The sequence below is a fragment of the Caballeronia sp. LZ016 genome (assembly GCF_031450805.1).
Classification (GTDB): Bacteria; Pseudomonadota; Gammaproteobacteria; order Burkholderiales; family Burkholderiaceae; genus Caballeronia.
Genome location: NZ_JARTVY010000002.1, coordinates 571213 through 799336, shown reverse-complemented (window position 1 = coordinate 799336; position 228124 = coordinate 571213). Strand labels below are relative to the sequence as shown.

The following is a 228124-nucleotide window of genomic DNA, read 5'->3' as shown; positions in this document are numbered from 1 at the left end:
CGCTGAACACGTAGATGCCCATGCTCGCGAGCGCGATATCCGGCTTGCCGGGCATCGCGGGCGGATCGGCGGGCTTCTCCAGGAAGTCGGTGACGCGGCGGTTTTCATCGACATGCATCACGCCGAAAGCGGTCGCCTCCATGCGCGGCACTTCGATGCACCCGACCGTGCAGTCCGCGCCGCTCTCGACGTGGTCGAGCACCATGCGCGTGTAATCCATCTTGTAGACATGATCGCCCGCGAGCACGATGATGAATTGCGGCGCGATGGAGCGGATGATGTCGAGATTCTGGAAGACGGCATCGGCGGTGCCGCGATACCAGCTCGAATCGACGCGCTGCTGCGCGGGCCAGATATCGATGAATTCGTTGAACTCGCCGCGCAGGAAGCCCCAGCCGCGCTGCAGATGGCGCAACAGCGAATGCGCCTTGTATTGCGTGACGACCGCGATGCGGCGAATGCCCGAGTTGAGGCAGTTGGACAGCGCGAAATCGACGATGCGATATTTGCCGCCGAAGTGGACGGCGGGCTTCACGCGTTTGTCCGTGAGCGGCCCGAGACGCGTGCCGCGCCCGCCGGCAAGGACGATGGCGAGGGTCGACTTTTGCAAATCGGTGCGATTCTTAGACGGCGTCTCCATGTCAGCTCCTGATTTGACTTAGCTTCGTTGATGTCGTGTATGCGGGTGGTGCGCGGGTCCTCGTGTGATGGCTGTGCGCGGGCGATGCGCCTCGTGCAGTCGTTGCATTATCCGGCGCGCCTTCGAATTCGTGTGCTGAAGTCGTTCGATTTTTTATCGCGTGGCTCAACGCATATGTCCGCGGCCCACGAGTGCACGGCATCGGCGACGGAAGGAGCAAGCATCATGCCGTCGCGCACTCGGAGGCTGTTGCAGGCGCGCGACTGGCCGGGCAGCTTTGCCGCAATTTATAACGGACACACCATGCCGCAGCGCGTCGAGGCACGGCACAATACGGAGCACGTTCGGGCGTGCCTGGCCCGCACGCCCGCCGCTCAACGCCCATGTCTCGCCCCGGAATCGCACTATGAATAACGTCCTGAGTATCCAGTCGCACGTCGTCTTCGGGCATGCGGGCAACAGCGCGGCGGTGTTTCCCATGCGCAGGCTCGGCGTCAACGTGTGGCCGCTCAATACGGTTCAGTTTTCGAATCACACGCAATACGGCCGCTGGACCGGCGGCGTGGTCGATGCCGACGAACTGCAGGGCGTGATCGAAGGCATCGGCGCGATCGGCGTGCTGGGCCGCTGCAACGCGGTGCTGTCGGGCTATCTCGGTGCAACCGAACAAGGCCGGGCGGTCGTCGAGATCGTGAAGATGGTGAAGGCGGTGAATCCGCGCGCGCTTTACTTCTGCGATCCGGTCATGGGCACGACAGGCGGCTGCACGGTCGCGCCGGGCATCGAAGATTTTCTGGTCACGACCATGCCCACCGTCGCCGACGCGATGATGCCGAACCACACCGAACTGGAGAAGCTCGTCGGGCGCACCATCGAAACGGTGGAAGAAGCGGTGGATGCCTGCCGCGAAGTGATTGCTCGCGGACCGCGCATCATGCTGGTCAAGCATCTGCTGGATCGCAACAGCCGCGCCGACACGTTCAACATGCTCGCCGTCACGTCGGGCGAAGCATGGTTCGCGCAGCGGCCGTTGTACCCGTTCGCGCGGCAACCGGTCGGCGTCGGCGATCTGACGAGCGCGGTGTTCGTCGCGCGCACGCTGCTCGGCGATTCCCTGCGCAATGCGCTCGAACATACGCTCGCGGCGGTGAACGCCGTCGTCAAGACAACCTACGATGCCGGCCGTTACGAGCTCGAAATCGTGGCTTCGCAGGATGAAATCGCGAAGCCCACGGATCGGTTCCCGGCTATCCGCGTGACGGGCGGCGAGGCCGCGCGGCGCGGCTGAGCTTCGCACCGGGATCAGGCAGCCGCGGCGGCTGCCATCGCCCTGAAGTTCTCGGGCGTGGCGAACGCAAGGTATTGAGCCTGCATCTCGGGCGTGAGGAATTCGAGCATCGTCGAATTCTCGACCCAGAACTCGATCACATCGAAGAAATCGTTGCCGCGCGTGCATCGCACCGTGCGCCATCCTTCGCGCTCGCCGATCGCCATCACCTGCCCGGCGCTCAGCCGCGTGCCGATCGCCATATGGAACGCGCTGTACTGCGGGCGCTCCGCCGAACCCGCGCCATAAGTCACGCTGGTCTCCTGGCCGCCGCCCGGCGTGATGACGCGATCGCCCGGATACACCTCGATGATGCTGCCGCGATCGTCGCCGGCCACGGCCATCCAGGCATCCGGAAACGGCGAGAAGGGCGCGGCGAAGCCGTCCCACAGTTCGGCGAGTACGTGAGCGACGTGCTTGGGGTCGCGGGCGGGAATGGATGCGTGGAAGATCATGGAGTGCTCCGGTCGGGTAAGGAGACTGCGCCGGGATGCTTTCATGCGGCTGTCGGCGCTGTCAATCGGCGTTTTCGGCCGGATTGCGGATTAATACTTTATTTTGTCTTCCGCGATGGTTGAGTATGACCATATGAACGATTAAATCCACGGCTAAAATCCGCTCGCGGAGAAATGCGGCACATTCCCACTTGCGACGACGCAGTTTGAACGTTACGCTTCGTCTCACCGGCGAAATCGCTCGCCGTATTGACTGTATTGCGATTCATATTAATCACTGTTCGGTGATTGATTAACCCGCGCCCGTCCGGGCGTTATTCCGTGGCCTTCGGCACGAGGTCGGCTAAATCGACCGAACCGCCGTGGCCATACACGGCAAAACTTGCGTGCATAAGACCCGCGCCCGGAGCGGAACGAATCGTTCTGTCTGTCTTATGCCGTTTTCACTAGTTTTGCGAGTGTGCTCGATTCACGCGGACAAGGCATGCACGCGCATGCCATCTAATGCGTCGTGCGTTTAAATGCGCCCCTCGCCACAAGAGTTTGATTAACGAAAAGCGGAGTTGAGACATGAAAGAAGGAAAGCGTGCATATTGGATGAGTGCGATTGCTTCGGCGGCGGCGCTCGTCGTGCTGGCCGGTTGCGGAGGCGGCGGAGACGATTCGTCGAGCACCTCGTCCGGCTCCGGCGCGGGGGCGCCCTCCGGCGCGAGCACGCCGGCCACCACGACGCCCACGCTCGCCGCAGCCACGGCCGTCATCGACGGCACCACGATCGGCGCGTCGCAATGGCCCGATGGCTCGACGGCAAGCGGCGGCAGCACCGGCCAGCCGGTCGGCGGCCTGAGCTGCGCACCGGCAGGCGCCTCGTACACCTACTCGCATCTTTCCATCTACCAGAACGGCAAGCAGCTCGCGCTACCGGCGAACATCGGCACCCTGGGCTCGAGCCTGACGCTGCAGCGCGGCTGCGTGTATCCGGTCCATACCGACGACGCGAGCGGCAAGATCCGCATCGATGCGACGACCAACACGCAATACACGCTGGGCCAGTTCTTCGCCGTCTGGGGCGAGCCGCTGTCGTCGACGAACGTTGCGGGCGTCACCGGACCGGTCACGGCATGGGTGAACACGGGCGGCGCGCTCACCAAGTACACCGGCGACCTGTCGAGCCTCGTGCTGCCGCGCAATGGCGAAGTGACGCTGGAAGTCGGCACGCCGCTCACGCAAATTCCGACCTACACGTGGACCAATCCGCCGGCGCTCGCCGCCACGCCGATCACGCTGACCTATGGCGGCACGGTGGGCAGCCTTTACTGGCCGGACGGCTCGACCTCGACGGGCGGAAAGGGCTCCCCGGTGGATGGCGTCATCTGCGGATCGGGGATGACCGAGACGTATCACGTGCATACGCATCTGTCGATCGTCTATAACGGGCAAGCGCGTGCGCTGCCGGCCAATATCGGGCTTCCCGGCTCGTGCAACTATGAACTGCATACGCACGACAACACCGGCATCATTCACGTCGAAACGCCGTACAACAAGGTGTTCACGCTCGGTCAGTTCTTCGATATCTGGGGCGAGCCGCTCACGGTGACGAACGTCGCCGGCCTGAGCGGGGACGTCGTGGTGTATATCCGCGATAACGGCGACATCCGCCGCTACATGGGCGATCCGCGCAACATCCAGCTCGGTTCGCTGCGCGAGATCACGCTGCAGGTCGGAACGCCTCCTATCAGTTCCATCGCCCAGTACAACTGGTACGAAGCGCAGTAAGCGTGTGAGTTGAACTTGCCGGATGAAGCCGCCGTTCCCGCAACGGCGGCTTTTTCTTTGGGCGCAAAAAAAAGCCGCCCGAGGTGGTAGGCGGCGAGAGCGCGTCCGTTGCGAGACTGTCCCTGTCGGGGAACGGACGCGTGAGGAGACAACTGGATCCCGGTCAGTATGGCAAATGCCGATGACCGGCTCAATCGTCTGTTTGAAGCAGTGCGTTTCGGTTCGCCGCGCTTATGCCGATGCCCCGATACGCCGCCTCCTCAACATTCGTTCGATGACATCAGTCGCGGATAACCCGGCTGCCCTGAATCGATGGTGGTCACGCACGCGCCGTCCGGCAGATCGAGCGTGCTGTCGATCTCTCGTCTCGCGCCGTCGCGCGTCTGAATGCTGTAGCGATAGACCTTCGCCGTCGGCTCCGGGCTTCGGTCGAAGAGACTCGTCAGGTCGAAGCTCAGGCCTGCGCCCGCGCCAACGCCGCTCCATCCGCCGCCGCCGATGCCGCCCGCGCCCACGCCGACGCTCGGCCCCGACGACGCCGCCGCGCCGGTCGCGACCGTCGTCAGATATTGCTTGCCCGCGACGCGTCCGCTCGCGAGTTTCGCATCCGGCGGAATCGCGGTGGATGCGCCCGGTCCGCTCGCGCATGCCGCAAGCAGCGCCAGTGCGGCGACGGCGGCGCATGCCCGCGCCGCGCGATTAAAGATGCGTTCGTTGAAATTCATCACAGCTTCGTTGACCTCTGATTGACCCTCTATGTCCGCCGGCGGCGTCGCGGTGGTGTCGCGGCGGGAGCATCGGATAAAAAAATGCCGCCCGTGAAAGGGCGGCTGCTCGATGCAAGCCACGAGTGCGGCTTTTTGCGATGCGGGGCCGGCGTGCGCTCCCGAGGGGACGATGGCGCGGCGCTATGGTGCAGCAACGCGCCGGCCGTTTGAACCAGACTGCTCCGATTCCCAACGGCGCTTGGGTCAGCGTCAGCCCTCGATCAGATAGTTGACGATCGCGTCGCACACGCGCCCGAACATCTGCGTGCCGGTGACGGTCGGACAGCCGCGCGCGCGCGCCGCTTCGATGAACGGCGTGAGCGGCGGCTTCGTCACGACATCGCCGACGAAAGTCGCAGGCGTCAGGCGCGATACGTCGATCGGCAGCGGATCGCCCGGCCTCATGCCCGCCGGCGACGCATTCACGACGATGTCGTACGTCTCGGCGCCCGCATCATCGGCGATACGGACCGTGCCGCGCCCGAGCGTTGCGAGCCGTGAGGCGAGGGCGTCGGTGCGCGCGGCATCGAAATCGCGGATGGCGAGCGTCGCCACTCCCGCCTCGACGAGCGCATGGCCGATGGCCGAACCCGCGCCGCCCGCGCCGATCAGCAGCGCGCGCTTGCCCTGCGGCTCGCAGCCCGCGTCCGCGAGCGCCGCGACCATGGCGACGCCGTCGGACATTGCGCCGTGCCATGTGCCGTCGGCGTTGCGTCGGAGCATGTTCGTCGCGCCGAGAAATGCGGATTCGCTCGCGAGCGTGCCGCAATACTTCGTCGCGCTGAATTTGTACGGCACCGTGATGATGACGCCATCGACGTTCTGCATCCGCGTGACGCCGGCGAAGAACGCGTCGAGGTCGGCGGGCGCGACATGCGCCGGAATCACGATCGCGTCGCGTCCGGTTGCGCGCAAGGCCGCCGTCACGCCGGACGGCGAGCGCACCTGCGCGATCGGATCGCCGACGATGAAATAGACGCGCGTTGCACCGCTCAAGCCCTTATCGAGGGATGCGGAAAAGGTTGTGTCCTGCGCCATGCTGTCGATGTCTCCTTGAAGCGCCCGCCGTTGAATGCCGGGCGCGTAATGATCGATGAAAAAATTCGTCAACGCACGAACGAAACTGTAGTTGAAAATGGAATAGCATTCAACAAATGCGGATTATTGTGTAAGGCAACTAACTGTCGACTATTTTCAACCACAGCAATCTGGAGGAACACGCGCATGACCAAGAAACGGCTGGCAATTGCGGGAGCGGGAGCCATCGGACGGATGCATATCGAGCGGGCGCGGCTGCACCCGGACTGCGAGGTCGTCGCGGTGGCGGATCCGTCAGCGGGCGCGCAGACGTTCGCGCGAGAGCACGGCGCAAGCTGCTTCGCCACCATCGACGCGATGCTCGACGCGGCATCGCCCGACGGCGTCATCGTCGCGACGCCGAACGCAACGCACGTCGATGCGGGGCTCGCGTGCATCGCGCGCGGCATTCCTGTGCTGATCGAGAAGCCCATCGCCGATACCGTTGAACAGGCGCGCGTACTCGTCGATGCCGCCGCGAAGGCCCGTGTGCCGCTGCTCGTCGGGCATCACCGGCGTCATAGCCCGATTCTGCGGCGCGCCCGGGAAATCGTGGCGAGCGGACGCATAGGCAAGCCGGTGGCGGCGAACGCGCTCGCGACGTTCTACAAGCCCGATCCCTACTTCGATGTCGACTGGCGCAGGCGAGCGGGCGGCGGCCCGGTGCTGATCAATCTGATCCACGACATCGACATGATGCGGTTCCTGCTCGGCGAAATCGTGGAAGTGCAGGCGCTGACGTCGAACGCGGTGCGCGGCTTCGAGGTCGAGGATACGGCCGCCGTGTTGCTGCGCTTCGCGAACGGCGCGCTCGGCACGCTGACGGTGTCGGACTGCGCGGTATCGCCGTGGAACTGGGATCTGGCGGCAGGCGAGGCGGCGCACTATCCGCGGCAGAGCGTCAACACGCACTTCGTCTCCGGCACGGATGCGTCGCTCGCATTGCCGCAGCTCGACGTCTGGGAGTATCGCGCGGCCAAAGGCTGGCACGATCCGCTGACCGTCGAGCGCGCCGCGCCGCACGCCGGCGATCCGTATCACGAGCAACTGCGCCACTTCGCGGCCGTGATCGACGGAACGGAAACGCCGCTCTGTTCCGGCGATGACGGCGCGCGCACGCTCGCCGCGACGCTCGCGGTGCATCGATCGGCGCAGGAGCGCGCGCCGGTCGCGCCCGCCTGCTGACGAGGCATCGCCAAAAACTGCTTGGCAGGCGGCGCGGTTCTGGAATAGCATTCCACAATCAAATCAAGTTCCGATTAAGGAGCGAAAGATGGTGGAGACGCTAACGAGCCTGAGCGGCAACGAGTCGTTCGATGTAGTCGTGATCGGCGCGGGCGGCGCGGGCATGTCGGCGGCGCTGTTCGCGGCGATCGACGGGGCGCGCGTGCTGCTCGTCGAAAGCACGGAGCATGTCGGCGGAACAACCGCCTATTCGGCGGGCACGACGTGGATTCCCGCGTCGATGCACATGGCGAGCGTGAATCGCGAGGATTCGCCGGCTACGGCGGAAGCCTTTCTGACCCGCGCGGTCGGCGCACGCAGCAGCGCCGCGATGCGCCGCGCGTTTCTGGATGCAGGACCGAAGCCGGTCGCGCATATCGAAGCGAACTCCGATGTGAAATATCGCGCGCGCCCGTTTCATCCCGACTATCTCTCGGAACTCGAAGGCTCGACGCTCTGCGGCCGCGCGCTGGAGCCGCTGCCCTTCGATGGCCGCAAGCTGGGCCGCGCATTCGGGCTCATTCGTCCGCCGATTCCGGAGTTCACCGTGCTGGGCGGCATGATGATCGATCGCGACGATATCGCGCATCTGCTTAGGATGACGAAATCGTTCGCGTCGTTCAAACATGCGGCGAAGCTGCTGGCGCGTCATGCGCGCGACCGCATCGGATCCCCGCGCGGCACGCGGCTCGTCATGGGTAACGCGCTGATCGGCCGCCTGCTTCTTTCGCTGATGCAGCGCGGCGTCACGGTGCTGACGCGCACGACGGTCGAGGCGCTGAACAAGAGCGAGCGGGGTATCGATGGCGTGACGCTCGTTCAGGGCGCCGAGCGGCGGCGCGTTGCGGTGACGGGCGGTGTCATTCTCGCAAGCGGCGGCTTCAATCGTCACCCCGCGCGACGCGCCGCTATGCTGCCGGGCGCCGATGCCGCATGGTGTCCGGGCGCGCCGGGGCACGCCGGGCGCGCGCAGGATCTCGCGCTTGCCGTGGGCGCGCGCTTTGGCGAAGGGGCGTTGTCGCACGCGTTCTGGGCACCGGTTTCCGTGCGCAAACGGGCCGATGGCACGACAGCCGTGTTCCCGCATTTTCTGATGGATCGCGGCAAGCCGGGCATGATCGTCGTCGATGAAAGCGGCAAGCGCTTCCTCAACGAAAACACGTCGTATCACCTTTTCGGCATCGCGATGCAGAAGGACGATCGCGCGAGCGCGACAGTTCCCGCCTATCTCGTTACGGATTCCGAAGGATTGAGAAAGTATGGTCTCGGCATGGTTCGGCCCGGAGGCAAGCGACTCAAGCCCTTTATCGACGACGGCTATCTCACGCACGCCGCCACGCTCGACGAACTCGCGGCGAAGCTCGGCATCGACCAGGCGGGGCTCGCGGACAGCGTCGCGCGCATGAATCGATATGCGCAAACGGGCGTCGATCCTGAGTTTCAGCGCGGCGCCACCGACTATCAGCGCGTGAACGGCGACGCCAACTGGACGGGGCCGAATCCGTGTCTCGGCCCGATCGCGCGCGCGCCGTTCTACGCAGTGCGGCTTTATCCCGGCGATATCGGTGCGGCGACCGGACTCGTCACGGATACCAGCGCGCGCGTCTTGAACCGCGACGACCAGCCGATCGCCGGCCTTTACGCTTGCGGCAACGACATGCAGTCGGTCATGGGCGGCGTCTATCCGGGGCCGGGCATCACGCTCGGGCCGGGGCTTGCTTTCGCCTATCTGGCCGGACGGCATGCGGCGGCGCGGGCGACATCGCCGCAAGCCGGACATGCCGATGCACGCGAAGAAGCGCGGGTGCAGGCATCATGAGCGCGCTGCAATGCGATGTCCTCGTGCTCGGCTCGGGCGCAGGCGGGCTGTCGACGGCCGTCACTGCGGCAACGCTCGGTTTGTCGGTCATCGTGTGTGAGAAGGAGGACGTGTTCGGCGGAACGACCGCATGGTCGGGCGGCTGGATGTGGATACCGCGCAATCCGCTCGCGATGCGCGCGGGTATCGTCGAACATGCCGATGCGCCGCGCACCTATCTGCGCAACGAACTCGGCACGCACTATGACGCTGCGAAAGCCGATGCGCTCATCGAGCACGGCCCGCGCATGATCGAGTTCTTCGAGCGCAATACGTCGATGCGCTTCGTCGACGGCAATCGCATTCCCGACTTTCACACGACACGAGGCGCGGGCAGCGGCGGCCGCTCCGTGTGCGCGATGCCCTTCGATGGCCGCGCGCTCGGCCCGCTCATCGGCAAATTGCGTGCGCCGCTCACGGAGATGACGATCGACGGCATGGCGATCGCATCGGGGCAAGACCTCGCGCATTTCTTCAACGCGACGCGTTCGGCGCGGTCGCTGTGGCATGTCACGAAGCGCCTGGCCGCGTTCGCGATGCACAAGCTGCGCCATGGCCGCTCGATGCATCTCGTGAACGGCAACGCGCTCGTCGCGCGGCTTCTGAAGTCCGCCGCCGATCTCGGCGTGCGGCTGGAGACACGCGCGAAGGCGGTCGAACTGATACGCGACGGCGCACGCGTGACGGGCGCGCGCGTGGAGATGAACGGCGTGCTGAGTGACGTCGTCGCGCGGCGAGGCGTCGTGCTCGCGTGCGGCGGCTATCCGCATGACCGCGCCCGCCGCGCGTGCACTTTCGCCTACACGCCATCGGGCGATGAGCATTGGTCCGCCGCGCCGCGCAGCAATACGGGCGACGGCGTGCGTTTAGGCGAAGCGGCCGGCGCGCATTTCGATGCATCGCTGAAAGCGCCGGCGGCGTGGGCGCCCGTATCGCTTGCGCCCAGGCGCGATGGCGATGCCGTCGCGTTCGCGCATCTGATCGAGCGGGCCAAGCCGGGCGTGATCGCGGTAACGCGCGCGGGGCGGCGCTTCGTGAATGAGGCGTCGTCGTATTACGACTTCGTCTCCGCGATGATCGACGTCACGCCGCCCGGCGATGAAGTTTGCGCGTGGCTCGTCTGCGATCATCGTTTTCAGCGGCGCTACGGGCTCGGTGCGGCGAAGCCGTTTCCGTTCCCGCTGCATCCGCATGAGCGCTCGGGCTATCTGATCACCGCGCCGACGATCGAGGCGCTCGCCGGTCGATGCGGCATCGACGCCGAGGCGTTGAGCGAAACCGTCGCGCGCTACAACGCGCATGCGGAATACGGCGCCGATCCGCAGTTCGGCAAGGGATCGACGCCGTACAACCGCATACAGGGCGATGCATCGCAAAAGCCGAATCCATGCGTTGCGCCAATCGTTGACGGTCCGTTTCACGCGGTGAAGGTGCTGCCCGGCAGCCTCGGCACGTTCGCGGGACTGGCCAACGATGCCCGCGCCCGCGTGCTCGACTCGACGCGCACGCCGATTGCCGGCCTCTACGCCGTGGGCAACGACGCGGCCAGCATGATGGGCGGCCATTATCCGGCGGGCGGCATCACGCTCGGACCGGCGATGACGTTCGGCTATCTCGCGGGACACGACCTCGCACGGCCCGTCGATGCGCCACGCGATCCACTCCCCATTCACGCAAGGACCCTCTCATGAATCTTTACGACACAGTGACGCTCACGGTCAAAATCGGCACGAACGCGCAGGTCTTCGAAAACATTCAGGCGAGCGCCGCGCAGCCCGGTTCGACGCTGCTCGGCTGCTGGTATTCGGATATCGGCGTGCTCGGCCGTGTGATGGTGCTGCGCGGTTTCGAATCGGAAGCGGCGTTGATCGGCGAGCGCAGGCGGCTTCTGCTCGAAGGCAATCCCTTCGGCTGCGGCGAGTTCGTCACCGATGTCGAAGTGCACGGCTACGCGCTCTTTCCGTTTCTCCCGCCGATCCAGCCTGCCGAGCATGGCGGCATCTACGAGATGCGGGTCTACGGCACGAAGCTCGCGAGCCTGCAGCACACCATCGACGCGTGGGAGAACGCCGTCCCCGAGCGCACCAGGCGTTCGCCGCTGACCGGGGCGATGTTCGCACTCGACGGCGCCGTGCCGCGTTTTCTCAACATCTGGCCGTACAAGAGCGTGGACGAGCGCTCGCGCATTCGCGCCGAAGCGGTGAAAGACGGCATCTGGCCGCCGAAGGGAGGCCCCGCGCATCTCACGACGATGGAATCCACCATTTACGTGCCTGCGCCGTTTTCGCCGCTGCGCTGAGGATCGCGACATGACGACGCCAACACGCAAGCTGTCGCTCTCCGCCCTCACGGTGCTCGAACTGACGCCGCCGCAGATGGTCGAGTGCGCCGCGCAAGCGGGCTACGATTTCGTCGGCCTGCGGCTGCTGCCCGCGACCGAGACCGAGGTGCGGCACGAGATCGTCGGCGCGACGCCGCTCAAGCGCGAGACGCTCGCGGCCCTGCGCGATACGGGCATCGGCGTGCTCGATACCGAGATTTTGCGGCTCAGGCCCGACACGAATGTCGCCGACTACGCGCCGATGCTCGATACCGCCGCCGAGCTGGGCGCGCGCTTCGTGCTCGTCGCGGGCAACGATCCCGATGAGGCGCGCACCGCGGATCGGCTCGCGCAGTTGTGCGATCTCGCGAAGCCCTACGGCCTCGCGCCGAGCCTCGAACCGATGCCGTGGACCGACGTGAAGGACATCGTGCAGGGCGCGCGCATCGTGCAGGCAGCGGGGCGCGCGAATACGGGTTTGATCGTCGATCCGATTCACTTCGATCGCGCCGGCTCGTCCGTCGAAACGTTGCGTGCGCTGCCGCGTGAGTACTTCGGCTATCTGCAATTCTGCGACGCGCCCGCCGAGCGACCGGCCGATCTGGCGACGCTGCTGCATCAGGCTCGGTGCGCGCGCAGGGTGCCGGGCGAAGGCGGCATCGACCTTGCCGCCATTCTTCGCGCGCTGCCGGACCATTTGCCGCTTTCCGTCGAAGCGCCGATGGACGAATGGGCGAGAACCGCGACGGCGCTCGAACGCGCGAAGCGTCTGCGGGAAGCGACGCTGAACGTACTCGATGCGACATACGGTTGAATTCCGCGGTGGAATCGTGTTCTCATTCCGAACCGGACATTCGAACGAGAAACAAAATGGCAGGAAACCTCGAGCGCGCGTTGTCGATCATCGAACTGCTCGCAAAGAACGGCGGGCGCATGCCGCTCGCCACCATCGCCGATACGCTCAACATCCCGCGCAGCGGCACGCATCGGCTGCTCGCCATGCTGATCGATGAAGGCTATGTGCGTCAGGACGAAGATCACGGCGAGTACATGCTGGCGCTGAAGCTCGTGTCGCTGGCGCTCATCTATCTGTCGACGGGCGGCGTGCTCGATGTCTCGCAGCCAGTGCTCGACCGGCTTGCGGCGGCGTCGGGGGAACTGGCGCGGCTCGGCGTCGTCGAGGACGATCACATCACGTTCGTCGGCAAGGCGCAGGGCGCGAAGTCCGGCCTGCGCTACGACCCGGACATGGGCAGCCAGCCGCCGCTGCATTGCACGGCGAGCGGGCAGGCGTGGCTGTCGTCGTTGTCGGACGAGGAAGCGCTTGCGCTGGTATCGAAGCAGGGCGGGCTCGGCAAGCCGGGACAGAGCGGCCCGAAGGCGCCGAAGACCATTCAGCAGTTTCTCGCGGACCTGCACGCGGCGAGAAAGCGCGGATACGGCATTGCGAGCGAGACGTACGAGGCCGGCATGACCTCGATGGCCGCGCCGATTCATCACCCGGTGACGGGCGCGGTGGTGGGCGTCGTGAGCCTCGCCGGGCCGACGAGCCGCTTGCCCGACGCGCGGCTCAAGGAACTGGCGCCTGCGTTGCTGGAGGCTGCGTCGGATATGGGCGCGGCGACATTGAGCTCGCCGTATTTCAAACGTTCGTCGGCGACGGCGGATGCTTCGGGGCCGGCGAAGGCAGCTGCAAAGAAGCGCAAGACGGCGGTTTGACGGCGGTCTCACGACCTTCCGAATGGCCGAACGGCAGAGGCGACGGGCGCATTGACCGTGCAGTATCATGGTTTGCATGGGCAGACGAGACATTGATAGCACTACCCCGCTCGACCTCATCGTGTCCGAATTCACAACCGTCGAAGAAGCCGAGGCTTACGACAAGTGGTATCGCGCGAAAGTGCAGCGGTCCATGGCGGATACGCGGCCGCGTGTGGGGCATGAGGAGGTGATGGATGAACTGGAGCAGATCATTCTCGCTGCCGAGAAACGTGCTCGTGAGAGGGCCGCTTGACACTGCAGGCACTTTGAACCACGAAGCACGTTTCGATATTCACGAATCATTCGATACATCGCGGGGCAGCGCGCTCGATCAAGGACGGGCTAGAAGCAGCGCCGGACCTTGCAGCACTCAAACCCGAGTTGTTTCGCGGGGTCGCATTGCTGGCACGTGGGAGATCGTCGTTCACCCTAACTGAATCGTCGTGTATCGAGTCATCAACGTCGTGCACGCGCGCCAGCGTTATCCGTTCGACCGAAATGCTGCACAAGAAAAGGAAACCGCCGTGCAACGAGTCGATGCCGAATCATTCACCCCCGAACTCGCCGTCGATGCCCTGCTGAACGGCCCCGGCGCCATCTGTATACGAGGCTTGTTCAGCGCGACGCAAATCGGCGAAGCGCGGCGCATCGTCATGGCGCATTCCGACGATCGGGCCCATACGGTCACGCATTTCCAGGGGCAAGCCGCGCAAGAAGACAAGCTGCACTTGCAGCGCCGCGTGTGGAATCTGCTCGCCAAAGGCGACGTATTCTCGCAGATGGCCGAGCAGGACAGCATCGTCGCGGCGATGCGCCGCTTCCTCGGCGACGACTTCGTCATGGGCTCCATCGCGGCGAATCGCATTCTGCCCGGCGGGCCGGGACAGGAGCCGCATATCGACTACCCGTACTGGGACTATCACATGCCCGCCACGTTTCCGGCCGGCATCAACACGAGCTTCCCGCTCAACGCGCAAGTCACCATTCCGCTCGATCCGTTCACCGCCGAAACCGGCGCGACGGCATTCGTGCCGCATACGCAGCATACGCTTCGCTATCCGAATGAAAGCGACCGCTTCTTCGAGCGCGCCGCGCGCATGGAGGCGGAACCGGGCGATGCCATCGTGTTCTTCGGGGCAACCTGGCATTGCGCGATGCCGAATCACAGCCCACGCGACCGCAGCGCCGTGCTGATCCAGTACCTTCCCAAATTCGTCAAGCCGATGGAAGACCTGCGGGCGATGGTCGGCGAAGCCTTCGTCAGGCGCGCAAGCAAGACGATGCGGCAGTTGCTCGGCCTGAACTACCCGTATCCGCAGAATCTGGAAGCCGTCGATCAGGCCACGAACGCCGAAGGCCGCACGAACGCCAAACGCTACTGAGCGACGGGCGGCACGCTGCCGCCGGTGGCCATCCACAGCACTTCTGCGTCGTCTTCGCTCGTCGAAATCGCTGCATGGCCGGTGCGGCTGTCGAAGTAGAGGCTGTCGCCGGCGTTCAGGTGCGTCGGGGCGTAGAGTTCCGAATAGAGACACACGCTGCCGCTGATCACATACAGGAATTCCTCGCCTTCATGACGACCCCAGTCATCGAATGCGTCGAGCGTGTGCGCGGAAATGCGGATGCGAAAAGGCAGCATCGCCTTATGCGCGAGATCGGTGGCGAGCAATTCCATCTGATAGCCGCGATACGCATGACGCTGGCCCTCGTTGCAACGCGTCAGAGCGCGGCGGCCGCTCGCGGCGGGCGCGCTGACGCTGCCGAATAGTTCGCCGAGATCGATCCGCAAGCCGCGCACGATCTTCTGCAACACGTCGAAAGTCGGCGACATCAGACCGTTCTCGATCTTCGACAACGCGGAGCGCGACACGCCGCACAAACGGCTCGCGGTTTCGAGCGTCATGTCGTGCGCGACGCGCGCCTGTCTCACCCTGCGGCCGAGATCGGCGAGAGACGGTTCGGGCGAGTTGTTCGTGCGAATGGCGTTCATGGAGGGACGGAGCGTTTGTTTCCGATCATACATCAGCGACCGGCCGCTCGAGACGACTGGCGAAAACCCGAATATTGGCCGGATTGTGAGTGCTTGCAACGACGCGTATAGTCACCCGGACAGCGAAAGTTTCTGATCAGAAACACGCGACGCCCTCCAACGCATCAGCTTCCAAAGGAATTGCATCGTGGATGCTCAATCGATTCTTTCCGAACTCGGCATCGGCAGCCAAGTCGCTGACGGCGAGATCGCCGTAACATCGCCGATCACGGGCGAAGTCATCGGACGCGTGAAACGTCACACGTCCGCGCAAGTCGACGCAACGCTCGCCAAGGCCCGCACCGCATTCGCTGACTGGCGCAACGTCCCCGCGCCGCGCCGCGGTGAACTCGTGCGGCTGCTCGGCAATCGCCTGCGCGACAAGAAGGCGGCGCTCGGGCGGCTCGTGTCGCTCGAAGCGGGCAAGATTCTTCAGGAAGGCCTGGGCGAAGTGCAGGAAATGATCGATATCTGCGATTTCGCCGTCGGCCTGTCGCGGCAGCTATATGGGCTCACGATCGCTTCCGAGCGCCCGGGGCATCGCATGGCGGAGACGTGGCATCCGCTCGGCGTCTGCACCATCATTTCGGCGTTCAATTTTCCGGTTGCGGTGTGGTCGTGGAATGCGGCGCTCGCGCTCGTCTGCGGCAACGCGGTCGTGTGGAAGCCGTCCGAGAAGACGCCGCTCACCGCGCTTGCCGTCGATCGCATTCTGCGCGACGCCATCGACGAATTCGGCAGCGCGCCCGAAGGCCTCGCGTCGGTCGTGATCGGCGACAGGGACATCGGCGCGCAGCTTGTCGCGGACAAGCGTTCGGACATCGTCAGCGCGACGGGCAGCACGGAGATGGGCCGCGCGGTGGGCGTCGAAGTGGCGCGGCGCTTCGGGCGCCCCATTCTCGAACTCGGCGGCAACAACGCGGGCATCGTGTCCCAGACGGCCAATCGCGATCTCGCGTTGCGCGGCATTCTCTTTTCGGCGGTCGGCACGGCGGGGCAGCGCTGCACATCGCTGCGGCGTCTCTTCGTGCACGACAGCATCTACGACGAGACCGTCGCGCGTCTCAAGGATCTCTACGCGAAGGTGCCGGTCGGCAATCCGCTCGAATCCGGCGTGCTGATGGGCCCGCTCATTGACGTGCAGGCGTTCGCTCGCATGCAGGATGCAATCGAACAGGCGAAGGGCGAGGGCGGCAAGGTATTCGGCGGCGAGCGGGTGACGGTGGACGGGGGCGAGGGCGGCTATTACGTGCGTCCGGCGCTTGTCGAGATGCCCGCGCAAACCGACATCGTGCTGAAGGAGACTTTCGCGCCGATTCTCTACGTGATGCGCTACACCGATTTCGACGAAGCCATCGCCGCGAACAATGCGGCCGTGCACGGTTTGTCGTCGTGCGTCTTCACCACCGACCTGCGCGAGGCCGAGCGCTTCCTCGCGGCGTCGGGCAGCGATTGCGGCATCGCCAACGTCAACATCGGGCCGAGCGGCGCGGAAATCGGCGGCGCATTCGGCGGCGAAAAGGAAACGGGCGGCGGGCGCGAGTCCGGGTCGGACGCGTGGAAGGCGTACATGCGGCGCGCGACGAACACCATCAATTACTCGTCGGCGTTGCCGCTCGCGCAGGGCATCGACTTCAATCTCGGCTGACGCGTTTCGGGACGGGGGCGGCGTGGCTTCTCAAGTGGTGATCGTCGGGGGCGGGGTGATCGGCAGTTCGGTGGCGTATTTCCTGCGCGCATCGGACCCGACCGTGCAGGTGACGGTGATCGAGCGCGATCCGACGTACGCGCGCTCGTCGTCGGCGTTGTCGGCGGCATCCATCCGGCAGCAGTTTTCGACGCCGCTTTCCGTGCGGATGTCGCTCTTTGGCATCGATTTCCTGCGGACGATCGGCGAGCGGCTGGAAGTCGATGGCGAGCGTCCTTGCATCGACCTGCACGAGGGCGGCTATCTGTTTCTCGCGACGCCTCGCGGCGAAGCGACGCTGCGCGAGAATCATGCAATGCAACGCGGTCTCGGCGCCGACATCGCGCTGCTCGATCCGGCCGGTTTGCGCACGCGTTTCCCGTGGCTGAACACCGACGATCTCGCAGCGGGCGCGTTCGGCGAAAGCGGCGAGGGCTGGTTCGACGGCTATGGGCTCGTGCAGGCGCTGCGACGCAAAGCTATGTCGCTCGGCGCGCGATACGTCGCGGCGGAAGTCGTGGATATCGAGCACGAGGGACGGCGTGCCACGCGCGTGCGCGCGTCCAACGGCGAGGCGTATGCGTGCGATGTCGTCGTGAACGCGGCGGGCGCATGGTCGCGTGCGCCTGCGGCCATGCTCGGCATCGACATTCCCGTTCATGCGCGGCGGCGCAGCATTTTCAACGTGTCGTCGCCGGCGAAACTGGAAAACAGTCCGCTTCTCATCGATCCGACCGGCGTTTATTTTCGCCCCGAAGGACGCACTTATATTTGCGGAACGTCGCCCGCCGCGGACAACGATCCCGACGACCTTCCGCTCGATGAAGTGGATCACGCGCTTTTCGACGACGTCATCTGGCCGACGCTCGCGCATCGCGTGCCGCAATTCGAGGCTCTCCGCGTGGAGCATTGCTGGTCCGGCTATTACGAATACAACGTCCTCGACCAGAATGCGATCATCGGCGCGCATCCGGGCATCGACAATTGCTTCTTTGCAAGCGGCTTTAGCGGACACGGCTTGCAGCACGGACCGGCGACGGGACGCGGCATTAGCGAACTGATTCTGCACGGACGATTTACGACGCTCGATTTGTCGCCGCTCGGCTGGGCGCGCATTATTGAAGGGCAGCCGATCTTGGAGAAAAACGTGGTGTGAAAGAATTGCGCGAGATACCGTGCTGCCGGTATGGCAGGCATTGTTCTGGCTGATACAAGACAGGCGGGTTGCGTTATCAGCAGATGCGTCCGCCAGACGCGCATTCTTTATATCATCCGCACTGGTTCGGACTGCGTCCATCGATGAAATCCACTAGGGCCAGTTGGCCCGGAGAGGCGCATTCTGGAACCGTCAAGGAAAAAGGAGGCGAAAGATGGATGCTCGATCGAATACGTCCAACACGCGTTTTGCAGAATGGATGGACGACTCCGAAGCACCCGGCGACACCACCGCTCACGCATCGCATCGGTCCAGCCAGGTCAGTGCCGAGCCGGAATATGTTGCCGAAATCTGCGGGCGTTTCGCAGGCGAGAAAGCCGAAGAGGAACAAAAGTCTTGCGTGGTTCGCGGATATAACTAATCGTTTTGCTGCGTGATCGATTGCGCGCGCCAATGCCATTAAGCGGCGCGCGCAGTTGCATTGTCTGATAGTCGAAGCAGTGGACGCTTTATCCGGTATTGCTCTCCATTTCATTTCCCCGCAAAATCTGCCGACGTTTGATCGCAACACGGCGTCGCTGAGCGCGATTATCGTGGTCGCGTAGGGTGGCGATTGCTGCCGCATTTATCCACCGCCCGCTTCGGCTGCCGCATGTCATGGTCGCTGATCGAAGTTCCCTGGGAAGTCCACGCCCACAGCAGCAGCGAGCAATGGGCTGCGATCATCACGGCGAAGGCGCTGCTGATGCTCGTCGCCGGGCTGCCCCTGCACGGGCAGCGCACCGCCCGCTATGTGTTGCTTTTCGTCTGCCTCACAAGCGTGCTCGCCATTGCGCCCGAATTGCCTGCCGAGTGCGTCAACGCGCCGGGAATCGCCGTGTTGTCGACTGTCGAATGCTGACGAAGCTCGCGCTGATGGCGCTGCACATGAAGCCCCGCGTGCGCTGACATCGCACGAAGGGGCGCGGCGAGCGCGGCGGGCCGATGGCACAATCCCTTGCAAGGTCACGACCATCGACGCAGGGAGACTACAGCTTGGCGAATCTGGATCTCGACAATCCTTTCCTCGAAGCACTCGGCGCGACGCTGACCGAATGGCGCGCCGGCTACGCCGAATTCACGATGCCCATTCATGCAGGCCATCTGAACCGTCAGCGCATCCTTCAGGGCGGCGCCATCGCGACGCTGCTCGACGTAGCCTGTGGCTACACCGGCCTTTTCACGACGGAACCGACGCCTGTTCACGGCTTCACGTTATCGCTGACCGTGAATTATCTCGATCGCGGTATCGGCGACAAGGTCGTTGCCAAAGGCTTTCTTGAACGGCAGGGCAGATCGGTCTACTTCGCGCGCGGCGAAGCATGGGTCGACGGCAGGCTGATGATCGCGAGCGCGCAAGGCACGTTCAAGTACGCACGATGAGCGGATTGCACGCGGTATGCAACGCGCTGCACGCCGCATGCAAGATGCCGACTTAGCCGGCCAGCATCCGCCGGCAATGGCGTGCGATCTGCCTCTCTTCATCCGTCGCGATGACGCGATGCTCGGCATGCAAAAAACCAAGTCCATCGAGAATTTGCGCGCGGATCGGCTCGGCATGTTCGCCGATTCCGCCGCTGAACACGATCAGATCGACGCCGCCCAGCAGCGCCGCGTACGCGCCGATCGTCTTGCGCACCGCAATGCAGAACACGTCGATGGCGAGCGCGGCGTCGGCATCGCCGCGAGCGCGTCGGGAGAGCAGCGCTTGCATGTCGTCGTCGGACGCGGATAACGCCTTCATGCCGCTTGCGCGATTCACGAGCGCTTCGAGCGCATCGGCATCGAGCGATTCGTGGCGCAGCAGATGAATGAGCACGCCGGGATCCAGATCGCCGCTGCGCGTGGCCATCGGAATGCCGCCGGTAGGCGTCATGCCCATCGACGTATCGACGGAACGCCCATCCTTCAGCGCGCACAGGCTCGCGCCGGAGCCGAGATGCGCGATCACCACGCGCGAAGGCAACTGCGCGCCGAGCGTATTGACGATCGATTCATACGAGAGCCCGTGAAAGCCATACCGCAAGACGCCGCGCTCCGCATATTCTGGCGGTAAGGCGAAACGCGTCGCACGCTCGGGCATCGTGCGATGAAACACCGTGTCGAAGCATGCAAAGTGCGGCACGCTCGGAAAAATACGCTGCGCCTCGTCGACAAGCGCGAGCGATTGCGGCAGATGCAACGGCGCGAAGGGCGCCGCTTCACGCAACGCATGCTTCACGTCCGCAGAAAGCTCGCAGTGCGCGCGCACATGCGGTCCGCCATGCACGACACGATGCCCCACACCCGCAAGCGGCTCGCGCAAGTGGCTCGCGAGCGCATCGGCGACGCGCTGCAACGCATCGTGCTGCGATTCCATCAGATGGTCCTGCGCGATGTCGATGCCTCCGTCCGACGAGCGCATCGACAACGAACCGTTGGCACGTCCGATGCCTTTCGCGCTGCCCGTGAGCCATGCTTCTTCGTCGCCGTCATGCGCGACGAACACGCCGAACTTCAGCGACGACGAGCCGCTGTTGAGCACGAGGATGCCTTGTGTCATGGCCTCAGCCCTTCCATGTCCAGTCGCGGATTTCCTCGCGATCGATGCCTTCCTCGTGCGCGTAACGCACGCTCTCGATGATGCGGTTTTTCAAGCGCTCCTTCGTATGCGCGGCGGTGCTCGAGAGGCCCGGCACGCGATCGATGACGTCGATGGCGAGCGAATATCGATCGACCCCGTTGATGATCGCAAGCTCGAACGGCGTGTTGATGTTGCCGCGCTCGCGATAGCCGTGCACGTGCATGTTCGCGTGGTTCGTGCGGTTATACGTGAGCTTGTGCACGAGCGATGCATACGAGTGGAAGTTGAAAATCACCGGCTTGTCGCGCGTGAAGATGGAATCGAAGTCGCGATGCGAGAGGCCGTGCGGATGATCCGTGTCCGGCATCAGCCTGAAAAGATCGACGATATTGACGAAGCGAATCTTCAGCTCGCGGCATTCCGCCTTCAGTATCTCGACGGCGGCGAGGGCTTCCATCGTCGCGATGTCGCCGGCGCATGCAATCACCACATCGGGTTCGTGCCCTTGATCCGTCGAGGCCCAGTCCCATATGCCGATGCCCTTCGCGCAATGCACGATCGCATCCTGCATGCCGAGATACTGCAAATGCGGCTGCTTGTCCGCGACGACCACGTTCACGTAGTCATGCGAGCGCAGGCAATGATCCGCGACGCTCAGCAGACAGTTCGCATCCGGCGGCAGGTAAATGCGGACGACGCCGGGGCTTTTGTTCGTGACGACATCGAGAAAGCCCGGGTCCTGATGCGTGAAGCCGTTGTGGTCCTGCCGCCAGACGAGCGACGTGATGAGCAGATTGATCGATGGCACGGGCGCACGCCACGCCAGTTCGTTCTTTGCCTTCTCCAGCCACTTGGCGTGCTGGTTGAACATCGAATCGATCACATGCACGAACGCTTCGTAGGTCGCGAGGAGACCGTGGCGGCCCGTCAGCACGTAGCCTTCGAACCAGCCTTCGAGCGTGTGCTCGGAGAGCATCTCCATCACGCGGCCATCGGGCGTCAGCGCGCCGCCGTCCGCGTCTTCGGGCTTCGTTTGGGCGAGCCACCGCTTGCCGGATGCTTCATAGACGCCATCGAGCTTGTTGCTCGCGGTTTCATCCGGACCGAAGAGGCGGAACGTCTTCATGTTGCGGCGGATCACATCGCGCAGGAACGTGGCGAGCACAGCGGTCGGCGATTGATAGACCGCGCCGGGCTTCTCCACTTCGAACGCATACGCGCGAATGTCCGGCATGTCGAGCGATTCGCGCAACACGCCGCCGTTGGCATGCGGATTCGCGCTGATGCGCCGCGTGCCGTCCGGCGCGAGTTGCCGCAGGCTTTCGATGAGCCGCCCTTCGTCGTCGAACAGTTCTTCGGGCTTGTAACTGCGCATCCATTCTTCGAGCACGACGAGGCTCTTGGGATTCGTCGCGGGATCGGGCACGGGCACCTGATGCGAGCGCCAGAAATCTTCCACCTTGTGGCCCGCGAATTCCTTCGGGCCGGTCCATCCTTTCGGAGTTCGAAGCACGATCATCGGCCAGCGCGGACGCACGACATCGCCAACATTCTCTCGCGCGTCTTGCTGAATCGCCCTGATGTCGCCGATACAGCGTTCCAGCGTCGCGGCCATCAGTTGATGCATGCGTTCAGGCTCGTCGCCTTCGACGAAATGCGGCTCGTAGCCGTAGCCCCTGAACAGCGCTTCCAGTTCGTCATGCGGAATGCGTGCGAGGACCGTCGGATTGGCGATCTTGTAGCCGTTGAGATGAAGGATCGGCAACACGGCGCCATCGGTTGCCGGGTTGAGAAACTTGTTCGAATGCCACGATGTCGCGAGCGGTCCCGTCTCGGCTTCGCCATCGCCGACTATCGTCGCGACGATCAGCTGCGGGTTGTCGAAAGCCGCGCCGAATGCGTGCGACAGGCTATAGCCCAGTTCCCCGCCTTCATGGATGGACCCGGGCGTTTCCGGCGTGCAATGCGAACCGATGCCGCCCGGCGACGAAAACGCGCGAAACAGCCGGAGCATGCCGCGTTCGTCGTAGCTGCGGTCGGGATAGATCTCCGAGTAATGGCCTTCGAGATAGGAATTGGCGAGCGTCGCGGGCGCGCCGTGCCCGGGACCCGACACGAACAGCACATCGAGGTCGTCGCGCTTGATGAGCCGGTTCAGATGCACCCAGACGAACGATTGACCGGGGTCCGAGCCCCAATGCCCGAGCAGGCGCCGCTTGATGTGTTCAGGCTTGAGCGGTTCGCGCAGCAACGGATTCGCGCGCAGATAGATCATGCCGACGGAGAGGTAATTGCACGCGCGCCAGTACGCGTCGATATTGCGCAGAAGGTCGGCGGAGAGCGGTGCCGGGGTCGCGGTCTTGCCCTGGACGTCGTCGTTCACTTGCTATCTCCTTGCGGTGAGAGTTGAGTGGAGCGTCGGTCTTGCGGCTTGATGCTGGAAGCGTGAGAGCAGCGTCGCGAAACATCATACTTGCGTTCCCGCGACGCGTTTTTGACAAAAGCGATGCGTGCGCTCACTCCATGGCTGCCTGCGTGATGTCGTAGTCCATCAGCAGCGCCTTGTGATCTTCCCACGCGCCGATGTAATGAACCATGAAGCTGTCCGGACGCCGATACGTCCACGGCGTATTCCAGTCGATGAAGGACGCGATATGCGTCGCGTCGAAGCTCGCATGCTGCTCGAACTCGCGGATGAAGAAATACTGGTCGCCGAGATTGGCATAGACGCTCGACTTGTCCTGAAGTTGCGCGCAGGTGTCGAGAATGCGCTGAAATGCATCGTAGTTCTGCTGCGTCCGCTTGTAGCCCATGATGCCGGAATTAAAGGCCCAGGTGCCGACATCGCGGGCAAACAGCGCGTCGTGTCCGTGCATGATCGATTCGAGGTTGCGGCTCATGTCGTTGAAGAGCACGTCGGCATCGACCCAGAACACCCACCTGTGATGCGGCAGATACTCGCGCAACAACGCCGGCTTCAGCCAGTTGCCGGCAGTGTTGCCGTCGTTCAGATGCGATGGAATCTCGCGGTGCACGTAGAGCGTATAGCCGTGAAGCTCGCAATAGCGCCTGAAGTTGGCCTCCGCGATGCGCCCGTAACGCGCGACATTCGGCGTATAGAGCGTGACGACCGCGATCGGCTGGCCGGGCTGATAGACGCTGTGCGGCTCCGCATCGCAAGCCGGGGTGGCGGGGAACGAAAGAAGCGGCAGACCGTGCGCCGTGCGCTCGTTGATATGCGTGATCAGCGCCTCACGAAAACGCCGGTGATGCTTCTCGTCGCGAATGCTGACGGCGAACGTGCTCCACGTCGCCCACACGCTTTCCAGGTTCGCCGCGGCGGGGACGACCACGCACGCATCGGCGATCTTGTGGCGCGAGGGCAGTGCTTCGAACTCGCACAAAAGCCCGCCTTCATCGGCGGGAAGTTCGACACTGAACCGGCAATGCGTGACAGCCTTCAGCAGCTTGCGGCGAACGCGCTCGGTGTTGCGCCACATCTGAATATCCGTCTGAGGAAGCGGCGATTCCGCGCAGGCCAGCAGCCAGTCGCGGCCGTCGAGCAGCGTGGGAAGCGGCGTCGAGCCGAGAATCACCGCGTTCTCGCTGAGCAGCAGCACGATCTCTCCCGCTTCGGCCTGCTTCAACTCATGCAGCAGCGCTTCGTACTTGTACGTCCACAAGATCTCGTGCGTGCTGCCGGACAGGTGCGACATGTCGATCTGCACATGCCGATACCCCTGCATGCGCGCATAGCGCCGATGATTGGCGAGCGCGCCCGGCGCGTGGTCGAAAAAGGGGCTGATGACGATCATGAAAAGCGGGAAGCGAGCGATTGAAACCGCGTAGCATCGCCGCAAATAAGACCCGTTCGGATGGGAAGTCTCCTAAAACCACGCCGGACACCGGTGAATGCAGCTTGCGCGTCGTGTCGCGCGCGCCCCTAGAATGTTCCGATGACCCCTGATCCCTCTTTGTCCGATACCGCGCTCGACGGCTTTCATCCGGCCGTCGTCAACTGGTTTCGCGCGCATTTCGCGGCGCCGACCGCCGCCCAGGCGCGCGCCTGGCCGCTGATCCGCGCACGCCGCTCGACGCTCGTGGCCGCGCCGACCGGCTCGGGCAAGACGCTGACCGCGTTTCTCGCGGCGCTGGACGAGCTGGTGCGCGACGGCATCGCGGGCGGCGGAGTGCTTCCGGACGAGACGCGCGTCGTCTATGTGTCGCCGCTGAAGGCCCTGTCGAACGATATCCGCGTCAACCTGCAGGAACCCCTTGCGGGTATCGCGGAGCAATTGCAGGAGACCGGCGCGGCCGCGCCGGAAATCCGCGCGGCGGTGCGTACCGGCGACACGACCCAGCAGGAACGCAACGCCGTGCGCAAGCGTCCGCCGCATATCCTCGTGACGACGCCCGAATCGCTCTACGTGCTGCTGTCGTCCGATTCCGGGCGCGCGATGCTGTCGACCACGCGCACGGTGATCGTCGATGAAATCCACGCCGTTGCCGGAACGAAGCGCGGCTCGCACCTGAGCCTGAGCCTCGAACGCCTCGATGCGCTTTGCGAGGCGCGCGGCGCGGCGCGTCCGGTGCGCGTCGGCTTGTCGGCGACGCAGAAGCCCATCGAGCTCGTCGCACGGTTTCTCGCGGGCGAGGGGCAGCCGTGCGAAATCGTCGATGTCGGGCACGTGCGCGCACGCGATCTCGCGCTCGAACTGCCGCCGATGCCCCTCGAAGCGATCATGTCGAACGACATGTGGGAGCGCGTCTATGACCGGCTCGCGGAACTGTCGGCGCAGCACCGGACGACGCTCGTCTTCGTCAACACGCGACGCATGGCCGAGCGCGCGGCGCGGCATCTGACCGACCGGCTGGGCAAGGACGCCGTCGCGGCGCATCACGGCAGCCTCGCGCGGGAGCATCGGCTGGACGCGGAGCAGCGGCTCAAGCGCGGCGAGCTGCGCGTGCTGATCGCGACGGCGTCGCTGGAGCTGGGCATCGATATCGGCGATGTCGATCTCGTCTGCCAGATCGGCTCGCCTGGCTCGATCGGCGCGTTCCTGCAGCGCGTGGGGCGCTCGGGGCATCACGTCGGCGGCGTGCCGAAAGGGCGGCTGTTCCCGACTTCCCGCGACGATCTGATCGAATGCGCGGCGCTGCTCGACTGCGTCCGGCGCGGCGAACTCGATGCGCTGACGATTCCCCGCGCGCCGCTCGACGTGCTCGCGCAGCAGATCACCGCCGAAGTCGCATTTCGCGAGTGGGGCGAGGACGAGCTCTTCGGGCGCATCCGGCGCGCGTATCCGTATGCGACGCTCGAACGCGCGCGCTACGACGCCGTGCTCAGGACGCTCGCCGAAGGCTATACGGGACGGCAGGGCGTGCGCGGCGCTTATGTGCATCGCGATGCGGTGAGCCGAACGCTGCGCGGCCGGCGCGGCGGCAAGCTGACGGCGGTGACATCGGGCGGCGCCATCCCCGACAACGCGGATTTCGCGGTGCTGCTGGAGCCGCAGGGCTTGCAGATCGGCACGGTGAACGAGGATTTCGCGGTCGAGAGTCTCGCCGGCGATGTCTTTCAGCTCGGCAATACGTCGTATCGGATCGTGCGGGTCGAGGGCGGACGCGTGCGCGTGGAGAACGCGAACGGGCAGCCGCCGAACATTCCGTTCTGGCTCGGGGAAGCGCCGGGGCGCAGCGATGAGCTGTCGTTCGCGATCGCACGCTTGCGGGCGAATATCGACGCGCGGCTTGGCGGTGCCGACGACGCGGGCGCGGCGAATCGACCGGGAGTGAAGCAGAGCGGCGAAGCGGCGCAGGTCGCGCCTGCGGCTTTCCAGGCATCCGACGCCGCCACGGCCTGGCTTGCCGAGGAAGCCGGCATCGGCATGGAGGCCGCGCGCCAGATCGTCGATTATCTGGCCCGCTCACGCGCCGCGCTTTCCGTGCTGCCGACGCAGGACACGCTCGTGATGGAGCGCTTCTTCGACGAATCCGGCGGCACGCAGCTCGTCATCCATGCGCCGTTCGGCAGTCGCGTGAATCGCGCATGGGGTCTCGCGTTGCGCAAGCGCTTTTGCCGCACCTTCAACTTCGAACTGCAGGCGGCGGCGACCGAGGACGCCATCGTGCTGTCGCTGACGGCGAGTCACAGCTTCGCGCTCGACGAAGTGTGGCGCTATCTGAAGCCGGCCACGGCCGAGCATCTGCTGATCCAGGCGCTGCTCGACGCGCCGCTCTTCGGCGTGCGCTGGCGCTGGAACGCGACCAACGCCCTCGCGCTGCCGCGTTATGCGGGCGGGCGCAAGGTCGCGCCGCAATTGCAGCGAATGAAAAGCGAAGACCTGCTGGCCGCCGTGTTTCCGGATCAGGTCGCGTGCGCGGAAAACGTCGTCGGGGAGCGCGACGTGCCGGCGCATCCGCTCGTCGAACAGACGATCGACGATTGCCTGCACGACGCAATGGACAGCGACGCCTGGCTCGCGCTGCTGCGGCGCATCGAGGAAGGCGCGGTGCGGCTCGTGACGCGCGACTTGCCCGCGCCGTCGCCGCTCGCCGCCGAAATCCTGTCGGCGCGGCCCTACGCGTTCCTGGACGATGCCCCGCTCGAAGAACGCCGCACGCAGGCCGTGCTCGCGCGGCGCTGGACCGATCCGCAATCGACCGGCGATCTCGGCGCACTCGATGCCGAAGCGATCGCGAGCGTCCGCGGGGAGGCGTGGCCGTCGGTGACGAGCGCCGATGAAATGCACGAGGCATTGACGGGGCTGTCCTGCATTACCGATGCGGAAGCCGCCGCGAGCGATGGCTGGCCCGCGTGGCTCGATGCGCTCGCCCGCGCCGGCCGCGCGACGCGCCTGCGAATCGCCGACGACGACGCGCTGTGGACACCGGTCGAGCGCCTCGCGTGCGTGCGCGCCGTCTATGCTCATGCGCCGATGCATCCGCGCCTTGCGCCGCCGCCCGGCTTCGACGCTGCGTGGAGCGAAGACGACGCGCTCGTGGAAATCGTGCGCGCGCGCCTGTCGGGCTTCGGGCCGCTGACCGTGGCGGAAATCGCGCGGCCGCTCGCGCTGCCGGCATCGGCCATTGCGATTGCGCTGACGCGGCTCGAAAGCGAAGGCTACGTGATGCGCGGGCATTTCACGCCCGGCGCGGACGAACAATGGTGCGAGCGTCATCTGCTCGCGCGAATCCATCGATACACCGTGCGGCGGCTGCGTCGTGAAATCGAACCCGTGGAGCGGCAGGACTTCATGCGCTTCCTGTTCGAATGGCAGCGGGTGGCCCCCGACACCCACGGCGAGGGCCGCGACGCGCTCGCCGCCGTGCTCGAACAACTGGAAGGCTTCGAGGCGCCCGCCGTCGCGTGGGAGGACGAGATTCTGCCTGCACGCATCGCCGATTATTCGGGCATCTGGCTCGATGAAATCTGCCGCGCGGGAAAGATCGTCTGGTCGCGGCCGGCCGGGCGTTCGCGCGCGACCGGCGGGCCGGTGCGAGGCACGCCGATCGTCCTGTTGCCGCGTCGCCAGCTTGCGGCGTGGAACGCGCTGATGGCCGGCGATGAAGCGCCGGAACAGTCATCGCGTGCCGAGCGCGTCTTCGAAGCGCTGAGCGCGCACGGCGCGATGTTCTTCGACGAACTGCTCGCCGATACGCGGCTCCTGCGCACCGAACTGGAAGACGCGCTCGGCGAACTCGTGGCGCTCGGTCTCGTCAACGCCGACAGTTTCGCGGGCCTGCGCGCGCTGCTCGCGCCCGCCGCGAAGCGCAACGCGCTGTCGCGCCGATCGCGCGGGCGCGCGGGCGGCCTCTTCATCGGCGGAATGGACGACGCCGGGCGCTGGGCGTTATTGCGCCGCGCGAACGCCGCCGAGCAGGGCGGCGACATCCAGCATGTTGCGCGCACGCTGTTGCGCCGGTACGGCGTCGTCTTCTGGCGGCTGCTGGAGCGCGAGGCGCAATGGCTGCCGCCGTGGCGCGATCTGCTGCGCGTCTATCATCGGCTGGAGGCGCGCGGCGAGATTCGCGGCGGGCGCTTCGTCGCGGGGCTCGCGGGCGAACAGTTCGCGTTGGCCGAAGCGGTGCCGCTGCTGCGCGACATGCGGCGGCGGCCGAAGGACGGCGTGTTCGTCGCGCTGAGCGCCGTGGACCCGCTCAATCTCGTCGGCACGCTCTTGCCCGGCGAAAAGGTGCCGGCGCTCGCGGGCAATCGCGTGCTGTATCGGGATGGCGTGCCGGTCGGCGCTGTCATCGCGGGCAAGACGCGCTATTTCGCCGATGCCCGCGACATGGACGGCGAAACCCGTGAACGCATGCGTCTCGCGCTCGCCAGACGCACGGCGCGCTCGGTGAGTGCGAGCGCCGTCGCGCACGGCTGATGCATCATCGGGAAACGATCCTGTTCTTGAATGGCCCCGGTTGCTGCACCGGCACGTCTTTCACCGGTACGCCGGGATAATCCACGACGCGCCCCGGATTCGACGCGCGTATGCGAAACAGCGGATGCGCCGCCTCGCGCGCGCCGCCGGCGATCGTCGTCATTGCCTGCCGGTCGAGTTCGACACTATCCGCGAGATCCCTGATCTTGATGACGGCCATGACTGCTTCCTCCTGGTAATGGAGTCGCTCGCTTCGAGTATAGGCAATCCCGGCCGGCTCCTTGCCGGGACCGCTGTCAGCGGCCAGAAGCGGCCAGAAGCGGCCAAAAGCGGCCAAGAGCGGCGAGAGGCCGAAGCCTTTCGCCGCCGACGCTTCTACCGCTGCGAGTGTCAACGCGTCACAGCGACACCCCTGCGTTGAGCGTGCCGATCTGCATCGGGCTGATGTCGAAGTGCGGCGACACGCCCGCGCCGACATAGCCGATGTTGCTCAGCGCCGTGACGTCGACCTTCTGGATCTGCGTGAGATTCTGAAGGATGCCGACGTTCACTTCGACGTTCGCATAAGGCCCGTAGCCTTGCCCGCCGGATACGGCGGACATCGCGCGACAGTCGAGTTCCTTGCTGTGGGACAGGTCCCGTACGATGATGGACGACATGGTGGTGCTCCTCGCGAAGGGTTTCGTCGTTGCGGTTCAGGCCCAGGCGAGCCCGCCGCCGATGTTGATGTTGCTCGTGTTGCGTGCCTTCTGATCCGGCTGGACCTTCGAGTGGATGTCGTCGGCGAAGGCGACATTGACGCCGTTTTCGTTGAACGTCTTTTGGTCCTGTTGCACCATCTGTTGCGTGTTGAACGAGAGCGAAACCTTCGACATGTCGAAGACCGGCACGAAATAGCCGGTGCCGCCCCGCACGGCCGACATCGCGCGGCGATCGAGTTGTTCGGTGACAGGCAGGTCCTTGATGGTCAGCGTCTTCATTGCGGTTCTCCTTGGGTGCGCGTCGCGCGTTCGGTGGTGGTTCGAGCAACATGTCTGCTCGGGCCAGTTCAATGCATCACGTATGCCAGGCGTGATGCCACGGCGCGAAGCATCGCTGTATGCCTTGCACGGCGGGCGTTCGCCGCAAACGGACTAGCGCGCCTCCGCATCGCGGGTCTCATGCAATGCCGTCGCCCGGCCGACAGCCGTCGCGATGTGTCGGTATCCGAACGACATGTGCGCGACGCCGCGCTTCATCGAAAACGCCATTTGCCTAAGCCGCATGCGAGGGCTAGTATCGAACGAGCATCGGTTGTTTGGTACGACAAGTGAGATTGTCGGTCGATTGGAGCCGCAACGAGTCGCACAGATGACTAGCTTCCGAGAAGCGCTTCGCACATATCGGGGCGATGGCGGATCGCGCGACGCGTTCTTTGCAGGGGTCGATGGCGCACTGGCCGCCGATCGCACGCCGGGCGCGCGGCTCATCGAGATCCTCGACGAGGAAAACGCGGCGAATCCCTTGCCGCGCGATATCTATTCGGCCATTCGCCGCCGCATCGAGCATACGGCGCGCATGCGCTCGCCGGACCCCGGCACGACCTATCAGCCAGGCCGCGATGAAACGCGCCTGCACGTGACGCCCGATGCGCCGCCGCCGCTGCCCTCGCGCGCGACGGGCAACGCTGGCGCGGGCGCCGACACGACCGGCGCGACATCGGGACAGGCGACGCAAGTGCTTTCCGAGGCCGATCAGGTCAAAGGCGTCGGGGATACGCTGAACAATCGCTTCGTGCTCGAGGAATGCCTTGGCATCGGCGGGATGGGAACCGTGTACAAGGCGCTCGATCTGCGCAAGCTCGAGGCCTCGGACCGGCGTCCTTATGTGGCCATCAAGGTGCTGAACCTGCAGTTTCGCGGCAATCCGAAATCGCTGATCGCGCTGCAACGCGAGGCCCGCAAGGCGCAGCAACTGGCGCATCGCAACATCGTCACCGTGTATGACTTCGACCGCGACGGAGCCATCGTCTATCTGACGATGGAATATCTGTCCGGTCAGCCGCTATCGAAGATACTTCGGTCCCCGAAATTCAAGGGCATGCCGTTCCATGAGATGTTCCGGATTTTCAAGGGCATGGCCACCGCGCTCGCCTACGCGCATGAGCGCGGCTTCGTGCACTGCGACTTCAAGCCGGCGAACGTGTTCGTCACCGATGCGGCGGAAGTGAAGGTCATTGACTTCGGCATTGCGCGCGTGATCCAGCGGCCCGAGGAAGACACCGAAGCCACGGTCTTCGATCCCGGCAGCCTCGGCGCGCTGACGCCCGCGTACGCAAGTCCCGAAATGCTGGAACATCGCGAGCCGGACCCGCGCGACGATATCTACGCGCTCGGCTGCATCGCCTACGAGCTGTTGACGGGCAAGCATCCTTTCGACCGCGTGCCCGCCTTGCAGGCGAAGTCTGCGGGAATGAAGCCGCAACGTCCCGACAATCTCGGCAACAAGCAGTGGAAGGCGCTGAAAGCGGCCCTCGCTTTCGAGCGCGAGGAGCGGACGCCGACGGTCGCGCAGTTTCTCGACGAACTCAGCGAGGAACAGCCCGCCGCACCGGCGCAAGCGAAGACGAAACGCATCGCGGCGCCGAAGCTCGCCATCGGCGCGTTGGCGCTCGTGTTGATCGCGGGCGCGGGGTACGTGCTTGTCACGCACCAGGAGGCATCCACGCCTGCTGCATCGGTTCCGATCCCCACGCCCGAAAAGCCCGCCATCACGCCGGCGCTTCCGGCCGCGCCCGCGCCGACGCTCACCATGGCCGCCGTCACGCCGGTGCTCGCGAGCGCGCCGTGTTCGGCGCTCGTTGCGTCGGTGCACGATCAGACCGTCGACGTGCAAGGCTTCGTGTCGGAGAAATACGGACTCGCGCGGCTGAAGGAATCGCTCGGGCGCGTGGCGGGCGTTCGCGCGACGAACTTCGGCGTGCAGCAAGTGAGCGACGACAAGTGCGACCTGCTGACCATGCTCGCGCCGTACTGGACGGCCAATCGGCAAGCGGGGCGTCCGGCGTCGGTGCATACGCGATCGAGCCAGACGCGGCTCACGGAAGGCGATCCGCTGATCGTCGAGCTGATGACGCCCGCATTCGATTCCTACGTGAACATCGATTACTTCATGCTGGACGGCAGCGTCGTTCATCTGCTGCCGAACGGGCGGTCGCGCGACAACCAGGCGCCGCCGAGTTATAGCGCGACCATCGGAGCGATGGGCGAGTGGGTCGTCGGCAAGCCGTTCGGCGCGGAGATGATCGTGCTGACAGTGGCGCCCGCGCCGCTCTTCGACGCGCCACGCCCCGACAGCGAAGCGAAGCCCGAGTACTTGCGTGCAGTAGACAAACGCCTGAAGGCGCTCGCGGCCCGTTACGGACGCGAGCGGGTACTGGTCGATATCTTCCAGATCACGACGCAGCCGAAGAAATGACCCTAGCTCTGCGGCTTTTCGATGGCCGCCTTCAGCTCCTGCAGCGCCTCTTCGACGCGCTGCGTCACGAGTGCGTAGGCTTCGGCCTGCGTCTGCTGCGTGGTGCGCGCAATGTCCTGCATGTCGGCGAGCGCATTGTGCAGGGTGCGCTGCACGACTTCATTCGCATTGAACGGCGGTTTCGCCGATGACGACGCAAACTGCTTTGCGATGTCCTCCAGATCGCCAAGCGTGCGGCGCAGGATTTCGAGCTGCTTGTCGCGCAACGCCTCGATGCCGCCGAATGCCACGCGATTCGTCGCGGCAAGCGCCTCGACGTCCTTGCGCCGCGATTCCATGATCGCGGTGACATCGAAGCCCGGCAACTGATACTGCTGGAACATGGCGGCAAACTGGCTGAACGGATCGCTGAATTTAGATTGATTCATCTTGCCTCCCAGGTTCTTCTCGTATGAGCGCGAGCAGGGCCGTGAACACCGGCGCCGCCGCGCAATGTGCGGTTGCGGCAATTGCAGCAAGCCGCAGCCCGAACCCGATACTACCAATATAAGCGCCCGAAATGGGGCAAGGGAAAACACCAGAACGGCGGGCCGGCATTGACGCAGGTCAATACCGATACCGCAGCAGCACCGACGATGAAACTGAAGGTGCCGTGCGGTGCAGAAGGGGAAAGAGATGATAAGCAGCGAAGCGCGGATCGTCGCGGCGGCGATCGCGGTCTTCACCGCGCTGGCGGGAATTTTCGCCGCGCTGCACGGGCTCGTCTTCGACAAGGCGAGCGTGCTCAACTATGGCGTGCTGACGATCCTCGTCGGGGTCGCGTCGTTCGCCGTCATGCTGATGCCGATGCCGGAAGACGGACCCTGACTTTCTATCGCGCGGCGGGTTCCTTGCCGATGCTATACCCGCCAGGTATCTTCCTCGCCGGCGAATACGCTGTGCTCGGCCTTGATCTGCGCCCAGTCGATGCACTGCACATGCCAGCGGCCCGCGCATTCTCGACGCGCCGCATCCCCATACCACACGACGCGCCCCGCAAGACCTTCGTCCGGTCCGCCGGGCGCGTCGACATCGAGTTGCTCGAGCACGCAGATGGGCTGCTGCGTGTGCTGATCGCAAATCATCGTGCTGTTCGAACCGGAGCGCAGGCCGCCCCAGTCGGGCACGTCGATCGCCTGATGGCCTTCGCGCGACCAGCGGCGGGATTCCCTGTCGAGCCACAGGATGGCGTACGCGGCGTCGTCGGCGCCTTCGAACCCATCCAGCTTGACGGTGATACGCATGTCATCCTCCATGAACATCCAGTTCAGCGAATACGACGCTCCGGCGCGTCTTGCGCGGGTCAGGAGCGTCTTCGGTTGAATGGCGGCATTTCACCCGGACGTCGGGTCGTCTTGCGCCGCTCATCGTGCATCGATTGAATCGCGTGCATGCCGCAGTTTCGACAGGCCGGCATGACTGCTTGCGAATACGATTCGATCGGCCGAACGGCTTTCGGTTCGCAGTTCGTGATGCAAAAGATCTTGTGCGACGCACCAGCGTCGCGAACGCCTGAAGCAAGTCCGGTGCCGAACGATGGATCACGCTTATTCATGGCTTCTGCCTTTAGCTTAGCGCCGCAATTTGACGCCAGCGCGACAACCGTCATAGGCATGTGGGATTGTTTCTTCAGATCGTGCGCCGTCGCCGTGCATGCGCGCACCGCATTAGCGGCTCGCGCCCCAACGTGTCGCGTAAATGCTAAGGCGTGCGTTGCATCGCAGCACGCAGGCGTTCACCCCACGCCTTCGAGACGCGCGCGATCCACGATCCGCAATTGCCGCCCGTGAAGCGAAATTGCGCCGGCACGCTGCAGCTTCGACAGCATGCGGCTCACGGTTTCGAGTTCGAGACCGAGATAGCTGCCGATATCAGCGCGCGTCATCGGCAGCGTGACGTCCCCGGGGGTGCACGGCCGCGCGCCGCTCGCATCGAGCCGGCCAGACAAGTCCAGCAGGAACGCGCCGACCCGTGCGAGCGCGGGCATCGTGCCGAGCATCAGCGTGAGCCGCGCGGCGCGCACGATCTCCGCACTCATGATCGCGAGCAACGCATGCTGCATCGGCGCAAATTCGCGGCAAAGCGGCTCCAGAATGCCGACCGGCATGATGCGCACGACGCTGTCTTCGAGCGCAACCGCGTCGCTTTCATGATGACCGGTGCAGATGCCATCCAGCGCGAGGGTTTCATCGATCAGATGGAACGCGGTGACCTGTGCATGGGGCGGGCCGTCGTCGCTTGCGCTCGGATAGGTGGCCACGCTCTTGAAGCATCCGGACTGCACCGTGTACAGGCTTCGCAAAGGCTCGCCCGCGCAATAAAGCGCGTCGCCGCGAGCGATGGAACGCGTCGGAAACGGAAGCGCATCCATGTTCGCGAGATGGACGTGCAGGACGGGGACACGCTGTCGTGCGCCGGGACCCGCTGCTGTGCCCATGGTCGTCTCTCCTGCCGGTTCACCGCTTTCAGTATGGTCGATGGCGGCGTAATGGGTACTGCGTTCGCTTCATGGCTGCGTTGCGTTTGTCGCTGCGCCCATCGGCAGCATGATGACCGCTTCGACGCCGCCGCCTTCACGCGCGCGCAGGTCGAACGTGCCGCCGTGCAGCCGCGCGATGCGATCGACAATCGCAAGCCCGAGTCCCGTGCCCTTCGGCTGACCTTCGCCACCGCCGCGCTTGAACGGCTGCTTGAGCGAATCCGGGTCGTGCGCGCCGAGCCCCTTGCCGCGATCCGCCACGACGATGCAGGCCGCGTTCCTCTCCTCATCGGTCCATGTACGCACTTCGAGTTCGCTGATGCCATACAGCACCGCGTTCTGCATCACGTTCATCAGCATCCGCATCATGCTGATCGGACGAAACGCGAACGTTCGGATGTCGCCGAGCGATAGCGCGAACTCATGCCCGAGCCCCGCGAAGTCCGCAGCGAGACTGGCGACGAGCGCATTGATATCGCCGGCAATCGGCGTTTCCTTTGCCCCGCTGCCCGCGTAATCCATGAACTGCTGAAGAATGCTGTCGATCTGATCGAGATAGCCTTCCGCCGATGCCGCGAACGCCGCATCCGTCGATGGCGCCGTGGACATCGCCATGGCGAGACGCAGCTTGGTCATCGGCGTGCGAATGTCGTGCGAGATGCCGGCAAGCATCAGAGCGCGCGTCGCTTCGGCTTCGGCGAGCGCGGCCGTCATGCGATTGAAGGCGTCGCTGACTTGCGCGATCTCGGTCGGGCCGTCGGTCGGCAACACGCCGGGTTCCTCGCCACTGGAGACGCGGCGGGCGGCATCGGCGAGATGTTCGAGCGGGCGGTTCAGATGCCGCTGGATCGCATACGCCGTCGCCACCGCCAGCGCGCCCAGCCCGAGCGAGAGCAAGAGCGCCGTCGCGAGACCATCGTCGTGCGCGGCTTCGGGAACGGGCAGCGCCATCCACTGCGGCTCGCCGGAAACATGCACGCGAATCCAGAGCCGCTGCTGTCCATCGGCGGATGACTCGGCGCTTTGCCAGCGCACGGGCATATCGGCGGGCAGATGACGCCGCAGGCTTTCGATGAACGTCTCGCGCTGATACGTCCGATAGAACCGCCAGCGCGATTCGTCGGCGTTCGCGCGCGCCGTTGCGGGTAATTCGCGGCGCACGTCCAGGCGCGCACTATTCGGCGGCGCCGCCCGCAGCACCGTATCGAGCGTCCGGATGTAGCTGGCGAACGTGGCGGCCGCCCGTTCGATGCGCGGCGTCTGAATGAAATGCAGCAGCACGGCGAGGGCGCAGACCTGACTCACGGCGACCAGCGCGACGAGCAGCAGCACATTGCGCGCGAACAACGAGCGCGGCACGAGCCTCACGATTCGACATCCGCGAGAAGCATATAGCCGACGCCCCACACCGTCTTGATGAAGCGCGGCTTGGCCGGATCGTCTTCGATCAGCTGACGCAGCCGCAACACTTGCACGTCGATGCTGCGATCGAGGGCGTCGTGATCGCGGCCGCGCGTGCGGGCGATGAGATTGTCGCGGCTGACCGCGCGATTCGGCGACGAGCCGAGCGCATTGAGCAACTGCATCTGCGCGGAGTGAATCTCAAACGCTTCGCCGCCGCGATAAAGCCGCTGCTTGCCGAGGTCGAGCCGGAAATCGCCGAAGCGGATGACCTGCGATGTCAGCGTCGGATCGCCGGCTGCGATCTTCTGGCGGCGCAGCAGCGCGCGCACGCGGGCGACGAGTTCCTGCGGAAGAAAGGGCTTGGCGAGGTAATCGTCCGCGCCGGTTTCGAGGCCGACCACCTTGTCGACCGGATCGCCCTTCGCGGTCAGCATCAGGATCGGCAGCGTGTGACCCTCGGTGCGCAATCGGCGGCAGACGGAGAGGCCGTCTTCCGGCTCCATCATCCAGTCGAGCACGAGCAGGTCGTACGGTTCGCGCTGAAGATAGCGGTCGAGCCGCTTGCCGTTCTCGACGACGCGCACGTCGAAGCCCTGCGCTGTCAGGAAACGCTGAAGCATGTTGCGCAGCTCGGCTTCGTCGTCGAGCACGATGATCTTCGGCAGGGCTTCCATGAAGCGGCCTCCGTGGAAATTCAGCGTTGCGCCGCGTGCTCGCGCAGGAAGACTTCGATTTGCGGCAGCGTGACATAACCGTTCTTTTGCGCGTCGATTTCGTCGAAGTGCCTGGCGACCATCGGCATGCCTGTTGCGGCCTGATCGCGCGTGAGCTTGCCGTCGTGCGTGGTGTTGGCCTGCGCGAAACGCGTCCTGAGCTTCGGCATGACCTGGGCGGCCTGCCCGATGTGCGGGCTCGCGCCCATCGGCTGCGTCGCGGTTTGCGCGTGCGCCGCGCCCGCGACCAGGGCGGCGCAAAAGGCGAGCACGGCGGCGATCTTGTGCATGTTTTCTCCTCGATTCGAACGCAACGTCGATGTGATTCTATTGAGCCGCGCGCCGATGGCAATGTCAGGGATGCTACGAAACATGTCGGCATGTTTCATCGCACCGCAGCGGGGCGTGCGCCGACATCGGGCGACACATCTTTCCGCTCACGATTCGCGCGGTCCTTCGCTATCGTTCTGCTGGCCGGCTCAGCCGCCCTTACTTTCGATGATCGAGGACATCCATGATGAACATCCGTCTTTTCAGCGCCACTGCCGTCGCCGCAATCGGTCTGACATGTGCGCAAGGCGCATCGGCCGCAACGACCGTCAGCGTCGCGTATGTCGCGCCCGCCGTGGTCTATGCGCCGCCGCGCCCGGTGTACTACTACGGGCCGCGCTACTACGTGCCTGCGCGGACCGTCGTCGTTGCGCCGGCGGTCGCGCCGGTTGCCGTCCTTCCGCCGCCACCGCCTCCGATCCCCGTGTATGCGCCTCCGGTGCGCGTCACGTATGCGCAGCGGGTGGTCGTTGCGCCTGTCGTCGTGATGCATTGAGGATAGTGCATCGTGAGCGCCGCGATATGCACGCGGGTCCGCTCCTTGCGCATCGCCTGCGATGCCGCCGTCATCGGCTCCTATACTGGATGAAACCGCATTGGACGAACGCGCCGATGCGGCATCGCCGGAAGGAGGGCCGAGCCATGCTATTCATCGTGAACTGGACCGCGCTGCCCGAAGTGCAGAAAACGGCAGCCGAACGCTTCTTGCAAAGCGGCGGTGCGCCGCCCGATGGCGTGCGCCTGCTGGGGCGCTGGCACGGCATCGGTTCGATACGCGGCTTCGCGGTGTGCGAGTGCAGCGAGGTCGAACCGATTGCGCAATGGGCGCTCGCGTGGGCCGACCTGTTCTCGCTCGACATCGTGCCCGCGATGACGGACGAACAGGTCGGCAAGCTGCTCGCACAAGCGGCCGGACGGTAAGGATCGTCGAAGGCGGGCATCGGTCATTCAAAAGGAGACAAGCGTGACGCAAGCCACCACCACCGAACCGTGCATCATATCCGTCGCCATTACGGGGTCCGTGCCGCGCAAGAAGGACAATCCCGCAGTGCCCATCACCATCGCCGAGCAGATCGAAAGCACGCACGAGGCTTACGAAGCGGGCGCGACGCTCGTTCATCTGCACGTTCGCGACGAGGACGAGAAGTCGAGCTCGGACCGGCATCGCTTTGCGGACCTTCAAGAGGGCATCCGCAAGCATTGCCCCGATATCATCATTCAGTTCTCCACAGGCGGGCGCGGACGATCGTTCGAGCAACGCGGCGCAATGCTCGACCTGAAGCCGGACATGGCGTCGCTGGCGACGGGATCGGTTAATTTCCCGACGATCGTCTATGAAAATCCGCCCGACTTCGTGCGCTCGCTCGCGCAACTCATGCTCGATCACGACGTGAAGCCCGAGATCGAAATCTTCGATCTGGCGATGCTCTACAGCACGGTCGATCTCGTGAATCAGGGCTTGCTCAGGCGGCCCGTCCACGTGCAGTTCGTGCTGGGTGTGAAGAACGCACTGCCGGCGCGTCGCGAGATTCTCGAATTCGAAGTCGCGCAACTGAAAAACCTGCTGCCCGATGCGACGTGGACGGCGGCGGGCATCGGACGTCATCAGCTCGAAGTGAATCACTGGACGCTGCAAATGGGCGGCCATTGCCGCACGGGGCTGGAAGACAACGTGCGCTGGGACAAGGACACGCTCGCGAAAAGCAATGCGCAACTCGTGGAACGCGTGGCGGCGTTGTGCGCGGAGTATGGGCGGCCGGTTGCGAGTGCGAAGGAGGCGCGGTTGTTGTTATCGCTCTGAGCGGGGTGGCGAGACGACTGGCGAAGCAGGGGGTTGCGGTTGTTCTTTGGACGGCAGTTACGGAATCTGTCTTACAATCGACTCCCAACCTGACAAGCACGCCACGGCGCGAACATGAACGAGCGCAAATCGCACGGCCTCGCCGACCGCATTTATAGCGATATCCTCAGCAGCATCATCGAAGGCGAGTTCAAGGAAGGCGATCGGCTCATGACCGAGCACGCGCTCGCCGAACGCTTCGCGACATCGCGGCCGACCGTCCGCGAGGCGCTGGCGCGTTTGCGCGCCGACGGGATCATCGTGACGCGACGCGGATCGGGGACCACGGTCGGCCGTCGGCCCGATCCGGACGTGCGCCGCTTCGCACCGCTCGAAACGCTGTCGGACATCCGGCGCTGCTACGAATTCCGCATCGTCACCGAAGCGGGCGCCGCCGAACTGGCGGCGCAGAAGGCGGACGACGACGACATCCGCGCGATTCAGGACGCGTGGGACCAGTTGCAACGCATCGTCGAAGCGCAGCAGGGCATCGGTGCAAGCGACGATTTCGCGTTTCACCTTGCCGTGGCCCGCGCCTCCAGAAATCAGTTCTTCATCTCGGCGTTGTCGTTCATCGAAGAGCAGGTGGTATTCAGCATGAACCTGTCGCGCAATCTGTCGCTCGTGAAGACGTTGGAGCGGCAGCGGCTCGTTCAGCGCGAACATCTCGATGTGCTCGAGGCGATCCGCGCCGGAGATTCTGCTCGCGCCGCGCACTCGATGAAAACGCATCTCGAAAGCGCGCTGAACCGCATGTTCGGCGACTAGTTGTCATACGACTCATGTAAGCGTCCTCGCAGGCGGCTGAAGTTGTTTGACAACTTTGAATCCGCTTGATACTTTCGCCCATCCACCCAATGCGATGAGGCGCCATGAAAGTCGATCCTGTAGCAGTCAGCGAGTTCTCCGAGTCCGTCATGGCCGTGCCGCCGCTCGCGCGACGCACCGACCTGACGCTTGCGCCGGAGCAGAACCGCGTGCTGGTCCGCCATATCGAGGCGGGCGGAATACGCACGCTCCTGTACGGCGGCAACGCGAACCTTTATCACGTCGCGGTCAGCGAATACCAAGAGTTGCTTGACATGTTGGCCGAAAGCGCCGGTCCGCAAACGCGCGTGATTCCGGCTATCGGCCCGGACTACGGCAAGATGCTCGACCAGGCGCGCATCCTCGCGCAGACGCAGTACCGCACAGCGATGGTCCTGCCCCTCGCCGGCTTCACGACGCCGCGAGGCGTGGCCGATGGACTGAAGCGCCTCTGCGATATCGCCGGGATGCCGTTCACGCTTTATATCAAGAGCGAGGACTATATCGACGTCGATACGCTCGCCGCGCTGGTCGCCGATGGCACGCTGCTCGCCGTGAAGTACGCGATCGTCCGCGCCGATCCGTCTGACGACCCTTATCTGCGCCGCTTGCTGCAGAGCGTGCCGGCATCGCAGGTCGTGTCGGGGATGGGAGAGCGTCCGTCGCTCATCCATATACGCAACTTTGGGCTGGCTACGTGGACGACCGGCTCCGGCTGCATCGCGCCGCACGCAGTGATGGCGCTGCTGCGCGCCGCCAGATCCGCCGATTGCGGCCCGGCCCGGCTCATTCACGAGCGCTTCCTCCCGCTCGAAACCCTGCGCGACGATATCTCGCTGATTCGCGTGCTCCATGATGCCGTGACGCTTTCGGGCATCGCCGACATGGGCCCGATTCTGCCGCTGCTCAGCGCCACGCCCGAACACGCGCTGCCCGCCGTCGAAAGTGAAGCGCGCGCGCTGCTCGCTTTCGACCGCTCCGTGGTGAACGGCGTGACCGCGTAACACGAAGGAAAACCCGGTTAAAAAGCGGTTAAACAAGTCGGGTAACAAGCGGTTCGGGTATATCCCGAGCATTTCGTCCAGCGCCACGACACACGCGGACAAGACGCCTTTCGCCGCGTCTGGGAAACACGCGGAGCCGCTTGCGATTTGCTTGACATACGATGATTCGGTTGGCTATTTTTCAGCTTCGTGAGCTAATGACGGACCGCGAGGACGCAAACCGACACGACAAGACCACGCGGCCCCGGCACAAAACCAGAACGAAGTTCCAACAGCGGTTGCGAGAGAAGTGAGGAGACAACATGGCTTTCAAGGCAGGACTGTCAGTGAGACTGGCGGCGGTGTGCGTCGCCGTGAGCGCGGCGTTCGCGACTAGCGCGGCCCATGCGGCCGACCCCGTGGCGATCAACATCGTCGATGTCGCGGGCAATCTTCAACTGACGCAAAAGGGCTTCGAGGCGTTCAAGGCCAAGTACCCGAACCTGGTTTCGAGCATCACGTTCACCAACGCGCCCGCGCCGCAGCTGCCGGGCAAGATCAAGGCGATGCAGGCGGCCGGCCGCTCGGACATCGACCTCGTCGTGACGGGCACCGATGCGCTCGCCGCAGGCATCCAGCAAGGTCTGTGGGAAAAGCTGCTGCCCGAGCAGTCGGCTGTGTTCCCCGGCGTGCTCGACAAGTACGCGCCGGGTCCGCGCAAGATGCAGGACATCGCGCAGGGTTACGGGCTGGAAGTCACCTACATGCCCGCCGGTCCGCTGCTCGAATACAACCCGGCGAAGGTCAGCGATCCGCCGAAGACGCCCGAGCAGTTGCTCGCATGGTGCAAGGCGCATCCGAACAAGCTGATCTACGCGCGCCCGGCCAACTCCGGTCCCGGCCGCACCTTCCTGATGGGCCTGCCTTACGTGCTCGGCGACAAGAATCCGACCGATCCGATCAACGGCTGGGACAAGACCTGGGCGTTCCTCAAGCAGCTGAACGAATGTATTCCTTACTATCCGGGCGGAACATCGGCGGTGATGAAGGAGCTCGGTGAAGGCACGCGCGACATGACCGTCACCGTCACCGGATGGGACATCAACCCGCGCGCGCTCGGCATCGTGCCGGCCGAGTTCAGGGTGCAGGCGTTCGACAACATGACGTGGGTGAACGACGCCCACTACATGGTGATCCCGAAGGGCGTGCCGAAAGAAAAGCTCGACGTGCTCTACAAGCTGATGAACTTCATGCTCGAGCCCGCGCAGCAGGCGATGACGTATGACGACGGCTACTTCTATCCCGGCCCCGCCGTGAAAGACGTGCCGCTGTCCGCCGCGCCCGCGAAGAGTCAGGAAGTGATCCAGAAGTTCGGCCGCCCAGAGTACGCGAAGCTGCTCGCCGACCGTCCGCACGTGGTGCCGCTGAATGCGCAATCGATGGTCGCCGCGTTCCAGAAATGGGACCGCGAAATCGGCGCGCAGAAGACCAAGTAACCGGCGGGGCATTGCCATGAGACGGCGGCGCTCCTTCCGAGGGGCGTCGCCGCTTGCACGAAGAGCACAGCAAGAGCGCGGAAAGAGCGCGGGAAATCGTCATGAAGCACACTTTTGAGCAGTTGCGCCTGGATTCGGTCTCGCGCAGCTTCACCAACGCGGAAGGGCATCAGCTCGCCGCGCTGAAGGGCCTCGATCTCGACATTCAGCGCGGCGAATTCATCGCGCTGCTGGGACCGTCGGGTTGCGGCAAGTCCACCGCGCTGAACTGCATCGCCGGCTTGCAGCCGTTGACGGGCGGCGGCATCTGGCTGGACGACAAGCGTATCGACATCCTGCCGCCCGAGAAGCGCGGCTTCGGCATGGTGTTCCAGAACTACGCGCTGTTTCCGCACATGTCCGTGCTCGATAACGTCGGCTTCGGACTGAAGATGCGCGGCGTGTCGAAGGCCGAGGCGGTCAGGCGCGCGAAAGCGGCGCTGCAACTGGTGCAGCTTATCGGCCACGACGCCAAGCTGCCCGGACAACTGTCGGGCGGCCAGCAGCAGCGCGTGGCGATCGCGCGCGCGATCGTCATTGAACCGCCGCTCGTGCTGATGGACGAGCCGCTGTCCAACCTCGATACCAAGCTGCGCATCGAAATGCGTGCCGAGATCCGGCGCATTCACGGCAAGCTCGAACGCGCGACGATCTACGTGACGCACGACCAGGACGAAGCATTGTCGATGGCCGATCGCATCGTCGTGATGAAAGAGGGCGTGGTGCAGCAAGTGGCGTCGCCGAAGGAAGTCTATTCGCGGCCGAAGAACCTGCACGTCGCGCGCTTCATGGGCTTTCGCAATGTCGTGCCGTTCATGCTCGAAGGCACGCAGGGCGAGTCGGTCGCCGCGAGCGCGAACGGCGTGCGGCTGCTGGGCACGCCGATGGAAGGCTTCGACAGCAAGAACGTCAGCTTCGCGCTGCGTCCCGAAGACATCGAGCGTGCATCGCCCGGCGATCAGAACGCGTTCGATGCCCACGTCGAAACCGTCGAGTACGGCGGCCGCGATTCGCTCATCATCGTGAACACGGCGTTCGGCAAGCTGTGGGCGCGCATCGTGGGCGAGTGCGCGGAAGGCGAGCGCATTGCGTTGCGCGTCGCGCCGTCGAAGGCGCTCGTCTATGGACAAGAACGCGGAGAAGTCAAATGATCGCGGCCCCCGCGCAGCCACGCGATCCGAAAGGCTGGCTCGTCACGCCGGCGCTGGTTTTCATCGTCGCGCTGTTCATTTATCCGTTCGCCTACGGACTGATGCTGTCGTTCAATCCGATGAACGGCGGCGGCGTCTGGGCCAACTACATCACGTTCTTCACCGATACGTCGATGTGGCCGACGATCATCGTCACGCTGAAGCTCGCGGTGTCGGCGACGATCATCAACGTCGGCGTGTCGGTGCCGGTGGCGTTCGCGCTCAGGCGTTCGTCGCCGTATCAGAAGTTCGCGACGACGCTGCTCGTGATTCCGGTCACGCTCGGCACCGTGTTGATCGCCGACGGCATGCTCACGTACTTCAGCCCGAACGGCTGGTTCCCGCAGGCCGTGCAGGCGCTGCATCTCTATGGCGACGAAGTGCGGCTCACGCACAACTACTGGGGCGTGCTGATTTCGCTCATCGTGTCGGGCTTTCCGTTCGCGTTCCTGCTGACGCTTTCGTACGTGACGGGCATCGACCCGACGCTCGCGCGCGCAGCGGCCACGCTCGGCGCGAGTCCGTGGCAGCAGTTTCGGCAGATTTATCTGCCGCTGCTGCTGCCGGGCCTCACGATGACCGCGTGCCTGTCGTTCGTGCAGGCGTTCTCGGTGTTCCCGTCGGCGGTGCTGCTCGGCGCGCCGGCAGGCCCGACGCGCGTCATTTCGATCGCCGCATCGGAGGCCGCGTTCGAGAATTACGACTACTCGCTGGCATCGACGATCGCGATCGTCATGGGCTTCGTGCAGCTGCTCGTCGTGGGCGGCATGCTCGGCGCACGGCGCTTCTTCTACACGGGTCCGGTGACGGGAGGCAAGGGATAATGGCTACCGACAATCGCGCGGCTTCCGCCTGGCAAGCCCCGGCTCCGACTCAACGATCCGGCAAGAACATGAAACAGCATGCGAGCCTGCGCGACAGGCTTTGGAAGTTCTTCGTCTGGACGACGATGGGCTTCTTTCTCCTCAACGTCCTGTTGCTGATCGCGACGGTGGCGGTGAATTCCATCGCGACGCGCTGGTTCGGCACGCTGCTGCCGCAGGGCTTCACGCTGCACTGGTATGCGCAGGCCTGGAGCGATTTCCAGCTGTCGAGCGTGTTGCTCGTGACGCTCGAAGTGGTCGGCGCGGTGGTGCTGCTGTCCATCGTGCTCGGCGTGCCGGCCGCGTATGCGCTTGCGCGCGTGCAGTTTCCCGGCAAGCGCATCGCGATGCTGATCTTCCTGCTGCCGCTGATGGTCCCGCCCGTGACGTACGGCATTCCGATGGCGACGGTCATGTACAAGTTCCATCTGGCCGGCACGCTGACCGGCGTGATCCTCGCGAATCTCGTGCCGGCGCTGCCGTTCGTGATTCTCGTGATGACGCCGTTCATCGAACAGATCGACCCGAATCTGGAATCCGCCGCGCGTATCTTCGGGGCGAACACGGCCCGGTATTTCCGCTACGTGCTGTTGCCGCTGCTCGTGCCCGGCATGCTGGCGGCGGGGCTGCTGGTGCTGGTGCGGACCATCGGCATGTTCGAGCTGACGTTCTTCACCGCGGGGCCGACGACACAGACGCTCGTCGTCGCCCTGTACTACGCGGTCTTTTCGACGGGCGTGCGCGCGCCGCAATCCATCGACGCAATGGCGATGATCTACATGGCCATCACGCTGATCTGGGTGCTGATTGCGCTGCAGTTCGTGAGTCCGACGCAGCTCGTCTCGCGCGTGAAGGAGCAGCGGCAGTGACGCGCGCGGTCGCCGCGTTGAAGGCGGAGCCGCTGCTGCGGATCGCGAGCGGGGCGCATCGTCTGGTGGTCGCGCCAGCGGCGGGCGGGCGCATCACGCGCTTCACGAGCGACGATGCTCGAGGCACGCACGACTGGCTCGTGCCGGTCACCGCGTCGGCCTGGCCGTGCGACGCGTGGCCGAAGGGCGGCAGCTATCCGCTCGTGCCGTTTTCGAATCGCGTGCGCGACGCGCATTTCCCCGCACCCGATGGCGCGCGCATCGAACTGGCCACGTTTCCCGGCATGACGCACGCGCTGCACGGCTTCGGCCAGTACGCGGCGTGGCGCGTCGAGCGGCACGATGCGGACCGCATCGAAATGCACTATTCGCATCGCGAAGGCGAGCACGGCTGGCCGTGGGCGTTCGAAGCGATACAGACGGTCGAAGCGACTGCCGATGGCGCGCGCCTGTCGATGCGCGTCATCAATCGTTCCTCACGGCCGATGCCCGCGGGCTTCGGTTTCCATCCGTATTTCGCCGCGCACGAAGCCGAACTGGACGCCACGACGCTCTGGCGTCACGAAGGGGAAATTGCGGTCGGCCTGTCGGACGAAGCGCCGCCGCATCGTCATGTCAGGGAGGACGACGGTTATACGCGCTATCTCAGCGGCTGGAACGGCCGCGCGACGCTGCGTTATGCCGATGGCCGCACGCTCGCGCTCGTCGCCGACGGCGCGTTGAATCACGTCGTCGTGCATTGTCCGGCGGGCGCGGGGTATCTGTGCGTCGAGCCGGTTTCGCACGTCAGCGACGGTTTCAACCTGCATGCGCAGGGCATGGCCGGGACCGGTATCGTCGTGGCGCCGCCAGGTAGTGAAATAAAGGCGTCGCTCGTGATGGCAGCCGGCGCAAGCCCGCACGCGCACCGCGCCGGCGGCGCCGCCTGACCCGCGCTTCGACGCAGCGGCACGCGTTCGTCGAGTGCATGGCGCTCACCTGGCAACGGGCGTGGAGAAGAACGCATCGACCATATCGACGATGCGCCATGTCGAACACGGCCGGCGGCAATGCGCGTCGAAGCCGGCGTCCTTCAGCGATTCGACGGAATCGGCAGGCCATACGTTGCTCATCGCGACGAGCAGACGCCCGGTGACGCCGGCATCCATGCGCAGCGTGCGGATGAACACATAGCCCGATTCGCTGTCGAGACTCGTATCGAGCGCGAGTGCCTGCGGACGCCAGCTGTGCACGAGCGAGCGCACCGAGCCGAGATCCTGCGAATGAATGACCTGCAGGCCTTTGCCTCGCAGTTGCAGCGCGAGCGAATCGCCGATCGACTTGTCCCGGTGCGCGATCAGGACGCGCCGCGCTGAACCGCCGGCGGGTGCGCGCTTGATGCGCCACAACGCGAATTCGCTTTCGTGATCGGCTGATCGGGGCGACATGGCATCCTCCTCTTCGTCATGCGCCCAGTGTCGACCTTGCGCCGCCGCAGCCCAACCCGGCTCCGGCGGGGAGTTACGGAGTTTTTCGGATACCCGCGCATGTATCCCTTCGAAAGGAGGGATGGGAAGCCGGGCAGGGCGCGCGTAACATCGAAAGCGTTCTCGGGGACTCGCAATGGAAAACGGCTATTTCAAAACAGTATTGCTGGTGGAGGACGAGGGGCTCACCAGGAGCGCGATGAAAAGCCTCATCCTGGCGAACGAGCCGCTGCTCGACATCGACGAGGCCGACGGCTTCGAGCAGGCGAAAGCCAAGCTCGCGGCGAACTCGTACGATCTCATGTTCCTCGACTACAACCTGCGCGGCCAGGCGACCGGCATCGATTTGCTCAACTGGATACGCGAGGAGGAGCGCGAGGTTCAGACCATCATGCTGTCCGCGCAGGACGACCGCGATACCGTGCTCGAATGCATCCGCCAGGGCGCGTGCGGATTCATCTCCAAGGGCAGCGAGCAGGGCGCGAGCGTGTTTCGCGAGGCGCTCAAGACCATCCTCAACGGACGCGTCTATCTGCCGAACACCGTGCTCGGCAAGGGCGGCCACAGTCCCAAGCCGGTTTCCACGCATTCCGGCGTGACCATCGAATCGCTCGATCTGCCGCCGCGCCTCACCGAAACACTGCGCTATCTGCTGCAAGGGCTGTCGAACAAGGCCATCGCGCGCAAGATGAATATCAGCGAAAACACCGCAAAGGAATACTCGAGCGACCTGCTCGCGCGCTTTCACGTGACGCGGCGAACGTTTCTCATCGTCGAGATGGCGCGGCGGGGAATCGAGATGCCGATGGGGAATACCTCGTCGGCTTCGTGAGTCTTCAGACGGCGTCTGTCCTTATTCTCAAAAATCCGAGCATTGCCCGCCGGGATGGTAAGGTAACGCCAGGACTATTTCTAAGACGGGATGAGTGCAGGTGAATAGCAGGTCGATGGTCAACAGAATGAAAGGCGCCGGCAAGGCGCTCGCGTGTTTCGCGGCAATTTCAACGGCGTTCGCCCTCGGCGCGTGCGCGCCCCTTCCCGAGCAGCAAGCCAGTGCCGACGCGGCCGCGGCCGCTTCTGCCGCATCGGCGGCACGGGCGGCGAGCGCCGCTGCCGCGGCATCCAAGGCCGCCGCGCCCGCGCCGGGGCCGACGGAACAGCGCATCGTCGTGGGCGGGGCGAGCGGGTATCGCATGACCGTCAAGGCGACGCCGCCCGCGCAGGTCTGCGACAACCAGGCGTTCGCCGATGGCGTCCGATACGGCTACGCGCTGACCTGGAACCGGCTCGTCGGCGAGGAAATGCGCAGCGGCACCGGCAAGTCGACCAGGCGCAAGCTCGGCAAGTTCGACGCGTCCGCCGTCCACTCGCTCGACGACGAATACAAAATCCAGTGGAACGGCAAGGAGCGCACCAACGCCTGCGCGTCGGACGGCTATCTGATCGGGCGCATCATCGGCACGCATCTGGCGGGCGAGGACCTGCGCAACGGCAAGCCCTCGTAAGCGCGAGCCGTCAGTCGCACGCGTGCGTGGCCGTCACATAGCGGCTCGCCGCGATGTCGCCATAGACCGTATAGCCGGTGCCTCTCGCGGCGGGTTGCGCGACGACGAGCACCACCGATGCGCCGCCCGCCCCTTTCACCGACACCGCCTGGCTATCCGTGCCGAGTGCGTACTCGCGCACCGGGCCGCCGAGCGGCGTCCATCTGTCCTTCACGCAGCGGGCGAAATCGAAGGTCGCCAGCGTCGACGTGCCCGAGCCGATCGGCACGGTCTTGAGCAGGGCGTCGTCCGTGGTCGCGCATCCCGCCAACGCCAGCGTGAAACAGCCCATTAACGCATTTGCGACAGTTTTTCTCATATATCCGAAGCCTCCGTGAGCGGGTTTCGCTTAGTCTGTGCGTCGCTGATCCGCGATGCGCTACCTCCGGGAGCAGCCATCGCTCCCGGCAACGACGGATCACGCGATAGCAGTCAAGTCGGGTCAACCGTAGCCGTTATACAGACGTTTCCTACTGCGGAACGTTTCATACGGTGCGAGCGCAACGGCGAAGAGCCGAAGCCGCTCCTACTGTGCATCACACGCGGCCCCACACAACGATTGGCGCAGCAGCCGGCGGTTTCATCGTCAGGCAGCGGCGCGAGCAGGTTCACACTACGCATGTCTCGCAGAAAGTTGTTCGCACGGCTTCGCGCCCACTCGACGCCCGGAAATTCCGAAGGCACCCCCGCCGATCTGCAGCGCTTCGTGACGCCCGCGCTGACGGTCGTCGTGTGTGCGCTGCTGCTGGTCGTCTTTCAGCACCTGTCCCATTCGGTCGATTACAAGTCGGTCGTCCGTTCGCTGCGTCTGCTCACGCCGCAAGCGTGGGGCGGCGCGCTGTTCGCAACCGCGCTCAGCTTTGCCGCGCTCGTCGGGCGCGACGCCATCGGCTTGCGTCATATCGGCGCGACCGTGCCGCGCTCGCTGCTGTGGGTCGGTGCGACGGTCGGTTCCGCGCTCGGCAACGTCACCGGCTTCGGCGCGCTGACAGGCGGTGCGGTGCGCTGCCGCGTGTACGGCGCAGCCGACGTCACCCCCGCGCAAGTGGGCCGTCTGTCGGTGTTCACGGGCGTGACGCTCGCGCTGTCGCTCGCATTCATGACGGCGGTCGGCATGGTCGCTTCGGCGGGCACGCTCGCCGGCATGATGCATCTTTCCCCTGCCACGCTCCGTGCGATCGGCGCGGCGCTGCTCGCCGTGTTCGCCGCGATGCTCGTGTTCTGCGGACGGGAGCAGCGGACGCTGCGTTCCCGCTGGAAGTGGCTCGCGTTCAACGTGCCGACGCGCCGCGATTTCATCGCGCAGACGGCGCTCGCCATCTTCGATGTCTTCGGCGCAGGGCTCGCGCTCTGGGCGATGCTGCCGGGCACGCACGTCGGTCTCGGCGACTTCATGACGGTCTTCTCGGCGGCGATGCTGCTCGGCATGATCGGCCATACGCCGGGCGGGGTCGGCGTGTTCGAGGCGGCGATGGTCTTCGCGCTCGGCCGCGACGTCGCGACGCCCGACGTGCTTGCCGCGCTGCTCGCGTACCGCGCCATCTACTTCGGCCTGCCGCTGATCCTCTCCGCCGGCGTGATGGCCGCGTTCGAAGGCCGCGCGCTGAAAGGACGCTTCGCGTTCCTGCATCCACATCGCGTATCGCAGCTTGCGCCGCTGTTTCTCGCGATCGTCACGTTCGCAGCCGGCTCGATGCTCGTGATCTCCGGCGCGACGCCCGCGTTCAAGATGCGCATCGCGTTGCTGCAGACAGTCGTGCCGCTGTGGGTGCTCGAAAGCTCGCAACTGCTCGGCAGCGTGCTCGGCGTGCTGCTGCTGTTCGTCGCGCGCGGTCTGATGCGCCGGCTCGACGCCGCGTGGTGGCTCGCGCTGATCCTCGCGGTGGCGAACTTCGCGCTGTCGCTGGCAAAGGGTCTGGCCTTCATCGAAGCGGGCGTGCTCGCGTTCCTGATCGTGCTGCTCGTGGCGACGCGCGAGCGCTTCAATCGGCGGGCATCGCTCTTTGCGGAACGCTTCACGCTGACGTGGCTGTTCTCGGTCGGCATGGTGATGGCGGTGGCCGTGTGGATCATGTTCTTCGCTTTCCGCGACGTCCCGTACGACACCGACCTCTGGTGGCAATTCGCCTTCGACGAGCGCGCGCCGCGTGCGTTGCGGGCGACGCTGGCCGCGGGTCTGTTCGCCTCGGCGTTCGCGGTGTGGCAACTGTTGCGTCCGGCGGCGGGCCGCTTCGTGAAGCCCGCGCCGCAGGACCTCGCCGATGCCGCGCGCATCTTTCGCGCACAGGAGCGCAGCGACGCGGGCCTCGCGATGATGGGCGACAAGAGTTTCCTCTTCTCCGAATCGCGCGAAGTCTTCCTGATGTACGCAAAGCACGGCCGCACGTGGGCGGCGCTGCACGATCCCGTCGGCCCGCGCAGTGAGTGGGCGGGGCTGATCCGCGAGTTCGTCGCGCTCGCGCACAGGCATAACGGCCGCGCGGCCTTCTATCAGGTGCGCGCCGATGCGCTGCCGCTCTATCTCGACGCCGGCCTCACGCTCATGAAACTCGGCGAGGAAGCGCACGTCGCGCTGTCGGATTTCGACCTGAAGGGATCGCACCGCGCCCATCTGCGCTATGCGCTCAAGCGCGGCGAACGCGACGGCTTCGACACCGAGCTGATCGGTCCCGAGCGCATCGCCGAATGCATGCCGATGCTGCGGGAGATTTCCGACGCCTGGCTCGACAGCCGCTCCGCGCGCGAGAAGAGCTTCTCGGTTGCCGCGTTCAACGACGACTATCTGGCGGCGCAATCCGTGCTGCTCGTGCGCCAGCAGGGCGCGCCGGTCGCGTTCGTCACGTTCATGACGACGGACCTCAACACCGAAGCGACCGTCGGCGTGATGCGCCATGTCGCGGATGCATCGCCGTATGCGATGGAGTACCTCTTCACGAAGCTCGCGCTGCATCTGAAGGAAGCCGGGTTCCGCTCGCTGTCGCTCGGCATCGCACCGCTTTCGGGGATGGAGCCGACGCCGCTTGCGTCGCACTGGCATCGGCTGGCAGGGCTGGTATGGCGTTTCGGCGGGCGTTTCTACAACTTCCGCGGCTTGCGCGGATTCAAGAGCAAGTTTCAGCCGCACTGGGAGCCGCGCTATCTGGCGGCATCCGGTTCGGTCGGCGTATTTTTCACTTTGGCGGACCTTTCGCTGCTGGCGGGAGGCTGGCGTTCATGATTCATTCTTGCAAGAAACTGGCGGCGCTCGCGGCAGCCGCCGTGTGCGGCATGTCGATGTTCGGCGCGGCGCACGCAACCACCATTGCGGGCGGCCGCTACGGGCAGGTGACGCTCACGAAGCCGGCAGGCGAACTGACGGGCTTCGTCGTCCTGTTCTCCGATAAAACCGGCTGGAGTCCCGCCGATACGCAGGCCGCCGATGCGCTCGCCGCCAAAGGCGCCATGGTCGTCGGCGTCGATACGCCTCGCTATGCCGCGCGCCTCGCGACCGAGAAGAAGGAGACGTGCCACAACCTCGTCGGCGATGCCGAGGACATGAGCCATCAACTCGAACGCACGGTGCAGACGAGCCGCTATTTCTCGCCGATCTTCGCGGGCACGGGACAAGGCGCGATGGTGAGCGAGCAGGCCTTGACGCAGGCGCCCGACAACACGGTGGCGGGCGCGGTGTCGCTGGCGGCGGATGCGCAGCTCGATGCGCGCTTCAAGCCCTGTCCGCCCGATCCGACGATCATCCATATGAAGGGGCTGCCCGGTTTCATGGAACGCGCCGCGCTGCAGCCGGGCCGCGCGAGAGCCGATGCGATCGTCGCAATGACGGCGCCGCATCTGAAGAAGCCCGACGCACCCGTCGATAACGATGTCTCCGATCTGCCGCTCATCGAACTGCGCGCCGCGCGGCCAACCGATCTGCTCGCGATCGTCATTTCCGGCGACGGCGGCTGGCGCGACCTCGACAAGACGATGGCGCTCGCGCTGCAGCGTGATGGCGTATCGGTGATCGGCATCGACTCGCTGCGTTATTTCTGGAGCGAGAAGTCGCCCGAACGAACGGCAGCGGATCTCGCGCGCGTGATTCGCACGTACAACGCGCGCTGGCATACGAGCCATGTGGCGCTGGTCGGCTATTCGTTCGGCGCGGACGTGATGCCGTTCGCGTACAACCGCCTGCCCGATGCGGTGCGCGGGCAGGTGTCCTATGTCTCGCTGATGGGCTTCGCGCCCGAGGCGGATTTTCAGATTCGCGTAACGGGCTGGCTCGGCATGAAAGCGAGCGGGAAAGCGCTGAAGGTCAAGCCGGAACTGGCGAAGCTGCCGCCCGCGATGGTCCAGTGCATTTATGGCGAAAAAGAAGACGATACCCTGTGCCCGACGCTCACGAAATCGGGCGTCGAAGTGGTGAAGCTGCCCGGCGATCACCACTTCGGCGGCGATTACGACGCGCTCGCGCGGCGCATCCTGGCCGGCTGGCGCAAGCAGATCGCGGCGCGCGCCGGGGCGTGAGTCGCCTCGAGCGCCGGACGCTTCAGGCTGACGCTCAGTTCAGCGCGCCGAGATAATCGCGCTTGCCGATCGGCGCGCCCAGATGGCGCAGGATGTCGTGCGTCGTCACGACGTGGAAGTAGAAGTTCGGCAGCCCGAAGCCCAGCAGATAGTCCACGCCTGAAAACGATGGCGAGAAGTCCGGGAACTTGAGCGTGACCGTGCGCGTTTCGCTATCGGCGAGCGCGGCCTTGTCGATGCTTTTCAGATACGCGACGGTCTTCGCAATGCGCTCCTGCAATGCCGCGAAGCTGTCCTCGTCGTCCTCGAAACGCGGCGCTTCGACGCCCGACAGGCGTTGCGCGGAGAGCTTCGCCGTATCGCTGGCGCGCTGGACCTGCGCGGCGAGCGGCAACATGTCGGGCGCGAGGCGCGCGCCGATGACATCCGCGTGAGCGAGGCCTTTTTCATCGGCGAAGGCGGCGCCTTTTTGCAGCAGGGACGCGCAAACCTCCAGCCCGCGAATGAAAACCGGAATCGACGCGCGATACATCGAAAGGGACATGGTCTTGCGCTCCTTGGCGTTGTGCGGACCGCGATGGTCCTTTTGTCGAAAGGACGACAAGGATAGCGCTGTGCGTTGCGGGACGCTCGAATGGCCGGCCGCTATCCGTGCGCGCCCGGCGCATGCCGCGCTTCCCACGCGCGCAATTGCTGTTCGTAGCGTTCGAGCGCTTCGTCGTAGCGATCGAAGACGCACGGATGACAGCCGCTATGACAGCAATCGTCCGGCGACGGGCGCTCGGGCGGCGCCGGGCGTGGATCGTCCGCGGATGAGTCGGCAATTACATTGGACAAGGTCGTTTTCTCGCTTTGGCGCACGCACGCTCCCATTGTGCAACTCGCCGATGCATTGCTGCTGACGCGCGAGGCGGCCACCGTCCGCGGCTAGCTTTTGGCGGTGCACGCGCGCCGCACGGTGCGATACTGGCCGACAACCCGCCCGTGCTACCACCCGACCGCACGATCAAAGGGACCGTGACCAAAGGACCGTGACCGATGAATGAGACCGTCAGGCGTGCGATGCTCGGCGCGCTCGCCATTGCGATGCTCGCTGGCTGCGCCGCGTCGAATGAGGCGTCCGAGCGCGCCGACGACGCGCCGTATCGCGCCGAAATCCGCCGCACGCAATCGGGCATTCCGCACATTCGCGCCGGCGACTGGGGCAGCCTCGGCTACGGTTACGGCTACGCGCAGGCACAGGACAATCTGTGCTCGCTCGCCGATGGCTTCGTCACCTGGCGCGGCGAGCGGTCCGAACATTTCGGCGCCGACGCGCGTCCCCCGAACGCGTCGATCTTCGGCCAGCCGCGCAATCTGGACTCCGACTTCTTCTTCCGCCTTGTCGATGACGAGACCGCCGTCGATCGCTATCGCGCCGCGCAACCGCCGGACTTGCGCGGTCTCATCGACGGATTCGCCGCGGGCTACGACCGTTATCTCGCCGATCTCGACGCAGGCAATTTCCCCGGCGCGCACGCGGCCTGCCGGGGCCAGCCGTGGGTCGCGAAAATCGGTCCGGACGATATCTGCCGGCGGCTGATCGCGGCGAATCTGGCGGGCGGATCGGCAAGATTCGTGCAGGCGATCGCAGCGGCGCATCCGCAGAGGGCGGGGGCGGCGGTATCGAGCGATGCGAACGACTTGCGCTACGCCGTCGGCGATCTGCCCGGCATCGGCAGCAATGCGCTGGCCTTCGGCGCGCCGATCACGCGCGACAAGCGCAGCATTCTTTTCGGCAATCCGCACTGGTTCTGGCGCGGCCCGGACCGCTTCTATCAGGCGCATCTCACGATCCCCGGCCGGCTCGACGCGGCGGGCGTTTCGTTTCTCGGCGTGCCGCTGATCGTGCTCGGCTTCAACGAGAACATCGCGTGGACGCATACGGTCTCCACCGCGCGCCGCTTCGGCATCTTCGAACTGACGCTCGATCCCGCCGATCCCACGCGCTACCGGTTCGATGGCGCGACCGAGCCGATGACGCCCGTGCCGCTCACCGTGCGCGCGCGCCGCGCCGACGGTTCGCTGGAACCGGTGACGCGCACGCTGTATCGCACGCGCTTCGGGCCGGTCGTCGATCTGTCGCCGCTCAACGCCGCGCTCGGCTGGAACGCGCAGCGCGCCTACGCGCTCGCGGACGCCAACGCGAACAACGTGCGCAGCTTCGAAAACTTCTTCGCGTGGAACCAGGCGCGTTCGCTCGACGATTTCATCGCCATCCAGAAGCGCTACGCGGCGATTCCGTGGGCCAACACGTTCGCAATCGGCCGTGGCGATGCCCGCGCGTGGTTCGCCGACATCGGCGTCATTCCCGGCGTGCCGGACGCCCTCGCTGATGCCTGCACGCCGCCCGCCGGCCGTGCGCTGGCGGGCCGCATGCCCGGCGTGCCGTTCCTCGACGGTTCGAAAAGCGCGTGCGCGTGGACGCAGACGGGAATGCTCCCCGTCGATCAGATGCCGAGCGCGGCGCGCGGCGACTACGTCGGCAACTTCAACGACAGCTACTGGCTCACGAATGCGAACGTGCCGCTTTCGGGCTATCCGCGCATCGCGGGCGTGGCGCGCTACGAACAGTCGCTGCGCACGCGCTACGGGCATCAGCTTGCCGCGCGGCTGCAGCGGGAAAGCGGCGGCGTCACGCGGGAAGCGGTGGAATCGGCGGTGCTGGAAGCGAGATCGATGTCGGAGACGCTGTATCGACAGCCGCTGCTCGACGCCGTCTGCGCCCCCGGCGACGCCGCGAGCGCGCTCAACGACGCCTGCGACGTGCTGCGCAAGTGGAACGGCACGGCGGATATCGACGCGCGGGGCGCGAATCTGTGGGACGAGCTGTGGCAGCGGCTGATGCGCATCCCGCCCGAGCGTCTCTTCGCGACGCGCTTCGATCCGTCCCGCCCGCTGACGACGCCGAGCGGGCTGAACACCCGCGATCCTGCCGTCGTTCAGGAGATCCGGCAGGCGCTCGGCGGCGCGGCGCTCGCGCTGCGGCTGCACGGCTTCGCTCTCGATTCGCGTCGCGGCGATCTCCTCTACACCGTGCGCGACGGCGCGCGCATTCCGCTCTTCGGCGGCTGCGACGAAGCGGGCTATTTCACGGTCGTGTGCGCGGGGCGTCCGCTCGACGCGAAGGGCTATGCGATGGACGCGAACGGCGAGGGCGACAGCTATCTGCAAGTCGTCACGTTCACCGAGAACGGGCCGCAGGGCGTCGAAGCCGACACGCTGCTCGCGCCCGCCGAATCGGACGACCCGGCCTCGCCGCACTTCGGCGACGCGACGCGCCTCTTCGCCGGCAAAGAGTGGCAGCGCTTTCCGTTCACGGACGAGGCCATCAGCGCGAATTTGGCGGGGACGCCGCTCGTCGTCACCGGTCGTCGCTGACGAACCGGCGCATTGTTCATACGACAAGACGGCACGCGAATCGTAAAGATTCCCGTCTATGATGGAGGTTTGCCCGCATGGAACCTCTGTCATGACACCTGGCGACAGCACACAACATGAAGAAGCAGTACGGCTCGATTCGTCCGCACTGCAGGAATTCGTCAATCGCAAGTGGGACGACGAGATCGTTCCCGCGCTGACCGACTACATCGCGGTGCCTGCGAAAAGCCCGATGTTCGACGCCGACTGGGCGCGTCACGGTTTCATCGAGCGCGTGGTGACGGACGCCGTCGACTGGGTGAAGACGCAGCCGGTGAAGGGGCTGAAGGTCGAAATCGTGCGACTTTCCGGCCGCACGCCGGTCATCTTCTTCGAAGCGCCCGCGACGCGATCGGGCAGCGCGGAAACCGTCGTCCTCTACGGGCACCTCGACAAGCAGCCGGAATTCGAAGGCTGGCGCAGCGATCTCGGCCCCTGGACGCCCAAGCTCGAAGACGGCAAGCTCTACGGCCGCGGCGGCGCCGACGACGGCTACGCGACCTACGCCAGCATCACCGCGCTGGCGGCGCTCGATGCGCAGGGCGTCGAGCGGCCGCGCTGCGTCGGCATCATCGAGACGTGCGAGGAATCGGGCAGCTACGACCTGTTGCCGTACATCGACGCCTTGCGCGACCGGCTCGGCGATGTCGGCCTCGTGATCTGCCTCGACTCGGGCGCGGGCAACTACGACCAACTGTGGCTCACCACGTCGCTGCGCGGCCTCGTCGCGGGCGATCTCGAAGTGCAGGTGCTGGAAGAGGGCCTGCATTCGGGCGGCTACGGCGGCATCGCGCCGTCGACGTTCCGCATCATGCGGCAACTGTTCGAAAGGCTGGAAGACGCCGCGACCGGCAACCTGCTGCCGAAGAACTTCCATTGTCCGATTCCCGCGCAACGGCTGAAGGAAGCCGAAGCGACGGCGCACATCCTCGGCGACGATGTCTGGAAGAAGCTGCCGTGGAGTTGCGGCCAGGACGGCGGCACCGTGCTGCCGACCACCACCGATCCGAGAGAAGCGCTGCTCAATTCGACGTGGCGTCCGTCGCTGACGGTGACGGGCGCGGCCGGACTGCCTCCGCTCGCCGATGCCGGCAATGTGCTCGCGCCGCGCACGGCGTTCAAACTGTCGCTGCGCCTGCCGCCGCTCGTCGAAGCGACCGCAGCCGTTGCCCAGTTGAAATCGCTGCTGGAGCTCGATCCGCCGTATAACGCGAAGGTCACGTTCAAGCCCGAAGCCGGCGCGGCCACGGGCTGGAGCGCGCCGGAGCTTGCGCCGTGGCTGGCGTCGTCGCTGAACGACGCGTCGCTTCGTCATTTCGGCGCGGACGTCGCCTATATCGGCCAAGGCGGCACCATTCCGCTGATGAACACGCTGAAGGAAGGCTTCCCGCGCTCGCAGTTCATGGTGTGCGGCGTGCTCGGGCCGAAGTCCAACGCGCACGGCCCGAACGAGTTTCTGCACGTGCCGTACGCCAGAAAGCTGACGGCGGCCGTAGCGGAAGTGATCGCTGCCGCGCCCTGACCGGCAAACCGTCCTGACGAAAGACGACGCCCGCCACGAGCGGGCGTTTTTTCGCCGTTTTCAGCGATTTCTCAAAAACAAACTGGTCAGGCCAGTTGATCGTCTGTAAAGTGATAGGCCGCGCGCTTCTCAAGAAAGCGTCGAAATCCGCAATCGATCAAGGAGACGAGAGTCGCAATGAACGAAACCAGCAAACCCGAACAACGCATTGCCGCCGATACGCTGCACGCCTATGTCCGCGCGATCTGGGAACGCGCCGGCAGCGCGCCGCGCGAAGCCGAACTGGTCGCCGATCACCTCGTGATGTCGAACCTGTCGGGACACGACTCGCACGGCGTCGGGATGATCCCGCGCTATGTGTCGTCGCTCGGGGACGGGCAGTTGCAACTGAACACGCACGCGGAAATCGTCCGCGACGCCGGCGCGGTGCTGACCGTCGACGGCCGGAAGGGCTTCGGGCAAGTCGTCGCCTACGAGGCGATGGAGTACGGCATCGAGCGCGCGAAGAAGTTCGGCGTCTGCGCGGTCGGCCTGCGCAACGCGCATCACATCGGGCGTATCGGACACTGGGCGGAGCAGTGCGCGAACGCCGGGCTCGTGTCGTTCCATTTCGTGAACGTGGCGGGCGATCCGCTCGTCGCGCCGTTCGGCGGCATCGACCGGCGCTTCGGCACGAATCCGTTCTGCGCGGCGTATCCGCGTGATGGCAAGAACCCGCTCGTGCTCGATTTTGCGACGGCCGGAATCGCTTACGGCAAGACGCGTGTCGCCTACAACAAGGGCGTGCAGGTCGCGCCCGGCATGCTGCTCGACCACGAAGGCCGGCCGACGGTGGAACCCAAGGTCATGCATGAGCAGCCATTCGGCTCGTTGACCGCGTTCGGTCTGCACAAGGGATCGGGCCTCGCCGCGCTGTGCGAGATTTTCGGCGGAGCGCTCTCGGGCGGTTATACGACGCACGAAAGCACGCTGGAGAAAACGAGCGCGATCATGAACTGCATGACGTCCGTGATTCTCGATCCCAACGCCTTCGACGCCCCCGCCGCTCAGGCCGAAGCCGAAGCGTTCCTCGAATGGATGAAGGCATCGCCGCGCGCCGAGGGCATTGACGCGATCTATGCGCCGGGCGAGCCGGAAGAAGCGCGCCGCGCGGAGCGCCGCGCGAACGGCGTCCCCATCGATCCGACTACGTGGAAGCAGATCCGCGAATCCGCGCAGAAGTCGGGCATGGCCGAAGCCGATATCGAGCAGTTCGCCAGCGCGTTGAAGTAAGACCAACGGAAACGCGGCGAAATTGGTCAAGCCAATTTCGCCGCGCGTTCGGCACTTCCGGATCAGCGGACCATTTCCTTTTCGATCCATTCGATGACCGACGTGCGCTTCGGCTGCCAGTCGAGCAGTTTGCGCGCGCGTTCCCCGCGCACTCGGCTGTTCGAGCCGAGGCCGTAAGACGCCATCTCGTAACCCCATTCTTCGATCGCCTGTTCGAGCGGCCAGTCTTCCGGTCCGCGCAGGCCGAACGCCTTCGCCATTGCCGCCGTCATGTCGCGGAACTGCGCTTCGCCGCTTTCGACGAAATAGAACGTGCCTGCGGGCGTCTTGTCGAGCGCGCGCCGATAAACGTCGACCACATCGTCGATATGCACGTTCGACCAGATGTTCAGGCCGGGCCCCACATGCCGCACGACGCCGCTTTTCTTCGCTTGCCGCTCGAGGCGCGGCAGCTGCACGCTGGCCGTGTCCGGGATGGCGCCGTGACCGTAGATCAGCGTGTTGCACAGCACGGCCGAGCGCACGCCGCGCTTGGCGGCATCCAGCACCAGATTGTCGATGGCGACGCGCGGCGCCTTGTCGGCGGTCGGCTCCGGCAGCGCGTCCTCCGTATAAATCGCGTCCGACGCCTTGCCGCCGGACGCATCGCCGACGATGCTCGATCCGCTCGTATGCAGCAACGGCTTGTCCGAACCTCCAAGCGCGCCGATCAGCGCTTCCACCGCCCCACGATGATCGCTGCTGGCTGCATTGATGACGGCATCGGCCGCGCGCGCTTCGGCGGCGAGCAGGGCGGCATCGTCGAGGCTGCCGACGACCGGCTCGATACCGGCCTCGCTGAGCGCGTCGCTTTGCTCTGCCCGGCGAATGAGTCCGCGCACTCGATGGCCGTCGCGCACGAGGCCCGCTGCAATCGAACCGCCGATGAAACCGCTCGCGCCGGTGATGAAGATATTCATGTGCTTCGCTCCAGGAGATGAATCAGTGCGCACAGTATCGTCCGCTTCGACTTTCGCAAAAAGAGTGGTAGTCTCAAATAAACCTTGACTGAGAATCAATAATCCCGTGCGCCCCCATGAAAACGAATACCGATGAACTGCTCGTTTTCGTCACCGTGATCGACAGCGGTTCGATGACGGCCGCCGCCGAAACGCTGCAACAGACGGTTTCCGGCGTCAGCCGCACGCTGACACGCCTCGAGAAGAAGCTCGGTGCAACGCTCGTCCGGCGCACCACGCGCCGCCTGCAACTGACGGAGGAAGGCGAATTGTTCCTCGCCCGCGCCCGCGCGATTCTCGCCGCGATGGACGACGCCGAGGAAGCCATCTCGCGACGGCGCGAGCGGCCTGCCGGGCGGCTGCGCGTGGATGCAGCGTCGCCCTTCATGCTTCATTGCGTGGTCCCGCATGTGAGGGCGTTCGCATCGCTTTATCCGGAGATATCGCTGGAACTGACGAGCAACGAGCGTATCGTCGATTTGCTGGAGCAGCGGGTGGATATCGCGATACGAATCGGCGCGCTGCAGGATTCCACACTGCACGCGCGCGCACTCGGCAGCAGCAGGCTGCGCGTGCTTGCCAGTCCCGCCTATCTCGCGGAGCACGGCGAACCGCGCGATGTCGAAGAGCTGATGCGCGCGCGGCTCATCGGCTTTACCGCGCCGGAAAGCCTCAACGACTGGCCGCTGCGCGATGGCCGCGCGGCGTTCGTCACGATCCGGCCCGCGGTGTCGGCGTCGAGCGGCGAGACCATCCGGCAACTCGCGATCGACGGCGGCGGCGTTGCCTGTCTAGCCGATTTCATGACCGCCGCCGACGTCGAAGCCGGCCGCCTCCGCACGATCCTCGACGACGCGCTCGAAGACGTCCGGCAACCCGTCAGCGCGGTCTATTACCAGAGCGAATCGATGGCGGCCCGCGCCCGCGCATTCCTCGATTTCCTGGCGGGCAGGCTCGCGCTCTGATCCACGAACTCTCGACTGCCAACGAAGATGACACCGATAGAAACCATCAACGCCCCCGGCCTGCCGATTCCCGCCGGCCACTACAGCCACGCGACGCGCGCCGGCAACCTCGTGTGCGTCTCCGGCCAGTTGCCGATGCGCGCCGACGGCACGCATACCGGCGACCGTCCGTTCGATGAGCAGGCCGAACAGGCCTTGCGCAACCTGCGAACCGTGCTCGAAGCCGCGGGCGGCGGCCTGAAGGACTGCATGGAGGTCACGGTATATCTCGTCGGCGTCGAGCACTGGAAGACGTTCAACGAGATATACGAGCGGCACTTCGGCGCGTGGAAACCGGCGCGCGCCGTCGTGCCCGTCGGCGCGCTGCATTACGGCTCTGCTGGAGATATCGGCGCGCGCGTGGATCGAGCGCGGCTAGGCGAGGTCGAGTGAAGCGGTGAGATCGCCGAGCGGCGCTTCGCCGTTCGCCGCGAAAGCCCGGTCACGCGCGACGACGCCATCGAGCGGTGCGAGGTCGTGCACGCGCGAGATGAAGCGCAGGATCGAATTCGTGTCGTAAACGGTGTGATCGACGTAGCCTTTTTTTGCGAGCGGCGACACGACGATTGCCGGAATGCGCGAACCCGGTCCCCAGCGATCGCCCTTCGGCGGCGCAACGTGGTCCCACCAGCCGCCGTTTTCGTCGACCGTCACGATCACGACCGTGTTTTCCCACTGCGGCCCGCGCCGGATGCGTTCGATCACGTTCGAAATATGCCGGTCGCCCGATGCGACATCCGCGTAGCCCGCGTGCATGTTCAGGTTGCCTTGCGGCTTGTAGAACGTGACGGGCGGCAGGCGGCCCGCGTCGATATCGGCGAGCAGCTTGTTCGTGGAAGGATCGTCGCCGAGGCCGGCGTCGCGCAGATGCCGTTCGCGCGCTGCCGTTCCCGGCGCGAAGTTGCGGAAGTAGTTGAACGGCTGATGGTGATACTGAAAATCGGGCACCGCGCCGGTGTCCCGATGCTCGATTGCGTATTGCCACGCGCCGCTGTACCACGCCCAGTCGATGCCCTTCCCGGACAGGCGGTCGCCGATGGTCGCGTACGTCTGCGGCGGCAGCACGTTCGCGTTCGACGTATCGGCGAAGCGCGGGTCGCCGTCCGGCGCGGGCTTGACCATGCTCGGCTGGAACGGCGCGGCCATCGTGTTGACCGCGTAGCCATCGGCGGTGAGCGAGCTGTCGCGCACGAACTTCGGCGGTCCTTCGAGCGCAGACTTCGGCGAATCGGGCGCGAGCTTCAGGCGCGAGCCGGTCGGATCGTCGCCTTCGACCACGGATATCAGTTTGGACGCGGGGCTGTTGCGCGCATCGGGATAGAACGGCGCCTGCGCGGAAATCAGGAAGATGTGATTCAGCCAGGAACCGCCGAACGCCGACATGAAGAAGTTGTCGCAGAGCGTGTATTGCTGCGCGAGTCCCCAGAGCTTCAGAGTATCCGGCGAGTTCCGGTAGTGGCCCATGACGAGACCGCCCGAGTCGCTCCACGCGGCGAACTGATTGTTGCGCCCGGCGTTGATTTGCATCTGGTTCTGATAGAAGCGATGCACGAGGTCGCGTGTGATGACGCCGGTCGGCAGAGGGTCGCCTTGCGCGTCCGCAAGCCGGAACGGGCCGTTGCGCAGCGCGGCGATCTGATTCTCCGCGATGGCGTAGCGCTTGCCGTCGAATTCCTGCGACTGCGGCACGAGACCGCCCCAGATTCTGGGCAGCGTGGGCAGCGGCGTGATGCCGTCCCGGTCGAACTGCGTGTACTGCGACGCCGACACGGCCGACAGCGGATACTGCACGCCCGGAAAGTCGCCGTAAAGGTTGGTGAAGCTGCGGTTTTCCGCGTAGATCACGACGATCTGCCGCACCTTCGCGGCGAGCGTGCGGTCCAGCGAAAGGTCGGCGGCGGTCTTGGGCGCCGACGGCTTGTGCTCGAAGAGGTTGCATCCGCCGAGCGACAGGCCGGCAAGCCCGACGCCGGCCGCGATCAGACGCCGGCGCGCGGGATCGGCGGGCGCGTCGTTGTCGGCGGGGAGGTCCTGATGCAGATGCTCGTTCTCTTTCATTGCCTGACTCCTCGTGAACCCGCAGGCCGCCGGCTTGCGCTCGCAATATCGACGGCAAGGAACGGCGCGCGTATCGCGATGTCTGTGCACCACGCCGCGCCGCCGGAATGGCTGCGCGTGTTTGAAGCGGCGCGTCAGCCGATTGACAGCGCATGATGCCGCATCGGCCGGCCGCGTGATACTCGGTCAAACGGCTAGGCCAGCGGCGGAGCTGCGATTTCGCCTATGCCATCCGGCCGACTGTGCATCGCCGGGCGCGGTGACTAGGATCAGCTCAACACGAGTTTTGCGCCGACGAGCACGAGCGTTGCGGCAAGGACGTGGCGCAGCAGCGCTTCGGGCGCTTTCGACGACAGCGCGCTGCCGATGGCGATGCCCGGAATCGACCCGACGAGCAGCGAAAGGAGCAGCGCCCAGTCGACGGAGCCGACCATCCAGTGTCCGGCGCCCGCAATCAGCGTGAGCGGGACGGCGTGCGCCACGTCGGAACCGACGATGCGCGCGGTCGCGAGACGGGGATACAGCAGCAGCAGCACGGTCACGCCGATCGCGCCCGCGCCGACCGAAGTGATGGACACCAGCACGCCGAGGATCGCGCCGGTGAGAATCGTCCACGCGGCGGTGCGCGCCGGGTTCTCGGGGCGGCTGCGTCCCTTCTGATAGGCGAGACGTGCGAGTTGCGTGCGGAAGACGAGCGAAACGGCGGTGATGAGGAGCGCGGTGCCGAGGATCAACTGGATGAGCCGCGCCGTATCGGGGGAAGTCATGCCGTGCCGGTGAAGGAAGTAGAGCGTCACGGCCGCAGCCGGCACGCTGCCCGCGGCGAGCCGCCCGGTGATGCGCCAGTCGACCGAGCCTTTCAGGCCATGCACGAGCGTGCCGGCGGTCTTGGTTGCGGCGGCGTAGAGCAGGTCGGTGCCGACGGCCGTCGCTGGATGAATGCCGAACAGGAGGACGAGCAGCGGCGTCATCAGGGAGCCGCCGCCCACGCCAGTCAGGCCGACGAGGAATCCGACCGCGAGCCCGGAGGCGGAATAGAGTAAATCGATATGCGGGAATGACATCGAGCGGAAGAGGACTCGTCAGGCGAGGGTGGAGTCGAAGAACCGTTGATGATAGCGGGTAAGACGCTCGGGTGCTGTGCGGGGGGAATAGAGACCTCCGCTGCCAGTTCTTTTCGGGGCCTTGTCAGTGGTTGCTTCCCGCGTGCATCACAACTGTTACAGACTCACGCGAAATTTAGGACGTTTCTGACGATTGGACGTTAGCAAACATCACATACTGTGTTGCACCGTCATGGTGGCTCGTCAGCCTGACGAAAGCGGCTTGGTTTCATCGGCGGTGAAGTCGCATACCTCGATCCACGAAGTACGCACAGTAGTAGTCCCCTGCGCACGCAACACAGACAACAGCAGCGGATTCCGCAGGCGGTGCCAATCTCAACTTTCCCTCGAGCGTCGAACCGCACATCTGATGGACCCCCGCCTGCTTCCGCTCTACGACCGCGAACGCCTCTACATGCAGGCGTTGGGCGGTGAGTTCGCCCTTGGGCATCCCAAGATCGCAAGACGCCTTCTGATGCTCGGCTCCGAGACGGGCGATTCTTTCGTCAATCGCCTGATCCAGTCGTCGTCGTTCGTGAACGCACGCATGCAGATGCGTTTCGACGACGAGTTCCCGCTGCTCACGCAGGCTTTGCTGTCGTCGGTCTATCCGGGTTACCTGTCGCCTACGCCGTCCATCGCAGTGGCGCGTTTCTACGCGGGTGGAAAGGCCGCAGGTTTCGTCTCGGGCCACACGGTTGAGCGTGGTGCGGAGCTCACGTCGCTGCGGTTGCCCGATGGCGAGAAGACGGCCTGCACCTTTAGCACGACCCAGGACGTTGCGCTGTTCCCGATCCAATTGGTTGATGGCCGGCTGACCCACGTTCCGCCCGATGTTCAGGGGCAAGATCGCTATGTACCGCCGCACCGGCGGGTGCGCGGCGCCTTGCGTCTGCGTTTGCGCACGCTCGAGGGCATACCGTTCTCCTCGCTACAAGGACTGGACCGCCTGCAGATATACCTCGCTGGGGATGAACGCGTCGCGTCACACCTCCATGAATTGATCCATACCGGCGCTGTCGTCTCGCTTGTGGGCGAGCCGGGACGATTCAGCGAGGCGGGCTATGTGCCGCATGTGGTTGCATCCGATCCTGTCGTCCACGACGGCCTCACCGCCGACGAAGCGGTGCTGCCGCTCGCCGCGCCGAAGTTCATCGGCCACAACCTCGTGAACGAGTATTTCTCCTGTCCGAGCCGATTCTATTTCTTCACGCTGACGGGATTGCAGGCGGGGCTTTCGCGCATCAACGGCAGCGAGGCGGAGATCATCGTGCTGCTGGACCGCTCGACGAGCGAGCTGGCCGAGCGCGTGAACGCCGACATGTTCGCGCTCTTTTGCGTGCCGGTCGTCAACCTCTTCAAGGCGCGCACGGCGGCTGTGCGGACGCAGGACCTGGGGCCCGTGATTCACCTCACGCCGTTCGGCAAGGCGGCGCTCGATCACGAGGTGCATTCCGTCGACAAGGCGATCGGCCAGGCCAGCGAAGAAGAGGACTCGGAGGAATTGCCCTTCCATTCGCTCCACGATGCGCTGCTGCATGATGAAGAAGGCCACGGACGTTATTTCACGGTGCGTCGCGAGCAGCGCCTGGCCAAGGCCAAGGGGCGCTCGTATGGCACACGTGCGCCCTACATCAACACCGAATCGTTTCTCTCGCTGGTCGGGCGAGATGGCCTGCCGTACACGCCGGGCGAGCATGACGCGCCGATCAACTACCTGTCGTTCGATGTGTGGCTCACCAACCGCGACCTGCCGGGCCTGCTCGACTGCAACGGCGTGAGCGACGTGAAGCTGCCCGGGTCCGCGCCGCTCGCCAGCGTGGGCCTCGTGCGCGCGCCGAGCCGATCGAGGCCGCCGCTAGGCGTGGGCATCAAAGCGTGGCAATTGCTCGCGCAACTGGCGATCGAACACGCGGATTTCGATGACCGCTACGACGAGCCGAATCCCGGCGAGGGCTTGCGCAGCCTCCTGCGGCTTTATCTCTCGGCGGATATGCCCGCGTTGCGGCGGCAGGTAGAGAGCCTGTCCTCGGCGACGCTCACGCCGGTCAACTGCGTCGTTCCTCATGCGATTCCGCCGATGGTGCGTGCGCTGGAATGCGCCGTGACGGTCGATGAAGAGGGCTTCGAAGGCGTGAGTCCCTATGCGTTGGGGCTGGTCCTGGAACGGTATCTCGCACGACACGCCTCCGCGCATTCGTACACCCAGGCATTGCTCGTATCGGAGCAGCGCGGGCGCATTGCGGAGTGGCCGCCTCGGCCGGGCACCCGCAGCGTGGCGTGAGGCCCGCAAAGCGGAGCAGATAAAGAGTCGAATCGAATTCCTGCACGGCAAGCACCGTGACCTAATCAAAATAATCAGGGAGCAGTATCAGATGTTCAATCCGCTGCAAAGCCGCACGCTGAAGATCGAGTGCCAGGCGCTGCCCACCTGGGGCGGCGCCGGCATCCTCATCCCTCAGCGCGTCAAGGGTGTCGAGGCGCTCGGGGAGCTCTTCGAATACGAGGTCGATTTCGCCTCGGTCGACAGCCCGACGTTCCGCATCTGGAATGCGCGCGACCTCGTCAAACCCGATGAACTGATCGGCAAACCGATCGAAATACAAGTCGAATTCGAGGGCAAGGGAACCTTCGTTCCGGGCCTGCCCGGCAATCTGGGTGCAGGCAACGTCGGCGCAGGCGTGCGCAGGATCAACGGCCTCATCACTGAAGTGCAGCAGACCGGCAGTGATGAGCGGCGCGTCTATTACCGGTTCACAGTCAGACCTTGGCTCTGGCTGGCATCGCAGAATCGAGATAATCGGGTGTTCCAGGACGTGAGCGTCCTGGACGTCACGGAGGCGGTGCTGAAGGGCTACACGTTCCCATGGGACAAGCGCCTGGCCGCCGTCGCGCTGAACAACAACGTCTTTCCGAAGCGCGACTTCATCAGACAGTTCTGGCAAAGCGACTACGAATTTCTAAAGCAACTGTGGACCGAGTGGGGGCTGTATTACTACTTCGATGGCATGAAACTCATGCTGTGCGATTCGCCCGGCTCGCACAAGAAGCACGGCAATGCGTATGACTCGGTACTGTATCACTCGCCCGAGGGCAAGCGCATTGACGAGGAGCACATCCATAGTCTGAAGGTGCTGCGTGTCAACGCCGACTGAAACCTGACCCACATTTCTGGGTTTCGCCGAAGTAAATGTGACCCACCCGGGTCGTTGATCACGCGGCTACTTTCGTGCTGGCCCGCGTGCCTGTTTGTCCCGCCTTTCTTTTGTCCTTTAGTCGATAGCTCTCGCCGCTGATTTGCACGATATGAGCGTGATGCAGGAGCCGGTCGAGCATTGCAGCCGTCAGCGTCTGGTCATCGGCGAATGCTGTCGCCCACTGTGTGAACGGCAGGTTGCTGGTCAATACGATTGAGCCGCGCTCGTAGCGTTTCGCCACGACATTGAAGAATAGGTTCGCCTCCTCCCGTCCAAATGGCAGATAGCCGATTTCGTCGATAACCAGCAGCCGGGGTCCAATGACCGCGCGATTGAAGAACTCCCGCAGGCGGTTCTGCTGCCGGGCAGCGGCCAGTTGCATCATCAGGTCAGCGGCGGTGATGAACCGCGTCTTGATGCCGGCCTGCGCAGCGCGGTAAGCAAGCGAGGTCGCGATATGCGTCTTACCCACCCCGGATGGTCCGAGCAGCACGATGTTCTCGGCCCGTTCGACGAACGCCAGACTTGCCAGTTCCTGAATCTGCGCACGTGGCGCGCCGCTGGCGAAGCTGAAGTCGTATTGCTCAAGCGTCTTGATGCCAGGCAACGCTGCCAGCTTCGTGAGCACCTGACGCTTGCGCTGCTCGCGCGCGCCAAGTTCCGCTTGCAGAAGTTGTTCAAGGAAGTCGGCCATACTCGAATCGGTCGTTGCATTGCGTTGTGCAAGCGGCGCCCAATCGGTCGCGACGCAGTCCAGCTTCAGTTGTGCGCATAGCGCGCCAATCCGTTCATGTTGCAGATTCATGCTGCGACCTCCAGCAATGCGTCGTAGACCGCTAGCGGATGCTGCAGGCTCTCGCGTGGCAGCACCCGTCGGTTGTCTGGCGCTGCGAGCGCTGGCGCCTGGGTTGGTAACGGCAGGAGCGCCGCCTGCTCCGAACAAAGCAGGACCGCCGGACGCTCACCTGTCGTCGCGTGGCGGCGTACATTGGCAACTTCTGATAGCCAACGGCCAATTTGCGCATTGGCGGCCTCAACATCAAGCTTCAACCCCGAGGACCTGAGCGTCGCGGCAAGCGGCACAACGAAGCTCTCCTTGAGATAGCGGTTGAAGCGTTCCACCTTACCCTTGGTCTTCGCGCGATACGGACGACACACCTTCGGCGTGAAGCCGTAGGTCTCAGCCAGCGCAAGCAGCTGTGGGTTCCAGCGATGCTCGCCTTCGCCGAATGCATCGCGTTCGATGACCACCGACTTCGCGTTGTCGAACAGCACATGTTCTGGCGTGCCACCGAAATAGACGAGTGCTTCACGTAGGCATTCGCATAGCGTCGCGGCGTCCTCACGCGAGGTGAAACGCACGAAACTCGCACGGCTGTAACCCATCGTCGCGACCAGCGCGAGCAATGGCTCGCGCCCTCGTCGAATAACGGTGAAATCGGCCTGCAACTGCTTGCCCGGCGCGGTTTCGAAGCGCACCACCGGTTCAGCTTCGGGACGCTTGTAGGGCATCAGAAATGCCTTGAGTTGACTGATGCCGCCTTCGTACCCAGCTTCCTGCAGTTCGCGAAGCAGGACCGTTGCCGGAATCCAGTGCGGCCGCGCGGCGGCGACGCGCTCCAGCAGATAGTCCTTAAACGGGTCGAGCTTCGTGGCTCGCGGCTCACGCTGGCTGTAACGGCTCGCCTGCTCATCCCTCAAATATCGGCGCACAGTGTTGCGTGATAAACCCGTTTGCCTTGCTATCTCACGTACCGCCGTCCCGCGCCGGGCCAATACCTTGATTTCCAATGTTTGCTCCTGAGTCAGCATCGGCGGCAAAAGCCGCCATCGTCTCCCAGGTGGGTCATGTTTACTTCGGCGCCAGGGTCATTTTTACATCGGCGCTAACAGCTGCGGCAGATCGACGTCCATCGACATCCAGAATCCGGATGAACTCACCGCCACGCCCGGTAGCGATGCACAGTATCACTGCGTGACAGAGATGGTGCTCCAGCCGGCCGATGTGTTCTTCAAGCTGATGCCGATGGAGAAGCCGCGCGCGCACCCGGAGACGGCGGTGGTCGTCGGGCCGGAGAAGCAGCCGCTGTGGCTCGATGGCTACGCGCGCGTGCGTATCCAGTTCAAGTGGGACCGGCTCGGTCAGATGGACCAGAATTCGAGTTGCTGGGTGCGCGTGTCGCTGCCCTGGCATGGCGGGCCGCATAATCACCACGCTGCAGGACGAATCACGGGTGTTGTTGCGATTTGCCGATCCGCAGGTTTTCATGCATCTGCTCTGGATTCTGCCGCTCAAGGCGCTGGCATCGATCCCGGATGGGCAGTTCAAACTCCTCCACCTGTGGGCGGCTAAATTCCCCCAGGCAGGACCAGTGGATTATGCGTCGGATTCCTCAGTGACGGCAAGCCTGGTCGCTGCTTCCCGGAGGCGATAACTCTTTCCTTCAAACTCGAGGAGTTTTGAGCGATGCAGGAGACGGTCAAGAATCGTCGAGGCCATGGTGCTGTCGCGAAGGTAGCGCCCCCAGTCCTGGACGATGCGGTTGGATGTGACGAGAATGCTGCGGCGATGCTTGTATCGTTGGTGAACAAGGGTCTGCAGCAGTTCGGCCGCGGCATCAGGGATGCGTTTGGCGAGGAACAGATCGTCAAGCACGAGAAGTTCGGGCTCAACGAGTGCCTTGAGCAGACGGTCCTGATCGGCCCGCGTTTCCACAGCATAGCCGGCGAACACGGTGTCGGACTCGACGTAGCGCACCTTCCTTCCCTGCAGGGTGGCGTTGTAGGCGATGGCCTTGGCGACGTGGCTTTTGCCGGTGCCCGTTTTTCCTATCAGCAATGCGTTGTCGCTGTCGGCGACGAACTTCAGGGTATGTAACTCGAAGCAAGCCTGACGAGGTACTTTGGGGTTGAAGGACCAGTCGAAGTCACTCAAGGTTTTTCGCTCGTCCAGACCGGACTGCTGATAACGTCGTTCGAGAAGCCTGGATTGCCGCCGATCGAGCTCGTCCTGCAGAATCATGGAGAAGGTTTCGAGGAACGGCTGCTGGCTGGCCTGGGCTTGCAGCACCCTCGTTTCCAGCGTCGCGCTGATGCCAGACAGACGCAGTTCGCGCAGCGCGCGGTCAATTTCAGCGAGGCTCATGCTCAAGAGAGATCTCCGTTGGGTGATGACATGGCGGCGCTATGACTGGCGCCGAGGGTGAACAGGTCGGCATAGTCGTCGCCGTCCCGGATGAGGTGATGTTCTTGAGTCAAGGGCAGTTCGCCCTGGATGGGCGTGTCCAGTTCAGCCAGCGCCTGCTCCAGAAGACGCTCGGTTAGCGCTTTGACCTGCTTGTAGCTGGTCACACCTTCTCTCACAGCGATCTCGCACGCCGAATCGATCAGGCGGCGGGGGTAGCGCCGGGCGAGACCGACGATGCCCCAGAGCTTGCGCTGACCGATTCTCCCTTCCGTATCGAACAGCTGCTGACACAAACGCTCGGCCGACGGCCCGATCGCCTTGGCCTGCAACAAGATGCGGCGCGTTTCCCGGGAGGGATTGAACGGTCGCTCATCGTGCGGCAACACCACTGATCCCGGCTTGTCGGCCAGAACGTGCGTGCGCAGCAATGCCTGTGTCTGGAGGTTGCGGACTTCCAGGCGACGGGCAAACTTGCGTACGAGCACCTGGCTGCCGATGAGAGCCGGTCGGGCGGCGTAGCTGCTGTGATCCACCCGTACGCACGTGTCGTCGCAGACCGTGTAGACCTTGTCGGTGAAGTATTCGAAACTGCGCGTGGGCAAAGCACCTAGATGGGGGCGCTCTTCCTCGAACATCGCCTGAACCTGGCGACGGGTGCTGCCGTGGATCCTTCTGGCCGCCCAGTTCGATTCCCATTGATCAAGGAAGGCGTTTTGCTCCTCGATCGATTCGAATCGTCGCCCCTTCAGGGCCGTGCCCTGAGTGTGCTGGATTGCGTTCTCGACGGTGCCCTTGCGATTCGGATCCCGTACGCGGGCTGGGTCCGCCACCACGCCGTAGTGAGCGAGCATGGCGGCATACACCGGATTGAGCTCCGGCTCGTACAGGTCCGGTTTGACTACGCCTTCCTTCAGATTGTCGAGAACGACGTACTGCGTGACGCCACCAAAGTGGCGCCAGGCCTGCTCGTGCAGTTCAGCCCAGACCTGTTTGCTGGACTTCCACACGACGCGGCGGAAGCTGCGCCGCGAGTAACGCAGCGTCATCACGAACAGCCGGGGCTTGCGGTATCGGTTGGTGCCCGGCACCCTGGTCAGGGCGCCTTCGCCATAGTCAACCTGCGCCTCTTCGCCAGGCATGAAGTCCAGCCGGTCGAACTGGGCCGGCTCGTGCTGACGCATTGTCCGCACGAACCGCTTGACGCTGTCGTATCCAGCGACAAAACCAAATCGGTCCACCAGATCCTGGTAGATGGCCATGGCATTGCGCCGAAGCCGCAATTGAGCCTCTATGAACTCCCGGTGAGGCTCGCAAGCTGATATCTGGCTGCCCTTTGTCGGTGGGCATGGTGGAGGAATTTGCAGCGCGCAGCCGGTGGGCACCGTGGGGGAATTTGCTTGCGCCGCTGCGAATTGCTCCTGGTACTTGCGAATCGTCTTCCGATCAACCCCGGTAACCCGGGAGATTTCCCGCTGACATTTGCCCGCAGCGACGAGTGTGGCGATGGTTGTTTGCAGATGCGGCTTCAAGACGTTCACTCCAGCCACCCCTCTTGTTCATTCTTCGAGAGGTGCAAGGTAACGTCCTGCCAGACCGCGTCAGCATCATGCTCCGCGTGTCTCTAGGTGGGGGATTTTGAGGTGCCCACAGGTGGGGGAATTTGCCCGCCCATCGGGGGCATCGATTTGCGAAGCCACGACCCGGTGGTCGGTTCCGTTCCTAGGCGGATGGTATGAAATTCAGTTCAATCAAAGGCCCGAAGCAGAATGGCAGCCGCTTGATGAACCGCGTTCAGTGGCGCTATTCAATGTCCCTCTGATCAACCGAGTTCTGACCGCTGGCCCCTTCGATGGGCCGGACGCGTACTGGCGCGATGCCACGGAAGCCAACGAATGGCTACGTGTCGCACAGGACCGGTTCGCGTTGACGAATGGCGACGATTGCGTGTCATTCGCTCAACACGCGATGAAATTCGGTGGCAAGTTCGCGACGCACGGAACCATTGCGTCGTATCTGACAGAAGCTCGGTCGCAGCCCGGAGCCTACGCATCCAGGACTAACGCCATGTCGACGCGTGAGTGGAATAGCCTGGTGGCTAATACTTAACCTACAAGTAGGAAAAACATCTTGACCAGTTCAGAAAATAATTCCGGCAGCCTTGCGAAGACCAATGCACAGACTTTGCATCTGCAGTCTCTGCCGGACCCTCTGCCGCCATTTGAACCTTCACCGGCGAACCCCTTGGACAAGGCGCGCCAAGCCGCAACGGGTACCTGCGAGTTCTGCGATAAGCATGGCTTGGCGATTTTTCCTGTTCGTCCCGGAGTCATGCATTTGGACTCCGGGGCGCCAGAGCTGCCCGCAGGTTTTCGGCCGACAGCGAACGACGGGGCGACGTTGCCCGTCGGCGGGCCTTCGCAATACACCGCGAGAACGCTTCGCGGTGGTTATTTGTACGTCTATGACGAACGCGGTTTCTGGGAATGGTACTGGGTGACGAAATTGGGGTATCTGATGAAGCTGCCCCGACCCGGCGTGCCGATGAATCCAGCCTACGCGGTAGGGCGCGAGCCGTGCGACAAGATGGGGCACAAGGAGATCGCGTCCTGTATCACTGTGAAGGACCCGTCCAATGCGAAGCGCATTTGGGTAGCATTTTCGGATGCGGAATGGACGCCTCGTGTGCTCGGGCTGCATCAGGACGAGGCGTATCGAAAGCGTCATATGCGGGAGTTCGATGTGAAGGCGTGGCTGTCCCTACAGCGCGCCGCGCACGCTAAGCCGATCACTGTGGTGAACACGCTGGTCGCTGAGTACTGTGGCAAGACGAAAGTCCAGATGTTCGCCTTCTCCCCTTTCGGGTTCAAGTCGCGCGCATCCACTTACGATGCACTGCTCGGAGCAGTGAAGTCCTGTGGTTCCGCTCCGGGCGCGGTGCTGATGCTCAACGATCCCGTTGCAGTCGCCTCGGAAGTTGCATCTCGCCTGACCGAGTTGCGCCATGAGTTCATGAGCCAAAATGATCGTGAACGCAAGCTCAGCGCGTCGACGGCTATTCTCGGTTTGCAAGCGGCGACGTCGGACAAGTCAGAGTACGACTCCCTGGATGGAAGAGATTGGTTCGACGAGGACAACCACTGGACCGTCGATGGAACAGGTCGGCCGAGGTACAACATGAAGGCGGCGACGCTGCCGGAAGTGAGTAAAGAAGAGTTGAAGACGGCAGCAAAAAATTCTTGGACTAAATATCTGGGCGACTACGACGAACAGGCGCGCGCCGCGTGGCATAAACAGTTTAAGGCGGACTATGACGCTTACCTTAGCAAAACCTTGCTGCCGCTGGCCACAGCACATGCGGCGTGGATGAAAAGCAGCCAGATGGCGCATTCTCGAGACGGTAGATCGATGGTTTGTGGAACGTGGAAACTCAAACTTCGGCTGTTTGCTTTGCATTACTGCAATGCTCGCTTTTCTCGTCATGATGTTGGTTCTAGTCATCACTCTTGGGTTCAATCGCGTTTTTTCAACAAATGACTGGTTGGTGGAAGGACTAGCGATTTCGGCTTATGTAACTTTATGGACTGTCCTGATCTGGGGCCTGACAAGAGAATCTTTCCGTTGGACACATTTTCCCATCCGCTTCAACTACCGCAATCGCATGGTGTATGTTTTCTGCCTCGATGGTGTCGTCCGGTCTGCGAAGTGGGACGACTTGTTCTTTACACTTGGCAGAGGTCAAAGGATGCCGTCCGGCCGGTACGTATGGGACATTCGAGGCCATGCTCTTAAAGCGGATCGCGAGACGGTCGAGTGGACATTCGCCTTACGGGGCGATAGCCTGGATCCGCAACAACTCAAGCATGTGTGGGAATTTGTACGGCGCTACATGGAGGAGGGGCCTGCCTCAGTCTATCGAGACGTTTTATGGTGCCACGATATCGCGACGAAGAAAGAGACCTTCCGTGCTGGCCTCAATGTACTGTTTCTGATGTTCAACGGATTGCCGATTCTCCAATGGATCTCCGCGCCGATGCTTTGGCTTACTGCAGTGGGCCGGTGGTTTGCGATGAAAACTAGCAAGATACCTCGATGGCCCGCTGACGTAGAGGCAAAGTGTTCAGTCGATGCGTTTGATCCATATAGACGCACGGCTGCTCAGAACCCGGCGAAGATCCCGACGGAGCCGGGCAGCGTTGCATGGAAGCGGATCGGTTCGTGATCGTTTTTTAGCGTTCGAGCTATGGCCAGAAGGAGGCGAGATGTGCGAACGAAGAGTTCGATCGGTATCCGGTGCATCTGCGCAGAGGCCAGATAGGATTTCTATAGATCGGTTCATGCTGCATGAAACCGGGCGGGCTCCTGATCTCGTGCTGAACAGCGCGGCTAAGAAGAGAAAGCAGAAAATGCTGAGAGATGCGAACAAGAACATATTTCCGTACATGGGTGCAATCGTTGCTCCTTCTGGGTCTCATTTATATAATGAGCCGACGAATGCACAAGTGTCGGGTGCAAAAGTCGAGTCTCTTGCGTCATTCGATCAAGGGTCGCCCCTTGCTATGGCGCCGGGGTTAGAGAGTCCTCGCGGGAACAGTATCGAACGGGCTTTGCGGAAAGTAGCGCTGCTCGACTGCGAACGCCGTACTGACCTGGTCTCCACTTGTACGGCTGAAATTTGGATGAAACTAGATGTATCAATGCCAGTGCCGAGATCTAGCCCGCCCAATATGTCGAGGGTGACTCTGGACCACGTCTATCGTGATGGCGCGTGGCATGTAGCGGATGAGGAGCGCGATTGGGCCGGGGGATTGATTGTGGACAAGTTAATGCGTGGTGAACTGTATGCCGATTAGCGGTTTGCTGCTAAGTCATATCTTCGAACATGAGCGCTTTGGTCAGAAACTATGAGTCTTCCAGTTATCTGCGTCGGTGACCGAACGGACCACGGCGGCAAGGTGATCACCGGTTCATCGACGCATAAGATTAGCGGGCGTAGTGTTGCGCGCTTGAATGATCTTGTCGACTGTCCGCAAACGTATCCCGACGGGCGTCCACATGGCATCAACAAGATCATCGAGGCGCATCCGACCTTTATAGTCGGCGGGCAGCGAGTTGCCTTGCACGGACACCATAGCGAATGCGGGTGTACGCTGATCGGTAGCACGAGCGCAACCATTGGCGATTAGTTTTTATGCAAGCGCATTCAACGACTGCACTGATGCCGGGTTAGCAGCGATGGCCGGTGGACCCAGGTTTCTGGCATCGTGAGGTTTGGTTGATGGATCGGATATTGCCCCAAATGCTGCTGCCGCAAGAGTGGCCCTCGGCACTGCAAATCGTATACTTGCAACTAGAGGCCTGGCGTTACGGCTTTTCGCCGCTTCTGCGCCGTGTAGCCGCAACTGGCAAGCGCGGCTGATGTCCGGATCGGGCCGGGCAGTAGATACTGCCCGTTCGAATGCGCGAGCGGTCATCGCTGAGACGCGCAGGAAGAAAAATCGCCGAGGGCGTACGGTGTGCGCGCCACGACGAAATGGGCTGCGCAAGTCAGTAAGAGATGCTGTGCACCAAACGGCTGGTTCGGGTGCACGAGGCGGTATACCGTCACGACGCTGAACGTCTGGGAAGCGAGTTCACGAATTCCAAGACAGACAACAGTTCCGCTCCAAGCGAAAGTGGCTTCTCAAGTATCTGGCGCAACCTACCCGCAACCACTGCCCCCGCCGGGCAGCACCGCCGCCAGCGGAGCCACCGGCCTCCCCATCAAACCGCCACGCTCCCCACATAGTTCTCCGCCAGCGCCGTAGCCGCCGCGCGCGACGTCGTCACATGCTCCAGCTCCGCCACCTGCAATCGCTGTTCGAACGGCGAGGTGTCATCGAGCTTATGCAGCATGCGCGTCATCCACCACGAGAAATGCTCCGCGCGCCAGATGCGCTTGAGCGCCGTCTCGGTGTATCGCGCGAGCTTGTCGGCGCTGCCATCCTGATAGAAACCGACAAGCCCCGCAGTCAGCACGCGCACGTCCGACACCGCCAGATTCAGCCCCTTCGCCCCCGTCGGCGGCACGATATGCGCGGCGTCGCCGGCGAGGAAGAGCTTGCCCGACTGCATCGGCGTGGAAACGAAGCTGCGCATCCCGACGATGTTCTTCTGAAAAATCCTGCCCTCGGTGATCTGCCAGCCGTCCGCGGTATCGACGCGTGCGTGCAGTTCCGCCCAGATGCGGTCGTCGGACCAGGCATCGACGGAATCCTTCGGGTCGCACTGGAAGTACATGCGCTGCACGCCCGGCGAACGCGTGCTGATCAGCGCAAAGCCGCGATCGTGCCGCGCGTAGATCAGCTCGTCCGACGAAGGCGGCGCCTCCACCAGAATGCCGAACCAGCCGAACGGGTACACGCGCTGATAATCCTGCCGAATCGCTTCCGGAATCGATTGGCGCGACACCCCCTGGGAACCGTCGCAACCGATGATGAAATCGCACTCCAGCTCTTCGTCCCGTCCTTCGTGGCGATACTTGATGCGCGGGCTCCGATCGCTGTTCTCCGCGAAATCGTGAAGCGAGACATTCGACACGTTGAACTTCAGCGCGCCGTTCGCCGCCACGCGCGCCGCGACGAGATCCTTGATGACTTCGTGCTGCGCATAGACCGTGATCGAGTGACCGGTCAGTTCGGTCAGCGCGATGCGCCGGCGCTGCCCTTCGAACGCCAGCTCGAAGCCATGATGCAGCGCGCCTTCCGCCTGCATGCGCGCGCCGAGACCGGCTTCGTTGAGCAGGTCCATCGTGCCTTGTTCGAGCACGCCCGCGCGAATGGTCGATTCGATGTCCTGCCGGCTGCGCGCTTCCAGCACGACCGATTCGATACCGCGCTGATGCAGGAGATGAGAGAGCAGGAGCCCGGCCGGGCCCGCGCCGACAATGCCGACTTGAGTACGCATGAATGTCTCCGTTGCGTCGTGATGTTGTGCGTACAGTGTCGGCAACGCGGCCTTATGCCGCAACGCGATACGGTGGATAGCGCCTATCGGCAATCAGGATAAAGGCCGGAAAAGCGCTTGAAATCGGGTCCGGTGCTTGCTGAATGAGGGTTTATCCCGACTCTTCATCAGCGAGGACACCCATGAACACCAATGCTTATCCCACGCCGCCTTTCGCGGAGCAGCAGCAGGACCGCACGCCCGGTCTCACCGCACCGATGGACCCGAAGCCCGATCACGGCGAGCAAAGCTACAAGGGCAGCGGCAGGCTGGCAGGAAAAGCGGCGCTCATCACCGGCGCGGACAGCGGCATCGGGCGCGCAGTGGCGATCGCTTATGCGCGGGAAGGCGCGGACGTCGCCATCGCCTATCTGGACGAACACGACGACGCAAAGGAAACCGCGCGCTGGGTCGAGGAAGCAGGGCGCAAGGCCTTGCTGCTGCCGGGCGATATCACCGACCGCGAGTTCTGCAAGGAACTGGTCGCGAAGACCGTCGACGCCTTCGGACGTATCGACGTGCTCGTGAACAATGCGGCCTATCAGATGACCTACGACAGCCTCGAGGAAATCAGCGACGACGAATGGGACAAGACCTATTCGACGAACATCGGCGCGATGTTCCGCATCACGAAGGCGGCGCTCGCGCACATGAAGGAGGGCGGGGCGATCGTCAATACGACGTCCGTCAACGCCGACAATCCGAATCCCGGGCTGATCGCCTACGCGAGCACGAAGGGCGCGATCCAGAACTTCACCGGCGGCCTCGCGCAATTGCTGGCCGAGCGCGGCATCCGCGTGAACTGCGTGGCGCCGGGGCCGATCTGGACACCGCTGATTCCATCGACGATGCCGCCCGAGAAGGTCAAGAACTTCGGCTCGCAGGTGCCGATGAAGCGCGCCGGCCAGCCTGCCGAACTCGCCGCCGCGTACGTGATGCTCGCATCCGACGAGGCCAGCTACGTCTCCGGCGCGACCATTGCGGTAACGGGCGGCAAGCCGATTATCTGACCGGCCTGCCTCGAGCGACGAAACTTACTCGCCCGCCGCTTCCTTCAACTGGTTGCGGCGGTATTCGCCTTGCCGCGTGAGCATCCAGCCTGGGTACTCGGACGGCAACTGGCTGACTTCGTCGAGGGCGGCGAGTTCGTCGCTGTCGAGCTTCACGCTCGTCGCCGCGATGTTGTCATCGAGCTGTTCCACGCGCTTCGCGCCCACGATCACGCTCGTCACCACCTGCTGATGCAGCAGCCACGCGAGCGCGATCTGCGCGACCGACACCCCCTTGCTCTCCGCGATACGCCGCATCACGTCGATGCAGTCGTACGCACGTTCGACGTTCACCGGCGGGAAATCGAACTTCGTGCGGCGGCTGCCTTCTTCCTTGCCGCCTTCGCGCGTGTACTTGCCCGACAGCAAGCCGCCCGCGAGCGGACTCCACACCATCAGGCCGACGTTCTCGCTTTGCAGGAGCGGCACGAGCTCGCGTTCGAGATCGCGGCCGGCGACCGTGTAATACGCCTGCAGTGACTCGAAGCGCGCAAGCCCGAGCCGCTCGGAGATGCCGAGCGCCTTCATGATCTGCCAGGCCGCCCAGTTCGACACGCCGATGTAGCGCACGTGACCGTGCTGCACGAGCGTATCGAGGGCGCGCAGCGTTTCCTCGATCGGCGTCGCGGGATCGAATCCGTGAATCTGGTACAGGTCGACGTGATCGAGTTGCAGACGCCTGAGGCTTTCCTTCACGCCATCGATGATGTGAAACCGCGACGCGCCGCGCGAGTTCACGCCCTTGGTGCCCGCTTCGCCGAGAATTTTCGTCGCGACGACGACGTTCTCGCGCGGCACTTTCAGGTTCTTCAACGCCTGACCGGTGATGATTTCCGAGCGGCCATCGGCGTAGACGTCGGCGGTATCGATGAAATTGATGCCCGCATCGAGCGAACGGCCGACGAGCTTGTCGGCATCGGCTTGCTGAAGCTGGCCGATGTTGTCCCAGATGCCGCCGGTGCCGCCGCCGAAGGTCATCGTGCCGAGGCACAGCTCCGAGACGAACAGGCCGGTGTTGCCGAATTTCTTGTAGCGCATGATGGGCTCCTGTGTGAAAGGTGGGCGAAACCGTCGAAAGGCGCCTTCGCGAAAATTGACGAGCGTTCGCCAGCCCGTGCAGTATCGTCCGTCAACGCGGGCCGTTCATAGCCTGATCCTGTCGGATCATTGCCTTTTCCTGCAAACGCGGGGCCGCCGCGCGCGCACGATCGCGCCCGCGCGAGTAAGCTATCGACACTCTTCCACGCTTCTCTCCCCGCGGACACCATGGCGCTGAACGACATGCCCGGCCTCGCCGGTAAAGATGCTCACGATTCACCTCCCGACACCCGCCGCAACGGGCCGCTCGACGCCGCGCTCGATCAGGCGCGCGTCGACCTGGTCTCGCTGCTCGACCGCTTCACGGCCGGATGCGAGGGCTCGCTGGAAACGCCGGTGCCGGGCGTGTTCCTGCATCGCATCACGAATCCCGGCGGGCCGAAGCCCGGCATGCAGACGCCCGCGCTGGCGCTGATCGCGCAAGGCAGCAAGCGCGTGATGGTCGGCGACGATGTCTACGTCTACGACCCGATGCACTATCTCGTCTCGTCGGTCGATCTGCCGGTGATCGGGCAGGTCACGGCCGCGAGCGAAACCGAGCCGTATCTCGGCATGAGGCTCGATCTCGACGTCGAGGAAATCACCTCGCTCATTCAGGATCAGAACCTTCCGCCCGCGACCCAGGCCGATGCCTCGCGCGGCCTTTACGTGAACCGTCTCGGCACTTCGATGCTCGATGCCGTGCTGCGGCTGCTGCGGCTCATCGATACCCCCGAGGACGTGCCGATCGTCGCGCCGCTCGTGAAGCGCGAGATTCTGTATCGCTTGCTGATGAACGGCTCGGGCGCGCGCCTGCGCCAGATCGCGCTGCAGGACAGCCAGACGCAGCGAATCGCGAAGGCCATTTCGCTGCTGCGCCGGCACTTCGACCAGCCATTGCGCGTGGAGGACATCGCAAAGGATGTGCATATGAGCGTGTCGTCGCTGCATCATCACTTCAAGGCGGTGACCGCGATGAGCCCGCTGCAGTATCAGAAGCAGTTGCGCCTGCAGGAAGCCCGCCGGCTGATGCTGCTCGATATCGCCGATGCCGCGACGGCGGCGCATCGCGTGGGATACGAAAGCGCATCGCAGTTCAGCCGCGAGTACAGCCGGCTTTTCGGCGCGCCGCCGCTGCGCGACACGCGGCGCTGGCGCGACGCCGCAGCCGGCGCGTGACGGCATGAGCGGGCGCGGATTTATTTCATCGCTTGTGGAATAGACCGGCCGCGCCGGACGTTCCACGAACACTCCACCGTAGCGCGACGTAAAGGAAGATGAGATGAACAGGCAAATCGGGTTGGCGCTGGCCGCTGTCGCGGCCGTCGGCTGCATCGCGTCGGAAGCGTTCGCGGCGGCGCCGAAGGAATCCAACGGCGTCTTCGTCGACGAAAACGGCATGACGCTCTATACCTTCGACAAGGACACCAAGGGCAGCCCGAGCGCATGCACCGGCGGTTGCGCGCAGGCGTGGCCGGCGGCGATGGCGGCCGGCTCGGATCAGCCGAGCGGCAAATGGACGCTCGAGTCCGCCGACGGCGGCAAGCAGTGGGCGTATGACGGCAAGCGCGTGTACCGCTTCGCGAAGGACACGAAGCCCGGCGACAAGAACGGCGACAACTTCCGCGACGTGTGGCACGCGGTCAAGCCCTGAGCGTCGCGACGCCCGCGCGGGACGGCTCGGCATCGCCGCGATGAGCTTCGAGAGCGATCTCCTCGCGCACCTTCCGCAGTTGCGCCGTTATGCCCGCGCGCTGACGGGCGATCGCGCGTGGGCCGACGACCTCGTTCAGGACGCGACGGAACGCGCATTGAATCGCGCGAGCGCTTTTCGCTCGGGCACGAACCTGCGCGCGTGGCTGTTCACCATCATGCGCAATCTCTATATCGATCAATTGCGCGGACGCCGCGACATCGCTGTCGACGATGAAACCGCGCCCTGGCGGCAGATGGCCGCGCCGCGCGGCGAGGTCGACGGACTCGTGCTGCGCGACGTGCAGCGCGCGCTCTATTGCCTGCCCGTCGAGCAGCGCGAAGTCATGTTGCTCGTATGCGTCGAAGAGATGAGTTATCAGGAGGCTTCGCAGGTGTTGAACGTGCCAGCGGGCACGATCATGTCGCGTCTTTCGCGGGCACGCGAGCACATGCGCGTGCTGCTCGGGGAAGAAGCGGGACGCAAGGCGTCGTCGCTCAAGGTAGTGAGCCGGTCATGACGAATCACGAGCACGCATCTCACGGCAACGAGCGCGACCTTCAGGCGCTGTCCGCGTATATCGACGGCGAACTGAGCCACGAGGAACGGGCCGCCGTCACCGATCGCATCGCGAGCGATCCCGCCAGCGCAGCGACGGTCGGCGCCTATCGCGCGCAGGACGACGCATTGCGCGCGCTCTTCGCCGCCGATGAGCCGCAACCGCAAGTCATCGTGATGCGCCCGCGTGCACGCGGGCGTTATCTGCTCGCGGCGAGCTTTCTCGTCGTCGGGATCGCATGCGGGTATCTCGCTCATCTGCTGCTGCCGAATCTCGGCGACGCGCGCCCGCGGTTCGCCGAACGCGCGGATATCGCTTATGCGGTGTATGCGCCCGAGCAGCGTCATGCGGTGGAAGTGGCGGCGTCGCAGCGGGACCATCTCGTGACATGGCTATCGAAGCGCCTGAACCGTTCGCTCACGATACCGTCGCTCGCCGAATACGGCTTTCAACTCGTCGGAGGGCGCCTGTTGCCGGGCGAGAACGGACCGGCCGCGCAGATCATGTATCAGAACGCGGCGGGCGAACGCCTCACGCTCTATACCACGTCGGTCGCGCGCAAGGACGCGAAGATCCGCTCGTTGCGCGACGGCCCCCGCACCACTTACTACTGGACATACGACAGCGTGGGCTATGCGCTTTCAGGGCAGATCGGTGAGACGAAGCTGCAGGCGATCGCCTACGACACGTGCAAGGAACTCGGCGGCGATCCTGCGAATTGGTAACGCAGTATCGAAAAAAACCGCAGCGGACGCTGCCCGCTGCGGCTTGAGCATCAACGATGCGCCGGTTCCATGTGACGCGGATGATGACGTTCCCACTCGGTACGCGCCCAATAGCGGTGACCGTCCCAGTAACGCTCGCCGTGCCAGCCGACCTTGACTGCATGATGCGGTTCGTGATGCACCGCCGCCGATGCGGCGTGCACGAGGCCGAGTCCGAGCGACGCGGCAACCGATGCGATCAGCAGGCTCTTCTTCGTCTTGTCGAACATCATCGTTCTCCTTTTGAGTTCATGGCTACGTTCGATCCGCGTCTTAGCGGTAGTAGTCGCGATGGTGGTGATAACCGCCGCCATCACCCGGCAGAATGATGCAGCCCGACAACGTGCTTCCCAGCACAACGCTCAGTACTGCAAGGATCGCCAGCTTCTTCATGGGTTTCTCCGTGTGAATCCATGAAGCGAAATTTAGCCGCTCGCCAAATGACAAGCCGTGATCGTTTGTAAGCAAACGTGTAACGTGAAATATTTACGAAGGCGGCTGCGACCGGCGAGGCGCACATGTGGACACCGCCCACATGTGAAGCGGGCGGAGCAGGACGCGCTATCGAGCGATCGGCTCGTTAGCGGACGATCTTCGGCTTGAGATTCGGCGTGAGCGCCACACCGACGACATGACCATCGCGCACGCCGCACCGGCTGTCGACGCGCGTCCATTGCGCCTTGCCGCGTGCTTTCGCGAACGCGCGCATCACGATGACCTGATCGACGGGAATCGGATTGCCGGCATCGAAGATCGGCGTCCGGCTGTCGATCTTCGCGGACAGCACGCGCCGGTCGGGGACGATCAGCTTGTCGTACTTGGGTGCGTCCTCGACCCAGCGGTCGAACGCCGCGACGCATTGCACGACGGTATCCGGAACATGCAGCCGGGCGAGATACGAATAGTCTTCCGATGCGTCGGGCGTCTCTTGCGCCTGAACGAGCTGGAACGCGGAAGCCGAAAGCAAAAGCGCGGCGAGCGCCGAAGCGAAAGAGAGTTTCATGCGATGACGATGAGAATGGCGGCAGACAGCGCGACGGCGCGAGGCGCATCGCGGCGCAAGAGCGATGGCGATGGCTGGCCCACGAAGCCATGCGCTTTTTCGAGATGATGCAAAGTATACCGTGCGATGTTTTTATGCGTCGAGCGAATCGTGCATTCTGAATGCAAACCGTAAGCTCGCTCGCCGCAGCTTCGGAGTGCACGTTGTATGCTTTCCTGCCGATGACGCAAACCGAGGTCTTCCATGAAAGCGGTGCGATGGTCGCAGCAGGACGGGGCAGGGCTGGAGCATCTGCTGTTCGATGCGCGGCCCGATGGCGTCGTCGCGGAGAGTGCGGTCGTGGGCGAAGACGAGGGGCAGACTTTCGGGCTGATGTATCGCATCGAATGCAACATGCAATGGCAGGTCACGCGTCTCGCGGCGCGTCTTGCGGGCGGTCCCACGCTCGACCTGCGGCGTCAGGTGGACGATACCGGCGTCCTTCAGGCATGGACCGACGCGGCGGGCGCGCCGCAACGGATGCTCGGCGACTGCATCGACGTGGACATCACGGCGACGCCCTTCACCAACACGCTGCCCATACGCCGCCTGCAGTTGCAGCCCGGCAAGCGGCGTGTGATTCGCGTCGTGTATGTGCGTGTTCCGTCGATGACCGTGAGCGTTGTCGAGCATGCCTATACGTGTCTCGAAGCGGATCGGCGGTATCGCTTCGAAGGGCTCGACACGGGCTTCGTAGCGGATATCGCGACCGACGGCGATGGGCTCGTCATCGACTATCCCGGCCTTTTCAGGCGCGTCCGGTAAAAGACGCCCGAAGCCGCGAGCGGCGATAATGCATGCACTGAACGAACTTTCCGCAAGACATACACGATGACCATCACGCACGAAACCACGAACGCCCCGCGACTCACGAGCCTTTCGCATGGCGGCGGCTGCGGCTGCAAGATCGCCCCCGGCGTGCTTGCGGAACTGCTCAAGCGCACGACGCCGATGGCCGCGTTCCCCGATCTTCTCGTCGGCAACGACACCGCCGACGACGCCGCCGTCTACCGGCTCAACGACGAGCAGGCCATCGTCGCGACGACGGACTTCTTCATGCCGATCGTCGACGATCCTTTCGACTTCGGCCGCATCGCGGCGACCAACGCGCTCTCCGATGTGTACGCGATGGGCGGCAAGCCGATTCTTGCGCTCGCGCTGGTCGGCATGCCGATCAACGTGCTGCCGCATGAGGTGATCGCGCAAGTGCTGAAGGGCGGCGAGGCCGTTTGCGCAGAGGCGGGCATTCCGGTCGCGGGCGGTCATTCGATCGATTCCGTCGAGCCGATATACGGGCTGGCCGCGCTTGGCATCGTGCATCCGTCGCGCGTGAAGCGTAATGCAGCGGCGCGCGCGGGCGATGTGCTCGTCCTCGGCAAGCCGCTCGGCGTCGGCGTGCTGTCGGCGGCGCTGAAGAAAGACCGGCTCGATGCGGCCGGCTATGCCGCGATGATCGCCGCGACGACGAAGCTGAATCGTCCGGGCGCGGACCTCGCGCAACTCGATGGCGTTCATGCGCTGACCGATGTAACCGGCTTCGGCCTGCTCGGTCATACGCTGGAACTGGCGCGCGGCGCGGGCCTCACGGCGCGCATCCGTTATGCCGACTTGCCGTGGCTGCCGCAGGTGCGGGACTTCGTGAGCGAGGGCATTTTCACGGGCGCGTCGGGGCGCAACTGGACGGCGTACGGCGCGGAGGTATCGCTTGCCGAGTCGATCGATGGTTCGCTGGAAGCGGCCCGCGCCTTGCTTACGGATCCGCAAACATCCGGCGGGCTGCTCGTCTCGTGCGCGCCCGAATCCGTCGACGACGTGCTCGCGATTTTCCGTGCCGATGGCTTCGACCAAGCAGCGGTAATCGGCGAGATGAGTGACGGAGCGGGCCGTGTCGAGGTGCGCTGAGCCGCCAATACCGACGACAAGGTGGACATGAAGGAAGAATCGCCGAAAGCCATTTTCTACGCGCTCGCCGCGAATCTGGGCATTGCCGTTTGCAAGTATGGCGCGGCTGCGTTCACGGGTTCCGGCTCGATGTTCGCCGAAGCCATCCATTCCACCGCCGATTGCGGCAATCAGTTGCTGCTGCTTCTGGGCCTGAAGCGTTCGCAGGCGCCGGCTAATGCGTTGCATCCGCTCGGCTCCGGGCGCGAGGTCTATTTTTACTCGCTGATCGTTGCGCTGCTGCTGTTCTTTGTCGGCGGGGCGTTTTCGGTGTATGAGGGCGCGCATCGCCTGCTGCATCACGAGCCTTTGTCGAATCCGATCGTCGCGTTGGTGATATTGGGCGTATCGGTCGTGCTGGAGGCGTTTTCTCTCGCGGGCGCATTGCGTGAGATTCGCAAGGGCGCGCCGAACAAGACTTTATGGCGATGGTTCCGCGAGACGCGCGAGTCGGAATTGCTGGTCGTAGCGGGTGAAGACGTGGCGGCGCTTGCGGGTCTGGCGATAGCGTTCGCGGCGGTTTTGATGACGATGCTGACGGGCAATGCGGCTTACGATGCGGCGGGTTCGATCGGCGTGGGCGTCTTGCTGATGGTGATTGCATTCTTGGTGGCGCGTGAAGTGAAGTCGATGATCGTGGGGGAATCGGCGAGCCCGGAGGTGCGCAAGGCGATTGATGCACATTTGAGAGACCGGCCGGAGGTGACGCGCATCATTAGCTTGATTACGTTGCAGTGGGGCAAGCACATAGTGGTGGCGGTGCAGGCGGAGATGATCGATTTCGCGAGTGGCCGCGCGATGATTGATGCGATCAACGTCATCGAGGAGGACTTGCAGAATGCGTTTCCGCAGGTACGTTGGGTATTTTTCGAGCCGGATGTAGGACGTGAAGCGAGCGAGCGCGCGGCAGCATGACTCCTAACCACCCGTTGGTGTGAACGAGCCAAAGGGCTCGGAGGACGTGAGTAGTCAGTGGGCGTGGAAGGTGATTCAGGGCTGTGTCAAACTGAGTGCCACCGATGTTCTACGAAGTGGACACACGGTTTGCGTTGCGGGCCGAAAAGCTGCTCTCTTTGGTTGCCTTCTTTGCATGGGACCAGAGTAAGGCGCTGAAGCGCCAACTCTGGTCGACAGCCAAGAAAGGGGTGCACTAATAGACCGCCGCGAAATCAAGCTTCATAGAAGACAAGAGAAGAGAGAGAAAAGCGCCCAGGTTCACAACGTGCTACATCCCCAACAGCACGAATTCGAAGTAACGCCACGGCAGACCGAAAAGACCCCGCGTTAGCCCATAACGCAAAAAGCACCCCGCATCGAGTCCCCGAACTTTCCGAGATCTTCATCGACCCATGCGTAGATTATTTCTAGCTTTCTATCTGATCGTAGCGACGATCATCGTAAATAACGCCGAAGCGGCGACATCGCAACCGGCGTCGGCCCCAGCGGTAGCACTGACCCCGCAACAAGCCCGCGATGCGCTATCGGTCCTTAACGATCCTCAACGCCGGGCGCAAGTCGCCGACACGCTAAGAGCCGTAGCCGCAGCCGGCGCATTGGCCGCCCCTGCAAGCGCGACGCAAGCCGCATCGGCAGCAGCGCCGGCATCGGAAGCATCCGGCGTGCTTGCCAATTCACTGACCGCGAACGGCCTCGCATCGCAACTATCGCGACAGGCGGGTAACTGGCTGGTCCAGTTCGGCACAGGCTTGCGGCACTCCGCGGCCGCGTTGCTCAACATACGCTCCGTGGTGTACTGGTGGCGCGACCGCATCAACACCGAGCAGGAACGCACGCTTTTGCTGCACGTCGTGGGAACGGTCCTGCTCTCGCTACTGCCGGCGTTGCTGATCGAATACTTCGCATCGAAACTCCTGCGCAGACCGCGCGAGAAGGTCGCGGCACGCGGCATCGCGGATACGGAAGCGAACGAGCCGCAACTGGTGCAAGAGCAACGCGCCGCCGAGCGTGCCGAAGACACGGCGCAGCGCACCGGCGATGAAGTCGCGATGCATGTCGCCGAGCGCAAGGCCGATGCCGCGCGCGGAAAGCGCCACGCCGCGCATCACTGGACCTTGCTGCAACGACTGCCGAACGCACTGCTTTACCTGCTGTACAACCTGATCCCGCTCGGCGTCTTCATGGGCGCGGTGACGATCCTGATGTCCATCTTCATCGATGACAACACGACGGAAGCCCACGTCGCGGGCGCGCTCATCGACGTCTATCTCGTCTGTCGCGCCGTGATGATTCTCTGCGCATTCTTCGTCGCACCGCGCGCCAGGGGACTGCGCCTGATCCAGATGCGCGACCAGTACGCGATCTACACGACGCGCTGGCTGCGGCGCATCGTGATCGTCGGCGGGGCGGGCATCGCGCTCGCGAACGGCTGCGAGCCGCTCGGGCTGTCCGAACCGGCGCATATCGCGATCCTCAAGGTCGTCACGCTCGTCGTGCATCTGATGATCGCGTGGGTGATCTTCGAATCGCGCAATGTCGTGGGCGAGCGCATCCGTCAGCGCATGACGGCGCATCGCTCGGTCGCGCTCGTCGGCAGCTGGGTGGCCGACGTCTGGGCGGGCGTCGCCATCTTCTTCGTCATGGCGATGTGGTTCGTCTGGGCGCTCGGCGTGCAGAACGGCTACGCGACGCTCTTCCATCTCGGCGGCGTATCGCTGCTGGTCCTGGTCGGATCGCGCGTCGCGGCGATCGTCGCGTTCGGCGCGCTCGGCCGCGTCTTCCGCGATAACGACGAGGAGGACTTCGCGAGCAAGTCGATCGCGCATCGGCACGCTTACCGCTATTACCCGGCGCTGCGCCGCATCGTGCAGACGGTGATCGGCGTGGCGACCGTGATCGCGCTGCTCGAAGTGTGGGGCGTGCACATCCTGCGGTTCTTCACGTCGGGCGGCGTCGGCAACCGGCTCGCGTCTGCACTGCTGACTATCGCGGTCGCCGCCGTGTTCGCGGTCATCGTGTGGGAATCGGCGAATGTGTTCGTCGAACGACGCCTCGAGCAATGGAACGCGACCGGCGATCGCGTGCGCGCGGCGCGCTTGCGCACGCTCCTGCCGATGATGCGTACCGGCCTCTTCATCGTCATCGCGATGGTCGTCGTGCTGACCGGTCTTTCGGAGATCGGCGTGAACACGGCGCCGCTGCTCGCGAGCGCGAGTATCTTCGGCGTCGCGCTCGGTTTCGGCTCGCAAAAGCTCGTGCAGGACTTCATCACGGGCATCTTCCTGTTGATGGAAAACGCGATGCAGGTCGGCGACTGGGTGACGGTGTCGGGCGTTTCGGGAACGGTGGAGTATCTGTCGATTCGCACCGTGCGCCTGCGCGGCGGTGACGGCTCGCTCTATACGGTGCCGTTCAGTTCGGTGACGACGGTGAACAACACGAATCGCGGCATCGGCAATGCGGCCGTGCGCGTGTCGATTGCGCTGGGCCAGGACGTCGATCTGGCGATCTCGACGCTCAAGGAAATCGGCGCGGCCCTGCGCAACGACGAGGCGTTCCGCGACGGCATCCTGTCCGACTTCAGCTTCTGGGGCGTCGATGCCGTCGACGGTTCGACCGTCACGCTCGCCGGCCAGATCCAGTGCCGTGACAGTTCCCGCTGGCCGGTGCAACGCGAATTCAATCGCCGCATCCTGAACGAGTTCACCGCGCGCGGCATCGAGATCGCGAATCCGCAGCGCAACTTCGTCATCGTCAACGGCAGCGCGCAGGATTCCTCGCAAGACATGCAGGACGATAGTGACAAGGCCGGCGCGGATCAGCGCGCGGAGCCGTCGAGGGCGGCGCAGCATCCGACCAACGAAGCGGCCGCCGGCAACGATGCGGCATCGAGCGCGCCGCCGCCGCGCGGAGCGCAAAGCGGAACGTAAGCCGATGAACGCGCCGTTCGACGAAACGGCGCGCTTTCACGCAGCATTCGAAGCCGTCGCGGCGTTGTGCAGGCCCTCTACACGCTCACGCGCTTGCCGGTATCGCGGCCGGGTCGATGCTGAATGCTGCGCGTCGATCCGGCAGCGGACGTTTCGGGCGATGCACGTCCCGCCGAGGTACTGATCGTCACCCGGTTCGAGGCGAGGGCGCACGCCTGGACCGTGGCGGAGGGGCGGCCTACAGGGACTGCCGGCGACTATCCCGACGTGCATTGCAATGTCGACGACATCCGCGTTGCGACAAACGGAATGGGTCTGCTCGACTGCGCCGCGCAAGAGGACTTGCGCCTGCCACCGAGCATGTGTAACTAGCGGGCGGTCCGCTCGTTCGCGAAATCGTCTCACACTCGGATGGGCGGAGAATCCGCGTGAGAACGCGTCGAAACTGGCGAAGCAATCGGCTTCAGCGGCGCGTAACTCGCGAAGCGCAAAAATTACTCCATCACGCTTGATTCGGTAAAACCGGTTTTGCCGACTTCTTTACCGCATTACACCGTCTTCGTCCCTCTCAAAAATACCCTTCAAAGCTGTCAACCGACGCCCGCAAGTCCCCGTTCTTGCTGGCGTCGCGCGATTATTACTACCAAGACCCACCCCGCGACCTGGCAACCGATTCAGCGGTCGATCGGACAAAACGACACGGTCACTTTTGCTTACCCCAAACTTACCGGCGCAAAGTGTTGTTTGAAACAAAATATTATTGAGATGGTCTTGCGTTCGGGTAAGGGCGTACTTAGAATCCGTTTCACAGAGTTGTTACGAGTTGTAACGGCCTGTATCAAAGTACGTAGCCGGTCGAAACCGGCACGGCGAGGGAATAAAAAAGATAGCGGCAGCAAGCCGGCGGGAAATTCGGGGATTTACTGGAAGCAGCAACCATGAACGGTCGCGAAACGCTGGAATCGATCCGGGAAATCAACTTGTCTTACATCATGCTCGCTCAGCGTCTGCTGCGCGAGGACCGGGCCATCGGGATGTTCCGGCTCGGGCTGTCGAAGGAACTGGCTGACTTGCTGTCCGGGCTCACGCTCGCACAGGTCGTCAAGCTCGCGCAATCCGACAATCTGCTGTGCGCTTTCCGCTTCAACGATCACACGATGCTGTCGGCACTGACGCAACCGGCGAAGAACGCCGACATCGCGCCGACGCACGCGGCAATCCTGCTGGCTGGCCAGCCGGCTGAACAGTTCGCTTAAGTGAAGACGGAGCGAGCCATGCTGAAGAAGAGCCTCACGGAAGACGCCCAGGAAGTGTTTCGCGCCATCGCGCTGATCGAGCTTGGCGCGCGCATGCAAGTGCTGGAGAGCGAACTGACGCTTTCGCGCGACCGCATGATCCGTCTGTATCGCGAAGTGAAGGGTGTATCGCCGCCCAAGGGCATGTTGCCGTTTTCGGCGGACTGGTACATGACGTGGCTCGCCAACATTCATGCATCGCTGTTTTACAACACCTATACGTTCCTCAAGAACGAAGCCGGTTGTTCGCATCTCGATGCGTTGACCAAAGGGTATCGGCTGTATCTCGAGCACTGCAAGCATAGCGGCGCCGAGGCGGTACTCGATCTTACGCGGGCCTGGACTCTTGTGCGCTTCTTCGACGCGGGCATGCTGCAGATGACGCCCTGCTGCCGCTGTACCGGGAAGTTCGTCGCACACAAACATGATTTGCAGAACAACGTGGTGTGCGGGGCCTGCCAGCCGCCGTCACGCGCGGGGAAGACCAAGAAAGCGGCGGCGGCCCGACAGGCCGTACAAGAAGCCGCTCTGGAGGTAGTGTCCGTCAATCACGAAGTGCCGCAAGCGCCGGGTCATCCGGAGCGGATTGCACTCGAGAACGTTGCGGCGATGCAGTCGCAGCGTGCAAGCCTGGTCGCACAGGCTGCTTAGGCGGTAGCGGCGCCGGTCGCCCAGCGAGGGCCATCCGCTGGATGGTGGACGACCGGCATGCCGCTGCCGTGTTTTACTTTTCTCGGCGCCGTCCGTGCGTCGCGCAGCGTCCATCAGGCCCCAAGTAAAATGCTTCGACAGCACGCGCTATCGAAGGATTCGCCTTGGTTCAGGCATCGCAGACATCAAAGCAAGGCTTCTTGCTGACGCGTCATTGGCGCGATACGGCAACCGGCACGGAGGTCGAGTTCTGGCTCGCCACCGATGACGGCCCGCGCAAGATCCGCATTGCTCCGCAAACCCCCGTCGCATTCATTCGCGCCGAAGACCGCGTTCGAGCCGAGCCGTTCGTTCGTGCTGTGCGCGATGCACGATTGCGTGAATTGCCGCTCCGGGACTTTCGCCAAAAGCCTGTGCTCGGGCTTTATTGCCCGCAGTATCGGCAGTTGCTCGGGCTCGAAAAAACGCTCAGGAATGCAGGCGTCGATGTCTTCGAAGCCGATATCCGCCCGACCGAGCGCTATCTGATGGAGCGCTTCATCACCGCGCCTGTTTCGTTCGATGGCGAGACGAGCGGCGATGTGACTCATAGCGAACTGAAGCCGGCAGCAGACTATCGTCCGTCGTTGAAGCTCGTCTCGCTGGACATTGAAACCAGCGCGAAGGGCGCGCTCTATTCGATTGCGCTCGAAGGCTGCGGCGCGCGCCAGGTCTTCATGCTCGGCCCGCCAAACGGCGACGCAACAGCCCCGCTGGACTTCGATCTCGACTATTGCGCGAGCCGCGCCGAGATGCTGCAGCGTTTCAATGCATGGATCGCACAACATGACCCGGACGCGATCATCGGCTGGAACGTCGTGCAGTTCGATCTGCGCGTGCTGCAGAAACATGCCGACGACTATGGCGTGCCGCTTGCACTGGGGCGCGATGGCAGCGCGGTCGAATGGCGCGAGCACGGCATGAAGCGCAATCATTTCTTCGTGTCGATTGCGGGACGTCTCGTGATCGACGGCATCGAGGCCCTGCGTTCCGCGACGTGGAACTTTCCGTCGTTCAGCCTCGAATACGTGTCGCAATCCTTGCTCGGCGAAGGCAAGGCGATTGATAGCCCCTATGCCCGCATGGATGAAATCGAGCGGCGCTTTCAGGAGGACAAGCCCGCGCTCGCGCACTACAACCTGACCGACTGCGAACTCGTGACAAAGGTCTTCGAAAAGACCGAACTGCTGCCGTTCTTGCTGGAGCGCGCGACCGTTACGGGACTGGCCGTCGATCGCAGCGGGGGATCGGTGGCGGCGTTCACGCATCTGTACATGCCGCGTATGCATCGGCTGGGCTATGTCGCGCCGAATCTCGGCGACGTGCCGGAAGAAGCGAGCCCCGGCGGCTTCGTCATGGACTCGCGGCCCGGCCTCTATGACTCGGTGCTCGTGCTCGACTACAAGAGCCTTTATCCGTCGATCATCCGCACGTTCCTGATCGATCCCGTTGGCCTCGCGCAAGGCATGAGCGAAACGGACGCGACGCGCACCGTGCCCGGCTTTCGCGGCGCGTTGTTCTCGCGCGACAAGCATTGTCTGCCGGCAATCGTCGAGCAGGTCTGGCAAGGCCGCGAGGCCGCGAAGCGTCAGCGCAACAAGCCGCTTTCGCAGGCGCTCAAGATCATCATGAACTCGTTCTATGGCGTGTTGGGATCGAGCGGATGCCGCTTCTTCGATCCACGTCTCGCATCGTCGATCACGATGCGCGGCCACGAGATCATGCATCGCACGCGCGAACTGATCGAAGCGCGCGGTTACAGCGTCATCTACGGCGATACCGACTCGACCTTCGTCTGGCTGCGCCGTGCACGCGATGACGACGACGCCGCGCGCATCGGCCGCGCGCTCGTCGATTACGTGAACGAATACTGGCGCGAGCATCTGCATGAAGCGTTCGGACTCGAAAGCGCGCTCGAACTGCAGTTCGAAACGCACTTCAGGCGCTTTCTCATGCCGACGATCCGTGGCGCCGAAGAAGGCAGCAAGAAGCGTTACGCCGGACTCACGCAACGTGCGGACGGCAGCGAAGAAATCATCTATAAAGGGCTTGAGACGGTACGCACCGACTGGACCCCGCTCGCACAGCGTTTTCAGCAAGAGCTTTACATGCGCATCTTCAAGGGCAAGCCGTATGCGGACTACGTGCGCGATTACGTCGAACGCACGCGGCGCGGCGAACTGGATGCGTTGCTGATCTATCGCAAGCGCCTGCGCCGCAGCCTCGATGAGTATCAGCGCAACGTGCCGCCGCATGTCCGCGCCGCGCGCACCGCCGACGAATTCAACGCGCGGCAGGGACGTCCGTTGCAATATCAGAACGGCGGATGGATCAGCTATGTCATGACGCTCGGCGGACCGGAGCCGGTCGAGGCGCGGTCCGCACCGATCGACTACGAGCACTACGTGAGCAGGCAGCTTCAGCCCGTGGCGGATGGCATCCTGCCTTTCATGCGCGACGATTTCGCCGCGCTGATGTCCGGGCAGCAAGCGTTGTTCTGAGCGTTGCCGTGGCGGGTTGCGATGCGCGGGCGCGGCATTTGCTGCCGCATCCCACGTTGTCCGCATCGGGAAATCGACAATGGAAGCATGCACATGATGACTGCGTCCACGGAAATCAGCCGCTCGCAACTGCGCAACCGCATCGTGAGCGATCTTGCGCAGGCGATCTGGAAGTTTCGCCTGCAAACGCTCGCCGCGGTCACGCTGATGATCGCGTCGCGTCTTGCGGTCGTGTCCGTGCCGCTGATGCTGAAGCATGTGATCGACGAATTCAGCCGGCCGACGGCCAACGCCGTCTTCCCGGTGTTCGTCATCCTGACCTACGTGCTGATGCGCTATCTCGGCGATGTGCTCAACGAAGCGCGCGACATCATCTTCAGCATCGTGACGCAGCGCACGGTTGCATCGTTCACCGAACGTACGTTCTCGCATCTGCACGGCATGGGGGCGCGTTTTCATGCGCAGCGCGAAACGGGAGGCGTCGTGCGCGACGTGCAGAAGGGCGCGGACGGCATCGGCTTCCTGCTGGGCGTCGCGATCTTCACCATCGTGCCGACGTTGATCGAGATCGGCACTGTCGTCGCGATCATGATGAGCCAGTACGCGCGCACATTCACCATTGCAATCGGCGTGACCTTCGTGTGCTATGCGGTCTATACGCTGATTTTCACGCGCTATCGCATGCGCTTTCAGCGCGCCGTGAACCGGCTCGAAGCGCAGTCGGACAGCCGGCTCGTCGACAGTCTGCTCAACTACGAAACGGTCAAGCTCTTCGCGAGCGAGGACGTCGAGCGCAAGCGCCTTTCGACCGTGCTGGACAAATGGGTGACGGCGCGCACCGCCAACCAGCGCGCATTGACCATCCTTCATGTGGGGCAAAGCACGGTCATTGCGATCGGCATTGCAGCGGTGATGCTCCTCGCCGCGCAGAACGTGGTGGCCGGCACGATGAGCGTCGGCGACCTCGTGCTGGTGAATGCATACATCGTGCAGGTCTGCGCGCCGCTCAATACGCTTGGGTTCGTGTTTCGCGAGACCAACGATGCCATTGTCAACGTCGAACGCATGTTCGAAATACTGCTTGCGCGCGGGCGTCGCGGTGAAGACGTCGACGAAATCGACGCCAAGCCGCTCGACGTGACCGCGGGCGAGATCGAATTCCAGCACGTCGATTTCGGCTATGATCCCGCGCGTCAGATCTTGCGCGATATCGATTTTCGCGCGCATCCCGGCAAGAAACTCGCGGTCGTCGGCGGCAGCGGCTCGGGCAAGTCCACACTGATGAAGCTGCTCTTCAGGCTCTATCAGCCGACGGCCGGCGTCGTCACCATAGACGGCCAGGACATTCGGCACGTCACCCAACAGAGCCTGCGCGAAGCCATCGGCATCGTGCCGCAGGACACCGTGCTCTTCAACGATACGATCGCCTACAACATCGCGTACGGGCGTCCGTCGGCCACGCGCGCCGATGTGGTCCGCGCGGCGCGTGCGGCGCAACTGGATACGTTCATCGAACGCCTGCCTGATCACTACGACACGCGCGTCGGCGAGCGCGGCGTGCGGCTTTCGGGCGGCGAACGGCAACGCATCGCGATTGCGCGCGCCATTCTCAAGGACCCGCGCATCATCGTGTTCGACGAAGCCACTTCCGCGCTCGATACACGCTCCGAACGCGCGATTCAGAGCGAGCTCGACAGGCTGGCACAGGGGCGCACATCGATTGTGATCGCGCATCGGCTATCGACTGTCGTCAATGCGGACTGGATTCTCGTGATGGAGCACGGGCGTATCGTCGAGCAGGGGCAGCATGCGGAACTGATCGAACGCGGCGGTGTTTATGCGCGAATGTGGTCGCTGCAGTCGCAACAGGGCGAGCTCGCGCAAGTGCAGCGCAAGGTATCGGCGCAACCGGTTCATCTGGGCGCGCTGATCGCGGGCGTGGTCGATGGCTTGCATGAGGAAATCGTCGAACATGGCGTGCAGCTTTACACGATGTTGCCCGAGGACGATCTGCGCGTGACGGGCGACCCCGGCGTGCTGCAGCTCGTGATCGCGGACCTGTGCCGCACCGAGATCGATGCTGCGGATCGCGGCGAACGCGTGGAATTGCGCGTGGAGCGCGAAGCGAATCAGGTGCGCGTCTGCGTGCTCGGCCGTCGCGCGCAGCCGGCGCCGCTATCGCAAGAGCAGGGCCGCAGGCTCGAAGAAGCGCTGAGCGAAACAGGCGGCACGTTCACCGTGAGTTATGTGGACGGCCACCTCGCCTATGTGGCGATGATGCCGCTGCGCCCCGTCGTCGATGCCGACGGCCAGGCGAGCCCGCAAGCCGATGTCACCGGCAATCTCGAGGGTCTCTGCGTGATGGTGCTGGACGATCAGGAAGCCGCACGCGAAGCATTGGGCGCGGTGCTTGAAACGACCGGCGCAGGCGTGCGCCTCGCGGCATCGGGCAAGGAAGCACTCGAATGGCTCGCACACACGCCGACCGAACAATGGCCGGATGCGTTGCTATGCGACATCGTGCTCGGCGAGGAGAATGGTTATCAGGTGCTGCGTCGCGTGCGCGAACTGGAGGCGAGCCGGCGCGTGTCGCTCGATCGACGCATGCCTGCAATCGCGCTGACGGGGCACACGCAGACGGAAGACCGCTTGCGTGCGCAGATGGCGGGCTTCCAGATGCACATGATGAAGCCCGTGCCCGCCGAGCGGCTCATCGCGGCGATCCGACAAGTCGCCGTGCGTACGGAAGCGTGAGGGAGCATCGCATGGACGAGCAGGCATTCGCACGCATCGATGAACTGAGGCCGACGCAAGGTGCACTCGGCATGGAGCATGTACGCGAGAAGATGCGCCTCACGAGCGAGCAGGCCGACGGCGAGCGTGCGGCTTTCATGCAGGAACATGCGCTGTGCCTCGTGCGCGGGCCGGGCGGCACGCTGCACGTGATCGACCATCATCACTGGGCGCGCGCGTGGCATGAACTCGGCGTCGAAGTCGTGCCGGTGAAGATCGCACGCGACTTCAGCGACCGCGATCACGACGCGTTCCTTGCGGCCATGCGCGAAGAAGGCTGGCTTCATCCGTTCGATGCTCAGGGTAACGAAACATCGGTGGAGGCGTTGCCGCCGACATTAGGCGCCATGCCCGACGACCCTTATCTGAGCCTCGCCGCCTTCGCGCGCATGGCGGGTGTCTTCGAGGATTCGCCGGAGTTCAACGCCAAATTCGCCTGGGCCGATTACTTCCGCGAGCGCATAGACGGCGATTTCACGACGACTTCGGGTTTCGCCAAGGCGCTCGCGCAGGCAGTCGCCGCTTCGCGCGAAGACGAAGCGCGCGAACTGCCGGGCTTCAAAGCGTAGCCATCGCCGCGCGCGTTTCCTGCGCTTCGATGATCTGACGGAAGTAGGCCGCCGTGCGCCGCAGGCCTTCGTCGAGCACGGTGACGGGCTGCCAGTCCAGCAGCGCGCGCGCCTGCGTGATATCCGGCTGACGATGCCACGGATCGTCCATCGGCAACGGACGGAACACGATCTCCGACTTCGATCCCGTCAGCGCAACGATACGCTGTGCAATCTCCAGCATCGACAGTTCGTGCGGATTGCCGAGATTCACCGGCCCCGTGACTTCATCCGGCGTGTTCATCAGGCGGATGAAAGCATCCACCATGTCGTCGACATAGCAGAACGAACGCGTCTGCGTGCCTTCGCCATACACGGTGATCGGCTCGCCGGCGAGCGCCTGCATCATGAAGTTCGACACCACGCGGCCATCGCTCGGATGCATGCGCGGACCATATGTGTTGAAGATGCGCGCGATCTTGATGTTGAGCCCATGCTGACGGCGATAGTCCATGAAAAGCGTCTCCGCGCAGCGCTTGCCTTCGTCGTAGCACGAACGCGGACCGATCGGATTCACGTTGCCCCAATACGCTTCCTGCTGCGGATGCACGCGCGCATCGCCATAGACTTCGCTCGTCGACGCCTGGAAAATCTTGGCTTTTACGCGCTTGGCGAGACCCAGCATGTTGATCGCGCCGTGCACGCTCGTCTTCGTCGTCTGCACCGGGTCATGCTGATAGTGAACCGGCGACGCGGGACACGCGAGGTTATAGATTTCGTCGACCTCCACGTACAGCGGGAACGTGACGTCATGGCGCATCAGCTCGAAGTTCGGGCTGTCGAGCAGATGCGCGATGTTGTCTTTCGTGCCGGTATAGAAGTTGTCGACGCATAACACGTCGTGCCCTTGCGCGAGCAGGCGCTCGCAAAGATGCGAGCCCAGAAAACCCGCTCCCCCTGTCACCAGAATGCGCTTGCGAAATGCTTCTTTCATGACGATTCCCTTTGATGTGAGTGCATCCTGATGCGCTAATTGCAGACGTGCCGCAGCGTCGCTTCCCATTCGGCGGCGAAACGGTCGATATGGAAACGCTCGAGCGCGAGGCGTCGTGCGCCTTCGCCCATGCGTCGCGCTTCGGCGGGATCGCGAAGCAACTGCTGCATGGCATCGACGAGCGCGTTCGTATCCGTGTGAACGAAGCCGCTCTCGCCATTGCGGATGACGGTAGCAAGTTCGGTCGTCGCAAGACCGACGATCGGCATGCCGATGGTCATTGCCTCTACGATTGCAAGACCGAGACTGGTCCAGCGAATCGGATTGAAAAAGAAGCGATATTGCGCGGTGAATGCGGCCAGATCCAGATTGCCCACTTCACCGAGCCCGCCCGCCGATTCCGCGTCCATGCCGACGAGGTCGAGCGGCACGCGTTGCGCCGCATCCGCGAACACGTCGTTGCCGAGCCTTCGTCCGCGCTGCCGCAAGTGATTGATGACGACGATGCCGCGCTCCTTCTCGCCGCTATAACGCACGCCTTCGGGCACGACGACGCCGTGTTCGATTACGCGTGTCGGCGTCTCGCCGCTGTCCCACATCAGGCGATTGAAGTGCGTCACGTGCACGAGCAGAGTGTCGGGATCGTTCACCCAGTGGCGCTGTTCGAACGGATTTTCTTGCGGCGGGTCATGCTCGATATAAACGCGCGGCAAGCGCCGCTGCGCATCGGAGAGCAGGTTGACGCGATCGTCGTCCCAATGCGTGCGATGCTGAAACAGCACCACGTCGAACTGTTGCGAAGCCACTTGATCCGCAGCGACTTCATGCACGTTGTCGCCCCACGGCAGCACGCCGACCTTGCCCGCGTAGCCGGGTGGATGACCGGGCTTCGTCACGAGATAGAAGTCGTGCTTCGCCTGGCTCAGGTAATACATGTAGTTGCCGTGGACATGCCACGTGAGCACGCGCAGGCGTCGTTGATTAGCAGTGGGCATCGGTTTCCAGTTTTTCTGCGGGCAACTGAGTTCGCGCAGCATCCAGCACTTGCGCGACGCTGATATTGAGTGCGCACGGATGCCCGTACGGACATTCGCGAAACGCACAGGGGCGGCACGGCGGATAGTCCGCGAGCACGCGATGACGTTCACGATCGAGCGGCGCCCAGCGCCGCGTATCGCTGCCGGATGCGATGACGACGCTCTTCGTGCGCATCGCCGCCGCGACGTGAGAGAGACCGGTGTCGTTGCATACGACGAGCCGCGCGCGCGCAACGAGCGCAGCCAGTGCACCGAGCGATGTCTTGCCGGTGAGATCGATGGCATCGACGCCGGGCGTATCGGCGATCCTTGCTGCGATGTCCGCTTCGCCAGCGCTGCCCGTCAACGCGACTTGCCAGCCATCGGCTGCGAGCGCGGCTGCGACTTGCGCGAATCGTTCGGCAGGCCAGCGCCGCGAGGGCAATTGCGAACCTGCATGTACGAGCACGAGACGAGAAGCATCGAGCGCATGGTGTTCGATCAGCGCGTCGCATTCGCGCGTGTCCTGCTGCGTCAGCGGAATCTCGAGTTGCGTATCGCTTGCATCGATGCCGAGCGCATCCATGAGCGCGTTGTAACGTGCAATCTCCTGCAGTTCATCGGGCCACGGAATGAAGACACCTTCGCGCGTGGCTTCATCCGGCTTGAGAAAGCCCGCGTCGGTGCACGCATGCATCTGCCCGACGATATCGTTGGCCACGCCGCCGCTGCCGTGCAACTGGATCGCGAGATCGAAGCGGCGCGCACGCATCGCATCGTAGAAGGCGGGCAAGTGCGCATCGGTCTCCTCCTGCTCCGGAAAGCCGATAGCGCCGGGAAAGACGATCAGTTCGTCGAGCAGATGCGCGTAACGCTCGACGAAGCTGTGCGCCCAGGGCAGGCCGATCAACGCGATATGCGCTTCAGGATACGCACGGCGCAACGCGCGCAATGCAGGCACGGCGCACAGCATGTCGCCGAGCTGGAGCGCCCTGAAAATGGCGATGCGCTCTACGTTGGCGGGCTTCATACGAACAGCACGCGGAATTTAACCGCGCCGTAGAGCCGCCAATAGATCGAAAGGAAGGGAATCCATAGGGACGTCCAGGCCATTTCGAGTATATGAGCGCGGGTCAGCGCCGTCGTTCTTAGGCGCTTGATGCAGAACCACGCGCTCAAGGCAATCCAGATTTCGATGCCCAGTAGCCCTAGCGTGGCGTTGCCGTTGGCGAATGCAAGCAAGGCAATCACCACCACCGCGAGTATCGCGTAGTAGAGCAAAGGGGGCGTGCTTCTGATGCGCTCCTTGAAGAGCGTGCGATGCTTCTTGTAGAGCAACGCATCGAACTGGCTTTTCTTCTGCTGCGAAAGACTCACGCCCCAGCGCGCGGGACGCACCGGATGCAGCACGATCGCGTGCTCGGAGCGGACGATATCCGCGCCCGATCGCATGAGCTTGAACTGAAGATCCGAGTCCTCGCGCCATGCCGATGTAAAGCGGGCATCGAAGCCGCCGACGCGCTTCAACGCGGCACGCGTGACGAACGTATTGGCCGTCGCGAACTCCGTATGCGCAAGGCCCGCGGCGTCCTGTTCGTAGTCGGTCGGTCGCGGGCCGAGCGGCACCACGATACGGCCGGATACCGCATCGGCGCCGGCTCGCAACTCTTCGACGCCATTCGCGAGCCAGCGCGGATCGGGGATCGTATCGTCATCGGTGAACGCGATCCATGCAGCACCCGATGCGCGCCATCCCGCGTTGCGTGCGCCGGCCGGTCCCTGCGTCGCCGTCACGGGCACATAGCGGATGCGCGGACCCGCATCGAATTCGCGTGCAAGCGATGCGACGCGCGAACGCGTGGCGTCGTCGGGACCGTCGTCGCATACGATGATCTCGAATCGCGTCTTGTCAAAGTCCTGCGCGACGATCGCGCGCAGGCAACGCTCGAGCATGTCGGGCCGCTGATACGTCGGCACGACGACGGACACATCGAACGCGTCACCCGTCGCAGTGCTCGCATCGTGCGCTGCGGCGTCGCGCGCGGGATCGCTTGCGCCGTCGTAGGGGAACGAGCCTGCGATGGCGCTCATGCAGGCACCCCCGGCTTCTCGATCAGGAACGGGCCGATGACGAGCGCATCGAGCGGCGAGGTCCAGAACGATTCGACCGCATCGCGCGGCGAATTGACCATCGGCTCGCCACGCGTATTGAACGACGTGTTGACCAGAACCGGCACGCCGGTGCGCGCCTTGAACGCGGCGAGCAGATCGTAGTAAAGCGGATGTTGCGAGCGGTTCACGGTCTGCACGCGTGCAGTGCCGTCGATATGCGTGACCGCCGGAATGCGCGCTTTCATGTCCTCGCGCACATCGAACACGAAGAGCATGAAGGGCGCGACGCGTGCGTCGACGAACCAGTCGGCCGCGTGCTCTTCCATTACGACCGGTGCGACAGGACGAAAGTCCTCGCGATCCTTGATTTCGTTCAGGCGCGCCTGCATCGACGGATCGATCGGCGATGCGAGAATCGAGCGGGCGCCCAGCGCGCGCGGCCCGAACTCCGTGCGTCCCTGGTACCAGCCGATCACACGGTTCGACGCCAGAATATCGGCTGTTTCAGCGGCGATATCGTTGAGCCGGCGATACGGCGTCTTCGACCACTTCAGGAAAGATTCGATGTCCTCTTCGCTATAGCACGGCCCGAGGTATGCATGATTCATGTGCCAGCGGCGGCTGCGATCGCCTTCCTTCACGCGCTCCTGATAGTCGGTCCAGAGCGCAGCGCCGAGCGCAGTGCCGGCGTCGCCCGCAGCAGGTTGCACCCAGATATCTTCGAACGGGCCGCGATCGCGCAGCCGTGCGTTCATCACGCAATTCAGCGCGACGCCGCCGGCCATCGCGAGATGCTTGAGGCCGGTGCGTTCATGCAGCCAGCGCGCGAGTTCCAGCGCGGTCTCTTCGAGCACGAACTGCAGCGAATGAGCGATATCGTAATGATGCTGCGTCAGCGGGCCGCCGCGCTCCCGTCGCGGACCGAAGCGTTCGACGAGACGCGGCGCATCGACGGTATAGCTGCCGTCATTGCGATACTTCACGATCTCGCGGAATTGATCGACATACACAGGCTTGCCGAAGGAAGCCAGCGCCATGACCTTGTACTCGTCGGACGAGTGCAGGAAGCCGAGATAGTCCGTCACTGCTTCATAGAGCAGCCCGAGCGAATGCGGCAGTTCCACTTGCTTGACACGCCGATACTCGCCATCGACGAACTGACCGAGACTGGTCGTCACGCCTTCGCCGCGGCCATCCATGGTCAGGACCGCGGTGTTTTCATACGGGGCGGCAAGGAACGCGCTCGCTTCATGCGAGAGATGGTGGTCGACGTTATGCCATTCGAAGCGCGGCGCACGCCCGCCGCTCAAGAAACGCTTCTTCAGGTGATGCGGCGCGCCGTCGAGAAGCTGGCCGCGCGCATTGGCGATATAGCTGAGAAAGAGCGGGTCCCACGGCGATTCCGAGGGATTCGTGCTCACGTGCTCCGACGGCATGAACGGCAGCGTGATGGTCGCCTTCGCCTGCTTCGGCATGCCCGAGAACAGCTGCGGATCATACGAGTAAGCGATGTGATCCACGTCCGCGAGTTCGATGCCCGCTTCCTTCAGGCAATAGTCGATGGCGTCGAACGGAAGCTGCCACGTCGAGAAGGGCACGGGACGCTTGGCGTGCTTCACATGCGTAAAGCGCTCGTCTTCGGCCGCCGCGATCACGACGCCGTCGTGAACCAGCGCCGCGGCGCTGTCGTGATAGACCGCATTGATTCCGAGTGTGTACATAAGGCGCGTCTCTCAGGGTAATGTCAGATGAGCAGGTTGGTGTTCGGTGCGGGCATCGAGCAGGGACATCGCGGCGTCGACGACTTCGTCGACGCTCACGCCGAGCAGACACTGGTGATGCCCTTCGGGACACACGCTGCGATAGCACCAGCGGCAGGGCACATCGCGATAGAGCACGCGGTGCGGCGTTTGCCACGGCATGTGCTGCGGATTCGTGAGCGCATACAGGTCGACGACGGGCGTTCCGAGCGCCGACGCGATATGCACGGGACCACTGTTGTTCGAAATCAGCACGCGCGCCTGCCTGATGAGCGCCGCGAGTTCGCCGAGTTCCAGCGTGCCCGCGAGATCGACGATGCGTGCATCGCCTGCGCTGACGGACTCGCACAATGCGGCTTCGCCCGCGGAGCCGGTGACGAGCACGGGCCATCCGGTGCGCGTGGCCAGCACGCGTGCGGCTTGCGAGAAACGTTCCGGCGGATAGCGGCGCGATGCAGCAGTCGCGCCTGGATGCATGACGAAGCAGGGCGCGTCGGCATCGATGCCGCGATCGGCGAGCTTGCGAGCGAGCGAGGCTTCGTCTGCCGCGCGCAAGTCGAAGCGCATGCGCGTATCGCTGGCATGTGCGCCGACGCTTGCAACGAGTGCAAGCTGACGCTCCACTTCATGCCGCGTGCCGTGCTGCGGCTCGGATTCCGCCACCCAATCCGTCAGCAGGCCGTATGGATTTTCGCGGCAATGCGCAAGCCTTCGCGGGATATTCGACAGATGGCACAGCATCGCTGCAGGCAGCGGATTCTGGCTGTAGACGCTGAAGATCACGGCGGCGTCGAAGCCGAGCGATGCAAGACGTTCGCGCATCGCGAGATCGGCGGCGGGGTCGATCGGTTGGTCGTGCTTGACCCACGGCGCGTGATATTCGATCACGTCGTCGATGTCGTCGATGAAACGCGCCGCCTGCGCGCCGGAACCCGACGCGAGCAAGGTCAGATGCCGTCCGGGATACGCATGCTTCAACGCATGAATCGCGGGCGTGGTCATCAATACATCGCCGAGATTGTCGGGACGAATGCACAGAATGCGTCGCACGTCCTCGCCCCAGACGCGCTGGACGGCAGTGGCCGGTGCGCGTGCATGGGCGGTGACGGGCTGCAGCGTGAGCGGAATCTCGCGCTTCATGTCGAGAGCTCCGTCTCATGCCACGCCCGTTCGATGATGCGCGCGGCTTCGCTCATGTCCTTTGCAATTGCATCCGGCTCGCGCAGCGGGCCGCGCTGCCATACGGTTTCGTTGCCGTTGTCGATGAGCACCGCGCGGCAGCCCGCACGATGGCCCGCTTCGATATCGTCGAGAATGTCGCCGACGAACCAGCTTCGTTCGGGATCGAGACCGAGTTCACGCGCGGCACGCCGGATCATGCCGGACGCAGGCTTGCGGCAATCACACGCGAGCGCGTAACGCGCGACCGTCCCCTGCGGATGATGCGGACACCAGTACACGCCTGCGAGCTTCACGCCGGCAGTGGCTGCGAGCGCATGCAGTTTCTGTTCGACATGAACGAGCGCGGCTTCATCGAACTTGCCGAGGGCGACGCCGCTTTGATTGCTGATGACCACGACCGGCACGTTCATGCGCGCGAACGTCGCCAGTGCATCGAACGCGCCGCGCGCAAGACGCATCTTGTCGGGATCGACGTTATAGGGCACGTCATCGAGCAACGTGCCGTCCTTGTCGAGAAAGACAGCGGGCTTCATGCGCTCGCGCCGCCGTATGCCGCGCGGCGAGTGCGATCATCGCTTGCCATGTCGACATCGGCCACGCGCGCATAGACGCGCTCGAGCGATTGCGCCACGCTCGCCCACGTGAACATCGCGCGTGCGCGTTCGAGTCCCGCCGCGCCCATGCGTTCGGCGAGCGCGGCATCGCGCTTGAGGGTGGCGAGCGCATCGGCCAGTGCGGCGGGGTCTTTCGGCGGCACCAGCAGGCCCGTCTCGCGATGCGCGACCGAATAGCGAATGCCGCCCACGTCCGCGCCGATCACAGGCCGGCCGCACGCCATCGCTTCGAGCGGCGTGATGCCGAACGGCTCATACCACGGTGTCGTGACGAACACGTCGGCGGCGTTATAGAAGACCTTCAGGCGTTGCCGTCCATGACGGCCGAGGAAGTTGACCTTGTCCGCCACGCCGCATTCCCGTGCGATGCCACGCAGGCGGCCGATCTCCGGCGTCGCGATCTCGTTGGCTTCGTCCGAGTTGCCGCCGATCACATACAGGTGCGCCTCTTCGTTGAGCTTACGATTGCAGAGGCCGATGCCGCGCACCACGTTGTCGATGCCCTTGCGCGGCACCATGCGGCCCAGCTGCAATACGATGAAGCGGTCCTGCGGCCAGCCGAGGCGTTCGCGCGCTTCGGACTTCTTCATCGGATGAAACTCGGTGCTGTCGAAGCCGCATGGCACGAGATCGATACGCGAGGCATCCGCGTGATACAGCGAGAGCAGATCGGCTTCATCCTGCGGGCATTCCGCGATCACCGAGTCCGATTCGCGCACGAGCGCGTCCTCGATATCGAAGCGCTCGTCGGGAAAGCCGTCGCCTGCGCCCTGATGAATGCGGCGCACGCGGCCGAGCGCGTGAAACGTCGTGACGAGCGGCGTGCCGAGCGCTTCCCTGATGCGCATGCCGACAAGCCCGGACATGAAGAAGTTCGCATGCACGACGTGATAGGGCGTCGCCTGCTTCCTGAAGTAGCCGATCATGAAGCGGGCGAACTCGTCCATGTGCGGCAGAAGCTGTTCTTTCGGCAACTGCACCGGCGGGCCTGCCGGCACATTGATGACGCGTATGTTCTGGATGCCTTCGAAGCGCGACACGAGCGGCAGCAGCGAACGGTCGCGGCGTGTGAAGACATCGACTTCATGGCCATTGCGCGCAAGGTGCCGCGCCACATGCGCGACGTAGATGTTCTGCCCGCCGCTGTCGACGCCGCCCGCCACCGCAAGAGGCGACGCATGCTCACTGATAAGTGCGATCTTCACGTGATGGCCCCTTGATCCGCGTTGTATGAGATGGCCCCGGAAGCGCTCGCGGCCCAAGGATTGCGAGCGCGCTTCGAAACACGCTGGCGGTTGAGCATTCGTTGTGCCACGCCTGCAAAAATGCGCAGAATCGTTTGTTCGTTGGGAGACGAAAGCAATTTCGTTAAAACGCTTCTCAACCAGGGACACGCTTTTACACGCTGCTTGTAGTTATGAGTAATTTCGTGAGTTCGCGCGCGCCGCGCTTATCGTGCTTCTCGACGGCGATCGTCATCACGAACGATCGCACGCATCATCTGGACGTGGCGGCCTATCACACGACGCCGCGTCAGCGCCCAGGGAAGGCCGCGCAGCAGTTGCAGCGCATCGCGCGGCAAGGTGCGCTCGCGACGCATGACGCTGAGCGCACGCAGGCTCGCGCCGATCGCTTCACGCAAAGGCAGCCGAAGCCATGCGACCCACGCCGCGTTGCGGGCAAGAAGACGGCGACGCAACGCGCTGTCGCGTATCGGCGACGGATGATGATGAAGCACGAGTTCATCGGCATAAACGAGTGCGTGGCCATGATCGAGCATGTCGAGCGCAAGCAGCGATTCTTCACCGCCGATGAAAAGGCGCGGTTCATAGCCGCCCATCGCCTTGAATACGTTCGTGCGAAACACGCTCGCGCCTGCCATATAACCGACGAGCGATGGCCCGGGCAAGCCGCGCGCACCGAGCGGACTCACGCGCATGCGTTCGCATGTTTCATCGGCGGCGCCGTCTTCACCGACGACCACGCGCGCACTGAGCACTGCGACGCGCGGAGCGGCATCGAGGATATCGACGGCGCGTGATAAGGAGCCTGCGCTCCACCAGGTATCGTCATCGCAGAAGGCGACGTATTCGGTGCTCACGCGGTCGACGCCGAGATTGCGGCCCGCCGCGCCCATGTTCGACGGCGCGACGACGAGCTCGACGAACGGAAACGCTTGGGCGATGCGCTCGGCCGTGTCATCGGTGGATGCATTGTCGACCACGACGATCTCGATGCGATCGGGCAATGCAGCAAGCCTTGCGAGCGTATCGAGCACCTGCTCGGCGCGGTTATACGTAAGCACGACAACGCTGATGCGAGCGGCGCGGTCGTCATGTGGATGCGTCGATGCTTGCGGCACGGCGCTCATCGACGGTCCTTCGCAGGCGCGAGCTGCCAGTACCGCTCGGGCATGAAGACGTCGTCGTAGCCATCGTCGCCGAACGCCTTCAACTGGCTTGCATAGGCACTGACGGCTTCGTGCTTCAGTGCATGGCGCCGCTGCAGTTCCGCTGGCGCGGGAAGCGGCGGATTGAACGGCGTCGCCTCGATGCCGCGTTCGAGCAGATCGGCCATGCGCTGCTGCACAGCGCCACTCATGCGGCGATATAGCCCTTCCTCATACCCGTAGCACGTCACGCCGGGACGCTTCTGCCACGCATCGCAAGCCGCTTCGTGCACGAGGATATGGTCGGAATGAAAGAGTCCGAGCGGAATCAGGAGCGCATCCGGGCGATGCTCGTCGATGGCGTCGGTCAACGCATGCGCAATCGATTCGCGTGTCGGCTTCGCGGACTGCGCCGCATCGGGAACGTATTGCGAATCGAGAAAGCCCAAATGAAAGGGCGCCGCGCCGAGTATGCCGAGCGCCCGCTTGTCCTCTTCGATGCGCGCGGCCATCGCTTGCAGTGCGCTCGTGAAGCCGCATTGCGCGTCCCAGTCGGTATGAAGGTCTTGCGCCGGACAGCCGGTAAAGACCGTGCAGACGCGCGGATGTGACGCGCCCGCGAGCGATGCGCCGCAGCCGAACACGGCGTCATCGAGATGCGGAGAAATCACCAGAAGTCTGGGCGTGGTTTCGAACATAGGGCGGGCATCCGTGCTGGGAACGGCTCGTCCGCGTGCAAGTAACGGGCCACGTCCCGTTGCCTGCGCAAGCCGGCGCGCTAGAAGCGCATGCCGACGCCCGCCTCGATGATGTCCGCGTCGCGGTCGTAACGCGTCACCATGCGGTTCCACGTGAGGCGCGCGAGCCAGCGGTTCGTGAAGCGATAACTCGCCGACAGCGAAACGAGCCCGGAGAAGCGTCCGTCGCCGGTGCGGTTTTGCGGGAGATCGTCGTTCTGCGTGATGGACAGATACGGGCCCGCGCCGACGCCCAGCGTGAGGCGGTCATCGAAGAAGGCGCGTGTCGCCCAGAGTTGCGCGGCGACGCCGTCGCGACGCGACTGCACATGCCCGCCTTCATGCAGGTACGACGCGGTGAAATCGACATAACGCCACAGCCCGCGCCGATATTCGATGCCCGCCGCGAGCTTCGTCTCCGAGTCGAGGCTGTTCAGCACGGTGGTGCCGAGCATGACGGTGACTTCGTTGCCGGTGACGTTGGTCGTGCGCGAAGGCGCGCTATCACGCGGACCGTGGCCGTTCGGTGCATCCAGCTGATAGCCGATGCCGAAGAGGAGGGCGGTCGTATCCGGACCGCCGAAAGCCTGCACCCGGTTGAGCTTCAGTTGCGCGATCCATCGATTGTCGAAGTAGTACGCGGCGCGCAGCGTCAGCATCGCGCCCCAGCCGTGCGTGTTCGAATAGTCGCCGCCCGCTTGCGCCTCGCTGGTATCGAAGTATCGATACGGCCCCGCTCCCGCCGACAACTCGAGCCGGTTGTTCATCAGCGGCAGCCGGCCCCACAACTGCACCGACTGACCATCCCGATGATGATTCGGAATGTGGCCTTCGTTGAGCCAGGAGAAACTCCACGCGGCATAGGGGCCGAGCCCCTCGCGATAGTTCGCTTCCCATGAGTACGTGTTCTGACTGCCGCTCTTCAGCGGGCCGGCGAGCACCGAGAATTCCTGGGCGTGCGCGCTCGAGCCGATGAGCGCCGCAGCGGCGCAGGCAATTGCCCAGCCGGTGCTTTTGAGTTTCAGTTGCGGTCGAATTGGTGTCATCGAAGAGGGCTTGGATTGCGGTCGTCAGCCGTCCTCGTCCTGGACGGCACGTCGAGCATACCGGCTAAACGCGAATCATGCACAAACGGGGCCAAGGCGGTCGCGGCAAATGTTCGTCGACGAACGTGCAGATTCGCCGATCGGCGATACAAATGACGCATGCGGGCCCGCTTCGCGACATCACGCAGGCGAGCTTCTTCCGACGCGCGGTCTTTGGGTGAATCGACTGCATCGTCCGGCCAAATCAATCGTAGCGAGGTCAGCAATGGACTCCATTCCAGTCGACTATCAGGGCTGTGAGTTGTCGGCGGTCGTCGTGCATGCGGCGGGCGAATTCGTATCGACGGTGCTGATCGAGCGGCCGGGAGGCGTGCGGCGGGCGGTCGGACCGTTTCGGCCGTTCGACACGGCGCGGGCGGCAGCGCAGTTCGCCATTCAGTATGGGAAGGACGAACTCGATGGCCGGCACGCGCCCGGCGCGATGCACATGGCGGCGGGGTAAGCGCGGCTTTCATCTGGAGGCTGCATGCGCGCTGTCGAGCCACGCCGTCAGCGCCGCAGCCGAGCATTCGCTGCTTCTGAAGCCGATATGTCCATCGGGCCGAACGGCCCAGATCATGCCGCTGCGCGCGCCGAACGCGGCGGCGAATTCTCCAGCCGAATCGGTCAGCGCGCGATATGTCGCGCCTGCGCGGCTTGTGGCCCCGGGCGCGGCGATCCGCACCGCGTTCGCTGCGTCCCCGAGCGCAGCGCGCCAGGCATCGACGGTGGCGGCGAAGGAAGTGTCGTCGGTGCAGTAGCCGATGAGCGTGTGTCTCCCGTGGCCGATATGCGCGGCGATCCGCTGCCGATGACCGATGAAGTCCTCCGACAAGCCGCCGATCTCCGGCACGCGGTCGCCCGGCGAGGGCCACGCTGGCGCGAGGTTATCGCACGCATCCGCGACGATCGGGCTGCCGCGATATCCGATAAGCAACTGCGTCTCGCGCATCGCCGGCCTCACTTCGCCATGCGCCAACACGGTGTCGAGCGCGCGGCTCGTCGATTCCACCACGTCGAGCCCGACCGGACGCCGCTCCGCCTCGTAGCTCTCGAGCAGCGACGACCCCGCGAGTCCTCGCGCGGCGAGCGTCAGCTTCCACGCCAGGTTGTGCGCGTCCTGCAAGCCCGTGTTCATGCCCTGACCGCCGACCGGCGGATGGATATGCGCGGCGTCGCCGGCGAGGAAGACGCGGCCGCATGCGTAACGCGCCGCGATCCGGTGACTCACGCGATACACCGACGACCAGCGCATCGACGACAGCCGCGTGCCGTCCGGCAGGACCGGCAGCATGATGCGCTCAATTTCCGCGAACTCCGGCGCGGAGATGGAAGCGAGGCGGGCGGCGTCGTCGGGCGCGAGAACCATCGACAGGCGGTATCGGCGCGGCGATCCGCGCACCGGCACCGCTGCGAGCGTCGCCGGGCCGCGGCCCTCGCCGGTCGCCGAGTGACTGATGCGAATCATCGGGCCGCGCGGCAGATGCCAGTCGACATCGACGTCGGCGAGCATGAACGTCTGCGGATATTGGTCGCCTTCGAACGGCACATTCAGATGCCTGCGCACGGTGCTGCGCGCGCCGTCGCAACCGACAAGCCATCGGCAGCGCAGTTCGCGTGCATCGCCCGCAGCGGTTCGCACGGTGCATGACACGCCGTCCGCATCCGCTTTGAAATCCACGAGCGTGGCGCCGTATTCGACGCGCCCGCCGTGTCGCGCCAGCGCGCGCTCGAGGATGCGCTCGGTTTCATGCTGCGCGAGCGACAACGCACCATACGGCAGCCCTTCGCGCGGCACCGGCGTGCTCGATGCCAGCGCGCCGTCACGATAGGCGTCGGCCCCGGTCAGCCAGACGCCCGCATCGATCGCCTCGTGAACGACGCCGAGGTCGTCGAAGAGTTCGAGCGTGCGCGCCGTCACGCCCAGCGCCTTCACGAAGAACGAGCGCCCCGCTTGAGCGTCGATCACGCGGACATCGACCCCGTCGCGGCGCAATTCGGCGCCGAGCATCAGGCCGACCGGGCCTGCGCCTGCAATCAGCACGTCGGTCGTTTCGGGCATGTGCGGACTCCTGTCGAAGAACGGCGTGCATGGTGCAGCGAGGGCTCGCGTCCGTTACCATGCGTGCGCCGAGATCGGCGTCATCGCCATGAATCGACGAACGAACATGAAAAACGATACACAACACGACACGAAACACCCAATAGACCAGCCGGTGCAGCGCGTCAATTACTGGGCGGTGGTTTCCGTGCTGCTCAGCACGTTTCTCGGCAATCTCGATTCGTCGATCGCAAACGTCGCGTTGCCGACGATCGCGCACAACCTCTCTCGCTCCGCCGCCGATACCGTGTGGGTCGTGACCGCGTATCAACTGGCCGTCGCGGTGTCCGTGCTGCCGCTCGCCGCACTTGGCGAAATGCTCGGCTTCAAGCGCGTTTTCCTGTGGGGCGTCGTGCTGTTCACGCTTGCATCGGTGGCCTGCGCGGCGGCTCCGACGCTGCCGCTGCTCATCGCTGCGCGCGCGTTGCAGGGCGTCGGCGGGGCGTGCATGTCGACCATCGTTCCCGCGCTGTTGCGGCAGGTCTATCCGCCGAAGCTCGTCGGGCGCGGCATCGCGTTGCTCGGGCTGACCGTCGCGCTGTCCGCCGCGCTCGGGCCGACGGTCGCGGCCGGCATCCTGTCGGTGGCGGGCTGGCGATGGCTCTTCGCGGTCAACGTGCCGCTCGGCATCTTCGGCCTGTGCCTCGCCAGCACCATGCTGCCCGCCGGCATGCCCGGCGCGCCGCGCCGCTTCGACTTCGCCGGTGCGGGCTTGAGCGCAATCGCGATTGCGCTCTTCATTCTCGGCATCGGCGGGCTCGGTGGCGGCGAGGGCGATCCGGGCGGCCGTGCGCAGTTGCACGCGCTGCCGGTCGTCGAAATCGTTCTTGCGTGCGTGGCGGGCTTCGCATTGATCCGGCACCAGCGCGGACGGCCCGCGCCGCTCGTGCCGCTCGATCTGCTGCGCATCCCGATTCTTTCTCTTTCCTCGGTGACGTCGATCTGCTCGTATGTCGCGCAGACGCTCGCGTATCTCGCGTTGCCGTTCATGTTGCAGCATCAGTTCGCGCGCAGTGCAACCATGACCGGCCTGCTCGTCACGCCGTGGCCGCTCGTGATCGTATTCGTCGCGCCGCTCGCGGGACGCTTGTCCGATCGTCACGCGCCCGGACTGATCGGCGGCATCGGACTCGCGATCATGACCATCGGGCTATGCCTCCTGATCGGCTTGCCAGCTGCGCCGTCGAATGCCGATATCGCGTGGCGCGTCGCAGTTTGCGGCATCGGCTTCGGACTCTTTCAGACGCCGAACAATCGCATCATGCTGACATCCGCGCCGCACGAACGCAGCGGCGCGGCAGGCGGTCTCATGACGATGGCGCGCATGATCGGCCTGTCGCTCGGGGCGGCGCTCGCCGCGGCCGCGTTCGGCCTGTTCGGGCAGAGCGGGGCGCTGGTGGCGCTGATCGGCGGAGCGGTGTCGGCGGCGCTGGGCGTCGCGGCGGGTGTGGTTCGTGTGATCAAGACATGACGACGACGCCATGCGGGCCGCCGCGCGTCCTACAATTCAGTGCGGGATAGCTGCGCCGCTCACTGCCAATGCTTCGAATGACGCAATAATTTGCAAGTCGGTCAGCGCTGACGGATATGCTAGGTCCCCTTCGCGCGGCGCGTAAGTCCGTGCCTCATGCCTTCGCACATTCGACTCAAAATCGACATGGTCACACTTCATAGCTGTTTCTCCGACCGTCACGCGATTTTTTCGCGAGACAATCACGCGGAGTATTGCCGCAGAACACACACGGCGCACGTCGACGAATGCCTCTCGAGCAGCGTCGATTCGCCCGAACTCGGCGTGCTGTTCAAGTATCAGATGATCAGCGACCGTCTCGCGCAAGCCGCGGACGGCGAGATTCTGATCTTCGCGACCGAGAATGCGCTCTTCATTCGATTCGAGCACTTCGAGCGCATCATGGAAGGGCGCGACAGTCTCGTGACGAAAGGGCACTTCGGCGTGAACACGGAATTATTCGTCATCCGAAGCAATGAGGAAACACGGCGCATTGCGCGTGGCATGGCCGCGCGATGCCGCCAGTTCTTCGACTTCGGCAAGTTCGTGACCGAAGAGGAACTCCTGGAAGCGTTTCCCAGCGTGCCGGACTGGGATCTTCTCAATGGCGTCACTCCTATTGCATCGATGTGGTCGGGCCAGCATCCGGATCTTCGCGGCATGCCGGTTGTCGCGGTGTCGCTGGTCTTCACGCCCCGGCTCTATAGCAAGTACGGCCCGCGCTGGCGCGCTGTCTTCGCTCGTCATGTCAACGATTGCCACGCAGCCGGCGATCGCCTGGTCTTCGACATGCCTGAGCCGGAACCTGTCACCAATGAGCCGGTCACCGTGTATCAGCCGGGCAGGCCAATCGCGGTCGTGATGCTGTACACGCCGAACATCGCCAGATACGCACGCTATGGAGAAGCCAGCCTGCGCGCTTATTGCGAACGCCGCGGCTACACGCTCTATCAACACCGCGATGTTCCCGTCGATTTCCCACGCGAAGCGTGCGGCAACTGGTCGAAGCCATTCTTGCTGGGGAAGTATCTGCCGCACCACGAGTGGGTGTTCTGGGTGGACGCAGACATTCTCGTGATGGACCCGACGGTCGGGCTGGAACGGTTCACGGAAGGCCGCGATCGCGTGTTGACCGCCGATATCGCCGGCTGGCGGTTCAACTCGGGCTTGATGGGCTTTCGTCGCACCGAAGCGAATGCAGCCGTCCTCCAAAGCATTCTCGCGCGCGTGCTCGAAATCGAGGACGTCAAGCACACGTTTTCCAGCAACGGCGACCAAATGGTCTTCCTGGAACAAATGATTTCACACGGACTGTGCCCGGAGCCGGATTCACCTGAACTCGTCGGTTTCAATGAGCTGAATACGCCGTGGTACTTCGCCAAACCGGACACGTTCACCTGTCACTTTCACGGACTCAGCACCGAATTGCGCATGCTGTTCATGTCGATGAACGCGGTGCCCGAAGGCGGCTTCGAGTCGATCGAGGACGGCAGGCGGTAGCGACGGGACCGTGGCTTGCTGCGTCGCCAGGCGAACTGCTGTTTCTAACCGATGGAGGTCAGCATGACTCAGACGCCAGGCGAGACGCCCGTGCCCCGCACGACCGCCGACGATATGGACGAACCGCTCAGCGAAGCGACTCCCGCTAGCGATACGCGTCAGGAAAGCCTCGACGCACAGGAGCAGCGCAAGCACGAAGCAAGCGAGAATGCGCTGCCGTCATCGCAGGACAAGAATCCGGTCCCGCCGGACTCGACGCATCCTTAACGAGGAGCCGTTCATGAGCGATTACATCGACTGCATCGCCAAGCTCGATCGCTGCGCGGCGGCCTGCCACAACTGCGCGTCGGCGTGCATCGCGGAAGGGCGCCTCCCGGAGATGGAGAAGTGCATCCGCCTCGATCTCGATTGCGCCGCGCTTTGCCGCTTCACCTCCGAATCGCTCGCACGCGACACGCAATTCATGCGCGATTTCTGCGATTTGTGCGCGCGCATTTGCGATGCATGCGCCGACGAATGCAGCCGGCATCCCGCCGATCATTGCCAGGCGTGCAGCGACGCCTGCCGCCAGTGCGCGGAAGCCTGCCGCGCACTGTAGCGTTTCACGCCGCAGCCGTGCTTGCGCGCGCTTGCGGCATCTCCTGGAGCGCGGCATCCGCCGAGCCCTTGAACGCGTGGCTGCGTGCGCGCACGCGCCTGGCCGGCCGCACGCTCTGACGCTTGCGCACGAGCGTCCGAACCGCGCGAGCGAGGGCGAGATCGATCGCGCCTCGCCAGTCGCGTGCGATCGACGTCGCGACGACCTTGTGCTCCCGATTCACCTGCAATTCGACCTGACAGCGCTTGTCGACGCCACCGCGCGGCCCGTTGATATCGGACAGGCTGACCGTCGCCCGCGAAATCAGCCAGGCAAGCCGGCGGAATACGAATTCGCTGCGCGCCCTTGCAAGCTCGTGCATCGAAATGGCTTCGGGTTCGCGCGATTTGAACAAGAGTTTCATGGATGTCTCCGTGTTGAACGTGAGTCCAGCGTAAGGGCGCGAGGCAATCGGAAAAAGCAGAAGCATTCGAAGACGAACTTCGAGAAAACCGATGTTATGCATTCACGCCGGCGAGCACGCGTTGCGTGAGCGGATGATGCCGTCCGCGACGCGACACGATGGCGTGCACCTCTTCCTTCACGTCCGGCGAGCGGCCGAGCCAGCGCAGGCCGCGTAACAGCGGGACATCGCCCGCGCCGAACTCCGCGAGCGGAAAAACGCCGAGGCCACGCGCACCGAAGACCGCCATCAGCGCGCTGTCTTCGAACTCGCCGACGACGCGCGGCGCGATGCGCTGCGTCTCGAGCCATCGATCGAGCCGCGAGCGCAGCGACGAATGCCCGGTCGGCATCAGGATCGGGAGCGAGGCGAGGCTCTTGGGGAAGTGATCGATGGCGCTCTTGCGCACGATCGACGCGGGCCCATACCAGTCCACCGGCGAGGCAACGAGCCTTTCACTCGTGAGCCGCATGTTCTGGTTATGCGGAGCGGGCTGACTGGCCAACACGAGATCGAGACGATGCAGCGCGAGTTCGCCGAGCAGTTCGTCCGTCTCGCCTTCGTGACACAACAGACGCAGCGAGGGATCACCCAGCACGGGCGCGAGCAGCGCCTGCGCCGCCAGTTTGGATATGCCATCCGACAGCCCGACAGCGAAGCGCGCCAGCGTGCCGCTCGCCGCTTCGCGCACTTCGTCGTGAATCAGCTGGCCGATCTCGAAGATTTCTTCCGCGCGCGCGAAGGCAGCCTGTCCTGCTTCGGTCATCGTCACGCCGCGTCCCGCCGGCTTGAGCAATTGGTGCCCCAGCGACTTTTCCAGCTCGCGCACTTGCGCGCTGATGGTCTGCACGGCCATGTCGAGCCGCTCGGCCGCGCGGGCGAAGCCGCCTTCCTTCACGACGACCCAGTAGTAGTGCAGATGCCGATAGTTGAGCATCGCTGTGCTCCTTCCCGTTTCCGTTCGGTTCGGATAAACCGAACTGTCGATTCGATTATCGCTGATTTTTCCGGCCTCACGCCATGACGATGATCGTGGTTCAGCGAACATCGTATCGACCAATCAACCATCATGGACTATCTTCTTTCGCTTGCCGCCGATCCCGCCGTCTGGGCCGCCCTCGTCACGCTGATCGCGATGGAAGTGGTGCTCGGTATCGACAACCTCGTGTTCATCTCCATCCTGACCAACAAGCTCCCGCCGAAGCATCGCGCACGCACGCAGCGCCTCGGCATCATGCTCGCGCTCGTCATGCGGCTTGCATTGCTTGGCACCGTCGCATGGATCGCGCGTTTGACGCAGCCCGTGTTTTCCGTCTTCGATCATGCGTTCTCCTGGCGCGACGTGATTCTGCTTGCGGGCGGACTGTTCCTCGTGTGGAAAGCGACGATAGAAATGCATCATCACGTGCGCAAGGATTTCGAAGCGCCCGGCGTCGTCCCGAGTGCGGGCACGATCACCGCGTGGGCTGCCATCGGCCAGATACTGATGCTCGATCTCGTGTTCTCCGTCGATAGCATCATCACCGCAGTCGGGATGACGGAGCATCTGCCGATCATGTATATCGCCGTCATCTTCGCCGTCGCGACGATGCTGTTCGCCGCGCAACCGCTCGCGCGCTTCATCGAACGCAATCCGACCGTCGTGACGCTGGCCTTGAGTTTCCTTCTGGTGATCGCGATGATGCTGATCGCGGAGGGCTTCGGCACGCATGTACCGAAGGGCTACATCTACGCCGCGATGGGCTTTGCAGGTTTTGTCGAGGGCCTGAACCTGCTGGCGCGCAACAGGCGTTCCGGCGCGAAAGAGGTCTCATTGGAGGGCGAACTATCCACAGTTTCGGTGAACAAGCCTGTGGACAAACCGGGGACCCGCACGCTATCCGCTTGAACGGACAGCGAATCTTCGACGCGCACGCCAATGCGCGCCGGCACACTGACGGTGTCCTCGTTTGCTGTTAGATTCGCAGGCTTCGCCGAACCGATCGCATTGAAGGAGCAGGGATGAGAAGCAAATCGTCGGGCGTGGCAGTGGTCGCGGTGCTCGTCGGCGTCGCCGTCGCGGTGACGCTTTTCATTGCGGGCATGGGGAAGTCGTCGCGACATGCCGACGTATCGCCTGCTCATGGCGAAGCAGTCGCCGCACAAGATCTGTCCGCGAGCGACGCCGCGTTCCGCGCCACGACGATGCAGCCCGCTTCCGGCAGCGATGAACGAACTGCTGCGCGTTAGTGCCGCAGTATTATCCATCACGGGAATAGGCCTTGCTTGACCGCTTGCCAAAGTCAAGCCGGAGCAAGCCACGATGGGCCACCCGTCTCAGCAAGTTTCACTCGCCGCGCTGCCTGTCGATGCACGCGGTGTGATCGGTAACATGAAGACGGCTGCGCTTGTTTCGCTGCGCGGTGCGATCGATTTCATGTGTTACCCGCGCATTGATTCCCCTACGGTTTTCGCGTCGCTGCTCGATCACGAGCACGGCGGGGCGTTTTCTATCGCTCCACGAGAAGCCGGCGCGAACGTCAAGCAGATGTATCTGCCGGAGACGAACGTGCTGCTCACGCGCTTCATGACGGGGGAAGGCGTGTGCGAACTGCTCGATGTGATGCCGGTCCCGTCGTCCGAGGCGCGCGTGGACGATGTGCCGAACTGCGTGATGCGCATCGTGCGGATCGTGTATGGACGCATGACGCTCGACGTGCGATGCGATCCTCGATTCGACTACGCGCGTGCGAAGCACACGGCGCATGCGGTGGAGAAGGGCGTCGAATTCAGACGCGCCGATGACGCACCGCCGTTGCAGTTGCGTGCGAGCGTGCCGCTATCGATAGTTGAAAGCGGCGCACGCGCGACGCTGGAAATGCGCGAAGGCGATTCGGCATGCTTCGCACTCGGCGCCGCCGACGAACTGTCGAAGCTCGACTCGAAGGAAAAGTTCGACGGCATGCTGCAGGAGACCATCGACTTCTGGAAGGCGTGGTCGTCGCGATCGACGTATCGCGGGCGGTATCGCGAAGTCGTGCTGCGATCGGCGCTTACGCTCAAGCTCCTCAGCTCGGACGAGTACGGCGCGATTGTCGCGGCGCCGACGTTCGGTTTGCCAGAAGCGCAGGACGGCTCGCGACGCTGGGATTATCGCTTCACATGGATACGGGACGCCGCGTTTTCCGTCTATGCGTTGTTGCGGCTCGGCTATACGGGCGAGGCTGAACGGTTCATGCGATGGATCGCCGAGCGCAATCGCGATTGCGGTTCGGACGGCTCGCTCAGCGTGATGTACGCAGTGGACGGTGAACAGGCGATGGAGGAAGCGGAGCTGTCGAGTCTCGAACCGTCGTTACCCGGCAAGGTATTCATCGGCAACGGCGCGCGCGATCAGACGCAGCTCGATGTCTACGGCGCGCTGCTTGATTCGGTGTATCTGTACAACAAGTACGGCGCGGCTATCTCTTATAAGGGATGGCAGCATGTGACGCGTACCGTCGATTACGTCGTCGCGCATTGGCGCGAAGCGGATCATGGCATCTGGGAGTTTCGTAACGGCACGAGGCCGCTCTTGCATTCGAGGCTGATGTGCTGGGTGACGGTGGATCGTGCGCTGCGGCTGGCGCAGAAGCGTTCGCTTCCCGCGCCGCTCGCGACATGGTTCCAGACGCGTGACGATATTCATCGCGACATACACGAGCGATTTTTCAACGAGGAGTTGCAGGCGTTCGTGCAGACGCCGGGGTCATCGACGCTCGATGCATCGGCGCTGATGATGCCGCTCGTGCGCTTCATCGGCCCGAAGGATCCGCGCTGGACCGGCACGCTGGATGCGATCGGCCGCGACTTGCGCGTCGATCCGTTGATTTTCAGGTACACGCGCGGCGATACGCTCGACGGCTTGCCCGGCATGGAAGGCGGTTTCAGCGCGTGTTCGTTCTGGTATGCGGAGGCGCTTGCGCGCGCGGGCCGTGTCGATGAGGGGCGGCTCGTGTTCGAAAAGATGCTGGCTTATGCGAATCATGTCGGGCTTTTTTCGGAGGAAGTCTCGACGAGTGGCGAGGCGCTCGGTAATTTTCCGCAGGCGCTGACGCATCTGGCGTTGATCAGCGCGGCGTATCAGCTCGACAGGGATCTGGATCGCACGCATGTGGCTTGGACGTGAGGGGGGTCGCCGGATACGATCCGGTCGATCTCACAGTTTACATAACATAAAGTGTTCCGCACTACCCATCCGTTACCAGATTCCGTTGCCTTGGAAGTGGGGGCTACCGACAAGCCAACCGCGAACAGAGTCAAGGTCAGCGCGATAGCCCCCGCCGCTTTTCCCCATATGCTCTCCCAGAGCGTGCGCGCTTCGTCTGTCTTGGCGCGCTGGTAATTCGTCGCGGCTATGACTTCCATCGGCTCCACGCCAAGCGCCGCCGCAATGCGGGCGCACACAAGATCATCGGGGACGGTGCGACCGGTTCGATAGCTGCTGATCGCGGAGCGCGTTACGCCAAGCGCCTTTGCGATTGCATAGTCAGACGGTAAATCTAACCTGTCCCGTACCTCGTCCAGATACTTCCCGGTCGTTTTCACGCGTTTCCCCCGATTGTCAAGTGATCAATGCCAACGATACGTCAAGATGTCAACAGCGCGCAACGTGCGCAGGTGTTGACTATGTATGCAATTGTTGACTATAGTCCGTTCGTCGGACCGCAAAAAACCGGTTGAACCCCCCGGCGGCGATTGATCCTCGCCTTTAGAGCGGTCCGACACCAACACACAAACGGGTTCATTCGGGGATTCATCATGCGTATCGCTTCGTTACAAATTCAACGTTCATCATTCGGCGGTTTCGCAGTCCTAAGCGGCTACGCGAAGCGTGCGCGCGTCCGCGCTGCCGTTCGCGCCGTGATTGATTGGGTGGTGGTCGCATGAGTGCCGCCGGATTCTTTATCGCCGGTGCCGTGTTCACGTTTTTCGCGGTAGGGCTTGGCGTCGTGGGCGCGCTGGCATTTACGGGGCAAGTCGATGAACGAAGCGGCGAGTGATGCGCTGGTGTACGTGGTGCCGTGGGTGCCGAAGGCATCCCCCGCAAGCGATGCGGCAAGGGCCGAAGCCATGACAGCGATGCAACAGATTCTTTCGAAGTACCGCCAGCGGCCAATGCGCGCGCCGGTTAGCAAGGCGGCAGTCACCGAGGCGCGCGACAACTTCTGGAGTAAAGGCAATGCAAGTTTGGGACAGCGTGTTGTGCATCAACGAGGAAAGCCCGTACTACAACACGGCGGGTTTCATCATTCGCGTGGATCGCACGGCGACGCCCGCCAAGATCACGGCGCGGATGGACAAGGACAGCGCGGACGTGGCGTTCGTTGAAACCGATCTGAAGCGTCTGGGCTAATCATGCAAGTCAACACGTTCCGCACCGGTGACAAGGTGATGGTTGTCGCCAAGGATGAGTTCTACGCGTACATCGACGGCTGGCGCGGGCGTGTTGGCTCGCGTGATGGCTTGCCGGATGGCTATGTGCGCGTCGAATGCGTCGATGAGGGTATCGACAAGCAATTCTTCGTGCCGTGCGATCAAGTCGCGCTGCTGGTGGGCCGCTGATGATCCGCGAATCGAACGAGGCTTGGGCCGTGCGCCAGTGTGCTGACTTGCCCCCGCGCTGGCGCGGGCGCTTGCTGGCATCGTGGCGCGCGGCCTGTGCTTCGTTCGATCGCAGCAAGGTAACGGCAGAGGGTGACGCGCTCAGGCGCGCGAACGCGGGGCTTCTGATGGCCTTGGCGAGTCTGAGCAAGTCGCCTTTGGCGCTGGACGCGTCCGATATCGACGTGTGCATGGCGGCGGAAAAGCATGCCGAAGAGTGCCGCAAGGCGTTCGAGGAAAATCAACACGTGAGCATCGACGCGCGGCGCGCGGTGCTCAATGCCTATTGCGAGTCGGCGGGCGTGGTGCCGCCGGTGGTGTCGTGCGCGGGCGATCCGATGCCGGCCATCCTGCGGATGCAGTGTCACCTGTGGTGGCGGCGGCAATTGCGGCGGGCGCAAGCGCGCGCCGTCGAAGGTTCGGCCATCGGCTTGGGCTACGTCCACAAGGGCGGCGATTGCTACGTGTCAGACGAATCGGTGATGCACCGGCTACAGCAAAACGCGCGCAACGCGGCGATGCTCGAATCGACCATTGCGCGCAACGAACTCGGGCAGGAATTCACGCTCGCGGAACTCGCGGCCAAGTCGCCAGCGAACGCGGGCATCAAGCGCGCCGAACTCATGACGCGCATAAATGGCTTCGAGCGCATTGCAATCGACATGCGGCACGCGGGCGTCTTTTTCACGCTCACGGCTCCGTCACGCATGCACCGCTACAAGACGATTCAAGGCCGTCCGGTGCTGAACCGCAAATACGACCAGACAAAGCCGAACGAGGCGCAAGCGCATCACACGAAAACATGGGCGCGCATTCGCGCGGCGCTCGCGCGGCGTGGGGTGAGCATCTACGGGTTCCGCATTGCCGAACCGAACCATGACGGCACGCCGCATTGGCACGTGCTGGTTTTCTGTCGGCCCGAACACATGGCCGTGCTCAAAAGCACGGTCTACCGCTATGCGCTCGCCGTCGATGGTGACGAAGCGGGCGCGCGCAAGCATCGCGTGGACTGGAAACCGATGGACCCGGCCAAAGGCACGGCGGCGGGCTATATCGCCAAGTACGTCGCGAAGAACATCGACGGCTACAAGCTCGAAAAGGACTTGCACGGCAATGATGCAATCGAAACGTCGCAGCGTGTTGAGGCGTGGGCCACGCGCTGGCGTATTCGCCAGTTCCAGCAAATTGGCGGCCCCCCGGTCACGGTCTGGCGCGAATTGCGTCGAGTTGAAAGCGTACCGGCTGACGCGCCGTCGTTCGTGGCGCAGGCACACAACGCGGTCAATCGCGTGGCTGTGGTCGAAGGAAGTAGCGGCGCTTCTGTCGCGTGGAACCACTACGTTGAGGCGCAGGGCGGTGTGTTCTGTGGGCGCGGCTACCGCGTGCGGCTCGCGACGGTCGATGCTGAAGGCGTATCGCGTTATGGCGAGAGCCGCGCGCCGCGCGTGATCGGCATCACGTTTAACGAGGAATACAAGGTGCGCGACGCGCGGGGCAACTGGACCGACGTGCGCGAGATGCAAACCATCGTGGAATCGAAGAGGTTCGAATGGGAAATCATGCGCCCGGCCAAAAGTGCCGGTATCGGTTCGCGGAGCGCAACGGCTTCGGCATCGTCTGGTTTCGATGCGACGTATGCGGCGCGCTCTGGTGCCCGGAAAAGCGAATCCGAATATTTCGGGTCGGTTGAAGGTTTGGATTTTGGGTTTAAGGCCGATGAAATCGGCCCTTGGACCTGTGTCAATAACTGTACGGGGTGGGCGGAAAGTGTCGGAAACGTGGATGACCAACGCGGCGCGCGTCGCGGAATTGAAGGAACTCGCGCAACAGGCGCGGCACGAGACGGCGATTCTTTCGCCTTTCGTCAAGATGGCGGGCCAAAAGCAACTGGCGCTGCTCAACAACATCATCGAAAAAATTGAGGCGCTATGAAAACTCGTCCGAAAAAAACCGTGATCGGGACTATCACGTGCCTGTGCTGCGGCGAAAAAATCCCGGCCAAGCAAAACGAACTCGGCACGCTCGACGTGTCATGCAACTGGTGCGATATGCCGGTCTACGCCAAGCCGGGCAGCGCCGCGCACAAGCAACTGATGGCGCGCGTGCAACGCTTTGCGGAACCGGCTCCGGATGCGACCAATCCGGTGCATCCCCCGCCAGTCGAAGCAAAGCCAGCGGCGCGCGCGGTGCGCGGCGTGTTCGATGTTTTCACCGGAGCATAAGCGATGTTCGGCAATGACAAGGCAGTGGAAGTGGAACCGGCGGTCGAATCGAACGGCGGCCTAGACAGTCTCGCCGGCATGGTGGCGGGCATCGACGGCGAAGCGGCGGCGGCGCTCGATCCGTCACTCGGTCAGCCTGGGCAACAAGCGGACATTCCGCAAGGTCCGGACTATCTGCGCGGCGCGTCGGGCATCGTCGATATGGCGCGCGCCATGATCGGCGGCTATGCGCCGGGTGCGGAATGGGATGAGGCGACCGGCCAGCGCATGGCGCTATCGCTCGCGCCGGTGTTCGAGAAATACGGATGGGATATGGAAGCGGCGATGCCGTGCGAACTGGTCGCGCTCGTCGTCTGCGGGCCGGTGCTCTACCAGTCGGCGCGCGCGGTCGCGTTCAAGATCAAGGCAGACCGCTATGCGCTCGAAGCGGCGCGGCCCGGCGTGGATGATCCGAATACGGTCGTCGGCGCGCAGCGCGCCGCGGCTAGTGCGGCACCGGACGGCGGCAACGCGGAAGCGCTCGCGGCGGCGGTGCGATCCGCCAAAGTCTTTCCGGATATGTGATGGCGACGCGCGCAAAGCGAACGGCGCCAGAAGCGCCAGCGTATGGCGTCGCGGCCAAGGCGCATATTGAGGCGGTGCTTGGCGCGTCTGGCTCGGGAAAGTCAAGCTACGTCAAGCGGCTGATGGAGCGCGCGCGGCCCGCGCGCATGATCGTGTTCGATCCAGAGGGCGAATGGACAGAATTCGGCACGCCCGCCACGCACGTTTCGCACGTGCTGGAAGGCTTCAAGGCGGCGGGCAAAGACGGCCCCTGTCGCGTCGTATTCGTGCCGTCCCCTGTGCCTGAAATTGCCGTGCGGCAATTCGATGCGGTGTGCCGGATTGCATTCCATGCTGAACGCCTGACGTTTATCGTCGACGAACTCAAAAGCGTCACCACGCCGTCGCGCTCGCCGGTCGGATGGGGCATGTTGACCGGGCGCGGTCGCAAGCGCGGCATTGTGATCTACGGGCTATCGCAACGCCCGGCGAGCATCGACAAAGACTTTCTCGGCAACTGCAACTACGTCCGCGCCGGGCGTCTCACGTATGCGGAAGATCAACGCACTGTGGCGCGCGTGCTCGGCGTCAAGGAGGCGGACATTGGCGCATTGCCTGACCTCGGATGGATACGTCGCGATATGGCGACCGGCGAAACGAAACGCGGCTAGGTCGCGCTCTAGGTCGCGTTCTATTGGAACCCCGCCACGGCGGGGTTTTTTCATGGGCTGGCGGCGCTCGCGGGCGTGGCTAGGTCGCGACATAGCCAAAAAAATATTTCGAGGCGCTACAGGGGCTTTTGTCGCGTTCTATAGGGCGCGCTCTATGGGTCGCGGATTCGAGATTTTGAGGGGTGGCGGGTGACACTGGCGACCATTCAAACGGGCCGCATGGTGCGGCATCTCTCGGAGTCTCGAACCATGAACGCAAAGGCGCTGCTCAAAGCCTATCTGGCCTATCTGGCCTTCAACGCGGTGACGAAGATCGTCGTCCGTCCTGTGGCCACGTCGCTGAACGTGCCGCTGATTACGACCATCGTCAGCTAAGGAGGCGCGCCCATGCTGCTCGTTAAAAACACGCCTTTCACGAACGTTGTCGCAAACGGCGTCGCCACGGTCAATCTGCCGATTGGCATGTCGTACAACAAGATCATTCTCGCGCTGGGTGGCACCACGTTCACCAAGTCGATGATCACGAACATCAACGTCAAGGTGAACGGCAAGATCATTTATCAGGCGCTTGGATCGCGCTTGGACCTGATCAACCAGTATCGCGGACTTCAAGCCAACGGCGGTTTCCTGACCATCGATTTCACGGAACCGCGTGCCAAGTCGATGGTGGAACAGTACGTGGGCAACATCAACACGGCGTCGGGCGTCTCGTCGCTGACCGTCGAAGTGACCATTGCCGGTGCCACTGCGCCGACGCTGGACAGCTATACCGAATACAACGCACCGGCCCCGCTCGGCGTGATCGCCAAGCAGATTCTTTTCACGTCCTCGTTTGCTGGCTCGGGCAAGTTCCCGATGAAGCTGATCGACATCACGAACCGGGGCGGCCTGATCAAGCGCGTTCATTTCGCGCACGGCGGCAACCTGTCGATGCTCGAAGTCAAGAAAAACGGCATCGTGATTCACGACAACGTGCCGACTGCGGTCAACTCGTTCTGGCAGGGCGAGTATCAGAAGACGGCACAGCCGAACATCTACACGTATGACCCGTGCGCGGATAACAACTACGCGAACGCGGTCAAGACGGCGGATGCAACGGCGCTCGAATTCAATCCGACATTTACGGCGGCGGATACCGTTACGGCGGTGGTCGAAGTGCTGGACGTGCTCGGCAACATGTAAGGGCCACGGTGGGAGCGGCGGCCCCGGCCCGGTTGATTCCGTAGTGTCGGGGCCGCTTTTTTTTTGACCATCAAAGGACAAACATGGACGGCTTTGATCTTTCGTCGCTCGGCATGAGCCTGAATAACAGCTATGGCTTTACGGTCGGACCGCAAAGCGATGGCACCTATGTCACGCCGTCGATTGCGCAAGCGGTGACGGGCAGTGATACCGGCGGCGCTGGTTACAGCTATGCGCCGGGCGTGTTCTCGCTGCTGAATAACGGGCTGTCGGCGTTCACGTCGATCTACAACACGAATCAGCAACTCGACTACAAAAAGTACGAGGCCACGCAACTCGGACTGGTCGCGCAAGGACAAGCGGCGGGGCAAGTCGCATCGGCGCAAATCTCGGCGGTCAACAGCAACAAGATGTTGATGATTCTCGGCGTGTTCGCCGTGGTGCTGCTCGCCGTGCATAAGGGCTGACCATGAATCCGCTGGCGATCCAAGCAACGGCGGCGGGCGCGGCGTCGTTTTTCAACAATCTCTACGGCGGAATGTCACCGCCGAACATGGCGACTAGTTCGCCGTTCGATGCGTTCACGGTCGACAACAGCGGGTGGGCGGTCAACTTCGGCAGCGGCAGCGCAAGCGCCACGCCGAACCCGGTGTCGAATCTCGCGGCGGGGCTGGCGAACGCGGCCAGCGGCGCGACGACCGGAATCAACCTGAATAACCCGTTTGTGCTGCTCGGCATCGCGGCCATCGTGATCGTGATCGTCAAGCGCAAATGAGAGTGCAGCTCGTGGCCGAACGTATTACACAAAGCGTGCGCGATGAAGTCGCGGCGGCGTTCGGCGCGTCGATGCTGGCGAAGGTGGATACGTCCGGCGGCATGGTGGAGGCGGTCGATTGTCTGGCGGCCGGCGAGTTTTTCCGCGTGCTGGTCGACGGCGTGCCGGTGCTGTTCTACGTGATCGAGTGCCGCGAAAGCGGCGGCAAGCGTGAGGCGGAGGTGACGCTTGCGCACGGTCGCGCGGACGTGGATTTAGTTCAGGTGGTGTTGCCGGTGATCGAGCGGCAAGCGGCGGCGGCGGGGTGTTCGCGTATGCGGATTGAAACGCGGCGCGCGGGCCTGATGAAGAAATTAGAGCGCGCGGGCTACGCAAGGGCCAGCGTGATTTTGAGGAAGGAACTGCAATGAGAATTCTTCGTCCTGCCGAACTGCATTTGATGCGGCAAGGCTTGCCGTCGACGCCCGCCAACTTCAAAGGCGGCTCGTCGTCGTCGTCGGCATCGACAACGAATAACACCTACGCGGACAAGCGCAACGCGGTGCAAGACGGCATCGGCGTCAGCGGCGACGGCAACATGACGTCCTACAGCTCCTACTCGGTCACGACCGATGGCGGGGCGGTGCAAGCGGCGCTGTCGGCCATGCAAGCGGCGGTCAATGGCGCGGTCGGCGGCATCACGGCGGCATCGCAAACGGCGGTCAACGGCAACACGAGCGTGGCGAACACCGCGATTCATGACACGGTGACGGCAAGCAGTCACCTTGCGGACGTGGGGCTATCGATGCTGCAAGCGAATACGGCGCTCGCCAACTCGCTGATGGGCGGCGTCAATCAGTCCACGCAAGCGGTGACGGGCATCGCATCGCAACTCGCGCAGACGCAAATCGCCTCGCAAAACGACAACCGATATCTGATCGCGGCGGGCTTGGCGGTGGTGTGCATCGTCGGCGTGATGGCGTTCGCGCACAAGGGGTAATCCATGCAGATTTTCGATATCACGGTGCCGGCCTATTCGACGTTCGTGGTGCATGCGCCGGGAAACTATTTGAAGTACATGAGCGGCAGCAATGGCGGCGGCGATGCGTCGATTGTGGTCACGCCCGGCAGTCTCGGCGGCCAGAAGGTGACGCTCGCGCCGGGGCAAGCGTTCCGGCTCGGCTCGAAGGCCAAGACGCCCGATTCGTGGACGCTTGCGAACTACACCAACGCGGCGGTGATTGTTGGCAAGGTGGTGGTTGGCGACGGTCAAATCGACGATTCGACGATTAGCGGCACGGTGGCGGTGGTGGACGCGGGTTTCGCGCGCACGCAGATTAACGCGGCATTCCTCGCGCAGGGATTTTGCCCGGCCAATGCTTCGAACCGTTCGTGCGTCGAACTGGTGAATCCGGCGGGATCGGGGAAGCTCGTGATCGTTGAAGGCATCACGGCGCTTTCAACGGGCGGTGCGTATGTCGCCAACTTCGGCATCATGTCGGGCGTCGTCGCGGGCGGGGCGGAGATCACGAGCGCGAGCGTATCGAGCAAGATGGCCGGTTCTCCGATTGGCCTCGCCAAGGTGTACATCTCGAATCCTGCGACCACGCCAGCGAGTTTTTACGGCGGTGCGGCGTGCGCGGGTTTGAGCGGCGCACAGTCGGCAGTGTCGATGCAGCAATTCAAGGAACCGCTCATTCTGCCGCCTGGCTATGGTCTGTCGGCCTGTACGAGCGCGCCGAACCTGCCATTGCAGGTGGGCTTTGAGTGGTTCGAGCAATCGCAATGAAAACGCCGGGGCCGCTCTATCTGGTCGCGGCGGCCACGCTGGCGGCGGCGGCCTATGTCCTGTGGGCCAATCAATCGGCGTCGGTGGTGTACACCGGCGATCCGGCGGACGGCACGGACGGCACGGACAGCGGCGCGGGCGATACGTCCTCGTCTTTTGATTTCAACGACATTGGATCAAGCGTGAGCAACATTTTCACATCGGTTTCAGCGGCGGTTAGCGATCCGAACGTTCAAGCGTTCTTGGCGATGATTCGCCGGGGCGAAGGCACGACCGGCGCGAACGGCTACCGCACGCTATTCGGCGGCGGCCTGTTCAACGACTACAGCCGTCACCCGAACATCGCGGTGACGCGCGGCGCGCTGACATCGACGGCGGCGGGCGCGTATCAAATTCTCTATCGCACGTGGATCGAAGTCGCGGCCAGCTACGGGCTGACGGACTTTAGCCCGGCCTCGCAGGACGTGGCGGCGGTGGCGCTGATCAAGCGGCGCGGCGCGCTCGCGGACGTGCTCGCGGGGCGGTGGACGGCGGCCATCGGCAAGTGCGCGAAAGAGTGGGCGAGTCTGCCGGGTTCGCCGTATGGGCAACCAACGATTTCGATGGATACCGCGCTCGCAGTGATCGCGGCAAACGGTGGAGGGGTAGCAGCATGAAGCTCGATAAAAACGGCCTGTTGCTGGTCGCAGGCGCGGCGGCGGTGCTGCTGCTGGTGGTCAAGAAAACCACGCCCGGCGCACCGGCCACGACCGGCCAAGCGGCCATCGGCGCGAACGCGGCGTCGTGGCTGTCGAACGCAATCAGCAACTTGGGCGGATCGCCGGTGGCGACGACCAGCGCGAATAGTTGGGGCACCACGTTGGGCGGCCTGACCCTGTTCGGCAACGGCACGTTTTCAAGCAACGGCGTCTACGTCGATCCGGGCCAAGTCACCTACAACAGCAATACCGGGCAGGTGATCGAATCGCCGTTTAGCGGCATGTTCAACGTGCTCGCGCCGGCCACTTACGGGTTCTGACCATGACGAAAAAAGACTTCCTGTTTCTCGGTGCGGTGATCTATCTCGGCTGGCTCTATCAGCGCTCGCACAGTGGCACATCGGCGCTCGAATCGGCCTATCAGCGCGAGCTCGAAACGTTCGCGCTGAACGATGGCACGAACTGGACACAAAGCGTGTGGGACGCATCGAGCGGGCAACCCTCGTACATGTTCGGCACGGTCCCGGCGCAAGGCGGCCTGTCGGTACAGGCAACGGGCTACGGCAGCGTGTTCGGGCATATCTGATGACGACTAAGCACAAGCTCGAACTCGCGGCGGTCGGCGGTGTGCTTTTGCTGCTGGTCTATGCCGGCTGGAAGGTGAAAAGCGCGGTCGGCGGCATCGGCAGCGCGATCAGCGATACGGCCGCCACCGGCTGGCAACTGGTGAACGTGCCGGTGCTCGATCCGTCGATTCCCGGCGCGAGCATCGGCAACGCGATTGTGTCGGCACCGGCGAACGTGCTGAATACGTGGTCATTCGGCACGGTGGGCGGCACCACTGCGCCGGGCGCGTCGTGGCTGGAAACGGCCAAGGCGGGGCCATTCGGCGGGCTGGTCGGAATTCTGACCGGCGACGGCAACGCGAACATTTTTGGACCGGCACCGGCGGCGGGGCTGGATTTTGGAAACGGTACGGGGAACTGGTAATGAGCTATCTGAAATTCTTGGCAACGCGGCTGCGTGAGCCTTCAACCTTTGCAGCCATCGCGGCGGGCCTGACGGCGGCCCAGACGGTGCCGGACGTGGCGAGCAAGACGCTCGTCATCGGCGCGGCGCTCGCGGGCGTGCTGGTGCCGGAAGCGGCCAAGGCAGGCGCGTAATGGACGCGGCGCTGCTCTGGCAAGTCGGCGGGCAAGTCGCGGCGTCGCTCGTCGCTTACGGGGCGGTGCGCGCGGACCTTCGCAACATGAAAGAACGTCTGGTGACGCTCGAAAAACTTCTGTTGGACCATCTCACGAAAGGAGCCTGACATGGCAACTCGCAAGCGTAAGACCGCGCACAAGGCGCGCAAAAAGACCCCGGCACGCAGCAAGGTGACGGGCCGATTCCTCAAGCGATAAGGAGCTATCCATGCCGCACATCAACTGGAAGTCTGCCGCCATCGGCGCGGCTGCGTGCTACGCCTTCCTGTACTGGCGCGCCAAGCAAGCGAAGACGGCCTAAAACCCGAATCGCTGCAGGAGCAACGCCCGCCGCGCGCGGGCGTTTTCTATGGTGCTGTCGAAGGTGCCGTCCAGCTTCGCGGCGCGCACCTTGTCGGCAACCCGCCAGGCGCGCACGTAGTGATCGAAGGCGCGCTCGCTAGAACAGAACGCCGGGGCGACCGCGCAGACCCATTGCCGAATGTCATCGGCGGTAACAATCACTTCGCCAAACAGATCGAGCATGGACGTAAAAAAGCTCCTAGTCGCAATCGAGCGAAAAGGAGCATTTCATATGCCGTATTCGGCGCTTAGATTGTTGCGGGGCGGAGGGAGAATGCTTGCATCAGGCGCTTAAGCCGGTATTTGACATAACATAAATTAGCGACATTTTGATAAATGCTCCATACGTCGCCGTAGAGAGTCTGGGGAACCTGTCACCAGACTCCTTGCCACGCTCTAAGCCTTCTTCAGCGGAACAGCCGGCGCACGAACCGCGATAACCGGTTGCGTCACTGGCACGTTCGTCTCCTTGCTGACGCTCTCACACAACGCAATGATCTGCGCGGAGCTTGCGGGATTGAAAAGCGAATGATCGACATCCGAAAACGTCAGCACGCGCACGCTCCTGTAACGCGCGAGGCGCGTGCCGAGCTTGCCGCAATGCGCCGCGAGCACATCCAGACCTGCATCGTAGCTGCCGTAGACGAGGACCGTCCTGACGCCCTTAGCGTCGAGCGCACGAGCGATGGACTGAGGCGTCGTCGCCTGCTCGGGCGGCGTATGCGTAAGGCTGTCGAGCCTGAACGCATCGGCAATACGGGAACGCGCACGCGTCGTCACATAGCTGCCGATGAAACCAAGCACGCGCAGAAGATTCTTGTCGCCGCGCAGAATCGCTTTCCACTTGTTCAACTCGAACATCGACGCTGCGTAACCCGCCATCGAGTTGCGCGTCGATTCACGCATCCCTTCGGCCGTCTTGTCTTCCGGCTGCTTGAACGTCGGAATATTCACGGCGACCACGCCCGTAATAGCCGTTTCGATCACCGCGGCCTTGAGTGCGTGATAACCGCCCGAGCAAATGCCGAACGACAGGATCGACTTATAGCCCTGGCGCGACAGCCAACGGGCCGCAGCAGCCGTGTCTTGCGTCGCCACGGGGTTGTAGATGCGGTTATAAGGCGTGTCCGAATGCGCGATACCCGGCACAGCCGGACTATCGCCACGGCCACGCGCATCGAATCGCAACGAAGCGATGCCGCGCCTCGCGAGATCCCGCGCGATACGCACGGAGAGTCTGCTGTCGCCGACCCGCGAACTCGATGACGTATTCGCAAGCAGGTACACCGCACCCCGCGACGCTGCAAGGCGCGGCTCACACAGAATGCCGAAGATCCCCTCCTCGCCGATGCAAACGGGCCGCTCGATCGCTTCCGGCGTTTCGATGCGCAAGTCTTCTTCAGGCCACGGCGAAAATGATTTGACCGCTTGTCGAGGCTGATCCCCCGCGATCCATTCGACGACCTTCGCAAAGGCCGCATTCGGCGTCACAGTGAACGCGGATTCCTGAATGAAGCCGGTCATGTCTTCGAAAGCCTGCGACTGAGCGTCGACGCCGACTTCGACGAGTGCATCGCGTAGCGGGTCTTTGGAGCCGACACGTCCGTGCATCAGCAACGCGCGGCGCGCAGGCGCAACGCCCGCGCGCTTGACACTTGCGGCCAGATCGATGCATTCGAGATCACGTTTCAGATCGTCGCCATAAACCTGCCCGAGCACGTTGAACGGCCCGTCCTGCGGCTGTATCTCGCGCAGCGGCGCGGCAAGCTGATCGAACCATGTCTTGCGCGTCACACTGAGCTCACGCATATAAGTGCGCCCGCTTACGACGGGCGCCAGCAATACGAGATCATCCACAGGACGGCGCAGCGCCGCCTGCACCGCGAATGCCGTGCCGACGCGAAAGCCGCACAGCGTCACATGCTGGATGCCTGTTTGCGCCTTGAGAAAGTCGACGGCCGCGCCGATGTCATCTATCGACGATTCGAACTGCCCGGGCGCCGCATCTTCTCCGGATGAGTCCCCCGTGCCGCGATAGTCGAAACGCAAGACCCAGACGCCCTGTGCCGCAAGCGCTTCCGCGAGCACACGCATACCGCTATAGGTCCATACGTATTCGTGACCGTATGTGTTGCACAGCACGACGCCGCGCTTGCTGGCGCCTGCATGCAGCCATCCGAAACGGCTGCCGAATACCACCGGTTTCATTGTTATGTCCTCGTCTCTGGCGGCGTACAAAGTAAGGGATGCCCCCGCTCCCTGTGCCTTGACTTTGCGCGCAATCACGCATGCTTGAATGCATGTGCGACGCCTGACCTGCCCTCGAAATAAACGCGACGGGCGGGCCATTCCGTGCAATTGTAGAAATCAGGACGGCTTCGCTAAGTCGCCTTTCCAACATTTCTGCCTAAGCGACCATTGATTTGCTGCTCGAAAGCCAGCTTGCATAGACTGATTCGTGCAATGCAAATCAAAATGCGTGCGCTTGCATGAGCGTATGTACGCTCGCCAACGCGCAGCGCTTCAACGCATGAGTGAATTGGTCGCAGATGGATGGAAAGCGAGATGAGTGCCGGAAACGACAATTCGAAGGAAGGCCTCGGCAGTCGGCCGAGGCCCTTATGCCCGTCACGCAGCGATGACGGACTTTGCAGGCTCTTCGTCGGCTGCGCGGGCGTGCGCGTAGACGCGAGCACGCTCGCTCGCCACGAGGGCCTTCTTGCGGGCGAGTGTCTGCCGTTGATATTTTGGATCGCCCATCGTCTGGATGTATTCGCTATGACGATAGCGAAGATAACGCTGGAAAAACTCTGTGCCGGGCAGTCCGCTATCTAACGCAAGAAGTACCCCATAATCTATGTCGCGCAAGTCGCCTAGCGCTTGCACGGCAGACTCCAGTGCAGCATAACGTTGTACCAGTGGCACCCCCTTGTCACATAATGAATGAAAACGCTGATACGTCAGCAATTGCCGATGAGACGCGCAGCGCCGCAATGCTTTAGCAAGCCGTTGGCTCAGTTCCGTTTCCACGTTTCCTCCGCAAAGTCTCCGGATGACAAGCACAAAGCTTCCTCGCGTCATTCAATTCGAATGACGTCACTGTATGTGGATGGCACCTGCAATAAGCCAGGATTAATTGCGGTCCGACCGTGCGTCGCCGCTGATAGATTCCGTGCGACGTATTCGGTGGACGTGTCGTATCGCAACGCACGTTGGTGCATTGCATTTCTAGAAGCATTCTTTCTTGAGAGAGGCGTTCGGTCGGAAGGGCATGAGTTGCTGACTTCTGCCGAGGCGGGGAATCGTTTGCGCGCGACTCTCTGTGTACATGCTAGCAAACATGCAGCATCAAACCAAGAAATGTTTGCTGTCTTTTCTTCGCCCTGCTTTGATGCATTTGTTTAAGCGGAATTTATTGCTGGCAGGCGATATCTGTCTTGCCCGGGCAAATTCGGTGACTGCCCTGACGAGACAACGTTAACTCGCGAAGGTCACTCGCCGAAGCCTTCTGATTGAAACGGCGGGGGATTGGAATCGCACCAATGCGGGCGGTGCATCGCTTAAGGCTGGTTTAAGCGGCAAGGACTAAAACATCTTAGGCGGTTGTTTCAATTATTAAGTTTCCACGCGGATGATCACACCGGGCAACGTCGCCGGCGCACGCAACGGCGTCGGGGACGCGGGGCTATGATCATCCCATTTGGGCCCGGCATACGTGCCGGGCCTCTTTTTTGGAACCTACTGATCACCGCAAAAACTCGAGAGCCCTCAATGACCGAAATAGACGGACTGATTGTTTGAATTCATCGGCCGCAACGCGCGCATCCCGGCTGCCGACCTTCCGCTATTCGCGCCACCGTATTCGCTCTGATTACCCGACATGGCGCCGTCCTGCTGAGAGACGCGGCGCTCAGCGGCCTGTACATCGCTCGGATACGTGGTGCGGTCCGACTGCCCGGGGTTATAACCCGCAGCTTCCACTTGCCGCAGATCCTGCTGGACCTGGCTGCGCGTCATCGAAGAATTGTCCTGGGCGAAGCAAAGCGCCGGCGCGACCAGGACGGCAGCAGCGGCCACAGCTTTAACGAATGACTTCATGGCGAACCTCCGGTTTGTAAGGCAGCACAATTCGCTATGTGCTTGCCCCAAACATTGAGCATAGCCTGTGCCCGCGCTAGTCCTTGCTGCGCTCGCCCTCGAGCAGCTTGACCAGCACGTGCAGCATGCGATTCGCGGGCGTCGGCACGCCTAATGCCTCGCCACGCCGCACGATCAATCCATTCAGATGATCGATTTCGCTGCGTTTGCCGCGCGCCATGTCCTGGGCAGTCGAGGAAAATTGATTGGGCATTGTCTCTGCGATACCGCGCACCGATGCGCCGACGTCGCCGGGTATGGCGACGTTATCCGCTTTAGCGACGGCAAGGCATTCGTCGACCACATCGCGCATGGCCCGCGTGACGCCCTCACCTTGCACGAGGCGTCCGTAGGGCGTCTGCGCAATTGCCGACAGCGCGTTGTAAGCGCAATTGAGTACGAGCTTGGCCCAGAGCGCACCGCGCACGTTGTCCGAGATTTGAGTGGGCACCGATGCAGCGGACAGCGTACGTGCAAGCTCCTCGCTTACGGTCGATGGCTCGATTACCAGTTCGCCACGGCCATGATGGCGAATATGCCCCAGCCCTGCCATTTCGGCCGCGACATAGACGACGGCCGCCGCGACTTCCTGCGGCAGCAGTTCACGCAAGCGTTCCGCGTTTTCTACGCCGTTTTGCATCGACACGACGAGCGTGCGTTCGCTCAGATACGGCTCGAGCGCAATTGCAGCGCTGTCGGTATCCGTCGACTTGACGCAGAAGAGCACGACCTCCGCGCCGTCAGCCGCGCTCGCCTCGGTGCTTGCTGAAACACACACGTGTTCATCGAAAGACCTGGTGTCCAGACGGAGCCCGTTCCGCTGAATCGCTTCGACGTGTTGCGGCCGTGCGATCAATACGACCTCGTGACCGGCACGCGCGAGCATGCCGCCGTAATAGCAGCCCACGGCGCCCGCGCCCATTACTGCGAATTTCATATCCTTTTCCTCGTAGCTCCACGACCGCATCGCCGCATCGATGATGCTTGCGACAAGAAAATAGCATAAAGCGCTGTCCACTAATTGTTGAGCGGCCTCAAAGCGCAAACGCTTGCGCACTGGAACGATGCCATTGCTTTGTGGGCGGACGCACCATAGTCAGTCGAATTCGCGGTGAACCATATTGTTAAACCGTAGCGCGGGACGATACGCTTGCTTCAGCGGATCGACGGGTGGTTTCAAACAATGGCCGACCGCTATGGGGTATGTGCTGCGCCGGTCCGCAATCCGCAATGAGGATTGGAACCGCGACCGCGGCACACGGGAGACCGACTCACGGCGCACCGAGGCGTCACATCAGCACGAGCAAAAAATGCGGCAGCGGCCTCTCAAAGGGCATCGCGCAGCCGAAGCGTGGGCGTTTTCACGAGAACAAAAATATGAACCATGGATATGAAGCATCGCTCGTCAAGCGCGTGGTCAATCAGCTTGTCGCGAGCATCGTCAACGGAGAATACAAAGACAATGTCCTGCCGCCACAAGTAATTCTTTCGAAGAAGCATGGCGTCTCGCGGACCATCATGCGGGAAGCGCTGAGCGTGCTCATCTCGCGACGCATGCTCGACGTACGTCCGAAGACCGGCACCCGCATCAGGCCGGCGAACGAGTGGCTCATCATCGATGCCGAAGTCGCGGAGTGGCGCCTGCGCGCCGTGCCCGACCCCGACTGCATGCGCCGGCTCATCCACTTCCGCTCACTGGTCGATCCCCCCGCCGCTGCCCTGGCCGCCACGCGCGCGAACCGGCATCAACGCATCGGAATCAATGCAGCTTTTCAGCGGCTCGTGCATGCCTCGCCGTCCGAGGACTTGCAGTCGCAGGCAGAGGATGCATTGCTGACGACCATTATCGATGCAAGCGGCGACGAAGTGTTGCGGCAAATGGGAAGCGTCGTGCGCGTGGGCCTGAGGGCAATGAAAGCGTCCTTGCGCGTGCAGCCGCATGCGCTTGCACGCGTCTCCGAATCGCAATTGAGCGACTACGGCCGTGTCGTGCGTGCAATCGATACGGCAGACGGCGGCGGCGCTCGTCTCGCGATGTCCCAAGTGCTCGGGCGAGCGTCGATGTGGGTCGAAGAACCGGTTTGAGTGCGTCAGCACGCCGACGGCAATCAATGACTACAATGATCGAGTGCCCTCACTGGCCGTAACGCGCTTTGCAACGCAATGACGGAGGCAACGATGGCGGAGCTCGACAAGGAAGAGGTCGTTGGCGTCTTGAACCGGATTCTGGAATCCGAACTCGCTGGCGTCGTGCGCTATACGCACTATTCGTTTCTGGTGTTCGGCTTCGGCCGCATTCCGATCGTAGCGTGGCTGCGCGCACAGGCGGACGAATCGCTGACGCACGCGCATCTGGCCGGCGAATGGATCACGACGCTAGGCGCTTATCCGTCGCTCGAAATCGGCCCGCTTCTCGACAATCACACATTCGATATCGCGACGATTCTGCGCGAATCGCTGCAGGCGGAGAATGTTGCGCTAGACCTTTATCGCCAGTTGCTGAAGCTCGTGGAAGATCGGTCGGTGGCGCTAGAGGAATACGCCCGGCAAATGATTCATACCGAAGAGTTGCATGCCGGCGAGGTCGACAAGATGCTGCGCCGTCCCGGCGAAGTCGAGACGTCGCCCGAAAGACGGACCGGGCATGTATGAAAAACGCGCCGTCCCGAGAAGGACAGCGCGTTTTCAGCAACACAACGAGATCACTTGGGCTGCGCCACCGTGCGCAGATAAGGCTTCAGCGTCCTGAAGCCTTCCGGGTATTTCTTCTTTGCGTCTTCGTCCGAGACCGACGTCGGAATGATCACGTCCTCACCCGGTTTCCAGTTCACCGGCGTCGCAACCGTATGTTTCGCGTTAAGTTGCAGCGCATCCAGCAAGCGGAGCACCTCGTCGAAGTTGCGGCCCGCGCTCATCGGGTAAGTGAACGTCGCCTTGATCTTCTTGTCCGGTCCAACGATAAACACCGCACGAATGGTCGCATTGTCGACCGCCGTTCGCGGGCCGCCGCCGCTCGCGTTGGGATGGATCATGTCGTAGAGCTTGGCCACGTTCAGGTCCGCATCGCCGATCATCGGATAGTTCACGGCTGCGCCCTGCGTTTCCTCGATGTCCTTTGCCCATTTGGAATGGTTATCCACGGGATCGATGGACAGCCCGATGATCTTCGTATTGCGCTTGTCGAACTCCGGCTTGAGCTTGGCCATATAGCCGAGTTCCGTGGTGCAGACGGGCGTGAAGTCCTTCGGGTGCGAGAAAAGAATCGCCCACTGGTCGCCAATCCATTCATGAAAACGAATCTGGCCTTGCGTGGTCTCTGCGGTGAAATCGGGGGCTTCGTCACCAATACGGATGGACATATTTGATCTCCACGTTAAAGAGTAGTCGGAGAGCGTTTCGCGCCGATGCGAAACGGATTCCGGATGTGAGAGCGCAACAGACAAGCCGATTATAGTGCCGCGCGCAGGCGCGGCGGACCGGCGCGCGAATTCCCGCGCTGACGACAGGGTCAGGGGCATAAGAAATGCTAAGGCGAACGGGCGTTCACGGCAGACGCCTCTGGCAAGCTCGTATTCCTTAGGGAAATCTGCTATCACGGAACAGCATTCATCTCGACGGCCGGCTGGCTGTCCCACAGGAGGCGATTGTGACCGTCATGCGAAAGAAAGCCGTTGCTGCGCTGCAAAGCGAGGCGGCAGAAACCGATGAGATGCTTCAGGAAACGCATGGCGGCCATGCATTGAAACGTTCGCTGTCGTCGCTCGATGTCGTGTTGCTCGGCATCGGCTGCATCATCGGCGCGGGCATTTTCGTGCTGACGGGTCACGCGGCCGCGACGAATGCGGGCCCAGCAATCAGCATTTCATTCGTCCTCGGCGCAATCGTATGCGCGCTCGCCGGGCTCTGCTACGCGGAAATGGCGTCGACGGTGCCCGTCTCGGGCAGCGCATACACCTATGCGTATGCGACGATGGGCGAGTTGATAGCGTGGCTCATCGGCTGGGATCTCATACTCGAATATGCCGTTGGCGCAACGACGGTCGCGATCGGGTGGTCAGGCTATGTCGTGAGCTTTCTGCATTCCTTGCATATCGATATACCCGCGCAACTCTCTCAGGCGCCCTTCGCTTACGAGCCGGGCAAGGGATGGAGCCATGCTGGCGCGATCCTGAACGTTCCTGCCATGGTGATCGTCGGGCTCATCACGCTTTTGCTTGTCATCGGCATTCGCGAATCGGCGCGCGTCAATAGCATTATCGTCGTCATCAAGGTGCTGATCGTGCTTGCGTTCATCGCGGCGGGCATCGCGTATGTCGATACGAGTCATTGGGTGACGCCGAACAACCCGACCGGCGCTTTCATCCCGCCGAATACCGGCGAGTCCGGCGTGTTCGGCATGAGCGGCGTCTTGCGCGGCGCAGCGGTGGTCTTCTTCGCGTATATCGGTTTCGATTCGGTCTCGTGCGTGGCGCAGGAAACGCGCAATCCAAGACGCGACATGCCTATCGGGCTGCTCGGCTCGCTTACCGTCTGCACCATCCTGTATGTGCTCGTCTCGTACGTGCTGACAGGCATCGTGTCCTATGACAAGCTCAACGTGGCGGACCCCATTGCGGTCGGCGTCGATGCGATCGGCATGCGCTGGCTGTCGCCCATCGTCAAGCTCGGGGCGATTTTCGGCCTGACGTCGGTCATTCTCGTCCTGTTGCTTAGCCAGCCACGCATCTTCTATTCGATGGCAAGAGACGGCTTGCTCCCGCCCTTTGCTTCAAAGATTCATCCGCGTTTCCACACCCCGTACATCACGACGATCGTGACCGGACTCATCGTGATGGTTCTCGCCGGCTTGCTGCCGATCGGTCTCGTCGGCGAACTCGTGAGCATCGGCACGCTGTTCGCATTTGCAGTCGTGTGTATCGGCGTGCTGGTCTTGCGCATCACGCAACCGGAGCTCAAGCGCGCGTTCAAGACGCCCGCGGTTTTCATCGTTGCTCCGCTAGGCGCAATTTCATCGGTCTTCCTGATGACGGGACTGCCCGCCGATACGTGGATACGTCTCATCGTCTGGATGGGCATTGGCATCGTCATTTACTTCGTCTACGGCATCCGCCATAGCAGGCTGCGCCGCGCGGAACAAACGCCGCCCGCGCACACTGCCAGGAATTGACGACAGCTTCAGGAACCGCGTCGTGTACCGTGCTCGCGCGCTTCTTGCGCGCTCTCATAGATATACGGCGCGACGCCCCGCTGTTTGAGCGCATCGCCGAGCTTCATTCGCAGGAAACTGCTCGTGGTATAGCGCGTGACGCCGTCGTAAAGGCCGCTGACGAGTCCCGTGACCATCTCCGAATACGCATCGAGCATCTCGGGACGGATGGAGAAGTTGTCGTAGTTGACGATGACGTGCGGCTTCGTCGTTACGCCCGCGAGCTGCTTTTCCACTTCGCGGCGTATGTCTTCGACGTCCTTCAGACTGGCCACTTCATGCCCTTCGAAGTTGATGAAGAAAAGATTCTTCTCTGCGTCATAGCTGAAGCGTTCGGACAAGCCCAGCCCTAGAAGCGTCTCGCGCAGGCCCATCGGCGTGTCGCGAAAAATGCAGTCATTCATCAGGCGCGGCGCCGACTTCATCACGGGCCTGAAGCCCATTTGCGCGACGATATCGCGCTCGATATCGATCCCCGGCGCGACTTCGGTCAACGCGAGCCCTTCTTCGGTCAGCTCGAACACACAGCGTTCGGTGACATAAAGCACCGTCTGGCCGCGCTCCACCGCGTGACGGCCACTGAAGGTACGATGCTCGACCGCATCGACGAACTTGCGGGAATCGCCTTCGCGGCGAATATGCAGCTTGCCGGCGTCGATTGCTATGTCGAGCTTGCCTGCGTTGAACGTGCCAACGAACACCACTTTCTTGGCCGACTGACTGATGTTGATGAAACCGCCAGCACCCGCGAGCTTGGGCCCGAACTTACTGACATTCAGATTGCCTTCTCGATCGGCTTGCGCAAGACCCAGGAAAGCAATGTCGAGGCCGCCGCCATCATAGAAATCGAACTGATAGGGCTGATCGATGATGGCCTGCGTATTCGTGGCGGCACCGAAATTGAGTCCGCCCGCGGGAATGCCGCCGATCACGCCAGGCTCGGTCGTCATCGTGAACAGGTCGATGACCTGCTCCTCGTTCGCGACGCTTGCAATGCCTTCCGGCATGCCGATGCCGAGATTCACGACGCTATTGGCCATCAACTCGAATGCGGCGCGGCGCGCGATCACCTTGCGCTCATTGAGCGGCATGGGTTGCACGGAACTCGCGGCGACACGCAGTTCGCTGGAGAACGCGGCGCTGTATTGCTCGCCGAACGTTTGCCAATGATTCTCCGGCCGTGCGACGACGACGCAATCGACCATTACGCCGGGAATCTTCACTTGCCTCGAATTGAGCGTGTTGGATTCGGCAAGCCGCTCCGCTTGCGCGATCACGATGCCGCCCGAATTGCGCGCGGCCATCGCAATGGAAAGCGCTTCGAGCGTAAGCGCCTCTTTCTCCATTGTGATATTGCCGTTGAGATCGGCAGTCGTGCCTCTCACGATCGCGACATCGATTGGGAATGCCTTGTAGTACAGGTATTCGACGCCGTCGATTTGCATGAGGCGCACGATGTCCTCGGTCGTGCGCGCATTCAGCTTGCCGCCGCCATTGCGCGGATCGACGAACGTGCCGAGTCCCACGCTTGAAAGTTGTCCGGGCCGATGCGCGGCAATGTCGCGAAAGAGTTGGGAAATCACGCCTTGAGGCAGGTTATATGCCTCGATGCGATTCTCTATGGCGAGCTTTTGCAAGCCGGGAACCAGTCCCCAATGTCCGCCGATGACTCGCTTGACCAGCCCTTCATGCGCGAAATGGTTCAGACCTTTGGTGCGGCCATCGCCCTGACCTGCAGCATAAACAATCGTCAGGTCCTCGATCGGCTCTTGCGCTTCGGAAGGGGCTTGCTCATTGCTCTCGAGAAAGCGTGCTTCAAGCGCAATGGCCACCTCCTCCGCGAAGCCCACACCGACGAAGCCGCTCGTCGCGATGGTATCCCCCGAGCGAATCAACCGCACCGCCTCGCGCGCGGAGACGATCTTTCCGCGTTCCACGAGGCGCGTTGACGACGGGAACGGGTGACGAGGCGTGGCGGTCATGGTGTCTCCTTTATCCGATGCTCGTGCTAATCACTCTCACGATGCTTCGCATCACGGTATCACCGATTCTCAATCAATGGCTCGCCCCGAGATATGCCGCCTTGACGGAAGGATCGTTGCGCAACTGCTCCGCTGGCCCATGCGTGGCAACACGGCCGTTTTCGAGGACGTAACCGTAATCCGCGACGTTGAGCGCAGCAGCGGCGAACTGCTCCACGAGCAGCATCGTCACCCCGTCCTGCTTGAGACGCTCGATGATACGAAAGACCTCTTCGACGAGAATCGGCGCAAGGCCCATGGACGGCTCGTCGAGCAGCACGAGATCGGGATTCAGCATGATGGCGCGCGCCATTGCAAGCATTTGCTGTTCGCCGCCGCTCAGCGTTCCTGCGAGCTGGTGCCGGCGCTCCTTCAGTCGCGGAAACAACTCGATCGCCCGTTCGAGGTCCGCTGCCACATCGCCTTTTGGACGCGCCCAGGTCAGGCGTGGAAATGCGCCTAGCAACAGATTGTCGGTGACAGACATCGTCGCGAACACGCGTCTTCCTTCCGGCGAATGCGCCAGGCCGAGGCGCGCGATCTTATGCGAGTCCATTGCGTCGATACGCTTTGCGGCATTGCCGACGCCCATGGTAATTTCGCCGTCCGTCGGCCTGATCATGCCGGAGATTGCGCGCATGGTCGTTGTCTTGCCCGCGCCGTTCGAGCCTATCAGCGTGACCACTTTGGCCTTGGGTACGTCAAGCGAGATGCCGTGCAGCACTTTCACCTTGCCATAGCCCGCGTGGAGGTTCTTGATCGTTAGCATCGGTGATCCTCAGGCTGCTTGCGCGGCTTTGCCGCCCAGGTAGGCTTCAATGACTTTCTCGTTAGCCTGAATATCGGCAGGCTTGCCTTCAGCGATCTTCTGCCCGAAGTCGAGTACCGACACGGTATCGCACACGCTCATGACGACATCCATGTGATGCTCGATCAGCACGAGCGTAATGCCGTGATTGCGCACCTTGCGAATGATCGCGACAAGCTCGCGAATATCCGGCGCGGTAAGGCCCGCAGCGGGTTCGTCGAGCAGGAGCAATTGCGGATCGAGCGCAAGCGCTCGCGCAATCTCGAGCAGGCGCTGCTTGCCATAAGGAAGATTGCGCGCCTCTTCGCTCGCCACATGCTCGAGCCCCACGAAACGCAGCATGTTGAACGCGCGCTCACGTGCCGCCTGCTCCTCTCGCCGATAACGACGGCTCATCACGCCGACATCCGCGAAGTTCGAGCGGAAAGTATGGTGCAGGCCGACGAGCACATTCTCGAGCGCCGTCATCTCGCCGAACAGCTGCACGTTCTGGAAAGTGCGCGCGATGCCCGAGAGCGCGATCTTCGACGAAGTACGCCCGCCTAACGATTGTCCCTGGTATTGAATCACGCCCGACGTAGGCACATAGATGCCCGTCAGGACATTCATCATCGTGCTCTTGCCCGATCCGTTTGGTCCGATCAGGCCATGAATCGTGCCGCGTCTGACCGTCAGGCTGACGTCGTTGAGTGCTTTGAGCCCGCTGAACTGCATCAGCACGCCGCGTACGTCGAGAATGGCATCCGCCCCTTCTCGTGCGACGGCGGCTACTGCATCGTCTTCGCGTGTATCGCTTGCAAGGGCGTCGGTATCGACCTTCGTGACGCGCACACGTCCGAGACGAAGCGTCTTTCGCACGAAGCCGACGATGCCGTCCTGCAAGTAATAAACGACGAGCAGGATCATCAGGCCGAATATCGTCAGACGCCAGTCGGTCAGTGCATCGATCCAGAACGAGAATGCGGCGAGGCCCGCAGTGCCGATCATCGGGATCGCCACGCGTTGCGGCGTGGTCGTCTTGCGTGCGAGTGCGAGCGCCGCGCCCGCAACGACGAGCACGGCGAGTGCGGTAGCAACGACCCGAAAGTTCGCGATATCGTCGAGCAGTTTGGGCAGCAACACGATGACCGTCGAACCGATGATCGCACCGGTGCGGGTCTTGCGTCCGCCCATGATGATTGCAAGCAGGAAAAGAATCGTGAGTTCGAAGTTATAGGTATTGGGCGAAATGTATTGCTCGGAATACGAATAGAGACAGCCTGCCAGCCCGGCAAAACCCGCGCTGATGACGAACGCATAGACCTTGTAGCGATAAACCGACACACCCATGCAGTCCGATGCAATGGGGCTATCCCGCAAGGCTTCGAACGCACGTCCGAGATGCGACTTCAGCACGCGATGCACCACGATCAGCGAGGCCACCAGAAGCGCGGCAACGAGCCAGTAATATTCGACCTCGTCCAGCCTGTGCGCGCCGAATGTCGGCTTGGGAATCTTGAGTCCCATGGGGCCGTTCGTTAAGAAATCCATCTCGTTGATGAGGATCTGAATGATGGTGCCGAATGCGAGCGTGACCATCGCGAGATAGGGACCGGACACACGCAGCGCGGGCAAGGCGAGTATCGCGCCGAATGCGGCAGTGACAGCGATTGCGAGCGGTGCGGTCACGTAGAACGGCATGCCGAGCTTGGCGAAGAGCACGCCTGCCGTATATGCGCCGACGCCGAAGAGGCCAGCATGACCCAACGATACCTGGCCCGTATAGCCCACCACGATATCGAGCCCGAACAGCAGGATCGCATAAATCATGATGGTTTCGACGAGATGGATGTAATACGGATTGCCCGATACGACCGGGAATATTGCAAGCGCCGCAAGGCCGATCAGGGCCGCAATCCAGTTCTTTGCTTTCGTCATGGCCGCCTCAGACTTTCTTGATTGCCGTCTTGCCGAAAAGACCCGCAGGCTTGACCGCCAGCACGATCAGGAGCAACACGAGGCCAGGCACATCCTTGTAGCCGGTGGAGAGATAAAAGCCGGTCGTCGTCTCGGCGATACCGAGAATCATGCCGCCGACGATGATGCCCATCCCGCTCGACAAGCCGCCGATGATCGCCACGGCGAACGCTTTCAGCCCGAGCACGGCGCCCATCGTTGCACCCGTCAGTGTAAGCGGCGCGATCAGGACGCCGGCGAATGAAGCGGTCAGCGACGACAGCGCATACGAGAACGTGATGACGAGTCCCGTATTGATACCCATCAGCGCAGCGGCATCCCTGTCGTTCGCCGTCGCTACGACCGCCTTGCCGAAGATCGTCTTGCGGTTGAAGAATTCCACCGCGAGCATCATGACGAGCGCGCCCGCCACGACGAGCAATTCCATCGGCAATACATTTGCGCCGAAGACCTGAAGCGGCGCTTCGGGCAATGGCGAGGGAAAGCGCAGGTCGTCGCGTCCCCATACGTTTTCCGCGACGTTCTTGAAGATGATGCCAAGCGCAATCGTCGACATGATCCAGCCGAATTCGGACTTGATCTTGATAGCGGGCCGCACGCCGATTCGCTCGACGAACGAACCTTGCAAGAGACCGAACAGGCACACGAGCGGAATCATCAGCCAGTAGTTGACGCCGGCGGAAACGAGCGTCAGCCCCACGAGTGCGCCGAGCATGAGCGCATCGCCCTGACCGAAATTGAGCGTGCCGGACGTCGCGAATGTGAGCTGATAGCCGAATGCGATCACCGCGTAGATCATGCCGAGCGCGATGCCGCTATAAATGAGCTGAAGAAGAATCATCGTCTGGACGCCTCTGGATCGAAACACCAAGCGCATACGTCAAGCCGCGCCCACCACAGCGGCGGGCGCGGCTCTTACCCTCGGAATGGAACTCGTGCGTCAGTTCGAAGCGGTCGTCGTCTGCTTGGTGCGCAGCGTACTGCCGCCTTTCTTGTCCGCGTCGTAAGCGTAGATGACCCGCCCGCCCTTCACTTCGCCGATGACCGGCACGTTGGGGCTGATCGCTTCGTGATCTGCCTTCGTGAATGGCTTGTCGTAAGACATCACCACGCCGTCGACCTTGGTGTTGAGACTTTCCAGCGCTTCCTTCACCTTGGGACCATCGGTCGAGCCCGCCTGCTTGATGGCCGCCGCAAGCAGATAAATCGAGTCATAGCCTTGCGCCGCCGAGACGGGCGAATCGATACGATCGTTCTTCGGCTTGAATTCCTTGAGATACGCTTCGATGAACGCTTTGCGCTTCGGCGTGTTCGCATCCTGAATGAAGGTCTGCGGCATGCGAGCGCCTTCGCCATTCGTTCCGGCATTGTCGATATAGTTCGCCATGGAAAGTGTCCAGCTGCCGATCAGAGGCACTTTCCAGCCGAGCTTGGCCATGCCGTTCGCAATCTGCGCGAGCTCTGGCCCGATGCCGTAAGTCAGGACGGCTTCTGCGCCCGCCGCCTTTGCCTTGAGCAATTGAGCGGTCATGTCGACGTCCTTGATGTTGAATTTCTCGACTGCTACCGGCTTGACGCCTTTGGACGCCAGTGCCTTTTCGAGGTCTTCCCGGCCTAGCTGGCCATAGTTGGTCGAATCTGCAAGGATCGCGACTTTCTTGAAGCCGCGCTTGGTGATGGCTTCCTCGACGATCATCGGCGCCTGAATGCGGTCGGCGGCAGCATTGCGGAAGACATAGTTGTCGGGTTGATCGTCGAATTGCTTAGTGACGACCGACCCTGTCGCGACATTGTTGAAGACGGGAATCTTTGCTTCCTGAAAGAAGCGCTGAGACGCAAGCGCAACGCCGGTGTTGATATAACCGACGACTGCGACCACTTTCTCCTTGTTGATGAGTTCCTGTGCGATCTGCACGCCGCGCTCGTTCTTGGCTTCGTCGTCGCGTTCGACGAGAACGATTTGCCGCCCGAGCACGCCGCCCGACTTGTTGATTTCCGCAGTCGCGAGCCGCACGCCGTCGCGCATGCTGACGCCCATCGACGACGAGCCGCCCGTGAAAGGGCCATCGACGCCGATCTTGATCGGATCAGCCGCATAGGCCGACGAAAAAACGCCGAACGCGAGCATCCCCGCGATAAGCTTCATCTGCATTCCCATTTCTGTCTCCGTCGCTTGAACCGCTTTGTGAAAGCCTGCCCGCCCGCTTTTTATCGTTGTCGCTTTAATTAGGCGCTTGGTGAGCGAGTTTAGAAAAATGTAAGGATCAGACCATATTCGGACATACCCGAACGGCACGAGCGTTAGCGCACATCGAAACGGAAAAACGGCGGCATCCCGAAGCGGCCGCTTCGGGATGCAAAGAAAGAGCCTTGAGCGCAATGCACCGCTTTAGCGCGGCGCGCCGTGCTCGATGGCCTGCGTGAACTGCCGCAACACCGCGCTGGACGCGTCCGTCACGGCCCAGAACGTCATGCCGTCGTGGTGCCAGCGGGCCAGCGCGTAGCCGTCGTCGGACTGCGTAACGACGGACTGTCCATCCTTTAGGAGAGGCTTCTCGGGGAAAACATAGACGTCGATGGGATGCTTCAGATAGCGATAGACGACCACGGCAACCGGCCGATGCCCGACGTAATCGAGCCTTCCTCCGACGAGAGCGAAGCCCGGTCCTGCCGGATCGACCACAGGCGGCGCATAGTCGATACGGCCGTTGAACCACGGCTTGACCGTGTGTTTGTCGCTGGACAATACGTCGATGGCCCGGTCCGACATCAACGCGCGCACATGGCTCGACACGATCTCTTGCGCGATAGGCGCATCGCTCGCAAGACGCGGCGCGGTCTGGAACCACAGGATTGCGCCTAAAACCATCGCGCTCAGCGTCGCGCCCGTGAATGCACCGCCGAAGAACGGCCACGGCGAGGCGAGCGCAAGACGCCAATGACGGCGATTCCGGCTTTGCCCGGTCTTCTGCGCGCGACGACTTTCCTCGCGCACACGCGCCAGCACTTGAGCGCGCAAGTGCACCGGCGCGCGCTGATACAGCGAGCCATCGTTCAGCCTCGTTTGGAGCGAAGCGGTTTCGTTATTGTCCATTGCCCGACTCCTCGGAATGACCCGGCTCCGACTTGCGCACGAGCCGCACGCTCGGTCTGTCGCATTGCGCCGCGCGCACCGCCCCCGCCAGCATCTTGCGGCCACGCGCAAGGCGCGACATCACTGTTCCTATCGGCACGCCCGTGATTGCCGCGACTTCCTTGTAACTCATGTCTTCGAGTTCGCGCAGCACCAGCACTTCGCGAAAGGCAAGCGGCAAGGCTTCCAATGCGCGGTGCACGAGATGTATTTCGTCCTTGCGCACGGCAAGCGTCTCGGGATTCACGCCCGCTTCGTCGGACCAGCCGGGCAAGGCTTCATCGCCGCCGATGTCTTCATCGTAGGGCGTCCCATCGGCTATTTGCACGCGCTTGCGCCACTCCGTGAACCACGTATTGCGCACGATAGCCAGAAGCCACGCGCGCGCATTCGCGTTTTCACCGCCTTCGAAGCCGCTAAAGAAACGGAAAGCGCGCAAATAGGCTTCCTGCACGACATCGTCTGCGTCGCTGGCACTGCCGGATAGCCAGCGCGCAAGGTTATATGCGGCGTCGATGTGCGGCATCACGGTCGCCTCGAAGCGCGCATGCGGGGAATTCTCTCTCGACCTGCTGTGCCACATCGCGCGGGTCTCCTCAAGGCGAATCAACGCACGCTTGATGTCACGCGTGCACGTCTTCCATTACTTCTCCGGGGACCGCTTTATTCCCTCTCTCCGAGAAAATCTTCAAGGAATATCGCGCCGCGTCTGCCGGTTCGATGGACGGATGCCCGCTGCGTCATTCAGAGCCTCTTACATCACTCGCAAAGGAACCGTCATGAACACCGAATCCAGGGATTTGCCGCCCGCGTCCGAACTGGACGATCACGGCAAGCGCCGGCGCACCGCTCTCTCCTGCATGGCGTGGGCGGGTGCGGGCGTGTTATGGACGATCAGTGGCGGAGTGCCGCGCTCGCGCCTGATTTCCTCGGCTTATGCTGAGGAAAGCGCGCAGTCCTTCAGTTTCGTGCAGATCAGCGATAGCCATATCGGTTTCAACAAGGACCCGAACACGGAACCGACGAGTACGCTCGAAGCAGCTATCGGCCAGGTGCGCAAAATGCCCCAGCGCCCCGCCTTCATGATTCATACCGGCGACATTACGCATCTCTCCGCGCCCGCACAGTTCGATGCTGCGACGCAAATCATCGGCAATGCCGGCATGCCGGTGCATTACGTCCCCGGTGAACATGACGTACTAGTCGATAACGGCGCCCCGTTCTTCACGCGCTTTTCCGGCCAGTATGGACGCGGCAGCACGCGTCACTGGTATAGCTTCGACGAGGGCGGCGTTCATTTCATCGGCTTGACGAACGTAATCGACCTCAAGGGCGGGGGCCTCGGCTTTCTAGGCAATGAACAACTCGCATGGCTCAAGCAGGACCTGCAAGGAAGGACGAGCAGCACGCCCATCGTGGCATTCGCGCATATCCCGCTATGGGCGCTTTATCCCGCGTGGGGCTGGGGTACCGACGACAGCGCGCAAGCCCTTGCCTTGCTGAAGCGTTTCGGCTCGGTAACGGTACTGAACGGACATGTGCATCAGGTCGCGCAGAAAGTGGAAGGCAACATGCGGTTTTACTCGGCCATGTCGACCGCGTTTCCCCAACCCGCGCCCGGCGCCGCCGCGGGACCCGGACCGATGAAAGTCGGTGCGGACCGCTTGCGATCGATGCTCGGCCTGCGCGCCGTGACGCACGTCACAGGACGCGAGCAACTCGCTATCGTCGATACATCGCTTGCGGAGGCATGAGCATGAACACCACGCTCATTCGACAATGCGCCCGCCAGCTTGCAATCGCGCTCGCGGTCAAGGGTCTCATCGGCGCAATGCCCTTCGCTTGCGCCGAGGAACCCGCGCAGCAGGTTGCGGCAATCGGCGCGCCGGTCGTGTCCATCGACAATTTCGCGTTCAATAAGGACACGCTGACGGTCCCTGTCGGCACGAAGGTGACATGGATGAATCACGACGACATGCTGCATACGATCGTCGACGAAGGCAAGTCATTCAAGTCCGACCCGCTCGACAATGGCGATAGCTTCTCGCATGTTTTCGACAAGCCGGGAACCTATAAGTATTTCTGTTCGCTGCATCCGCACATGACGGGGACCATCATCGTGCGATGAACGCGTGACGCCACGGCATCCCTTCAGCTTCGCGCCCTGGCGATTGCATCGAGGTTGCCTTCGCCGAACCCGTGATGCCCGCGCCGTTCGACGATCTCGAAGAACATATCGCCGGGTTCGCGTTCGATGAAGGTCTGCAAGAAGAGTTGCGGCGTGCCGTCGGGCAGGATTTCGCCATCGACGAGAATGCCGCGCGTGCGCAGCTTGTCGATATCGAGGCCGTGACCAGGCAGGCGGGCGTCGATCTCATCGTAATAGCGCTGCGGGGGCATCAGGAAACGCACGCCCCGGGCGCTAAGCGCATCGACGGAAGCAAAGATATCGGCGGATGCGAGGGCGATATGCTGAACGCCCTCGCCTTCATGATCGGGCAAATATTGCTGCATGAGGCCCGTGCGATACGTGCCTTCCTCATAGACGGTGATGCGAATCGAGCCGCACGGCGAGATCGTGACGGCGGAATCCTGCGACACGTGCCAGTCCGGATGCACTTGATGAATCTCGCGGAAGTGCAGCACGTCGTCGTAAAAATCGAGCCATTCGCGGATGCGGCCAGCGCCGACCGTCTGCGTGAAGTGATCGACTTCGAGCAGGCCCGCGCCTTTCGTATCGGCGCTTGCATCGGGAATTGCACGGAAATCGATGTCGTATATCGATGCTTCGCCGCTATTCTTGCCCGGCCACTGGTCGACGAAATACATATGGGAATCGCCGATGCCTTGAATAGCCGGTATTGCCAGTTCGTTAGGGCCAATCTTCTCGCCCTCGAAATCCCATGCGCCGTAATCGACGGCCCGCTCATGCGCCGTTTGTGCATCCATCACGCGAATGCCGATGGCGGCAATGCCCACGCCATGCGTTTGCGCGAACCGCGTCGCGAATGAATCCGGCTCCGAGTTCAAAAGAAAATTCATGCTGCCCTGACGATACAGCGTGACCGCCTTGCTGACATGCTGCGCAACGGGCGTGAAGCCTAGCCGCCCGAATAACCCGGCGAGTCCCTGTGGATCGGGACTCGAAAACTCTACGAACTCCAGCCCCGCAATGCCGAGCGGATTGCCGCCGATTCGAGAGTCGGCGGCCGCGCTGGCGGACGGCGGAAAGTCAGCGGAGTCGGACTGGGTCATCGGCAATACCTCGGTCTGTACGAACTGGTTCACGGATGCGAAACCTACCATGACTACCGCATCGTGTGCCACGGTCACGTTTGCGCATCGCATCTTCCCAGCTAGAGTAGCGGCAGCCTGTCGTCCGTGTCAAAGCCGCGCCCTCGGGCCTCAGGCCGCGAGCCGTGCTGCGCTCATCGAGGGACGCCTTACCTGCGGCGGAAATACATTCCAGCTGCCGTCGTCGTGCCGGAAGAAGAGGATCGCGATGACGCCGCCTGCATGCCATGCCTCGATGCAGACGAAGCGCATGCCCGTGACAGGCGAACGGCACAGCCGCACGACGCGTGCCGGATGCGCCGGCGAAGGTGCGAGCCACTTGTCGACGGCCCAGTGAAGCGAATTTTCGGGGATGTCCATGATTGGTCTCCTCACATGACTAAAGACGTATCCATTCCGCTATTTGCAAACGCACTGCGCCTGCCGCGCCGTTCGGCCCAGAGATAAGTCTTGAGCAGTCCCCTGAGCGCATCGAGCGCGACGCCCGGATGAACGAGGCACGCGCGCACCTGACTGCTGCGGGCTTCGCCGAACAGGCACCAGGAAACGAAGTGCTCGCAGTTGTTCGTCAAGAGGCGATAACGGTCTTCGCCGAGCCTGCTGCGTGCGCGCCGCACCGCTTCCTTGCCGGTGAAACGGGCGGCAGCATTCGGGCGCATCGTCACGGCATAGCCGCCCGCAAACTGCGCGAGAGTCACTTCCTCGATCGGGCCGCGATGAAGCGATTTCGCAAAGCCGGCATAGTGGATAACCATGCCGTTGCCCGCATATATTCCGTGATGTTCATATCCGGAGCGGCGCGTGACGACCTCTGCGCCGAGCGAAAAGCCGTAGTCGACGGCTTCTTCTTCGATCGATCCGGACGGTTCGCTGCATGACATGGCTCGCTCCGCTTCGATTTTCTTAGGCTGGCGCCAAGTGTTTGTGCGGCGCCTCGTTGCGGTGTCTTTTGCAGCTTTCTTGCCAGTTTTATAATCCCTTGATTTTTATGGCATTAGCGATTCATCGTGCGTGCCTGGCAGCGTGTGGTGTCTGCGTTGAACAAACGACGCCTGATCGATTCTGTTGGCCGCGAGCCGTCCTTTCATGCGAGTCAGGCGTGTCGGTCATGGACTGACGCGTGCATTGTGAAAGTCGGTCCCAAACCAACGCCAGGTGTCGCGGACCCGCCCGCGGCGGACCCTCAGCGCGATTCTCTGCGTCGGCATACGACTTGCATTGGCTCGTGCGTCTCGAGAGCTTTGCGGAGAACTGATATGAGCGCCCTTTTCGTTGCCGACCTCGAATGCGATCGCGAACTCAGCCGTGCCGATATGGCGTTCATCAGGGGCGGCGGCGGCGCACCGTGGGTCTACGGCTGGATCACGCCGTATATATCGGGGCGGCAGGAAGGGTTCGGGGGTGTCGTCAACATCTACGAAATCACGAACAACTTCACGGCGGACCAGATGATCAATCAGTTCCAGTCGGTCGATGTTCATAATTCCGGCAATGGCGCCAGCTTGAACGTCAGCCCGAACGCAAACTCGGCGAACAGCGTGAGTTAGCGGCTGGCGCCTTTAGCGCGGAGAATGTTAGGCGCACAATCGGCGGATCGCTTGCTTGCTTCGAACCAAGGGAGGTTGTCGTGACCTTCACCGCTGACTTCGTATGGACATCGGCTGCCCGGTCCGATGTCGGATGCATTCGGCAAATCAACGAAGACGCCCTGCTCGACTCGCCCGAGCGCGGCCTATGGGCCGTCGCCGATGGCATGGGCGGGCACGCCGTAGGCGATCTCGCGAGCCGCATGGTCATCGAGAGCCTGTCGGCTATCTCTTCGGATGGCGGGCTCGCCAGCGTCATTGCTGATGCGCGCGAACGCCTCATCGACGTGAACGAGAAATTGCGCGTGGAGGCTGCCCGGCGGCTGGTATCGCGGATAGGCAGCACGGTCGTGGTGCTTGCCGCTCGCGACGGCGCATGTGCGTGTCTGTGGGCTGGCGACAGCCGGATCTATCTCTTCAGAAATGGACGGCTCGTGCAATTGACCCGCGATCATAGCCACGTCGAAGACCTCAAAGCGCGCGGACAGTTGACCGCCGAAGAAGCGTTGCATCATCCGGCGCAGCATTTGATCACGCGTGCAGTGGGCGCGCTCGACGTGCTCGATCTCGATGAAAGCACCGTCCCGCTAAACGATGGCGATACCTTTCTCTTATGCAGCGATGGTTTGTCGAACGAACTGAGCGAAGCGGAGATGGCGAGCGAACTCACGGCCGGAGATTGCGAACTCGCGGCGCAAAGACTCCTTGAAAAAGCACTCGAACGCGGCGGGCGAGACAACATCTCGCTAGTCGTCGCGCATGCCGAAGATGTGATGGCAATGGACAGAACGCAGGTCAATCCGTCGATTTAGCTTCTTTTGCCTTCTGCGCGGCAAGCCGGAAGTCCTTCGAATGCAGCCCATGCTTCTTCAACAGCATTTGCAGGTGCGAACGGTTCATTTCATAGCGCCGGGCAAGTTCCGCAACCGTTCCGCCCACTTCCTGCAAGCCGCGCTCCAGAAATGCCCGCTCCGCTTCATCGCTTGCAACGCGCTTGGCCTCACTCAGAGAACTTGCCGTGGCAATGCGATTGCCATTGGCCGATGCCCCGCCGATCGCGAGCGAAAGCGGCGATTTGGGCCGTATGTCCAGCGGAAGATGCTCGATATCCGCCATCTCTCCCGCGAGACAAGCAAGCCGGTACACCACGTTGCGCAGTTCGCGGATATTGCCGGGATAGTCGTAATTGCGCAAAAAATCACGCAGGCGCGGCGACATTCTTACAGGGCGGCGCTTGAGCGTGGCCGCAGCTTCATCGCCGAAGTAGGCGAGCAGGAGCGGTATCTCGTCGCGACGCTCGCGCAGCGCCGGCAACGTCACGTGAATGACGCTCAGGCGATAGAACAAGTCCTCGCGAAAACGCCCTTCGTCGCAAAAACGCCGTAAATTGCGGTTCGTTGCCGCGACGATGCGCGTGTCGACCGCTATCGGTTCGTCCGACCCTACGCGCTGAATCTCATGCGCTTCGAGCACGCGAAGCAATTTGACTTGCCCTGAAAGCGGCAGCTCGCCGATCTCGTCGAGAAAGATGGTCCCCGTATGCGCACTCTCGAATTTTCCTTTGCGGTCGTTCGTCGCGCCGGTGAAAGCGCCCTTCCGATGCCCGAACAGTTCGGATTCCAGCAGATTCTCCGGAATGGCGCCGCAGTTGACTGAAATATAGGGCTTGTCCGCCCGAGAGCCGTTGGCGTGAATGACCTTGGCCATCAACTCCTTGCCGGTGCCGCTTTCGCCATCGATCAGAACGGGCAGATCCGTCGGTGCAGCTTTTTCCGCTATTTCCAGTGCTTCCAGCAGTTTTGGATTGTCACCGAACGTGCCTTCGAATACGAAGCTGCGTTCGATCAGTGCCTGCCGTCGCGCGCCGGCCGACAGCTCACGCTTGGGCTCTGCAGCTGCGGCTTGCACGAAGCGCTCCTTGTGCGAAAGCTGCATGACTTCGTCGCGCAAGGCGCTTGCCTGACGCAACAGCTTTTCGATCTCCGGGCGCTCGAGCCGGGATGTCCATCGCAGCGTCGAGCGCAATATCTCGATCTTTTCGATGATTCCCGCATACGAGATCGCCGATGCAGGCGCGCCGCTGTCGCTTTCGGGTTGGTCGAGTATCTTCATGCTGCGCTCAATTGCTTCTGCACGAGTTGGTAATACATGCCTTTTCTCGCGACGAGTTCGTCGTGCTTGCCCTGCTCGACGATCCCGCCTTCATAGAGCACGAGAATCTTGTCGGCGCGCATGATCGTCGAAAGGCGATGCGCGATGATGACTGCGGTGCGTCCCTTCAGGATCTCCTGCATGTTGCCGAGAATATTGCTTTCCGATTGCGTGTCGAGTGCGGACGTAGCTTCGTCGAACACGAGCAGGCGCGGATCGTGATAGAGCGCGCGGGCGATGCATAGCCGCTGGATCTGCCCGCCCGACAGCCCGACGCCCCGCTCGCCGACCACTTGTTCATAGCCGAGCGGCATGCGCGTGATGAACGCGTGGGCATCGGCCATCTTCGCGACTTCCTCGATGCGCCTCCGGTCCGGCGCTTCATCGCCGCTCGCTATGTTGTCGGCAATCGTGCCGGAGAAGAGCAGATTGCTTTGCATTACATAGCCGATTTGCGCGCGATAAAAGCCTTTGTCGATCACGTTGATGTCATAGCCATCGACCGTCATCTTGCCTTCGCTCGGCGCATAGAAGCCGACCAGCAGTTTGGCAAGCGTCGTCTTGCCCGACCCGCTGCGGCCGACTACCGCGATCAGTTCACCCGGCTTGATATCGAAGCTGATGTTCTCCAGGACATAAGGGGTGTCGCCATCGCCATAACGGAAGTACACGCCGTTGAAGCTGATATTGCCCTGAAGGTCGGGCAACATGACGCGCTGCTGCATTTCCGATGGCTTTTGCTCGGGCTCGATATCGAGTACATCGCCGAGCCGCTCCATTGCGACGCCCGCATCGTTGAGCAGGCTCCACAAGCCGATGAGTCCCATGAGCGGCGACAGCACGCTTCCCATGAATGCGTTGAACGCAATGAGTTGACCAATGGTCAGTTCCCGCGAAAGCACGAGATTGGCGCCAACCCATAGCACGGCGATGGTCGTCGCGGCGTTCAATAACTGACTGCACAGACCGACTGCAATATTGAATCGCTGCGACTTGTACTGCACTTCCAGTGACTTCGCGTATTTCTTTTCCCACTTGAGGCGCACCGCGCGCTCGATACCCATTCCCTTGACGGTTTCGACGCCGCCCAAGGCTTCCATCAGATAAGACCGGGCGTCCGTGCTGGAAGAGAACGTCTCGCGCGCATTGTGCTTGATGCGCGGCGTCGCCAGCACCGTCAGGGCCATGAGTGGAATCACGAATGCGATGAGCAACAACGTGAGCTTCACGTTGTACAGGAACATGATGGTGAAGTAGATGAACACCATCAGGAGATTCAGCACCGTCGTGACCGTGGACTCGGTGAGAAACGCGCGGATCGTATGGTTTTCCTGAAAGCGCGCGAATACGTCGCCAGTCTTGCGTTTCGCAAAGAAGATGAACGGAAGCGAGAACGTATGCTTGAAGAACTGCGACATCATGGAGAAATCCATGTTACGCACCATGAAGTTCGCGAGATAGGCGCGTATGGTGGACATCAGCTGCGAAAAGAGATTCGCAACGATGAGCCCTGCGATGAGCACATGCAGCAGCCCGACGTTTTGATGCACGATCACGCCGTCCAGTATGTTCTGGATGATGAGCGGCGGCACGACGCCCAGGACCTGAATGACAAAGGTGGCAAGGAAAAGGTGAAGCAGTATCTTGCGATAAGGCTTCAAATAGCCGACGAAGCGTATCCACGGTGAATTCGACACCGCCTTCTGCACGAGGTCGTGCGCAGGCGTGAACAGCAGACATGTGCCGCCCCAGCCGCGCTCGAACTCGCCCGCCGTCATCTTTCTGAACCCGATTGCCGGGTCCGCTACCCAGACGTTCTCCGTCGATATCCCATAGACGATGATGTAGTGGTAGCCCTCCCAATGCGCGATGAACGGCAATTCAAAGCCGCGTAGCGATTCATACGTGCATTGCATGCCGCGCGTCGTGAATCCGAGTGCCTCGCCCGCGCGCGCGAGACTGTCCAGCGTCGCGCCTTGTGTCGTCACGTTAGCGAGTTCGCGGAGTTTGCCGAGCGTCATGCCGATGCCGTAATGCCGGCATATCATGGCGAGACACGCAGCGCCGCAGTCCATTTCTTCCGCCTGCTCGACCCAGGCAAAGCGCTTGATGATGCGCTCGCCCAGTTCGGGCTTCGTTTGCAGGTCCAGCATCGCGGGCAGCTTGCGACGCTCCGCGAGCTTCCTTTGCCGCTGCAGTTCACGCTCGATGTATCGAATGCGTTCTTCAAGCACCTCGCGCAGTTTGACATTGCGTTCGATGATGAAATGAACCGTCTTCTCGGGTATGACGAGCAAGCGCGTATCGACGGTCGCAATGGCCGAAGCGATTTGCTCCTGACGCATCACGCAAGCCTTTTCGCCGAAGATCTCGCCGGGGCCGAGCGTCGCCAGCACATGCTGCTGGCCGCCTTCTTCCCGCACGATGCGCACTTCTCCCTGACGAACGACATAGAGACGCCTGTCATCACGCGAATCCTGCTTGAAGATTTCCTTGCCTTCGCCGATACGCTTGACGCCGACACTGCGCACGCATTCTTCCAGTTCCGCCTTGTTCAGCTTGCCGCGCAGATCGAACAGCTTTGCGACGAAGCCTCCCGCCGAAGCAATGGCGACATAGCTCGTGACGAAGGCAAGCGCGGCAGGATTCTTTGCAATGACCGGCTCGATGACACTGCGCGGAATGAATAGCAGTTCCGTCTTGCCAGACGAGCGCACGGACGATTCATGCCGATACTCACGCAACATTGCGATATCGGCGAACGTCTCACGCTCCTTCTTGACCCCCATGCTGATTTCTTTGCCGTGCTCCTCCGTGAAGATGCGCACAGAGCCGGCCCTGACGATAAAAAGTCCGTCTGCAGGATCACCGGCATTGCATACGGTCTCGCCGAAACCATAGCGCCGCGACTCCACGTGAGCGGCCAATTGCTCCGTCTCCTCGCGCGAGAACGGTGAAAGAATTTCGACGGCCGCAAGAAAATCGGCGGTCGAATCGAAATTGGCAGGGGCGTCCATTGGCGTGGCGATGGGGTCAGCGAGCTTCGATCACATGCTCTTGCGCACGCGCAAGCAGCCATTCTTCGCGCAACAGCCGGCGTATTTCGGCGGTCACGTCTTCATCCAGCGCCGCGGGATATTTGGCCGTGACCGCGAAGATCTCATAGGCAGAGCCATCGGCGGAAACGAAGGGGCCGAGCAAATCGCCGGGTGCGGCGTTGAAAACTTTCGCTTCGATTTCGGGTTTGAGTTGCCCGCGCATGACGCGCCCTATTACGCCACCACTTTCGCGGGTATCGGCAAGCGAGTGTTCGCGCGCCATGTCCGCGAAGCTGTCGGGATCGTCGCTTAGATAGGAAATCATTTCCTTGGCGCTTCCTTCTGTGTCTAGCACGATATGACTGACTTCGATGCTGTCGAATTTCGGCGAATTGAGCTGGAAATATTCTTCGATGGCGGGCTGCGTGCCGACCTTGTCGAGCATCTTCTCCTGATACAGCGTGTCGGTGATGAAGACTTCGAATTCGTCGAGACTCACGCTCAGCGCATCGAGATAGTTGTTCATATCGGCCGCGCGATGCAGCCCGCGTATGCGCCGGAACTGGTCGGCGCGCGTCTGGATCTCATCGGCCGTCAACTCGATCCCCGCCTTCCTGGCGGCGCGCACCGTGAGCTTGTCGCGCACCAGTTGCTCGATGAGTCCGTCGAACTGGCCATTGAGTTTCAGAAGCCGGATGAACTCGCCTACATCGACCACTTCTTCATCGATACGCACGATTGCCGTCATATCGCTCTCCGTTTGGATTAGCCAGCCACGTTGCGGAATGGATCGAGGCCCAGATCGATAAGCCGCCTTTCACGCACGACGACTTCCGCTGAGGCAGTCATGCCGTAGCGCAGCGGATAGCGCGTGCCGCCGATCTGGTAGTAATCGCGATCCAGCGTGACGCGCCCTTCGTACACCGGCTGTTTAGTGGCCGGGCTCGGCTTGGTTGCGGGCGAAATGAAGGCGAGCGTGCCATCGATCACGCCATACCGTTGATAAGGAAACGCATTGAACTTGAGCTTGACGCGCTGCCCTTCTCTCAGGAATGCGCGATCATGCTCGGCAATTTCGATCTTCAGTACTGGCCGCGCATTGGCGGGCGCAATGCCGCCGAGCGGCGTATTGGCCTGAATCTTGTCGCCGGGCTGCGTGGATGTCACGTCGGTGACGACGCCCGACACCGGCGCGAGAATCAACAGAAAATTGTCCTTGTCGATGTTCTCGAAGCGAATGCGCGCCGCTGCATCCGCGACGAGGCGCGCGGTTTGCAACTGCAGGCGCAGCTTGTCTTCCGTGCTCGCCACTTCGCGCATCGCCGCTTCGTATTGCAGCCTTAAGTTAGTGGACTCCTGACCGCTCGTTTCGAGCTGCGCCTTGGCCTGCGTAAATTCGTGGCTCAAACGGAAGTCCAGCTCGGCGAGCTTCGCCTGCTCCACGCGATACGCCCCGTCAGCTTCGAGATAGATATTGCGCTTCGCATCCACTTGCGATTCGGACACCCCACCGCCGCCCGGCAACGCGAACAGGCGAGCGAAGCGATCCAGTTCGTTCTTTGCAGCATCGCGCGCACGTCGTGCGTTTTCAAGCGTGCTGCGCTGCTCCTGCAGTTGCGCCTTCTGACCTTCTGCCAGCTTGCTCGTGCCTTCAGTCACGCGCTGCTGATGCTGATGCTCCTCGATCTCCATCTGATTCTTGAGCGCCACGATCCTGCGCTCCATGAGCAGTTTCTTTTCGGGGAACTGCTTCCATTCGCGCTCGGCGTCGTCCAGCTTGAGCTGAGCTTCGAGCGCATTCGTGGCCGCTTCGATCGCGCCGCGTGCGTTGAGACGAGCGACGACATCGTCCTTGCGAACGGGTTGTCCTTCCGCGATGTACAGATCGGCAAGCTCGCCATCGATCGGCGCATAGAAGCGTCGCACTTCCGATTCCGGTGCTAGCGTGCCCTGCGCCGTCACCATGACATCGGCATGACCGACGAAGGACCACACGAGCGCAGCGACCACGAGCGATACCATTGCATACACGAGCGCCCGCGTCAGCCTGAGCGGCTCGGCCGTCAGGATGGCGATGCCTTCCGCGCCGTGATCCTCCAGCGCTTCGGAGAAGGGCTTAAGGGGCGCGTCGCGTTTCATCGGCGCCTCCTTTCAGCAACGCGAGCTTGCTCTGCAGCAAAGCGGGTTCGAGCACCATGCGAAGGTCCTGCAGGGAACGCCGTTGCAGGTCCACTTCGTTGTCGATGTCGCCCTTCAGCGCGCTCCATTTATCCGGATCGCCGTTCACCTGTTTCAGGATGCGCATGCCACGCGATGCTGTGTCTTGCGCAGCCAACAAGAGGTGCGCCTGCGTGCGGAACGCGTCGGATACGCCCGATTCCAGCCGTTGTGATCCGCCTATGCCGCCGTTGGTCCGATACTGCGCCCAAAGCGCTTGCGCCTGATTCATCAACGATTGGGCGCGCGACGCTGCTCTGCTCTTTAGCGCAGCAATGTCGGGATCGACTGCCTTGGCGAAATAAGTGTCGCCTTGGGCATCGAGCGTTTCGTTGAAGGACAGCACTGCATCTTCATACTGTTTCGAGCCGCGCGCTTTTTGCAACTCTGCGAACTGGGCGGCCACCGATTGTTTATGCGCGATTTCCTTTTGCACGGTCGGCGACCACGTTCCTTGCGGCAGCCTTCTCAGCGCATCGATGGCGCTTGCGCTATTTCCATTCGCCCAGGCAGCCGACACTGCCGCATATTGGGCGCGCACATCCGGCGAAGGTAACTGGCTTGCGTTCAGGAGCGCAAGTCGCTCCCTGAACGGCGGTGTCGAGAAGTCCGCCTTGTTCAAAGCCGTAATCAGAGGCGCAAGGCTCGGCTCGCTCATTGCGCGCTTGACGTTCGCATAGCCGCTTGCATCGGCACGAATGCGATCCAGACCGCTCAGGCGCGGGTACTTCTCCGCGTATTCCTTGAGGACCGCGTCGATGGCGTCGAGGTCGTCATCGGCAAGACTCTTTGCAACGCTCGCATTCAGCCGGTCGATGGCCGCCAGATATGCCGAATCGTCACTCTGCAGCTTGCGCAAGTGGCTTAGCGCCAGTGCATACGGATCGCGAAACTCGGGTACATATCCCGCGATGCGATCCAGATCGCGCTGATGGCCGGAAGCGTCCGCTTCCCAATGCCTGAGGATGTCCGCGATGCTGGCCTCATCCGCGTAGATGCGAATGGGCGCATCCGGTCCACCGCGCCCCATGACGAAGCGTTCGAGCTTGCCTATCCAGCCGAGTTCATCGAGCATCGAACGCACGTCGGTATTGTGTGCCGAGAGCGTTTTCATTTGCGTGAGGATGGCATCTGCGTCGGCGTGCTTCCCAGCACGCAAGGCGTCGAGCCAGCGCGGCACGCCGGACTTCAGCACGGCCTCCGTGTTCATCGCCGTAAAGCGCATGTCGTTCGCATGTGCTTGCAGATACTCGTCGCTGAAGGCGGCGGCTCGCGCGTAGTCGCCGCTTGCCATCAGCGACTTTGCATGACGCTCCGGGAAGCCTCCATGAAAGAGCGCGACGCCGACCCCGATCAATGCGACGACAGCGCATGCCGCCACGATGCGTGCGCGTCTCGCGGCGCGAATGTCCTCGGCGGCGAATGCCTTGCGCAGTTCCGTCATGAAGAGCGCGACTTTTCCACGCTTGCCCGCATGAGTCGAAGCGGATGCGTCCTTGAGGGCGGCGTGCGCGTCCTCGTTCACTTCGTCGTCGGCGGGCGCGGACTGATCGATGCAAAAGATATCGAGGAACGAGTGTGCGGAACCGACGAAGGTCGTTTTGTCGCTATCGTGTTCAGCGTCGATTTTCCGATTGGGCTCCGATGGCACGGCCATCTCGGTAAGCGTAGACTCGCCCTCCTCGTCATGAAGATGCACGCGATAGGCGAAGTGTGTCCCGCCGAACGCCAGCGTGTCGCCATTCTTGAGTTCGACGGCGTGATCGCTCATTCGCTGTCCGTTGACGAACGTGCCATTGGTGCTGCCGAGGTCCTCGACGAAAGGCGCACCGCCCCGGAGGAACACGTGTGCATGGCGGCGCGATACGTAGTTCACCTGATGCGGGTAGTCGTTGCGATAACGCGCGAACGTCTCATCGGTTTTGCTCACCAGAAACGGGAACTTCGTCAGCTCTATGGGCGACAGGCCGCGATCGTCGTGTTGCGGGTCGAGCGTCAACGCGAGCGGCTTGGGCGCATGCGTGCGCCGTCTGCGCGGCACGAACTGAACGCGATACGCAAGCCGGTTCCCAAAGGCAATCTCGTCGCCATTTGCGAGGCGCATGGGTACGTCACGCACGGGCGTGCCATTCAGCGCCGTGCCGTTCTTGCTGGCGAGGTCCGCGATATATGCGTGGCCGTGCTCGATGAAAATGCGCGCGTGCCGGCGCGACAGCTGGGCGACGGCATCGGGCGGGCTTTCGTCGAACGGCGGTTCTGCGCGTCCGATTGCGAAGAGATTTTCATCGATGCGTATTTCGCTGAGCGGATCGTCCAGACCGCCGCGCGATACGGGCTTGAGAACGATGTCGAACGCCTCGCCCACGCTTGGCTGCTGTTCCGCTATCGGATCGCCTGGAGCCATGTTCACGTCGCAAGGTTCGTCCAGCCGCCATCGAAATAGACGCCATGCGGCGGCTGTCTTGAGTTTAAGTCACGCATCGTCTTAGTCAATTAGCAGCGCTTTGCACGTCGACCGTGGACCATCCGCCGCCGAGCGCCTTGTAGAGCGTCACCGTGTCGGAGAGCATCTGCTGATGGTTGGCGAGCAACGCAAGCTGCGCGGCCAGAAGCGTACGCTCGGTCTCGAATACTTCGAGCTGCGAAATCACGCCTTCCTTGAGTTGCGCATCGATTTGCGCCGCAACGACGGTCAGATGCGCGACTTCTTGCTGCAACTCGCCGCGCTGCTTCGTATGCGCATCGAGATTGACGAGCGCGTTCTCCACTTCCTCGAAAGCGCTCATGACCGTGCTGCGGTATTGCTGTTCGGCGACCGTGGTTTGCGCCTGAGTGGTCTTGACGCGAGCGCGGACAGCCGGATCGAGAATCGGGATGTTGATGCTCGGCAAGAAGCTGAACGTGAAGGACTTCAGTAAATCCGTTAGCGCGAAGCTCGCTGTTCCGCCGCGCCCCGTCAGGCTGATCGTCGGCAATTGCGCGAGCTTCGCCTGGCCGACGAGATCGTACGATTCGAGCACACGGTATTCGGCGGCAATGAGATCGGGCCGACGCGACAGCAATTGCGACGGCAAGCCCGCCGGCACGGGCGGAATCTGCACGCGCTTTTGCAACTGGCCATCCGGCACTCTGAATTCGCCAGCGGGAACGCCCATTAGCGTTGCAAGTGCGTTGTTCGCAAGATCGCGCGAGCGGCGCAACTCCAGCAGATCGCGCGTCAGACGATTCAGTTCCGCGCGCTGCGTCAGCACTTGCGTATGCGGCACGAGGCCATTTCTTTCCATTCCTTCGAATATCGTGAGGATTTGCTGATTCGTCGTGATGGTCTGTTTTTGCTGCGCGATCTGATCATCGAACTGAAGAATCTGAAAGTACGTCGTCGACACGCCTGCCACGAGTTGCAGATAGCCCGCGCGCCAGTCTGCCTCAGTCGCGTGAAACTCGGCCTTCTGAGCCTGGACGCCCTTCTCCACGGCTCCCCAGATATCGATGTCCCAGTTGACCTGCGTGCCGAGGTTGTATTGCCTGGAGAACGGCTGACCCGTCGTTTTTTCGAAGCTCGCCCCCGCGCCGACATCCATCGTAGGCAGCGCGCCCGCTCGCGCCTCGCCGATCTGCGCGCCTGCAACCTGTATGCGTGCGGCGAGTACCTTGATATCGAAGTTGCCCTGAATGGCCTTGTCGACGAGCGCATCGAGATAGGGATCGCGGAACTGCTTCCACCAGTCCGGCTGAATGGTGTCGGCGGCGGCGACCTTCGAGGAATCGAACGTCGTAAAGGCGGTTTTCTCAGGAGTGTCGGGACGCTTGTACGCCGGGACTTTCACATCGATACACCCCGTCAGCAGCACGCAAGCGCAGAGACTCGCGCATCCGATGGTCCGGCACAACGATGACAACAGAGCTCGCACGATTGACTCCCGCGCTCACGCCGATAGTGGGAATTCGCGCGCCAGTGACACAACGCGCGCACGATGCGGATCGATCGCCGTCTCGGGAACGACGGTCGATCCGCGCCGCCGTTAAAGGCAGTTGAAGCAGCGGAGCTCCCCGTACTCCGGTTTTGCTACAGCCGCGCGCTGCGGGGCTTCATGCAGACACGGTTACATCGCGTACGGCGTGAACACATTGATGTTGCTGTCGTTGCGCGCCTTCTGCTGCGGCTCGACCCTGGACTTGATGTCATGCGCGAAAGCGTCGTTCACGCCGTTGACGTTGAACGTCTGCTGCGCCTGATCGGCGAGTTGCTGCGTGTTCGCGCTCAGGTTATAGCTCGAGTTGTAGCTCGGGAAAAACAGGCTCATGCCGCCGCGCACGGCGGACATGTCAGCGCCGTTCATTTCGGCGTGATGGGCGAGATCGTGAATGCTCAAGGTGGACATGATTTCAGGCTCCTGGCTAAGCGTAGGCGGTTTTGGCAAGCAAGCAGGCCGCTTAGCGGACCATGAAGCCCGAACCGATGTTGATGTTGCTGGTGTTGTGCGCTTCCTGCTTCGGCTTTACGTTCGAGGTGATGTCCTCGCCGAACGCGACATTCACACCGTTATGGCTCTCGGTGCTTTGCTTCTGGTCGATGAGCTGTTGCGTGTTGAACGTCAGGTCGTACTTGGAGACATAGCCCGGGAAGTAGAACGAACTGCCTCCGCGCACGGCCGACATCGCGCGGCGATCGAGTTGTTCGGTCACGGGAAGGTCCTGGATGGTCAGCGTCTTCATGGTGAGTCTCCTTGGTGCGCGTCGCGCGTTGGGTGGGTTCGAGCAAGCTGTCTGCTCGGGCCACTTAAACGCATGAGGCGTGCCATCTTTCGCGCTTTTAGCCGCTTCGCTTGCTGCGCAAGCCTGACAGCGAATGACTGCATGCGTTCACCGATACCGCACTGACTCTTCATCACCGACACTTCGTAGTCCAACTGTTTCCTCGGCACCAACATCGTTCACTTGACGTAGATCGTGATCTTCTTCGAATAGATCGGCGGGTTATGCGGGATATGCCGGTCATCGCCCATCAGGAGCTGAAGCGTGTGCTTGCCTGGCGGAAGCTCGATCATCGCTTCGGTCTCGCCCGCCCCGTAGTGCAGATGATTGCGGTCCGACGGAATCTCCTGATCGAGCGGCGGCAAGTCGGTATCGATCAAAAGATGGTGATGGCCGGTGTTCGGAAACTTCACGCCGCGCGGCGCGACGCCCATGAACCGCAAGCCGAACCACACGCGAAACGGCTTTCCCGCAGGCATCGTCTGTCCGTTGTTCGGATAGCCGATGTATGCATAAGCGTTGGCCGGCGCGGGCGTCGGCCCGCCTTCCGCCAGGCTCGTGTGGAACGGCGCCGCGAGCATCGCGACGAGCAGGATCGAACGGCAGCGCGCAAGCGCGCCAGTCTTAAGCGATGTCATGTCGTTTGCCCTCGGCGAGTACGCGTGCAAAGCCTGTCGTTCAGGCGCGAGAATCACGCCCGCCTCACGTCACCGTGATCGTGATCTTCTTGGAATAGACGGGCGGATCGTGCGGCACATGGTTGTAATCGCCCATCAAGAGTTGCAGCGTATGTTTTCCAGGCGGCAATTCGAGGCGCGCATCCGTTTCTCCCGCGCCGTAGTGCAGATGATTGCGGTCCGACGGGATCTCCTGATCGAGCGGCGGCAAGTCCGTGTCGATCAGAAGATGGTGATGGCCGACGTTCACCATGTCGATGCCCTTTGGACAGACGCCCATGTTGCGCAAGCCCATGCGTACCCATAGCTTACCGCCGCTTATCACTGCGCCGTCCGACGGCCAGATGATGTAAGCCTCCGCATTCGCCGGCGCGGGCGTGCGGCCACGGCCTGCGGAGAAAGACGAGTCGGCGGCTAAAGCGGCAAGCGAAGCCAATGCACCCAGCACGGTTCTTCTCAGCATGTCGTGATTGCCTCTTCAGAAAGCCAGCAGAAAATCGGCAGCCGCGCGTGATTCGCGATGAGACGCACGTCCGTGCTCGACATGCCGCGTGGAGTTCGCTTCCAGATTAGGACGTAACGTTTTAAAAAGATACGTGCGTCGGAAGGGACACGCATGCCGCATTCGCATACCTTCTTATAGGGGATTAAACGCAGAAAGACAGCGTGCTATCGTTGTTGGGTAGGCCAGCGATGCACCGGCAAGACGTCCGGCGTACTTGCGCTCATTCCAGCCGAACGGACAGGGTATGAAGATGTGGCGAATTCTATTGATCGCGGGCATGTTCATCACGATCGGCGCGGCATTCGCGCGGTCTGCGTCGCCGCCCTCTCCGCCTGAGTTGCACAAGGTTGCACTCGTCATCGGTAATGCAGACTATGCGGAGCGTGCGTTGCCAGGCGCGCAGCATGATGCCGACGACATCAGCGCCGCGCTCTCATCGCTAGGCTTTGGCGTGACACGGCTGACCAACGTTGGCGCAGACGCAATGCAGCATGAGATAGATTCATTCGTCGATCGTCTCGGCCCACGCGATACCGCGCTCGTTTATTTCGCGGGACACGGCATTCAGGTGGCCGGCGACGCGATGATGTTGCCCATCGACGCCCTCGGCAATGCGCCGCCTGACGTGTTGGCCAAAGGTATTGCGGTGAGAGACGTCGTCGCGCGAATGACTCATCGAAGGCCGCTTGCGAATAACGTGATCGTGCTCGATATGTGCCTTGGCGATCCCTTCGGCAAGTTCCCCGCCCGCGCGCTGGATTTGCCGCCGCGCACGCTCGTTGCGTTCGCTGCATCGCAGGATGCGCTGGCATCCGAAGGCGAACGCAACGGCGTGTTCACCGCCGCGATTCTTCGGCAACTGCGCATACGGAAGCACGCATCGTCCGCATCGTTCGATGCTGCCGCTGTAAACGTCGCTCAGAGAACGCACGGGGCGCAGAGACCGTGGATCGCATCGACTCTAAGCAGTGCAGTTTCGCTGGGCCGGCAAGCATCCATCGTGCAAATGGCGGCGAGCGATGAAACGCCCTTGCGGACACGCGGCATCCTTCCTAAAGACAGCAACGAACAATACGAACTGACTTTCTGGGAGTCGATCAAGGACAGCACTTATCCAAGCGACTACGAAGCCTATCTCAAGGCTTATCCCAACGGGCGCTTTGCGGCGCTCGCTAAAGCGCGCATAGACCGGCTCCGTGCCAGCGCAAATGCAAAACCGGCGGCGCCGCCGCCTGCCAAGCCCGCATCGCCTTCCGTTGCGACAGAAAAGCCTCGCCAGGACGCAGCCGTGGCGACGAAACCCGCGACCAACACGAACACGACCACTAGAGCCGCCGCCAGCGAAATCAAGGACTGCCCTGCTTGCCCGTTGCTGATTCCGATTGCGCCTGGCAGCTTCACGATGGGCAGCAACAACGACGATCCCGCCGAGAAGCCGCCGCATCATGTGACGATTGCGCGGCCCTTCGCCATCGGCAAATACGAAGTGACCGTCGAGCAATGGAACGCCTGTGCGGATGCGGGCGCGTGCACGCGCATCACATCGGATACCGGCGCCGCTGCGCCCGTCGCCAATTCGCCGATGCGCAATGTCAGTTGGGACGACGCACAGGTCTACGTGAAATGGCTGAGCAAGGTGGGCGGCAAGCCGTATCGCCTGCCGACGGAAGCCGAGTGGGAATTCGCCGCGCGCGGCGGCACGCAAAGCACTTACTGGTGGGGCGAGCAGATGAAGAAAGGCACCGCCGATTGCAAGGATTGCGGCGAGCCCTATCGCGCCGAGGCTCCGACGCCAGCCGGATCGTTCGCCGCCAATCCCTTCGGCTTATACGACACCAACGGCAGCGTATGGGAATGGGTCGCGGATTGCTGGCATAGTTCGTACAGGAACGCTCCCGCCGATGGCCGCGCATGGGACGACCCTTCATGTTCGGTGCGCGTGATTCGCGGCGGATCGTGGCGCGAAGGCGCGGCCTACATGCAATCCGCGACGCGCTTCAAATACAGCGCAAGCGTGCGTCAATCGCAGAACGGCTTTCGCGTCGCACGCGATGTGCAATGAAGCGGCTCATCGTCGGGATGCCTTGACGATGATCTGCGCTTGCGTATCGCGCTCTATTTTCTTGAGCACGGGCAGCGCCGCCTGAAAATCATCCGGCGAACAGACCTGCTTGCCGAAACGCGCCTCGAGCCTGCGCGATACCTGGATCGTGTTGCTCGACGGATCGAATACATAGCGCGAACGATAGTCGAAGAAGGCGCTCGTCAGGTCGACATCGTCCGGAACCTCGACGACCTGCATCGCTTTCGGAAGCGCGATCTGCGCGACTTCGTCAAAAGCGCCGCCGACACACAGATACGGCTGCGTGCGCGTGCGTTCGGCCAGCCAGTTGCGCGTCTGACTCGCGATGCCGCCCGACAAGCTCGTCAACGCGGGCAACGCGGTCGTGCCGGTCGGCCATACGATCTCGTCGAGCGTGCCGCGCAGCGTGGTGGCGAAGGGGCCGCTGGTGGCGTCGACATCGCTCGTGGTCAGCGCGCCCGCGCCACGCAGATTGGTGTATCGCAGGCGGTCTGCCGCAATCTGGTCGCGCCGCTGGCTGCTCGCGAGCCGAAGGTTCATCCGTTCGATCTCCGCGCTCCATCCCGCATCCTCGACCCAGTAGGCGAAGCTCGCGACGCCCTCGGGGGCGACATCGATCTGCAGGCGCGCCGTGCGGGAAAGCGGCTGCGTCGGCGGCGTGCGCGACACCACGCCCGATTCGACGAGCACCGTCGGCCGGTCCATGTCGGCGAGAGGCAAGAAGCCGAACTCGACGCTCGAGGCCGTGCTGTCCGCATAGATTCCGAGATCGGGGAGATACGTGATGACGTGATTGATCGCGCCCGATCCGTAACCCGGCGCCGATGGCAACGCGTACACCGAGCCGAGCCCGATCAGCGCCGCTTCGTTGCGCACGCCGACGGCATCGAGCAGTGCGCCGTACAGCGCAACGTGGTCCTTGCAATCGCCATAACGGTTCGCGAGCACTTCCGTCACGCGATGCGGCGCGGCCGGACTCTGGCCGATGAACATCGCCACGTAGCGGATCTTGCGGCGCACCCAGTCGTAGAGCGTCTTCGCCTTCGCACGGGCATCGGCGTCGCGGGCGGTCAGCGATTCGGCGAGCGCGCGGATCGCCGGATCGGTTGCGGTGGCGTCGACGGCCGGTCCGCGATAGCTCGCCGCAAACGCCGCGTAGTCCGCAAACGTGGAGACCATCAGCCGATCGCCGTACTGCGCATAGCCGACCGAGCCGCTCTCGATTCGTGCAATCCGCTCCCGGCGATAACGAAACGCATAGCGCGTGCGGCCATTCGCGGTTTGAGGCGGATCGGCGAAGAAACCGCGGGCATCGGCATGAAGCGGTTTGCCCGCAGGCAGATCGAACACGAGGCGCTGTTCGAGCACGGGCCGCTGCCCCGGCTCGACAAAATAGTTGAATTGCCCGGCGATGACGGGGCTTGCCTGACTTTTCCTGAAATGCAGATGCACCGTGGAGCCGACGCCGACTGCCGGAAAAATCACCGCACGCAGTTTCGCGTCCTGAAACGTCGGCGCGCCCGCCGAGCGCGGCTCCTGAATGTCGCGAATCTGATCGGGCGATACGTCGTGGCGCGCGCCGTTCGCATCGACGGAATAGGCCTCGACGATCTCCACCTTCGACACGCTGCGGTCGTACCAGACATAGCGCTGCGCGATCTCGTCGATGCCCGCCGGCGTGTTCGCGCGCAGCACGGTTTCGTCGTCCTCGGTGACGGAGCCGTCGTCCGCGACGATGAACTCGTGCACGTCGCTCACGATGGTCGAAGGATCGTCGCCGCCCGGCGTCCCGGGCGTCGCGGCGAACGCCGGAAGCGCGGCCACCAGCCACGCAAGCGCATGCGGGAATCGCATCATGGGTATCGACGGAAGGCAACGAGGCGAGCGTTCATCGTACAGGAACGAAACCGGGTGCGACGATTTGTATCATATTGAGATATAATTTCACGCTTTGGCGCGCACCGCCCGGCGCCGCCGTTCCCATTCGCCATCTCCACTTCACGATCAAGCAACGTGTCGCGCCCCGCTTTGCTCCGCTGGTTACACGGCTTCCTTCCCGCTCCGGTCACGCTCCGCTGGACCGAACGCCTGCGCGCGGGCGTCGGCGCGCTCATCGGCATTGCGCTGACGGGCGGCATCGCGCATCTGCTGGTCGGTGATGCATCGGCGATACCGTTTCTGATCGCACCGATGGGCGCGTCGGCCGTGCTGCTGTTCGCGGTCCCCGCGAGCCCGCTCGCGCAGCCGTGGTCGATCATCGGCGGCAATCTGGTCTCCGCGATCGTCGGCGTGACGTGCGCCGCGCTGATCCACGATCCGGTCGATGCCGCCGCGCTCGCCATTGCGCTCGCGATCTGCGCGATGTTCGCGCTGCGCTGCGTGCATCCGCCGTCGGGCGCGGTCGCGTTGACGGCGGTGCTCGGCGGGCCGTCGATCCACGCGCTCGGCTACGGCTTCGTGCTCGCGCCGGTCGCGATCCAGTCGTTCGCGCTGCTGGGCTCGGCGATCGTGTTCCATGCGCTGACGGGGCACCGGTATCCGCACGTCGCGCAGGTTGCGCCGAAGACGCCCGATGCCGCGTCTTTCCTGCGCGCCGATCTCGAAGCCGTGCTGGCGCGGCGCAGCGAAATGCTCGACATCGATCCGGACGATCTCGAAGCGCTGCTGCGCGAAACGCAATTGCAGGCCTATGCGCGCCGCTTCACCGAGTTCGCGTGCGCGGACATCATGTCGCGCGGGGTCGTCGCCGTGTCGCCGGAAACGACGGCACAGGAGGCGCTGTCGCTGCTGCTCAAGCATCGCGTGAAGGCGCTGCCCGTCATCGATGCGACGCGCCGTGTGATCGGCATCGTCACGCGCGCGGACATTGCGCCCGCCCTCCGCGCGACGCCCCGCAGCGGGTTTGCGCGCGCTGTCGAGCGGATCATGCGCGACGCATCGGCGACGCCGCCGCGCATCGCCGCATTGATGACGACCGACGTGTGCACCGTGGACGCGCGCACGGCCATCGCCGAGCTCGTGCCGATGTTCGCGGACTTCGGCCACCATCACATTCCGGTGGTGGATGGCCACGAGCGGCTCGTCGGCATGATCACCGAAACCGACCTGATATCGGGGCTGTACCGGCAGAGCTTCGCCGGCGAGCGCAAGAGCGCGTGAACGATCGATGAAACCCCCGCGCACGCTCGCCAAGCCCGACTTCGAACAGCTATCCGAATTCCGCTATCAGATGCGGCGGTTCGAGCGATTCTCCGAGCGCGCGGCGCAGGAGGAAGGCATCACGCCGCTGCAATACCTGTTGCTGCTGCATATCAAGGGCTACCCGGGCCGCGCATGGGCGACCGTCGGCGAGCTGGCCGAACGGCTGCAATCGCAGCATCACGGCGTGGTCGCGCTGGTCACGCGATGCGAGGCGCTCGGGCTCGTGCGACGCGAACCCAGCGCGGAGGACCGGCGGCAGGTTCAGGTCCATCTCGAAGCGCGCGGCGAACAGGTGCTCGCGCGGCTGGCGGCACTGCATCGCGCGGAGCTGAAGTCGCTGCAAGGCGCGTTTCGCGTGCCGCAGATCGACCTTTGAGTCATCCGCAGTTTTCTGGTTCTGGAGCGAAAGCATGAATCATCACAAACGCGACTTCTCCGTCAACGACAGGCTGCTGCGCATCTGCGGACTCGCGGCGATCATCGGGGGCATCAGCACGCTCGCGGCGGCCGTGCTGCTCGCGCTCATCCACCTGTTCACCAATCTGTTCTTTTTCGGGGCTTTCTCCATCGCGGACCGCTCGCCTGCGCTCAACACGCTCGGCGCGTGGGTCATCGCAATACCGGTGATCGGCGGATTGATCGTCGGCATGATGGCGCGATTCGGCTCCGAGAAGATTCGCGGCCACGGCATCCCCGAAGCGATCGAGGCCATTCTGTTCGGCAAGAGCCGCATGTCGCCGAAAGTGGCGGTGCTGAAGCCGCTGTCGTCGGGCATCGTCATCGGCAGCGGCGGGCCGTTCGGCGCGGAAGGCCCGATCATCATGACGGGCGGCGCGCTCGGTTCGCTGATCGCGCAGTGCATCGACGTGACGGCGGCCGAGCGCAAGACGCTGCTCGTCGCGGGCGCGGCGGCGGGCATGACCGCCGTGTTCGGCACGCCGGTCGCGGCCGTGCTGCTCGCGGTCGAACTGCTGCTCTTTGAATGGCGGCCGCGCAGCTTTCTGCCGGTGGCGCTCGCCTGCGCGGTGGCCGGCTTCGCGCGCGCGATGGTTTTCGGCACCGGCGCGCTTTTCCCGATGCAGACCGAGCCGCCGGAGATGCTGTCGCTGCTGTCCTGCCTCGTCGCGGGCTTGCTGTCGGGTGCGCTGGCCTCGGGGCTGTCCGCGGCGCTCTACAAGCTCGAGGATGCGTTCGGCAAGCTGCCGCTGCACTGGATGTGGTGGCCGGCGATCGGCGGGCTGGTGGTCGGCATCGGCGGATTCATCGAGCCGCGCGCGCTGGGCGTGGGCTATGACGTGATCGGCGATCTGCTGCATCAGCACATTGCGATTCAGGTTGCGCTCGCGATCCTCGCCGTCAAGGCGGTGATCTGGGTCGTCGCGCTGGCGTCGGGCACCTCGGGCGGCGTGCTCGCGCCGCTCCTGATGCTGGGCGCGGGACTCGGCACCGTACTCGGCGCGGTGCTGCCCGGCCACGACGCCGCGCTATGGCCGCTCGTCTGCATGGCTGCGACGCTGGGCGCCACACTGGGCGCGCCGCTGACCGCGATCGTGTTCGCGTTCGGCCTCACGCACGACAGCAATGCGCTGTTGCCGCTGCTCGCGGCCACGCTCGTCGCCCACGGTTTCGCGACGGTCGTCATGCGCCGCTCGATCATGACCGAGAAAATCGCGCGGCGCGGGTATCACATCTATCGCGAATACGGCGTGGATCCGCTCGAGCGTCATCATGTCGACGAAGTGATGACGCGCGATGTCCGCACGATCGACGCCGCCACGCCGATCGACGATGTCCTCGCGCAGCATTTCGGGCCGCAGCAGGCGCATCGGGCGTATCCGGTGGTGCGCGACGGCGCGCTCGTCGGCATGCTGGATCGCGCGGCCCTGCTCGATGCCTCCGATGCCACGACTGCCGGCGAAGCGCTGTCGCGCCGCGCGGATGCCGCGCCGGTGGTCGCGTTTCCCGGCGAGCCCTGCCGCCTGGCCGCGACGCGTCTCGCGGTGCATGAACTGGAGCGCCTGCCGGTGGTCACGGACGCGACGTCGATGACGCTCGTGGGCATCGTGTCGCGCAGCGATCTGGTGAAGCCGGCGCGCGCGCACTTCGACGAGGAGCATCGGCGGGAACGTTTCCGGACGTTCCGGCGCGCCGCGGCCCTGAAAAAGCCCTAAGCGCGTCTCGTGGCCGCCAACTGCGCCAGATCCGCCCGCATATCGGCAAGCGGCGCCGACCAGTCGCCCAGCTGCTCCTGGCGATAAAGCCGCATCGACGGATACCACGGCGTATAACGCCGGCAGTCGTACCAGCGGTGATCGCAGGCCTGCGCGAGCAGCATCCACACCGGACGATCCAGCGCGCCCGCCAGATGCGCGGCGCCGGTATCGATGGAAATGACGAGATCGAGTTGCTCGTACGCGCGGCCCGTGTCGCCGAAGCTGTGCACGTGCGGCGCGAGGTCGGCGACATCGTGTGCGCGCATCATGGCGCGCTCGGCATCGCTCAGATCGCCCACTTGCAGCGAATAGAAGCGGCAACCCGGAACGGCGAGCACGTCGGCCAGTTGCGTCAGCTGAATCGAGCGATACGGCTCATGCCGCACGCCGCTCGTGCTGCGCCACACGAGACCTACTTTCAGCCGCGACTCTCCCTCGGCGAGCATCGCGCGGATTTCGGCCGGCAAAGGCCGCGCGGTGTCGAGCGAGATCAGCGCGGCGGGATTGTGCTGGGGGAAATACGGCGAAGCCTGATAGCGCGGCCAAAGATGGAACGCGGTGGCGATACGGTCGCACCCATGCGATTCGGCGATGCGAGCTTCGTGCGTCGGTTCGGCGGTGCGCACGCCGGGGCGCCGACGGATGACATCGGTCCAGAAGTCGAACGCCTCTATCACCACTTCGCGCGCGCCGTCGTTCAACAGGGCGTCGATGTATCGCGAGAACAGGACCAGATCGCCGAAGCCGCCCTCCGTGAACAGCAGGATCGACTTGCCGGCGACGGGTTCGTCGAAGCCGAGCAACTTGGGCTTCATCAGATCGATCCACGACTGATCGCCGTTGAATAGCGTGGAGAGCAGCCATTCGGCGCGCGGCAGATCGCGGTTCATGCGGTAAAGCGCATGCGCCTCATGGTATTTGCCCCGCGCGTACAACAGCATGAGCAATTCCTCGGTGAGTTGATAGCGGACGAGGTCGCTCAGCGAATCGCAGAGGCTGCGTTTGAGCAGCGATTCCGCTTCGGCGTGCATGCCGAGGCAATGCATATCGACGCCCAGCTGCCCCGTCCACACGCCGCCCTGGTCCGGCAATGCCGCGAGCTGGCGGATCATCGCCTGCGCCTCGGACGCGCGGCCCGCCAGGCGCAAGGCGCGAACGTTGTCGATGGTGATACGCAGGGTGGAGCTCATTTGGGGCGGTCCGGCAAGGCTTAGGCTCAGTTGGACGATATGGTAATGCGGCGCGCTGACGCGGATGCAAAGAAAGGTTGAAACGTGCTCGCATCGCACCGGATTGCACCGCGTCCCGGTTTGCAATCCGGTGCGCTTGTTGATATGGTCGCTGCACCGTAATGTCGGCGTTTCTTTACGGCTTGCTTGTATTGCTCTGCGTGCGCAGAGATAGACCATCTGGAAGTTCAGAGATGATGTAGGTTAATCATTGCTCCTCCGCTCTGCGGAGACCTTAGAGGAGTTTCAGTCCGGCTGAAACTCCTCTTTCTGCCCGATACCGTTATCCCGAAGCTGTCGTCTTTTAGTACGCGGGGAACGGCTAAATCCCGAGAAGGTCCCAGGCATTTCGCGTCTTTTTGGCAGCGTTGTTCGAGAGACATATTCTTCTCGTCAATCGACTTCGCTCATTCACTGCGCAAAGGACGCTGTTCCCCCGATTACCCGCTAGTAAATAGGAAATATCTAGTTCATTTCAGTGGGCAACTCTCTATACGATCTTCAACACGAACTCTGGCAGTTCCGAGGTATCCCACTTCTCTAAAAAAATCGTATTCGAGGCAAGAAATGAAAAACAAAAGTTTCTGTACCCGGTGCAGCACGGACGGAGCCGAATCGCCCGCCAAGCGATGGAAAGGCAAAAAACGCGGCAGCGTACTTGCAGAGCGACATCGGAATTCGCCACCGCCTGTTCGACTAGCCGCATTCCTCCGTGCTCTGGTGCTGTTCAGTCTTGTTTTTCTGACTCATATTGCACTGTCCCATCACGTCGATGTGACGATTATCGCGAGCATTGCCCGGTAAGCGTCGACGAAATGTTGCTCCATAATGCCATGCCACCGTGCTACAGTCTCGCCCCGCCAGTGGACCAGCAACATCGATTCATCATGGAATACCTGCGTCAACGTGCGCCAATCATCGCGAGCACAGCCGCGCTCTTTCTCGTGACGCTCGTCGCGAATGAGTTGCTCTTTCCGGCTTCGGAGTATGTGCGAGGCGCGAACTGGATCTATCTGCCAGCAGGCATGCGGCTCTTATGCACGCTCCTCTTCGGCGATGCAGGCGCAATCGGCATGTTATGCGCCGCGTGGGTCAGTTGCATTTTCCTGTATTTCCCCGACGACCCGGTGCGCTCATTCATGTACGGCACCATCTCGGCGCTCGCGCCGTACCTGATTTATCTTTTCGCGACGCGCGTGCTCGGCTTGCGTACGTCACTGTCGAATCTCACGGCGCGCAGGCTGCTTTTGCTCATCGTGCTCTACGCAATCGCGAGTCCGTTGCTGCATCAGCTCTGGCTTGCAATGCGCGGTGAAATCGCAGGCGCCGACAAGCGCTTCATGGTGATGGTGGTGGGCGATTTATCCGGCAGTCTGATTATCATCTATACGATCAAGCTGACCTTGTGGGCGATAATGACGCTCGCGCCATTGCGACGCCGCCCAGGCGATTAGCACGATGAACCACGCGACAAAGCGCGAGCCCATAAAAAAATGCCGCCTCGCACGAAACGAGGCGGCGCGGCACACCACTTTTCTCTTGTTCTCTCAGGTTCTCGCGTAGACGATGACGTATGTCCATCATCGCCAACCCGATGACTGCATGATAGCAGTCGCTTATCAGTTTGATAAGTTACTTTCTGTCGGCGCGCGACCGAGTATGATGAACCGCACACCGAAGCAACTCAACGCAGCGCCGAAGGAAGCGCATCATCATGGCCAATAAACACCTCGTCGACGCTTATTTCCGATTCCTGAATCTCGCGCAGGCGGTTCAGGCGTTGCCATCCGTGCCGAAACTGGATGCCGCCGAGGAACGGCTGCTGGAAGCGCTCACGGCCGCGTGGCATACCGGCCGCGCGCTGACCGTGACCGAGACGATGGCGCTGTCGATGGCGGGCGCGCCGGCCACCGTGCATCGCAAGCTCACGCGGCTCAAGGAGCAAGGCCTCGTCAGGCTGGACGAAACGGGCGCCGATCTGCGCACGAAGTCGGTCGTGCCCACGGGCAAGGCGCTCGCTTATTTCGAGCAACTCGCCGCTTGCCTGGAAGAAGCGAAGAAGAAGTAGCGCGCGCCCGGTCCGACGGGGCGGGTTATGCTGGGGCTCGAACGCGAAGGAACATCACGCCATGAGCCGCGCCCTGAAACCGACCGCTCCCAACAGCATCGTCACCGCCCGGCGAGACTTTCTGCGCGCCGCAACGGCCGTTGCGCTCTATGCGCAAGCCGGGGACGTATCGACTGCCGGATCAGCCGAATTTTCGCCGATGCTCAAGCGCCCCATTCCATCGACGGGAGAAGCGTTGCCTATCGTCGGATGCGGCACCTGGCGCACATTCGATGTCGGCGACGATCCCGCCCGCCGCGCCGAACTCGCCGCCGTGCTGCGGGTGCTCTTCGCGGCCGGCGGCTCGGTCATCGATTCCTCGCCGATGTACGGCACATCCGAAGCCGTCGCCGGCGCGCTGCTCACGGAACTCCACGCCCGCGACAAGGCGTTCATCGCCACCAAAGTCTGGACGGAGGGCCGCGCGGAAGGCGTCGCGCAGATGCGGCAGTCGATGCACCGCCTCGCCGCCCCGCGCATCGACCTGATGCAGATTCACAATCTGCTCGACTGGCGCACGCAGCTCGCCACGCTGCGCGACTGGAAGGCGGCGGGACGCATCCGTTACATCGGCGTGACGCATTACACGTCCAGTGCGTTTCCCCAGGTCGAAGCGGTCTTGCGCTCGGAGCGCGTCGACTTCGTGCAGATCAACTATGCCGCCAACGACCGCGACGCCGAAGCGCGCCTGCTTCCGCTCGCGGCGGAACGCGGCGTCGCGGTCATCGTGAATCAGCCGTTCGGCGGCGGATCGCTGCTGTCGGGGCTGCGCGGCCGGCCCTTGCCGCCGTTCGCGTCCGAACTCGGCTGCACGAGCTGGGCACAGCTTCTGCTCAAGTTCGTGCTGGGCCATCCGGCCGTGACGTGCGTGATTCCCGGCACGGGACGGCGCGAATACATGATCGACAACGTGCGCGCAGGCATCGGCGCCTATCCGGATGCGGCGCTGCGGGAGCGCATCGCGCAAGCCGTAGCCTGAGCGCATTCACGCACGCGACGGGAGACGCGCGATGAGCGATCCGTTTCACCTTCAACGCTTCGTCGATGCGCAAGCCGGCGTCATCGACGACGTGCGCGCCGAGCTGAGCGCAGGCCGCAAGCGCACGCACTGGATGTGGTTCGTGTTCCCGCAGATCGCGGGGCTCGGACATAGCCAGATGGCGCAGCATTATGCGATTCAGTCGCGCGCCGAAGCCGAGGCGTATCTCGCGCATCCGGTGCTGGGCGCGCGGCTCGTCGAATTGACGGGCATCGTCAACGGCATGCGGGATCGCGGCATCGAAGAGATTTTCGGCTATCCGGACGACATGAAGTTTCATTCGTCGATGACGCTCTTCGCCCGCTGCGCGCCCGACCCCGCCGTGTTCGATGAAGCCTTGCGCCGCTACTTCGGCGGCCGCCCCGACGACGCGACGCTTGCGCGGCTGCGCTGACGGGCATGGCCGTTGCGCGGGCCGCGGGCGTTGCGATCATCCGAGGATAACGTCATGAGTCACAGCCTGAAACTGCACGACCACGTGAGCTGGAACACGCCGCAAGGCGAAACGACCGGCCGCATCGTGCGGGTGATTTCCGAGCGCACGAAGCTCGACGGTCATACGGTCAATGCGTCGCACGACGATCCGCACTACGAAGTGGAAAGCGACAAGAGCGGCAAACGCGCCGTGCACAAGGGCGATGCGCTGAAGCGAATCTCCCGCTGAGCGCGGCCGCCGCGCGTGATGCGACGCGTCACGATTCCTGCAGAAGCCACGGTAAACGGTCACACTGCTACCGCGCTACACGGTTCCTTCGTCGATGAAGCGCCGACGAAGCCTGTGCGTGTCAAGTCGAGAAACGTCTGCCAAATCTTTTGAGGAGCATCGAATGAACTTGAAACTCGTGGCATCGCTCATCGCTTCGTCGGCCATTGGGCTCGTGTCCGCTCAGTCGTTCGCGCAGGTCGCGGGCGCGCAGCCGCTCGGCGTGTCGGTCGAAGTGTCGACCGCGATCATCGACGGATGGAGTGTCAGGAAGTCCATTCTCAACAAACCTGTTGTCAATGACCAGGGCGCGCGCGTCGGCGTGATCCACGACATCATCGTCGCGCCCGACCGTTCGGTTTCTTTCGCGATCATCTCGGCGAACCAGTTCCTCGGCGTGTCGCGTCACGATGTCGCCATTCCCGTCGAGCAACTCGACTTCAAGAACGGCAAGCTCGTGCTCGCGGGCGCGACGAAGGACGCGATCAAGGCGCTGCCGGAATTCCAGTACACGAAGGTGAAGGCGACGCCGGTTGCGCGCGCGGATTTCGAGCATCATTGATTCGCGCAGGATGTGTCCGGGCAGCGGCGCGGGTTGCCGCTGCTTGTCCCAATCGCCAACTGGAACGCTCATGTTCAACGCCCTCTTGCTCGACAAACAGGAAGATCGCACCGTCGCGTCCATTCAGTCGATCGACGAATCCCGGCTGGAAACGGGCGAGGTGCTCGTGCGTATCGACTATTCGACGCTCAATTACAAGGACGCGCTCGCGATCACCGGGAAGGCGCCGGTCGTGCGCAAGTTTCCGATGGTGCCGGGCATCGACTTCGCGGGCATCGTCGAGGAAAGCACGCATGCGGATTACAAGCCGGGCGACGCGGTCGTGCTGAACGGCTGGGGCGCGGGCGAAACGCATTGGGGCGGGCTCGCTCAGAAAGCGCGGGTCTCGGGCGATCATCTGATCCCGCTGCCCGGCGGCCTGACGGCGCGTCAGGCGATGGCCGTCGGCACTGCGGGCTATACGGCGATGCTGTGCGTGCAGGCGCTCGAGAAGCACGGCGTCGCGCCGCAGGATGGCGACGTGCTCGTGACGGGCGCAAACGGCGGGGTCGGCAGCTTTGCGGTGGCGATTCTTGCGAAGCGTGGGTATCGCGTGGTGGCATCGACGGGACGGCCGGAGGAAGCCGCGCGGCTGCGTGAGCTGGGCGCAGCGGATATCGTCGATCGGGCGACGCTTTCCGAGCCCGGCAAGCCGCTTCAGAAGGAGCGCTTTGCGGCGGCGGTCGATTGCGTCGGCAGCCATACGCTTGCGAACGTCTGCGCGAGCTTGCGCTACGGCGGCGCGGTCGCGGCGTGCGGCCTTGCACAAGGGATGGATTTTCCGGCGACGGTCGCGCCGTTTATTCTTCGCGGTGTTGCGTTGTTGGGAGTCGATAGCGTTTATGTACCGCGTGGACGGCGGATCGCTGCCTGGAATGCGATCGCCGATGAGTTGCCTGCGGCGATCATCGAAGGGGTTGCGGCGACGGTTGGGCTTTCTCAGGCCGTGGAAGTCGCTGGGCAGTTGTTGCGCGGGGAGGTCAAGGGGCGGGTTGTCGTGGATGTGAATGGGTGAACGAGCGGGTTTGACGTCTCGTTTTAAGGGCTGCGGTTTGTCACTCACCGTCCGAGTAAGGTCGACGTCGCGCCGCCTTTATGCCGTCCGAAGCCGCAGCCACGAGTACCGAAGGGAAACAAACGGCAAAGAACGAGCTGCCCGGACGGCTGACCATGCCAGAAAGATAGACACAGCGCCGCGCAAGAGCCGTCGCAGGCGTCCCGCCGATTCCTCGTGCAAGCAGCTTCCCAGGTTTTCTTTTGACCAGAAGAACCGGATGGTCCTTGCTTTGCCGGAATCTGGCTAGACGCCCGGGAACGCAATAAGTCGCCATCTTTCAGTCCGTGCGTGAAGCGTCGCTATCACCGCCGCAGGACAATACTCACCGAGCATGTCTGGATGAAGCAGTGCATCCGCTTCGTCCAGACAGACCGACAGACTGCAGCCTCAAACCGCAAACACCCTCACCACCTCCTCCAGCCTGCGCCCCTGATCCTCCAGCGCCTGCGATGCCGCCGCCGCTTCCTCCACCAGCGCCGCGTTCTGCTGCGTCACCTGATCCATCTGCGTGATCGCCTGATTGATCTGCTCGATGCCGCGTCCCTGCTCCGCCGACGCCGCCGCGATCTCTTCCATGATGTCCGTCACGCGCGCGATCGCCTGTGTCACTTCGGTCATCGTCGTGCCCGCTTCGCCCGCCAGCGCCGAGCCGCCGCGCACCTGGTCCACCGAACCCGCGATCAGCTCGCGAATCTCCTTCGCCGCCGTCGATGAACGCTGCGCCAGACTGCGCACCTCGCTCGCGACCACCGCAAAGCCGCGTCCCTGCTCGCCCGCCCGCGCCGCCTCCACCGCCGCGTTGAGCGCCAGAATGTTCGTCTGGAACGCGATGCCTTCGATCATCCCCGTGATCTCCGCAATCTTCGTCGAACTGTTGCTGATGCCCTGCATCGTCGAAACCACGCGCCCCACCACGTCGCTCCCCTTTCTCGCCACCTCCGACGCGTTCGACGCCAGCGCGCTCGCCTGCTGCGCATTCTCCGCGTTCTGCCGCACGGTAGACGTCAGTTGCTCCATGCTCGCCGCCGTCTCCTCCAGCGACGCCGCCTGCTCCTCCGTGCGCTGGCTCAGGTTCGTATTGCCGCTCGCCAGTTCCTTCGCCGCGCCGCCCACGGCGCCGCTGCTCTCGCGCACGCGGCCGACGGTCTCGGTCAGGCGGGCATTCATCTCGGCCAGCGCGCGCAACAGGTCGCCCGTTTCGTCCTTCCTCGTCGCATCGATACGGCTGCGCAGATCGCCGCGCGCGACCGTCCGGGCGACATCCACCGCAACGCCGATCGGCGCAGTGATCGAACGCGTGATCGCGATCCCGGCCAGCACCGCGAACAGCGCGCCGATCGTGCACATCGCGACCAGCAGATTGCGCTGCATCCGATAGTTCGCCTCATACGCACGCACCATCTCGTCGCGGCGATGATTCGTGTAAGTCATGTAGTCGTCCGTGGCCTTGACCAGTTGCGCGAGCAGCGGACGGCACGCTTCGTCGAGCTTGACGATGGCCTCTTCGCGATGCCCGCCGAGCGCGAGACCCGCGATGTCCGTGGCCACCGGCCCGTAGAGCGCCTCGACGCGCTTCATTTCGGCGACGAGCGCGCGTGCGTGCTCGCTCGTATCGGCCGCGGCGGCGATCATGTCGTCGAGTTGCCTGAGTCGCGCCTTCACGTCGTCGTGCGCGCGGAGCGCTTCGGCCTCTTCGAGATCGATGTCGGCTGGCTTCGTGACGAGCACGAGATTGCGCGCCGCGATCGCACGGCGGTCGACGGCCGTGCGGACCTGAGCGGCCACATCGGCGCGGGCGTTGATCCCGTGGACGTAGTGGGTGAAGTCATCGGTGGCGACCGACAGCGCGCGCAGCGACACGCCCGCGACGACCATGACGAGGACGGCGAGCACGCCGAAGCCGGCAATGAGCTTGTTCTTGATCGTGATGTTATGGAGATTCACTTGTGGCCTTTTCCCTGGATGGGTCGGAATGACTGGCGCCTGTCGTCCGCACATGCACGAAACCGCACTCGGTAACGTTTGCCTGCACGAGAACGCGGGACGCTCTTCTTGCCTCTATTTACGGCGCGTTCCCGCCGCTCTTAAGGCTTCACCCGTACGAATCGTCGGACATTCGTCCATGCGGGCTGCCCGGCGCGTCGGAAATTCGGAGATTCGGCGATACTGAGCGACTCCCGCTTCCAGACGACACCTCATGTCCGATCTGCTCGACCTCCGCACGCCCGAATTCAAAGCCGCAATCGCCACGCTGCCGCCGACGCCCGCGCTCGGCGTCGACGAAAACTACTGGGACGCCGTGCGCGGGCTGTATCGACAGTCGGACGCGCTAATCAATCTGGAGAACGGCTACTGGGGCGCCATGACCGAGCCGGTCAAATCGATGTTCCATTACTGGACCGATCGCGTGAACTACGAGACGACCACGCTCGTGCGCGCGCACTGGCCGGCAGTTCACGATGGCCTGCGCGAGCGCGTGGCGACGGCGATGGGCTGCGGCATCGACGAAATCGAACTGACGCGCAACGCGACCGAAGCGCTGCTCGCGCTCATCAGCGGCTATCACCGCCTCGCACCCGGCGACACGGTGCTCTACAGCGACCTCGATTACCCCTGCGGCAAGGACGCGATGGAGTGGCTACGCGAGCGGCGTGGCGTCACGCCCGTGCGGATCACGATTCCCGAGCCGGGCGCGTCGCAGGACGCATTCCGCCAGCGCGTGATCGAGACGTATGCGGCGGCGCTGCGGGCGCATCCGCGCACGCGGCTCGTACTGGTCTCGCATGTGTGCTTTGCGACCGGGCTCATCATGCCCGTGGCCCAAATCTCGGCGATGGCGAAGGATGCCGGCGCGGACGTCATCGCCGATGCCGCGCACTCCTGGGGCATGCTCGATTTCGACGTGCCGTCGCTCGATGCGCCCTTCGTCGCGCTCAATCTGCACAAGTGGATCGGCGCGCCGCTCGGCTGCGGAGCGATGTTCATTCGAAAGGGACATGTTGGCGCGATCGATCCGTATCTCGGCGACCGCACCTGGCCCGCCGATGACATCCGCGCGCGCGTGCATACCGGATCGCCGAACTTCGCGGCATGGCTCACGCTGCCATCCGCGCTGGAACTGCATCGCCGGATCGGGGCGCATGCCAAGGAAACGCGTCTGCGCGCGTTGCGCGATGCCTGGGTCCGACCGGCGCGCGAGCTGCCGGGCGTGCAGGTCATGACGCCGGATGGACCGTCGATGACAGCGGGCATCAGCGCGTTCCGGCTGCACGGGCAGTCGCCCAAAGCCACGAGCGATGCGCTGCGCGAGCGCTTCGGCGTCTTCACGGTGACGCGGCCGGGACCGGACGCCGGCGAAGTCGTGCGCGTCACGCCGGCGCTGTTCACGCGCATGTCCGACGTGCAAAGGCTCGTCGACGCGCTGACGGTGCTCGCCCGCGAAGCAGCCTAGCGCACGGCCGAGGCGCGCTCGTCGAGCCGGTCGATCAGCTCGTTGAGCGCATCGGAGCAAGGCGCTTCGACCTTCAGCGCGAGCAGCGCATCCGCTCGCGTCTTGCCGATGTTGATCGCCGCGATCGGCTTGCCGCTCTTCGCCGCCCATTCGCAGAACCGGAAGCCCGAATACACCATCAGCGACGAGCCGATGACGAGCATCGCGTCCGCCGCATCGAGCGCGCTCGCCGCGTCGTGAACCAGTTCGCGCGGCACGCTCTCGCCGAAAAAAACGACATCGGGTTTCAGCATGCCGCCGCAATGCGTGCAGCCCGGGACATCGAAAGCAGCGAAGTCGAGGTCTTCGATCAGCGCGTCGCCGTCCGGCACCGCAGGCGCGGTATGGCCGATGAAATCCGGGTTCGCCGCTTCGAGCAGCCGCTGCACCGCCGCGCGTTCGTGCCGCGCGCCGCACGTCATGCAGCGCACCCGCCCGATGTTCCCATGCAGTTCGATCACGTCGGGATTGCCGGCGCGCGTATGCAGTCCATCGACATTCTGCGTCACCAGCCGATGCACCCGCGAACGCGCCGCCAGCGCCCGCACCGCATGATGCGCGGCGTTCGGCTTCGCATTCGCGACCACCGGCCAGCCGATCATGCTGCGCGCCCAGTATCGGCGGCGCGCGTAGTCGGAATCGAGAAAGTCCTTGAGCATGATCGGCGCGCGGCCGGTGCGCTGGCCATCGCGGTCGCGATAACACGGAATGCCGGACTCGGTGCTGATGCCCGCGCCCGAAAGCACGAAGAGCCGCGGATGCCGCTCGACGAAGTCATGAAGTGAAAGCACGTGCCGTCTCTTGAGCCGAAGTATCGTGGAAATATACGGGCAAACGCGCGGGCGCGCTCGGCGGCGCGGTTCAAAAGTGGCCTTACCACTTGTGTAGGGTGAATAACTGGCTTGACCAAACGCCGTCACATCGATAGATTGATGCGCTTCCCTGCCCTCACCTAGAACGAGACCCACGATGCTGACCGTCATCTGCGAAACTCCCGGAACCCTGAAGGCCGAACAGCGCGAGAAACCGCAGCGCGGCGACAACGAAGTGCTGCTGCGCGTGAAGCGCGTCGGCGTGTGCGGCACGGACCTGCACATCTTCACCGGCAACCAGCCGTATCTGTCGTATCCGCGCGTGATGGGCCACGAGCTTTCCGGAGTGATCGAGGAAGCGGACGCGTCGAGCGGCCTCAAGGCGGGCGACACCGTCTACGTGATGCCGTATCTGTCGTGCGGCAAGTGCGTCGCGTGCCGTCAGGGCAAGACCAACTGCTGCGTGAATATCCAGGTGCTCGGCGTGCATCGCGACGGCGCGTTCACCGAATACCTGAACCTGCCCGCGCAGTTCGTCCACAAGGCGGAAGGCGTGACGCTCGATCAGGCCGCGATGATCGAATTTCTCGCGATCGGCGCACACGCCGTGCGGCGCGCGGACGTGCAGCCGGGGCAACGCGTGCTGGTCGTCGGCACGGGGCCCATCGGCATGGCGGCCATCACGTTCTCGCGGCTGCGCGGCGCGAACGTGACAGCGCTCGACACGCGGGAGGACCGGCTGGCGTTCTGCCGGCGCGAGCTGGGCGTCGATTCGACCGTGCAGATCGGCGAGCGCGACAAGGAAGAACTGTCGCAACTGACGAACGGCGAGTTCTTCGATGTGGTCTTCGATGCGACCGGCAATCCGCGCGCGATGGAGCGCGGCTTCGAGTTCATCGCGCACGGCGGGAAGTACGTGCTCGTGTCGATCGTGCCGGATCGTCTCTCGTTCGCCGATCCCGAATTCCACAAGCGCGAAGCGACGCTGCTCGCGAGCCGCAACGCGACGCCGGAAGACTTCGAAACCGTGCTCGCCGCGATGCGCGCGGGCAAGGTTCCGACCGATGCGCTCAACACGCACCGCCTGGCGCTCAACGACGTGCCCGAAAAGTTTTCGACGCTGCTCGACCCAAAGGCCGGCGTGGTGAAGGCGATCGTCGAATGCTGAAGCGGCGTTAGTCGGGGCGGCTGCGCGGATAACGCGGCCGCCCTCGAGCGTCGTGCCACGGCTCGGCCGTCTTGCACCAGATCTCGTAGGCGGGCGGATAAAGGCCGGGTTCATCGAAGATGCCGGCCGGCACTTCGATTTCCGGCACGCCGTCGAAGGCGAGAAAGACGGGCGAACCGCATGTCGGGCAATGATGACGGCGGCCCGTCGACGAGCTTTGCCAGGCGATGGTGTCGCCCGAGACCTGAACGGCATCGCGTTCGAAGATCGCATAGACGGCGAACGGCGCGCCGTGGATGCGGCGGCATGTCATGCAATGGCACAGATTCACGTCCTTCGGCTTAGCGAGGACGCTCACGCTGACTGCGCCGCATGCGCAGTGTCCCTGGTGGATCGGAGTTCGGTTCATGCGTGGCTCCCGATGTGGCCGCCCTCGCAGGATACCGCGACCCTATCGCACGAAATACCCTTTGCCCTGCATGCAGTCGCTATAGGCGCGCCAGTAGCGGGCCATCGGTGGTTCCGGTGGCGGCAGCGGCGGCATTTTCATATCGCCGCCGAGGATCGCATCCGAAGCGCCCGAGGGCATCGCCACCTCAGACGCCGGCATCGCAGCCGATGCGCCCGCCGCCACTGTCGCCGAAGCCCCCGACGCCGCGACCGCGCCCGAAGCACCGGATGCGGCGAGCGCGCCCGACGGCACCGCCGGCAGCGGCGGCTCGACGGGACGCGGCGAAATCAGCGTGCGCGTCTGGGTCTCGCTGTGCTTCGGCGGCGTTTGCGATTCACGCGCCATGTTGACCTTCGTGGTCTGATTGGCGAAGGCGTAGCAGGCTGCCGTATCGACGGACTGTTGCCACGTGCTTTGACTGCGGCCGGGCAACGTCATCGGCTGCTGTGCGAGCGCGGTGCAGGACACCGCGAGCAACGCGAATCCCGCGTAAGTGGAAGGTTTCATTGGCGTGCGTTTCCCCGATGCGGTGTTTTTAGTCGTTGCAGTCTCGCGCCCTTCGCGCCTCTCCGTTGGCTGCGCGTCGTTCGGCAAAGGGCCGCGAGTCTGCGCCGGGCCTGCTGTCAAGGATACCGCGCGCGTCATTGCGCGCACCACGCCAGAAGCACCGGCTTCTTCCGCCAAATTCGTGTTACCGGGGAAGCGCGTGCATCAGAACTTCATGCCGACGCCCAGACCGAGCACCCACGGATCGATCTTGAGCGACCCGAGATCGGCGCCGCCTGCCGACGCGCTCGTACGCATCCATATCTTCTTGACGTCCGCATTGACGAAGAGCGTCTTCGTCACCTGCACGTCGACGCCGGCCTGCAGCGCGGGGCCGAAGCTGCTCCGCCTGATGGCGACGGGGGTATCCCCGGCCTTGAGCTTGTCGTTATAGAAGTACGTGTAGTTGAGGCCCGCGCCGACGTATGGGCGCACGCGTCCCTGATGATTGAAGTGATACTGCAGCAGCACGGTCGGCGGCAGCACGCCGACGCCGCCGAGCCCGCCGATATCGGACGTCACCTGATGCCGCGACGTCGCGAGAATGAGCTCGACGCCGATGTCATCGCGAATCATGTATGTGAAGTCGAGTTCGGGAACGATCGCGTTGTTCACGTCGACGCCGAGCGAGCCGAGCGCGCCGCCCGCGCTGACCTGCGGCTGAATGCTGATGGCGCGAAGCCGCACGAGGACATCGCCGGCGTGGATGCCGCTCGTCGTATCGCCCGTCGATACCGCAGGGTCCGCATGCGCCGCACCGGCGAACAGCGACGCACAGGCCAGGACCATTGCTCCGAGACTTCTTCCCATTTGCTTTCCCCATTGAAAGCCTGATTGTCTCGGGGGCGAATGCACGAGCGTTTGATGGCCGACAAGCCACCGTTTCGGCCGATGCGCGCGCCACGCGCAACCTTGCGCGACGACAAACAATGAGCGCGGCAGGACCGGTGTTTGCTTCGACAGAACAAACCGCAGAACATACGGAGGACGAGATGAGACCCACTTCGAAGATACTCGGCGGCGTCGCGGCGATGCTCATCGGCGGCACGATTGCGATGACCGCGAACGCGCAGAATCCGACGGCCACGCCCACGCCGAAGCCATCCGGGCAACAGGAAACCCAACCGAACTCGCCGAAACCCAGCCGGCTGGATAACGACAGCACGCCGGCTTACCAAGAGCGCAACGTGACGCCGCCGGGCCACGCGGCCACTGCCGCGAGCGGCGCGTTGAAAACGGACTCGGGCAAGACATCGGCGGGAAAACAGCCGCCGCCGAAAAGGCCGAACGGCATCGGCTTCGACACCGATGCGGGCAGCATGGGCAAGAAGCCCTGACGCTTGATTGGTGCGAGCGGCATGTCGCCGCTTGCGCTTACTTCTTGTTCGGCCAGGGCCACGTCGCGTAACGCGACGGCTCCTTCTTCGCGCTGACTTCCTTTCTGGTGCTGGCCTCGACGGGCTTTGTCGGCGCGACGCTTTCCTTCTTCGTTTCGCGCGCCGGCACCGGCTCGGATTCAGGCTCAGCCACTGCCGGATGCGCTGGCGCCGCGCTCTGAGCGACTTCGGGGACGTCCTCGCCGAACCAGCCCACTTCCGCGCGCCGCTCGTCGACATAGGCGCGCCAGCCGGCCGCGTTGTCGTCGAAGAGATCGGATTTGACGGTGCTCGCGAGCATGGGACGATTGAGCGACGCGTCGAGCAGCGCCTTCGGCCAGATGAAGAATGCGCCCGACGCACGACGAATGAAGTCGCGCGGCGTCATGCGCTGATCGACGAAGCCGAGCAGCGTGAAGCTCGCGAGCGCATCGTTGCCGCGCACCGCATCGCCGATGCTCGCGTAGTCGTCGGCGCATTGGCTCAGGCAAAAGACCGTCTCCAGCACATCGCCGAGATGCAGCAGCAGTGCGCGTCGTTCATAGGGTTCTTGCGTGGCGGCCTCTTTCGTCATTCGCTCTTCCGTTCGGTAAAGGGTGAATTAAGGGCGAGCGCCGGTGGTGCTCGAGCGCCGCGTTCATGTCGATTCTATCGAACCTGAAGCCGCTCACCATGCGGCGTGTTTTCATCGGCAGATTCGATACGGGCCCATGTCCACATGGAAATGCGTTCGATGCAGCGCGTTGTAGTCGGGGCCGAGCGTCGTATCGAAAGAACGGCACGCGCCGTCGTGGACGCGGCGCAGGAAATCCGCATCGAGCGAGCCGGCGTCGTTCCAGTCATTGAGCGTGATGCGCTTTCCATCGGCAAGCACGAAGCCCGTCAGGTCGATGGCGTTCGCGCTCGCATGCTGGCTCAGCGCCGCGTCTTTCTGATGATTCACGTTGCGGCACGCATAGCTGCCCACATGCTCGATGCGCGCAACGCGCTTCCCGAACACTTCGACGGCTGCGGGCTGGAGATACTGCGCTTCGAAGAACGCCATGCCGACGGCGAGCGGGCATGTTGCGAGAAACGGCGCGCTGAAGCGCACGTCTTCCGACTGCGAGACGCGCACCACGTCTTTCAGCTCGCAGCCGCCTGCGCCCGTCGTGTCGGCCATCGGCTTATAGACGAAGCCGGACTTTGCGAGCGCGGCGTCGCAGAGCTTCGGGTCATGCGTTGCGCGCCAGAGCTTGTACGCGGTGAGCGGACCGCGCGGGGCGCGGACATCCAGCGGCGCGAACGGATCGTATCGCTCGGGCACGGCGATGCGCCGCGAATACACCGCATAGCCCAACGCGAGCGCCGCCACGAACCCAAGCAGCAACAGCCATCCGGCGATGCGCGCGATCATCGCCGGCACCGCGCCTTATTCGGCGGCACTGGCCTGCACGCGCTCGGCGAGCTTCGCGTCGTAACTCGAATGGACGTGCACGCGTTTCTTGTCGGGATACGCATACGCATAGGCTCGGCGCAAAGCAAGCGATGCCTCATGAAAGCCCGACAGAATGAGCTTTTGCTTGTTCGGATACTGCGCGATATCGCCAACCGCGAAGATGCCCGGCCGCGACGATTCGTAATTCGAAGTATCCACTTCGATGCGCCCGCCGCGCACGTCGAGGTTCCACTGCGCGATCGGCCCGAGGTCCGCGACGAGACCGTACAGCACGAGCAGCTTGTCGGCGGCGATATCCGTCGTGCCCTCGATGTGCTTGATTCGCACGGCGCGCAGCGCATCGTCGGGCGCGTCGAGCGAATCGATCATGCCGACGACGAAATTCATCGCGCCCGCTTCGACCTTGCTCTTCATCGCCGCGACCGACGCCGCTGCCGCCGAGAAGCCGTTGCGCCGATGCACGAGCGTCAGCTTGCGCGCGACGCCGCATAGGGCGAGCGCCCAGTCGAGCGCGGAATCGCCGCCGCCCGCGATCACGACGTCGCGATCGCGCAAATCGTCGATGCGCGGCACGCTGTAGAGCACGTCGCGATCTTCGAGCGCATCGGCTTGCGGCACTTGCAGACGCTGCGGCACGAATGCGCCGTTGCCGGCCGCGATCAGGATGGCGGCCACATCGAAGGTCAGGCCCTGTTCCGTCTGCACCGTCCAGCGATGATCGTCCCGCTGTACGACCGTCTGCACGCGCTGCGACAGATGAATGGGGACGTCGAACGGGCGAATCTGCGTCATCAGGCGATCGACGAGTTCGCGCGCCGTGCATGACGGAATCGCGGGAATATCGTAGATCGGCTTGTCGGGATAAAGCTCGATGCATTGTCCGCCGATCCGCCCGAGCGCATCGACGATATGGCATGAAAGCCCGATGACGCCCGCCTCGAACGCCGCGAAAAGCCCGACGGGGCCCGCGCCGATGATCAACACGTCGGTGCGGATCGGACTGCTGTGTGGTTCCATGTGATCGTTTTCCGTGAGTGCGGCTGTGCGTGCTTCTCGCCTGTCGCACAGCATTCTTCGGTCCACGATACAGAAAGCGTCGGCACGGAGCAACGAAGCCCCTGCCCTTCGAGCGGCGATTGTCTAGCCTCGCGCGTTGAACGCGTCGTCGAAGGAGACGATGCCCGCGGGCATCGCGCCGCGGAACTTCAGCGCCTGGAAATACGGCGCGGGAACGCCGGGCAACACGAGCGCGGGAGTCGCGCTGAAGCCGAAGCGGCCGTAATACGCGGGATCGCCGAGCACGACGCAGCCTGCCGCGCCGGACGCCTCCAGCCGCCCGAGCGCGTGTGCGGCGAGCGCGCTGCCGATGCCTTGCCGCTGCCGCACCGGTGCGACGGCGAGCGGTCCGAGGCCGAACCATTCCTGGTCGCGTCCATCGATCAGAACGGGCGACAGCGCCACATGCCCGATCACGCTGCCGCCCTCCACCGCCACCAGCGACACCGACAAGCGCCCGGCTTCCCGAAGCGCGTCGACGATGAAGTGCTCGGTGTGACTCGAGTGCGGCGCATCGAGAAACGCAGCCGCCGTCAACGCAGCGATGGCCGCGATGTCGGACGGCCGCTCGCATCGAATATCGAACGTGATGCTCACTGCCTGTTCAGCTCCCGCGCATAGTAGTTGGAAGCCGCGTCGATTTCTTCGGGCGTCATGTTGCGCGCGACGTTGCGCATGACTTCGTTGATGTCGTTGGTGCGCGTGCCGTTGGCGAAGGCGATCAGCTGCGACTTCGTATAGGCCGCCGGAAGACCATCGATCCACGGGCTGCCCGCCTTGTTGTCGATGCCGCCATGACACGCCGCGCACGGCGCGATATTGCGCATCGGCGCACCGTGGGACACGATCGTCGGCGCGAGCGCATCGCTCACCTTGCGCTGCGCGGGCGGCCTCGGCAGATTCGCGTAGTACGCGGCGAGATCGCGCATGTCCTGATCGCTCAGGTTGACGGCCATCGGCGACATCACCGCGTTGTTGCGCGCGCCCGTCTGAAAATCGATCAGTTGCTTGTAGATGACCGACGCATACTGCCCCGCGAGATTCGGCGAATTCGCTTCGCTCATGCCGCGTTCGCCGTGGCACATCGTGCATCGGAGGGCGAGCGTCGCGCCGCGTCCGATGGAGTTCGCGCTTGCGTTGGCGAGCAGTTGCGGCGTCACTTCGACGGCGCTGAGCTTCTTTTTCGGCTCTACATTCGTATCGCCCGAATACCAGTTGCGCGGCACGCCCGCCGCGCTGCAGATCGCATTCCAGATGCCGGTGAACGACGCACCGCGCTGAACGGACGGCAGCCACACGAAGCCGATCACCGCCGATACCGCCGCGATGCCGATCGTCCCTAATACGCTGGTCGCGAACCAGCGATTGCGGAAAGTGAAGAGGCGCTCGTCGTTCATCGCTGCGCTCCGATGGGAACAGCGGGCACCGATGTATCCGAGCGCGCGAGAAGCTGCGCGATCGGATAGCCGTAGTTGACGAGCGTGAGGCCGATCATCAGCGCGAGCCACAGCGCGAAGCTATTCAGCGCGACCGGAATCGTGCGCGGCTCATGCACCGCGCGGCTGAACGTGTATTGCTCGACGCTCACTCGCTGCGCGCGATGCCCGCGTATCAGCACGACGAAGAACAGCACCGCCGACACGACCAGAATGAAGCCGCCGATGACCGACATGATGACGGACGCGGCCTGATGCGCGATCTGCGGATCGCCGTAGTCGTAGAACGCCATGCGTCGCGGCATGCCGAGAATGCCGGTGTAATGCCACGGGAACGTCAGCACGATCATGCCGATGAACCACAGCCACAGTTGCCAGCGCATGAGGCGGATGCTCTGCAGCGCGCGGCCCGTGAGATGCGGCCAGAGGTCATAGGCGATCGCGAAGTACATGATGACGATCGCGCCCGCGAAAATCAGATGGAAGTGGCCCGTCACCCATTGCGTGTTGTGAACGGTCGAGTCGAGCTGATAACTCATGTTGATGAGGCCGCCCGCGCCGCCGAAGCCGAGCATCACGAACGAGAACGCGACGGCCAGCATCATCGGATTGCTCCACGGCAGCGCCTTGACCCAGCCGAACGCGCCCTTGCCGCCGCGCAGCCGCGCCGCGATCTCAACCGATGCGCAGATGGTGAACACGGTCAGCAGCGTGGGCACGGCGACGAGCGCGGTGAACACCGAATGCATGAACTTGAAGCCCGAGCCCACTTGCGGATCGGCGAACAGGTGGTGAATGCCGATGGGCATCGAGACCACGAGGAACAGGATGAACGAGATGCGCGCCATCGCATCGCTATAGAGGCGTCCGCCGATGGCGCGCGGAATGATCGTGTAATACGCGATATACGCGGGCATCAGCCAGAAATAGACGATCGCGTGCAGCGTCCACGAGAAGAACACGCGCGCGAGGCCGGCATCGATCGTGGACTTCCAGCCGAGCGCCACCGGCAGGATCATGAACAGGACTTCGATGGCCGCGCCTACCGCCGTCCAGCCCCACAGATACGCGCCCGCGACGGTGGCGAACATCGGCAGCGGCACGGTCCTGCCGCGATTGTCGCGCTTCCAGGCGTGCAGATTCACCGACATCAGCGCGACCCAGATCCACGATCCCACTACGACGAGCACCACGCCGAGGTAATAGAACGCGCTGCCGATCATCGGCGGATAGAACGTGTAGAGCACGGAGGCGAGGCCCATCGCGACCGGGATCATCGCCATGACGGAGCCGACCGCGACGAGCCAGAAGCCGATCCACGCCCAGCGCACGCCCACGAGCGTGCGCTTGAGCGATAGTTCCGTGACCGCGTAGCCGAAGCCCATCGCGATGAGCGTCGGGAACACGTAGCCCATCGCGGAGCCGTGAGCCGTCACCGAGCGATAGTAGATCTCGGGATTCTGCAGCCCGGCGAAGAGCGGGCTGCGCGCGAACATCTGCCACGCGCCGAGCACGAGCGCGACGCCGAACGCGATGAACGCAAGCCAGAAGTGCGCGAGGATGAGGCGCTTGCTATTTAACACAGGACAGTCTCCGCGAATCGGCCGGCAGCTTGTCGGCCATCTGCATGAACTCGTTGCGATCGATCACCTTCACATGCGCCCACATGCCGTGATGGCCGACGCCGCAGAACTCGTGGCACGGCATCAGATGGTCGCCGGGTTCGTCGAACGTGGTCTTGAAGGTCGAGACATAGCCCGGCTCCAGCATCGAATTGATGTTCGTCTTGGTGATGAGAAAGCCGTGCACGACATCCGAACTCGTCGCGCGGAACGTGACCGGCACGCCTGCGGGTACGACGATGCACTGCGGCGTGAACGAGTACTGCTGGGCCACGACGCGCACCGTCACCGAGCCGTCGCTTTCGGGCGCGGTGCCGAGATTGCTTTCGATGAATTCGCCCGACACGTGCAGCGTTTCGGGCCGCACGGTCTCGACGCGCGAAGGCGGCATCATCGCCCAGTGCAGGCCGGTGTAGACGACCATCGCGACGAGCACGACGACGATCGCGATGACGAGCATCGCCCAGCGTTTTTCGACGCGTTCGGCGACTTCGTGTGAATGCGGATTGATGGCCATAGGTTCACTGAATGACGCCGCGCGGCAAGAACACGGCGAAGTAGAAGACGAACCAGCTTCCGATGACGATGGCCGTCGCGACGCCCGCGACGGCGAGCGCACCGCCGGGGCCGCTTCTCACGATTTCATCGACGTTCGCGTCTTCGTTGGGATCTTCGTTCATGGTGTCGTCGATGCTCAATAAAGTGGTGCGGAGCGCAGTTCGTTCACTTCCTTCACCGATACCGGCGCGCCGCGATTGCCCCACGCCGTGCGGATATACGTGACCACCGCCGCGACCTCGACATCCGACAGCGATTGCGCGAACGGCGGCATGCCGTAAGGCTTCGGATTCTTGAACGTGCCGGGCGGATAGCCGCCGTTCAGCACCATGCGGATCGGGTTCACGGCGGAACTCATCACGATGGACTGGTTGTTCGCGAGCGGCGGAAAATCGGGCGGCTTGCCCTGTCCCTGCGCGGCATGGCATTCGGCGCATTGCGCGTCATAAATCTTCTTGCCGAGCGGCGAGAGGCTCGTGCGCTGCTCCGTGACGGCCTGGCTCGGCGGTTCGGACTTGTCGCCGGCGCGCGCGGGCAGCGCCTTCAGATAGACGGCCATCGCGCGCACGTCTTCTTCGCTCAGATATTGCAGGCTGTCGTAGACGACCTCGGCCATCGGCCCATATACCGCGCCGCGATTGCTCACGCCCGCATGCAGCAGGCCGACGATTTCGTCGATGCTCCAGTCGCCCAGCCCCGCCTCGCGGTTCGACGTAAGCGAAGGCGCATACCAGTTCTGGATCGGGATCAGCCCGCCCTCGAACGCCTTCGACGACACATTGCCGCCGAGCGCGTTGATCGCGGTATGGCACATCGAGCAATGCCCGAGCCCTTCGACGAGATACGCGCCGCGATTCCATTCGACCGACTGCTTCGGGTCCGGCTGATACTCGCCCTGCTTGAAAAACAGCGACCGCCAGCCGAGCAGCAGTTCACGCCGGTTGAACGGAAAGCGCAGTTCATGCTGACGGTTCGGCTGATGCACGGGCGGCGTGGACATCAGGAACGCGTAGATGGCGTCGGAGTCGGCGCGCGTGACCTTCGTATAGGAGGTGAACGGCATCGCCGGATAAAGCAGCGAGCCGTCGCGCGAGCGGCCCGTGTGCATCATGTTGTAGAACTCGTCGGCGGTCCATTGACCGAGTCCCGTCTCCTTGTCCGATGAGATGTTCGGCGTGAAGAGCGTGCCGAACGGCGTCTCCATCGGGCGGCCGCCGCCGAAGGTCTTGCCCGCCGGCAACGTGTGACACGCGATGCAATCGCCCGCACGCGCCAGATACTCGCCGCGCTTGACGGTGGCGGCGTCATAAGTCCTGGCTTGCGCGGCCGCGTCCTTGACAGGCCCGATCCACGCAGCGATCAGGACCGCGATCAGGACCGTTATGGCAAGCGCCCCAAGTTGTCGGAAACGAAGCACGTCGGGTCCTCTTCAGTTGTGAACGCTGCCGCAGGCGAGCGGCATCTTCAATGATCCGGCCGCGACCGGCGCCGGATTGGCCGGCGCGGGGAGCGAAGCGAGATAGGCGGAAATCGCGGTGATGTCGCGCTCGCTCAGAAGTTGCGAAACCTGGCGCATGCAGTCGGGCGCGAAGGTCGTTCGCGTGCCGTAGCGCCATGCACCGAGCTGCGCGCTGATGTAGTCCGCGTGCAGGCCGAGCAGGCCGGGAATCGCGGGCTCCATGCCGCTCATCGACGCGCCGTGACAGCTCACGCACGCCGGCACCTTGCGCGACGGATCGCCCTTCATGACGAGCGTCTTGCCGAGATCGAGCGTTTTGGCGTCGACGGTGACGGGGCCGGGCTGCGGGAACGGCGGACGTTCGGCGGCGAAGTAATCGGCGATCTGCTTGAGGTAGGCATCGGGCAGATACGCGAGCAGGTAGTTCATCGGCGGGTACTTGCGGCGCCCGTCGCGAAACGCGAGCAACTGGTTGTAGAGATAGCCTGCGGGCTTGCCGGCCAGGCGCGGGAAGTAATCGTTGTCGGTGCCCTCGCCGTGCGCGCCGTGGCAGGAGGCGCATCCCATCACGCGAGCCTGCATCGTGTCCGGTGCGCGTTCGAGCGGCGCGCCCGCGGCGCTCGCCGTCGGCGCGTCTGCGGCGAACGCCGCGATACTGCAAAACGCGAAGAGCGCGGAGAACACCATCCGGGCGCTGCGCTGAGCCGCGTGTCCGGCATTTGCGACGTTTGCCACGTTTCCCACGTATCCCCCGTGTCGAGTTGCCGTTCTTGACGCGCCGCGAAGGTTCGATCCCACGTTCGATCCATGCCGGCGCGCTTCTTCAAAGCACTGCAAAGGTCTTGCCGATGACGGGTTGTGCCTGGCTTCTCGAATGTTAGGAGGAAGTCCCCGTTTTCTCCAGCCCGGAGATTGTCTCAATACTTGTTATCGATACGCGTGACAAGAAGACACGTTTCTTTGCGTTTGGACAAAGAGACGCATTATTTTGGGATGTTCAACTGAGCGGTAGATCGCATGAGACGCGCGCCGGTGCTGCGCCGTCGGCGTGCGACGACCATTTTCGAGACGCCGCCCGACGCGTCACTTGAGACCGAGCCGGCGTGCGAGCCGATTCAGGTTCGCGCGGTCGATGCCCAGCTCCCGCGCGGTCGATGCCCAGTTCTGACCGTTGCGCGCGAGCGAATCGAGGATCAGCGTGCGCTCGTAGGCGGTCACGGCTTCGCGGAAATCCGCGCCCGGCGCAGTCGATACCGGCGCGGGCGGCGATGCGGCGTTCGCGGTATCGGCGATGCCGAAGTCGCCGGCCGTCAGCGTGAGAATGCGCGGCCGCTCCCGATGCGCCGCGAGCGCCTTCAGCGCGCTGCGTCCGATCAGATGCTCGAGCTCGCGCACGTTCCCGGGCCAGCGATAGGCCAGCAGCGCGGCCTGCGCGTCGGCCGACAGCCGCAAGCTCAGCAGGCCGAGCCGCGAACGGTTCTCTTCCAGGAAGTAGCCCGCGAGCAGCAAGACATCGCGGCCCCGCTCGCGCAGCGGCGGCACCACGAGCGGATAGACCGACAGCCGGTGATACAGGTCAGCCCGGAAACGCCCGGCGCGCACTTCGTCGGCGAGATCGCGATTGGTGGCGGCGATCAGCCGCACATCCACCCGATGCTCGCTGTCCGATCCGATCCGCTGCAACTGACCGTTCTGCAAGACGCGCAGCAGCTTCGCCTGAATGGCGAGCGGCAACTCGCCGACTTCGTCGAGAAAGAGCGTGCCGCCGTCCGCGAGTTCGAACTTCCCGCGCCTGTCCGCCGATGCACCCGAGAACGCCCCGCGCACATGCCCGAAGAGTTCGCTCTCGACGAGCGTGTCCGGCAGCGCGGCGCAATTGAGGCTCACGAGCGGCTTGTCCGCGCGCGGCGACAGCGCGTGAATCTCACTCGCGACGAGTTCCTTGCCGACGCCCGTTTCGCCCGTCACGAGCACGGTGAGATCGCTCGACGCGACAATCGCGATCTCGTCCATCAGATGCCTGTGACTCGCGCTGCTGCCGATCATCTCCTTGCGGCGCGGGCCGCTCGCCTGCCGATACACCTCCGCGCGCTGGCGTTCGGCCTCGCTTGTCCGCGCGAGCCTGTCGATGCGCTCCGCGACGCTCACGGTCGCCGCCGCGAGACTCAGAAACGCCTGCAACGAAGCCATGTCGATGCCGTCGAAGCGCGCGGGATCGAGCGCATCGAGTGTCAGCAATCCCCACGGTCGCCCGTCGACGAAAAGCGGGCTGCCGAGGCAGTCGTGGACTTCGAGGCTCGCGCCCGCGTGCTTGACGAGGCCGTCGTAGGGATCGGGAAGCTCGGAGTTGGCGGGAAAGCGCGTCGGTTCCGGGCGGGCGAGGATTCGCGCGAAGCGGGGATGCTCGCCAACGCGGAAGCGCCGGCCGAGCGTATCGCTCGCGAGGCCGTCGATGGCCAGCGGCACGAGCGTATCGCCGTCGAGGCGCAACAACGCTGCGGCATCGCCGGGAAAGAGTGCACGCAGTGTGCTGAGCAAACGCCGGTAGCGTTCGGTGTCCGGCATGTCGCGCGACAGGTCTTCAATGAGCGGCACCAGCGCGTCGAGCAGGACGCGCGAGGTCATTGCGACTACGTCGGCAGTCCGTTTGACCAGTGTTGTATCGACCATGGCGCGAGTTAAGCAGTTGATTATGTGGAGATTCTATACTGGCACAGAATCTGTATAAGATTCGGCCGAACGCGAAGCACACCCTTTGCCATTGTCACGAGGACTACAACCATGCTGTCAGCAGAACACCGCGCCATCGTCAAAGCTACTGTTCCGCTGCTGGAAAGCGGCGGCGAGGCGCTCACCCGCCACTTCTACGCGATGATGCTCAACGAGTATCCGGAAGTGCGGCCGATGTTCAATCAGGCACACCAGGCCAGCGGCGCGCAGCAGCGCGCGCTGGCCAACGGCGTGCTGATGTACGCGCGTCACATCGATGAACTCGAAAAGCTCGGCGGCCTCGTCGGGCAGATCATCAACAAGCACGTCGCGCTCGACATTCAGGCGGAGCATTATCCGATCGTCGGAAAGTGCCTGTTGCGCGCCATCCGCGAAGTGCTCGGCGAAGAGATCGCCACCGATGCCGTCATCGAGGCATGGGCCGCGGCGTATCAGCAACTGGCCGACTTGCTGATCGGCCTCGAAGAAGGCATCTACAGCGAGCGGGAGAAGGCGCCGGGCGGATGGCGCGGCACGCGGCGTTTCGTTGTCGCGCGCAAGGTCGCCGAGAGCGACGAGATCGCGTCGTTCTATCTCGTGCCCGAGGACGGCGGCGCCCTGCTCGACTTTCATCCGGGCCAGTACATCGGGCTGCGCATGGTCATCGACGGGGAAGAAGTGCGCCGCAATTACTCGCTGTCCGCCGCGCCGAACGGACGCGAATACCGCATCAGCGTGAAACGCGAGCCGGAGGGCAAGGTCTCGAACTTCCTGCACGACCGGGTGCACGAACGCGACACGCTCGAACTCTATCCGCCCGCCGGCGACTTCAGGCTCGACCATAGCGAAAAGCCGCTGGTGCTGATCAGCGGCGGCGTCGGCATCACCCCGACGCTCGCGATGCTGCAAGCCGCGCTCACGGCGACCACGCGGCCGATCCACTTCATCCACGCAGCGCGGCATGGCGGCGTGCATGCGTTCCGCGCGGTCATCGAGGATCTCGCGGCGCGTCATCCGCAACTGAAGCACTTCTACTGCTATGAGCAACAGCGCGACGGCGATCGCGAAGCGCACGGTTTCGGCTTCGTCACCGAGGCGCTGCTCGACAAATGGCTGCCGAAGAACCGCGACGTGGACGCGTATTTCCTCGGCCCGAAGTCGTTCATGAAGGCGGTGAAGAAGCATCTGAAGGCGCTGGGCGTGCCGGAGTCGCAGAGCCGGTATGAATTCTTCGGGCCGGCTTCGTCGCTCGAATAACGTCGTCCTCTTGGAGCGAGGCGTGGCCGGGCAACGACGCGCGGCCACGCCTCCCCCTGCCGCCCGACTGGTCACCTGAAATCCTCCGAAACCGGTCATGTCACCGCGCCAGCAACGCGCCTAATCTGTCGATGTGACAGCGCGCTGCGCACGTCTCATAACCGATAAAGGAGCTATTCATGCAACCCCGTCTCGACTTCTACAAAGCCAGCCCCGCCGCAATCAAGGCGCTGATCGGCGTCGAAGAGCGCATCGGCAAGTCATCGATCGAGAAGTCGCTCGCCGAACTCGTGCGGCTGCGCGCGTCGCAGATCAACGGCTGCGCGTTCTGCGTCGACATGCACACGACCGACGCGCGCAAGGGCGGCGAAACGGACCGGCGTCTCGCGACGGTCGTCACGTGGCGCGAAACGCCCTTCTTCACCGACCGCGAACGCGCCGCGCTCGAATGGACCGAGGCCCTCACGCTGATCGCGCAGGACCACGTGCCGGACGCCGTATGGGAAGCCGTCAAGCCGCATTTCAGCGACGAGGAGATCGCCGACCTCACCTTGCTCGTCTCCGCGATCAACAGCTGGAATCGCTTTGCGATCGCGTTCCGCAAGATGCCCGAGTGAGGAGCACGCGCCATGAGCATTCGTCGAATTGTCGCAGCGGCGCTGGCCATCGCAGTGTCGGGCGCATGGGCGCACGGCGGCGATGAGGAAAGCGTCACGCCGCTGATGAAGCAGGCGTTGCCCGAAGCGCCGGGCAAGAACGTCCTGATGGCGACAGTCGCGTTCGAGCCGGGGCAGGCGTCGCAGGCGCATCGGCATCCCGGATCGATCTTCGTGTATGTGCTCGAAGGGCATGTCGTGTCGCAACTGGAAGGATCGGCGGCGAAGACGCATGGGCCGGGCGAATCGTGGTATGAGCCGCCCGGCGCGCATCACATCGTGGCGAAGAACGCGAGCGGGACGGAGCGCGCCGTGTTGCTCGTATTCGCGATCGCCGGGGAAGGCGATCCCGTCAAGTCGCCGATTCCGCATTGACTCATGTAGCGAGGACAGAATGAAGACCCCTGAAGCCGCACCGATATTCGTCGCCGCACCGCGCGGGCGCGGCTCCGGGAATCCATCGCGCTTCGCCTTGTTCAATCTCGGCTTCCGGCCGCTGTATCTCGGCGGCGCGGCATTTTCGGCCGTCGCGCTCGTCGTCTGGCTGTTGGTCTTGCGTGGCGTGCCGCTTTTCGGAGGCTATCTGCTGCGCGCCGACCCGATCGGCTGGCACGCGCACGAGATGGTCTTCGGTTTCGCGGGGGCGATCGTCGCGGGCTTTCTGCTGACGGCCGTGCGCGCGTGGACCGGACGCGATACCGCGAAAGGCGGACTGCTCGCCGCGCTCGTCGCGTTGTGGCTCGCGGCGCGCGTGCTGGTGTGGAGCGGGCCTGCCCTGCCCGCTGCGATCGTCGACAGCGCGTTTTTGCCGCTCGTCGCGCTCGCGCTGTTGCGCGTGCTCGTGAAGGCCGGCAACCGGCGCAATTATTTCGTCGTGCCCATGCTGCTGGCGTTCGGCGGACTGAACGCCATGTCCCACGGTTTCACGCTGGCCGCGCGTCCTGATCTGGCGATGGCGTGCATCGAGGCGGCGGCGGGCATCGTCGTCATGCTGGTGAGCGTCATCGGCGGACGCGTGATTCCGATGTTCACCGCCAACGCGATTCCCGGCTTCGTCACGCGTCGATGGCGCGTCGTCGAGATCGCCGCCGCGCCGCTCACCCTCGCGGCCCTGCTCGCCGATGCCTTCGCGCCCGGCCGCGCGTTCGTCGCGGTCCTCGCCCTCTTCGCGTGCGGCGTGCATCTGGCGCGGCTCGCCGGCTGGCGCGCTCACGCGGTGCGCGGACGGCCCATCGTCATGATTCTGCATCTCGCGTATGCGTGGCTGCCGATCGGCTTTGCGCTGCTCGCGCTGAGCACGGCGGGGTCGCCACGCGTGCCGCATACGCTTGCGATGCACGCGTTCACGGCGGGCGTCGTCGGCGGCGCGATCATCGCAATGATCACGCGCACCGCGCGCGGTCACACCGGCTTGCTGCTGGTGGCGGATCGATGGGACATCGCTTGTTATGCGCTCGTGATGTCGGCAAGCGCGCTGCGTGTGTTCGGGCCGATAGCGGCGCCATCGGCGCAGGGGTGGTGGATCATCGGCGCGGGATCGTGCTGGATTCTCGCCTTCGCGATCTATGTGACGGCGTACGCGTCACGGCTCGTTCGCCCGCGTGCGGATGGCAAACCCGGCTGACGACGGTTTTTGACAGTGGCGCGCGCCGCGTCGGGGACAATGCGCGCGATCGTCAGAAACCTGCTTGTCGCCATGAAACGCCTTCGCATTGTCGCCGTACTCATCGTCGCATCGCTCATGCTCGGCGGATGCGGACTCTTCGGCTGTTCAGGCTGGGCCACCAACGGCGGCGGCTTCGGCGGATGCAGCGTCGGCACCCGGTTCTGAGGCGCCCGCTTCTCGCCTCAGCCTGTCCACATCCACGTTTTCAAGATAGCGCCGGATGTTTCCCCACACCGGATGAAAGCCGTAGCCGCCGTTCAGCAGTTCGTCTTCCGCCTGCCCCTTGGTCCATCCCTGATACACCACGCGATACAGCGCCGACACGAGCCCCGTGCGATCCGCGCCGTGCTGGCAGTGGATGAGAACGGGGCCGTCGCGGTCCACGTGGCGTAGCGCCTGGAGCGCGGCGATCATGTCCTCGTCGCGAATGTTCCAGGTGTTGATGCGGATGCGCTGCAGCGCGATGCCGCTTCCCGCCAGCAACCCGTCATCGGAATGAAACGAGCGGAAACTGATGATCTTGCGGATGCCGAGCGCGCGCAAACGCGGCAGATCGTCCGCGGTGATTTGCGCGCTCCGATACAGCGACGGCGTAATGCGATGCAGGTTGTCGACGTGCGTATAGACCATCGGCTCCGCCCAGTTCAGCGGCCGGGCGGCGACGGGCATCGCATGCGGATTGCCCGCGTGCGTGACGAGCGGCGCGGCCTTGAGCATCGACGCAACCGCGAACACTGCCGCCGCGACGCCCGCGCCATAGAACGCGACGGACACGATCCTACGCACGACGCGATTCCTTCTTCGCCGACAGGAAGAACAGCACGCACGCGGCGGCGGTCATCGTCCAGTAATCGGTCGGCGCAAATGCGATCCAGTGCTTGTGCCACGGCACGTGATGCGGATCGAACCGCGCGATGCCGTAGGCCGGATTCAGCACGAACCACAGGAAATCCTCGACGAGCCAGAATGTCATGATGCACGCGACGATGCGCGCCTCGATACGCCACGACCATCGCGCAAAGAAGACGGCCGGCAGATGAAAGAACAGCGCGACGAACGGGAACACCCACGCGTGATAGCCGGTCATGGGCCGGCCGCCCCAGAAGATGTCGAGCAGCCAGTGATGTTCGATGCGCCACGTCGGCAGATTCGCAGCCCATCCCGCGCTGCCTTCGATCTGAATCTCGACGTTGGCGAAGAAGAACCCGAGCAGCACGACCCACGCGATCAGCGCAACGAGATGACATGCACGGCGGCTCATGCTGCTGTCCCCAGCACGGTGTCGAGCACGACACGCGCCGCGTGCGGACGCGCGATCGGCGCGATGCGGCCGCGCATCGCGTCGAGTTGCGCCCAATCGTTCAGCAGCGCGCGGATGCGATATTCGAGCGCGGCGGCATCGACGGCTTTCAGCGCGACGCCCCGTTCGAGCAGGAAATCGGCGTTGCGTTCTTCCTGGCCGGGAATCGGTGAATTGACGATCATCGGCACGCCCATCGCGAGGCATTCGGATGTGGTGAGTCCGCCGGGCTTCGTGATGACGAGATCGGCGCACGCCATCAGCCGTTCGACTTGCGATGTGAAGCCCATCGGCAGCAATCGGCCCGGATGACGGCGCGCGACTTCGCGCAATGCGTTCAGCAGCGCTTCGTTGCGGCCCGCGAGCGCGATCAGCTGAAAATCCGCGTCCATCGACAACAAGCGCGCGGCGAGCGTATCGAGCCCGCCGAGCCCTGCGCCGCCGGACATCATCAGGAACGTCGGGCGATGCGGATCCAGACCGAACTGCGCCGCGCACGCTGCGCGATCGTGCTGCTCCGCGAAGGCGGGCATCACCGGGATGCCGCTGACGTGAACGGATTCTGCCGGCAGACCGCGTTCGCGCATGCGGCAGGCGATTTCATCGTTGGCGGCGAAATAGCCTTGCATGTGCGGCACGACCCACAATCGATGCAGGTCGAAGTCCGTCACCTGCACCCACACCGGCGTCTGCAGATTGCCCTTGCGACGCTCGCGCGACAGCAATTCGGCCGGCAGAAAGTGCGTGCAGACGATGGCATCGGCGTGATGACGTGCGATTTCTGCTTTCAGCGCGCGGCAGTTGAGCCGCTCGACGGCGCGTCGCACACGCTCGCCGAAGGATCGCGGGGAGGCGTTGTCGGTCCTCTGATAGAGGTAGCTCCAAAGCGCCGGCTGATGCGTGACCAGCTTGACGTAGAAGTCCGCGTAGAGCGCACGGAAGCTCGCCGGGACGAAGTCCATGACGTCGAGGTGCACGGCTTCGACGCCGGAAGGATGAAGCGCGGCGTGGGCGCGAAGCGCCTCGGCGGCGCGTGCGTGACCCGCGCCGGCGCTCACGCTGAGAAGGAGAAGTTTTGACATGCGAAGCAAATGAGCGGAAACCGTCCGCGCGACGCACGCCGCGCGGACGGGCTGGATCATAGCCGCCCTTGCTTCAGTTCAACCGCGATTGCATGGATTTTCACAGTCGCGGGTATGGCTCACGCGTTCGTTCTCACTCCTTCACAGCCGGCGAATACCCCATATCGACGCCCGCATCCCTCGCATGCTTCTGCGTGTGCGCGCTGCGCATCGGCTTCAGCACGAAGAGCGCGAGCAGCGCCGCGATGGCGGCCATCCCCGCTGCCAGCATGAAGACCGAGTGCCAGCTTCCGGTCGCCTTCGTGATCACGCTCGAGAACGGCACCAGCAGCGCGGCCGTGCCCTTCGCCGTGTACAGCAGGCCCGCGTTGGTCGCCGCGAACTTCGGTCCGAAGGTGTCGCCGCACGTCGCCGGGAACAGGCTATAGATCTCGCCCCAGGCGAAGAACACGATGCCCGTCAGCACGACGAACGCCACCGGGTTATGCCCGAACTTCGACAGCGCGACGATGCCGACCGCCTCGATGGCGAACGCGACGAACATCGTGTTCTCGCGTCCGATCTTGTCGGATACCCAGCCGAAAAACGGCCGCGTCAGGCCATTGAGCACTCGGTCGATGGTCAGCGCGAACGTCAGCGCGGGCAGCGTCAGGCCGAGTATCGACACGGGCGAATCCTGCAGGCCGAAGTCCTTCGCGATGGGACCGAGCTGCGCGGTCGCCATCAGACCACCGGCGGCCATCATCACGAACATCAGGTACATCACCCAGAAGATCGGCGACGCCAGCACCTGCTTCGGACTCGCGTTGTACACCGCGCGCTTCAACGTCGTCTTCACCGCCGCGAGCATGTGCGCGGGCGGCGCGTAGAGCGCCATGCCGAGCAGGAACACGACGAGGCCCTGCCCCAGCCCGAACCACAGGAAGGTCGCTTCGTAACCGCTCGACTTGATCATGTGGGCGATCGGCACCACGGTCGCCGCCGATCCCATGCCGAAGCCCGCCGCCGTAATGCCCGCCGCGAGCCCGCGCCGCGTGGGGAACCACTTCAGCGCATTGCCGACGCACGTGCCGTACACCGCGCCCGCGCCGACGCCGCCGATCGCGGCCGCCAGATACAGGAGCGGCAAGGACGACGCCACGGAGTTCATCGCCCAGGCGATCGCACACAGCAATCCACCGCCGACGACCACCGGACGCGGCCCGTACTTGTCGACCAGATAGCCTTCCACCGGCACGAGCCATGTTTCGGTGACGACGAAGATCGTGAACGCCACCTGAATCGCGGCGCGGCCCCAGTGATATTTCTCGTCGATCGGATTGACGAAGAGTGTCCATCCGTACTGCATGTTGGCGATCATCGCCATACAGATCACGCCGAACACCAATTGCACCCACGGCGACGCTAGACGCGACGCCCCCTCCTGGCGATTCATCTGGTCCATGCCTGTCTCCTTGGCACTGCTGCCTTTGTGTAATCGGACGTCGAGCGACGCCTCTTACGATGCCGCCGATACGGCGTCATCGCATATACACAGTATGTGATATATCAAGTAAGTCAAGCGAAAGAAACGGCGGGGTTTTCACTTAGGACAGCGCTTTTCGTAAGTTGCTGAAAGGCATGTCGCAGCGCGGCGCAGCGCAAAAAAAAAGCCCGGCAGGAATAAAGCCTGCCGGGCGATGAGCGTGGGCGAGACATGGCAATCCGCTGCACGCCCTCACGTTATAGATGAAAGTTAAACGTAATGTAAAGGTCGGAATTTGTAGGGTTTACGCCATCCGAATTCAAGCATCGCACGTCAGAAAACGTTGAACGGAACGTTCACCATCAGGCGATACACGTTGCTCGTGCCATCCGGGTAAAACTCGCTGCCGTGATGATGCATGTAGTAGAACTTGATCGACGTGTTCTTGAACCTGCCGTCGGGGACCGTGTAGCCGGGAATGATGCCGAATTCGTAATGCGAACCGTGCAAGGGCCGGCCGTTCACGACGTAGCTGGCCGCATTGGCCGTGCCGCTGTTGGCCATCGCGCTGCCATCGGCGCCCCAGCCGTATGCGCCCCACATCGTTACCTTCATTCCCGGCACGCCGTAGTCCTTCATGTTCAGCGAATACGAGAGACTCACCGACTTCTCATGCGGCTGGTTGTAATCCACGTCGAGCGAGTTCGACAGATAATCGCCGCCCGACTGGCCCATGTAGTCGAACATCTGATCGCCGAGAATCTGCTGGAACGCGAACTGGAGCGTATGCGCGCCGTGCGTGCCGGCCAGCGCGAGGCTGTACGCGTTGTTGTTGATCGGCCCTTGCCGTTTGTCGCCGATCGCGCCCGTGTAGTAGTAGTTCAGCGCGCCGGTCCAGCGGACGGTCTTCGAATCGCCGATGCTCTGCGTCGCCGAGAGGTAGTACTGCTGCCACACGTTGTTCGCCACGCTTCCGTACAGCGAGACCGCGGTGTCGTCGCCGTGCGTCCAGTCGCCGCCGAAATACGTGAACTGCGACACATGCGTGCCGCCGTATTCCGTCTTCAGTCCCGTCACGGTGGTCATGCCGCGCGCGATCACGCCATCCACCGTGCCGGCCTTCAGCGTGAGATTCCTGAACTCTTCGCTAGCGAGCGAGAAGCCGCGATACGTCGGCGGCAGCGCGCGGTTGTCGTGCGGCACGAGGAACGGGTTATCGAAGAGTTGCTGACCGTATTTCAGCACGGTGTTCGACGCACGCGCCTTCACGTCCCACACGCCCGGATACGCCCATGCAAGCTGATGCGACCCGCCGCCGTCCGTGCCGACGTGCACACGATTGCCCGCGCCATCGCCGCCATTGAGCTTCAACGCGCCGAAGAGCGATACATCCGCGCCCAGCCCGATGAGCCCGCGCGTATAACCCGACTCGAAAACGGCCTGCGCGCCGAGCACCCAGGCGTCCTTCTTGCCGGCGCCCTTGAATTCATCGTGCTCCGTAAAAGACCGCCCGAGCAGGTTGAAATGTGAATCCTCGATGAAGCCTTTTGCTTTCGCCTGATTGCTGATCGGCGCGTCGGCTTCGGTATTGGGCGGGGAATTCGGAACGGCTTCCGTGTGGCGCGAGGGCGGCTCGGTATCGGCTTCCTCGCCATATGCGGCAACGTTCGCGGCCATGAAGCCGCTGAACAGCAAAATCGAAAGGGCAACTGATGCTTTTTGTTTTTTCATGAAACGTATCTCCAGACTCCTGACTCAACCTGCTAACGACAAAACAACGGGATGCAACGAGCCACGCCCGGCGACCGGAAGAGTCGGCGGACGACAACGTGCTTTGGCTTATATGAGGGCGGGCGATGCGTGGACTTAGCGTTCTCTAAGACGGCTGACTGACTCCGTATCGGATTAGTTAGGATATCGATTCACTACGCAAAATGACACGCAGCGGAAGCACCAGGAGTCAACGCACGTAACGCGGGCACTTCCTGTGCGCAGCGCGCCTGCGCCATCGGGCAGCGCGTATGGAACACGCATCCGGCAGGCGGATCGATGGGGCTCGGAATATCGCCCGAAAGAATCTGCACGACCTTGCCGCGTTCGATCGCCGGATCGGGCACCGGCACCGCCGACAGCAACGCGCGCGTGTAGGGATGGCGCGGCGTGTCATAGAGCGCCTCCTTGTCGGCTAGCTCCATCACGCGGCCGAGATACATCACCATCACGCGATCCGAAATGTGCCGCACGACGGCCAGATCGTGCGCGATGAAGATCAGCGACAGCTTGAACTCGGCCTGCAATGTCTTCAGCAGATTGACGATCTGCGCCTGAATCGACACATCGAGCGCGGACACCGGCTCGTCGCAGATAACGAGCTTCGGCTCGACGATCAGCGCCCGCGCAATACCGACGCGCTGACATTGCCCGCCCGAGAATTCATGCGGATAGCGGTTGATCATCTGTTCGCGCAGGCCGACCCTCGTCATCATCGCGCGCACGCGAGTGTCGATTTCCTGCCGGCTCATGCCCGGCCGATGCTCCGTCAACGGCTCCGCGATGATCTGCCCGATCGTCATGCGCGGATCCAGCGAGGCCAGCGGGTCCTGGAAGATCATCTGCACATCGGCGCGGACCGCGTGCCATTCGCGCGCCGATGCCCGCGTCAGCTTCGCGCCCATCCATACGATGTCGCCGTGCGTCGCGGGAATGAGATTGAGGATCGCGCGCGAGAGCGTGGACTTGCCGCAGCCCGATTCGCCGACGACGCCGAGCGTTTCGCCGGCGCGCAGGTCGAAGCTCACGCCGTCGACCGCCTTCAGCGTGCGCGAAGGCGCCCACGGCAGACGGCTCTTTGCCTTCACCTGGAAATGCACGCGCATGTCGCGCACCGAAAGGATCGTTGCGTCAGACATGGCTCGACTCCTGGTAACGCGTGGTCATTGCATCGACGGGGCGGTGACACGCGCGCAGCCAGCGCGGGCCGGCGTGCGCGAGCGCAGGCGCGTGCATGGCGCATTCGGCGGTTGCATCGGCGCAGCGTTCATGGAAAGGGCAACCCGCGGGCGGATGCGCCATGTTCGGCGGATTGCCAGGGATGCCCGCGAGTTCGCCGCCCTGCTGATCGAGCCGCGGCAGCGCGCGCAGCAAGCCGATGGTGTACGGATGCGACGGCTTCGCGAACAGCGTGGCGGCGTCGCACTGCTCCATCACGCGGCCGCCGTACATCACCATGACCTTTTCGCACAGCCCGGCGACGACGCCCAGATCGTGCGTGATCAGCACGATGGACGTGCCGAAGTCCCGCTGCAGGTCGCGCAGGAGTTGCAGCACCTGCGCCTGCACGGTCACGTCGAGCGCGGTGGTCGGCTCGTCGGCGAAGAGCACTTCCGGCTCGCAGAGCAGCGCCATCGCGATCATCACGCGCTGCCGCATGCCGCCCGACAACTCGTGCGGATACTGTCCGATGCGATGCGCGGCCTCCGGAATCCGCACGGCTTCGAGCATGGAAATGGCGCGCTTTCTCGCTTCGCGGCGCGTCAGGTTCTTGTGCAGCTCCAGCACTTCCGTCATCTGCCGCTCGACGGTCAGATACGGATTGAGCGAGCTCATCGGGTCCTGAAAAATCATCGAGAGACGATTGCCGCGAATGCGGTTGAGCGCCTTCGCGGACATCCCGAGCAGGTGCTCGCCGCGATACAGCGCCTCGCCTGTCGCGCGTCCGTTCGATGCGAGCAGCCCCAGCATGGCGAGCACGCTCTGGCTCTTGCCCGAGCCGGACTCGCCGACGATGCCGAGCGTCTCGCCCTCTTCCAGCGTGAAGCTCACGCCGTTGACGGCGCGCACGGCGGCGTCGTGCGTCCTGAATTCGACCTGCAGGCCGTTGACTTCCAGTAGCGGCATGGCTCACCTGTCCTTCGGATCGAGCGCGTCGCGCAGCCCGTCGCCGACAAAGTTGATGCAATAGAGCGTGACGGAGAGCATTGCGGCCGGGAACAGCAGAATCCACGGCGCGGATTCCATGACGCCGACGCCGTCCTGAATCAGCACGCCCCAGCTCGTCATCGGTTCCTGCACGCCGAGACCGAGAAACGACAACACCGATTCCGTGAGAATCACGCCCGGCACGGTGACGGTCGTGTAGATCGCGACGATGCCCAGCAGGTTCGGCACGACATGCCGCACGATGATGCGCCGCGTCGGCACGCCGATGGCCCGCGCCGCTTCGACGTACTCTTTCGAGCGGATCGACAGCGTCTGGCCGCGCACGACGCGCGCCATGTCCATCCACGAAAACACGGTGATGGTCAGCACCACGAGATAAAACTCGCGGCCGAGCAGCGTCACCATGAGAATGGCGATCAGCAGGTACGGAATGGCGTACATCATGTCGACGAAGCGCATCATCGCGTTGTCGACGCGCCCGCCGATGAACCCCGCCACCGCGCCCCAGACGATGCCGAGCGTGACCGACGTGAGCGTGGCGAGCGCGCCGATCATCAGCGAGACGCGGCCGCCGACCAGACAGCGCACGAACAGGTCGCGGCCGGTTTCGTCGGTGCCGAAGAGATGCCAGTTGGCGAACGTGGGCGGCACGCTCATCGCGTTCCAGTCGGCGGAATCGAACTGATTCGGCAACAGCCAAGGACCGGCGATGCACGCGAGCGTGATCGCCGCGAGCAGCGCGAGGCTCACGACCGCCGCCTTGTTGCGCACAAAGCGCGTGCGGGCGTCTTGCCACGGACTGCGGCCCGCGACCGCTTTTTCGAGCGTGGCGCCCAGAGAAGCTGATTTCATCGCGCGCCCTCTCAGTAGCGGATCTTCGGATCGAGCCACGCGTAAGCGAGGTCGACCAGCAGGTTGAGCAGCACGGCCACGACCGTGACGAGCACGACCAGGCCGAGCACGAGCGTGTAATCGCGATTGGCCGCGCCATTCACGATCAGCTTGCCGATGCCCGGCAGCGAGAACACGGACTCCGTGACGACCGCCGCCGTGATCGACTGGATCGCGAGCGGGCCGATCACCGAGACGACCGGAATCAGCGTCGGCTTCAGCGCATGACGCAGCACGATCGTCCGCATCGCCAGGCCTTTCGCGCGCGCGGTGCGGATATACGGCGTGTTCATCACTTCGATGAGACTCACGCGCGTCACGCGTCCGACCGTCGCGACGTTGATCATTACCAGCAGCGCGACGGGCAACACCATGTAGCGCGCATCGAAGTTGTTCCAGCCGCCCGCCGGGAGCCACTTCAACGCGATGGCGAACACGAGGATCAGCACCGGCCCGATCACGAACGACGGAAACGCGTTGCCCGCATTGCTGACGAGCATCAGCGCGTAATCGGCGATGCTGTTGCGGCGCAGCGCCGCCGCGACGCCGAGCAGCACGCCGACGACGATCGCCAGCGCCATCGACACCCCGCCGATCGCAAGCGACACCGGCAGCGCGCGCAGCACGAGCTCGTTGACGCTCCAGTCGGCGTAACGGAACGACGCGCCCAGATCGCCGTGCACGAGGCCGTCGAGATAGAGCAGATACTGCTTCCACAACGGCTCGCCGAGGTGGTACTTGGCCTGCAGATTCGCAAGCACTTCGGCGGACACCTTGCGCTCGCCGTCGAACGGGCCGCCCGGCGTTGCGTGCAGAAGGAGGTAGCAGACCGTCACGACGATCAGCAATGTCGGCAGCGTGAGCAACACGCGCCGCAGCGTATAGGACCACATGCGAACGGCTCCTGTGCGTCAGTGCTTGACGATGTAGAGATCCTTGCTGGCGTAATGATCCATCGGGTTCTTCAGCGAATAGCCGCCCACGTAGCTCCTGACGAGGCGCGGCAGGCCGTATTGCAGCAGCGGGAGCATCGGGTAGTCGTCCATCACGAGCTTCGCGGCTTCGGTCAGCAGTTGCTTGCGCTTCGCCTGGTCAGTCGTTTCGCTGGCCTGCGCGATCAGCGCGTCGGCCTTCGGATTGCAGTTGAAGTTGTCGTTCTGCGTCGACTTGCACTGCACGAGTTGCAGGAAGGTCGTGGCGTCGTTGTAGTCGGCCACCCAGCCGTTGCGCGCAATCTGATAGTCGCCGTCATGGCGCTTCTTGAGCAGCACCTTGAATTCCATCGATTCGATATCGGTGGCGAGGCCCAGCTTCGTCTTCCATTCGGACGCCGCGAAGATCGCCATCTTCTTGTTGTAGTCGCTCGTGTTCATCGCGAAACGCAGCTTCGTGCCCGGCTTCACGCCCGCCTGCTCGAGCAGCTTCTTCGCTTCTTCGACGCGCTTGTTCATCGGCCACGAGGCCCACTCGTAGCTGGACACGTCCGCGCCGCTCACGCCCTTCGGCATCAGGCCGTACATCGGCGTCTGGCCGTCGGCGGTCACGCGCTGCGCGAGCAGGTCGCGGTCGATGACCATCGAGAGCGCCTTGCGCACGCGCACGTCCTTCAGCAGCGGATCGCGGTTGTTGAAGCTGTAGTATCGCGTGCCGAGAATCAGCGAGTTGCGCGTGTCGTTCGGAAACTGCTGGCGATACTTCGCATAGCTGCCCGTGGGCATCTGATACGTCATGTCGTTGTCGCCCGACTGGAAGAGCTTGACGTCGGTGTTTTCGTCCTCGACCGGGAGATACGTCACCTGCGTCAGTTGCACGTGGTCCTTGTCCCAGTAATTCGGGTTCTTCGTCAGCACGAGCTTGCTGTTGACCTGCCAGTCCTTCAACTGGAACGGACCGTTGCTGACGAGATTGCCCGGCTTCGTCCAGTCGCGCCCATACTTTTCGACGGTCGCGCGATGCACCGGCCCGAGATTGGGATTCGACATCAGTTCGGGCAGGAACGGCACCGGGCCGGCGGTTTTGACTTCGAGCGTGAGCGCGTCGATGGCGCGCACGCCGAGCGCGCTCACCGGCTTCTTGCCCGCGACGATCTCCGCGCCGTTCAGCAGGAACGGACCGAACACGTTGCCGTAAGGCGACGCCATTTTCGGGTCGATGAAGCGCTGGCATCCGTAGACGAAGTCGTTCGCCGTCACGTTCTGCCCGTTGGACCAGCGCGCGTTCTTGCGCAGATGAAATACCCACGTGACCGGGTCCTTCTGCTCCCACTTCTCGGCGACGCCGGGCATCACGGCGCCGTCGCCGTTGGTGACCGTCAGGCCTTCGAACAAGTCGCGTCCGAGATTCGCCGCGCCGACGGATTCGACGAGCGCCGGGTCGAGCGTCTCGACCTCGGAGCCGTTGTTGCGCACGAGTTCCTGCTTCGCGGCAAGCACGACGCCCTGCGGCACGATGGCGGCCACGGCCGGCAGCGACAGCGCGCCGAGCGCGAACGCCATGCCGGCGGCGGCCAGCGCCGTGCGATTGAAAGTGAGAGCGGCGAATGACTTCATCGGGTTCCTCCTGTTTGTCTCGTTCTTTTGCTTGTTGTGGATGCTTCACGCGTCGCCTGGCTTATCGCGCGCAGGCGAAGCGGACTGCACCAACCGTTAGGTTGCCTAACCAGGCGTGATTCGAATCACCGTCCGGAAGTGTCCCTGACGGCTTCGAAGTGTCTCGCGGCTGGGCGCGAGTATTTCGCATCAATAAGGCGGATGCCACCTACCTGAGCCGAAACATGACCAAATTTTGCGAATTTTCGTCCGCCCGGGCGATACGGATGGCTGTCGGCGCGCAGAGGCCGGCGCGGTCGTGATCGCGCCGGCCGGATGATTTCAATGCCGATGCGTCACGCCCCGTTGCCGAACAGCCGCTCGGCGCGCGCGCGCAGTTCTTCCGGCGATACGTCCTCCTTGTGCGTCGCGATCCACCACATGTGGCCGAACGGATCGCGCAGCTTGCCGCCGCGGTCGCCATAGAACTGGTCTTCGACCGGACGGACGATGGTCGCGCCTTCGTCGAGCGCGCGCTGCACGACGGCATCGACGTCATCGACATACAGATGCAGCATCACCGGCGTGCCGCCGACCGCGAGCGGGCCTTTCACGTCCATCTCCGGATACTCGTCGCTCAGATAAAAAGGATTGCCGCCGATCAGCAGTTCCGCATGGCCGATGCGCCCGCCCGGATCCTGCATGCTGAACACTTCGGTGGCGCCGAAGGCCTTCTTGTAAAAGTCGATGGCCGTGACGCCGCCCGCGACCGCGATGTACGGAATGACGCCGTGACGGCCTTCGGGGATGGGATCGACCTGTGCATTCATGTGTGCCTCCTGATTCTGGCGAAGGGTTGGGCGCGCAGACGACGGTTCATCGCGCGGCAATCGTCATGGTGCCGCTTTTGGCCGGGCGTGGCAAAGCGCCGGTTTGCCTCATACTGCGGGTTCGCAGCACCCATTTACATCCTTCGACCACGGAGCACACATGCACGATCTGAAAGGTAAATCGGTTCTCATCACCGGCGCGAGCACCGGCATCGGCGCTGCGGCGGCGCGCGCGTTCGGGCAATACGGCGCGAATGTCGCGGTGCACTACAACAGCTCGAAGGACCAAGCCGAAGAAGTCGCGAAGGACGTGCGCGCGCTCGGCGTTTCGGCGATCACCGTCGGCGCGGACGTTCGCGATTCGAAAGCCATCGACGCCGCCGTCGCCGCCACCGTCGAGGCGTTCGGCAAGATCGACGTGCTCATCAACAACGCGGGCAGTCTCGTGAAGCGCGAGCCGATCGCGTCCGTCACCGACGAGCTTTTCGACGAGATCATGCACATCAATGCGCGTTCGGTCGTGGCGTTCACGCGTGCGGCGTTGCCGTCGCTGCGCGAGGGCGGCGGCGGTTCGATCATCAACGTGACCTCTGTTGCGGCGCGCAACGGCGGCGGGCCGGGCGCGCTGCTCTATGCCGCGTCGAAGGGCTTCGTCAGCACGATCACCAAGGGCATGGCGAAGGAACTGGTCGCGGATCGCATTCGCGTGAACGCGGTCGCGCCGGGTGTCATCGAAACGCCGTTTCATGAGCGATTCACGACGCCGGAGCAACTGGACGCGTTCCGCAAAGCCATTCCGATGGGCTTCGTCGGCGAGCCGGACGATTGCAGCGGCGCGTTCCTCTATCTCGCGTCGGAGGCGATGTCGCGGTACGTGACGGGGCAAATCATCGACGTGAACGGCGGCCAGTTGATGCCCTAATCGTGTTATAAGCGCTAACCCATTGTCGAGGAAGGAGAACGCAGGAGATGCCGTTGAACCAGCAACATCGCTTTCGATCCCTCGCGCTCACGGCCATGGCCGCCGCCGCGTTCAGCGTGGCCGGCTTCGTCGAGAGCACGCCCGCTCATGCCCGCGCGCCGCAAGCGCAGCCACAGGTACTGACCGCCTCGGCGGTGGCCGTCGCCGACAAATATGCCGCCGATACCGCCGCCCAGATATTCCGCCAGGGCGGCAATGCCGTCGATGCGGCCGTGGCGATCGCGTTCTCGCTGGCGGTCACCTATCCGGAGGCGGGCAACATCGGCGGCGGCGGCTTCATGACGCTGTACGTCGACCATCGTCCGTACTTCCTCGACTACCGCGAACGCGCGCCCATCGCCGCCACGCGCAACATGTATCTCGACGACAAGGGCGAAGTCATCAAGGGCATGAGCCTCTACGGGCACCGCGCGGTGGGCGTGCCGGGCACCGTCGACGGCATGTGGGAAGCGCAGAAGCGCTTCGGCAAGCTCAAGTGGAAGCAGGTGCTCGCACCGGCCATCAAGTACGCGGCAGATGGCTTCGTCGTCGACGATCAGCTTGTCGAGCGGCGCGACCGCGCATCGAAGGAATTCGCCGGCAAGACGAACTTCGATCTCTATTTCGGCAGCATGAAGGCGGGCCAGGTGTTCAGGCAGCCCGATCTGGCCGACACGTTGCAGCGCATCGCCGACAAGGGCTCGAAGGGCTTCTACCAGGGCAAGACCGCCGAACTGATCGCCACGTCGATGACCGGCCACGGCCTCATCACCGAGCGGGACCTGAAGGAGTACAAGGCGGTATGGCGGCAGCCGGTGGTGGCGAGCTGGAACGGCTATCGCGTGATCACCGCGCCGCCGCCGAGCTCCGGCGGCATCGGCCTCGTGCAGTTGCTGAAGATGAAAGCGGACCTGAAGGACAAGTTCGAAGGCGTGCCGCTCGACTCCGCGCAGTACATTCATCTCGTCGCGGAAATCGAAAAGCGCGTGTTCGCCGACCGCGCGCAATATCTCGGCGACCCGGACTTTTACAAGGTGCCGGTCGCGCAACTGACCGACGACGACTACATCCTCAAGCGTGCGCAGGAGGTCAATCCCGATGCGCCGTCGGATACGAAGAGCGTCCAGCCGGGCCTCGGCACGTCCATGCCGGAGAAGGCCGAGACGACGCACTTCTCGGTCGTCGACAAGTGGGGCAACGCGGTGTCGAACACGTACACGATCAACGGCTACTTCGGTTCGGGCGTGATCGCGGAAGGCACGGGCATCGTGCTGAACGACGAGATGGACGACTTCTCCGCGAAGCCGGGCGTCGCGAACATGTTCGGCGTGGTCGGCAGCGACGCGAACGCCATCGCGCCGCGCAAGCGCCCGCTCTCGTCGATGACGCCGACCATTCTCACGAAGGACGACAAGGTCGCGATGGTGATCGGCACGCCGGGCGGCTCGCGCATCTTTACGTCGATCTTTCAGGTGCTGTCGAACGTCTACGACTTCAGGATGCCGCTCGCCGACGCAGTGGGCGCCACGCGCTTTCACCATCAACTGCTGCCGCCGAACACGATCTACCAGGAGCCGTATCATCAGCTCGACGCGGATGTCGTGAAAGAGCTCGAAGCAAAGGGCTATACATTCACGATGCAGGGCTTCAATGGCGACATTCAGGCCATCCGCATCGACGATACGACGCCTGAGCCGATGTCGGATCCGCGTGGACGCGGCGTATCGCAGGTCATCCGCTAACCCGTCTTGCCGGACTAGGCGTTTGCCCTAGTCCGGCCTTTGCTTCGACTGTTCACACGTCCGTTTTGCGTGGGTTTTCAGAAATATAAGAATGTTCGCATGGGCGGAATGTTTTTCTCGGGATTGGACCGCGTATCCCGTTCACCTAGTCTTTGCCTGACCGAGTGCAGCCTTCCGGCGATGCATGCGGCCCACATCAAGAAAATCATACGAGACGACCCTGACGACGGAGCTGCCGTGCGCGCACGGACATCCGTTTCAGCGTGCTGATAAAGGAGCAGCTCATCATGTTGGAATCCCCCGCCCGGCAGCTTGGCGACATCCCTTCCGCTGATCAGACAGACGAGATTCAGACGGCGCGCGACGGCTTCATCGACCGCTATTTCGGTATCTCGCGATCCGGCAGCACGCAGAAGCGCGAGGTCGTCGCCGGTGTGACGACGTTTCTCGCGATGGTCTATTCGGTGTTCGTCGTGCCCGGCATGCTCGGCAAGGCGGGTTTCGATACGAGCGCCGTGTTCGTCGCCGTGTGCCTGACGACGGCGTTCGGCTCGCTCCTGATGGGCGTGTGGGCGCGCTTGCCGATCGCCATCGGCTGCGCGATTTCGCTGACGGCGTTCACGGCATTCGGCCTCGTGCTCGGCAAGGGCTTGTCGCCCGCTGTCGCGCTGGGCGCGGTGTTCCTGATGGGCGTCGTTTTCACCGCGATCTCCATCACGGGCGTGCGCTCGTGGATTCTTCGCAACCTGCCGACGGGCGTCGCGCATGGGACGGGCATCGGCATCGGCTTGTTTCTGTTGCTGATCGCATCGAACGATGTGGGGCTGATCGTCAAGAATCCGGCGCCCGGCATGCCGGTTTCGCTCGGCCACATCACGGCCTTCCCGGTGCTGATGTCGGTGCTGGGCCTCGCCGCGATCTTCGGTCTGGAGCGCCGGCGCGTGCCGGGCGGCATCCTGCTGGTGGTCGTCGGCTTGTCGGCGATCGGTCTGGCGTTCGATCCGTCGGTGCGCTTTCATGGCGTGTTCGCGCTGCCTTCGCTGTCCGCGCCGGGCCATGCGTCGCTGATCGGCGCGATGGACATCAAGGGCGCGCTGTCGATGGCCGTGCTGCCGAGCGTCCTCGCGCTGGTGATGACCGCCGTGTTCGACGCCACCGGCACGATCCGCGCCGTTGCGGGCCAGGCTGGCCAGATCGACGCGAACGGGCGCATCGTGAACGGCGGCCGCGCGCTGACGGCGGATTCGCTGAGTTCGATCTTCTCGGCGTGCTTCGGCGGTGCGCCGGCGGCGGCGTATATCGAGTCGTCGGTCGGCGTGGCGGCGGGCGCGAAGACGGGGCTCGCGGCGAGCGTCGTCGGCGTGCTCTTTCTGGCGGTGATGTTCCTGTCGCCGCTCGCGGGCCTCGTGCCTTCCTACGCGACCGCGCCCGCGCTGATGTACGTCGGGCTGCTGATGCTCGGCAATGTCGCCAAACTGCATATGGACGATACCGTCGACACGATGTCGGGCCTCGTGTGCGCCGTCTTCATCGTGCTCACGGCGAACATCGTGACCGGGATCATGCTGGGTTTCTGCACGCTGGTGATCGGGCGGATCGTGGCCGGGGAATTCCGCAAGCTGAATGTGGGAACGGTGGCGATCGCGGTGGTGCTCGCGGTATTTTATTTGGGCGGCTGGGCGATCTGACGGGTTTGAATGTGAGAACGGCGCGCTTTGAGAAAAGCGCGCCGTTTGTTATTTCACGGACTTGCAGCGGAAGTGGTCAGGCGTTCTTTTGAAGATTCGCGATCTGCCGAATGCTTCTATCGACACGGAACATCACGAGCATCAGCACCAGCGTAATGAAAGAAGCGATGGCGCCGCCAATGATGCTAAGCGCCTTGAGTCCTTCCATATTCTTTGCGGTCGCCGCCTCTTGCGCTTTCGCCTTGTCTGCGGCGATGCGGTCCTTTTCTTTCTGATATTCGACGACGAACTGGCTAAAAACACCACCCGTCACATCGTAGAACTCGGCCTCGGAACCTTTGATGCGCTTGGCGACATCAGGCCGTGACAGCACTTCGTCCATGAATTTCGTTTGCGCCTTTACGAATTCCACGCCGTATTCTTCGCTTGCGGCCCAGCTATCGACCGCACTGCGCACCGATTCCATATGAGTTTCGTGTTCGGCGCCTACCAATTTCTTGCCGTGCGAATCTAGGACTCGAAACAACTCGTCAGCCAGTTTGGCGTTTTCACTGTTGTCGGAGCTTTTCTCTGCGGCAGACGATTCTTGACTCGAAGCGGATTCAGCGCTATCCAGGCGAAACGCCGATCCGCTGATGGTTTTAGCCTCACTGATTTCAGCCGGTTGCGCTCGGATATTCAGCCAGGCGGGTACGGCCAGCACGACGGCGTAAATCAGCGAAATGGTCGCCAATACCAGAAAGACAATGCGGAGAAGCTATTCTCGATTTTTCCCACGCAATTCACTTCCAAACCTCTTTTGATTTTTATGATTGCCTCACGGTCCGGCATGTGAGGCCGAACGCAAAACGAAAACGGCCGTCGATGCGGCCAGCGTCGATTTTCCCTTACGCGAAGACCAATGAGCGAAGGATTGTGTAATTTTTGATAGACCGAACGGAAGCGCGTTAATCGACATTTACGGAGCGAAAACAACAAAGCCCCCGAAAGCATGCGCTTTCGGGGGCTTTGTCCAATACTGCTCGATACTGCCTGAAACTCTGTGACCGGACGTATGGCGCGTCTTACTTGCGGCGATACGATTCAACGAGGATTTCGCAGTTTTGCAGATGCAGTTGCAAAGCACGATTCCACTCGCGAAGCACCGCAGCCTTCGCTGCGCGCACCCACGAACCGAACGAAACGAGCACAGATTGTTGAGCGGTGGTCTTCATGAGCGTCTCTCAGGGTAAGTAGCTAGGGGATAACCCTAACTATACGCCTTTCATGCTGCATTGCAACCAATTGTCAAAAAAAGCTACAACGTTCGCTGAAAAGTCGCCGGTCATTTTTCCTCTCAATCACGGCACCAGCAGGTCGCCTTCCCGCGCTGCCCCCTCACCCGCGATCCGCGCGACGAGCATGCCTGCCGTCGCAAAACGCGTCCAATGTCGCGCGTAGAGCACGCCGTCCGTCTGCGCGACGAGCGGCACGAGCCTGTCGTCCAGCGGGTCGAGAATTTCGGCGACGACATCGCCTGCGCGGACGGTATCGCCCACGTCGCAGGCATGCAGAATCACGCCGGATGACGGCGAATGCACGTAATCGCAGCCAGCGAGCGGCGTCGCGGGACGGCGCAGCGCGGGCGGCTCGGGCGCGTCGCCGTCGATGAAGCCGGCATGCGTCAGGTAATCGACAATCGCCTGAGCGTCGCGGGCGGCAGTGTCGTGCGATACGTCGCGCACGCCGCGCAGTTCCAGCGTGACGGGCGTGACGCCCGCCGGTATGGGAAACCGGCCGCCGAACGCGCCCCGCAGATAACGCCACGCGGACGCGCACGCCTCGTCGAAGGGCTCGCCGCCCGAGACATCCGCGAGCAGCTGCGCCTCGCTGCCGAGGTAACGCGCGAGCGGCTCGATCGACGGCCACGCTTCCGGCGTCGTGTAGAGATGCGGGACGGCTTCCCAGTCGCAATGCAGATCGATGACGACATCCGCATCGCAGGCAAGGCGCATCAGCGCGATACGTTGAGACTCCAGTTCGGTCGCGCCCGTCTGCGCCGCCAGATGCGCGCGCAGCGCCGCGCGAATCAGCCGCGCGTTGTGGTCGAGGTCGCCGGTCAGACGGCCGTCGAGTTGCATCGCGAGCGCGGGGCCGGGATCGGGAAAGCGCCGGTTGAAGTCATGCCCCGAGCGCATGTCGAAGCGCCCCATCTGCGCGCCGAACCAGTGCTGGTTCAGCCCCGCCGGATTGGCGACCGGCACGAGCACGATGCGCGCGTGCAGCCTGCCCGCTGCCTCAAGGTCGGCGAACCGCCGCCTGAGCAGCCACGCGACGACGATGCCCGGCAACTCGTCCGCGTGCAGCGACGCCTGAATATAGACCTTGGGCGCCTCGTAGCCCTGCGGCCCGAACCGATAGCTCGTGATCGCCCGCTCGGTGCCGGGCGACGCGCCGGCGAGCGGATGGCTGTGTACCTGCATCGGCGGAAATCCTTCAGAAAGCCGCGTGAGAAAAAAGAAAGGCACCGCGAGCGATGCCTTTTCGTGCTTGCGCCGGTGCGATCGAGCGCTTACTGGATGGACACGTCGGTCTCGAAGTACTTCGCCATGATGCGCTTGAACGTGCCGTTCTTCTGCAACTCGGCGAACGCCTGATTCAGGCCCTTCTGCAAGTCCGCGTCGCCCTTGCGCAAGCCGATGGCCGTGCCCGGACCGATGATCGCCTTGTCTTCGACGATCGACCCGACGAGTGCGAACGGCTTGCCCTGCGGCTTCTTCAGAAAGCCGATGGCGGCTTGCGCGGCGTCGGTGAACATCGCGTCGATGCGGCCCGCGACGAGGTCCGACTCCACCTGCTCCTGATCGCCGTACGCGACGACCTGCACGCCCTGCGGCTCCCACTTCGCCTTCGCGTAGCGTTCCTGCACCGTGCCCTGCTCCACGCCGACGCGCTTGCCCTTCAGCGCCTGCGCCGTCGGCAGAATCCCGGAGCCGGCGCGCGCCACGAGTTGCGCGTGGGTGTCATAGAGCGGAACCGTGAAGTCGATCTGCTTCAGACGCTCTTCGGTGATGCCCATGTCGGACAGCACGGCGTCGAACTTGCGGGCTTTCAGGCCGGGAATCATGCCGTCGAAATTGTTCTCGACCCACACGCATTTAACCTTCATCTGCGCGCAAAGGGCGTTGCCCAGGTCGATATCGAAACCGACGAGCTTGCCGTCCGCCTGTTTCGACTCGAACGGCGGATACGACGGATCGACGGCGAAGCGGATCTGCGTGATGTCCCTGGCGTGAGCGGCGAACGACGTGACGGCGACGGCGGCGAGCACCGCCCGCAGGGCGAACGATGCGGTCTTGCTGGCGAACTTCTTGTGCGACATTCCAATCCTTCGAGACATGCGGTAAATGCTGGCGCGCCGAGCCGGCAGCGGGCGCGCGATAGAGCCCTTGCGGGAAAACCCTGAAGTGTAACAAATCGGCACGCCGGCGAAGAGCACTTGAGCCCGCGTCATGGCACCACGGAGAGGAACAGGAACGCCGCGAAAATCACCAGATGCACGACGCCCTGCAGCACCGTCGACCGCCCGGTGCCGAGCGTGATGACCGATACGAGGAGCGTGAGCGCGAGCATCGTGATTTCCTTCGGCGCGAGGCCGAGGGCGATCGGCTGACCGATGGCGATCGACACGACGGCCACCGTCGGTATCGTCAGGCCGATGCTCGCCAGCGCCGAACCCAGTGCGAGATTCAGGCTCGTCTGGATGCGGTCGAGCCGCGCCGCCCGCACCGCCGCCAGTCCTTCGGGCAGCAGCACGAGCGCTGCGATCACGACGCCGACCACGGCCTCCGGCGCGCCCGCCGCTTCGACGGCTGCCTCGACCGCCGGCGAAAGCAGCTTGGCGAGTCCCACGACCGCCACGAGCGAAACCAGCAGGAGCGCGAGCGCGAACCACGCTTCGGCGTTGGTCGGCGGCGGCGCGTGCGGGGCGTCGTCCTCGGCGACGGCCGTTTTCGCGGCGGTGGGGAGAAAGTAATCGCGGTGACGGATCGTCTGCACGAACACGAAGACCACATACAGCACGAGCGAGATGACGCCCACGAAAACCAGTTGCGAGGTCGACAACGCCGGCCCGACGACCGTGCTCGTGAAGTTCGGCAGCACGAGCGTCATCACGGATAACGCGCAAAGAATGGCAAGCGCCGCGCTCGCGCCCTGCAACTGGAAATCCTGCTCGTGATGCCGCAAGCCGCCCACGAGCAGACACAGGCCGACGATTCCGCAACTGCAGATCATGATCGCGGCGAACACGGTATCGCGCGGCAGGCCGGCTTTTTCCGGGCCGCCGGAGAGCATCACCGAGACGATCAGCGCGACTTCGATCACCGTCACGGCGATGGCCAGCACCAGTGTGCCGAACGGCTCCCCGACGCGATGCGCGACCACTTCCGCGTGATGCACGGCGGCGAACACCGCGAGCGCCAGCGCAACGGCCGACAGGCCCGTCATCAGCGCGTTGTGGACGAACGCGGCGGCGGCGAGCACGACAATCGCCGCGATCGGCGCGAGGATGGTCCAGTTCAGCTTGTGTTTCATCGGCGCTCCGGTGGATGGGTAAAGGGAATCGTCGTTTCAGGACTTGCGCGATACGGCGAGGTAATCCGACCGGCCCGCGCTGCAAGCGTGCCATGAGAGCGCTGCGCCAGACAGCCGCATGTCTCGGGCATGATAGCCGCCGGAAACGGCCGGCGCGCGGCATCGCGGTTGGATTCTCGACAATCCGACCGCAGATTTCGTATTTGCCGGACAATATGTTCACTTGCATCGATCATCGCGCAACCCTGCAGGAGGAACAGGAGACTTCATGCTCGTCGCCCCGAAACCCGAGAACGAATCGACCCGCCTTGCCACGCTGCGCACGCTGCGTATCCTCGACACCCCGCCCGAAGAACGCTTCGACCGGCTTACACGCCTCGCGCGGCATCTGTTCGATGTGCCCATCGCGCTCGTAAGCCTCATCGACGAAAATCGCCAGTGGTTCAAGTCCTGCACAGGACTCGAAGCGCGCGAGACGCCGCGTGATGTGTCGTTCTGCTCGCACGCCATCCTGCAGGACGACCTGCTGATGATTCCCGACGCCCGCGCCGATAACCGCTTCCGCGACAATCCGCTCGTCGTCGGGGAGCCGCACATTCGCTTCTATGCAGGCCAGCCGCTCACCGTGCCCAACGGCGCGCGGCTCGGTACGCTGTGCCTCATCGACCGGCGTCCGCGCACGCTCGACGCCGCGCAGCGCGGGCTGCTGCTCGATCTTGCGCATATCGCGGAACAGGAACTGGCGGCGATCGAGCTCGCCACCGTCGACGACCTCACGCTCATCCCGAACCGTCGCGGCTTCGAAGCGCTCGCGCAACATGCGCTGAACGTGTGCCGGCGCATGGGGCGCCGCGCATCGCTGCTGTTCTTCGATCTCGACGGCTTCAAGCAGATCAACGATACGTACGGCCACGTCGAAGGCGACCGCGCGCTCGCGACCTTCGCCGCCGCGCTGCGCACTTCGTTCCGGCAGACCGATGTGATCGGCCGGCTGGGCGGCGACGAATTCGTCGCGCTTCTGACCGATGCCGGCGACGATGAAACGTCCCGCGCGCTCGATCGCCTGCGGGTGACGCTCGACGGCCACGAAGCGACAGCCGAGCGCGGCTACGACATCCGCTTCAGCGTGGGACAGACGCAGTACGATCCCGCGCGCCATGCGACGGTCATCGACCTGCTCGCGGCCAGCGACAGCCGGATGTACGCGCACAAGATGGCGCAAAAAAACGGCCTGCGGCATTGATGCGCGCAGGCCGTCGCGGGAAACGCGGGCGAAACGGTCCGGGTCAGGACTCCAGTTCCGCGTTCAACGTGATCTTGGCGTTCCCGGCGAACAGCTTCGAGACCGGGCAGCCCTCCTTCGCGGCCTGCGCAGCCTTGTCGAACGCGGCCTTGTCGGCGCCGGGAATCTTCGCCTTCAAATCGAGCTGACACGAGGTGATCGTGAAGCCTTCGCCGTCCTTCTCGAGCGTGACCGTCGACTTCGTCTCGAGGCTTTCGGCCTTCATGCCCGCTTGCTCGAGTTGCAGCGAAAGCGCCATCGTGAAGCAGCCCGCGTGCGCGGCGCCGATCAGTTCTTCGGGATTGGTGCCCGGCCCTTCTTCGAAGCGCGACTTGAATCCGTACGGCGCGTCATTGAGCACGCCGGTCTGTGTCGAGATGAATCCCTTGCCATCCTTGATGCCGCCGCTCCATTTCGCCGATGCAGTCTTTTGCACGAGAGTTCTCCATGAAAGATGGGATTGCGATGACCGGCCCTTGCCGGCCGGGCTACTGCGTCAGCAGCGCGGATTGATTGCACGCGATGTGCCCGAGGTCGCCGACGCGATGCCTCGCGCTCATCGTAGCGGATACCACCCGGCGATGCAGCGCCCGCGTCGCGGAGCGGCGCCGCGAATTTTTTGCGCCGATGGCCAAAGCGCGCCGATTCCCTTAGCATCCTCGCCGGATGATCGACCGTGGACGAAGGAACACATGACACGCACTGCAAGCAAAGAGGCCGCATAAGATGGGGCCGCCAACCGACCGCATCGCGGAAGACCGAGCGTTGCCCGACAGCGTCGACGTGGTCGTCGTCGGGGGCGGCGTCATCGGGATCAGCACGGCGCGCTTTCTCGCGGAGAAAGGATTGTCTGTCGCCGTCTGCGAGAAAGGACACATCGCGGGCGAGCAGTCGAGCCGCAACTGGGGCTGGTGCCGGGCGACGCATCGCGATTTGCGCGAGCTCGAGCTGAGCCTCGAAAGCCTGAAGCTGTGGCGGCGCATGGACACCGATCTCGGCATCGATAGCGGCTATCGCGAATGCGGCATCCTCTACGCCGCCGACGACAGCCGGGCGCTCGCTGATCACGAATCGTGGCTCGCGCGCGCCGTCGCAAAAGTGGGCCGCGACGCGATCGATTCGCGCATTGTCTCGCCCGACGAAACCGCCGCGCTGATGCCCGGCTCCGCGCGCCGATTCGCGGGCGGCATCTATACGCCGAGCGATGGCCGCGCCGAACCGCAACGCGCCGTGCCCGCGATGGCCGCGGCGCTGCGCCAGCGCGGCGTCAAGATCGCAATGCCCTGCGCGGTGCGCGGCGTCGAAACGAGCGGCGGCGCGGTGAGCGGCGTCGTGACCGAGCATGGACGCATACGCTGTCAGAGCGTGGTCGTCGCGGGCGGCGCATGGACGCGTCTTTTCGCGGGGAACCTCGACGTCGACGTGCCGCAACTCATGGTGCGCTCGTCGGTGGTCCGCACCGCTGCGCTACCCGGCGGGCCGGAAGTCAGCGCATGCAATCAGGCGCTCGGATACCGCAAGCGCATCGACGGCGGCTATACCATCGCCAATGCGTTTCGCAGCTACAGCGACATCACGCCCGACAGCTTCCGGCTATTCGCGAAGTTTCTTCCCGCGCTCAAGAGCCAGTTCGGCTCGATCAAGCTCGGTTTCAACGCACGCTTTTTCGAAGAACTGCGCCGTCCGCGCCGCTGGCCGCTCGATCGGCCGACCGTCTTCGAATCCGTACGCACGCTCGATCCCGCGCCCGTCGACGCCTTCAACGCGACCGCGCTCGCCGAGTTCCGGGCGATCTTTCCGTCGCTCGCACATCTCACGGTCGAACAGGCCTGGGCCGGCTATATCGACGTGACGCCGGACGCGGTGCCCGTGATCTCCGGTGTCGAACGCACGCCCGGGCTTTTCATCGCGACGGGATTCTCGGGGCACGGCTTCGGCATCGGGCCGGGCGCGGGCAAGCTGATGGCCGACATCGTCGCCAACGATGCACCGCTCGTCGATCCGCACGCGTTCCGTCTTTCGCGCTTCTTCGACGGCAGCCGTATCGAGCTGGACGGCGGTTTCTGAGCGCGCCTGCCGATCCGACGCGGCGCAGCACGGCGCGCTAACATACCGGTTTTGCGGCCGGCGCATTGCGCGCTGGCCGCCGCACCTTTTGCTTGAGGCTTTCATGGCATCCACGCCCCTTTTATTCGTTGATGTTTGGTCCGATTTCGTGTGTCCTTTCTGCTATCTGGAAACGCCGGTGCTCGACCAGTTGCGCAACGCGTACGGGGATGCCGTCGAGATTCGCTGGCATGCGTTCGAGCTTCGCCCCGAACCCGCGCCGCTGCTCGATCCGAATAGCGATTACATCCTGGATTCGTGGGAAAAATCGGTGCGTCCGCTCGCCGAAGAACGCGGCCTTCTGATGCGCCTGCCGCCGGTCGCACCGCGCAGCCGCAAGGCGTTCGAAACGGCGCTGTTCGCGCGTGAGTCTGGCCGCTACGACGTCGTTCATCGCGCGATCTTCAAGGCGTACTTCGAGGAAGGCATCGACATCGGCGATCCCGACGCGCTCATCGATATCGCCGCGACCTGCGGCATCGATCCGGAACTGCTGGAAGAATCGCTCGATGACGGCACGTACACCGATCTCGTCGTCGAAGACGAAGAGTTCGCAAAGAAGCTCGGCGTGAGCGGCGTGCCGTTCGCCGTGCTGTCGCGCGAACCCGCGCCGGGCCAGGAACCGCCGCCCCCGATCGCTCTGCGCGGCGCCGCGCCGATCCAGCATTACGAGGCGGCGATCGAGCGGCTGTTTCCCGACGGCTTTCCCGGAAGCTGATTCGGAAGGCGGCGGGCGCAGCCGCGGTTAGCTGTGCTCGGCCATGAACGACTTCAACGCGATGCGCTGCGAGGGATCGAGCGCTTCGAATTCGAGCCCGTACGCCGCGCCCGGCGCACCGGATTCCGCCGTGCCGACGTGGCGCACGATCGCGGTCGTGTCGATCTGGACATCGACGCCATCGGTGCTGAAGCGGAACGAAAGCCTCAGGCGATCACCGGCGCTGGCGGTCGCCGTGGGCACTGACAGCGACATGCCATACGGGCTGATATCCGCGACGCGGCCTAGTTGCGGAATCGCATTCGCGGCCGCTTCGTTCGAGAAGCGCGCGCCGAGCCGAGTCGGCAATCGTGCGAACTTGCGTGCTCGCAGACGGCGAATCGCACCCGGCGCCGATAACACCACGTAGTTGAACGGCTCGCGGCTGGTCGCATCGACGGTGCAGGCAAAGCGGAACACGCCGCGTCCCGTCAGCGCGACCAGATCGACCTGTTCGCCGCGCGTCAGTTCGAGCGGCGCGACACCGGTCATCACCGGCTGCGTCACGAAAAGCGATCGCTCGCCGTTGCGGCGCGGGTTGGAGAAGCCGATCACGCGGCTTGCGTACATTGCCGACCCGGAGATACTGCCGCCGCGCAGGCCGACGCGCCCGCCTATCGCGAGGCCGATGTCCTCGAGTGTCGGCGGGCCGTCGGCGTTTGCGTCGAGGGAGGCCGGAGCCAGCGCCGTCTCCCGCGATGGACGATGCGGCTCGAAATGGCGGTAAAGGAAAGCGCGGGCGGTTTCGTCGGGAACGACGGTGCCGCTGTCGAAGAGCACCGCGCCGTC

226 protein-coding genes (2 of these 226 running past the window's edge) are annotated in these 228124 nt (G+C 63.5%); 117 read left to right on the top strand and 109 right to left on the bottom strand.

Annotated elements, in window-relative coordinates; translation table 11 throughout:
• Positions 1-640, bottom strand: partial view of a glucose-1-phosphate adenylyltransferase gene (gene glgC, locus P9220_RS17160; protein WP_309766209.1) — the 5' portion only. The gene continues 635 nt to the left of window position 1, outside the view; only the first 640 of its 1275 coding nucleotides appear in the window; it begins with the start codon at positions 638-640; its stop codon lies beyond the left edge, outside the window.
• A gap of 406 nt (positions 641-1046) precedes the next feature.
• Between glgC and pdxY the strand changes: the two genes are divergently transcribed.
• Positions 1047-1928: a pyridoxal kinase PdxY gene (gene pdxY, locus P9220_RS17155; protein ID WP_309766208.1), complete on the top strand. Its 882-nt coding sequence runs from the start codon at positions 1047-1049 to the stop codon at positions 1926-1928.
• A gap of 14 nt (positions 1929-1942) precedes the next feature.
• Here pdxY and P9220_RS17150 read toward each other — a convergent pair whose 3' ends face one another.
• Complete coding sequence (locus tag P9220_RS17150) at positions 1943-2422, bottom strand: hypothetical protein (RefSeq protein ID WP_309766207.1); 480 nt, start codon at positions 2420-2422, stop codon at positions 1943-1945.
• Between the two features lie 597 nt (positions 2423-3019).
• On the opposite strand from P9220_RS17150, the gene P9220_RS17145 reads away from it, so the two are divergent.
• On the top strand, positions 3020-4198 hold the full coding sequence (locus P9220_RS17145) for a hypothetical protein (protein WP_309766206.1): 1179 nt from the start codon (positions 3020-3022) through the stop codon (positions 4196-4198).
• Positions 4199-4458: 260 nt separating this feature from the next.
• On the opposite strand, the gene P9220_RS17140 is transcribed toward P9220_RS17145, so the two are convergent.
• Together P9220_RS17140 and P9220_RS17135 are read right to left on the bottom strand one after the other, a co-directional pair.
• Positions 4459-4923, bottom strand: coding sequence for a hypothetical protein (locus tag P9220_RS17140; protein ID WP_309766205.1), 465 nt, complete (start codon positions 4921-4923; stop codon positions 4459-4461).
• 252 nt (positions 4924-5175) lie between these two features.
• Positions 5176-6003 carry a shikimate dehydrogenase gene (locus P9220_RS17135; protein WP_309766204.1) on the bottom strand — a complete coding sequence of 276 codons (828 nt, stop codon included), beginning with the start codon at positions 6001-6003 and terminating at the stop codon, positions 5176-5178.
• Between the two features lie 186 nt (positions 6004-6189).
• On the opposite strand from P9220_RS17135, the gene P9220_RS17130 reads away from it, so the two are divergent.
• The 8 genes from P9220_RS17130 to P9220_RS17095 all read left to right on the top strand — a co-directional run bounded on the left by P9220_RS17130 (position 6190) and on the right by P9220_RS17095 (position 14587).
• Entirely contained in the window at positions 6190-7227 is a 1038-nt protein-coding gene (locus P9220_RS17130) for a Gfo/Idh/MocA family oxidoreductase (protein ID WP_309766203.1), read from the top strand.
• Between the two features lie 88 nt (positions 7228-7315).
• A complete protein-coding gene (locus P9220_RS17125; RefSeq protein ID WP_309766202.1) occupies positions 7316-9085 on the top strand; it encodes an FAD-dependent oxidoreductase in 1770 nt (589 codons plus the stop codon).
• Complete coding sequence (locus tag P9220_RS17120) at positions 9082-10815, top strand: FAD-dependent oxidoreductase (protein ID WP_309766201.1); 1734 nt, start codon at positions 9082-9084, stop codon at positions 10813-10815. Before P9220_RS17125 ends, P9220_RS17120 begins: the two co-directional genes overlap by 4 nt.
• Entirely contained in the window at positions 10812-11423 is a 612-nt protein-coding gene (locus P9220_RS17115) for an NIPSNAP family protein (RefSeq protein ID WP_309766200.1), read from the top strand. Before P9220_RS17120 ends, P9220_RS17115 begins: the two co-directional genes overlap by 4 nt.
• Positions 11424-11433: 10 nt before the next feature.
• Positions 11434-12258, top strand: a complete 825-nt coding sequence (locus P9220_RS17110; protein ID WP_309766199.1) for a sugar phosphate isomerase/epimerase — start codon at positions 11434-11436, stop codon at positions 12256-12258.
• A 56-nt stretch (positions 12259-12314) separates the two neighbouring features.
• Complete coding sequence (locus P9220_RS17105) at positions 12315-13163, top strand: IclR family transcriptional regulator (protein WP_309766198.1); 849 nt, start codon at positions 12315-12317, stop codon at positions 13161-13163.
• Between the two features lie 121 nt (positions 13164-13284).
• Complete coding sequence (locus P9220_RS17100; protein ID WP_309766197.1) at positions 13285-13458, top strand: stability determinant; 174 nt, start codon at positions 13285-13287, stop codon at positions 13456-13458.
• 271 nt (positions 13459-13729) lie between these two features.
• On the top strand, positions 13730-14587 hold the full coding sequence (locus P9220_RS17095) for a phytanoyl-CoA dioxygenase family protein (protein ID WP_309766196.1): 858 nt from the start codon (positions 13730-13732) through the stop codon (positions 14585-14587).
• Here the strand turns inward: P9220_RS17095 and P9220_RS17090 are convergent.
• Positions 14581-15195, bottom strand: coding sequence for an XRE family transcriptional regulator (locus P9220_RS17090; RefSeq protein WP_309766195.1), 615 nt, complete (start codon positions 15193-15195; stop codon positions 14581-14583). The genes P9220_RS17095 and P9220_RS17090 overlap by 7 nt on opposite strands.
• A gap of 187 nt (positions 15196-15382) precedes the next feature.
• Between P9220_RS17090 and P9220_RS17085 the strand changes: the two genes are divergently transcribed.
• From P9220_RS17085 to P9220_RS17065, 5 genes are all read left to right on the top strand, one after another.
• Positions 15383-16882, top strand: a complete 1500-nt coding sequence (locus tag P9220_RS17085) for an aldehyde dehydrogenase family protein (protein ID WP_309766194.1) — start codon at positions 15383-15385, stop codon at positions 16880-16882.
• A 22-nt stretch (positions 16883-16904) separates the two neighbouring features.
• Positions 16905-18077, top strand: coding sequence for an FAD-binding oxidoreductase (locus tag P9220_RS17080; protein ID WP_309766193.1), 1173 nt, complete (start codon positions 16905-16907; stop codon positions 18075-18077).
• A gap of 214 nt (positions 18078-18291) precedes the next feature.
• Positions 18292-18498, top strand: coding sequence for a hypothetical protein (locus P9220_RS17075; RefSeq protein ID WP_309766192.1), 207 nt, complete (start codon positions 18292-18294; stop codon positions 18496-18498).
• Positions 18499-18729: 231 nt separating this feature from the next.
• A complete protein-coding gene (locus tag P9220_RS17070) occupies positions 18730-18978 on the top strand; it encodes a hypothetical protein (RefSeq protein WP_309766191.1) in 249 nt (82 codons plus the stop codon).
• A gap of 134 nt (positions 18979-19112) precedes the next feature.
• Positions 19113-19499, top strand: a complete 387-nt coding sequence (locus tag P9220_RS17065; protein ID WP_309766190.1) for a PaaI family thioesterase — start codon at positions 19113-19115, stop codon at positions 19497-19499.
• A 52-nt stretch (positions 19500-19551) separates the two neighbouring features.
• Here the strand turns inward: P9220_RS17065 and P9220_RS17060 are convergent, their stop codons facing one another.
• From P9220_RS17060 to P9220_RS17050, 3 genes are all read right to left on the bottom strand, one after another.
• A complete protein-coding gene (locus tag P9220_RS17060) occupies positions 19552-20658 on the bottom strand; it encodes an acetate kinase (protein WP_309766189.1) in 1107 nt (368 codons plus the stop codon).
• A gap of 4 nt (positions 20659-20662) precedes the next feature.
• On the bottom strand, positions 20663-23062 hold the full coding sequence (locus P9220_RS17055) for a phosphoketolase family protein (RefSeq protein WP_309766188.1): 2400 nt from the start codon (positions 23060-23062) through the stop codon (positions 20663-20665).
• Positions 23063-23195: 133 nt separating this feature from the next.
• Entirely contained in the window at positions 23196-24494 is a 1299-nt protein-coding gene (locus tag P9220_RS17050; RefSeq protein WP_309766187.1) for a hypothetical protein, read from the bottom strand.
• Positions 24495-24635: 141 nt separating this feature from the next.
• On the opposite strand from P9220_RS17050, the gene P9220_RS17045 reads away from it, so the two are divergent.
• On the top strand, positions 24636-29063 hold the full coding sequence (locus tag P9220_RS17045; RefSeq protein WP_309766186.1) for a DEAD/DEAH box helicase: 4428 nt from the start codon (positions 24636-24638) through the stop codon (positions 29061-29063).
• Positions 29064-29067: 4 nt separating this feature from the next.
• Here P9220_RS17045 and P9220_RS17040 read toward each other — a convergent pair whose 3' ends face one another.
• The 3 genes from P9220_RS17040 to P9220_RS17030 are packed head-to-tail and all read right to left on the bottom strand — an operon-like array spanning position 29068 to position 30043.
• Positions 29068-29457: a hypothetical protein gene (locus P9220_RS17040; RefSeq protein ID WP_309766185.1), complete on the bottom strand. Its 390-nt coding sequence runs from the start codon at positions 29455-29457 to the stop codon at positions 29068-29070.
• Positions 29458-29461: 4 nt separating this feature from the next.
• Positions 29462-29722, bottom strand: a complete 261-nt coding sequence (locus tag P9220_RS17035) for a hypothetical protein (protein WP_309766184.1) — start codon at positions 29720-29722, stop codon at positions 29462-29464.
• Positions 29723-29758: 36 nt separating this feature from the next.
• Positions 29759-30043, bottom strand: coding sequence for a hypothetical protein (locus P9220_RS17030; protein ID WP_309766183.1), 285 nt, complete (start codon positions 30041-30043; stop codon positions 29759-29761).
• A gap of 370 nt (positions 30044-30413) precedes the next feature.
• Here P9220_RS17030 and P9220_RS17025 point away from each other — a divergent pair, with 370 nt between their 5' ends.
• Entirely contained in the window at positions 30414-32519 is a 2106-nt protein-coding gene (locus P9220_RS17025) for a protein kinase domain-containing protein (protein WP_309766182.1), read from the top strand.
• Between the two features lie 2 nt (positions 32520-32521).
• Here the strand turns inward: P9220_RS17025 and P9220_RS17020 are convergent, their stop codons facing one another.
• Complete coding sequence (locus tag P9220_RS17020; protein WP_309766181.1) at positions 32522-32947, bottom strand: phasin family protein; 426 nt, start codon at positions 32945-32947, stop codon at positions 32522-32524.
• A 247-nt stretch (positions 32948-33194) separates the two neighbouring features.
• Here P9220_RS17020 and P9220_RS17015 point away from each other — a divergent pair, with 247 nt between their 5' ends.
• Entirely contained in the window at positions 33195-33386 is a 192-nt protein-coding gene (locus P9220_RS17015; protein WP_309766180.1) for a DUF2964 family protein, read from the top strand.
• Between the two features lie 32 nt (positions 33387-33418).
• On the opposite strand, the gene P9220_RS17010 is transcribed toward P9220_RS17015, so the two are convergent.
• The 5 genes from P9220_RS17010 to P9220_RS16990 form a co-directional block, all read right to left on the bottom strand.
• A complete protein-coding gene (locus P9220_RS17010) occupies positions 33419-33802 on the bottom strand; it encodes a DUF3564 family protein (protein WP_309766179.1) in 384 nt (127 codons plus the stop codon).
• A 491-nt stretch (positions 33803-34293) separates the two neighbouring features.
• Positions 34294-34995, bottom strand: coding sequence for a helix-turn-helix domain-containing protein (locus tag P9220_RS17005; protein ID WP_309766178.1), 702 nt, complete (start codon positions 34993-34995; stop codon positions 34294-34296).
• A 69-nt stretch (positions 34996-35064) separates the two neighbouring features.
• On the bottom strand, positions 35065-36405 hold the full coding sequence (locus P9220_RS17000) for an ATP-binding protein (protein WP_309766177.1): 1341 nt from the start codon (positions 36403-36405) through the stop codon (positions 35065-35067).
• Complete coding sequence (locus tag P9220_RS16995; protein WP_309766176.1) at positions 36402-37115, bottom strand: response regulator; 714 nt, start codon at positions 37113-37115, stop codon at positions 36402-36404. The genes P9220_RS17000 and P9220_RS16995 overlap by 4 nt, the downstream gene beginning before the upstream one ends.
• Positions 37116-37135: 20 nt before the next feature.
• Entirely contained in the window at positions 37136-37444 is a 309-nt protein-coding gene (locus P9220_RS16990) for an EF-hand domain-containing protein (RefSeq protein ID WP_309766175.1), read from the bottom strand.
• 224 nt (positions 37445-37668) lie between these two features.
• Between P9220_RS16990 and P9220_RS16985 the strand changes: the two genes are divergently transcribed.
• From P9220_RS16985 to P9220_RS16940, 10 genes are all read left to right on the top strand, one after another.
• Positions 37669-37980 carry a hypothetical protein gene (locus P9220_RS16985; protein WP_309766174.1) on the top strand — a complete coding sequence of 104 codons (312 nt, stop codon included), beginning with the start codon at positions 37669-37671 and terminating at the stop codon, positions 37978-37980.
• A gap of 146 nt (positions 37981-38126) precedes the next feature.
• Positions 38127-38405, top strand: coding sequence for a DUF3303 family protein (locus tag P9220_RS16980; protein WP_309766173.1), 279 nt, complete (start codon positions 38127-38129; stop codon positions 38403-38405).
• 43 nt (positions 38406-38448) lie between these two features.
• Entirely contained in the window at positions 38449-39285 is an 837-nt protein-coding gene (locus tag P9220_RS16975) for a 3-keto-5-aminohexanoate cleavage protein (RefSeq protein ID WP_309766172.1), read from the top strand.
• A 114-nt stretch (positions 39286-39399) separates the two neighbouring features.
• Positions 39400-40092 carry a FadR/GntR family transcriptional regulator gene (locus P9220_RS16970; RefSeq protein ID WP_309766171.1) on the top strand — a complete coding sequence of 231 codons (693 nt, stop codon included), beginning with the start codon at positions 39400-39402 and terminating at the stop codon, positions 40090-40092.
• A gap of 104 nt (positions 40093-40196) precedes the next feature.
• Entirely contained in the window at positions 40197-41135 is a 939-nt protein-coding gene (locus P9220_RS16965) for a dihydrodipicolinate synthase family protein (RefSeq protein ID WP_309766170.1), read from the top strand.
• A 302-nt stretch (positions 41136-41437) separates the two neighbouring features.
• Positions 41438-42610, top strand: coding sequence for an extracellular solute-binding protein (locus P9220_RS16960; protein WP_309766169.1), 1173 nt, complete (start codon positions 41438-41440; stop codon positions 42608-42610).
• 101 nt (positions 42611-42711) lie between these two features.
• A complete protein-coding gene (locus tag P9220_RS16955) occupies positions 42712-43800 on the top strand; it encodes an ABC transporter ATP-binding protein (protein ID WP_309766167.1) in 1089 nt (362 codons plus the stop codon).
• Complete coding sequence (locus P9220_RS16950; RefSeq protein ID WP_309766166.1) at positions 43797-44663, top strand: sugar ABC transporter permease; 867 nt, start codon at positions 43797-43799, stop codon at positions 44661-44663. The genes P9220_RS16955 and P9220_RS16950 overlap by 4 nt, the downstream gene beginning before the upstream one ends.
• Positions 44663-45571, top strand: a complete 909-nt coding sequence (locus tag P9220_RS16945) for an ABC transporter permease (RefSeq protein WP_309766165.1) — start codon at positions 44663-44665, stop codon at positions 45569-45571. The genes P9220_RS16950 and P9220_RS16945 overlap by 1 nt, the downstream gene beginning before the upstream one ends.
• On the top strand, positions 45568-46500 hold the full coding sequence (locus P9220_RS16940; RefSeq protein WP_309766164.1) for an aldose epimerase: 933 nt from the start codon (positions 45568-45570) through the stop codon (positions 46498-46500). Before P9220_RS16945 ends, P9220_RS16940 begins: the two co-directional genes overlap by 4 nt.
• Before the next feature lie 45 nt (positions 46501-46545).
• On the opposite strand, the gene P9220_RS16935 is transcribed toward P9220_RS16940, so the two are convergent.
• Positions 46546-46998: a histidine kinase gene (locus P9220_RS16935; protein ID WP_309766163.1), complete on the bottom strand. Its 453-nt coding sequence runs from the start codon at positions 46996-46998 to the stop codon at positions 46546-46548.
• 175 nt (positions 46999-47173) lie between these two features.
• Between P9220_RS16935 and P9220_RS16930 the strand changes: the two genes are divergently transcribed.
• Together P9220_RS16930 and P9220_RS16925 are read left to right on the top strand one after the other, a co-directional pair.
• Positions 47174-47869 (top strand): response regulator transcription factor, encoded by a 696-nt coding sequence (locus P9220_RS16930; protein WP_309766162.1) that lies wholly within the window; start codon positions 47174-47176, stop codon positions 47867-47869.
• A 127-nt stretch (positions 47870-47996) separates the two neighbouring features.
• The gene (locus tag P9220_RS16925; protein ID WP_309766161.1) at positions 47997-48542 is read left to right on the top strand and encodes a hypothetical protein; all 546 of its coding nucleotides are present in this window, start codon (positions 47997-47999) and stop codon (positions 48540-48542) included.
• A gap of 10 nt (positions 48543-48552) precedes the next feature.
• Here the strand turns inward: P9220_RS16925 and P9220_RS16920 are convergent, their stop codons facing one another.
• Positions 48553-48900: a hypothetical protein gene (locus P9220_RS16920; protein WP_309766160.1), complete on the bottom strand. Its 348-nt coding sequence runs from the start codon at positions 48898-48900 to the stop codon at positions 48553-48555.
• 300 nt (positions 48901-49200) lie between these two features.
• On the opposite strand from P9220_RS16920, the gene mprF reads away from it, so the two are divergent.
• Together mprF and P9220_RS16910 are read left to right on the top strand one after the other, a co-directional pair.
• Positions 49201-51798, top strand: coding sequence for a bifunctional lysylphosphatidylglycerol flippase/synthetase MprF (gene mprF, locus P9220_RS16915; protein ID WP_309766159.1), 2598 nt, complete (start codon positions 49201-49203; stop codon positions 51796-51798).
• Complete coding sequence (locus P9220_RS16910) at positions 51795-53084, top strand: virulence factor family protein (protein WP_404980272.1); 1290 nt, start codon at positions 51795-51797, stop codon at positions 53082-53084. The genes mprF and P9220_RS16910 overlap by 4 nt, the downstream gene beginning before the upstream one ends.
• A 34-nt stretch (positions 53085-53118) precedes the next feature.
• On the opposite strand, the gene P9220_RS16905 is transcribed toward P9220_RS16910, so the two are convergent.
• Together P9220_RS16905 and P9220_RS16900 are read right to left on the bottom strand one after the other, a co-directional pair.
• Positions 53119-53628 (bottom strand): DUF1993 domain-containing protein, encoded by a 510-nt coding sequence (locus tag P9220_RS16905; protein ID WP_309766158.1) that lies wholly within the window; start codon positions 53626-53628, stop codon positions 53119-53121.
• A 101-nt stretch (positions 53629-53729) separates the two neighbouring features.
• The gene (locus P9220_RS16900) at positions 53730-53921 is read right to left on the bottom strand and encodes an oxidoreductase-like domain-containing protein (RefSeq protein WP_309766157.1); all 192 of its coding nucleotides are present in this window, start codon (positions 53919-53921) and stop codon (positions 53730-53732) included.
• A gap of 201 nt (positions 53922-54122) precedes the next feature.
• Here P9220_RS16900 and P9220_RS16895 point away from each other — a divergent pair, with 201 nt between their 5' ends.
• From P9220_RS16895 to P9220_RS16885, 3 genes are all read left to right on the top strand, one after another.
• Entirely contained in the window at positions 54123-56504 is a 2382-nt protein-coding gene (locus tag P9220_RS16895; protein WP_309766156.1) for a penicillin acylase family protein, read from the top strand.
• Positions 56505-56595: 91 nt separating this feature from the next.
• The gene (locus tag P9220_RS16890; protein ID WP_309766155.1) at positions 56596-58065 is read left to right on the top strand and encodes a M20 family metallopeptidase; all 1470 of its coding nucleotides are present in this window, start codon (positions 56596-56598) and stop codon (positions 58063-58065) included.
• 177 nt (positions 58066-58242) lie between these two features.
• A complete protein-coding gene (locus P9220_RS16885; RefSeq protein WP_309766154.1) occupies positions 58243-59337 on the top strand; it encodes a malate/lactate/ureidoglycolate dehydrogenase in 1095 nt (364 codons plus the stop codon).
• Between the two features lie 62 nt (positions 59338-59399).
• On the opposite strand, the gene P9220_RS16880 is transcribed toward P9220_RS16885, so the two are convergent.
• Positions 59400-60296 carry an NAD-dependent epimerase/dehydratase family protein gene (locus P9220_RS16880; RefSeq protein ID WP_309766153.1) on the bottom strand — a complete coding sequence of 299 codons (897 nt, stop codon included), beginning with the start codon at positions 60294-60296 and terminating at the stop codon, positions 59400-59402.
• A gap of 116 nt (positions 60297-60412) precedes the next feature.
• On the opposite strand from P9220_RS16880, the gene P9220_RS16875 reads away from it, so the two are divergent.
• Positions 60413-61300 (top strand): LysR family transcriptional regulator, encoded by an 888-nt coding sequence (locus P9220_RS16875; protein ID WP_309766152.1) that lies wholly within the window; start codon positions 60413-60415, stop codon positions 61298-61300.
• A 27-nt stretch (positions 61301-61327) separates the two neighbouring features.
• Entirely contained in the window at positions 61328-61732 is a 405-nt protein-coding gene (locus tag P9220_RS16870; RefSeq protein ID WP_309766151.1) for a Rid family hydrolase, read from the top strand.
• Here the strand turns inward: P9220_RS16870 and P9220_RS16865 are convergent.
• Both P9220_RS16865 and P9220_RS16860 read right to left on the bottom strand, forming a co-directional pair.
• Positions 61715-63397, bottom strand: coding sequence for an acid phosphatase (locus P9220_RS16865; RefSeq protein WP_309766150.1), 1683 nt, complete (start codon positions 63395-63397; stop codon positions 61715-61717). The two genes, P9220_RS16870 and P9220_RS16865, sit on opposite strands and share 18 nt — an antisense overlap.
• A 269-nt stretch (positions 63398-63666) precedes the next feature.
• On the bottom strand, positions 63667-64461 hold the full coding sequence (locus P9220_RS16860; protein ID WP_309766149.1) for a sulfite exporter TauE/SafE family protein: 795 nt from the start codon (positions 64459-64461) through the stop codon (positions 63667-63669).
• Positions 64462-64870: 409 nt separating this feature from the next.
• On the opposite strand from P9220_RS16860, the gene tssF reads away from it, so the two are divergent.
• A complete protein-coding gene (gene tssF / locus P9220_RS16855; RefSeq protein ID WP_309766148.1) occupies positions 64871-66784 on the top strand; it encodes a type VI secretion system baseplate subunit TssF in 1914 nt (637 codons plus the stop codon).
• Positions 66785-66875: 91 nt separating this feature from the next.
• Complete coding sequence (locus P9220_RS16850; RefSeq protein ID WP_309766147.1) at positions 66876-67655, top strand: phage late control D family protein; 780 nt, start codon at positions 66876-66878, stop codon at positions 67653-67655.
• A gap of 58 nt (positions 67656-67713) precedes the next feature.
• Here the strand turns inward: P9220_RS16850 and istB (P9220_RS16845) are convergent, their stop codons facing one another.
• Both istB (P9220_RS16845) and istA (P9220_RS16840) read right to left on the bottom strand, forming a co-directional pair.
• The gene (istB, locus tag P9220_RS16845; protein WP_309766146.1) at positions 67714-68502 is read right to left on the bottom strand and encodes an IS21-like element helper ATPase IstB; all 789 of its coding nucleotides are present in this window, start codon (positions 68500-68502) and stop codon (positions 67714-67716) included.
• Positions 68499-69509 carry an IS21 family transposase gene (gene istA / locus P9220_RS16840; RefSeq protein WP_309764579.1) on the bottom strand — a complete coding sequence of 337 codons (1011 nt, stop codon included), beginning with the start codon at positions 69507-69509 and terminating at the stop codon, positions 68499-68501. The genes istB (P9220_RS16845) and istA (P9220_RS16840) overlap by 4 nt, the downstream gene beginning before the upstream one ends.
• Before the next feature lie 172 nt (positions 69510-69681).
• On the opposite strand from istA (P9220_RS16840), the gene P9220_RS16835 reads away from it, so the two are divergent.
• Positions 69682-70050: a hypothetical protein gene (locus P9220_RS16835; RefSeq protein WP_309766145.1), complete on the top strand. Its 369-nt coding sequence runs from the start codon at positions 69682-69684 to the stop codon at positions 70048-70050.
• A 24-nt stretch (positions 70051-70074) separates the two neighbouring features.
• Here the strand turns inward: P9220_RS16835 and istB (P9220_RS16830) are convergent, their stop codons facing one another.
• Both istB (P9220_RS16830) and istA (P9220_RS16825) read right to left on the bottom strand, forming a co-directional pair.
• Positions 70075-70842 (bottom strand): IS21-like element helper ATPase IstB, encoded by a 768-nt coding sequence (istB, locus tag P9220_RS16830; protein WP_309765432.1) that lies wholly within the window; start codon positions 70840-70842, stop codon positions 70075-70077.
• Between the two features lie 2 nt (positions 70843-70844).
• Positions 70845-72422, bottom strand: coding sequence for an IS21 family transposase (gene istA / locus P9220_RS16825; protein ID WP_309764531.1), 1578 nt, complete (start codon positions 72420-72422; stop codon positions 70845-70847).
• Positions 72423-73011: 589 nt separating this feature from the next.
• Between istA (P9220_RS16825) and P9220_RS16820 the strand changes: the two genes are divergently transcribed.
• The 4 genes from P9220_RS16820 (at position 73012) to P9220_RS16805 (ending at position 76067) form a co-directional block, all read left to right on the top strand.
• On the top strand, positions 73012-74418 hold the full coding sequence (locus P9220_RS16820) for a T6SS effector BTH_I2691 family protein (protein ID WP_309766144.1): 1407 nt from the start codon (positions 73012-73014) through the stop codon (positions 74416-74418).
• The gene (locus P9220_RS16815; protein ID WP_309766143.1) at positions 74345-75103 is read left to right on the top strand and encodes a DUF6708 domain-containing protein; all 759 of its coding nucleotides are present in this window, start codon (positions 74345-74347) and stop codon (positions 75101-75103) included. Before P9220_RS16820 ends, P9220_RS16815 begins: the two co-directional genes overlap by 74 nt.
• A 115-nt stretch (positions 75104-75218) precedes the next feature.
• A complete protein-coding gene (locus P9220_RS16810) occupies positions 75219-75734 on the top strand; it encodes a hypothetical protein (protein WP_309766142.1) in 516 nt (171 codons plus the stop codon).
• Between the two features lie 51 nt (positions 75735-75785).
• On the top strand, positions 75786-76067 hold the full coding sequence (locus tag P9220_RS16805) for a PAAR domain-containing protein (RefSeq protein WP_309766141.1): 282 nt from the start codon (positions 75786-75788) through the stop codon (positions 76065-76067).
• Between the two features lie 577 nt (positions 76068-76644).
• On the opposite strand, the gene P9220_RS16800 is transcribed toward P9220_RS16805, so the two are convergent.
• Positions 76645-77826, bottom strand: a complete 1182-nt coding sequence (locus tag P9220_RS16800) for a 4-hydroxybenzoate 3-monooxygenase (protein WP_309766140.1) — start codon at positions 77824-77826, stop codon at positions 76645-76647.
• Positions 77827-78008: 182 nt separating this feature from the next.
• On the opposite strand from P9220_RS16800, the gene P9220_RS16795 reads away from it, so the two are divergent.
• A complete protein-coding gene (locus P9220_RS16795; protein WP_309766139.1) occupies positions 78009-78875 on the top strand; it encodes an SDR family oxidoreductase in 867 nt (288 codons plus the stop codon).
• 24 nt (positions 78876-78899) lie between these two features.
• Here P9220_RS16795 and P9220_RS16790 read toward each other — a convergent pair whose 3' ends face one another.
• Positions 78900-79952 carry an aldo/keto reductase gene (locus P9220_RS16790; protein WP_309766138.1) on the bottom strand — a complete coding sequence of 351 codons (1053 nt, stop codon included), beginning with the start codon at positions 79950-79952 and terminating at the stop codon, positions 78900-78902.
• 228 nt (positions 79953-80180) lie between these two features.
• Between P9220_RS16790 and P9220_RS16785 the strand changes: the two genes are divergently transcribed.
• From P9220_RS16785 to P9220_RS16770, 4 genes are all read left to right on the top strand, one after another.
• Complete coding sequence (locus tag P9220_RS16785; protein WP_309766137.1) at positions 80181-81170, top strand: AraC family transcriptional regulator; 990 nt, start codon at positions 80181-80183, stop codon at positions 81168-81170.
• A 103-nt stretch (positions 81171-81273) separates the two neighbouring features.
• A complete protein-coding gene (locus P9220_RS16780; protein ID WP_309766136.1) occupies positions 81274-81645 on the top strand; it encodes a hypothetical protein in 372 nt (123 codons plus the stop codon).
• A 40-nt stretch (positions 81646-81685) separates the two neighbouring features.
• The gene (locus P9220_RS16775) at positions 81686-82204 is read left to right on the top strand and encodes an RNA polymerase sigma factor (RefSeq protein ID WP_309766135.1); all 519 of its coding nucleotides are present in this window, start codon (positions 81686-81688) and stop codon (positions 82202-82204) included.
• A complete protein-coding gene (locus P9220_RS16770; protein ID WP_309766134.1) occupies positions 82201-82968 on the top strand; it encodes an anti-sigma factor in 768 nt (255 codons plus the stop codon). Before P9220_RS16775 ends, P9220_RS16770 begins: the two co-directional genes overlap by 4 nt.
• 50 nt (positions 82969-83018) lie before the next feature.
• Here P9220_RS16770 and P9220_RS16765 read toward each other — a convergent pair whose 3' ends face one another.
• Together P9220_RS16765 and P9220_RS16760 are read right to left on the bottom strand one after the other, a co-directional pair.
• Complete coding sequence (locus P9220_RS16765) at positions 83019-83240, bottom strand: hypothetical protein (RefSeq protein ID WP_309766133.1); 222 nt, start codon at positions 83238-83240, stop codon at positions 83019-83021.
• Between the two features lie 347 nt (positions 83241-83587).
• Entirely contained in the window at positions 83588-84010 is a 423-nt protein-coding gene (locus tag P9220_RS16760) for a BspC domain-containing protein (RefSeq protein ID WP_309766132.1), read from the bottom strand.
• A 243-nt stretch (positions 84011-84253) separates the two neighbouring features.
• On the opposite strand from P9220_RS16760, the gene P9220_RS16755 reads away from it, so the two are divergent.
• The 10 genes from P9220_RS16755 to P9220_RS16710 all read left to right on the top strand — a co-directional run bounded on the left by P9220_RS16755 (position 84254) and on the right by P9220_RS16710 (position 97725).
• The gene (locus P9220_RS16755; protein ID WP_309766131.1) at positions 84254-84814 is read left to right on the top strand and encodes a putative glycolipid-binding domain-containing protein; all 561 of its coding nucleotides are present in this window, start codon (positions 84254-84256) and stop codon (positions 84812-84814) included.
• Positions 84815-84880: 66 nt separating this feature from the next.
• Complete coding sequence (gene selD, locus P9220_RS16750; RefSeq protein WP_309766130.1) at positions 84881-85951, top strand: selenide, water dikinase SelD; 1071 nt, start codon at positions 84881-84883, stop codon at positions 85949-85951.
• 27 nt (positions 85952-85978) lie between these two features.
• Positions 85979-86905 carry a cation diffusion facilitator family transporter gene (locus tag P9220_RS16745; RefSeq protein WP_309766129.1) on the top strand — a complete coding sequence of 309 codons (927 nt, stop codon included), beginning with the start codon at positions 85979-85981 and terminating at the stop codon, positions 86903-86905.
• A 434-nt stretch (positions 86906-87339) separates the two neighbouring features.
• Positions 87340-89877 (top strand): mechanosensitive ion channel domain-containing protein, encoded by a 2538-nt coding sequence (locus P9220_RS16740; RefSeq protein ID WP_309766128.1) that lies wholly within the window; start codon positions 87340-87342, stop codon positions 89875-89877.
• 123 nt (positions 89878-90000) lie between these two features.
• Positions 90001-90249 (top strand): hypothetical protein, encoded by a 249-nt coding sequence (locus P9220_RS16735; RefSeq protein ID WP_309766127.1) that lies wholly within the window; start codon positions 90001-90003, stop codon positions 90247-90249.
• Between the two features lie 566 nt (positions 90250-90815).
• On the top strand, positions 90816-91133 hold the full coding sequence (gene flhD, locus P9220_RS16730) for a flagellar transcriptional regulator FlhD (protein ID WP_035963774.1): 318 nt from the start codon (positions 90816-90818) through the stop codon (positions 91131-91133).
• 18 nt (positions 91134-91151) lie between these two features.
• On the top strand, positions 91152-91823 hold the full coding sequence (gene flhC / locus P9220_RS16725) for a flagellar transcriptional regulator FlhC (protein ID WP_309766126.1): 672 nt from the start codon (positions 91152-91154) through the stop codon (positions 91821-91823).
• Positions 91824-91987: 164 nt separating this feature from the next.
• On the top strand, positions 91988-94363 hold the full coding sequence (locus P9220_RS16720; protein WP_309766125.1) for a DNA polymerase II: 2376 nt from the start codon (positions 91988-91990) through the stop codon (positions 94361-94363).
• 96 nt (positions 94364-94459) lie between these two features.
• Positions 94460-97117: an ATP-binding cassette domain-containing protein gene (locus P9220_RS16715; RefSeq protein WP_309766801.1), complete on the top strand. Its 2658-nt coding sequence runs from the start codon at positions 94460-94462 to the stop codon at positions 97115-97117.
• Between the two features lie 11 nt (positions 97118-97128).
• A complete protein-coding gene (locus tag P9220_RS16710; RefSeq protein ID WP_309766124.1) occupies positions 97129-97725 on the top strand; it encodes a ParB/Srx family N-terminal domain-containing protein in 597 nt (198 codons plus the stop codon).
• Here the strand turns inward: P9220_RS16710 and P9220_RS16705 are convergent.
• From P9220_RS16705 to P9220_RS16655, 11 genes are all read right to left on the bottom strand, one after another.
• Positions 97715-98698 (bottom strand): SDR family oxidoreductase, encoded by a 984-nt coding sequence (locus tag P9220_RS16705; protein WP_309766123.1) that lies wholly within the window; start codon positions 98696-98698, stop codon positions 97715-97717. The genes P9220_RS16710 and P9220_RS16705 overlap by 11 nt on opposite strands.
• 35 nt (positions 98699-98733) lie before the next feature.
• Positions 98734-99693, bottom strand: a complete 960-nt coding sequence (locus P9220_RS16700) for a glycosyltransferase family 4 protein (RefSeq protein WP_309766122.1) — start codon at positions 99691-99693, stop codon at positions 98734-98736.
• Complete coding sequence (locus P9220_RS16695) at positions 99680-100744, bottom strand: glycosyltransferase family 9 protein (protein WP_309766121.1); 1065 nt, start codon at positions 100742-100744, stop codon at positions 99680-99682. The genes P9220_RS16700 and P9220_RS16695 overlap by 14 nt, the downstream gene beginning before the upstream one ends.
• Positions 100741-101805 carry a glycosyltransferase gene (locus tag P9220_RS16690; RefSeq protein ID WP_309766120.1) on the bottom strand — a complete coding sequence of 355 codons (1065 nt, stop codon included), beginning with the start codon at positions 101803-101805 and terminating at the stop codon, positions 100741-100743. The genes P9220_RS16695 and P9220_RS16690 overlap by 4 nt, the downstream gene beginning before the upstream one ends.
• Positions 101802-103547, bottom strand: a complete 1746-nt coding sequence (locus tag P9220_RS16685; RefSeq protein WP_309766119.1) for a carbamoyltransferase C-terminal domain-containing protein — start codon at positions 103545-103547, stop codon at positions 101802-101804. The genes P9220_RS16690 and P9220_RS16685 overlap by 4 nt, the downstream gene beginning before the upstream one ends.
• Positions 103548-103559: 12 nt before the next feature.
• Complete coding sequence (gene waaF, locus P9220_RS16680) at positions 103560-104726, bottom strand: lipopolysaccharide heptosyltransferase II (protein WP_309766118.1); 1167 nt, start codon at positions 104724-104726, stop codon at positions 103560-103562.
• Positions 104723-105301: an HAD family hydrolase gene (locus tag P9220_RS16675; RefSeq protein WP_309766117.1), complete on the bottom strand. Its 579-nt coding sequence runs from the start codon at positions 105299-105301 to the stop codon at positions 104723-104725. The genes waaF and P9220_RS16675 overlap by 4 nt, the downstream gene beginning before the upstream one ends.
• Complete coding sequence (locus P9220_RS16670) at positions 105298-106587, bottom strand: glycosyltransferase family 1 protein (RefSeq protein ID WP_309766116.1); 1290 nt, start codon at positions 106585-106587, stop codon at positions 105298-105300. The genes P9220_RS16675 and P9220_RS16670 overlap by 4 nt, the downstream gene beginning before the upstream one ends.
• 245 nt (positions 106588-106832) lie before the next feature.
• A complete protein-coding gene (locus P9220_RS16665; RefSeq protein WP_309766115.1) occupies positions 106833-107753 on the bottom strand; it encodes a glycosyltransferase in 921 nt (306 codons plus the stop codon).
• The gene (locus P9220_RS16660; RefSeq protein ID WP_309766114.1) at positions 107750-108469 is read right to left on the bottom strand and encodes a PIG-L family deacetylase; all 720 of its coding nucleotides are present in this window, start codon (positions 108467-108469) and stop codon (positions 107750-107752) included. The genes P9220_RS16665 and P9220_RS16660 overlap by 4 nt, the downstream gene beginning before the upstream one ends.
• A gap of 80 nt (positions 108470-108549) precedes the next feature.
• On the bottom strand, positions 108550-109554 hold the full coding sequence (locus tag P9220_RS16655; RefSeq protein WP_309766113.1) for a hypothetical protein: 1005 nt from the start codon (positions 109552-109554) through the stop codon (positions 108550-108552).
• A 265-nt stretch (positions 109555-109819) separates the two neighbouring features.
• Here P9220_RS16655 and P9220_RS16650 point away from each other — a divergent pair, with 265 nt between their 5' ends.
• On the top strand, positions 109820-110056 hold the full coding sequence (locus P9220_RS16650) for a hypothetical protein (RefSeq protein ID WP_309766112.1): 237 nt from the start codon (positions 109820-109822) through the stop codon (positions 110054-110056).
• Between the two features lie 9 nt (positions 110057-110065).
• Here the strand turns inward: P9220_RS16650 and P9220_RS16645 are convergent, their stop codons facing one another.
• Entirely contained in the window at positions 110066-111655 is a 1590-nt protein-coding gene (locus tag P9220_RS16645) for an FAD-dependent monooxygenase (protein ID WP_309766111.1), read from the bottom strand.
• 106 nt (positions 111656-111761) lie between these two features.
• On the opposite strand from P9220_RS16645, the gene P9220_RS16640 reads away from it, so the two are divergent.
• The 4 genes from P9220_RS16640 to P9220_RS16625 all read left to right on the top strand — a co-directional run bounded on the left by P9220_RS16640 (position 111762) and on the right by P9220_RS16625 (position 115302).
• Entirely contained in the window at positions 111762-113165 is a 1404-nt protein-coding gene (locus P9220_RS16640) for an MFS transporter (RefSeq protein WP_309766110.1), read from the top strand.
• Between the two features lie 186 nt (positions 113166-113351).
• A complete protein-coding gene (locus P9220_RS16635; protein ID WP_309766109.1) occupies positions 113352-114704 on the top strand; it encodes a hypothetical protein in 1353 nt (450 codons plus the stop codon).
• A 63-nt stretch (positions 114705-114767) separates the two neighbouring features.
• Complete coding sequence (locus tag P9220_RS16630) at positions 114768-114971, top strand: hypothetical protein (protein WP_309766108.1); 204 nt, start codon at positions 114768-114770, stop codon at positions 114969-114971.
• A gap of 13 nt (positions 114972-114984) precedes the next feature.
• A complete protein-coding gene (locus P9220_RS16625; RefSeq protein WP_309766107.1) occupies positions 114985-115302 on the top strand; it encodes a four-helix bundle copper-binding protein in 318 nt (105 codons plus the stop codon).
• A 4-nt stretch (positions 115303-115306) separates the two neighbouring features.
• On the opposite strand, the gene P9220_RS16620 is transcribed toward P9220_RS16625, so the two are convergent.
• Together P9220_RS16620 and P9220_RS16615 are read right to left on the bottom strand one after the other, a co-directional pair.
• Positions 115307-115705 (bottom strand): HPF/RaiA family ribosome-associated protein, encoded by a 399-nt coding sequence (locus tag P9220_RS16620; RefSeq protein ID WP_309766106.1) that lies wholly within the window; start codon positions 115703-115705, stop codon positions 115307-115309.
• Positions 115706-115799: 94 nt separating this feature from the next.
• A complete protein-coding gene (locus tag P9220_RS16615; RefSeq protein ID WP_309766105.1) occupies positions 115800-116681 on the bottom strand; it encodes a LysR family transcriptional regulator in 882 nt (293 codons plus the stop codon).
• Between the two features lie 132 nt (positions 116682-116813).
• Here P9220_RS16615 and P9220_RS16610 point away from each other — a divergent pair, with 132 nt between their 5' ends.
• The 3 genes from P9220_RS16610 to P9220_RS16600 all read left to right on the top strand — a co-directional run bounded on the left by P9220_RS16610 (position 116814) and on the right by P9220_RS16600 (position 119891).
• Positions 116814-117632, top strand: coding sequence for a TerC family protein (locus P9220_RS16610; RefSeq protein WP_309766104.1), 819 nt, complete (start codon positions 116814-116816; stop codon positions 117630-117632).
• Positions 117633-117745: 113 nt separating this feature from the next.
• Positions 117746-117973 carry a hypothetical protein gene (locus tag P9220_RS16605; RefSeq protein ID WP_309766103.1) on the top strand — a complete coding sequence of 76 codons (228 nt, stop codon included), beginning with the start codon at positions 117746-117748 and terminating at the stop codon, positions 117971-117973.
• 73 nt (positions 117974-118046) lie between these two features.
• Positions 118047-119891, top strand: coding sequence for a glycoside hydrolase family 15 protein (locus P9220_RS16600; RefSeq protein ID WP_309766102.1), 1845 nt, complete (start codon positions 118047-118049; stop codon positions 119889-119891).
• Here the strand turns inward: P9220_RS16600 and P9220_RS27075 are convergent.
• Together P9220_RS27075 and P9220_RS16595 are read right to left on the bottom strand one after the other, a co-directional pair.
• Complete coding sequence (locus tag P9220_RS27075) at positions 119846-120310, bottom strand: helix-turn-helix domain-containing protein (protein ID WP_404989555.1); 465 nt, start codon at positions 120308-120310, stop codon at positions 119846-119848. The genes P9220_RS16600 and P9220_RS27075 overlap by 46 nt on opposite strands.
• 275 nt (positions 120311-120585) lie before the next feature.
• Positions 120586-120837, bottom strand: a complete 252-nt coding sequence (locus tag P9220_RS16595) for a hypothetical protein (protein WP_309766101.1) — start codon at positions 120835-120837, stop codon at positions 120586-120588.
• 107 nt (positions 120838-120944) lie between these two features.
• Here P9220_RS16595 and P9220_RS16590 point away from each other — a divergent pair, with 107 nt between their 5' ends.
• The 19 genes from P9220_RS16590 to P9220_RS16500 all read left to right on the top strand — a co-directional run bounded on the left by P9220_RS16590 (position 120945) and on the right by P9220_RS16500 (position 130537).
• Positions 120945-121118, top strand: a complete 174-nt coding sequence (locus P9220_RS16590; RefSeq protein ID WP_309766100.1) for a hypothetical protein — start codon at positions 120945-120947, stop codon at positions 121116-121118.
• Between the two features lie 2 nt (positions 121119-121120).
• Complete coding sequence (locus P9220_RS16585; protein ID WP_309766099.1) at positions 121121-121327, top strand: hypothetical protein; 207 nt, start codon at positions 121121-121123, stop codon at positions 121325-121327.
• A gap of 377 nt (positions 121328-121704) precedes the next feature.
• Complete coding sequence (locus P9220_RS16580) at positions 121705-123288, top strand: replication endonuclease (protein WP_309766098.1); 1584 nt, start codon at positions 121705-121707, stop codon at positions 123286-123288.
• A 30-nt stretch (positions 123289-123318) separates the two neighbouring features.
• On the top strand, positions 123319-123588 hold the full coding sequence (locus tag P9220_RS16575) for a hypothetical protein (RefSeq protein WP_309766097.1): 270 nt from the start codon (positions 123319-123321) through the stop codon (positions 123586-123588).
• Between the two features lie 3 nt (positions 123589-123591).
• The gene (locus P9220_RS16570; RefSeq protein WP_309766096.1) at positions 123592-124152 is read left to right on the top strand and encodes a hypothetical protein; all 561 of its coding nucleotides are present in this window, start codon (positions 123592-123594) and stop codon (positions 124150-124152) included.
• The gene (locus P9220_RS16565) at positions 124152-124802 is read left to right on the top strand and encodes a type IV secretory system conjugative DNA transfer family protein (protein WP_309766095.1); all 651 of its coding nucleotides are present in this window, start codon (positions 124152-124154) and stop codon (positions 124800-124802) included. The genes P9220_RS16570 and P9220_RS16565 overlap by 1 nt, the downstream gene beginning before the upstream one ends.
• A gap of 249 nt (positions 124803-125051) precedes the next feature.
• Positions 125052-125177, top strand: coding sequence for a hypothetical protein (locus P9220_RS16560; protein WP_279616428.1), 126 nt, complete (start codon positions 125052-125054; stop codon positions 125175-125177).
• Positions 125178-125189: 12 nt separating this feature from the next.
• Positions 125190-125984, top strand: a complete 795-nt coding sequence (locus P9220_RS16555; protein WP_309766094.1) for a major capsid protein P2 — start codon at positions 125190-125192, stop codon at positions 125982-125984.
• Between the two features lie 83 nt (positions 125985-126067).
• On the top strand, positions 126068-126451 hold the full coding sequence (locus P9220_RS16550; protein WP_309766093.1) for a hypothetical protein: 384 nt from the start codon (positions 126068-126070) through the stop codon (positions 126449-126451).
• 86 nt (positions 126452-126537) lie between these two features.
• Complete coding sequence (locus tag P9220_RS16545; RefSeq protein WP_309766092.1) at positions 126538-126759, top strand: hypothetical protein; 222 nt, start codon at positions 126538-126540, stop codon at positions 126757-126759.
• On the top strand, positions 126756-127169 hold the full coding sequence (locus P9220_RS16540) for a hypothetical protein (RefSeq protein ID WP_309766091.1): 414 nt from the start codon (positions 126756-126758) through the stop codon (positions 127167-127169). The genes P9220_RS16545 and P9220_RS16540 overlap by 4 nt, the downstream gene beginning before the upstream one ends.
• Positions 127166-127738: a hypothetical protein gene (locus tag P9220_RS16535; RefSeq protein WP_309766090.1), complete on the top strand. Its 573-nt coding sequence runs from the start codon at positions 127166-127168 to the stop codon at positions 127736-127738. The genes P9220_RS16540 and P9220_RS16535 overlap by 4 nt, the downstream gene beginning before the upstream one ends.
• Before the next feature lie 3 nt (positions 127739-127741).
• Positions 127742-128527 carry a hypothetical protein gene (locus P9220_RS16530; RefSeq protein ID WP_309766089.1) on the top strand — a complete coding sequence of 262 codons (786 nt, stop codon included), beginning with the start codon at positions 127742-127744 and terminating at the stop codon, positions 128525-128527.
• Entirely contained in the window at positions 128524-129183 is a 660-nt protein-coding gene (locus P9220_RS16525; protein WP_309766088.1) for a glycoside hydrolase family 104 protein, read from the top strand. The genes P9220_RS16530 and P9220_RS16525 overlap by 4 nt, the downstream gene beginning before the upstream one ends.
• Positions 129180-129545, top strand: a complete 366-nt coding sequence (locus tag P9220_RS16520) for a hypothetical protein (RefSeq protein WP_309766087.1) — start codon at positions 129180-129182, stop codon at positions 129543-129545. The genes P9220_RS16525 and P9220_RS16520 overlap by 4 nt, the downstream gene beginning before the upstream one ends.
• A 2-nt stretch (positions 129546-129547) precedes the next feature.
• Entirely contained in the window at positions 129548-129811 is a 264-nt protein-coding gene (locus tag P9220_RS16515) for a hypothetical protein (RefSeq protein ID WP_309766086.1), read from the top strand.
• Positions 129811-130215, top strand: coding sequence for a hypothetical protein (locus P9220_RS16510; protein WP_309766085.1), 405 nt, complete (start codon positions 129811-129813; stop codon positions 130213-130215). The genes P9220_RS16515 and P9220_RS16510 overlap by 1 nt, the downstream gene beginning before the upstream one ends.
• Entirely contained in the window at positions 130215-130388 is a 174-nt protein-coding gene (locus P9220_RS16505; protein ID WP_309766084.1) for a hypothetical protein, read from the top strand. Before P9220_RS16510 ends, P9220_RS16505 begins: the two co-directional genes overlap by 1 nt.
• Positions 130388-130537, top strand: a complete 150-nt coding sequence (locus P9220_RS16500) for a hypothetical protein (protein WP_309766083.1) — start codon at positions 130388-130390, stop codon at positions 130535-130537. Before P9220_RS16505 ends, P9220_RS16500 begins: the two co-directional genes overlap by 1 nt.
• Before the next feature lie 190 nt (positions 130538-130727).
• Here P9220_RS16500 and P9220_RS16495 read toward each other — a convergent pair whose 3' ends face one another.
• The 5 genes from P9220_RS16495 to P9220_RS16475 form a co-directional block, all read right to left on the bottom strand.
• A complete protein-coding gene (locus P9220_RS16495; protein ID WP_309766082.1) occupies positions 130728-130955 on the bottom strand; it encodes a hypothetical protein in 228 nt (75 codons plus the stop codon).
• A 213-nt stretch (positions 130956-131168) separates the two neighbouring features.
• A complete protein-coding gene (locus P9220_RS16490) occupies positions 131169-132980 on the bottom strand; it encodes an alpha/beta fold hydrolase (RefSeq protein WP_309766081.1) in 1812 nt (603 codons plus the stop codon).
• A 420-nt stretch (positions 132981-133400) separates the two neighbouring features.
• Entirely contained in the window at positions 133401-133802 is a 402-nt protein-coding gene (locus P9220_RS16485) for a hypothetical protein (protein WP_309766080.1), read from the bottom strand.
• Positions 133803-134540: 738 nt separating this feature from the next.
• Entirely contained in the window at positions 134541-134870 is a 330-nt protein-coding gene (locus P9220_RS16480; RefSeq protein ID WP_309766079.1) for a DUF4148 domain-containing protein, read from the bottom strand.
• A 76-nt stretch (positions 134871-134946) separates the two neighbouring features.
• On the bottom strand, positions 134947-135846 hold the full coding sequence (locus tag P9220_RS16475; RefSeq protein ID WP_309766078.1) for a ketopantoate reductase family protein: 900 nt from the start codon (positions 135844-135846) through the stop codon (positions 134947-134949).
• Positions 135847-136286: 440 nt separating this feature from the next.
• Between P9220_RS16475 and P9220_RS16470 the strand changes: the two genes are divergently transcribed.
• Positions 136287-136994: an FCD domain-containing protein gene (locus P9220_RS16470; RefSeq protein WP_309766077.1), complete on the top strand. Its 708-nt coding sequence runs from the start codon at positions 136287-136289 to the stop codon at positions 136992-136994.
• Positions 136995-137087: 93 nt separating this feature from the next.
• The gene (locus P9220_RS16465) at positions 137088-137561 is read left to right on the top strand and encodes a ferritin-like domain-containing protein (protein WP_309766076.1); all 474 of its coding nucleotides are present in this window, start codon (positions 137088-137090) and stop codon (positions 137559-137561) included.
• Between the two features lie 50 nt (positions 137562-137611).
• Here P9220_RS16465 and P9220_RS16460 read toward each other — a convergent pair whose 3' ends face one another.
• On the bottom strand, positions 137612-138268 hold the full coding sequence (locus tag P9220_RS16460) for a peroxiredoxin (protein ID WP_309766799.1): 657 nt from the start codon (positions 138266-138268) through the stop codon (positions 137612-137614).
• A 296-nt stretch (positions 138269-138564) separates the two neighbouring features.
• On the opposite strand from P9220_RS16460, the gene P9220_RS16455 reads away from it, so the two are divergent.
• Positions 138565-140076, top strand: coding sequence for an amino acid permease (locus P9220_RS16455; protein ID WP_309766797.1), 1512 nt, complete (start codon positions 138565-138567; stop codon positions 140074-140076).
• 8 nt (positions 140077-140084) lie between these two features.
• Here the strand turns inward: P9220_RS16455 and P9220_RS16450 are convergent, their stop codons facing one another.
• The 7 genes from P9220_RS16450 to P9220_RS16420 form a co-directional block, all read right to left on the bottom strand.
• Complete coding sequence (locus P9220_RS16450; protein WP_309766075.1) at positions 140085-142097, bottom strand: acyl CoA:acetate/3-ketoacid CoA transferase; 2013 nt, start codon at positions 142095-142097, stop codon at positions 140085-140087.
• 73 nt (positions 142098-142170) lie between these two features.
• Positions 142171-142905 (bottom strand): ABC transporter ATP-binding protein, encoded by a 735-nt coding sequence (locus P9220_RS16445; RefSeq protein WP_309766074.1) that lies wholly within the window; start codon positions 142903-142905, stop codon positions 142171-142173.
• Positions 142906-142914: 9 nt separating this feature from the next.
• Positions 142915-144861, bottom strand: a complete 1947-nt coding sequence (locus P9220_RS16440) for a branched-chain amino acid ABC transporter ATP-binding protein/permease (RefSeq protein ID WP_309766073.1) — start codon at positions 144859-144861, stop codon at positions 142915-142917.
• A gap of 7 nt (positions 144862-144868) precedes the next feature.
• Entirely contained in the window at positions 144869-145741 is an 873-nt protein-coding gene (locus P9220_RS16435; RefSeq protein WP_309766072.1) for a branched-chain amino acid ABC transporter permease, read from the bottom strand.
• Between the two features lie 99 nt (positions 145742-145840).
• Positions 145841-147052, bottom strand: a complete 1212-nt coding sequence (locus P9220_RS16430; RefSeq protein WP_404989554.1) for an ABC transporter substrate-binding protein — start codon at positions 147050-147052, stop codon at positions 145841-145843.
• A 237-nt stretch (positions 147053-147289) separates the two neighbouring features.
• On the bottom strand, positions 147290-147994 hold the full coding sequence (locus tag P9220_RS16425; protein ID WP_309766070.1) for an anti-sigma factor: 705 nt from the start codon (positions 147992-147994) through the stop codon (positions 147290-147292).
• The gene (locus P9220_RS16420; RefSeq protein ID WP_309766069.1) at positions 147984-148616 is read right to left on the bottom strand and encodes an RNA polymerase sigma factor; all 633 of its coding nucleotides are present in this window, start codon (positions 148614-148616) and stop codon (positions 147984-147986) included. Before P9220_RS16420 ends, P9220_RS16425 begins: the two co-directional genes overlap by 11 nt.
• 196 nt (positions 148617-148812) lie before the next feature.
• Here P9220_RS16420 and P9220_RS16415 point away from each other — a divergent pair, with 196 nt between their 5' ends.
• The gene (locus tag P9220_RS16415; RefSeq protein ID WP_309766068.1) at positions 148813-149787 is read left to right on the top strand and encodes a metallophosphoesterase; all 975 of its coding nucleotides are present in this window, start codon (positions 148813-148815) and stop codon (positions 149785-149787) included.
• Between the two features lie 2 nt (positions 149788-149789).
• Positions 149790-150161, top strand: coding sequence for a cupredoxin family copper-binding protein (locus tag P9220_RS16410; RefSeq protein WP_309766066.1), 372 nt, complete (start codon positions 149790-149792; stop codon positions 150159-150161).
• A 23-nt stretch (positions 150162-150184) separates the two neighbouring features.
• Here P9220_RS16410 and P9220_RS16405 read toward each other — a convergent pair whose 3' ends face one another.
• The 3 genes from P9220_RS16405 to P9220_RS16395 all read right to left on the bottom strand — a co-directional run bounded on the left by P9220_RS16405 (position 150185) and on the right by P9220_RS16395 (position 152208).
• Entirely contained in the window at positions 150185-151288 is a 1104-nt protein-coding gene (locus P9220_RS16405; RefSeq protein WP_309766065.1) for a VOC family protein, read from the bottom strand.
• A gap of 150 nt (positions 151289-151438) precedes the next feature.
• Positions 151439-151687, bottom strand: a complete 249-nt coding sequence (locus P9220_RS16400) for a hypothetical protein (RefSeq protein ID WP_309766064.1) — start codon at positions 151685-151687, stop codon at positions 151439-151441.
• A gap of 11 nt (positions 151688-151698) precedes the next feature.
• Positions 151699-152208: a lecithin retinol acyltransferase family protein gene (locus P9220_RS16395; RefSeq protein ID WP_309766063.1), complete on the bottom strand. Its 510-nt coding sequence runs from the start codon at positions 152206-152208 to the stop codon at positions 151699-151701.
• Positions 152209-152583: 375 nt separating this feature from the next.
• Between P9220_RS16395 and P9220_RS16390 the strand changes: the two genes are divergently transcribed.
• Positions 152584-152874, top strand: coding sequence for a hypothetical protein (locus P9220_RS16390; RefSeq protein ID WP_309766062.1), 291 nt, complete (start codon positions 152584-152586; stop codon positions 152872-152874).
• An 80-nt stretch (positions 152875-152954) separates the two neighbouring features.
• Entirely contained in the window at positions 152955-153725 is a 771-nt protein-coding gene (locus tag P9220_RS16385) for a protein phosphatase 2C domain-containing protein (protein WP_309766061.1), read from the top strand.
• On the opposite strand, the gene P9220_RS16380 is transcribed toward P9220_RS16385, so the two are convergent.
• From P9220_RS16380 to P9220_RS16335, 10 genes are all read right to left on the bottom strand, one after another.
• The gene (locus P9220_RS16380) at positions 153709-155025 is read right to left on the bottom strand and encodes a sigma-54 dependent transcriptional regulator (RefSeq protein ID WP_309766060.1); all 1317 of its coding nucleotides are present in this window, start codon (positions 155023-155025) and stop codon (positions 153709-153711) included. The two genes, P9220_RS16385 and P9220_RS16380, sit on opposite strands and share 17 nt — an antisense overlap.
• Positions 155022-158081, bottom strand: coding sequence for a peptidase domain-containing ABC transporter (locus P9220_RS16375; protein WP_309766059.1), 3060 nt, complete (start codon positions 158079-158081; stop codon positions 155022-155024). The genes P9220_RS16380 and P9220_RS16375 overlap by 4 nt, the downstream gene beginning before the upstream one ends.
• 16 nt (positions 158082-158097) lie before the next feature.
• The gene (locus P9220_RS16370) at positions 158098-158850 is read right to left on the bottom strand and encodes a peptidylprolyl isomerase (RefSeq protein WP_309766058.1); all 753 of its coding nucleotides are present in this window, start codon (positions 158848-158850) and stop codon (positions 158098-158100) included.
• A 17-nt stretch (positions 158851-158867) separates the two neighbouring features.
• Positions 158868-160241 carry an HlyD family efflux transporter periplasmic adaptor subunit gene (locus P9220_RS16365; protein ID WP_309766057.1) on the bottom strand — a complete coding sequence of 458 codons (1374 nt, stop codon included), beginning with the start codon at positions 160239-160241 and terminating at the stop codon, positions 158868-158870.
• Positions 160219-162723 carry an FHA domain-containing protein gene (locus tag P9220_RS16360; RefSeq protein WP_309766795.1) on the bottom strand — a complete coding sequence of 835 codons (2505 nt, stop codon included), beginning with the start codon at positions 162721-162723 and terminating at the stop codon, positions 160219-160221. Before P9220_RS16360 ends, P9220_RS16365 begins: the two co-directional genes overlap by 23 nt.
• An 85-nt stretch (positions 162724-162808) precedes the next feature.
• Positions 162809-164221 carry an efflux transporter outer membrane subunit gene (locus tag P9220_RS16355; protein WP_309766793.1) on the bottom strand — a complete coding sequence of 471 codons (1413 nt, stop codon included), beginning with the start codon at positions 164219-164221 and terminating at the stop codon, positions 162809-162811.
• 201 nt (positions 164222-164422) lie between these two features.
• Positions 164423-164701, bottom strand: coding sequence for a hypothetical protein (locus tag P9220_RS16350; RefSeq protein ID WP_309766056.1), 279 nt, complete (start codon positions 164699-164701; stop codon positions 164423-164425).
• Positions 164702-164753: 52 nt separating this feature from the next.
• Entirely contained in the window at positions 164754-165035 is a 282-nt protein-coding gene (locus tag P9220_RS16345; RefSeq protein ID WP_309766054.1) for a hypothetical protein, read from the bottom strand.
• A 218-nt stretch (positions 165036-165253) separates the two neighbouring features.
• A complete protein-coding gene (locus P9220_RS16340; protein WP_309766791.1) occupies positions 165254-165655 on the bottom strand; it encodes a DUF4399 domain-containing protein in 402 nt (133 codons plus the stop codon).
• 121 nt (positions 165656-165776) lie between these two features.
• Positions 165777-166214 carry a DUF4399 domain-containing protein gene (locus P9220_RS16335; RefSeq protein WP_309766053.1) on the bottom strand — a complete coding sequence of 146 codons (438 nt, stop codon included), beginning with the start codon at positions 166212-166214 and terminating at the stop codon, positions 165777-165779.
• 286 nt (positions 166215-166500) lie between these two features.
• Here P9220_RS16335 and P9220_RS16330 point away from each other — a divergent pair, with 286 nt between their 5' ends.
• Positions 166501-168318: an SUMF1/EgtB/PvdO family nonheme iron enzyme gene (locus tag P9220_RS16330; protein ID WP_309766052.1), complete on the top strand. Its 1818-nt coding sequence runs from the start codon at positions 166501-166503 to the stop codon at positions 168316-168318.
• Between the two features lie 6 nt (positions 168319-168324).
• On the opposite strand, the gene P9220_RS16325 is transcribed toward P9220_RS16330, so the two are convergent.
• Positions 168325-170196, bottom strand: a complete 1872-nt coding sequence (locus P9220_RS16325) for a DUF3857 and transglutaminase domain-containing protein (RefSeq protein ID WP_309766050.1) — start codon at positions 170194-170196, stop codon at positions 168325-168327.
• A 156-nt stretch (positions 170197-170352) separates the two neighbouring features.
• Between P9220_RS16325 and P9220_RS16320 the strand changes: the two genes are divergently transcribed.
• From P9220_RS16320 to P9220_RS16310, 3 genes are read left to right on the top strand one after another with little or no spacing between them, the layout of a single operon-like run.
• Positions 170353-171498 (top strand): HPP family protein, encoded by a 1146-nt coding sequence (locus tag P9220_RS16320; RefSeq protein ID WP_309766049.1) that lies wholly within the window; start codon positions 170353-170355, stop codon positions 171496-171498.
• Between the two features lie 7 nt (positions 171499-171505).
• Positions 171506-171916, top strand: coding sequence for a MarR family transcriptional regulator (locus P9220_RS16315; protein ID WP_309766048.1), 411 nt, complete (start codon positions 171506-171508; stop codon positions 171914-171916).
• A gap of 34 nt (positions 171917-171950) precedes the next feature.
• Positions 171951-173711 (top strand): chloride channel protein, encoded by a 1761-nt coding sequence (locus tag P9220_RS16310; protein WP_309766047.1) that lies wholly within the window; start codon positions 171951-171953, stop codon positions 173709-173711.
• Here the strand turns inward: P9220_RS16310 and P9220_RS16305 are convergent.
• The gene (locus P9220_RS16305; protein WP_309766046.1) at positions 173708-174943 is read right to left on the bottom strand and encodes a hypothetical protein; all 1236 of its coding nucleotides are present in this window, start codon (positions 174941-174943) and stop codon (positions 173708-173710) included. The two genes, P9220_RS16310 and P9220_RS16305, sit on opposite strands and share 4 nt — an antisense overlap.
• A gap of 926 nt (positions 174944-175869) precedes the next feature.
• Between P9220_RS16305 and P9220_RS16300 the strand changes: the two genes are divergently transcribed.
• The 7 genes from P9220_RS16300 to P9220_RS16270 all read left to right on the top strand — a co-directional run bounded on the left by P9220_RS16300 (position 175870) and on the right by P9220_RS16270 (position 180447).
• A complete protein-coding gene (locus P9220_RS16300) occupies positions 175870-176436 on the top strand; it encodes a hypothetical protein (RefSeq protein ID WP_309766045.1) in 567 nt (188 codons plus the stop codon).
• A 260-nt stretch (positions 176437-176696) separates the two neighbouring features.
• Positions 176697-177050: a winged helix-turn-helix domain-containing protein gene (locus P9220_RS16295; RefSeq protein WP_309766044.1), complete on the top strand. Its 354-nt coding sequence runs from the start codon at positions 176697-176699 to the stop codon at positions 177048-177050.
• A gap of 61 nt (positions 177051-177111) precedes the next feature.
• Positions 177112-178068, top strand: coding sequence for an aldo/keto reductase (locus tag P9220_RS16290; protein WP_309766043.1), 957 nt, complete (start codon positions 177112-177114; stop codon positions 178066-178068).
• Positions 178069-178099: 31 nt separating this feature from the next.
• Positions 178100-178522, top strand: a complete 423-nt coding sequence (locus P9220_RS16285) for a DUF1810 domain-containing protein (protein WP_309766042.1) — start codon at positions 178100-178102, stop codon at positions 178520-178522.
• Positions 178523-178576: 54 nt separating this feature from the next.
• Positions 178577-178792, top strand: a complete 216-nt coding sequence (locus P9220_RS16280; RefSeq protein ID WP_309766041.1) for a DUF2945 domain-containing protein — start codon at positions 178577-178579, stop codon at positions 178790-178792.
• A 163-nt stretch (positions 178793-178955) separates the two neighbouring features.
• The gene (locus P9220_RS16275; RefSeq protein WP_309766040.1) at positions 178956-179393 is read left to right on the top strand and encodes a PRC-barrel domain-containing protein; all 438 of its coding nucleotides are present in this window, start codon (positions 178956-178958) and stop codon (positions 179391-179393) included.
• 70 nt (positions 179394-179463) lie between these two features.
• The gene (locus P9220_RS16270; RefSeq protein WP_309766039.1) at positions 179464-180447 is read left to right on the top strand and encodes an MDR family oxidoreductase; all 984 of its coding nucleotides are present in this window, start codon (positions 179464-179466) and stop codon (positions 180445-180447) included.
• Positions 180448-180876: 429 nt separating this feature from the next.
• Here the strand turns inward: P9220_RS16270 and P9220_RS16265 are convergent, their stop codons facing one another.
• Entirely contained in the window at positions 180877-182433 is a 1557-nt protein-coding gene (locus P9220_RS16265) for a methyl-accepting chemotaxis protein (protein WP_309766038.1), read from the bottom strand.
• Positions 182434-182686: 253 nt separating this feature from the next.
• On the opposite strand from P9220_RS16265, the gene P9220_RS16260 reads away from it, so the two are divergent.
• Positions 182687-183940, top strand: coding sequence for an aminotransferase class V-fold PLP-dependent enzyme (locus P9220_RS16260; RefSeq protein WP_309766037.1), 1254 nt, complete (start codon positions 182687-182689; stop codon positions 183938-183940).
• On the opposite strand, the gene P9220_RS16255 is transcribed toward P9220_RS16260, so the two are convergent.
• Positions 183937-184770: an NAD-dependent protein deacetylase gene (locus tag P9220_RS16255; protein WP_404980266.1), complete on the bottom strand. Its 834-nt coding sequence runs from the start codon at positions 184768-184770 to the stop codon at positions 183937-183939. The two genes, P9220_RS16260 and P9220_RS16255, sit on opposite strands and share 4 nt — an antisense overlap.
• 178 nt (positions 184771-184948) lie before the next feature.
• Between P9220_RS16255 and P9220_RS16250 the strand changes: the two genes are divergently transcribed.
• A complete protein-coding gene (locus P9220_RS16250; RefSeq protein ID WP_309766036.1) occupies positions 184949-185959 on the top strand; it encodes a zinc-binding alcohol dehydrogenase family protein in 1011 nt (336 codons plus the stop codon).
• A 7-nt stretch (positions 185960-185966) separates the two neighbouring features.
• Here the strand turns inward: P9220_RS16250 and P9220_RS16245 are convergent, their stop codons facing one another.
• The 3 genes from P9220_RS16245 to P9220_RS16235 form a co-directional block, all read right to left on the bottom strand.
• Entirely contained in the window at positions 185967-186368 is a 402-nt protein-coding gene (locus P9220_RS16245; RefSeq protein WP_309766035.1) for a GFA family protein, read from the bottom strand.
• A 42-nt stretch (positions 186369-186410) separates the two neighbouring features.
• On the bottom strand, positions 186411-186917 hold the full coding sequence (locus P9220_RS16240; protein WP_309766034.1) for a hypothetical protein: 507 nt from the start codon (positions 186915-186917) through the stop codon (positions 186411-186413).
• A gap of 204 nt (positions 186918-187121) precedes the next feature.
• Complete coding sequence (locus tag P9220_RS16235; protein ID WP_404980265.1) at positions 187122-187745, bottom strand: OmpW/AlkL family protein; 624 nt, start codon at positions 187743-187745, stop codon at positions 187122-187124.
• A 203-nt stretch (positions 187746-187948) separates the two neighbouring features.
• Between P9220_RS16235 and P9220_RS16230 the strand changes: the two genes are divergently transcribed.
• Entirely contained in the window at positions 187949-188293 is a 345-nt protein-coding gene (locus P9220_RS16230) for a hypothetical protein (protein ID WP_309766033.1), read from the top strand.
• A gap of 37 nt (positions 188294-188330) precedes the next feature.
• Here the strand turns inward: P9220_RS16230 and P9220_RS16225 are convergent, their stop codons facing one another.
• The 11 genes from P9220_RS16225 to norR form a co-directional block, all read right to left on the bottom strand.
• Complete coding sequence (locus P9220_RS16225; RefSeq protein ID WP_309766032.1) at positions 188331-188906, bottom strand: hypothetical protein; 576 nt, start codon at positions 188904-188906, stop codon at positions 188331-188333.
• Between the two features lie 111 nt (positions 188907-189017).
• Entirely contained in the window at positions 189018-189728 is a 711-nt protein-coding gene (locus P9220_RS16220) for an extensin family protein (RefSeq protein ID WP_309766031.1), read from the bottom strand.
• 15 nt (positions 189729-189743) lie between these two features.
• A complete protein-coding gene (locus P9220_RS16215; protein WP_309766030.1) occupies positions 189744-190787 on the bottom strand; it encodes an NAD(P)/FAD-dependent oxidoreductase in 1044 nt (347 codons plus the stop codon).
• Between the two features lie 123 nt (positions 190788-190910).
• Positions 190911-191417, bottom strand: a complete 507-nt coding sequence (locus P9220_RS16210) for an N-acetyltransferase (RefSeq protein ID WP_309766785.1) — start codon at positions 191415-191417, stop codon at positions 190911-190913.
• A 2-nt stretch (positions 191418-191419) separates the two neighbouring features.
• Complete coding sequence (locus P9220_RS16205) at positions 191420-192223, bottom strand: c-type cytochrome (RefSeq protein WP_309766029.1); 804 nt, start codon at positions 192221-192223, stop codon at positions 191420-191422.
• Positions 192220-193845 carry a b(o/a)3-type cytochrome-c oxidase subunit 1 gene (locus tag P9220_RS16200; protein ID WP_309766028.1) on the bottom strand — a complete coding sequence of 542 codons (1626 nt, stop codon included), beginning with the start codon at positions 193843-193845 and terminating at the stop codon, positions 192220-192222. Before P9220_RS16200 ends, P9220_RS16205 begins: the two co-directional genes overlap by 4 nt.
• Entirely contained in the window at positions 193835-194401 is a 567-nt protein-coding gene (locus P9220_RS16195) for a cupredoxin domain-containing protein (protein WP_309766027.1), read from the bottom strand. Before P9220_RS16195 ends, P9220_RS16200 begins: the two co-directional genes overlap by 11 nt.
• A 4-nt stretch (positions 194402-194405) precedes the next feature.
• Positions 194406-194564 carry a hypothetical protein gene (locus P9220_RS16190; RefSeq protein WP_309766026.1) on the bottom strand — a complete coding sequence of 53 codons (159 nt, stop codon included), beginning with the start codon at positions 194562-194564 and terminating at the stop codon, positions 194406-194408.
• A 14-nt stretch (positions 194565-194578) separates the two neighbouring features.
• Positions 194579-195859, bottom strand: a complete 1281-nt coding sequence (locus tag P9220_RS16185; RefSeq protein ID WP_404980264.1) for a c-type cytochrome — start codon at positions 195857-195859, stop codon at positions 194579-194581.
• A gap of 12 nt (positions 195860-195871) precedes the next feature.
• Positions 195872-196588 carry a c-type cytochrome gene (locus P9220_RS16180; protein WP_404989558.1) on the bottom strand — a complete coding sequence of 239 codons (717 nt, stop codon included), beginning with the start codon at positions 196586-196588 and terminating at the stop codon, positions 195872-195874.
• A gap of 396 nt (positions 196589-196984) precedes the next feature.
• On the bottom strand, positions 196985-198571 hold the full coding sequence (gene norR / locus P9220_RS16175) for a nitric oxide reductase transcriptional regulator NorR (protein ID WP_309766025.1): 1587 nt from the start codon (positions 198569-198571) through the stop codon (positions 196985-196987).
• A gap of 111 nt (positions 198572-198682) precedes the next feature.
• On the opposite strand from norR, the gene hmpA reads away from it, so the two are divergent.
• From hmpA to P9220_RS16155, 4 genes are all read left to right on the top strand, one after another.
• Positions 198683-199867, top strand: coding sequence for an NO-inducible flavohemoprotein (hmpA, locus tag P9220_RS16170; RefSeq protein ID WP_309766024.1), 1185 nt, complete (start codon positions 198683-198685; stop codon positions 199865-199867).
• Between the two features lie 179 nt (positions 199868-200046).
• A complete protein-coding gene (locus P9220_RS16165; protein ID WP_309766023.1) occupies positions 200047-200484 on the top strand; it encodes a carboxymuconolactone decarboxylase family protein in 438 nt (145 codons plus the stop codon).
• Positions 200485-200496: 12 nt separating this feature from the next.
• Positions 200497-200898, top strand: a complete 402-nt coding sequence (locus P9220_RS16160; RefSeq protein ID WP_309766022.1) for a cupin domain-containing protein — start codon at positions 200497-200499, stop codon at positions 200896-200898.
• Positions 200899-200917: 19 nt separating this feature from the next.
• A complete protein-coding gene (locus P9220_RS16155) occupies positions 200918-202147 on the top strand; it encodes an NnrS family protein (RefSeq protein WP_309766021.1) in 1230 nt (409 codons plus the stop codon).
• 147 nt (positions 202148-202294) lie between these two features.
• On the opposite strand, the gene P9220_RS16150 is transcribed toward P9220_RS16155, so the two are convergent.
• The 11 genes from P9220_RS16150 to P9220_RS16100 all read right to left on the bottom strand — a co-directional run bounded on the left by P9220_RS16150 (position 202295) and on the right by P9220_RS16100 (position 214224).
• Positions 202295-202975 carry a dual specificity protein phosphatase family protein gene (locus P9220_RS16150; RefSeq protein ID WP_404980263.1) on the bottom strand — a complete coding sequence of 227 codons (681 nt, stop codon included), beginning with the start codon at positions 202973-202975 and terminating at the stop codon, positions 202295-202297.
• A complete protein-coding gene (locus tag P9220_RS16145; RefSeq protein WP_309766020.1) occupies positions 202968-203450 on the bottom strand; it encodes a hypothetical protein in 483 nt (160 codons plus the stop codon). The genes P9220_RS16150 and P9220_RS16145 overlap by 8 nt, the downstream gene beginning before the upstream one ends.
• Complete coding sequence (locus P9220_RS16140) at positions 203447-204571, bottom strand: MGDG synthase family glycosyltransferase (protein ID WP_309766019.1); 1125 nt, start codon at positions 204569-204571, stop codon at positions 203447-203449. The genes P9220_RS16145 and P9220_RS16140 overlap by 4 nt, the downstream gene beginning before the upstream one ends.
• Positions 204572-204704: 133 nt before the next feature.
• Positions 204705-206015, bottom strand: a complete 1311-nt coding sequence (oxlT, locus tag P9220_RS16135) for an oxalate/formate MFS antiporter (RefSeq protein WP_309766018.1) — start codon at positions 206013-206015, stop codon at positions 204705-204707.
• 354 nt (positions 206016-206369) lie between these two features.
• Positions 206370-207767, bottom strand: coding sequence for an OprD family outer membrane porin (locus P9220_RS16130; protein ID WP_309766016.1), 1398 nt, complete (start codon positions 207765-207767; stop codon positions 206370-206372).
• Positions 207768-207961: 194 nt separating this feature from the next.
• On the bottom strand, positions 207962-208945 hold the full coding sequence (oppF, locus tag P9220_RS16125) for a murein tripeptide/oligopeptide ABC transporter ATP binding protein OppF (protein WP_309766015.1): 984 nt from the start codon (positions 208943-208945) through the stop codon (positions 207962-207964).
• Entirely contained in the window at positions 208938-209933 is a 996-nt protein-coding gene (locus P9220_RS16120) for an oligopeptide/dipeptide ABC transporter ATP-binding protein (protein ID WP_309766014.1), read from the bottom strand. The genes oppF and P9220_RS16120 overlap by 8 nt, the downstream gene beginning before the upstream one ends.
• Before the next feature lie 3 nt (positions 209934-209936).
• Positions 209937-210827 (bottom strand): ABC transporter permease subunit, encoded by an 891-nt coding sequence (locus tag P9220_RS16115; protein ID WP_309766013.1) that lies wholly within the window; start codon positions 210825-210827, stop codon positions 209937-209939.
• Between the two features lie 11 nt (positions 210828-210838).
• Complete coding sequence (locus tag P9220_RS16110; protein ID WP_309766012.1) at positions 210839-211759, bottom strand: ABC transporter permease subunit; 921 nt, start codon at positions 211757-211759, stop codon at positions 210839-210841.
• 18 nt (positions 211760-211777) lie between these two features.
• Entirely contained in the window at positions 211778-213415 is a 1638-nt protein-coding gene (locus tag P9220_RS16105) for a peptide ABC transporter substrate-binding protein (RefSeq protein WP_309766011.1), read from the bottom strand.
• A gap of 335 nt (positions 213416-213750) precedes the next feature.
• Positions 213751-214224: a VOC family protein gene (locus P9220_RS16100; RefSeq protein WP_309766009.1), complete on the bottom strand. Its 474-nt coding sequence runs from the start codon at positions 214222-214224 to the stop codon at positions 213751-213753.
• A gap of 160 nt (positions 214225-214384) precedes the next feature.
• Between P9220_RS16100 and P9220_RS16095 the strand changes: the two genes are divergently transcribed.
• The 3 genes from P9220_RS16095 to P9220_RS16085 all read left to right on the top strand — a co-directional run bounded on the left by P9220_RS16095 (position 214385) and on the right by P9220_RS16085 (position 218615).
• Complete coding sequence (locus P9220_RS16095) at positions 214385-215146, top strand: glucose 1-dehydrogenase (RefSeq protein ID WP_309766008.1); 762 nt, start codon at positions 214385-214387, stop codon at positions 215144-215146.
• Between the two features lie 53 nt (positions 215147-215199).
• The gene (gene ggt, locus P9220_RS16090; RefSeq protein WP_309766006.1) at positions 215200-216927 is read left to right on the top strand and encodes a gamma-glutamyltransferase; all 1728 of its coding nucleotides are present in this window, start codon (positions 215200-215202) and stop codon (positions 216925-216927) included.
• 287 nt (positions 216928-217214) lie between these two features.
• Positions 217215-218615, top strand: a complete 1401-nt coding sequence (locus tag P9220_RS16085) for an NCS2 family permease (protein WP_309766005.1) — start codon at positions 217215-217217, stop codon at positions 218613-218615.
• Between the two features lie 76 nt (positions 218616-218691).
• Here the strand turns inward: P9220_RS16085 and P9220_RS16080 are convergent, their stop codons facing one another.
• The 4 genes from P9220_RS16080 to P9220_RS16065 all read right to left on the bottom strand — a co-directional run bounded on the left by P9220_RS16080 (position 218692) and on the right by P9220_RS16065 (position 223190).
• A complete protein-coding gene (locus tag P9220_RS16080; protein ID WP_309766004.1) occupies positions 218692-219348 on the bottom strand; it encodes a hypothetical protein in 657 nt (218 codons plus the stop codon).
• Between the two features lie 607 nt (positions 219349-219955).
• Positions 219956-221077: a succinylglutamate desuccinylase/aspartoacylase family protein gene (locus tag P9220_RS16075; protein WP_309766003.1), complete on the bottom strand. Its 1122-nt coding sequence runs from the start codon at positions 221075-221077 to the stop codon at positions 219956-219958.
• An 89-nt stretch (positions 221078-221166) separates the two neighbouring features.
• The gene (locus P9220_RS16070) at positions 221167-221976 is read right to left on the bottom strand and encodes an ABC transporter substrate-binding protein (protein WP_309766002.1); all 810 of its coding nucleotides are present in this window, start codon (positions 221974-221976) and stop codon (positions 221167-221169) included.
• Positions 221977-222104: 128 nt separating this feature from the next.
• On the bottom strand, positions 222105-223190 hold the full coding sequence (locus tag P9220_RS16065) for an ionic transporter y4hA (RefSeq protein WP_309766001.1): 1086 nt from the start codon (positions 223188-223190) through the stop codon (positions 222105-222107).
• A gap of 268 nt (positions 223191-223458) precedes the next feature.
• On the opposite strand from P9220_RS16065, the gene P9220_RS16060 reads away from it, so the two are divergent.
• Positions 223459-224433, top strand: coding sequence for a sensor domain-containing diguanylate cyclase (locus P9220_RS16060; protein ID WP_309766000.1), 975 nt, complete (start codon positions 223459-223461; stop codon positions 224431-224433).
• 43 nt (positions 224434-224476) lie between these two features.
• On the opposite strand, the gene P9220_RS16055 is transcribed toward P9220_RS16060, so the two are convergent.
• Positions 224477-224908, bottom strand: coding sequence for an OsmC family protein (locus tag P9220_RS16055; RefSeq protein WP_309765999.1), 432 nt, complete (start codon positions 224906-224908; stop codon positions 224477-224479).
• 290 nt (positions 224909-225198) lie between these two features.
• Here P9220_RS16055 and P9220_RS16050 point away from each other — a divergent pair, with 290 nt between their 5' ends.
• Together P9220_RS16050 and P9220_RS16045 are read left to right on the top strand one after the other, a co-directional pair.
• Positions 225199-226539 carry an FAD-binding oxidoreductase gene (locus tag P9220_RS16050; protein ID WP_309765998.1) on the top strand — a complete coding sequence of 447 codons (1341 nt, stop codon included), beginning with the start codon at positions 225199-225201 and terminating at the stop codon, positions 226537-226539.
• Positions 226540-226642: 103 nt separating this feature from the next.
• The gene (locus tag P9220_RS16045) at positions 226643-227296 is read left to right on the top strand and encodes a DsbA family oxidoreductase (RefSeq protein WP_309765997.1); all 654 of its coding nucleotides are present in this window, start codon (positions 226643-226645) and stop codon (positions 227294-227296) included.
• A gap of 27 nt (positions 227297-227323) precedes the next feature.
• Here P9220_RS16045 and P9220_RS16040 read toward each other — a convergent pair whose 3' ends face one another.
• A protein-coding gene (locus tag P9220_RS16040; RefSeq protein WP_309765996.1) for a flagellar brake protein crosses the window boundary here: on the bottom strand, positions 227324-228124 show its 3' portion. It continues 102 nt past the right edge of the window; 801 of the gene's 903 nt are visible here — the last part of the coding sequence; its start codon lies off the right edge, out of view; it ends in the stop codon at positions 227324-227326.

Coding starts and splice junctions, on each gene's coding strand:
- pdxY (WP_309766208.1), top strand. CDS start 1,047: ATGAATAACGTCCTGAGTATCCAGTCGCACGTCGTCTTCGGGCATGCG.
- P9220_RS17150 (WP_309766207.1), bottom strand. CDS start 2,422: ATGATCTTCCACGCATCCATTCCCGCCCGCGACCCCAAGCACGTCGCT.
- P9220_RS17145 (WP_309766206.1), top strand. CDS start 3,020: ATGAGTGCGATTGCTTCGGCGGCGGCGCTCGTCGTGCTGGCCGGTTGC.
- P9220_RS17140 (WP_309766205.1), bottom strand. CDS start 4,923: ATGAATTTCAACGAACGCATCTTTAATCGCGCGGCGCGGGCATGCGCC.
- P9220_RS17135 (WP_309766204.1), bottom strand. CDS start 6,003: ATGGCGCAGGACACAACCTTTTCCGCATCCCTCGATAAGGGCTTGAGC.
- P9220_RS17130 (WP_309766203.1), top strand. CDS start 6,190: ATGACCAAGAAACGGCTGGCAATTGCGGGAGCGGGAGCCATCGGACGG.
- P9220_RS17125 (WP_309766202.1), top strand. CDS start 7,316: ATGGTGGAGACGCTAACGAGCCTGAGCGGCAACGAGTCGTTCGATGTA.
- P9220_RS17120 (WP_309766201.1), top strand. CDS start 9,082: ATGAGCGCGCTGCAATGCGATGTCCTCGTGCTCGGCTCGGGCGCAGGC.
- P9220_RS17115 (WP_309766200.1), top strand. CDS start 10,812: ATGAATCTTTACGACACAGTGACGCTCACGGTCAAAATCGGCACGAAC.
- P9220_RS17110 (WP_309766199.1), top strand. CDS start 11,434: ATGACGACGCCAACACGCAAGCTGTCGCTCTCCGCCCTCACGGTGCTC.
- P9220_RS17105 (WP_309766198.1), top strand. CDS start 12,315: ATGGCAGGAAACCTCGAGCGCGCGTTGTCGATCATCGAACTGCTCGCA.
- P9220_RS17090 (WP_309766195.1), bottom strand. CDS start 15,195: ATGAACGCCATTCGCACGAACAACTCGCCCGAACCGTCTCTCGCCGAT.
- P9220_RS17075 (WP_309766192.1), top strand. CDS start 18,292: ATGGATGCTCGATCGAATACGTCCAACACGCGTTTTGCAGAATGGATG.
- P9220_RS17070 (WP_309766191.1), top strand. CDS start 18,730: ATGTCATGGTCGCTGATCGAAGTTCCCTGGGAAGTCCACGCCCACAGC.
- P9220_RS17060 (WP_309766189.1), bottom strand. CDS start 20,658: ATGACACAAGGCATCCTCGTGCTCAACAGCGGCTCGTCGTCGCTGAAG.
- P9220_RS17050 (WP_309766187.1), bottom strand. CDS start 24,494: ATGATCGTCATCAGCCCCTTTTTCGACCACGCGCCGGGCGCGCTCGCC.
- P9220_RS17045 (WP_309766186.1), top strand. CDS start 24,636: ATGACCCCTGATCCCTCTTTGTCCGATACCGCGCTCGACGGCTTTCAT.
- P9220_RS17035 (WP_309766184.1), bottom strand. CDS start 29,722: ATGTCGTCCATCATCGTACGGGACCTGTCCCACAGCAAGGAACTCGAC.
- P9220_RS17030 (WP_309766183.1), bottom strand. CDS start 30,043: ATGAAGACGCTGACCATCAAGGACCTGCCTGTCACCGAACAACTCGAT.
- P9220_RS17025 (WP_309766182.1), top strand. CDS start 30,414: ATGACTAGCTTCCGAGAAGCGCTTCGCACATATCGGGGCGATGGCGGA.
- P9220_RS17020 (WP_309766181.1), bottom strand. CDS start 32,947: ATGAATCAATCTAAATTCAGCGATCCGTTCAGCCAGTTTGCCGCCATG.
- P9220_RS17015 (WP_309766180.1), top strand. CDS start 33,195: ATGATAAGCAGCGAAGCGCGGATCGTCGCGGCGGCGATCGCGGTCTTC.
- P9220_RS17010 (WP_309766179.1), bottom strand. CDS start 33,802: ATGCGTATCACCGTCAAGCTGGATGGGTTCGAAGGCGCCGACGACGCC.
- P9220_RS17005 (WP_309766178.1), bottom strand. CDS start 34,995: ATGGGCACAGCAGCGGGTCCCGGCGCACGACAGCGTGTCCCCGTCCTG.
- P9220_RS16995 (WP_309766176.1), bottom strand. CDS start 37,115: ATGGAAGCCCTGCCGAAGATCATCGTGCTCGACGACGAAGCCGAGCTG.
- P9220_RS16990 (WP_309766175.1), bottom strand. CDS start 37,444: ATGCACAAGATCGCCGCCGTGCTCGCCTTTTGCGCCGCCCTGGTCGCG.
- P9220_RS16985 (WP_309766174.1), top strand. CDS start 37,669: ATGATGAACATCCGTCTTTTCAGCGCCACTGCCGTCGCCGCAATCGGT.
- P9220_RS16980 (WP_309766173.1), top strand. CDS start 38,127: ATGCTATTCATCGTGAACTGGACCGCGCTGCCCGAAGTGCAGAAAACG.
- P9220_RS16970 (WP_309766171.1), top strand. CDS start 39,400: ATGAACGAGCGCAAATCGCACGGCCTCGCCGACCGCATTTATAGCGAT.
- P9220_RS16965 (WP_309766170.1), top strand. CDS start 40,197: ATGAAAGTCGATCCTGTAGCAGTCAGCGAGTTCTCCGAGTCCGTCATG.
- P9220_RS16960 (WP_309766169.1), top strand. CDS start 41,438: ATGGCTTTCAAGGCAGGACTGTCAGTGAGACTGGCGGCGGTGTGCGTC.
- P9220_RS16955 (WP_309766167.1), top strand. CDS start 42,712: ATGAAGCACACTTTTGAGCAGTTGCGCCTGGATTCGGTCTCGCGCAGC.
- P9220_RS16950 (WP_309766166.1), top strand. CDS start 43,797: ATGATCGCGGCCCCCGCGCAGCCACGCGATCCGAAAGGCTGGCTCGTC.
- P9220_RS16945 (WP_309766165.1), top strand. CDS start 44,663: ATGGCTACCGACAATCGCGCGGCTTCCGCCTGGCAAGCCCCGGCTCCG.
- P9220_RS16935 (WP_309766163.1), bottom strand. CDS start 46,998: ATGTCGCCCCGATCAGCCGATCACGAAAGCGAATTCGCGTTGTGGCGC.
- P9220_RS16930 (WP_309766162.1), top strand. CDS start 47,174: ATGGAAAACGGCTATTTCAAAACAGTATTGCTGGTGGAGGACGAGGGG.
- P9220_RS16925 (WP_309766161.1), top strand. CDS start 47,997: ATGAAAGGCGCCGGCAAGGCGCTCGCGTGTTTCGCGGCAATTTCAACG.
- P9220_RS16920 (WP_309766160.1), bottom strand. CDS start 48,900: ATGAGAAAAACTGTCGCAAATGCGTTAATGGGCTGTTTCACGCTGGCG.
- mprF (WP_309766159.1), top strand. CDS start 49,201: ATGTCTCGCAGAAAGTTGTTCGCACGGCTTCGCGCCCACTCGACGCCC.
- P9220_RS16910 (WP_404980272.1), top strand. CDS start 51,795: ATGATTCATTCTTGCAAGAAACTGGCGGCGCTCGCGGCAGCCGCCGTG.
- P9220_RS16905 (WP_309766158.1), bottom strand. CDS start 53,628: ATGTCCCTTTCGATGTATCGCGCGTCGATTCCGGTTTTCATTCGCGGG.
- P9220_RS16895 (WP_309766156.1), top strand. CDS start 54,123: ATGAATGAGACCGTCAGGCGTGCGATGCTCGGCGCGCTCGCCATTGCG.
- P9220_RS16890 (WP_309766155.1), top strand. CDS start 56,596: ATGACACCTGGCGACAGCACACAACATGAAGAAGCAGTACGGCTCGAT.
- P9220_RS16885 (WP_309766154.1), top strand. CDS start 58,243: ATGAACGAAACCAGCAAACCCGAACAACGCATTGCCGCCGATACGCTG.
- P9220_RS16880 (WP_309766153.1), bottom strand. CDS start 60,296: ATGAATATCTTCATCACCGGCGCGAGCGGTTTCATCGGCGGTTCGATT.
- P9220_RS16875 (WP_309766152.1), top strand. CDS start 60,413: ATGAAAACGAATACCGATGAACTGCTCGTTTTCGTCACCGTGATCGAC.
- P9220_RS16870 (WP_309766151.1), top strand. CDS start 61,328: ATGACACCGATAGAAACCATCAACGCCCCCGGCCTGCCGATTCCCGCC.
- P9220_RS16865 (WP_309766150.1), bottom strand. CDS start 63,397: ATGAAAGAGAACGAGCATCTGCATCAGGACCTCCCCGCCGACAACGAC.
- P9220_RS16860 (WP_309766149.1), bottom strand. CDS start 64,461: ATGTCATTCCCGCATATCGATTTACTCTATTCCGCCTCCGGGCTCGCG.
- tssF (WP_309766148.1), top strand. CDS start 64,871: ATGGACCCCCGCCTGCTTCCGCTCTACGACCGCGAACGCCTCTACATG.
- P9220_RS16850 (WP_309766147.1), top strand. CDS start 66,876: ATGTTCAATCCGCTGCAAAGCCGCACGCTGAAGATCGAGTGCCAGGCG.
- istB (WP_309766146.1), bottom strand. CDS start 68,502: ATGAATCTGCAACATGAACGGATTGGCGCGCTATGCGCACAACTGAAG.
- istA (WP_309764579.1), bottom strand. CDS start 69,509: ATGCTGACTCAGGAGCAAACATTGGAAATCAAGGTATTGGCCCGGCGC.
- P9220_RS16835 (WP_309766145.1), top strand. CDS start 69,682: ATGGTGCTCCAGCCGGCCGATGTGTTCTTCAAGCTGATGCCGATGGAG.
- istB (WP_309765432.1), bottom strand. CDS start 70,842: ATGAGCCTCGCTGAAATTGACCGCGCGCTGCGCGAACTGCGTCTGTCT.
- P9220_RS16815 (WP_309766143.1), top strand. CDS start 74,345: ATGCTCGCTTTTCTCGTCATGATGTTGGTTCTAGTCATCACTCTTGGG.
- P9220_RS16810 (WP_309766142.1), top strand. CDS start 75,219: ATGCTGCATGAAACCGGGCGGGCTCCTGATCTCGTGCTGAACAGCGCG.
- P9220_RS16805 (WP_309766141.1), top strand. CDS start 75,786: ATGAGTCTTCCAGTTATCTGCGTCGGTGACCGAACGGACCACGGCGGC.
- P9220_RS16800 (WP_309766140.1), bottom strand. CDS start 77,826: ATGCGTACTCAAGTCGGCATTGTCGGCGCGGGCCCGGCCGGGCTCCTG.
- P9220_RS16795 (WP_309766139.1), top strand. CDS start 78,009: ATGAACACCAATGCTTATCCCACGCCGCCTTTCGCGGAGCAGCAGCAG.
- P9220_RS16790 (WP_309766138.1), bottom strand. CDS start 79,952: ATGCGCTACAAGAAATTCGGCAACACCGGCCTGTTCGTCTCGGAGCTG.
- P9220_RS16785 (WP_309766137.1), top strand. CDS start 80,181: ATGGCGCTGAACGACATGCCCGGCCTCGCCGGTAAAGATGCTCACGAT.
- P9220_RS16780 (WP_309766136.1), top strand. CDS start 81,274: ATGAACAGGCAAATCGGGTTGGCGCTGGCCGCTGTCGCGGCCGTCGGC.
- P9220_RS16775 (WP_309766135.1), top strand. CDS start 81,686: ATGAGCTTCGAGAGCGATCTCCTCGCGCACCTTCCGCAGTTGCGCCGT.
- P9220_RS16770 (WP_309766134.1), top strand. CDS start 82,201: ATGACGAATCACGAGCACGCATCTCACGGCAACGAGCGCGACCTTCAG.
- P9220_RS16765 (WP_309766133.1), bottom strand. CDS start 83,240: ATGATGTTCGACAAGACGAAGAAGAGCCTGCTGATCGCATCGGTTGCC.
- P9220_RS16760 (WP_309766132.1), bottom strand. CDS start 84,010: ATGAAACTCTCTTTCGCTTCGGCGCTCGCCGCGCTTTTGCTTTCGGCT.
- P9220_RS16755 (WP_309766131.1), top strand. CDS start 84,254: ATGAAAGCGGTGCGATGGTCGCAGCAGGACGGGGCAGGGCTGGAGCAT.
- selD (WP_309766130.1), top strand. CDS start 84,881: ATGACCATCACGCACGAAACCACGAACGCCCCGCGACTCACGAGCCTT.
- P9220_RS16745 (WP_309766129.1), top strand. CDS start 85,979: ATGAAGGAAGAATCGCCGAAAGCCATTTTCTACGCGCTCGCCGCGAAT.
- P9220_RS16740 (WP_309766128.1), top strand. CDS start 87,340: ATGCGTAGATTATTTCTAGCTTTCTATCTGATCGTAGCGACGATCATC.
- P9220_RS16735 (WP_309766127.1), top strand. CDS start 90,001: ATGCTGCGCGTCGATCCGGCAGCGGACGTTTCGGGCGATGCACGTCCC.
- flhD (WP_035963774.1), top strand. CDS start 90,816: ATGAACGGTCGCGAAACGCTGGAATCGATCCGGGAAATCAACTTGTCT.
- flhC (WP_309766126.1), top strand. CDS start 91,152: ATGCTGAAGAAGAGCCTCACGGAAGACGCCCAGGAAGTGTTTCGCGCC.
- P9220_RS16715 (WP_309766801.1), top strand. CDS start 94,460: ATGACTGCGTCCACGGAAATCAGCCGCTCGCAACTGCGCAACCGCATC.
- P9220_RS16710 (WP_309766124.1), top strand. CDS start 97,129: ATGGACGAGCAGGCATTCGCACGCATCGATGAACTGAGGCCGACGCAA.
- P9220_RS16705 (WP_309766123.1), bottom strand. CDS start 98,698: ATGAAAGAAGCATTTCGCAAGCGCATTCTGGTGACAGGGGGAGCGGGT.
- P9220_RS16700 (WP_309766122.1), bottom strand. CDS start 99,693: ATGCCCACTGCTAATCAACGACGCCTGCGCGTGCTCACGTGGCATGTC.
- P9220_RS16695 (WP_309766121.1), bottom strand. CDS start 100,744: ATGAAGCCCGCCAACGTAGAGCGCATCGCCATTTTCAGGGCGCTCCAG.
- P9220_RS16690 (WP_309766120.1), bottom strand. CDS start 101,805: ATGAGCGCCATCGCAGGCTCGTTCCCCTACGACGGCGCAAGCGATCCC.
- P9220_RS16685 (WP_309766119.1), bottom strand. CDS start 103,547: ATGTACACACTCGGAATCAATGCGGTCTATCACGACAGCGCCGCGGCG.
- waaF (WP_309766118.1), bottom strand. CDS start 104,726: ATGAAGCGCGAGATTCCGCTCACGCTGCAGCCCGTCACCGCCCATGCA.
- P9220_RS16675 (WP_309766117.1), bottom strand. CDS start 105,301: ATGAAGCCCGCTGTCTTTCTCGACAAGGACGGCACGTTGCTCGATGAC.
- P9220_RS16665 (WP_309766115.1), bottom strand. CDS start 107,753: ATGAGCGCCGTGCCGCAAGCATCGACGCATCCACATGACGACCGCGCC.
- P9220_RS16660 (WP_309766114.1), bottom strand. CDS start 108,469: ATGTTCGAAACCACGCCCAGACTTCTGGTGATTTCTCCGCATCTCGAT.
- P9220_RS16655 (WP_309766113.1), bottom strand. CDS start 109,554: ATGACACCAATTCGACCGCAACTGAAACTCAAAAGCACCGGCTGGGCA.
- P9220_RS16650 (WP_309766112.1), top strand. CDS start 109,820: ATGGACTCCATTCCAGTCGACTATCAGGGCTGTGAGTTGTCGGCGGTC.
- P9220_RS16645 (WP_309766111.1), bottom strand. CDS start 111,655: ATGCCCGAAACGACCGACGTGCTGATTGCAGGCGCAGGCCCGGTCGGC.
- P9220_RS16640 (WP_309766110.1), top strand. CDS start 111,762: ATGAAAAACGATACACAACACGACACGAAACACCCAATAGACCAGCCG.
- P9220_RS16635 (WP_309766109.1), top strand. CDS start 113,352: ATGGTCACACTTCATAGCTGTTTCTCCGACCGTCACGCGATTTTTTCG.
- P9220_RS16630 (WP_309766108.1), top strand. CDS start 114,768: ATGACTCAGACGCCAGGCGAGACGCCCGTGCCCCGCACGACCGCCGAC.
- P9220_RS16625 (WP_309766107.1), top strand. CDS start 114,985: ATGAGCGATTACATCGACTGCATCGCCAAGCTCGATCGCTGCGCGGCG.
- P9220_RS16620 (WP_309766106.1), bottom strand. CDS start 115,705: ATGAAACTCTTGTTCAAATCGCGCGAACCCGAAGCCATTTCGATGCAC.
- P9220_RS16615 (WP_309766105.1), bottom strand. CDS start 116,681: ATGCTCAACTATCGGCATCTGCACTACTACTGGGTCGTCGTGAAGGAA.
- P9220_RS16610 (WP_309766104.1), top strand. CDS start 116,814: ATGGACTATCTTCTTTCGCTTGCCGCCGATCCCGCCGTCTGGGCCGCC.
- P9220_RS16605 (WP_309766103.1), top strand. CDS start 117,746: ATGAGAAGCAAATCGTCGGGCGTGGCAGTGGTCGCGGTGCTCGTCGGC.
- P9220_RS16600 (WP_309766102.1), top strand. CDS start 118,047: ATGGGCCACCCGTCTCAGCAAGTTTCACTCGCCGCGCTGCCTGTCGAT.
- P9220_RS16595 (WP_309766101.1), bottom strand. CDS start 120,837: ATGGCTTCGGCCCTTGCCGCATCGCTTGCGGGGGATGCCTTCGGCACC.
- P9220_RS16590 (WP_309766100.1), top strand. CDS start 120,945: ATGCAAGTTTGGGACAGCGTGTTGTGCATCAACGAGGAAAGCCCGTAC.
- P9220_RS16585 (WP_309766099.1), top strand. CDS start 121,121: ATGCAAGTCAACACGTTCCGCACCGGTGACAAGGTGATGGTTGTCGCC.
- P9220_RS16580 (WP_309766098.1), top strand. CDS start 121,705: ATGCCGGCCATCCTGCGGATGCAGTGTCACCTGTGGTGGCGGCGGCAA.
- P9220_RS16570 (WP_309766096.1), top strand. CDS start 123,592: ATGTTCGGCAATGACAAGGCAGTGGAAGTGGAACCGGCGGTCGAATCG.
- P9220_RS16565 (WP_309766095.1), top strand. CDS start 124,152: ATGGCGACGCGCGCAAAGCGAACGGCGCCAGAAGCGCCAGCGTATGGC.
- P9220_RS16560 (WP_279616428.1), top strand. CDS start 125,052: ATGAACGCAAAGGCGCTGCTCAAAGCCTATCTGGCCTATCTGGCCTTC.
- P9220_RS16555 (WP_309766094.1), top strand. CDS start 125,190: ATGCTGCTCGTTAAAAACACGCCTTTCACGAACGTTGTCGCAAACGGC.
- P9220_RS16550 (WP_309766093.1), top strand. CDS start 126,068: ATGGACGGCTTTGATCTTTCGTCGCTCGGCATGAGCCTGAATAACAGC.
- P9220_RS16545 (WP_309766092.1), top strand. CDS start 126,538: ATGGCGACTAGTTCGCCGTTCGATGCGTTCACGGTCGACAACAGCGGG.
- P9220_RS16540 (WP_309766091.1), top strand. CDS start 126,756: ATGAGAGTGCAGCTCGTGGCCGAACGTATTACACAAAGCGTGCGCGAT.
- P9220_RS16535 (WP_309766090.1), top strand. CDS start 127,166: ATGAGAATTCTTCGTCCTGCCGAACTGCATTTGATGCGGCAAGGCTTG.
- P9220_RS16530 (WP_309766089.1), top strand. CDS start 127,742: ATGCAGATTTTCGATATCACGGTGCCGGCCTATTCGACGTTCGTGGTG.
- P9220_RS16525 (WP_309766088.1), top strand. CDS start 128,524: ATGAAAACGCCGGGGCCGCTCTATCTGGTCGCGGCGGCCACGCTGGCG.
- P9220_RS16520 (WP_309766087.1), top strand. CDS start 129,180: ATGAAGCTCGATAAAAACGGCCTGTTGCTGGTCGCAGGCGCGGCGGCG.
- P9220_RS16515 (WP_309766086.1), top strand. CDS start 129,548: ATGACGAAAAAAGACTTCCTGTTTCTCGGTGCGGTGATCTATCTCGGC.
- P9220_RS16510 (WP_309766085.1), top strand. CDS start 129,811: ATGACGACTAAGCACAAGCTCGAACTCGCGGCGGTCGGCGGTGTGCTT.
- P9220_RS16505 (WP_309766084.1), top strand. CDS start 130,215: ATGAGCTATCTGAAATTCTTGGCAACGCGGCTGCGTGAGCCTTCAACC.
- P9220_RS16500 (WP_309766083.1), top strand. CDS start 130,388: ATGGACGCGGCGCTGCTCTGGCAAGTCGGCGGGCAAGTCGCGGCGTCG.
- P9220_RS16495 (WP_309766082.1), bottom strand. CDS start 130,955: ATGCTCGATCTGTTTGGCGAAGTGATTGTTACCGCCGATGACATTCGG.
- P9220_RS16490 (WP_309766081.1), bottom strand. CDS start 132,980: ATGAAACCGGTGGTATTCGGCAGCCGTTTCGGATGGCTGCATGCAGGC.
- P9220_RS16480 (WP_309766079.1), bottom strand. CDS start 134,870: ATGAAGTCATTCGTTAAAGCTGTGGCCGCTGCTGCCGTCCTGGTCGCG.
- P9220_RS16475 (WP_309766078.1), bottom strand. CDS start 135,846: ATGAAATTCGCAGTAATGGGCGCGGGCGCCGTGGGCTGCTATTACGGC.
- P9220_RS16470 (WP_309766077.1), top strand. CDS start 136,287: ATGAACCATGGATATGAAGCATCGCTCGTCAAGCGCGTGGTCAATCAG.
- P9220_RS16465 (WP_309766076.1), top strand. CDS start 137,088: ATGGCGGAGCTCGACAAGGAAGAGGTCGTTGGCGTCTTGAACCGGATT.
- P9220_RS16460 (WP_309766799.1), bottom strand. CDS start 138,268: ATGTCCATCCGTATTGGTGACGAAGCCCCCGATTTCACCGCAGAGACC.
- P9220_RS16455 (WP_309766797.1), top strand. CDS start 138,565: ATGCGAAAGAAAGCCGTTGCTGCGCTGCAAAGCGAGGCGGCAGAAACC.
- P9220_RS16450 (WP_309766075.1), bottom strand. CDS start 142,097: ATGACCGCCACGCCTCGTCACCCGTTCCCGTCGTCAACGCGCCTCGTG.
- P9220_RS16445 (WP_309766074.1), bottom strand. CDS start 142,905: ATGCTAACGATCAAGAACCTCCACGCGGGCTATGGCAAGGTGAAAGTG.
- P9220_RS16440 (WP_309766073.1), bottom strand. CDS start 144,861: ATGACGAAAGCAAAGAACTGGATTGCGGCCCTGATCGGCCTTGCGGCG.
- P9220_RS16435 (WP_309766072.1), bottom strand. CDS start 145,741: ATGATTCTTCTTCAGCTCATTTATAGCGGCATCGCGCTCGGCATGATC.
- P9220_RS16430 (WP_404989554.1), bottom strand. CDS start 147,052: ATGCAGATGAAGCTTATCGCGGGGATGCTCGCGTTCGGCGTTTTTTCG.
- P9220_RS16425 (WP_309766070.1), bottom strand. CDS start 147,994: ATGGACAATAACGAAACCGCTTCGCTCCAAACGAGGCTGAACGATGGC.
- P9220_RS16420 (WP_309766069.1), bottom strand. CDS start 148,616: ATGTGGCACAGCAGGTCGAGAGAGAATTCCCCGCATGCGCGCTTCGAG.
- P9220_RS16415 (WP_309766068.1), top strand. CDS start 148,813: ATGAACACCGAATCCAGGGATTTGCCGCCCGCGTCCGAACTGGACGAT.
- P9220_RS16410 (WP_309766066.1), top strand. CDS start 149,790: ATGAACACCACGCTCATTCGACAATGCGCCCGCCAGCTTGCAATCGCG.
- P9220_RS16405 (WP_309766065.1), bottom strand. CDS start 151,288: ATGACCCAGTCCGACTCCGCTGACTTTCCGCCGTCCGCCAGCGCGGCC.
- P9220_RS16400 (WP_309766064.1), bottom strand. CDS start 151,687: ATGGACATCCCCGAAAATTCGCTTCACTGGGCCGTCGACAAGTGGCTC.
- P9220_RS16395 (WP_309766063.1), bottom strand. CDS start 152,208: ATGTCATGCAGCGAACCGTCCGGATCGATCGAAGAAGAAGCCGTCGAC.
- P9220_RS16390 (WP_309766062.1), top strand. CDS start 152,584: ATGAGCGCCCTTTTCGTTGCCGACCTCGAATGCGATCGCGAACTCAGC.
- P9220_RS16380 (WP_309766060.1), bottom strand. CDS start 155,025: ATGAAGATACTCGACCAACCCGAAAGCGACAGCGGCGCGCCTGCATCG.
- P9220_RS16375 (WP_309766059.1), bottom strand. CDS start 158,081: ATGGACGCCCCTGCCAATTTCGATTCGACCGCCGATTTTCTTGCGGCC.
- P9220_RS16370 (WP_309766058.1), bottom strand. CDS start 158,850: ATGACGGCAATCGTGCGTATCGATGAAGAAGTGGTCGATGTAGGCGAG.
- P9220_RS16365 (WP_309766057.1), bottom strand. CDS start 160,241: ATGAAACGCGACGCGCCCCTTAAGCCCTTCTCCGAAGCGCTGGAGGAT.
- P9220_RS16360 (WP_309766795.1), bottom strand. CDS start 162,723: ATGGCTCCAGGCGATCCGATAGCGGAACAGCAGCCAAGCGTGGGCGAG.
- P9220_RS16350 (WP_309766056.1), bottom strand. CDS start 164,701: ATGTCCACCTTGAGCATTCACGATCTCGCCCATCACGCCGAAATGAAC.
- P9220_RS16345 (WP_309766054.1), bottom strand. CDS start 165,035: ATGAAGACGCTGACCATCCAGGACCTTCCCGTGACCGAACAACTCGAT.
- P9220_RS16340 (WP_309766791.1), bottom strand. CDS start 165,655: ATGCTCGCGGCGCCGTTCCACACGAGCCTGGCGGAAGGCGGGCCGACG.
- P9220_RS16335 (WP_309766053.1), bottom strand. CDS start 166,214: ATGCTGAGAAGAACCGTGCTGGGTGCATTGGCTTCGCTTGCCGCTTTA.
- P9220_RS16330 (WP_309766052.1), top strand. CDS start 166,501: ATGAAGATGTGGCGAATTCTATTGATCGCGGGCATGTTCATCACGATC.
- P9220_RS16325 (WP_309766050.1), bottom strand. CDS start 170,196: ATGATGCGATTCCCGCATGCGCTTGCGTGGCTGGTGGCCGCGCTTCCG.
- P9220_RS16315 (WP_309766048.1), top strand. CDS start 171,506: ATGAAACCCCCGCGCACGCTCGCCAAGCCCGACTTCGAACAGCTATCC.
- P9220_RS16310 (WP_309766047.1), top strand. CDS start 171,951: ATGAATCATCACAAACGCGACTTCTCCGTCAACGACAGGCTGCTGCGC.
- P9220_RS16305 (WP_309766046.1), bottom strand. CDS start 174,943: ATGAGCTCCACCCTGCGTATCACCATCGACAACGTTCGCGCCTTGCGC.
- P9220_RS16300 (WP_309766045.1), top strand. CDS start 175,870: ATGGAATACCTGCGTCAACGTGCGCCAATCATCGCGAGCACAGCCGCG.
- P9220_RS16295 (WP_309766044.1), top strand. CDS start 176,697: ATGGCCAATAAACACCTCGTCGACGCTTATTTCCGATTCCTGAATCTC.
- P9220_RS16290 (WP_309766043.1), top strand. CDS start 177,112: ATGAGCCGCGCCCTGAAACCGACCGCTCCCAACAGCATCGTCACCGCC.
- P9220_RS16285 (WP_309766042.1), top strand. CDS start 178,100: ATGAGCGATCCGTTTCACCTTCAACGCTTCGTCGATGCGCAAGCCGGC.
- P9220_RS16280 (WP_309766041.1), top strand. CDS start 178,577: ATGAGTCACAGCCTGAAACTGCACGACCACGTGAGCTGGAACACGCCG.
- P9220_RS16275 (WP_309766040.1), top strand. CDS start 178,956: ATGAACTTGAAACTCGTGGCATCGCTCATCGCTTCGTCGGCCATTGGG.
- P9220_RS16270 (WP_309766039.1), top strand. CDS start 179,464: ATGTTCAACGCCCTCTTGCTCGACAAACAGGAAGATCGCACCGTCGCG.
- P9220_RS16260 (WP_309766037.1), top strand. CDS start 182,687: ATGTCCGATCTGCTCGACCTCCGCACGCCCGAATTCAAAGCCGCAATC.
- P9220_RS16250 (WP_309766036.1), top strand. CDS start 184,949: ATGCTGACCGTCATCTGCGAAACTCCCGGAACCCTGAAGGCCGAACAG.
- P9220_RS16245 (WP_309766035.1), bottom strand. CDS start 186,368: ATGAACCGAACTCCGATCCACCAGGGACACTGCGCATGCGGCGCAGTC.
- P9220_RS16240 (WP_309766034.1), bottom strand. CDS start 186,917: ATGAAACCTTCCACTTACGCGGGATTCGCGTTGCTCGCGGTGTCCTGC.
- P9220_RS16235 (WP_404980265.1), bottom strand. CDS start 187,745: ATGGTCCTGGCCTGTGCGTCGCTGTTCGCCGGTGCGGCGCATGCGGAC.
- P9220_RS16230 (WP_309766033.1), top strand. CDS start 187,949: ATGAGACCCACTTCGAAGATACTCGGCGGCGTCGCGGCGATGCTCATC.
- P9220_RS16225 (WP_309766032.1), bottom strand. CDS start 188,906: ATGACGAAAGAGGCCGCCACGCAAGAACCCTATGAACGACGCGCACTG.
- P9220_RS16220 (WP_309766031.1), bottom strand. CDS start 189,728: ATGATCGCGCGCATCGCCGGATGGCTGTTGCTGCTTGGGTTCGTGGCG.
- P9220_RS16215 (WP_309766030.1), bottom strand. CDS start 190,787: ATGGAACCACACAGCAGTCCGATCCGCACCGACGTGTTGATCATCGGC.
- P9220_RS16205 (WP_309766029.1), bottom strand. CDS start 192,223: ATGAACGACGAGCGCCTCTTCACTTTCCGCAATCGCTGGTTCGCGACC.
- P9220_RS16195 (WP_309766027.1), bottom strand. CDS start 194,401: ATGGCCATCAATCCGCATTCACACGAAGTCGCCGAACGCGTCGAAAAA.
- P9220_RS16190 (WP_309766026.1), bottom strand. CDS start 194,564: ATGAACGAAGATCCCAACGAAGACGCGAACGTCGATGAAATCGTGAGA.
- P9220_RS16180 (WP_404989558.1), bottom strand. CDS start 196,588: ATGGTGTTCTCCGCGCTCTTCGCGTTTTGCAGTATCGCGGCGTTCGCC.
- norR (WP_309766025.1), bottom strand. CDS start 198,571: ATGGTCGATACAACACTGGTCAAACGGACTGCCGACGTAGTCGCAATG.
- hmpA (WP_309766024.1), top strand. CDS start 198,683: ATGCTGTCAGCAGAACACCGCGCCATCGTCAAAGCTACTGTTCCGCTG.
- P9220_RS16165 (WP_309766023.1), top strand. CDS start 200,047: ATGCAACCCCGTCTCGACTTCTACAAAGCCAGCCCCGCCGCAATCAAG.
- P9220_RS16160 (WP_309766022.1), top strand. CDS start 200,497: ATGAGCATTCGTCGAATTGTCGCAGCGGCGCTGGCCATCGCAGTGTCG.
- P9220_RS16155 (WP_309766021.1), top strand. CDS start 200,918: ATGAAGACCCCTGAAGCCGCACCGATATTCGTCGCCGCACCGCGCGGG.
- P9220_RS16145 (WP_309766020.1), bottom strand. CDS start 203,450: ATGAGCCGCCGTGCATGTCATCTCGTTGCGCTGATCGCGTGGGTCGTG.
- P9220_RS16140 (WP_309766019.1), bottom strand. CDS start 204,571: ATGTCAAAACTTCTCCTTCTCAGCGTGAGCGCCGGCGCGGGTCACGCA.
- oxlT (WP_309766018.1), bottom strand. CDS start 206,015: ATGGACCAGATGAATCGCCAGGAGGGGGCGTCGCGTCTAGCGTCGCCG.
- P9220_RS16130 (WP_309766016.1), bottom strand. CDS start 207,767: ATGAAAAAACAAAAAGCATCAGTTGCCCTTTCGATTTTGCTGTTCAGC.
- oppF (WP_309766015.1), bottom strand. CDS start 208,945: ATGTCTGACGCAACGATCCTTTCGGTGCGCGACATGCGCGTGCATTTC.
- P9220_RS16120 (WP_309766014.1), bottom strand. CDS start 209,933: ATGCCGCTACTGGAAGTCAACGGCCTGCAGGTCGAATTCAGGACGCAC.
- P9220_RS16115 (WP_309766013.1), bottom strand. CDS start 210,827: ATGAAATCAGCTTCTCTGGGCGCCACGCTCGAAAAAGCGGTCGCGGGC.
- P9220_RS16110 (WP_309766012.1), bottom strand. CDS start 211,759: ATGTGGTCCTATACGCTGCGGCGCGTGTTGCTCACGCTGCCGACATTG.
- P9220_RS16105 (WP_309766011.1), bottom strand. CDS start 213,415: ATGAAGTCATTCGCCGCTCTCACTTTCAATCGCACGGCGCTGGCCGCC.
- P9220_RS16100 (WP_309766009.1), bottom strand. CDS start 214,224: ATGAATGCACAGGTCGATCCCATCCCCGAAGGCCGTCACGGCGTCATT.
- P9220_RS16095 (WP_309766008.1), top strand. CDS start 214,385: ATGCACGATCTGAAAGGTAAATCGGTTCTCATCACCGGCGCGAGCACC.
- P9220_RS16085 (WP_309766005.1), top strand. CDS start 217,215: ATGTTGGAATCCCCCGCCCGGCAGCTTGGCGACATCCCTTCCGCTGAT.
- P9220_RS16075 (WP_309766003.1), bottom strand. CDS start 221,077: ATGCAGGTACACAGCCATCCGCTCGCCGGCGCGTCGCCCGGCACCGAG.
- P9220_RS16070 (WP_309766002.1), bottom strand. CDS start 221,976: ATGTCGCACAAGAAGTTCGCCAGCAAGACCGCATCGTTCGCCCTGCGG.
- P9220_RS16065 (WP_309766001.1), bottom strand. CDS start 223,190: ATGAAACACAAGCTGAACTGGACCATCCTCGCGCCGATCGCGGCGATT.
- P9220_RS16060 (WP_309766000.1), top strand. CDS start 223,459: ATGCTCGTCGCCCCGAAACCCGAGAACGAATCGACCCGCCTTGCCACG.
- P9220_RS16050 (WP_309765998.1), top strand. CDS start 225,199: ATGGGGCCGCCAACCGACCGCATCGCGGAAGACCGAGCGTTGCCCGAC.
- P9220_RS16045 (WP_309765997.1), top strand. CDS start 226,643: ATGGCATCCACGCCCCTTTTATTCGTTGATGTTTGGTCCGATTTCGTG.